Origin of the sequence: Gemmobacter sp. LW-1 (genome assembly GCF_001303875.1) — a bacterium.
GTDB classification, from domain to species: domain Bacteria; phylum Pseudomonadota; class Alphaproteobacteria; order Rhodobacterales; family Rhodobacteraceae; genus Gemmobacter; species Gemmobacter caeni.
The window spans coordinates 182,108-378,038 of the sequence record NZ_LJSC01000051.1 but is presented as its reverse complement, the minus strand read 5'-3'; the positions used below and the strand labels follow the sequence as shown (position 1 = coordinate 378,038).

188 protein-coding genes, 5 tRNA genes and 2 pseudogenes are annotated in these 195,931 nt (G+C 64.3%); 105 read left to right on the top strand and 90 right to left on the bottom strand.

All coding sequences use genetic code 11. From position 1 onward, the window contains the following. The 7 genes from AO684_RS15850 to AO684_RS15815 form a co-directional block, all read right to left on the bottom strand. Nucleotides 1–785, bottom strand: a 785-nt coding sequence (locus AO684_RS15850; RefSeq protein WP_161806021.1) for a hypothetical protein, incomplete at its 3' end; no start/stop codon positions are given. Nucleotides 786–861: 76 nt separating this feature from the next. Next, complete coding sequence (gene grxD, locus AO684_RS15845; protein WP_054303686.1) at nt 862–1,221, bottom strand: Grx4 family monothiol glutaredoxin; 360 nt, start codon at nt 1,219–1,221, stop codon at nt 862–864. 312 nt (nt 1,222–1,533) lie between these two features. After that, nucleotides 1,534–1,776: a BolA/IbaG family iron-sulfur metabolism protein gene (locus AO684_RS15835; protein ID WP_054303684.1), complete on the bottom strand. Its 243-nt coding sequence runs from the start codon at nt 1,774–1,776 to the stop codon at nt 1,534–1,536. A 29-nt stretch (nt 1,777–1,805) separates the two neighbouring features. Further along, nucleotides 1,806–2,303 carry a GNAT family N-acetyltransferase gene (locus AO684_RS15830; protein ID WP_152968440.1) on the bottom strand — a complete coding sequence of 166 codons (498 nt, stop codon included), beginning with the start codon at nt 2,301–2,303 and terminating at the stop codon, nt 1,806–1,808. Then, entirely contained in the window at nt 2,300–4,462 is a 2,163-nt protein-coding gene (purL, locus tag AO684_RS15825) for a phosphoribosylformylglycinamidine synthase subunit PurL (RefSeq protein ID WP_054303682.1), read from the bottom strand. Before purL ends, AO684_RS15830 begins: the two co-directional genes overlap by 4 nt. A 68-nt stretch (nt 4,463–4,530) precedes the next feature. Further along, complete coding sequence (locus AO684_RS15820) at nt 4,531–5,109, bottom strand: DUF6151 family protein (RefSeq protein WP_054303681.1); 579 nt, start codon at nt 5,107–5,109, stop codon at nt 4,531–4,533. Nucleotides 5,110–5,370: 261 nt separating this feature from the next. Then, the gene (locus AO684_RS15815; RefSeq protein ID WP_054303680.1) at nt 5,371–6,264 is read right to left on the bottom strand and encodes a LysR family transcriptional regulator; all 894 of its coding nucleotides are present in this window, start codon (nt 6,262–6,264) and stop codon (nt 5,371–5,373) included. A 174-nt stretch (nt 6,265–6,438) separates the two neighbouring features. Between AO684_RS15815 and AO684_RS15810 the strand changes: the two genes are divergently transcribed. From AO684_RS15810 to AO684_RS15745, 14 genes are all read left to right on the top strand, one after another. Beyond that, on the top strand, nt 6,439–9,831 hold the full coding sequence (locus AO684_RS15810) for an indolepyruvate ferredoxin oxidoreductase family protein (RefSeq protein WP_152968448.1): 3,393 nt from the start codon (nt 6,439–6,441) through the stop codon (nt 9,829–9,831). 61 nt (nt 9,832–9,892) lie between these two features. Further along, on the top strand, nt 9,893–10,849 hold the full coding sequence (locus tag AO684_RS15805) for a lysophospholipid acyltransferase family protein (RefSeq protein WP_054303678.1): 957 nt from the start codon (nt 9,893–9,895) through the stop codon (nt 10,847–10,849). Further along, nucleotides 10,800–11,612, top strand: coding sequence for a glutamate racemase (gene murI, locus AO684_RS15800; protein WP_054303677.1), 813 nt, complete (start codon nt 10,800–10,802; stop codon nt 11,610–11,612). Before AO684_RS15805 ends, murI begins: the two co-directional genes overlap by 50 nt. Then, nucleotides 11,609–12,376, top strand: coding sequence for a DUF1684 domain-containing protein (locus AO684_RS15795; RefSeq protein WP_054303676.1), 768 nt, complete (start codon nt 11,609–11,611; stop codon nt 12,374–12,376). The genes murI and AO684_RS15795 overlap by 4 nt, the downstream gene beginning before the upstream one ends. Nucleotides 12,377–12,438: 62 nt before the next feature. Then, complete coding sequence (argC, locus tag AO684_RS15790; protein WP_054303675.1) at nt 12,439–13,467, top strand: N-acetyl-gamma-glutamyl-phosphate reductase; 1,029 nt, start codon at nt 12,439–12,441, stop codon at nt 13,465–13,467. Nucleotides 13,468–13,477: 10 nt separating this feature from the next. Next, nucleotides 13,478–13,933 (top strand): cytochrome c maturation protein CcmE, encoded by a 456-nt coding sequence (ccmE, locus tag AO684_RS15785; RefSeq protein WP_054303674.1) that lies wholly within the window; start codon nt 13,478–13,480, stop codon nt 13,931–13,933. Nucleotides 13,934–14,002: 69 nt separating this feature from the next. After that, complete coding sequence (locus tag AO684_RS15780) at nt 14,003–14,614, top strand: holin-associated N-acetylmuramidase (RefSeq protein ID WP_054303673.1); 612 nt, start codon at nt 14,003–14,005, stop codon at nt 14,612–14,614. After that, on the top strand, nt 14,605–14,898 hold the full coding sequence (locus tag AO684_RS15775; RefSeq protein ID WP_054303672.1) for a 3TM-type holin: 294 nt from the start codon (nt 14,605–14,607) through the stop codon (nt 14,896–14,898). Before AO684_RS15780 ends, AO684_RS15775 begins: the two co-directional genes overlap by 10 nt. Nucleotides 14,899–14,949: 51 nt before the next feature. Continuing rightward, a complete protein-coding gene (argS, locus tag AO684_RS15770) occupies nt 14,950–16,692 on the top strand; it encodes an arginine--tRNA ligase (protein WP_054303671.1) in 1,743 nt (580 codons plus the stop codon). 69 nt (nt 16,693–16,761) lie between these two features. Beyond that, a complete protein-coding gene (locus AO684_RS15765) occupies nt 16,762–17,835 on the top strand; it encodes an SPOR domain-containing protein (protein WP_054303670.1) in 1,074 nt (357 codons plus the stop codon). Beyond that, on the top strand, nt 17,832–18,833 hold the full coding sequence (gene nagZ / locus AO684_RS15760; protein WP_054303669.1) for a beta-N-acetylhexosaminidase: 1,002 nt from the start codon (nt 17,832–17,834) through the stop codon (nt 18,831–18,833). The genes AO684_RS15765 and nagZ overlap by 4 nt, the downstream gene beginning before the upstream one ends. Then, complete coding sequence (locus tag AO684_RS15755) at nt 18,826–19,620, top strand: ScpA family protein (RefSeq protein ID WP_054303668.1); 795 nt, start codon at nt 18,826–18,828, stop codon at nt 19,618–19,620. Before nagZ ends, AO684_RS15755 begins: the two co-directional genes overlap by 8 nt. Further along, entirely contained in the window at nt 19,617–20,258 is a 642-nt protein-coding gene (gene scpB / locus AO684_RS15750; RefSeq protein WP_054303667.1) for an SMC-Scp complex subunit ScpB, read from the top strand. Before AO684_RS15755 ends, scpB begins: the two co-directional genes overlap by 4 nt. 4 nt (nt 20,259–20,262) lie before the next feature. Next, nucleotides 20,263–20,475, top strand: a complete 213-nt coding sequence (locus tag AO684_RS15745; RefSeq protein WP_054303666.1) for a hypothetical protein — start codon at nt 20,263–20,265, stop codon at nt 20,473–20,475. Nucleotides 20,476–20,553: 78 nt separating this feature from the next. Here AO684_RS15745 and AO684_RS15740 read toward each other — a convergent pair whose 3' ends face one another. The 8 genes from AO684_RS15740 to AO684_RS15710 all read right to left on the bottom strand — a co-directional run bounded on the left by AO684_RS15740 (nt 20,554) and on the right by AO684_RS15710 (nt 26,188). Next, complete coding sequence (locus AO684_RS15740; protein WP_054303665.1) at nt 20,554–21,633, bottom strand: 2'-deoxycytidine 5'-triphosphate deaminase; 1,080 nt, start codon at nt 21,631–21,633, stop codon at nt 20,554–20,556. Between the two features lie 69 nt (nt 21,634–21,702). Then, a tRNA-Pro gene (locus AO684_RS15735) sits at nt 21,703–21,780 on the bottom strand. 61 nt (nt 21,781–21,841) lie between these two features. After that, the gene (locus tag AO684_RS22390; RefSeq protein ID WP_082401029.1) at nt 21,842–22,696 is read right to left on the bottom strand and encodes a MerR family transcriptional regulator; all 855 of its coding nucleotides are present in this window, start codon (nt 22,694–22,696) and stop codon (nt 21,842–21,844) included. Nucleotides 22,697–22,710: 14 nt separating this feature from the next. Continuing rightward, the gene (ihfA, locus tag AO684_RS15725) at nt 22,711–23,013 is read right to left on the bottom strand and encodes an integration host factor subunit alpha (protein ID WP_082401028.1); all 303 of its coding nucleotides are present in this window, start codon (nt 23,011–23,013) and stop codon (nt 22,711–22,713) included. 144 nt (nt 23,014–23,157) lie between these two features. Further along, nucleotides 23,158–24,129: a beta-ketoacyl-ACP synthase III gene (locus AO684_RS15720; protein WP_054303663.1), complete on the bottom strand. Its 972-nt coding sequence runs from the start codon at nt 24,127–24,129 to the stop codon at nt 23,158–23,160. Next, the gene (gene plsX / locus AO684_RS15715) at nt 24,126–25,226 is read right to left on the bottom strand and encodes a phosphate acyltransferase PlsX (protein ID WP_054303662.1); all 1,101 of its coding nucleotides are present in this window, start codon (nt 25,224–25,226) and stop codon (nt 24,126–24,128) included. Before plsX ends, AO684_RS15720 begins: the two co-directional genes overlap by 4 nt. 24 nt (nt 25,227–25,250) lie before the next feature. Then, entirely contained in the window at nt 25,251–25,457 is a 207-nt protein-coding gene (gene rpmF, locus AO684_RS21390) for a 50S ribosomal protein L32 (RefSeq protein ID WP_082401027.1), read from the bottom strand. 164 nt (nt 25,458–25,621) lie between these two features. Continuing rightward, nucleotides 25,622–26,188: a YceD family protein gene (locus AO684_RS15710; RefSeq protein ID WP_054303661.1), complete on the bottom strand. Its 567-nt coding sequence runs from the start codon at nt 26,186–26,188 to the stop codon at nt 25,622–25,624. A gap of 174 nt (nt 26,189–26,362) precedes the next feature. Here AO684_RS15710 and AO684_RS15705 point away from each other — a divergent pair, with 174 nt between their 5' ends. The 16 genes from AO684_RS15705 (at nt 26,363) to AO684_RS15630 (ending at nt 42,202) form a co-directional block, all read left to right on the top strand. Then, nucleotides 26,363–26,833 carry an outer membrane protein assembly factor BamE gene (locus AO684_RS15705; RefSeq protein ID WP_054303724.1) on the top strand — a complete coding sequence of 157 codons (471 nt, stop codon included), beginning with the start codon at nt 26,363–26,365 and terminating at the stop codon, nt 26,831–26,833. Nucleotides 26,834–26,910: 77 nt separating this feature from the next. After that, nucleotides 26,911–27,669, top strand: coding sequence for a GNAT family N-acetyltransferase (locus tag AO684_RS15700; RefSeq protein WP_054303660.1), 759 nt, complete (start codon nt 26,911–26,913; stop codon nt 27,667–27,669). A 34-nt stretch (nt 27,670–27,703) separates the two neighbouring features. Continuing rightward, nucleotides 27,704–29,512: an ABC-F family ATP-binding cassette domain-containing protein gene (locus AO684_RS15695; RefSeq protein ID WP_054303659.1), complete on the top strand. Its 1,809-nt coding sequence runs from the start codon at nt 27,704–27,706 to the stop codon at nt 29,510–29,512. 119 nt (nt 29,513–29,631) lie between these two features. Continuing rightward, nucleotides 29,632–30,222, top strand: coding sequence for an outer membrane protein (locus AO684_RS15690; protein ID WP_054303658.1), 591 nt, complete (start codon nt 29,632–29,634; stop codon nt 30,220–30,222). A gap of 119 nt (nt 30,223–30,341) precedes the next feature. Next, a complete protein-coding gene (gene cysS / locus AO684_RS15685) occupies nt 30,342–31,709 on the top strand; it encodes a cysteine--tRNA ligase (RefSeq protein ID WP_054303657.1) in 1,368 nt (455 codons plus the stop codon). Beyond that, nucleotides 31,706–32,758, top strand: a complete 1,053-nt coding sequence (locus AO684_RS15680) for a cysteine desulfurase family protein (protein ID WP_054303656.1) — start codon at nt 31,706–31,708, stop codon at nt 32,756–32,758. The genes cysS and AO684_RS15680 overlap by 4 nt, the downstream gene beginning before the upstream one ends. Nucleotides 32,759–32,762: 4 nt before the next feature. Continuing rightward, the gene (sufB, locus tag AO684_RS15675; RefSeq protein WP_054303655.1) at nt 32,763–34,283 is read left to right on the top strand and encodes a Fe-S cluster assembly protein SufB; all 1,521 of its coding nucleotides are present in this window, start codon (nt 32,763–32,765) and stop codon (nt 34,281–34,283) included. Beyond that, entirely contained in the window at nt 34,280–34,594 is a 315-nt protein-coding gene (locus AO684_RS15670) for a heavy metal-binding domain-containing protein (RefSeq protein WP_054303654.1), read from the top strand. Before sufB ends, AO684_RS15670 begins: the two co-directional genes overlap by 4 nt. Nucleotides 34,595–34,602: 8 nt before the next feature. Beyond that, nucleotides 34,603–35,358 (top strand): Fe-S cluster assembly ATPase SufC, encoded by a 756-nt coding sequence (gene sufC, locus AO684_RS15665; RefSeq protein WP_054303653.1) that lies wholly within the window; start codon nt 34,603–34,605, stop codon nt 35,356–35,358. Then, on the top strand, nt 35,358–36,635 hold the full coding sequence (gene sufD, locus AO684_RS15660) for a Fe-S cluster assembly protein SufD (protein ID WP_054303652.1): 1,278 nt from the start codon (nt 35,358–35,360) through the stop codon (nt 36,633–36,635). Before sufC ends, sufD begins: the two co-directional genes overlap by 1 nt. 1 nt (nt 36,636) lies before the next feature. Continuing rightward, a complete protein-coding gene (locus AO684_RS15655) occupies nt 36,637–37,119 on the top strand; it encodes a YIP1 family protein (RefSeq protein WP_054303651.1) in 483 nt (160 codons plus the stop codon). 2 nt (nt 37,120–37,121) lie between these two features. Beyond that, nucleotides 37,122–38,342 carry a cysteine desulfurase gene (locus AO684_RS15650; RefSeq protein ID WP_054303650.1) on the top strand — a complete coding sequence of 407 codons (1,221 nt, stop codon included), beginning with the start codon at nt 37,122–37,124 and terminating at the stop codon, nt 38,340–38,342. Nucleotides 38,343–38,387: 45 nt separating this feature from the next. Next, nucleotides 38,388–38,464: transfer RNA gene (locus AO684_RS15645), tRNA-Arg, on the top strand. Nucleotides 38,465–39,061: 597 nt separating this feature from the next. Continuing rightward, a complete protein-coding gene (gene dcm, locus AO684_RS15640; RefSeq protein WP_229825659.1) occupies nt 39,062–40,366 on the top strand; it encodes a DNA (cytosine-5-)-methyltransferase in 1,305 nt (434 codons plus the stop codon). A gap of 31 nt (nt 40,367–40,397) precedes the next feature. Continuing rightward, nucleotides 40,398–40,835 (top strand): very short patch repair endonuclease, encoded by a 438-nt coding sequence (locus tag AO684_RS15635; protein ID WP_304437869.1) that lies wholly within the window; start codon nt 40,398–40,400, stop codon nt 40,833–40,835. Next, complete coding sequence (locus AO684_RS15630; protein WP_054303647.1) at nt 40,832–42,202, top strand: type II restriction endonuclease; 1,371 nt, start codon at nt 40,832–40,834, stop codon at nt 42,200–42,202. Before AO684_RS15635 ends, AO684_RS15630 begins: the two co-directional genes overlap by 4 nt. 298 nt (nt 42,203–42,500) lie before the next feature. Here the strand turns inward: AO684_RS15630 and AO684_RS15625 are convergent, their stop codons facing one another. Together AO684_RS15625 and bioB are read right to left on the bottom strand one after the other, a co-directional pair. Next, entirely contained in the window at nt 42,501–42,995 is a 495-nt protein-coding gene (locus AO684_RS15625; protein WP_369814601.1) for a plasmid pRiA4b ORF-3 family protein, read from the bottom strand. 194 nt (nt 42,996–43,189) lie between these two features. Next, nucleotides 43,190–44,014, bottom strand: coding sequence for a biotin synthase BioB (gene bioB, locus AO684_RS15620; RefSeq protein WP_369814599.1), 825 nt, complete (start codon nt 44,012–44,014; stop codon nt 43,190–43,192). 14 nt (nt 44,015–44,028) lie between these two features. Here bioB and AO684_RS22620 point away from each other — a divergent pair. The 3 genes and pseudogenes from AO684_RS22620 to AO684_RS22060 form a co-directional block, all read left to right on the top strand. Next, a pseudogene (locus AO684_RS22620) lies at nt 44,029–44,397 on the top strand (MFS transporter); the annotation flags it as partial. 64 nt (nt 44,398–44,461) lie between these two features. Then, nucleotides 44,462–44,719 (top strand): annotated as a pseudogene (locus tag AO684_RS21380) (replication initiator protein A); the annotation flags it as partial. Between the two features lie 65 nt (nt 44,720–44,784). Continuing rightward, complete coding sequence (locus AO684_RS22060) at nt 44,785–44,979, top strand: hypothetical protein (protein ID WP_054303646.1); 195 nt, start codon at nt 44,785–44,787, stop codon at nt 44,977–44,979. A 24-nt stretch (nt 44,980–45,003) separates the two neighbouring features. On the opposite strand, the gene AO684_RS15610 is transcribed toward AO684_RS22060, so the two are convergent. Then, a complete protein-coding gene (locus AO684_RS15610) occupies nt 45,004–45,699 on the bottom strand; it encodes a type 1 glutamine amidotransferase (protein WP_054303645.1) in 696 nt (231 codons plus the stop codon). Nucleotides 45,700–46,011: 312 nt separating this feature from the next. On the opposite strand from AO684_RS15610, the gene guaB reads away from it, so the two are divergent. The 4 genes from guaB (at nt 46,012) to AO684_RS15590 (ending at nt 51,808) form a co-directional block, all read left to right on the top strand. After that, entirely contained in the window at nt 46,012–47,460 is a 1,449-nt protein-coding gene (guaB, locus tag AO684_RS15605; protein ID WP_054303644.1) for an IMP dehydrogenase, read from the top strand. Next, the gene (locus AO684_RS15600) at nt 47,460–48,245 is read left to right on the top strand and encodes an MBL fold metallo-hydrolase (RefSeq protein ID WP_054303643.1); all 786 of its coding nucleotides are present in this window, start codon (nt 47,460–47,462) and stop codon (nt 48,243–48,245) included. Before guaB ends, AO684_RS15600 begins: the two co-directional genes overlap by 1 nt. Beyond that, nucleotides 48,242–49,390: an RsmB/NOP family class I SAM-dependent RNA methyltransferase gene (locus AO684_RS15595; RefSeq protein WP_054303642.1), complete on the top strand. Its 1,149-nt coding sequence runs from the start codon at nt 48,242–48,244 to the stop codon at nt 49,388–49,390. The genes AO684_RS15600 and AO684_RS15595 overlap by 4 nt, the downstream gene beginning before the upstream one ends. Before the next feature lie 96 nt (nt 49,391–49,486). Continuing rightward, entirely contained in the window at nt 49,487–51,808 is a 2,322-nt protein-coding gene (locus AO684_RS15590; protein ID WP_054303641.1) for an ATP-binding protein, read from the top strand. 12 nt (nt 51,809–51,820) lie between these two features. Here the strand turns inward: AO684_RS15590 and AO684_RS15585 are convergent, their stop codons facing one another. After that, on the bottom strand, nt 51,821–52,420 hold the full coding sequence (locus AO684_RS15585; RefSeq protein WP_054303640.1) for a hypothetical protein: 600 nt from the start codon (nt 52,418–52,420) through the stop codon (nt 51,821–51,823). 204 nt (nt 52,421–52,624) lie between these two features. Between AO684_RS15585 and recA the strand changes: the two genes are divergently transcribed. The 3 genes from recA to AO684_RS15570 all read left to right on the top strand — a co-directional run bounded on the left by recA (nt 52,625) and on the right by AO684_RS15570 (nt 56,818). Continuing rightward, complete coding sequence (gene recA, locus AO684_RS15580; protein WP_054303639.1) at nt 52,625–53,695, top strand: recombinase RecA; 1,071 nt, start codon at nt 52,625–52,627, stop codon at nt 53,693–53,695. 173 nt (nt 53,696–53,868) lie between these two features. Then, nucleotides 53,869–56,523, top strand: coding sequence for an alanine--tRNA ligase (gene alaS, locus AO684_RS15575; protein WP_054303638.1), 2,655 nt, complete (start codon nt 53,869–53,871; stop codon nt 56,521–56,523). Between the two features lie 4 nt (nt 56,524–56,527). Next, nucleotides 56,528–56,818, top strand: a complete 291-nt coding sequence (locus AO684_RS15570; protein ID WP_054303637.1) for a DUF1330 domain-containing protein — start codon at nt 56,528–56,530, stop codon at nt 56,816–56,818. Between the two features lie 19 nt (nt 56,819–56,837). On the opposite strand, the gene AO684_RS15565 is transcribed toward AO684_RS15570, so the two are convergent. Further along, on the bottom strand, nt 56,838–57,296 hold the full coding sequence (locus tag AO684_RS15565) for an Lrp/AsnC family transcriptional regulator (protein ID WP_054303723.1): 459 nt from the start codon (nt 57,294–57,296) through the stop codon (nt 56,838–56,840). A gap of 151 nt (nt 57,297–57,447) precedes the next feature. On the opposite strand from AO684_RS15565, the gene AO684_RS15560 reads away from it, so the two are divergent. Further along, the gene (locus AO684_RS15560; protein WP_054303636.1) at nt 57,448–58,242 is read left to right on the top strand and encodes a class II glutamine amidotransferase; all 795 of its coding nucleotides are present in this window, start codon (nt 57,448–57,450) and stop codon (nt 58,240–58,242) included. Nucleotides 58,243–58,368: 126 nt separating this feature from the next. On the opposite strand, the gene typA is transcribed toward AO684_RS15560, so the two are convergent. From typA to AO684_RS15545, 3 genes are all read right to left on the bottom strand, one after another. After that, nucleotides 58,369–60,186 (bottom strand): translational GTPase TypA, encoded by a 1,818-nt coding sequence (typA, locus tag AO684_RS15555; protein WP_054303635.1) that lies wholly within the window; start codon nt 60,184–60,186, stop codon nt 58,369–58,371. Nucleotides 60,187–60,274: 88 nt separating this feature from the next. Next, on the bottom strand, nt 60,275–60,889 hold the full coding sequence (locus tag AO684_RS15550; protein ID WP_054303634.1) for a YitT family protein: 615 nt from the start codon (nt 60,887–60,889) through the stop codon (nt 60,275–60,277). An 88-nt stretch (nt 60,890–60,977) separates the two neighbouring features. Next, nucleotides 60,978–61,589, bottom strand: coding sequence for a YitT family protein (locus AO684_RS15545; protein WP_054303633.1), 612 nt, complete (start codon nt 61,587–61,589; stop codon nt 60,978–60,980). A gap of 397 nt (nt 61,590–61,986) precedes the next feature. On the opposite strand from AO684_RS15545, the gene AO684_RS15540 reads away from it, so the two are divergent. Continuing rightward, on the top strand, nt 61,987–62,211 hold the full coding sequence (locus tag AO684_RS15540) for a hypothetical protein (protein WP_054303632.1): 225 nt from the start codon (nt 61,987–61,989) through the stop codon (nt 62,209–62,211). Between the two features lie 39 nt (nt 62,212–62,250). Here AO684_RS15540 and AO684_RS15535 read toward each other — a convergent pair whose 3' ends face one another. Beyond that, nucleotides 62,251–63,465 (bottom strand): NADP-dependent isocitrate dehydrogenase, encoded by a 1,215-nt coding sequence (locus AO684_RS15535; protein ID WP_054303631.1) that lies wholly within the window; start codon nt 63,463–63,465, stop codon nt 62,251–62,253. A 130-nt stretch (nt 63,466–63,595) separates the two neighbouring features. Here AO684_RS15535 and AO684_RS15530 point away from each other — a divergent pair, with 130 nt between their 5' ends. Continuing rightward, a complete protein-coding gene (locus AO684_RS15530) occupies nt 63,596–64,261 on the top strand; it encodes a hypothetical protein (protein WP_152968439.1) in 666 nt (221 codons plus the stop codon). Here AO684_RS15530 and AO684_RS15525 read toward each other — a convergent pair whose 3' ends face one another. The 3 genes from AO684_RS15525 to AO684_RS15515 are packed head-to-tail and all read right to left on the bottom strand — an operon-like array spanning nt 64,262 to nt 66,301. Beyond that, nucleotides 64,262–65,413 carry an HD domain-containing protein gene (locus tag AO684_RS15525; RefSeq protein ID WP_054303629.1) on the bottom strand — a complete coding sequence of 384 codons (1,152 nt, stop codon included), beginning with the start codon at nt 65,411–65,413 and terminating at the stop codon, nt 64,262–64,264. It lies immediately after the preceding gene. Then, nucleotides 65,410–65,640, bottom strand: coding sequence for a hypothetical protein (locus AO684_RS15520; protein WP_054303628.1), 231 nt, complete (start codon nt 65,638–65,640; stop codon nt 65,410–65,412). The genes AO684_RS15525 and AO684_RS15520 overlap by 4 nt, the downstream gene beginning before the upstream one ends. A 1-nt stretch (nt 65,641) precedes the next feature. Continuing rightward, entirely contained in the window at nt 65,642–66,301 is a 660-nt protein-coding gene (locus tag AO684_RS15515; protein WP_054303627.1) for an alpha/beta hydrolase, read from the bottom strand. A 142-nt stretch (nt 66,302–66,443) separates the two neighbouring features. Between AO684_RS15515 and AO684_RS15510 the strand changes: the two genes are divergently transcribed. From AO684_RS15510 to AO684_RS15500, 3 genes are read left to right on the top strand one after another with little or no spacing between them, the layout of a single operon-like run. Next, nucleotides 66,444–66,905 carry an Rrf2 family transcriptional regulator gene (locus AO684_RS15510; RefSeq protein WP_054303626.1) on the top strand — a complete coding sequence of 154 codons (462 nt, stop codon included), beginning with the start codon at nt 66,444–66,446 and terminating at the stop codon, nt 66,903–66,905. Continuing rightward, nucleotides 66,906–68,543: a citramalate synthase gene (cimA, locus tag AO684_RS15505; protein ID WP_235451298.1), complete on the top strand. Its 1,638-nt coding sequence runs from the start codon at nt 66,906–66,908 to the stop codon at nt 68,541–68,543. Further along, on the top strand, nt 68,540–69,292 hold the full coding sequence (locus AO684_RS15500) for a squalene/phytoene synthase family protein (RefSeq protein WP_054303625.1): 753 nt from the start codon (nt 68,540–68,542) through the stop codon (nt 69,290–69,292). The genes cimA and AO684_RS15500 overlap by 4 nt, the downstream gene beginning before the upstream one ends. A gap of 103 nt (nt 69,293–69,395) precedes the next feature. On the opposite strand, the gene AO684_RS15495 is transcribed toward AO684_RS15500, so the two are convergent. Continuing rightward, entirely contained in the window at nt 69,396–70,052 is a 657-nt protein-coding gene (locus AO684_RS15495; protein WP_054303624.1) for an alpha/beta hydrolase, read from the bottom strand. Continuing rightward, a complete protein-coding gene (locus AO684_RS15490; RefSeq protein ID WP_054303623.1) occupies nt 70,049–70,678 on the bottom strand; it encodes a DNA-3-methyladenine glycosylase in 630 nt (209 codons plus the stop codon). Before AO684_RS15490 ends, AO684_RS15495 begins: the two co-directional genes overlap by 4 nt. Before the next feature lie 76 nt (nt 70,679–70,754). Between AO684_RS15490 and AO684_RS15485 the strand changes: the two genes are divergently transcribed. From AO684_RS15485 to pgi, 5 genes are all read left to right on the top strand, one after another. Beyond that, entirely contained in the window at nt 70,755–71,972 is a 1,218-nt protein-coding gene (locus tag AO684_RS15485) for an MFS transporter (RefSeq protein ID WP_054303622.1), read from the top strand. 170 nt (nt 71,973–72,142) lie between these two features. Then, nucleotides 72,143–72,727 (top strand): HNH endonuclease, encoded by a 585-nt coding sequence (locus tag AO684_RS15480; RefSeq protein ID WP_054303621.1) that lies wholly within the window; start codon nt 72,143–72,145, stop codon nt 72,725–72,727. 142 nt (nt 72,728–72,869) lie between these two features. Then, the gene (zwf, locus tag AO684_RS15475; RefSeq protein ID WP_054303620.1) at nt 72,870–74,324 is read left to right on the top strand and encodes a glucose-6-phosphate dehydrogenase; all 1,455 of its coding nucleotides are present in this window, start codon (nt 72,870–72,872) and stop codon (nt 74,322–74,324) included. Beyond that, nucleotides 74,321–74,992 (top strand): 6-phosphogluconolactonase, encoded by a 672-nt coding sequence (pgl, locus tag AO684_RS15470; RefSeq protein ID WP_054303619.1) that lies wholly within the window; start codon nt 74,321–74,323, stop codon nt 74,990–74,992. Before zwf ends, pgl begins: the two co-directional genes overlap by 4 nt. 30 nt (nt 74,993–75,022) lie before the next feature. Then, entirely contained in the window at nt 75,023–76,624 is a 1,602-nt protein-coding gene (gene pgi / locus AO684_RS15465) for a glucose-6-phosphate isomerase (protein ID WP_054303618.1), read from the top strand. A 34-nt stretch (nt 76,625–76,658) separates the two neighbouring features. Here the strand turns inward: pgi and AO684_RS15460 are convergent, their stop codons facing one another. Next, nucleotides 76,659–77,012 (bottom strand): RidA family protein, encoded by a 354-nt coding sequence (locus AO684_RS15460; protein ID WP_054303617.1) that lies wholly within the window; start codon nt 77,010–77,012, stop codon nt 76,659–76,661. A gap of 205 nt (nt 77,013–77,217) precedes the next feature. On the opposite strand from AO684_RS15460, the gene AO684_RS15455 reads away from it, so the two are divergent. Next, nucleotides 77,218–77,820, top strand: a complete 603-nt coding sequence (locus tag AO684_RS15455; protein ID WP_054303616.1) for a CHAP domain-containing protein — start codon at nt 77,218–77,220, stop codon at nt 77,818–77,820. Nucleotides 77,821–78,085: 265 nt separating this feature from the next. On the opposite strand, the gene AO684_RS15450 is transcribed toward AO684_RS15455, so the two are convergent. The 10 genes from AO684_RS15450 to AO684_RS15405 all read right to left on the bottom strand — a co-directional run bounded on the left by AO684_RS15450 (nt 78,086) and on the right by AO684_RS15405 (nt 87,559). After that, nucleotides 78,086–78,159: transfer RNA gene (locus tag AO684_RS15450), tRNA-Gly, on the bottom strand. 145 nt (nt 78,160–78,304) lie between these two features. After that, nucleotides 78,305–78,850, bottom strand: a complete 546-nt coding sequence (locus AO684_RS15445) for a fasciclin domain-containing protein (RefSeq protein WP_054303615.1) — start codon at nt 78,848–78,850, stop codon at nt 78,305–78,307. A 95-nt stretch (nt 78,851–78,945) separates the two neighbouring features. Beyond that, complete coding sequence (locus tag AO684_RS15440; RefSeq protein WP_054303614.1) at nt 78,946–79,575, bottom strand: anti-sigma factor domain-containing protein; 630 nt, start codon at nt 79,573–79,575, stop codon at nt 78,946–78,948. Next, nucleotides 79,572–80,114 (bottom strand): sigma-70 family RNA polymerase sigma factor, encoded by a 543-nt coding sequence (locus AO684_RS15435; RefSeq protein WP_054303613.1) that lies wholly within the window; start codon nt 80,112–80,114, stop codon nt 79,572–79,574. The genes AO684_RS15440 and AO684_RS15435 overlap by 4 nt, the downstream gene beginning before the upstream one ends. A gap of 45 nt (nt 80,115–80,159) precedes the next feature. Further along, on the bottom strand, nt 80,160–82,190 hold the full coding sequence (locus tag AO684_RS15430; protein WP_054303612.1) for an ASKHA domain-containing protein: 2,031 nt from the start codon (nt 82,188–82,190) through the stop codon (nt 80,160–80,162). A 15-nt stretch (nt 82,191–82,205) separates the two neighbouring features. Next, nucleotides 82,206–82,631, bottom strand: a complete 426-nt coding sequence (locus AO684_RS15425) for a cupin domain-containing protein (protein WP_054303611.1) — start codon at nt 82,629–82,631, stop codon at nt 82,206–82,208. A gap of 96 nt (nt 82,632–82,727) precedes the next feature. Next, on the bottom strand, nt 82,728–85,175 hold the full coding sequence (locus tag AO684_RS15420; RefSeq protein WP_054303610.1) for a calcium-binding protein: 2,448 nt from the start codon (nt 85,173–85,175) through the stop codon (nt 82,728–82,730). 142 nt (nt 85,176–85,317) lie between these two features. Next, on the bottom strand, nt 85,318–86,298 hold the full coding sequence (locus tag AO684_RS15415) for a methyltetrahydrofolate cobalamin methyltransferase (RefSeq protein WP_054303609.1): 981 nt from the start codon (nt 86,296–86,298) through the stop codon (nt 85,318–85,320). Nucleotides 86,299–86,307: 9 nt separating this feature from the next. Next, the gene (locus AO684_RS15410) at nt 86,308–87,231 is read right to left on the bottom strand and encodes a hypothetical protein (RefSeq protein WP_054303608.1); all 924 of its coding nucleotides are present in this window, start codon (nt 87,229–87,231) and stop codon (nt 86,308–86,310) included. A gap of 31 nt (nt 87,232–87,262) precedes the next feature. Further along, nucleotides 87,263–87,559 (bottom strand): virulence factor, encoded by a 297-nt coding sequence (locus AO684_RS15405; protein WP_054303607.1) that lies wholly within the window; start codon nt 87,557–87,559, stop codon nt 87,263–87,265. Between the two features lie 227 nt (nt 87,560–87,786). Between AO684_RS15405 and AO684_RS15400 the strand changes: the two genes are divergently transcribed. Together AO684_RS15400 and AO684_RS15395 are read left to right on the top strand one after the other, a co-directional pair. Next, nucleotides 87,787–88,926 (top strand): Ppx/GppA phosphatase family protein, encoded by a 1,140-nt coding sequence (locus AO684_RS15400; RefSeq protein ID WP_054303606.1) that lies wholly within the window; start codon nt 87,787–87,789, stop codon nt 88,924–88,926. Beyond that, nucleotides 88,923–89,669 carry an RlmE family RNA methyltransferase gene (locus AO684_RS15395; RefSeq protein WP_054303605.1) on the top strand — a complete coding sequence of 249 codons (747 nt, stop codon included), beginning with the start codon at nt 88,923–88,925 and terminating at the stop codon, nt 89,667–89,669. Before AO684_RS15400 ends, AO684_RS15395 begins: the two co-directional genes overlap by 4 nt. A gap of 49 nt (nt 89,670–89,718) precedes the next feature. On the opposite strand, the gene AO684_RS15390 is transcribed toward AO684_RS15395, so the two are convergent. Next, the gene (locus AO684_RS15390; RefSeq protein WP_054303604.1) at nt 89,719–90,288 is read right to left on the bottom strand and encodes a DUF882 domain-containing protein; all 570 of its coding nucleotides are present in this window, start codon (nt 90,286–90,288) and stop codon (nt 89,719–89,721) included. A gap of 325 nt (nt 90,289–90,613) precedes the next feature. On the opposite strand from AO684_RS15390, the gene AO684_RS15385 reads away from it, so the two are divergent. Genes AO684_RS15385 through AO684_RS15370 form a run of 4 tightly spaced genes read left to right on the top strand, consistent with a single transcriptional unit; the run spans nt 90,614 to nt 94,842 of the window. Next, nucleotides 90,614–92,209, top strand: coding sequence for a L,D-transpeptidase family protein (locus tag AO684_RS15385; RefSeq protein ID WP_082401037.1), 1,596 nt, complete (start codon nt 90,614–90,616; stop codon nt 92,207–92,209). A gap of 41 nt (nt 92,210–92,250) precedes the next feature. Further along, nucleotides 92,251–93,330 (top strand): UDP-3-O-(3-hydroxymyristoyl)glucosamine N-acyltransferase, encoded by a 1,080-nt coding sequence (locus AO684_RS15380; RefSeq protein WP_054303603.1) that lies wholly within the window; start codon nt 92,251–92,253, stop codon nt 93,328–93,330. Nucleotides 93,331–93,367: 37 nt separating this feature from the next. Next, a complete protein-coding gene (locus AO684_RS15375; protein ID WP_054303602.1) occupies nt 93,368–93,634 on the top strand; it encodes an acyl carrier protein in 267 nt (88 codons plus the stop codon). After that, entirely contained in the window at nt 93,631–94,842 is a 1,212-nt protein-coding gene (locus AO684_RS15370) for a beta-ketoacyl synthase (RefSeq protein ID WP_054303601.1), read from the top strand. The genes AO684_RS15375 and AO684_RS15370 overlap by 4 nt, the downstream gene beginning before the upstream one ends. Before the next feature lie 49 nt (nt 94,843–94,891). Here AO684_RS15370 and AO684_RS15365 read toward each other — a convergent pair whose 3' ends face one another. Beyond that, nucleotides 94,892–95,536, bottom strand: a complete 645-nt coding sequence (locus tag AO684_RS15365) for an invasion associated locus B family protein (RefSeq protein WP_054303600.1) — start codon at nt 95,534–95,536, stop codon at nt 94,892–94,894. A gap of 506 nt (nt 95,537–96,042) precedes the next feature. Between AO684_RS15365 and AO684_RS15360 the strand changes: the two genes are divergently transcribed. After that, entirely contained in the window at nt 96,043–97,617 is a 1,575-nt protein-coding gene (locus tag AO684_RS15360) for a helicase HerA-like domain-containing protein (protein WP_054303599.1), read from the top strand. 94 nt (nt 97,618–97,711) lie between these two features. Further along, a complete protein-coding gene (locus AO684_RS15355) occupies nt 97,712–99,094 on the top strand; it encodes a CAP domain-containing protein (protein ID WP_054303598.1) in 1,383 nt (460 codons plus the stop codon). A 33-nt stretch (nt 99,095–99,127) separates the two neighbouring features. Here AO684_RS15355 and AO684_RS15350 read toward each other — a convergent pair whose 3' ends face one another. Genes AO684_RS15350 through AO684_RS22505 form a run of 4 tightly spaced genes read right to left on the bottom strand, consistent with a single transcriptional unit; the run spans nt 99,128 to nt 103,125 of the window. Beyond that, nucleotides 99,128–100,453, bottom strand: coding sequence for an HlyC/CorC family transporter (locus tag AO684_RS15350; RefSeq protein WP_054303597.1), 1,326 nt, complete (start codon nt 100,451–100,453; stop codon nt 99,128–99,130). Then, on the bottom strand, nt 100,450–101,400 hold the full coding sequence (locus AO684_RS15345) for a site-specific tyrosine recombinase XerD (RefSeq protein ID WP_054303596.1): 951 nt from the start codon (nt 101,398–101,400) through the stop codon (nt 100,450–100,452). The genes AO684_RS15350 and AO684_RS15345 overlap by 4 nt, the downstream gene beginning before the upstream one ends. Then, the gene (locus AO684_RS15340; protein WP_054303595.1) at nt 101,397–103,001 is read right to left on the bottom strand and encodes a hypothetical protein; all 1,605 of its coding nucleotides are present in this window, start codon (nt 102,999–103,001) and stop codon (nt 101,397–101,399) included. The genes AO684_RS15345 and AO684_RS15340 overlap by 4 nt, the downstream gene beginning before the upstream one ends. Next, nucleotides 102,991–103,125, bottom strand: coding sequence for a hypothetical protein (locus tag AO684_RS22505; protein WP_255349802.1), 135 nt, complete (start codon nt 103,123–103,125; stop codon nt 102,991–102,993). The genes AO684_RS15340 and AO684_RS22505 overlap by 11 nt, the downstream gene beginning before the upstream one ends. 148 nt (nt 103,126–103,273) lie before the next feature. Between AO684_RS22505 and AO684_RS15335 the strand changes: the two genes are divergently transcribed. Continuing rightward, nucleotides 103,274–103,846, top strand: coding sequence for a shikimate kinase (locus AO684_RS15335; protein WP_082401024.1), 573 nt, complete (start codon nt 103,274–103,276; stop codon nt 103,844–103,846). Next, a complete protein-coding gene (gene aroB, locus AO684_RS15330; RefSeq protein WP_054303594.1) occupies nt 103,843–104,964 on the top strand; it encodes a 3-dehydroquinate synthase in 1,122 nt (373 codons plus the stop codon). Before AO684_RS15335 ends, aroB begins: the two co-directional genes overlap by 4 nt. A 72-nt stretch (nt 104,965–105,036) precedes the next feature. Here the strand turns inward: aroB and AO684_RS15325 are convergent. Together AO684_RS15325 and AO684_RS15320 are read right to left on the bottom strand one after the other, a co-directional pair. Then, a tRNA-Gln gene (locus AO684_RS15325) sits at nt 105,037–105,111 on the bottom strand. Between the two features lie 139 nt (nt 105,112–105,250). Continuing rightward, nucleotides 105,251–105,325: transfer RNA gene (locus AO684_RS15320), tRNA-Gln, on the bottom strand. Between the two features lie 82 nt (nt 105,326–105,407). Here AO684_RS15320 and AO684_RS15315 point away from each other — a divergent pair. The 3 genes from AO684_RS15315 (at nt 105,408) to AO684_RS15305 (ending at nt 109,243) form a co-directional block, all read left to right on the top strand. Continuing rightward, on the top strand, nt 105,408–106,586 hold the full coding sequence (locus AO684_RS15315; RefSeq protein WP_054303593.1) for an NAD(P)/FAD-dependent oxidoreductase: 1,179 nt from the start codon (nt 105,408–105,410) through the stop codon (nt 106,584–106,586). A gap of 118 nt (nt 106,587–106,704) precedes the next feature. Next, complete coding sequence (gene rpe / locus AO684_RS15310; protein WP_054303592.1) at nt 106,705–107,400, top strand: ribulose-phosphate 3-epimerase; 696 nt, start codon at nt 106,705–106,707, stop codon at nt 107,398–107,400. A 79-nt stretch (nt 107,401–107,479) separates the two neighbouring features. Next, nucleotides 107,480–109,243 (top strand): SulP family inorganic anion transporter, encoded by a 1,764-nt coding sequence (locus AO684_RS15305; RefSeq protein WP_229825303.1) that lies wholly within the window; start codon nt 107,480–107,482, stop codon nt 109,241–109,243. Here AO684_RS15305 and AO684_RS15300 read toward each other — a convergent pair whose 3' ends face one another. After that, on the bottom strand, nt 109,244–110,428 hold the full coding sequence (locus tag AO684_RS15300) for an FAD-binding oxidoreductase (protein ID WP_054303590.1): 1,185 nt from the start codon (nt 110,426–110,428) through the stop codon (nt 109,244–109,246). It lies immediately after the preceding gene. Between the two features lie 210 nt (nt 110,429–110,638). Between AO684_RS15300 and AO684_RS15295 the strand changes: the two genes are divergently transcribed. Beyond that, nucleotides 110,639–111,421, top strand: coding sequence for a LuxR family transcriptional regulator (locus AO684_RS15295; protein WP_158640433.1), 783 nt, complete (start codon nt 110,639–110,641; stop codon nt 111,419–111,421). 4 nt (nt 111,422–111,425) lie between these two features. Here the strand turns inward: AO684_RS15295 and AO684_RS15290 are convergent, their stop codons facing one another. From AO684_RS15290 to rpsB, 3 genes are all read right to left on the bottom strand, one after another. After that, a complete protein-coding gene (locus AO684_RS15290; protein WP_152968438.1) occupies nt 111,426–111,797 on the bottom strand; it encodes a hypothetical protein in 372 nt (123 codons plus the stop codon). A 183-nt stretch (nt 111,798–111,980) separates the two neighbouring features. Next, nucleotides 111,981–112,889, bottom strand: coding sequence for a translation elongation factor Ts (gene tsf, locus AO684_RS15285; RefSeq protein WP_054303587.1), 909 nt, complete (start codon nt 112,887–112,889; stop codon nt 111,981–111,983). Nucleotides 112,890–112,959: 70 nt separating this feature from the next. Further along, nucleotides 112,960–113,724, bottom strand: coding sequence for a 30S ribosomal protein S2 (gene rpsB / locus AO684_RS15280; protein ID WP_108126741.1), 765 nt, complete (start codon nt 113,722–113,724; stop codon nt 112,960–112,962). 309 nt (nt 113,725–114,033) lie between these two features. Here rpsB and AO684_RS15275 point away from each other — a divergent pair, with 309 nt between their 5' ends. The 3 genes from AO684_RS15275 to AO684_RS15265 all read left to right on the top strand — a co-directional run bounded on the left by AO684_RS15275 (nt 114,034) and on the right by AO684_RS15265 (nt 116,617). Then, complete coding sequence (locus AO684_RS15275; RefSeq protein WP_082401022.1) at nt 114,034–114,924, top strand: PfkB family carbohydrate kinase; 891 nt, start codon at nt 114,034–114,036, stop codon at nt 114,922–114,924. Beyond that, entirely contained in the window at nt 114,921–115,838 is a 918-nt protein-coding gene (locus tag AO684_RS15270) for a pseudouridine-5'-phosphate glycosidase (protein ID WP_200907823.1), read from the top strand. The genes AO684_RS15275 and AO684_RS15270 overlap by 4 nt, the downstream gene beginning before the upstream one ends. A 62-nt stretch (nt 115,839–115,900) precedes the next feature. Beyond that, entirely contained in the window at nt 115,901–116,617 is a 717-nt protein-coding gene (locus AO684_RS15265; protein WP_054303584.1) for a DUF502 domain-containing protein, read from the top strand. Here AO684_RS15265 and AO684_RS15260 read toward each other — a convergent pair. Then, complete coding sequence (locus AO684_RS15260) at nt 116,588–117,622, bottom strand: patatin-like phospholipase family protein (RefSeq protein ID WP_054303718.1); 1,035 nt, start codon at nt 117,620–117,622, stop codon at nt 116,588–116,590. The genes AO684_RS15265 and AO684_RS15260 overlap by 30 nt on opposite strands. 37 nt (nt 117,623–117,659) lie before the next feature. Next, nucleotides 117,660–118,433, bottom strand: coding sequence for a 3-hydroxybutyrate dehydrogenase (locus AO684_RS15255; protein ID WP_054303583.1), 774 nt, complete (start codon nt 118,431–118,433; stop codon nt 117,660–117,662). A 293-nt stretch (nt 118,434–118,726) separates the two neighbouring features. On the opposite strand from AO684_RS15255, the gene AO684_RS15250 reads away from it, so the two are divergent. Then, nucleotides 118,727–120,544 carry an extracellular solute-binding protein gene (locus AO684_RS15250; protein WP_054303582.1) on the top strand — a complete coding sequence of 606 codons (1,818 nt, stop codon included), beginning with the start codon at nt 118,727–118,729 and terminating at the stop codon, nt 120,542–120,544. A gap of 249 nt (nt 120,545–120,793) precedes the next feature. On the opposite strand, the gene AO684_RS15245 is transcribed toward AO684_RS15250, so the two are convergent. Next, entirely contained in the window at nt 120,794–121,417 is a 624-nt protein-coding gene (locus tag AO684_RS15245) for a helix-turn-helix domain-containing protein (protein ID WP_054303581.1), read from the bottom strand. 66 nt (nt 121,418–121,483) lie between these two features. Here AO684_RS15245 and AO684_RS15240 point away from each other — a divergent pair, with 66 nt between their 5' ends. From AO684_RS15240 to AO684_RS15225, 4 genes are all read left to right on the top strand, one after another. Next, nucleotides 121,484–122,998, top strand: coding sequence for a class I adenylate-forming enzyme family protein (locus tag AO684_RS15240; RefSeq protein ID WP_054303580.1), 1,515 nt, complete (start codon nt 121,484–121,486; stop codon nt 122,996–122,998). Then, complete coding sequence (locus tag AO684_RS15235; RefSeq protein ID WP_054303579.1) at nt 122,995–123,633, top strand: DsbA family oxidoreductase; 639 nt, start codon at nt 122,995–122,997, stop codon at nt 123,631–123,633. Before AO684_RS15240 ends, AO684_RS15235 begins: the two co-directional genes overlap by 4 nt. Nucleotides 123,634–123,635: 2 nt before the next feature. Beyond that, entirely contained in the window at nt 123,636–124,832 is a 1,197-nt protein-coding gene (locus AO684_RS15230) for a Bcr/CflA family efflux MFS transporter (RefSeq protein ID WP_054303578.1), read from the top strand. Between the two features lie 135 nt (nt 124,833–124,967). Continuing rightward, nucleotides 124,968–126,626: a calcium-binding protein gene (locus AO684_RS15225; protein WP_054303577.1), complete on the top strand. Its 1,659-nt coding sequence runs from the start codon at nt 124,968–124,970 to the stop codon at nt 126,624–126,626. A gap of 46 nt (nt 126,627–126,672) precedes the next feature. Here AO684_RS15225 and mfd read toward each other — a convergent pair whose 3' ends face one another. Beyond that, entirely contained in the window at nt 126,673–130,140 is a 3,468-nt protein-coding gene (mfd, locus tag AO684_RS15220) for a transcription-repair coupling factor (protein ID WP_054303576.1), read from the bottom strand. A gap of 52 nt (nt 130,141–130,192) precedes the next feature. Next, complete coding sequence (locus AO684_RS15215) at nt 130,193–130,717, bottom strand: hypothetical protein (protein WP_054303575.1); 525 nt, start codon at nt 130,715–130,717, stop codon at nt 130,193–130,195. A 170-nt stretch (nt 130,718–130,887) separates the two neighbouring features. On the opposite strand from AO684_RS15215, the gene hemB reads away from it, so the two are divergent. After that, nucleotides 130,888–131,886, top strand: a complete 999-nt coding sequence (gene hemB, locus AO684_RS15210; protein ID WP_054303717.1) for a porphobilinogen synthase — start codon at nt 130,888–130,890, stop codon at nt 131,884–131,886. Between the two features lie 134 nt (nt 131,887–132,020). Then, nucleotides 132,021–132,569, top strand: coding sequence for a YSC84-related protein (locus tag AO684_RS15205; protein WP_054303574.1), 549 nt, complete (start codon nt 132,021–132,023; stop codon nt 132,567–132,569). 82 nt (nt 132,570–132,651) lie between these two features. Here AO684_RS15205 and AO684_RS15200 read toward each other — a convergent pair whose 3' ends face one another. After that, entirely contained in the window at nt 132,652–133,521 is an 870-nt protein-coding gene (locus AO684_RS15200; RefSeq protein ID WP_054303573.1) for an NAD(P)-dependent oxidoreductase, read from the bottom strand. 79 nt (nt 133,522–133,600) lie between these two features. On the opposite strand from AO684_RS15200, the gene AO684_RS15195 reads away from it, so the two are divergent. Beyond that, on the top strand, nt 133,601–136,066 hold the full coding sequence (locus AO684_RS15195; RefSeq protein WP_054303572.1) for a penicillin acylase family protein: 2,466 nt from the start codon (nt 133,601–133,603) through the stop codon (nt 136,064–136,066). 231 nt (nt 136,067–136,297) lie between these two features. Next, complete coding sequence (locus AO684_RS15190) at nt 136,298–137,335, top strand: hypothetical protein (RefSeq protein ID WP_054303571.1); 1,038 nt, start codon at nt 136,298–136,300, stop codon at nt 137,333–137,335. Nucleotides 137,336–137,375: 40 nt separating this feature from the next. On the opposite strand, the gene hflX is transcribed toward AO684_RS15190, so the two are convergent. The 10 genes from hflX to dusB form a co-directional block, all read right to left on the bottom strand. After that, nucleotides 137,376–138,677 (bottom strand): GTPase HflX, encoded by a 1,302-nt coding sequence (gene hflX, locus AO684_RS15185; protein ID WP_054303570.1) that lies wholly within the window; start codon nt 138,675–138,677, stop codon nt 137,376–137,378. A 35-nt stretch (nt 138,678–138,712) separates the two neighbouring features. Beyond that, on the bottom strand, nt 138,713–138,946 hold the full coding sequence (gene hfq, locus AO684_RS15180; protein ID WP_054303569.1) for an RNA chaperone Hfq: 234 nt from the start codon (nt 138,944–138,946) through the stop codon (nt 138,713–138,715). A 137-nt stretch (nt 138,947–139,083) separates the two neighbouring features. Continuing rightward, complete coding sequence (locus AO684_RS15175; RefSeq protein WP_054303716.1) at nt 139,084–140,598, bottom strand: potassium transporter TrkG; 1,515 nt, start codon at nt 140,596–140,598, stop codon at nt 139,084–139,086. Between the two features lie 17 nt (nt 140,599–140,615). Further along, nucleotides 140,616–141,992, bottom strand: a complete 1,377-nt coding sequence (trkA, locus tag AO684_RS15170) for a Trk system potassium transporter TrkA (RefSeq protein ID WP_054303568.1) — start codon at nt 141,990–141,992, stop codon at nt 140,616–140,618. An 85-nt stretch (nt 141,993–142,077) separates the two neighbouring features. Continuing rightward, nucleotides 142,078–142,437 carry a hypothetical protein gene (locus AO684_RS15165; protein WP_054303567.1) on the bottom strand — a complete coding sequence of 120 codons (360 nt, stop codon included), beginning with the start codon at nt 142,435–142,437 and terminating at the stop codon, nt 142,078–142,080. A gap of 1 nt (nt 142,438) precedes the next feature. Beyond that, nucleotides 142,439–143,848, bottom strand: coding sequence for a sigma-54 dependent transcriptional regulator (locus AO684_RS15160; protein ID WP_054303566.1), 1,410 nt, complete (start codon nt 143,846–143,848; stop codon nt 142,439–142,441). Then, nucleotides 143,845–146,091 carry a PAS domain-containing sensor histidine kinase gene (locus tag AO684_RS15155; RefSeq protein ID WP_054303565.1) on the bottom strand — a complete coding sequence of 749 codons (2,247 nt, stop codon included), beginning with the start codon at nt 146,089–146,091 and terminating at the stop codon, nt 143,845–143,847. Before AO684_RS15155 ends, AO684_RS15160 begins: the two co-directional genes overlap by 4 nt. Before the next feature lie 123 nt (nt 146,092–146,214). Then, the gene (locus AO684_RS15150) at nt 146,215–147,579 is read right to left on the bottom strand and encodes a sigma-54-dependent Fis family transcriptional regulator (protein WP_054303564.1); all 1,365 of its coding nucleotides are present in this window, start codon (nt 147,577–147,579) and stop codon (nt 146,215–146,217) included. Continuing rightward, nucleotides 147,579–148,682 carry a nitrogen regulation protein NR(II) gene (locus AO684_RS15145; RefSeq protein ID WP_054303563.1) on the bottom strand — a complete coding sequence of 368 codons (1,104 nt, stop codon included), beginning with the start codon at nt 148,680–148,682 and terminating at the stop codon, nt 147,579–147,581. The genes AO684_RS15150 and AO684_RS15145 overlap by 1 nt, the downstream gene beginning before the upstream one ends. Continuing rightward, nucleotides 148,679–149,659, bottom strand: coding sequence for a tRNA dihydrouridine synthase DusB (gene dusB, locus AO684_RS15140; RefSeq protein WP_054303562.1), 981 nt, complete (start codon nt 149,657–149,659; stop codon nt 148,679–148,681). Before dusB ends, AO684_RS15145 begins: the two co-directional genes overlap by 4 nt. A 198-nt stretch (nt 149,660–149,857) precedes the next feature. Between dusB and AO684_RS15135 the strand changes: the two genes are divergently transcribed. From AO684_RS15135 to AO684_RS15125, 3 genes are read left to right on the top strand one after another with little or no spacing between them, the layout of a single operon-like run. Beyond that, nucleotides 149,858–150,982 (top strand): bifunctional 2-C-methyl-D-erythritol 4-phosphate cytidylyltransferase/2-C-methyl-D-erythritol 2,4-cyclodiphosphate synthase, encoded by a 1,125-nt coding sequence (locus AO684_RS15135; RefSeq protein ID WP_054303561.1) that lies wholly within the window; start codon nt 149,858–149,860, stop codon nt 150,980–150,982. Continuing rightward, complete coding sequence (locus AO684_RS15130; RefSeq protein ID WP_054303560.1) at nt 150,979–151,476, top strand: phosphatidylglycerophosphatase A; 498 nt, start codon at nt 150,979–150,981, stop codon at nt 151,474–151,476. The genes AO684_RS15135 and AO684_RS15130 overlap by 4 nt, the downstream gene beginning before the upstream one ends. Continuing rightward, nucleotides 151,473–151,955: a CinA family protein gene (locus AO684_RS15125; protein WP_054303559.1), complete on the top strand. Its 483-nt coding sequence runs from the start codon at nt 151,473–151,475 to the stop codon at nt 151,953–151,955. Before AO684_RS15130 ends, AO684_RS15125 begins: the two co-directional genes overlap by 4 nt. Here AO684_RS15125 and AO684_RS15120 read toward each other — a convergent pair. Together AO684_RS15120 and AO684_RS15115 are read right to left on the bottom strand one after the other, a co-directional pair. Further along, a complete protein-coding gene (locus AO684_RS15120) occupies nt 151,917–152,996 on the bottom strand; it encodes an AI-2E family transporter (protein ID WP_158640434.1) in 1,080 nt (359 codons plus the stop codon). The genes AO684_RS15125 and AO684_RS15120 overlap by 39 nt on opposite strands. A 12-nt stretch (nt 152,997–153,008) precedes the next feature. Continuing rightward, on the bottom strand, nt 153,009–153,470 hold the full coding sequence (locus AO684_RS15115) for a type II toxin-antitoxin system RatA family toxin (RefSeq protein ID WP_054303557.1): 462 nt from the start codon (nt 153,468–153,470) through the stop codon (nt 153,009–153,011). A gap of 68 nt (nt 153,471–153,538) precedes the next feature. On the opposite strand from AO684_RS15115, the gene hpt reads away from it, so the two are divergent. The 4 genes from hpt (at nt 153,539) to AO684_RS15100 (ending at nt 155,716) form a co-directional block, all read left to right on the top strand. Continuing rightward, nucleotides 153,539–154,084: a hypoxanthine phosphoribosyltransferase gene (gene hpt, locus AO684_RS15110; protein ID WP_054303556.1), complete on the top strand. Its 546-nt coding sequence runs from the start codon at nt 153,539–153,541 to the stop codon at nt 154,082–154,084. Then, nucleotides 154,081–154,575: a mismatch-specific DNA-glycosylase gene (locus AO684_RS15105; RefSeq protein WP_054303555.1), complete on the top strand. Its 495-nt coding sequence runs from the start codon at nt 154,081–154,083 to the stop codon at nt 154,573–154,575. Before hpt ends, AO684_RS15105 begins: the two co-directional genes overlap by 4 nt. A gap of 2 nt (nt 154,576–154,577) precedes the next feature. Continuing rightward, the gene (locus tag AO684_RS22055; protein WP_200907824.1) at nt 154,578–154,745 is read left to right on the top strand and encodes a hypothetical protein; all 168 of its coding nucleotides are present in this window, start codon (nt 154,578–154,580) and stop codon (nt 154,743–154,745) included. 83 nt (nt 154,746–154,828) lie between these two features. Then, nucleotides 154,829–155,716 (top strand): cytochrome c, encoded by an 888-nt coding sequence (locus AO684_RS15100; RefSeq protein WP_054303715.1) that lies wholly within the window; start codon nt 154,829–154,831, stop codon nt 155,714–155,716. A 73-nt stretch (nt 155,717–155,789) separates the two neighbouring features. On the opposite strand, the gene lipA is transcribed toward AO684_RS15100, so the two are convergent. Further along, a complete protein-coding gene (gene lipA / locus AO684_RS15095; protein ID WP_054303554.1) occupies nt 155,790–156,740 on the bottom strand; it encodes a lipoyl synthase in 951 nt (316 codons plus the stop codon). A 105-nt stretch (nt 156,741–156,845) separates the two neighbouring features. Between lipA and AO684_RS15090 the strand changes: the two genes are divergently transcribed. Then, a complete protein-coding gene (locus tag AO684_RS15090) occupies nt 156,846–157,526 on the top strand; it encodes an aquaporin (protein WP_054303553.1) in 681 nt (226 codons plus the stop codon). Between the two features lie 32 nt (nt 157,527–157,558). Here AO684_RS15090 and AO684_RS15085 read toward each other — a convergent pair whose 3' ends face one another. Further along, nucleotides 157,559–158,680, bottom strand: a complete 1,122-nt coding sequence (locus tag AO684_RS15085; RefSeq protein WP_054303552.1) for a DUF6456 domain-containing protein — start codon at nt 158,678–158,680, stop codon at nt 157,559–157,561. Between the two features lie 230 nt (nt 158,681–158,910). Here AO684_RS15085 and AO684_RS15080 point away from each other — a divergent pair, with 230 nt between their 5' ends. Then, entirely contained in the window at nt 158,911–159,204 is a 294-nt protein-coding gene (locus AO684_RS15080; RefSeq protein ID WP_054303551.1) for a DUF6477 family protein, read from the top strand. A gap of 69 nt (nt 159,205–159,273) precedes the next feature. On the opposite strand, the gene AO684_RS15075 is transcribed toward AO684_RS15080, so the two are convergent. Beyond that, nucleotides 159,274–160,824, bottom strand: a complete 1,551-nt coding sequence (locus AO684_RS15075; RefSeq protein ID WP_054303550.1) for a trimethylamine methyltransferase family protein — start codon at nt 160,822–160,824, stop codon at nt 159,274–159,276. Between the two features lie 256 nt (nt 160,825–161,080). Here AO684_RS15075 and guaA point away from each other — a divergent pair, with 256 nt between their 5' ends. From guaA to AO684_RS15030, 9 genes are all read left to right on the top strand, one after another. Beyond that, on the top strand, nt 161,081–162,640 hold the full coding sequence (gene guaA, locus AO684_RS15070; RefSeq protein ID WP_054303549.1) for a glutamine-hydrolyzing GMP synthase: 1,560 nt from the start codon (nt 161,081–161,083) through the stop codon (nt 162,638–162,640). Continuing rightward, nucleotides 162,637–162,915: a putative quinol monooxygenase gene (locus AO684_RS15065; protein ID WP_054303548.1), complete on the top strand. Its 279-nt coding sequence runs from the start codon at nt 162,637–162,639 to the stop codon at nt 162,913–162,915. Before guaA ends, AO684_RS15065 begins: the two co-directional genes overlap by 4 nt. Nucleotides 162,916–162,987: 72 nt before the next feature. Beyond that, a complete protein-coding gene (locus tag AO684_RS15060) occupies nt 162,988–163,881 on the top strand; it encodes a DMT family transporter (RefSeq protein WP_054303547.1) in 894 nt (297 codons plus the stop codon). Between the two features lie 98 nt (nt 163,882–163,979). Beyond that, a complete protein-coding gene (locus AO684_RS15055; RefSeq protein WP_054303546.1) occupies nt 163,980–165,149 on the top strand; it encodes an OmpP1/FadL family transporter in 1,170 nt (389 codons plus the stop codon). Between the two features lie 116 nt (nt 165,150–165,265). Next, nucleotides 165,266–166,135, top strand: a complete 870-nt coding sequence (locus AO684_RS15050) for a hypothetical protein (protein ID WP_054303545.1) — start codon at nt 165,266–165,268, stop codon at nt 166,133–166,135. Between the two features lie 24 nt (nt 166,136–166,159). Beyond that, nucleotides 166,160–167,083 carry a homoserine O-succinyltransferase gene (gene metA, locus AO684_RS15045; protein WP_054303544.1) on the top strand — a complete coding sequence of 308 codons (924 nt, stop codon included), beginning with the start codon at nt 166,160–166,162 and terminating at the stop codon, nt 167,081–167,083. Continuing rightward, nucleotides 167,076–168,020, top strand: coding sequence for an alpha/beta fold hydrolase (locus AO684_RS15040; RefSeq protein WP_235451297.1), 945 nt, complete (start codon nt 167,076–167,078; stop codon nt 168,018–168,020). Before metA ends, AO684_RS15040 begins: the two co-directional genes overlap by 8 nt. 29 nt (nt 168,021–168,049) lie before the next feature. Further along, nucleotides 168,050–168,931: a polyphosphate kinase 2 gene (ppk2, locus tag AO684_RS15035; RefSeq protein WP_054303543.1), complete on the top strand. Its 882-nt coding sequence runs from the start codon at nt 168,050–168,052 to the stop codon at nt 168,929–168,931. Further along, nucleotides 168,924–169,538, top strand: coding sequence for a TetR/AcrR family transcriptional regulator (locus AO684_RS15030; protein ID WP_054303542.1), 615 nt, complete (start codon nt 168,924–168,926; stop codon nt 169,536–169,538). Before ppk2 ends, AO684_RS15030 begins: the two co-directional genes overlap by 8 nt. Here AO684_RS15030 and AO684_RS15025 read toward each other — a convergent pair. The 5 genes from AO684_RS15025 to AO684_RS15005 all read right to left on the bottom strand — a co-directional run bounded on the left by AO684_RS15025 (nt 169,532) and on the right by AO684_RS15005 (nt 175,052). After that, nucleotides 169,532–170,542 carry a hypothetical protein gene (locus tag AO684_RS15025; protein WP_054303541.1) on the bottom strand — a complete coding sequence of 337 codons (1,011 nt, stop codon included), beginning with the start codon at nt 170,540–170,542 and terminating at the stop codon, nt 169,532–169,534. The two genes, AO684_RS15030 and AO684_RS15025, sit on opposite strands and share 7 nt — an antisense overlap. Continuing rightward, a complete protein-coding gene (locus AO684_RS15020) occupies nt 170,542–171,642 on the bottom strand; it encodes an ABC transporter ATP-binding protein (RefSeq protein WP_054303540.1) in 1,101 nt (366 codons plus the stop codon). The genes AO684_RS15025 and AO684_RS15020 overlap by 1 nt, the downstream gene beginning before the upstream one ends. After that, nucleotides 171,639–172,448, bottom strand: a complete 810-nt coding sequence (locus AO684_RS15015; RefSeq protein WP_054303539.1) for an ABC transporter permease — start codon at nt 172,446–172,448, stop codon at nt 171,639–171,641. The genes AO684_RS15020 and AO684_RS15015 overlap by 4 nt, the downstream gene beginning before the upstream one ends. Next, nucleotides 172,445–173,335: an ABC transporter permease gene (locus tag AO684_RS15010; RefSeq protein ID WP_054303713.1), complete on the bottom strand. Its 891-nt coding sequence runs from the start codon at nt 173,333–173,335 to the stop codon at nt 172,445–172,447. The genes AO684_RS15015 and AO684_RS15010 overlap by 4 nt, the downstream gene beginning before the upstream one ends. 313 nt (nt 173,336–173,648) lie before the next feature. Beyond that, nucleotides 173,649–175,052: a PLP-dependent aminotransferase family protein gene (locus AO684_RS15005; protein WP_054303538.1), complete on the bottom strand. Its 1,404-nt coding sequence runs from the start codon at nt 175,050–175,052 to the stop codon at nt 173,649–173,651. Nucleotides 175,053–175,139: 87 nt separating this feature from the next. Here AO684_RS15005 and AO684_RS15000 point away from each other — a divergent pair, with 87 nt between their 5' ends. After that, nucleotides 175,140–175,349, top strand: coding sequence for a DUF1127 domain-containing protein (locus AO684_RS15000; protein ID WP_082401031.1), 210 nt, complete (start codon nt 175,140–175,142; stop codon nt 175,347–175,349). A gap of 138 nt (nt 175,350–175,487) precedes the next feature. Here the strand turns inward: AO684_RS15000 and rpsI are convergent, their stop codons facing one another. The 4 genes from rpsI to AO684_RS14980 all read right to left on the bottom strand — a co-directional run bounded on the left by rpsI (nt 175,488) and on the right by AO684_RS14980 (nt 178,079). Then, the gene (gene rpsI, locus AO684_RS14995; protein ID WP_054303536.1) at nt 175,488–175,973 is read right to left on the bottom strand and encodes a 30S ribosomal protein S9; all 486 of its coding nucleotides are present in this window, start codon (nt 175,971–175,973) and stop codon (nt 175,488–175,490) included. A gap of 2 nt (nt 175,974–175,975) precedes the next feature. Next, complete coding sequence (gene rplM / locus AO684_RS14990; protein WP_054303535.1) at nt 175,976–176,440, bottom strand: 50S ribosomal protein L13; 465 nt, start codon at nt 176,438–176,440, stop codon at nt 175,976–175,978. A gap of 261 nt (nt 176,441–176,701) precedes the next feature. After that, complete coding sequence (locus AO684_RS14985; protein WP_054303534.1) at nt 176,702–177,487, bottom strand: SseB family protein; 786 nt, start codon at nt 177,485–177,487, stop codon at nt 176,702–176,704. Next, on the bottom strand, nt 177,474–178,079 hold the full coding sequence (locus AO684_RS14980; RefSeq protein WP_054303533.1) for a uracil-DNA glycosylase family protein: 606 nt from the start codon (nt 178,077–178,079) through the stop codon (nt 177,474–177,476). Before AO684_RS14980 ends, AO684_RS14985 begins: the two co-directional genes overlap by 14 nt. A 109-nt stretch (nt 178,080–178,188) precedes the next feature. Between AO684_RS14980 and AO684_RS14975 the strand changes: the two genes are divergently transcribed. From AO684_RS14975 to kdsA, 4 genes are all read left to right on the top strand, one after another. Further along, nucleotides 178,189–179,400 (top strand): Na+/H+ antiporter NhaA, encoded by a 1,212-nt coding sequence (locus AO684_RS14975; RefSeq protein ID WP_054303532.1) that lies wholly within the window; start codon nt 178,189–178,191, stop codon nt 179,398–179,400. 154 nt (nt 179,401–179,554) lie between these two features. Further along, nucleotides 179,555–180,214, top strand: a complete 660-nt coding sequence (locus AO684_RS14970) for an ABC transporter ATP-binding protein (RefSeq protein ID WP_054303531.1) — start codon at nt 179,555–179,557, stop codon at nt 180,212–180,214. A gap of 79 nt (nt 180,215–180,293) precedes the next feature. Continuing rightward, a complete protein-coding gene (locus tag AO684_RS14965; protein ID WP_308429972.1) occupies nt 180,294–181,868 on the top strand; it encodes a capsule biosynthesis protein in 1,575 nt (524 codons plus the stop codon). Between the two features lie 10 nt (nt 181,869–181,878). Further along, nucleotides 181,879–182,709 carry a 3-deoxy-8-phosphooctulonate synthase gene (gene kdsA, locus AO684_RS14960; protein WP_054303529.1) on the top strand — a complete coding sequence of 277 codons (831 nt, stop codon included), beginning with the start codon at nt 181,879–181,881 and terminating at the stop codon, nt 182,707–182,709. 61 nt (nt 182,710–182,770) lie between these two features. On the opposite strand, the gene AO684_RS14955 is transcribed toward kdsA, so the two are convergent. Continuing rightward, nucleotides 182,771–183,775: a tellurium resistance protein gene (locus tag AO684_RS14955; RefSeq protein ID WP_235451296.1), complete on the bottom strand. Its 1,005-nt coding sequence runs from the start codon at nt 183,773–183,775 to the stop codon at nt 182,771–182,773. A gap of 81 nt (nt 183,776–183,856) precedes the next feature. After that, nucleotides 183,857–184,648: a phytanoyl-CoA dioxygenase family protein gene (locus AO684_RS14950; protein ID WP_054303528.1), complete on the bottom strand. Its 792-nt coding sequence runs from the start codon at nt 184,646–184,648 to the stop codon at nt 183,857–183,859. Nucleotides 184,649–184,734: 86 nt separating this feature from the next. Between AO684_RS14950 and AO684_RS14945 the strand changes: the two genes are divergently transcribed. Beyond that, entirely contained in the window at nt 184,735–185,625 is an 891-nt protein-coding gene (locus AO684_RS14945) for a LysR family transcriptional regulator (protein WP_054303527.1), read from the top strand. A 39-nt stretch (nt 185,626–185,664) separates the two neighbouring features. Continuing rightward, complete coding sequence (gene speB, locus AO684_RS14940) at nt 185,665–186,624, top strand: agmatinase (RefSeq protein WP_054303526.1); 960 nt, start codon at nt 185,665–185,667, stop codon at nt 186,622–186,624. On the opposite strand, the gene AO684_RS14935 is transcribed toward speB, so the two are convergent. From AO684_RS14935 to AO684_RS14910, 6 genes are all read right to left on the bottom strand, one after another. After that, on the bottom strand, nt 186,613–187,392 hold the full coding sequence (locus tag AO684_RS14935; protein WP_054303525.1) for a GNAT family N-acetyltransferase: 780 nt from the start codon (nt 187,390–187,392) through the stop codon (nt 186,613–186,615). The two genes, speB and AO684_RS14935, sit on opposite strands and share 12 nt — an antisense overlap. Before the next feature lie 144 nt (nt 187,393–187,536). Then, complete coding sequence (locus AO684_RS14930; RefSeq protein ID WP_054303524.1) at nt 187,537–188,622, bottom strand: ABC transporter ATP-binding protein; 1,086 nt, start codon at nt 188,620–188,622, stop codon at nt 187,537–187,539. Nucleotides 188,623–188,635: 13 nt separating this feature from the next. Next, nucleotides 188,636–190,255: an alpha-glucosidase gene (locus tag AO684_RS14925; protein WP_054303523.1), complete on the bottom strand. Its 1,620-nt coding sequence runs from the start codon at nt 190,253–190,255 to the stop codon at nt 188,636–188,638. Nucleotides 190,256–190,262: 7 nt separating this feature from the next. Beyond that, nucleotides 190,263–191,390 carry a carbohydrate ABC transporter permease gene (locus tag AO684_RS14920; RefSeq protein WP_054303522.1) on the bottom strand — a complete coding sequence of 376 codons (1,128 nt, stop codon included), beginning with the start codon at nt 191,388–191,390 and terminating at the stop codon, nt 190,263–190,265. Continuing rightward, nucleotides 191,390–192,382, bottom strand: coding sequence for a carbohydrate ABC transporter permease (locus AO684_RS14915; protein WP_054303521.1), 993 nt, complete (start codon nt 192,380–192,382; stop codon nt 191,390–191,392). The genes AO684_RS14920 and AO684_RS14915 overlap by 1 nt, the downstream gene beginning before the upstream one ends. Before the next feature lie 81 nt (nt 192,383–192,463). Beyond that, on the bottom strand, nt 192,464–193,813 hold the full coding sequence (locus AO684_RS14910; protein ID WP_054303711.1) for an ABC transporter substrate-binding protein: 1,350 nt from the start codon (nt 193,811–193,813) through the stop codon (nt 192,464–192,466). A 246-nt stretch (nt 193,814–194,059) separates the two neighbouring features. On the opposite strand from AO684_RS14910, the gene AO684_RS14905 reads away from it, so the two are divergent. Together AO684_RS14905 and AO684_RS14900 are read left to right on the top strand one after the other, a co-directional pair. Beyond that, a complete protein-coding gene (locus AO684_RS14905) occupies nt 194,060–195,085 on the top strand; it encodes a LacI family DNA-binding transcriptional regulator (RefSeq protein ID WP_054303710.1) in 1,026 nt (341 codons plus the stop codon). Then, nucleotides 195,078–195,931 (top strand): family 1 glycosylhydrolase (locus AO684_RS14900; RefSeq protein WP_369814600.1); only part of this gene is annotated, 854 nt, incomplete at its 3' end. The genes AO684_RS14905 and AO684_RS14900, both read left to right, overlap by 8 nt.

Sequence of the window (195,931 nt, the reverse complement as noted above, 5' to 3'; positions counted from 1 at the left end):
CCCGCCTCGACAAGCCTGGGTCCGATGGCAGAGGCCACCGTGGCGCCGTTGCTGATGGCGCGACCCGGCTGTTCATACCAGATCGTCGCCAGCATACCGCCCCTGAGCCCGCAGCCGCCGAACCCGTCCTCCAGCGGTGGCAGGTCGCCGTAATCGCGGGATTTCGCGGGCAGGTGCAGCAGCGCGCTTGGACCATCAGTCAGTTCAAGGTGCACAAGGCCGGGCAGCCGGGACTTGACGTTACTGTTCCCGGGGGGCACGGCACCCGAACGGGCATTGCAGGGCAGGCGGATAACCTCCGCCGCAGCCATTCCGGGCGCGGGCAGAGGCGCCACACGCCCCTCCAGCAGAAAGCCGTTCACATAGGCGCCGCGCGGGCCTTCCAGCAGGGCTCGGATATCCGCGGTGCTGCGCGCAACCGGGGCATCGGACAGGCCCAGCCACCAGTCAGCCGTGCGCCACAGACTTCCCGCCGCGATCAGCGCGACCCCCAGCACCAGAGCCGAGAGGACCGGCACCGCCAGCGCGCGGTCACGCCCCTTCAGTTTCGGATAGACCAGCCGCAGCAGCAGGTGCCCCAGCCCCAGCGGCAGGGCCAGCGCAGCGGCGGCGGCAAGGTTCGGCTCGAACACATCGGTCCGGTTTCCGGTCATCACCAGGGCCACCACCAGCCACAGTGCGGCGCCCGCCGCCGCCACCGTCCATTTCCAGCTGAGCCGGGCGAAGGCCAGAAACAGCAGCGCCGAGCCTGCGGCAATGGCCGCCAGAATCGCTTCGATCCCCATGAAATGAAAAACCCTGTCTGCAATCACTGCGGACAGGGTTCAGGGCTTTGACCTGAAGGTCAACGCAAAATGCGCCTCAGGCATTCGCCTCGCGGATCTTGTCGGCGGCTTCCTTGTTGAAGCCGATGCCATTCGATTCCAGCAGCGTGTCGAGTTCGCCCGAAATGGTCATTTCGGTCACGATGTCGCAGCCGCCGACGAATTCGCCCTTCACATAAAGCTGCGGAATGGTCGGCCAGTCGGAGAAATCCTTGATGCCCTGACGGATCTCGGCATCGGCCAGCACATTCACATCGGCGAAATCCACGCCCATGTAATTCAGGATACCCGCCACACGGGACGAGAACCCGCATTGCGGCATCATCTTGGTGCCCTTCATGAACAGCACCACGTCGTTTTTGGTGATCGTCTCGCGGATCTGGTCCTGCGCGCTCATCTTGCGGTTCCTTTGCATCGCTGGGGCCTTGCCCCGGTCTCAAGCGTTAATCTGTCTGTCTGATCCGGCGAAGCATCCTGCGCTGGATGTGGTTCGCTCTCCGGGTGAGTGCGTCGTTCCGGGCCATGGCTGCCGCGAAACTTGCGTGGTCTATCGCCTCTGTCCCAAGCTCTGGCTTGTGGTCTGGAACTTTCGGTTCCTCGTGGGGGGCGAGGGGCCGGTATCTGCCCCGCCGCCGCATCTGGGACAGCCAGACCAGCGCCACGATCCCGAGCAGAACCGCCAGAAACCAGAGTTTCGGCGTCACGCCTGTTACTCCGGCGCCTTGGTGGTCAGGGCGAGGGCATGCAATTCGCCATGCGCCCCGTCCATCTTGCCTTTCAGGCTGGCATAGACCGCGCGCTGCTGTTGCACGCGGTTCATGCCCTTGAAGCTGGCGTCCACCACCTCGGCCGCCCAGTGATTGCCGTCTCCGGCGAGGTCGGTAATGGTGATCTGCGCATCGGGAAAAGATTCCCGGATCAGCGCCTCGATGTCCTTGCCTTCCATGGGCATGTGGGTGTCTCCTGTCCTTCCCGTCCAATCTAGGACGAGCGGACGGGGGCTGCAAGCGGTGGCCATGGGCCGCGTGTCTGCCATTCGCGTTCCAGCATGGACATAAAGACACAATCCACCCAGTCCCCGCCGGGGCGCTGCCAGCATTCGCGCCAGACGCCCTCGCGCTGAAACCCTGCGCTTTCGAAGAATCGCAGGGCGCGGCTGTTGTCGGCGGTGCAGTCAAGGCCCAGCCGATGCGCCTGGCGTCTGGTGAAGACCTCTGTCATCAGCGCCTCCAGGAAGGGGCGGCCAAGGCCCGGGCGGCTCACGGCAAATTCGCGCAGTCCCAGCACACGGGGCAGCCATTCGACAATCAGTGCAAAGCCCACGGGTTCGGTCGCATCGAGCCAGAGCAGCAGGTCGCCAACGGCAATCGCTTCCTCGATCTGGCCCTCGGCGGGGGGATCGAGGAAGACGCGATTGTCAGCGCGCAGCCAGAGGGCGCGGATGAATTCCGCGTCCAAAGGCTGCGCGACACGGATCATCCTTCGATGGCCGCAGCGAAGGCACCGCGATACAGCGCCGAAAGATCGGCCAGCGCGGCGCTGTCTGCGCCAAAGTGGACTGTATCGCCGCCAAAACGGCCGACGCGCAGGACCGGGACGCCGGTGGTCAGCGCGGCGGCTTCCAGCGCGGCGGCGCCTGCTTCGGATGCGGCCACCAGATAGCGGGCCTGATCTTCACCGAACAGCGTCGGAATATCGCCTGCGTCCAGGGCCACGCCAAGGCCCGCACCTTCGGCCATTTCAAAGGCCGCGAGTGCAAGGCCGCCGTCGCCAAGGTCGGTCGCGGCGCGCAGCGCCTTGCGGTTGGCGCGCAGGAAATCGCCGTGGCGCTTTTCGGCTTCCAGATCGACATGCGGCGCGTCGCCCGTCTCGATCCCGAAGGCCTCGGCCAGCAGGGCGGACTGGCCCAGATGGCCGAAGGTTTCCCCGATCACCAGCGCAACATCGCCATCGGCGGGGCGGCCTGCGATCAGGTCATCCAGCGAGGCCAGAAGGCCCACGGCGCCGATGGTCGGCGTCGGCAGGATCGGCTGGCCATCGGTTTCATTGTAAAGCGAGACGTTGCCCGAAACGATGGGCATTTCCAGCGCTGCCACAGCCGCGCCGATACCTTTGATGGCGCCGACGAACTGGCCCATGATCTCGGGCTTTTCGGGGTTGCCGAAATTCAGGTTGTCGGTGGTGGCCAGCGGCAGGGCGCCCACGGCGGTCAGGTTGCGGTAGGCCTCGGCCACCGCCTGCTTGCCACCCTCGAACGGGTTCGCCTTCACATAGCGCGGCGTCACGTCGCTGGTGAAAGCCAGCGCTTTGGCCGTGCCATGCACCCGCACCACGCCCGCTGCCATGCCGGGGCGGACAACGGTATCGGCGCCGACCTGGCTGTCATATTGTTCCCACACCCAGCCCTTATGGGCATAGGTCGGGCTGCCGATCAGCGCGCGCAGCGCGTCAATGGCACCGATGGCGGGCACATCGCCAAGCGCCGCGGCGGTCGGGGTTTCCACCCACAGACGGTCATATTCCGGCGCGCTGGACGACAGTTTCGACAGCGGCAGATCGGCCTTGACCTCGTTGCCGTGCAGGATGAGGAAGCGGTCTTCCGGGATCGTCTCGCCCACGATGGCGAAATCCAGATCCCATTTTTCGAAGATCGCGCGGGCCACCGCCTCTTTTTCCGGCTTCAAGACCATGAGCATCCGCTCCTGGCTTTCCGACAGCATCATCTCATAGGCGGTCATCGCCGCTTCGCGCTGCGGCACATGGTCGAGGTTCAGTCGGATGCCCAGACCGCCCTTGTCGCCCATCTCCACCGCCGAACAGGTCAGACCCGCCGCGCCCATATCCTGAATGGAAATCACGGCGCCGGTTTGCATCAACTCAAGGCAGGCTTCCAGCAGGCGCTTTTCGGTGAAGGGGTCGCCGACCTGCACGGTGGGGCGTTTTTCCTCGATGGTCTCGTCGAATTCGGCCGAGGCCATGGTGGCGCCGCCCACACCGTCGCGGCCGGTCTTGGCACCAAGATAGACCACCGGCATGCCGACGCCCGAGGCCGCCGAATAGAAGATCGCATCCGCATCGGCGAGGCCGGCGGCGAAGGCGTTCACAAGGCAGTTGCCGTTGTAGGCGCGGTGGAACCGCACCTCGCCGCCGACGGTGGGCACGCCGAAGGCATTGCCGTAACCACCGATCCCTTCAACCACACCCTTCACCAGATGCGCGGTTTTCGGATGCGAGGGCAGGCCGAAGCTCAGCGCGTTCATCGCGGCGATGGGGCGGGCACCCATGGTGAACACATCGCGCAGGATGCCGCCGACGCCGGTGGCCGCGCCCTGATGCGGCTCGATGTAGGACGGGTGGTTATGGCTTTCCATCTTGAAGATGACGGCCTGACCGTCGCCGATATCCACCACGCCCGCATTTTCACCGGGACCGCAGATGACCTGCGGGCCGGTCGTCGGCAGGGTGCGCAGCCATTTCTTCGACGATTTGTAAGAGCAATGCTCGTTCCACATGGCCGAGAAGATACCCAGCTCTGTGAAGGTCGGCTCGCGGCCGATGATTTCGAGGATGCGCTGGTATTCGTCGGGCTTGATCCCGTGCGAGGCGATCAGCTCGGGAGAGATGGCTGGTTCTTGCATGGCGGCGCCCTGTCGTGATGCGTGATGCGGGCTTCTTTAGGGGAAGGCGCGGCCCGAGGAAAGGCCCGTTACCGGCCTGAGGGCGGCCTTGCGGCATTGCGCTGGTCCCGGGTGAGGATTTCAGGCCGCACTGCGGGCGTGCGGCTGTCGCGAAAGAACGGGTTCTGTCGCCAGCTTCCGGTGATCTTCGCGGGAAGCGCGCGGGCCAGCAGGCCGAGGATGGCGCCGAATGTGCCGTTCGGTTTCACCGGGCTGTGTGCGGCAGCCGTATTGGCATGGCAGGTCACCGGGCCGAACCCCGCCTGACCGGGTTTCAGGATCGCCGCGAAGAACGGCAGGCCCATATGCGGCAGCGAATTGCCGATGGGCGCACCGCAGCAGCCCGCATACCAGCGCATCAGCCCCTTCGGCCCCAGACGCAGGGCCGCCAGCCGGTCATATCCGGCGGTGAAGCGGATGTGCTGCGGCAGGGTCTGGAAAATCTCGGTCCCGCCCCGGGCATCCAGCCAGATCGCATCGGCCTTCAGGTGGCGCACAAAGCTCTGGCAATCGGCGCAGTAGCATTCAACATGCGTGCCGGGGGCGGTTGGTGCGATTTCCCACTGCATCGTGCCGCAGGTGCAAAGGAATTGTCGGGGATTGGTCATGTGTGCCTCCGTCATGCGGGAGAGCCTGCCATATTCCGCAGGCAACCGCCCGAATAATCGGCAGAGCAAAAAAAAGGCCGAGCAGAAGCTCGGCCCAAGTCCAACAGGGAGGTATGAAGCCGACAAGAGAGAAACTCGATTGCCGTCTTCAAGACGCCATTTATGTGGGCAGATCGCACGGATCAAGGGCAATCATGCCGCAGGTGCAGCATGGCCGTCATGCGCTCGCTGCATGGCTGGCCAAACATGCCCCGCAAGTGCTTAATTTTGGTGCGTTTTACGAAAAAGCTGGATCTCTTCGGTCACGAAATCCCGGAAGGCGGAAACCCGCTTCGAATGCCGCAGCTCCTCGGGGTAGGCGAGGAAGACCGGAACCTCGTTTGAATCGACATCCGGCAGCACCCGTACCAGATGCGGAAAATCTTCGGTGATGTAGTCAGGCAGGACGCCGATGCCGATATGGCTGAGCACCCCTTGCAGCACGCCGAAGTAGTTGTTCACCGTGAAGGTCGACGGGATGTCATAGCTCATCAGTTGCGCGACCAGCGCGGCGCCCGCTGCCACCTGCGACGTGCCCGCGTGCTGACAGATCAGGCGATGGGCGCTGAAATCTGCCATGGTCGAGGGCGTGCCATGTTCGGCCAGATATTCAGGCGAAGCGTAGAGCCGCATGCGAATGTTCATCAGCCGGCGGCGGATCAGATCGGCCTGGCTCGGCTCTTTCATGCGGATCGCCACATCGGCCTCCCGCATCGGCAGGTCCAGCACACGCTCTTCCAGCATGAGGTCGATCTTCAGCGCCGGATATTTGCGGTAAAGCTTCACCAGACGCGGCGCCAGCCACAGCGTGCCGAAGCCCGTGGTAGTGGTGACGCGCAATTCGCCAAAGACCTCATCCTCGCTGTCGCGGATGCGGGCGGCGGTGGCTTCCAGCCGTTTGACCATCGCGGTGGTGGCGTCGAACAGCAATTCCCCCTGTTCAGTGAGAATCAGCCCCCGCGCGTGGCGGTGGAACAGGGTGACATTGAGGCTTTCCTCCAGCGCCCTGATCTGCCGCGAGACGGCAGACTGGCTCAGATGCAGGGTATCCCCCGCATGGGTCAGGCTGCCCGCATCGGCAACCGCGTGAAAGATTCTGAGCTTGTCCCAGTCCATCGTGAAACTCTTCTTGTTTTTTGCACCGCTAACATTTCCGCAGGTAAATAGTCACGCTTTTGTGCCTGTAAACGGCAAACCGGCGGAAATTCCCGCTTTGTAGGTCAGCATTTTTGACCTATCATGGCGGATATGACCGTTTTGCAAGGGAGGTGCACAATGGGCGTGCAGAATGTGATCCGCAAGGATGTGTCGCTGGCCGACAGGTATGACCTGACGAAATCTCCGGTCCTGCTGAACGGGACGCAGGCCCTTGTGCGTGTGATGCTGATGCAGGCGGCGCGGGACCGGGCGGCGGGGCTGAATACCGCCGGCTATTGTACCGGCTATCGCGGCTCGCCGCTTGGGGCGGTCGACCTGACCATGAGCAAGGCAAAGCGCGAGTTGGAGGCGGCGCAGATCCTGTTCCAGCCGGGGCTGAACGAGGATCTCGCCGCAACCGCGATCTGGGGCAGCCAGCAGGCCGAACTGCGGGGCGAGGGCAAGCATGATGGCGTCTTTGCCCTGTGGTATGGCAAGGGACCGGGGGTGGATCGCACCGGCGACGTAATGCGCCACGCCAATATGGCCGGGACCAGCCGCTTCGGCGGGGTACTGATGGCGATGGGGGACGATCACACCGGCGAAAGCTCTACCGTGCTGCACCAGTCCGACTGGGCGATGGTCGATGCCTATATGCCCGTCGTCAGCCCTGCAGGCGTGCAGGAAGTGCTGGACTACGGGCTTTACGGCTGGGCGCTGAGCCGGTTTTCCGGCCTCTGGGTCGGCCTGAAAACCATGAAGGACACGGTGGAGGCGACGGCGGTGGTCGATGGCGACCCGTTCCGTCTGAGCTTTGTCACGCCCGATTTCCGCATGCCGCAGGGCGGGCTGAACATTCGTCTGGGCGATACGCCTGTCGCTCAGGAAGCGCGGATGATCGACTTCAAACGCTTCGCGGCCGAGGCGTTTTCGCATGCCAACGGCATGGACAAGCGCATGTGGGGCAAGCCCGGCGCCCGGATCGGTTTCGTCGCGGCGGGCAAGAACTGGCTCGATCTGACCCATGCCATGAGCCTGCTGGGCCTCGACGCGACTGAGGCCGAGCGTCTGGGCGTCACCACCTACAAGGTTGGGCAGACATTCCCGCTGGACATGAAGGGCTTCCACGACTGGGCCGAGGGGCTGGAGGTCATTGTCGTCGTCGAGGAAAAGCGCAAGCTGATCGAGGTGCAGGTGAAAGAGGCGATCTTCGACGATCGTCGCGGTCGCCGGGTGCTGGGCTGGAAACATGACCGCACACATGAGGAACTGTTCCCGACCCGCTTTGCGCTGGACCCGCTGCATATCGCCGAAAAGATCGGCGGCATCCTGATTGAAGAAGGGCGCGGGACTGAGGCAGTGAAGGCCGGGCTGGCCCGGATTTCCGAGGCGCGACGTGCGGACAATGCCCGCGATCTTGCGGCGCGTCTGCCCTACTTCTGCTCGGGCTGCCCGCATAATTCCTCGACCAAGGTGCCCGAAGGCAGCCGCGCCTATGCCGGGATCGGCTGTCACTACATGGTGCAATGGATGGACCGCTCTACCCAGGGCTTTACCCATATGGGCGGCGAGGGGGCCAACTGGATCGGCGAGGCGCCGTTCTCCAAACGTGAACATGTGTTCCAGAATCTTGGCGACGGCACCTATAACCATTCAGGTGTTCAGGCGATCCGGGCTGCTTTGGCCTCGGGCACCAATATCACCTACAAGATCCTGTTCAACGATGCTGTCGCCATGACCGGCGGGCAGTTCAACGAGGGCGGCCTGACCCCCGACCGCATCGCCCGCGAGGTGCTGGCGATGGGCGTCAAGCATCTGTCGCTGGTCTATGACCCCAAGGAAGACCTTGATCTGTCGAAGTTTCCGGCGGGAATCTCGCGCCATACCCGCGACGAGATGGAGGTGGTGCAGAAGCACCTTGCCACCGTGCCGGGCGTTTCGGTGCTGCTGTATGTGCAGACCTGTGCGGCCGAAAAGCGCCGCCGCCGCAAGAAGGGCAGTTTCCCCGAGATTGATAAACGGGTGTTCATAAACACCGATGTCTGTGAGGGCTGTGGCGATTGCGGCGTGCAGTCGAACTGTGTTTCCGTGGTGCCGGTGGAAACTGAACTGGGCCGCAAGCGCGCGATTGACCAGTCGTCCTGCAACAAGGATTTTTCCTGTCTCAACGGCTTCTGCCCGTCCTTCGTGACGCTGGCGGGTGCAAAGCCGCGCAAGGCGGCTGCGAAGGCGCTGGACCTGCCGGACATGCCCGAACCTGTGCTGCCGGTGATCAATGGCACACATAACATCGTCATCACCGGCGTCGGCGGAACCGGGGTGGTGACCATTGGCGCCATCCTTGCCATGGCCGCACATATCGATGGCAAGGGCGCGGGCATGATGGAGATGGCGGGCCTCGCGCAGAAGGGCGGAGCCGTGCATATCCATTGCCGTATCGCGGAAAAGCCTGCTGACATTTCGGCGATCCGCGTGGCGGTGGGCGAGGCCGATGCGGTGATCGGTGGTGATCTTGTGGTGACGGCGGGGGCCAAGACGCTGGGCCTGATGACCACGGGGCGCACGAAAGCCGTGGTCAACGACCATGAGATCGTGACCGGCGAGTTCACCCGCAACACCGAATTCCGTATTCCGCAAGAGGATTTGCGCGTCGCTCTTCAGGCGCGGCTGCAACAGGCGGTGCGGTTCATCGACACGACCGAACTGGCGCGCGTGGCGCTGGGGGATTCGATCTTTTCCAACATGGTGCTCTTGGGCATGGCCTGGCAGGCGGGGCTTGTGCCGCTGACGCTGGCGGCGCTGCGCGAGGCGGTGCGACTGAACGGCGCGGGGGTGGAGGCCAATCTGCGCGCCTTTGACCTTGGCCGCTGGGCAGCCGAGAAACCGCAGGAGGCCGCCGCGCTGCTGGTGCCCGAGGCCAAACCACAGGTCGATCCGGTGGCCTTCCGTGCCGATCATCTGCGCGCCTGGCAGGATGACAAGCTGGCCGCGCGCTATCTGGCGGCGGTGGCGGCGGCGCCGGAAAGCCTGCGCGACTCTGTGGCAAAAGGCTATCACAAGCTCTTGGCATATAAGGACGAATACGAGGTCGCGCGGCTGCATCTGCAAACGATGGCGAAGGCGCAGGAACAGCTTGAGGGCAGTTTGCGCCCGACCTTCCACCTCGCCCCGCCGATCCTTGGCGGCACCGGGGCGGATGGCCGGCCGAAGAAACGCGCCTTCGGCCCCTGGGTGCTGCCGCTGTTCCGCTTGCTCGCCCGGATGAAGGGTCTGCGCGGCACCGCCCTCGATCCGTTCGGCCGCCACCCCGAACGCCGTATGGAACGCGCGCTGATCGCGGAATACGAGGGCGACATGGCGGCGCTTCTGCCCCTGTGCACCCCCGCGACGGAACCTCTGCTGCGTGAGTTGCTGGAGCTGCCGCTGACGATTCGCGGCTATGGTCCGGTGAAGACGGCCAACGCCGAAAAGGCGTCCAGACGGCGGGCCGATCTGATCGCGCAAATTCGCGCGGGTGGTGACAGCGCGCCGCGTCTGGCGGCCTGAGCGTCATCGCGTTGTAACCTTTCTGTCGTTTGCCTGTGGCGACGACAGAAAGGGAACGCGCATGAGTCTGGTCGAAGCACAGCGGAATGTCAGCCGCGATATCTCCTATGCCTCGGCCGCGCGGTCGCGGGGCGGGCGGGCGCTGATCCGGCTTCTGGAAAACGCGACCGGACGGCCGCGCGTGATCGCCCGCGCGGCCGGATATGAGGCGGCGATGGCCGCCGGGCAAAGCTTCTGGCAGGTGATGCCCGAAAAATTCGGTCTGCGGCTTGAGGTTACATCCGGTTCTTTAACCTCTGTCCCGGGCTCCGGCCCGCTGGTGATGATTGCCAATCACCCTTATGGCATCCTTGACGGGCTGATGATGGGCAATCTGCTGGATGCGTGGCGTGGAGATTTCCGCATCCTCGCCAATTCGGTTTTCGTCAAAGCGCCCGATCTGCGGCGGGTGATCCTGCCGATTTCCTTTGACGAAACCCCCGAAGCGGTGGCGCTGAACCTGCAAACCCGGCGCACGGCGCTGGATTATCTGTCGGGCGGCGGGGCAATCGGCATCTTTCCGGGCGGTACTGTCTCGACCGCCGCGACCCCGTTCCGCGCCCGACCGATGGACCCCGGCTGGCGCAACTTTACCGCAAAGCTGATCCAGCGCAGCGGCGCGACAGTGGTGCCGCTGTTCTTTGAGGGCGAGAACAGTCGCCTGTTCCAGATCGCCAGCCACCTGCATTACACGCTGCGGCTGGGCCTGCTGATCAAGGAGTTCCGCGCCCGGATGGACCGGCCGGTGCGAGTGGCTATCGGCCAGCCGATCCCGCCGGATCGTCTTGCCACCTTTGGCCCGGACGCACGCGGGATGATGGATTTCCTGCGCCGTTCCACCTATGAGCTTTCCCCGAGGCCGGTCGACTCGTATGCTTATGGCTACGAGTTCGAGGCGAAATACAAATCCCGGCAAGGGGAGGGCAGCGATGGCGGTAGGCGTGTTCGATTCGGGGCTGGGGGGGCTGACCGTTCTTGATGCGGTGGCCCGGCGTCTGCCCGAGGTTCCCTTTGTCTATTTCGGCGACAATGCCCATGCGCCTTACGGGGTGCGGACGCATGACGACATCTTCAACCTGACCTGTGCCGCGGTCGAGAGGCTGTGGGCCGAGGGATGTGATCTGGTGATCCTTGCCTGCAACACCGCCTCTGCCGCCGCGCTGAAACGGATGCAGGAAACATGGCTGCCCGCCGACAAGCGGGTGCTCGGGGTGTTTGTTCCGCTGATCGAGGCGCTGACCGAACGGCAATGGGGCGATAACAGCCCGCCGCGCGAGGTTGCGGTGAAACATGTGGCGCTGTTCGCCACCCCGGCCACCGTGGCCAGCCGCGCATTTCAGCGCGAACTTGCCTTCCGCGCCATCGGCGTCGATGTCGAAGCGCAGCCCTGTGGCGGCGTGGTCGATGCCATTGAGCAGGGCGATGAGATTCTGGCCGAAGCACTGGTGCGCAGTCATGTCGAGGCGCTGAAGCGCCGGATGCCGCATCCCGAGGCGGCGATCCTGGGTTGCACCCATTACCCCTTGATGCAGAACGCCTTTCAGGAGGCCCTGGGGGCGGATGTGCAGGTGTTCAGCCAGGCCAATCTGGTGGCGGAAAGCCTTGCCGATTATCTGGCGCGGCGGCCGGAGTTCATCGGCTCCGGCACCGAGTCGAAGTTCCTGACCACAGGTGACCCGGCGAATGTGTCTTCCAAGGCGACGCAATTCCTGCGCCGCCGTATCGCTTTCGAGGCGGCATGACGCCGTTTGACGACTGGCAGGCGGCGCGGCTGGCGGCGCTTGTGGCCGAGGATGGCTGGCTGAACCTGACCGACCGGCTGGAATTGCAACCCGGCCGCTGGACAGTGGGCAGCGGCGCCGGCAATGACCTGCGCCTGTCGGTCGGGCCGGAGCGGCTGGGCCTGCTGGATCTGGCGCCCGATCTGGTGGCGCGGTTCGAAACGGCGGCGGGCGTGCAGGATTTCCTGCCCGGCGCCGGGGGCTTCCCGCTGCTGCGGGTGCCGCCGCTCTTGCTGGAACTGCATATCGTGGAGGGCGCCCCGGCACTGCGCGTGCGGCAGATCGACCATCCGGCGCGCGCGGGCTTCGCTGGCATCGAGCGGTTTCCCTTCGATCCGGCCTGGGTGATCGCCGCCGACTGGCTGGCGCTGGAGGTGCCGATCACCCGGCAGGTCGAGATGGTGGCAGGCCGCAGCGATGCGGTGACGCAGACCCATGTCGCGCGGTTCAGCCATGAGGGGCAGAAGGTCAGCCTTGTTCCGACCCATGTGAAGGGTGGCAAGCCGATGTTCGTGATCCGCGATGCCACCTCGGGGCGCGAAACCTATGGCGCCTCGCGGTTTCTGATCGGCGAGGTCGATGGGAACCGCGTCTGGCTTGACTTCAACCGCGCCTTCAACCCGCCCTGCGCCTATACCGAATTCGCCATCTGCCCGCTGCCGCCACCCGAGAACCGGCTGTCCTTCGCCATTCGTGCCGGGGAACGTGCCCCCAAGGACCACTGAGCGCTTGCATTGCACCGCGACCGGCCGCAAAGAAGGGGCGATTTCCAGTCAGGGAGACCGCCATGAAAAAGCGCATCGCCATCCTCGGGGCATCCGGTTACACCGGGGCCGAGCTGGTGCGACTGATCGCCACCCATCCGCAGATGCAGATTGTCGCGCTGTCGGGCGACCGCAAAGCGGGCATGGCCATGGCCGAGGTCTTTCCCTTCCTGCGCCATATCGACCTGCCGAAGCTGTGCAAGATCGATGAGATCGACTTTTCCAAGGTGGATCTGGCCTTCTGCGCGCTGCCGCATGCGACCTCGCAGGCGGTGATCAAGGACTTGCCGCGCGATCTGAAGATTGTCGATCTGTCGGCCGATTTCCGGCTGCGCGATGTGGCGGAATACGAGAAATGGTATGGGCAGCCGCATGCCGCGCCGGAGTTGCAGGCCGAGGCGGTCTATGGCCTGACAGAGTTCTATCGCGAGGACATCCGGTCCGCCCGGCTGGTCGCGGGCACCGGCTGCAATGCGGCGACCGGACAATTCGCGTTGCGCCCGCTGATTGAGGCAGGCTGCATTGATCTGGATGACATCCTGCTGGACCTGAAATGCGGTGTTTCGGGGGCCGGGCGGTCGCTGAAGGAAAACCTGCTGCATGCCGAGCTGTCGGAGGGCACGCATGCCTATTCGGCGGGGGGAAAGCACCGGCATCTGGGCGAATTCGATCAGGAATTCAGCAAGATCGCCGGGCGGCCTGTTCTGGTGCAGTTCACCCCGCATCTGGCGCCGATGAACCGCGGAATCCTCGCCAGCGTTTATGTGAAGGGCGATGCGAAGACCGTCTGGTCCACGCTGGAGGCGCGTTATGCGCTGGAACCCTTCATCGAGGTGCTACCTTTCGGCGCACTCCCCTCGACACGGGATACCCGCGGCTCCAATTTCTGTCATATCGGGGTGGTGGGCGACCGGGTGCCGGGGCGCACGCTGGTGGTGGCGACACTGGACAACCTGTGCAAGGGTTCGTCCGGTCAGGCGATCCAGAATGCCAACCTGATGCTGGGGCTGGAGGAGACTGCGGGGCTGATGCTGGCTCCCGTCTTCCCGTAAGGAGACGACCATGAAGGGGCTGAAGAAAACGCGCCGCATCCAGATCATCGCGCTGGCTTTCGTCGCGCTGGCCGGATCGACCGCGCTGATCGGCTATGCGATGCGTGACGGCATCAATTTCTTCCGAGCCCCGGCGCAGGTGGTGGCCGATCCGCCGCAGATGGACGAGGTGTTCCGCCTGGGCGGGCTGGTCGAGGATGGCTCGTTGGTGCGCGGGCAGGGCGAGACCATCACCTTCCGCGTCACCGACGGCGCCGAAAGCATCCCCGTCGCCTATACCGGCGTGCTGCCTGACCTGTTCAAGGAGGGCCAGGGCATGATCGGCACCGGCAAGATGGTGGATGGCGTGTTCGAGGCGACCGAGATTCTGGCGAAGCATGACGAGACCTACATGCCGAAAGAGGTGATCGACGCGCTGAAGGAACAGGGCGTCTACGAAGACCCGAACAAGCAAAGCGGATCGTAACGCGCGCCTCCTTTCCGGCCGGTTAATCAGTCTGGCCCAGCCTGTCCCCATGTTTCACAGGGGCAGGCCATGCAGACCGTCAAACAGATCGCAGAAGAAATTGTTGCCCGCGAGGGCGGCTATGTGAATGACCCCGCCGATCCGGGCGGGGCCACCAATCACGGTGTCACCATCCATACCCTGCGGCGTCTGGGGCTGGACCTTGATCGCGACGGGCAGGTGACAGCGGCGGATGTGCGTCGCCTGACCCGCGCGCAGGCGGTGGAGATTTACCTCAGGCATTATTTTGAACGGCCGCGTCTGGCGGAATTGCCCGTGGCTTTGCAGGCCAGCGTCTTTGATATGTATGTCAATGCCGGTTCCAATGCGGTGAAGATCCTGCAACGGCTGTTGACCACGCTGGGCTGGCCACTGGTGGATGACGGCGTGATCGGGCCGAAGACGCTGGCGGCCGCACGGCTGGCGGCTGAGGCTATGCCGAACACGCTGCCCGACGTATATGGGGTGGCACGGCGGAATTATTACTATGCGCTTGGCGATGCGCGGCCTGCCAGCCGCAGATATTGTCGCAGGCGGGATGGCGGCAAGGGCGGCTGGATCGTGCGGGCCGAGGCGTTCATCGGTCCCGAGCTTCATCTGACCGAGGCCCAGCATCGCGCGCGGGTGGCATCATGGGGCTGAACCTTCTGTCCGACACCGCCCGTCTGCGCCGCATTGCCGAACTGGTGGCGCAGGGCGACGGCCCGGAACTCAGCGCCCGGATCGATCTGATGAACCGTGCGATCCGGCCGCTTTCGGTGCTGTCGGTCTTTGCATTGGTCGCTTCGGCCTTTCTGGACCCGGAGCGTTACAGCGCCGGAATGGTTGCGCTGGCGGGCACGCCCTGGCCTGTCTGGGGCATCGCCGCGCTGATTGTGGCCCTGCATTTCCTGACGCGCGGCCCCGGAACACCTGCCCGAACTTGACCCGCCTTCCGGCCTCTGGCATGTGCCGGAGGGATAGGAAGGACGTGCAAGATGAACCTGTTCACCGAACTGCGGAACCTCGTCGTGGCCGAGCTTGGAGCGATGGCCGCTTCCGGCGCGCTGCCCGAGGGGCTGGACCTTGGAGCCGTCACGGTCGAACCGCCGCGTGATGCGGCCCATGGCGACATGGCGACCAATGCCGCCATGGTGCTGGCCAAGCCCGCCGGGATGAAGCCGCGCGACATCGCGGATGCGCTGGCCGCCCGTCTGGCGAACGATCCGCGCATCGCGGCGGCTGAGGTGGCGGGGCCGGGTTTCCTGAACCTGCGGCTGCAACCGGGCGTCTGGCAGGGGCTGGTGAAGGCCATTCTGGACGCCGGCGCCGATTACGGCCGGTCCGATCTGGGCGCCGGGCAGAAGGTGAACGTTGAATTCGTCTCGGCCAACCCGACCGGCCCGATGCACGTCGGCCATGTGCGGGGCGCGGTGGTGGGCGATGCGCTGTCGAACCTGCTGGCCTTTGCGGGCTGGAACGTAACGCGCGAATATTACATCAATGACGGCGGCGCACAGGTGAACGTGCTGGCACGGTCGGCCTATGAGCGCTACCGCGAGGCCAATGGGCTGGAGCCGGAAATCCGCGAGGGGCTTTACCCCGGCGATTACCTGATCCCGGTGGGCGAGGCGCTTAAGGCGAAATATGGCACCAGCCTGCTGGACCAGCCTGAATCCGTCTGGCTCGACGATGTGCGAGAATTTGCCACCGAGCAGATGATGCAGATGATCCGCGAGGATCTGGCGGCGCTTGGCGTGCGCATGGATGTCTATTCCAGCGAGAAGGCGCTTTACGGCACCGGCGAGATCGAGGCTGCGATCGAAACCCTGCGCGGCATGGGCCTGATCTATGAAGGCGTGCTGGAACCGCCGAAAGGCAAGACCCCCGAAGACTGGGAGCCGCGCGAACAGACGCTGTTCCGCTCGACCGCGCATGGCGACGACGTGGACCGTCCCGTGATGAAATCGGACGGGTCGTGGACCTACTTCGCCCCTGACATCGCCTATCACTACAACAAGGTGCGGCGCGGCTTCGATCAGCTGATCGACATTTTCGGCGCCGATCATGGCGGCTATGTGAAGCGGATGAAGGCTGCCGTTTCGGCGCTGTCCGACGGGCGGGTGCCGCTGGACATCAAGCTGATCCAGTTGGTGAAGCTTTACAAGAACGGCGAGCCCTTCAAGATGTCGAAACGTGCAGGCACCTTCGTGACCCTGCGCGATGTGGTCGAGGAGGTGGGCGCCGATGTGACCCGCTTCGTCATGCTGACCCGCAAGAACGACATGGCGCTGGATTTCGACTTCGACAAGGTTCTGGAACAGTCGAAGGACAATCCGGTTTTCTACGTTCAGTATGCCAATGCCCGGATCAACTCGGTCCTGCGGAAGGCACGCGAAGCGGGTGTTGCGGTGGATGACGCGACGCTGGCGGGGGCGAAGCACGACCTGCTGTCGCATCCGGCGGAACTGGCGCTGGTGGGCAAGCTGGCGGAATGGCCGCGTCTGGTGGAAATCGCCGCGCGCGGCAATGAACCGCATCGCGTGGCCTTCTACCTTTATGAACTGGCATCGGACCTGCATGGCCTGTGGAACCGGGGCAATGACGAGCCTTCGCTACGCTTCGTGCAAGAGGATGTGACCGTTTCGCAGGCGAAAATCGCCCTGGCGCGGGCCGTGGGCGTTGTGATTTCTGCCGGTCTTGCTATTTTGGGGGTCACGCCGGTCGAGGAAATGCGCTGATAAAACGCGCCCCGCCGGTCACACAGGCAAAGACGCGACGGGCTTCGTGCCCGTGCGCCGGGGCAGAGAATGGCAGACGTGGATTACGACGGCTATGATTCCCGCTATGATGCGGGGCAGGGAACTGAGGCCCGCCGGGGCCGCCGCTGGGTCAATCTGACCGGCGGGCTTGTCTCGGTGGCCTTGTTGCTGGGGGCGGGCTGGTGGGGCTATCGCATCGCCATGCGCGATGTGATGGGCATTCCGGTACTGAAGGCCGCCGAAGGCCCGGCCCGGGTGGCCCCAGACAATCCGGGCGGTGAGATTACCGCCTATCAGGGTCTTTCGGTCAATGACGTCGCAGCCGTGGGGGTTGCAGCCCCGCTGCCCGACGAGATCGTTCTGGCCCCACGCCCGGTGGAATTGTCACAACAGGATACGCCCGGCCTTGCCGCCGAGCCGCCGCCCGAGTTGGTGGCCGCAGCACCCGAGCCGCCGGTGCAGCCGCTGTTGCCGTTGCCGGAGGCCGAGGCGCCGATTTCAGCCAATCCCGCGCCCGAAGCATTGGCCGCCATGTCGGATGCGGATCTGCCGCTGGACCCGCTGACCTCGGTCGGGCCGCTGGGCGATCCTGCCACTGACGCGGCTTCCGATGCCCCGGCGGATGTGCTGGCGCTGGCCGATCAGCTTGCCGCCGGTGCCGCGCCACTGACCCCGGCCAACCCGGACGCCATCCCGTCCGAGCCCGAAGTCTTCGTTCCGGCGCCGGTGGTGCCCGGTGGTATCGGCAAGTCGCTGCTGCCGCTGGCCCGTCCGGCCGGGCTGGTCCCGGCCAGTGCGGCGCCTGTTGCCAATGCGGTGACGGCGGCGCTCACCGCCGCCACGGCCGAGCTTGACCCCGCGACGCTTGCCCCCGGCACCCGCCTTGTGCAGTTTGGCGCATTCGACAGCGCCGACGAGGCGCGCGCGCAATGGGACAAGCTGGCCGGTCGCTTTGGTGATCTGATGCAGGGCAAATCACGGGTGATCCAGTCTGCGGAAAGCGGTGGTCGCACCTTCTACCGCCTGCGTGCCGAGGGCTTCGCCGACGAGGATGATGCCCGCCGCTTCTGCGCTGCCATCACCGCTGAAGGCCCGGATTGCATTCCGGTGGCCGTGCGATGACCCACGGTGCCACGGTCTTCGGTTGTGCGGGGCCGGTGCTGCTGCCCGAGGAAAAGGCTTTCTACCGCGCGGCTGATCCGCTGGGGTTCATCCTCTTCGCACGCAATGTCGAAACGCCTGAACAGGTGGCCCGGCTGACCGCTGATCTGCGGGATGCTGTGGGGCGTGATGCGCCGGTTTTTGTTGATCAGGAAGGCGGGCGCGTGCAGCGCCTGCGCGCGCCGCACTGGTTGGAATGGCTGCCGCCGCTGGATGCGGTGGCCCGCGCCGGGGCAGGGGCTGCGCACATGATGTGGTTGCGCGCCCGTCTGATCGCGGCGGAACTCCGCGCTGTCGGCATTGACGGCAATTGCGCGCCCTGCCTCGATATTGCGACCGATGTGACCCATCCTTTTCTGCGCAACCGCTGCTATGGCACCGATCCGGCGACGGTGATCGCCATGGGACGCGCCACGGCTGACGGGCATCTGGCGGGCGGCGTTCTGCCGGTGATGAAGCATATGCCCGGCCATGGCCGCGCCAGTGCCGACACGCATCACGATCTCCCGACAGTTGCCACCGATGCCGATACCCTGCGCCAGACGGATTTCGCGGCGTTCCGCGCATTGAACGATCTGCCTGCCGCCATGACGGCGCATATCGTCTTTTCGGCTTTTGACAGCGAACCGGCGACCTGTTCCGCCGCCATGATGCGGGTGGTGCGTGAGGAGATCGGCTTTGGTGGTCTGATCCTCTCGGACGATCTTAACATGCAGGCGCTGCCCGGCACCCTGGGCGAGCGCGCCGCCCGCGCCGTCGCGGCGGGTTGCGACATCGCCCTGCACTGCAAGGGCGATATGGCAGAGATGCAGGCTGTAGCGGCCGCTGCGGGGCAGCTGACCCGTGAGGGGCAAGCCAGGGCCGAAGCCATGCTGGCCGCCCGCAAGGCGCCTGAACCTGCCGATCTGTCGGCCCTGCGGGCCGAACATGATGCGCTGATCGGGGGGGCGGATGGCTGACGGCTGGGAGGACACCGGGCCAGAACGGCTCAGTGTCAGCGACCGGCTGGCGGCAGAGGCGCTGATCGTCGATGTCGACGGGTTCGAAGGCCCGCTTGACCTGCTGTTGACGCTGTCGCGCACTCAGAAGGTCGACCTGCGGCGCATTTCTGTGCTGCAACTGGCCGAGCAATATCTTGGCTTCGTGGATCGCGCCAAGGCGCTGCGGATCGAACTGGCGGCGGATTATCTGGTGATGGCGGCCTGGCTCGCCTATCTGAAATCGCGTCTGCTGCTGCCTCCCGACCCGACCGAGGAAGGCCCCAGCGCCGAGGAACTCGCGGCTCATCTGGCGTACCAGCTGGAGCGGCTGCAGGCGATGCGCGAGGCGGCAGCCCGGCTGATGGCCCGTGACCAGCGGGGGCGTGACTTCTTTGTGCGCGGTCTGCCGGAGGAGGTGATCCGCGCCCGCAAGGTGACTTATACCGCTTCGCTGATCGACCTGATGCGCGCTTATGCCCGCATCCGCACCAAGGATGAATTCCGCCCCTTCGTGATGGACCGCGACGACGTGTTCACCATGGAACAGGCGCTGGAGCGGTTGCGCGGCCTGATCGGCTATGCCGCAAGCTGGTCCGACCTTGAAAGCTGGCTGCCCGAAGGCTGGGACCGCAATCCGATGCGCCGGCGTTCCTCAATTGCGGCGCATTTCGCAGCTATTCTGGAAATGGCGAAACGGGGCCAGGTCGATATCCGGCAGGGGGAAACCTTTGCTCCGATCCAGATTCGCCGGAAGGACGGCGCATGAGCGAACCGCAGGAAAAAAGCCTTTTCGATGCTCCGCCCATTGCGGAACAGGAGCGTATGGTCGAGGCGATCCTGTTCGCCGCCACGGAACCCGTCTCGGTCGCGGAACTGGAAAAGCGCATGCCGCATGGCTGCGACCCGGCCGAGGCGCTGGCCTATCTGCGCCGTCGCTATGAGGGGCGTGGCGTGCGTCTGGTACGGGTGGGCGATGCCTGGGCCTTCCGCACCGCGCCTGACCTTGGCCATCTGATGCAGAAAGAAGTGGTTGAGCAACGCAAGCTCAGCCGCGCCGCGATCGAGACGCTGGCCATTATTGCCTATCACCAGCCCGCCACCCGCGCCGAGATCGAGGAAATCCGCGGCGTCGCCGTCAGCCGCGGCACCATCGACCAGTTGCTTGAGATGGAATGGATTCGCCTGGGCCGCCGCCGCATGACACCGGGGCGTCCGGTGACTTTCGTTGTCACGGAGACCTTCCTTGATCACTTCGGGCTGGAATCGGCCCGCGACCTGCCGGGGCTGAAGGATCTTCGCGCGGCTGGCCTGCTGGACAACCGCCCGCTGCCCGGCTCGATGCAGCGCCCCGATGAAGACGATGAAGACAGCCCCACCGGCCAGACCGAACTATTCGAGGATTGACGCCATGGATGCAGGACGGATCTTTCAGCAGATCTTCAACATGATTTTCCGCCGCGCGATGAATACCGCGATCAACAAGGGCATCGACCATGTGGCGCGCAAGGGCAAGCCGCCGGGGCAGATGACGGCGGACGAACGCAAACAGGCCAGCGCGGCGCGCGACATGACGAAAAAGGCCCGCCATGCGGCCCGCATCGCCCGCCGTCTGGGCCGCTGAGCCGCATTTTCTGTCGAGAAGTATCCTCGGGGGAGGTGCCGTGGGGGCGGGCAGCCCCCATGGCACATTCAAGCCCGCTCAGGCGAGGAAATGCTTGGCAAGCTTCAGACCCTGCCCCTGATAGTTCGAGGCGATCCCGGCGCCATACAGTGTCTCGGGCCGCTCTGACATCCGCTCATAGACCAGCCGCCCCACGATCTGCCCATGCTCCAGCACGAAGGGCGCCTCGTGGCAGCGTACCTCCAGCACACCGCGCGAGCCTGTGCCACCTGCCGCCGAATGGCCGAAGCCGGGGTCGAAGAAGCCTGCGTAATGTACGCGGAACTCGCCCACCATCGCCAGATAGGGCGCCATTTCGGCGGCGTAATCCGGCGGGATCGTCACTGCCTCGCGGCTGACCAGAATGTAGAAGGCACCGGGATCGAGGATGATCCTGCCGTCGCGGCTGCGGATTTCCTCCCAGAACTCGGCGGCCGGGTAATGACCGATCCGGTCAAGGTCGATGACGCCGGTATGGGGCTTGGCGCGATAGCCCACCAGATCATCCGGCCCCGGCCGCAGATCGACCGAAAAGCCCAGACCTTCCGAGATCACCGCAGGCCCGTTTACCAGCGGTTCGCGCCCGTGCAATGCGGTGAGGTCCGCATCCGACAGCACGGCCTGACCGTGGCGGAAGCGGATCTGGTTCAGCCGCTGCCCGGCCCGTGCCAGGACAGAGAAACTGCGCGGGCAGACCTCGGCATAAAGCGGGCCGCTGTAGCCCCCGGCGATGCGGTCGAACTCCACCCCGCCATCGGTGATGGTACGGGTAAGCAGGTCGAGCCGCCCGGTCGAGCTTTTGGCATTGGCGACGGCGGTGATGCCCTCGGGCAGCGCCAGCCGCTCCATCAGGGGAATCACATAGACGCAGCCCTTTTCCAGCACCGCACCGGCGCTGAGGTCCATGCGGTGCATCTCGAATTCGGCGATCCGTTCGGCCACGCTGCGGCCCTGACCGGCGAGGAAGGAGGCGCGAACGCGATAGGCGACATCACCCAGACGCAGGTCGAGACTGGCGGGCTGGATCTGTTCGGAAAGGATGGGTCGGTCGGCGCCGATCACGCCATCGTCGATCAGGCGGCGCAGGGTTTGCGCGGGCAGAACTCCGGTTTCAGTCACGCCATCCCCCGTGCATGGATCAGATACGAAAAAACCCGCGCCTTGTTTCCAAGGGCGGGCTTTTCTCGGTGGTCGGGCCGGCGAGATTCGAACTCGCGACCTTCCGCCCCCCAGACGGACGCGCTAACCAGGCTGCGCCACGGCCCGACTGCGCGGATACATAACGATAATTCCGGCGGGGGCAAGCGCCAAATCGCATCGTGGCAATTTATCCGCGCCGGGTCCGGCGGATCGCCTCCAGCCGCGCCTGAAGTGCTTGCAGACGCGGTTGTGCAGTGGCCAGCGCGGCCGCGCTGGCCATGCGGGCTTCTGGCGTCAGGCTCCGCAGAATCGCCGGAAGCCAGACCGGGTCCGATTCGGGCGGCAGGGCAGGTGGCGCCGCCCCGGCATCGGGGCTGGCCCCGGACGATTCGGCCCTGGTAGAATCGTCGGGCTCCGCCACGGCTGTGTCTTCGGTCGGGCCGGGGTCCGTCTCTGGCGCTTCGGCCATCAGGTTTTCAGCCGGTGCGGCGGTTTCGTCCCCCTCGTCGGGCACCTCCCCGAAATCGAAAAGCGAGGGCTGGTCATCTGGCTGTCTGGGCATGTCCACCGCCGTCGTCATCTCGGGATCATCGGGTGCCGCGGCCTCGGCGGGCGGTGGCGCTTTCGGCCCGGCGCGGGCGGCGGCGGCCATTTCGGTGGAGATGGCCGCGATTTCCTGCCAGTCGTGCAAAGACACGACCTCGGCGACAGGCGGGGCATCATCGGTCGCATCCAGGGCCGCGTCAAAAGCCTCCAGATCGTCGGAAACATCCGTGCCCGACAGGCTCGCAACATGGCGAACGCCCTGCTCGCGCAGAATTTTCTGCACACCGCGAATCGTCATGCCTTCGTCGTGCAGAAGTTTGCGGATGCCTTGCAGCAGCGCGACATCGGTGGGGCGGTAATACCGCCGCCCCCCGGCACGCTTCACCGGCTTGATCTGCGGAAAGCGGCTTTCCCAGAACCGCAGCACATGGGCCGGGGTTTCCAGCTGATCGGCCACTTCGCTGATGGTGCGGAAGGCATCGGGCGATTTCTCCATGCCCCAGGCCCCGGTCAGCCTTTCGTGCCGCTGGCGACACGCTCTTTCATCAGATGCGACGGGCGGAAGGTCAGCACGCGGCGCGGGCTGATCGGCACTTCATCGCCGGTCTTGGGATTGCGGCCCATGCGGGCCGACTTGTCGCGCACCGAGAAGGTGCCAAAGGACGAAATCTTGACCGTCTCGCCGCGTACCAGCGCATCCGAGACATGCTGGATCACGGTTTCCACCAGTTCGGCGGATTCATTGCGCGACAGCCCCACCTCGCGGAAGACGGCTTCGCTCAGATCCATGCGCGTCAGAGTCTTTTCACTCATTCCCAAATCCCCCCCGGGTTTTCAGGAAGATTGAGGGCATTGGGTTTTCGAGTCAATATCAACCACTTGTGCGGGCAAGTTCAGATGGCGTTCCCGGGGCCAATCCGGGGCAATATGGCGGTATCCTGCGCAGGTTGCGAACAATCACCAGCGCAGGACGACCGAACCCCAGGCCAGACCGCCGCCGATCGCCTCGGTTACCACCAGATCACCGGGTTTGATTTGCCCGCGCGTCACGCCGACCGACAGCGCGAGCGGGATCGAAGCGGCCGAGGTATTGCCGTGGTCCTGCACGGTCACGACCACACGGTCCATCGGCACCTGCATCCGCTTGGCCGTGGCCTCGATGATGCGGATATTGGCCTGATGCGGCACGATCCAGTCCACGTCCTCACCGCTGAGGCCGATCTTCTCCAGCGCGGTATGGGCGGTTTCGGCCAGCTTTTCGACCGCGTGGCGGAACACTTCCTTGCCCTGCATGCGCAGATGGCCGGTGGTGCCGGTCGAGACCCCGCCATCGACATACAGTATATCGCGATGCCGCCCGTCGGAATTGAGGTCGACCGACAGGATGCCCCTGTCGGCAGGGGTGCCGGACCCGTCATGCGCCTCAAGCACCAGCGCGCCCGCGCCGTCACCGAACAGCACGCAGGTGCCCCGGTCGGTCCAGTCCATCAGGCGGGAAAAGGTCTCGGCCCCGATCACCAGCGCCCGGCGCACCTGGCCCGAGACGATCAGCGCATTGGCATTGGCCAGCGCATAAACGAAACCGGCACAGACCGCCTGGACGTCATAGGCGAAACCGCGCGTCATCCCCAGGCGTGCCTGCACCATGGTGGCGGCGGAGGGGAAGGTCAGATCGGCGGTCGAGGTGGCGACAACAATCGCGTCAATATCGTCGACCGTCAGCCCGGCATTGGCCAAAGCCGCCTCGGCCGCGCGGGCGGCAAGGTCCGAGGTCGTCTGACCCTCGGCCGCGAAATGCCGCCGCTCGATTCCGGAACGGGAGCGAATCCATTCGTCTGACGTGTCGATGGTTTTCTCGAATTCGGCATTCGGAACCACCCGCTCGGGCAGATAATGCCCGACGCCCTTGACCACGGCCCTGATTGTCATTCCTGCCCGCCTCCTTCGACGGCGGCATCCTGCCCCGCGCGTCCGGCGGATGCAACCCGGGCCGCCAGCCGGTCGACAAAGCCCGAACGTGCCAGCTGCGCCGCCAGACGGATCGCGGCGGAAACGCCGGTCGCATCGGCGCCGCCGTGGCTTTTCACCACAGTGCCGTTCAGGCCAAGAAATACCCCGCCGTTCACCCGGCGCGGGTCGATCCGCTTTTGCAGGCGCTTCAGTGCCCCCAGCGCCAGCAGCGCCCCCAGCTTCGACAGAATACCCGAGGCAAAAGCCTCGCGCATGAAATCGGAGGACAGCTTCGCGGTGCCTTCGCCGGTTTTAAGGGCGATATTGCCGGTGAACCCGTCGGTCACGATGACATCGACACGGTTTGACGGAATGTCGCCGCCTTCGACGAATCCCACGAAATCGAACTCCGCAGCATCCTGCGCGGCGAGCATCCGGTCATGTGCCAGCTTCAGCTCCGCCCGGCCCTTGTGTTCCTCGGTGCCGACGTTCAGCAGACCGACACGCGGGCGCCGCAGATGCAGCCCATTGCGCGCGTAGGCCGCGCCCATGGTGGCATATTGCAGAAGATCTTCGGCCTCGGCCTTGATGTCGGCACCAACGTCCAGCATCACATTGAACCCGCCGGGATTGCGCGAGGGCCAGAGACAGGCAATGGCCGGGCGGTTCACCCCCGGGAGTTTGCGCAGCCGGATCATGCTGACCGCCATCAGCGCGCCGGTATTGCCGCAACTGACCGCAACAGCGGCCTCGCCATCCTTCACGCTGTCGATGGTGGACCACATCGAGGTGCCCGCGCCATGGCGCATCACCTGGCTGGGCTTGTCTTCCATCGTCACCACACGCGGGGCATGGCGAATCTCGCAGCGATCCGCGATCTCGGCATGTTGCGAGACCAGCGGACGCAGCACCGCCTCGTCACCGTGCAGCAGGAAGGCCAGGTCGGCATCGGCACGCGCAGAATCAACAAGACCGGCAACAACCGCTGCCGGTCCGCGATCCCCGCCCATGGCGTCTACCGAAATGATCGTGCGCTGCTGAGCCTGCGCCGGACGTTCGCTTCCGTTCGTCGTCATGGTCGGCCGGGGAGGGGAAGCGGCTTACGCCGCGTCCTCGTCCACGTCGACTTCGGTGGTCACAGCCACGACTTCACGCGAGTCGTAGTGGCCGCAGGCGCCGCAAACGTGGTGCGGACGCTTCAGTTCGCCGCAGTTCGGGCATTCCGACGGGTTGCCGGCGACGAGAGCGTCATGCGAGCGACGCATGTTGCGGCGCGAACGGGTGACTCGGTTCTGAGGGACAGCCATGTCTCAACCTCGGGTTAGTGAGGGGACAAGCCCCTGATTCTGTTCTGGGAAAAGCCAAATTCCGACCCTCTGGCACGGCGGCTTTTCACGGTGTTTGCGAGGCGCGGAACATAGTCGAATTCTGGCCGGGTGCAAGTCTTTTCTGCATCCGTTCCGGGTTCGCGTCACTCGGGTGTCGTATCGCCTTTTCCGAGCTTTTCCGCAAGCCCTGCCAGACCGGCAAAGGGGCGCAAATCCTCGTCGCGCAGCGGTTTTACTCCGGGTGCCGCGAAAACTGCCTCGCCCAGCTCGACATCGGGCGCGCGCGGATACATCGGCAACGCCAGCGCCAGCGCCTCCAGTGCCACCACGCCGGGGTCGACGATCTCTGGCAGCGGTTCCTGCGTGTCATCCTCGGGCATTTCCACCTCGTCCCCTTCGGGCACGGGCATCTCGGCCAGATAGCGGCGCCGGACCTCCTCGCGGATTTCGGTGATGACGGGAACAAGTGTGACGCAGCAGGGCTGTTCCACCACGGCAGCAAGCTCTGCCACCAGTTCCCAGTCGCGACGCCCCAGCGGCCGCAGCTCACCCCGGAAGGTCAGTTCCGGGACGGCGGTGATTTCCAGCGCCTGCGCCACGGCGGCGCGGGTGTCGGCGTCAGGTTCCAGCCTGAACCGCGTGGGTTTGCGCGCCGCGAGGGCGGCGATGCGCAGCGGGTGGCTCAGGGCAGGGGTGGTCGGTTCGGTCATTGGTGTCTCCGCAAGGCGGGGCGCGCGTTCCATTCTTGAACAGCGGCCCGACCTTCTGTAAGCCGGAAGGCAAGCCGGCCGGGCGTCATGCCGGAAGCGCGGCATCTGATGCGATCCGGGATAAGTCCCATGCCGGTCAAAGGCAAGGGGCGCCCGGAAGGGACGGGAGAGAACATGGCTTCGGCAGGCAGCAGCATGCGGCGGATCGGGCTCTGGCTCGCGGGGGCACTGGTCGCGGGGGCCATGGCGGCCTGTGCGCCGGTCTATCGCAACCACGGGTATGTGCCGACGGACGACGAACTGGCCGAGGTGCAGGTGGGCGCTGACAACCGTGACAGCGTGGCGGAAAAACTTGGCCGTCCTTCGGCTGAGGGTCTGCTGAACGACGAGGGCTGGTTCTATGTCCAGAGCCGCTGGCGCCACTATGGCGCGCAGGAGCCGCAGGAAATCGACCGTCAGGTCGTGTCGATCACCTTCGATCAGGGCGGCGTCGTGCGCAATGTCGAGCGGTTCGGTCTGGATCGCGGCGAGGTCGTGGTGCTGTCGCGGCGTGTGACCGAAAGCAATATTAAGGGAATCGGCTTCCTGCGGCAGATCATGGGCAATCTGGGTCGCTTCCGCGCCGATCAGTTCCTGCAACAATAGCGCGGGCCGTCATCGGCCCGTCGCAGGCTTGTGGCAAACCGGGCGCGCAAGGCCCGGCAGACGGGCGGGAGGTCGGAGTGCAGCCGTTGCGCAAAGGTCGTCTGGTGGCGCGGGTGGCGCAGGAGGCGGGGGATGTGCAGCGCGCGCAGGCCCTGCGGCAGATGTGCTTTCGCGGCGCCGCTGCGACCGGGCTGGACGCCGACCGTCACGATCCCGACTGCCTGCATGTTCTGGTCGAGGATACGGACAGCGGCGCGCTGGTCTGTTGTTACCGGCTGCTGCCGTTGTCCGGCGGCGCCGAGATCGGGCGCAGCTATTCCGCACAGTTCTACGACCTGCGCCCGCTGCGCAGCTTTCCTGGCCCGATGGTGGAAATGGGGCGGTTCTGCATCGCCCCTGACCAGCGCGACCCCGACATCCTGCGCCTTGCCTGGGGGGCGATGACGCGGATTGTCGACGGGATGGGGGCGGAGCTGCTGTTCGGCTGTGCCTCGTTCATCGGCACCGATGCCGACCGCCATGCCGAGGCTTTCACCCTGTTGCGCGCGGGCCATCTGGCGCCGCGCCGCTGGCTGCCGCGGGTTAAGGCGCCGCGGGTGTTCCGCTTTGCCAAGGCGCTGGCGGGGCGCGAGCCTGACCGCAAGCAGGGCCTGCTGACCATGCCGCCCCTGTTGCGTACCTATCTGTCGATGGGAGGCTGGGTGTCGGATCATGCCGTGGTGGATGATCAGCTTGGCACGCTGCACGTCTTTACCGGCGTGGAAATCCGCGCCATCCCCGAAGCGCGTGCCCGCGCTTTGCGCATGGTCGCGAGCCCGGAACCCGGAGCGGCTTGACCTGCGGCCCCGGCGCCTTTACCTGCCGCCTATCATGGCACGCGCACCCCTTCTTCAGCTTTCCGGCATCTCGCTCACCTTCGGTGGCAATCCTTTGTTCGACGGGCTTGACCTTACCGTGCAACCGGGCGACCGGGTGGCACTGGTGGGGCGCAACGGCTCGGGCAAATCCACGCTCATGAAGATCATGGCGGGGCTGGTTGAGGCCGATCAGGGGCTGCGCACCGTGCCACCCGGCGTCAGCGTCGGTTATATGGAACAAGACCCCGATCTGTCGGCCTATGCCACGCTGGGCGACTATGCCGCGAGCGGCCTGCCTGCGGATGAAAGCTACAAGGTCGATGTGGTGGCCGAGGGGCTGAAATTCCGCCCCGATACGCCGGTTTCCAGTGCCTCGGGCGGGGAACGTCGCCGTGCGGCTTTGGCCAAGCTCATGGCCGAGGCGCCGGAGCTGATGCTGCTGGACGAGCCGACCAACCATTTGGACATCCAGGCGATCCAGTGGCTTGAGCGCGAGCTTTCCGAGACCCGCACGGCCTTCGTTCTGATCAGCCACGACCGCGCCTTCCTGCGCGCGCTGACCCGCGCGACGCTCTGGGTCGACCGGGGCGAGGTGCGGCGGCGCGAGCAGGGCTTCGAGGGATTCGAGGAATGGCGCGAGACCATCTGGGCCGAGGAGGACGACGCCCGGCACAAGCTGGAACGCAAGATCAAGCACGAGGCCAAATGGGCGGTGGAGGGCATCAGCGCCCGCCGCAAGCGCAACATGGGCCGGGTGCGCGCGCTGCAAGACCTGCGGGCGCAGCGCGCCGCGATGATCCGCCGTCAGGGCACCGCCGCGCTGGATCTGGAAAGCGGCCCGACCTCGGGCAAGAAGGTGATCGAGGCCAAGGGTCTGAGCAAGGCTTATGGCGAAAAGCAGATCATCCGCGATTTCGACCTGCGGGTGCTGCGCGGTGACCGGGTGGCCTTCGTCGGGCCGAACGGCATCGGCAAGACCACGCTGCTGAAGATGCTGATCGGGCAGGAAGAACCGGATGCCGGCACGGTGACGCTGGGCACCAACCTGCAAATCGCGGTGTTCGACCAGACCCGCGCGCGGCTGGACCCGGAGGCGAGCCTTTGGGAAAACCTGACCGGCGATCCGCTGATGGCGGTTTCCGGCGCCTCGGATCAGGTGATGGTGCGCGGCACGCCCAAGCATGTTGTGGGCTATCTCAAGGATTTCCTGTTCAGCGAATTGCAGGCCCGCGCGGCGGTCAAGTCGCTGTCGGGTGGCGAAAAAGCGCGGCTTCTGCTGGCCAAGCTCATGGCGCAGGAATCGAATCTGCTGATCCTTGACGAACCGACCAACGATCTGGATGTCGAAACGCTTGATCTGTTGCAGGACATCCTCGGCGAATATGACGGCACCGTGCTGCTGGTCAGCCATGACCGTGATTTCATCGACCGGGTGGCGACGACGACCATCGCGATGGAAGGCGAGGGCAGGGCAACCGTCTATGCCGGCGGCTGGAGCGATTATCAGAGCCAGCGCCCGGTTGACGCGCCTGCGCCAAAGGCTGCCGCGCCGAAGCCCGCCATTGCCGCAAGGCCCGACCCCGCGCCGAAGAAGGCCGATGGGCTCAGCTTCACCGAACGCAAGCGGCTGGATGAACTGCCCAATGTCATCGAGCGGCTGGAACATGAAATCGGCAAGCTGGGTGAATTGCTGGCAACGCCGGACCTGTTCACCAAAGAGCCGGTGAAGTTCCGTAAGGCCTCGGACATGCTGGCGGAACGGCAGCAGGCGCTGGCGGCGGCCGAGGAGGAATGGCTGGAACTGGAAGAAAAGGCCGGGTGATCGCAGGCAATCGCGGCGCTTCAAGGTGCCGTGATGAACTATTGAGTTCAGTTTCGTCAGGCGCCATCTCTGGACCGACGCGGCGACAAAGACCGCCGTGATGGTAAGGAGAAAGACCGATGAAACGCTTTGCCCTGGCTGTTCTGGCCCCGCTGACGCTGGCTGCGCCTGCCTTTGCGGGTGGGCTTGCAACCCCGGCCCCGGAACCCGTGGTCACCGCCCCTGTGCCGGTCGCGCCGGTGCGCGCCGATGGCAATTGGGGCGGCGCCTATGCCGGTGCGCACCTTGGCTATGCCGATGTGAATGACCCCAATGCCGATGGCGCCTTCGGCGGCGCGCAACTGGGCTATCGCTGGGATCTGGGCACCACCGTTCTGGGCGTCGAGGCCGATGTGTCTGGCACCAATATCAAACCCTCCACCGGGGGCGGCAAGGTTGATACACTGGCGCATCTGAAGCTTCAGGCGGGTTACGATTTCGGTCGCACGCTGGTTTATGCGACGGCGGGCGCAGCCTATGCCAAGGGCGATATCGGCGGCACCAATACCTCTGACACCGGCTATTTCGGCGGGATCGGCGTGGACTATCAGGTCAACGACCAATGGACCGTTGGCGGCGAGGTTCTGGCCCATCGCTTCGACAATTTCGACGGAACCGGGCTTGACCCCGATGCGACGACCGCGGCGCTGCGGGTCAACTATCGCTTCTGATTGCCCGTCCGGGCAAGGCAGGGGGCGGCGGGGCGATCCGCCGCCCTTTCGCATGCGGATCAAGGTTTCCAAGCCGACGCGAAAGCGGTAAGTCGGCGCCATCCCAAAGGGAGAGCGACATGACCACGACGATCCGCCTGCACAACACCCGCACCCGCCAGACCGAAGATCTGGTGCCGCTGATCCCCGGCAAGGTGCGCATGTATGTCTGTGGGCCGACCGTCTATGACCGCGCCCATATCGGCAATGCCCGGCCCGTGGTGGTGTTCGACACGCTGTTCCGCCTGCTGCGCCATATCTACGGCGCGGAGCACGTCACATATGTGCGCAACTTCACCGACGTCGATGACAAGATCAACGCCAAGGCCGCCCAGACCGGCCGCCCGATCCGCGACATCACGGATGAAACGATCAGCTGGTATCACGCCGATATGGATGCGCTTGGCGCCCTGCGCCCGACGCATGAGCCGCGCGCGACCGAATATATCGGCGCGATGATCGCCATGATTTCCGATCTGATCGACCGGGGGCACGCCTATGCCGCCGAGGGCCATGTGCTGTTCGATGTGCGCAGCTATGCCGATTACGGCAAGCTCTCGGGCCGGTCAGTCGATGACATGATCGCCGGCGCGCGGGTCGAGGTGGCGCCCTACAAGCGTGATCCGATGGATTTCGTGCTATGGAAGCCCTCGGACGACACGTTGCCCGGCTGGGACAGCCCCTGGGGGCGCGGGCGTCCGGGCTGGCATATCGAATGCTCGGCCATGAGCCGCGAATTGCTGGGCGAGACCTTTGACATCCACGGCGGCGGCATCGACCTGCAATTCCCGCATCATGAGAATGAAATCGCGCAAAGCTGCTGCGCCAATCATTCTGGCCAGTTCGCGAATATCTGGATGCATAATGAGATGCTTCAGGTCGAGGGCAAGAAGATGTCGAAATCGCTCGGTAATTTCTTTACCGTCCGCGACCTGCTGGATCAGGGCTATCCGGGCGAGGTGATCCGGTTTGTTTATCTCGGCACGCATTACGCGCGGCCGATGGACTGGACGCATGAGAAGGCGATACAGGCCGAAGGCACGCTGCGCAAATGGCGGGCGCTGACGAAAGGCGCGCAGCCGGGGCAGGTGGCCGATGCGGTGGTGGCGGCGCTGGCGGGAGATCTGAACACCGCTGGGGCGCTGGCCGAATTGCACCGTCTGGCGGGTGAGAGCGATGCGGCGGGGCTGCTCGCCTCGGCGCAGCTTCTGGGCCTGCTGTTGCCGGAACTTGGTGGCTGGGACGAGGCCGGGGTGGACCTCGCGCCTTGGGTGAACCGTCTGGCTGGGTTGCGCGCCGAAGCGATGGAGACGAAGAACTTCGCCCCCGTCGATGCGCTGAAAAGCGCACTGACGGCGGCGGGTTTGGAGGTGCGGATGTCGAAAGCGGGGGTGGAGCTGCTGCCCGGCCCCGGTTTCGATGCGGCCAAGCTTCCGGTGCTGGAATGAAACCACGCACCTATCTCGACTGGAACGCGACCACGCCGCTGCGCCCTGAGGCGCGGGCGGCGATGATCGCGGCGATGGATCTGGTGGGCAACCCCTCCTCCGTCCATGCCGAGGGGCGGGCGGCGAAATCGCTGCTGGAACGCGCGCGCGGCCAGATCGCCACCGCACTGGGGGCAGATGGTGCCGACATCGTGTTCACCTCGGGCGCGACCGAGGCGGCGGCGCTGGCCTGTGCCGGGCGTGACCTGCATTGCGGCGACATTGAACACGAAGCCATCAGCGCGTGGTGCACGCCCGATCTGCCGGTCGATGCGGCGGGGCAGGTGACGGTGACCGACCCGACGAAAACCGCACTGCAATATGCCAATTCCGAAACCGGCATCGTGCAGGCGCTGCCAGAGGGGCTGGCGGTCTCCGACCTGACGCAGGCTTTTGGCAAGCTGCCCTTCGCCTTCAACTGGCTGGGCTGCGACATGGGCATCGTCTCGGCCCATAAACATGGCGGGCCAAAGGGAATCGGCGCGCTGATCCTGCGGCGGGGGCTGGATGTTCCGGCGCAGCTGAAGGGCGGCGGGCAGGAGATGGGGCGCCGCGCCGGAACCGAGAATCTGATCGGCATTGCAGGATTCGCTGCCGCCGCCGAAGCCGCCGCGCGGGATCTTGCGGACGGGGTCTGGGAGCGGGTGGCTGAATTTAGAAATATTCTAGAGTCAGCATTGTCAGCCGCAGAGAATGAGACTATTTCTGTCGGGAAAGGAAGTGTTCGACTTCCGAACACCCTGTGCCTCGTCACCCCCGGCTGGAAGGGCGAGACGCAGGTGATGCAGATGGATCTGGCTGGTTTCGCCGTTTCGGCGGGCTCGGCCTGTTCCTCGGGCAAGGTTCGGGCCAGCCGGGTGCTGCGCGCCATGGGGTTCGACGAGACCGCCGCCGCCTCGGCGCTGCGCGTGTCGATTGGCCCCGAGACGACGGAAGAAGATGTGTTGCGCTTTGCCGATGCCTGGACAGCGCAATACCGCAAGGCCCGCAAGCGGGCGCAAGAGGGATAAGGCCATGACGGCACTGGAAACCGAAGACCAGATCGAAGTGCGCGACGGCGTCGACCGCGAGACGATCGAAACCGTGCAGGCCATGGCCGGCAAATACAAATACGGCTGGGAAACCAGCATCGAGACTGAATATGCGCCGAAGGGGCTCAATGAGGATATCGTGCGCCTCATCAGCGAAAAGAACGGCGAACCGGAATGGATGCTGGAATGGCGTCTGGCCGCTTATCGCCGCTGGCTCCAGATGGAAGAACCTCGCTGGGCCATGCTGAACTACCCGGAAATCGACTATCAGGATCAGTATTACTACGCCAAGCCGAAGAGCATGGCGGTGAAGCCGAAGTCCCTGGATGAGGTCGATCCGAAGCTGCTGGCGACCTATGAGAAGCTGGGGATTCCACTGAAGGAACAGATGCTTCTGGCCGGTGTTGAAGGTGCCGACGAGCCGCGCAAGGTCGCGGTGGACGCGGTGTTTGACAGCGTTTCCGTGGGCACGACCTTCAAGGAAGAGCTGAAGAAGGCTGGCGTCATCTTCTGCTCGATCTCTGAAGCGATCCGCGAATACCCGGAACTGGTGAAGAAATACCTCGGCACAGTGGTGCCGCAGTCGGATAACTTCTTTGCCACGCTGAACTGTGCCGTCTTCTCGGACGGGTCGTTTGTCTACATTCCCGAGGGCGTGCGCTGCCCGATGGAACTGTCGACCTATTTCCGCATCAACGCGGAAAACACCGGGCAATTCGAACGCACGCTGATCATCGCCGACAAGGGCTCTTACGTCAGCTATCTGGAAGGCTGCACCGCCCCGAAGCGCGATACCCACCAGCTTCATGCTGCGGTGGTGGAGATTGTGGTGCTGGACGATGCCGAGGTGAAATATTCCACCGTTCAGAACTGGTATCCGGGCGACGAGGAAGGCCGGGGTGGCATCTACAACTTCGTGACCAAACGCGCCGATTGCCGGGGTGCACGCTCCAAGGTGATGTGGACGCAGGTGGAAACCGGCAGCGCGATCACCTGGAAATACCCGTCCTGCATCCTGCGCGGCGATGACAGCCAGGGCGAGTTCTACTCCATCGCCATCGCCAACAATGCCCAGCAGGCCGATACCGGCACCAAGATGGTGCATCTGGGCAAGAACACCAAATCCCGCATCGTGTCGAAGGGGATTTCGGCGGGGCGCGCGCAGAATACTTACCGCGGACTGGTAAGTATGCACCCGAAGGCATTGAATTCGCGGAACTATACGCAATGCGACAGCCTGCTGATCGGGGATAAATGTGGTGCGCATACCGTGCCCTATATCGAGGTGAAGAATAATTCCTCGCGGGTGGAGCATGAGGCGACCACCTCGAAGGTTGATGACGACCAGCTCTTCTATTGCCGTTCACGCGGGATGGACGAAGAGGAGGCCGTTGCGCTGGTGGTGAACGGCTTCTGCAAGGAAGTGCTGCAAGCGCTGCCGATGGAATTCGCCATGGAGGCGCAAAGCCTCGTGGCGATCTCACTGGAAGGCTCGGTCGGATGATCGTCACGACGACCCCCACCATCGAAGGCCACCGCATCACCGCCTATCACGGGCTGGTGGTCGGCGAGGTCATCATGGGCGCCAATATCGTGCGTGATCTCTTTGCCTCGATCACCGATGTGATTGGCGGACGCTCGGGCGCCTATGAAAGCAAGCTGGCCGATGCCCGCGAAGAGGCCACGAAAGAATTGAAAGACCGCGCCCGTGCAATGGGCGCCAATGCCGTTGTCGGCGTGGATCTGGACTACGAAGTGGTCGGGAATTCCATGCTCATGGTGTCGATCTCGGGCACCGCCGTGACTGTCGACTGAGGAAAATCATGCTGGAAATCAACAATCTGCACGTCAAACTTGAAGAGGATGACAAGGTTATCCTCAAGGGCGTGAACCTCAGGGTCGAGGCGGGCAAGGTCCACGCGATCATGGGTCCGAACGGCTCGGGCAAATCGACGCTGAGCTATGTGCTCTCGGGCCGCGACGGCTATGAGGTCACCGACGGCTCCGCCACGCTGGACGGGGTGGAACTGCTGGAGATGGAGCCCGAAGAACGCGCCGCCGCCGGCCTGTTCCTTGCCTTCCAGTATCCGGTGGAAATTCCGGGCGTTGGCAACATGACCTTCCTGCGCACCGCTGTGAACGCGCAGCGCAAGGCGCGCGGGCAAGAGGAAATGAGCGCGGGCGAGTTTCTGAAAGTCGTGCGCGAAAAGGCCAAGGCACTGAAGATCGACGCCGAGATGATGAAGCGCCCGGTCAACGTGGGCTTCTCTGGCGGTGAGAAGAAGCGGAACGAGATCCTCCAGATGGCCATGCTGGAGCCCAAGATGTGCATTCTGGACGAGACTGACTCCGGTCTCGACGTCGATGCGATGAAACTGGTGGCCGACGGTGTGAACGCGCTGCGCAGCGAAGGCCGTGCATTCCTTGTTATCACGCATTATCAACGGCTTCTTGACCATATCAAACCTGACGTCGTGCACATCATGGCGGATGGCCGCATCGTGAAGACAGGCGGGCCGGAACTGGCCCTGGAAGTCGAGAACAACGGTTACGCCGACATTCTGGCCGAGGTGCTGTGATGGCGGTCGCAGAGGCGAAACGCGACGCGGCGGAGGCGCGGCTTTCCGCGCTGGCGCTGCCGCAGGGCGGATGGGCCGGGGCCGCGCGGGCCGAAGCGCTGGCGCGGCTGCGCGCCATGGGCCTGCCCGGTAGGCGGGATGAGTACTGGCGTTATACCGATCCGTCGTCGCTGGTGCAGGCAGACGCGCCCAAGGCTTCGTTGTTCGACCCGAAGGACGAGCCGATGGCCTTTACCGGGTTCGACCGGGTGAAGGTTGTCTTTGTTGACGGTGTCTTCGATCCGGCGCAATCCGACGATCTGGAAGCGGCTGGGGTTGAACTGCTCAGCCGGCAGACCGCCGACATCCATTGGGCAAAGTCGCTGTATGGCGTGCTTGAGACGCGGGGTCAGACCCCGGTGCAACGCCCGCTGGCAGCGCTGAATTCCGCTGCGGCTACAGAAGGCGTTCTGATCCGCGTTACCGGCAGGGCCGCTAAGCCTGTTTCCCTGATTTATCTGCACAAATCAGAAACTTCCGATGCGATGCTTCATCATTGTGTGAAGCTGGAGGAAGGCGCCGAGCTGACGCTGCTGGAAAACGGCCCGGCCGCCGCGCGCTTTAACAAAGTGCTGGAAGTTGAGGTCGCCGATGGTGCCCGTTTCCACCATATCCGTACCCAGGGCCGTGATCACGAACGGCGCGCCGTGACGCATATCTTTGCCCGTCTGGGTCGGGAATCGCTGTTCAAGAGCTTCACGCTGACCGCCAATGGCGTGCTGACGCGCAACGAGGCGGTGATCGAACTGACCGGCGATGATGCGGTGGCGCATGTGGCGGGGGCCGCGGTCGGCGATGGCGACTTCCACCATGACGACACGGTGTTCGTGACTCATGCGGCAGAACGCTGTGAAAGCCGTCAGGTGTTCAAGAAGGTGCTGAAGAATGGCGCCGTCGGCGTGTTCCAGGGCAAGATCCTTGTGAAGCCCGGCGCGCAAAAGACGGACGGATATCAGATTTCCCAAAGTCTGCTGCTGGATGACCATTCGCAGTTCCTTGCCAAGCCCGAGCTGGAAATCTACGCCGATGACGTGAAATGCTCGCACGGGTCCACCTCGGGCGCGATTGACGAGACGGCGCTTTACTACCTGCGCTCGCGCGGGGTGCCGCTGCGTCAGGCGCAATCGCTTCTGGTGCTGGCTTTCCTCGCGGAAGCCATTCAGGAGATCGAGGACGAAGGACTGGCCGAAGATATTCGTGCCCGTCTGGAGAGCTGGCTGGCGCGGCACGGGCAGTAAGATGGCGGTCACCTCGGATATCGTCGAAAGCTGGCGGCGCCCCCGCACGGTGCTGCGCCGTCATCTGGAACGCGGCGTGTCCGAGCCTTTCGCCTTCAGCCTGCTGTTCGTCTTTCTGCTGATCGCCTTCATCGCGCAATATCCGGTTGCGGCGCGCGAAACCGTAATGAACCCGGACAAGCCGCTGTCGGCGCAATTGCTGGCTGTGGGGCTGGGGCTGCTGGCGACAATCCCGGTGTTTTACCTGCTGGCGGCGGCGAGCCGTCTGGTGGGGCGCCTGAGCGGCGGGCGCGGCAGCTGGTTTGGCGCACGGCTGGCGCTGTTCTGGGCGCTGGTCACTGTCACGCCGCTGGTGCTGCTGGTGGGGCTGGTCGCCGGGATGATCGGGCCGGGTCCGCAACTGACCGCTACCGGGCTGGTGGCTTTCGCCGGTTTCCTGTTCCAGTGGATCATGGGACTGAGCGTGGTGGAACAAGGGGCATGAGCATGTTCGATGTGGCGAAGGTGCGCGCGGATTTCCCGATCCTCGGGCGCGAGGTGAACGGCAAGCCGCTGGTCTATCTGGACAACGGCGCTTCCGCGCAGAAGCCGCAATGCGTGATCGAAGCGGTGACGCGGGCCTATTCCATGGAATATGCCAATGTTCACCGTGGCTTGCATTACCTTTCGAACCTTGCGACTGAAAAGTACGAAGCCGTGCGCGGTACCATCGCCCGCTTTCTGAACGCGGGAGACGAAGAGGAAATCGTCTTCGCCTCCGGCACGACCGAGGCGATCAATCTCGTTTCCTACGCCTGGGCCGCGCCACGGCTCCAGCCCGGGGACGAGATCGTGCTGTCCATCATGGAGCATCACGCCAATATCGTGCCCTGGCATTTTCTGCGGGAACGGCAGGGCGTGGTGCTCAAATGGGTGGAATGTGACGCCAACGGCGATCTGGACCCGCAGGCGGTGATCGACGCGATCGGCCCTCGCACCCGTCTGGTGGCGGTGACGCAGATGTCTAATGTGCTGGGCACTGTGGTTGATGTGGCCGCGATCTGCCGGGGCGCGCGCGAGAAGGGCGTGCCGGTGCTGGTCGATGGCAGCCAGGGCGCGGTGCATATGCCGGTCGATGTGCAGGCGATGGGCTGTGATTTCTATGCCATCACCGGGCACAAGCTCTATGGCCCTTCCGGCTCCGGCGCGATCTATATCCGGCGCGAGCGTCTGGCTGAGATGCGCCCCTTCCTCGGTGGCGGTGACATGATCCGCGAAGTGACACGCGATGCGGTAACCTATGCCGACCCGCCGATGAAATTCGAGGCAGGCACGCCCGGTATCGTGCAGCAGATCGGGCTGGGCGTGGCGCTGGATTACCTGATGACGCTGGGGATGGAGAATGTCGCCGCGCACGAACGCCGGTTGCGCGATTATGCGCGGTCGCGGCTCGCCGGTCTCAACTGGCTGAACGTGCAGGGGAATTCAGCGGGGAAGGGCGCGATCTTCTCCTTCACGCTGCAAGGCCCGGCCCATGCGCATGACATCTCGACCGTGCTGGACAAGAAGGGCGTTGCCGTGCGTGCCGGTACCCATTGCGCCATGCCGCTCCTGGAGCATCTGGGCGTGGGCGCCACCTGCCGCGCCTCATTCGCGCTTTACAACACCGAGGCAGAGGTCGACAGGCTGGTCGAGGCGCTGGAACTCTGCCACGAACTTTTCGCCTGATTCCGTGTTGCGCGCCCCTGCGGCTTGGTCTATTCAGGCCGCAACGCACCCATAGCTCAGCTGGATAGAGCGTTGCCCTCCGAAGGCAAAGGTCGCACGTTCGAATCGTGCTGGGTGCGCCATTATCTGTAAATTCCAAGACGTTATGCTGGTCGGTTTTTCAGGCCTGGCGCCTGTAAGCCAGCTTTGGGTCAGGCATGCCATTCAGCCACACCAGCGCATATTGGCTGCAAGGCTCAGTTGCCTCGTTCGGAAGACTTGCGAGCTCTGCGAGCAATGCCAGACGAAACGGAAGAGGGGTCCTGTTCGCAAATCGGATCAAGGTCCGAAGCAAGAGCTTGCTGTGCTCGTCGCTGAAACTCCCCGAGGTTCTCCCTGAAAACCGGACAGTGACGGAAGCCGCGATCTGATCTCTGCTGGTCGCCAGGAGGGATGAGGGAGAACATATCGAAACGCCGGAAGCATGAAGCGGACTCAGCCACTATCATCTGTTGATATCCTGAGAATCGTGCGATCCTTAGCGTGTCTTTCATGCAGATTTTCTGGCTGCCGCAGCAGATTTCGCGCCGCCTTTCGTCACACCCTTAACGTGGCGAGGAACGGTCGGACGGCAGTCAATAGGCCCAGCGGCCGGACGTAGAGCCAAGGGTCCGCCGCATGTCAGCCGGACAGCGTCCTGAGCGAAAAAGCTGGCTTACCGGATAGGCGAAAAAGCCATCATGTTTCGTCGTTCGTTCTTGATTAAGGTGACTTATATAGACATTGTGTCAGAAAAATTCCCAGAGGTGCATCGGCACATGCAGGCTGACTTTTCCACACTTCTGGCACAAGCCGGATACTCTGTGCCCGAGGCCGCGCGCGTGCTTGGCTATTCAGAAGGCCACATCTATCGCTGGAAACGCGGTGAGGAGATCCCCCGCGACAGCGTGATCCGTCTTCTGAACATGGAGATCGAGCGGCGGCGCGATGCAGGCGATGCGGAAAAGACCTTTACGTTCATCGACCTGTTCGCTGGGATCGGCGGCCTGCGGCGGGCAATGGAGAGCGCGGGTGGGCGCTGCATCTTCACCTCTGAATGGGACAAGTACGCCCAGCAGACCTATATGGCGAACTTTCCTGACAACCGGCTTCCGGTGGGCGACATCCGGGAGGTAGACGCCGAAGACATCCCCGCGCATGACGTGCTGGTTGCGGGCTTTCCCTGCCAGCCCTTCTCGATCGCCGGGGTATCCAAGAAGAACGCACTTGGCCGCGCGCATGGCTTTGACGATGAGACCCAGGGAACGCTGTTCTTCGATGTGCTGCGCATCCTCATGCACCACCGTCCTGCGGCCTTCATGCTGGAGAACGTCAAGAATCTGAAAAGCCACGATAAGGGCCGCACCTTCGAAGTGATCCGCCGCAAGCTGACCGAGGAACTCGGTTACACGCTGGAGACCCGGATCATTGACGCCGGGCATTTCGTGCCGCAACATCGCGAACGGATTGTGATGGTCGGCTTCCGTGAAGCGACCGGGTTCAGCTTCGATGACGTGCATCTTCCGACTTACGGGACCAGGCGGATGCGCCATGTTCTGCACCCTGAAAATGGCACGGAACAGCCCGAGGGGCATTTCACCGTTGGGCCGGATGCTGTGGTCAGCGACAAATACACCCTGACCGACAAACTTTGGGCCTATCTGCAAGGCTATGCTGCAAAGCATAAGGCCAAGGGGAATGGGTTCGGCTTTGGCATGGTCGATGGTGACAGTATCTCGCGCACGTTGTCGGCCCGCTATTACAAAGACGGTTCCGAGATTCTGATCAGTCGGGGCGAAGGCAACAATCCGCGACGCCTCACGCCTCGTGAATGTGCGCGGCTGATGGGCTACCCCGATGACTTCCGGATTCCGGTGTCTGACACTCAGGCCTACAAGCAATTCGGCAACTCGGTGGCCGTGCCTGTATTTGCCGAGGTGGCAAAAGTCATGGCACCACATATCCTCGCACTGACGAGAGCTGAACCGCTTAAGAAAGTTGGCTGACGTTCACGACAGCAGGACCCGCAGCCGAAACATGGCGGCAATCAAGGGGGCTGATACCAAACCGGAAATGCTGATCCGGCGCGGGCTTCATGCACTTGGTTACCGCTACCGTCTCCACGACCGGAAACTGCCGGGTAGACCAGACATCGTGCTGCCAAAGCATGATGCGGTGATCTTTGTGAACGGCTGCTTCTGGCATGGGCACGCTTGCCCACTTTTTCGATGGCCTGCAACACGGCAGGATTTCTGGCGCGCCAAGATCACCGGCAACATCGAGCGGGACGCCCGGAATATCGACATGCTGATTGTTGCCGGCTGGCGTGTTGCGACGGTCTGGGAATGTGCGCTGAAGGGGCGCGGCAGGTTGCCGTCGGAGGCGGTGATTGACTCCCTTGCCCTATGGATATGTTCTGGCGACCAACGGCTGGATCTCGAAGGTCAGCATACAGAAACAGGCGGCCAGATTTGAGCGAGCAGGGTATTTTCGATTTTGACGAGGACGGGGGCGGTCAGGCCGGACTTCTGACGGACCTGCTGAGCCGGGCTGAGCGGGTATTGGTCAAGAAGCTCTCGAACAATGACCGTGACTGGGCGCGTTATGCCAATAAGCACCAGGCCGGGGTTTATATTCCGGCGGAACAGCGCGAGGGCGGGTTTTTTCCACCGCTGGAGGTCAAACCGCGCAAAGACCCGGATGCGGCCCCGATCCGGGAGGCCTGGTTCGATACGCTCTGGCCACAGGCTCCAGGCGATGAGCGCAATAAACATACCCGGATCGTACACTACACGAGTAAGGGCCCTGAGACGCATATGACACGCCTGCCGAAAGAGTGCTTTGAGCATCTCTCGCCGGCTTCTTTCCTGATGATGGGGCGGTATCGGCAGGGCGAAGATACTGTCTACGAATGCCTGACCATTGATTCCGCCAGCGAGGAAGCGGATCTGCTTCTCCTGCAGCTCGACATCACACCGGATTTCCTGATTGGTGAGTTTGAACCCGCTGAGGTCAGGGCAAAGGAACAGGACCGGGTTCTTGATTTCGCGGAAGAACTGATCGTGGCCTGGAAGGCTGGTACGATCGTCGGGTTCGGCCTTGCCCGTGCTGCCATGCCGAAAACCGAAGAACTGGCCGGGCTGGCGCGCGACCGTTACCTCGAGATCTACGGACTGAACAGCCTCGATCCCTTCGCCATCGAACGCCCGGGTGATGCGCTCCGCGAGATCAGCCGCAGTATCGAATGGGATATGTTCCGAGACTTTCAGCGCCGCGAGCGGGCCGTCGAGCTGGTACGCATCGTCCTTGGCGACGCACCGCGCGACATGACCATCGCAGAGATCATCCGGCAGCTGATCAATGAACTGCCCCGGATCGACGCGCTGATGCTGTCGGCCAGCCAGCAGAGGAAATCCAGGGCTGGCTATTCCTACGAACACCATATTGAAGCGATGCTGAGCGGGGGAAAAATCCCGTTCGAAAAACAGGTTGTCATCGAAGCGAAGAAGCGCCCCGACTTCATTCTTCCCTCACTGGCCTCCATCAGCAGCGGCGAAGTCATCGCCGCAACCGGTCTGATCCTGAGTGCGAAGACCACCCTGCGCGAACGCTGGAAGCAGGTTGAGCGGGAGAAAGGCGAGCGCAGGCTCTACCTGACCACGGTCGATGAAAACATCGCGGGCAATGCCATTCAGGATATGGCAGGCATCGGCGTGCAACTGGTGATCCCCGAAAGCCTGATGGACGCCAAAGAGACCGAATACGCCGGACACGCGAATGTGCTGACCTTCCGGCGGCTCTGCGATGAAGTCATTCTGCCGAACCTGAAAGTATGGGTTTAGCAACGAGATCGGTTTTCTGGGATAGGGTCTGCAAGGGGCCGCCCATTGCGCAGCGGAGAAATCGCTGCGTAGCGTCGTATGTATGCCTCAGTCGCGAGCGGCTTGATCTGTGATGCCGATGTCTGCTTTCAGGGTGGCAGCTGCTGAATGTGGGTACGGCGTAGCCCTGGTTAGTTAAGCACTGTTACATCTCCACCTGATGGCAAGATATGCCCGGAGGCGCTACCACTCTGACGATGCCGGCAGGAGGAGGGTCTCCAGGCCCGCGGCACTGCCTTGAGGGCCGAGCCCTCTGCGCTCACCGACCAGAAAGCTTTGTCCTGGGCTGATGCAGGCGTCGGCTGGTGTTCTTGCGGAAGGTGTTGCGGAGATCCTTGTTGATCAGCTCGATGTCGAACCAGTCCGGATCGAAATGCCCGCCGGCCCAGCGAAGGTTGGAGCTGTGGTCCTCGTGGTTCGGATCGCGGATGGTCTCGAGGAAATCGGCATAGGACCAGGGGCCGCCGACATCTTCGGGTGGCCGGGCTCGGGCCCCTTCGGTGCATTCTGCATGGCGCGGCAGGGGATCGAGGGATAGCCACTCCTCGATCCGGATCACATGGGTCCAGTCATCGCCAAAGTCGTAGAGGTAAGTGAAGGTCAGATCCTGGCCGGAGAAATCCGCCAGCCTGCCCCCAGTGTAGTCGAAGGTCTGCGGACCCCCGAAACCATCCTCAAGCTGATCGGGGTCGCCATATCGCAGCCCGCCGAAAACCCCGACGCTGATCCGTTCGATCGAAGCCGATCTGGCCACGGGCCATGCGGCCGTCATCCAGATCGTCTCGACCAGCGAGGCGCTGATGGAACGGCGGCTGGGCCCGCCCTGGTTCGTGCTGTTCGGGACGCCCGTCTACTATCCACCGGCCATCTTCTGGTGGTGGTACTTCTACGAGGCCTACGCGCCACCGGTCTTCGCGACGGGCGGGATCATCGCAGCCTCGGGGGGATTTATCGCCATAGGCGTAGCGATCGCCATGTCGGTCTGGCGCGCCCGCGAAGCCCGCAACGTCGCGACCTATGAATCTGCCCGATGGGCCGAGAAGGGCGAGGTGAAGGCAGCCGCACGACTGAGGCCGGCATCAGGATGCGGGCCAGCGCCACGATGCGCACCAGTGCGAAGGGATCGACGGCCTGGGCACGCGCCTGCACCGGCACGCCCTCGATCTCGTTCCACAGGTTCACCGGCACGCTGTCGGGATGCGCGGGCAACGTCGCCAGCGTCACCAGCATGGCGATGCGGTCCTCTTCGGCCTCGCCCATGCCGAGGATGCCGCCGCAGCAGACCCTGATGCCGCCCTTGCGGACCTGCTCGACCGTGTCGAGGCGGTCGTCCATCGTCCGGGTGCTGGCGATCTGCGCGTAATACGCGGGCGAGGTGTCGATGTTGTGGTTGTAGAAGTCGAGGCCCGCCGCCTTCAGCCGCGCGACCTGTTCGGGCGACAGCATCCCCAGCGTCATGCAGGTTTCCAGCCCCAGCTCGGACACGCCCCGCACCATGTCGCAGAGCTTGTCCATGTCGCGGTCCTTGGGGCTGCGCCAGGCGGCCCCCATGCAGAACCTTTGCGCGCCCGAGGCCTTGGCGCGCTGTGCGGCGGCCAGAACCTCCTCGGTTCCCATCAGCTTGGTGGCCTTCACCCCGGTCTCGTGATGGGCCGATTGCGAGCAATAGCCGCAGTCCTCGGGGCAGCCGCCGGTCTTGATGCTGAGCAGGCTCGCGGTTTCGATCGCGTTGGGGTCGAAATGCGCGCGGTGCAGGGTCTGGGCGCGATGCATCAGGTCCGCGTGCGATGCCGACGACCGACTTGAGCTATCTGCACCTGCTTGGCTCTCTTTGGACGTTGGTACGCAAGCATAGCGTTCTCCGGCGCGTGGTCGCGGTGCAATTCCTGATCTTCGCGGCCTTCATCAGCTTTTGGTCGAACCTCGCGCTTCTGATGGCTGAGCCGCAGCATGAACTCGGAGGAACAGCTGTAGGACTTCTGGCGCTGGTCGGTGTCGTCGGTGCACTTTCCGCGCCTATCGCAGGCCGGTTCTCAGACAGGCGCGGTCCCGCCGTGGTAGTGTCGATGGGCGCGGGGCTCGTGATACTGGCCTTCCTCATTTTCGGGCTCTGGCAAGGTTCCATTATTGGCTTGGTCACCGGCATCGTGATCATGGATCTTGCTGTGCAATCCTCCCAGGTTGCCAACCAGTCGCGCGTCTATGCACTCGAGACGCCCGATGCCCGACTGGTTTTACCAGGCCGTGCTCGACAATGCGCTCATCCTCACCATCGACCGGGCGTACTTCGACCTGACCGGCGGGCTAGACCGTTGGCTCTATGGCCTCGTGCACAAGCACGGTGGCCGACAACGGGATGGCTGGCGTTTCGACTTCCATCATCTTCACCAGAAGTCCAGGGCACTGTCGCCCTTCAAGCGGTTTGCCTTCGAGCTTCGCGACATCATCCGGCGGCAGCCGCTGCCGGGCCGAGCGCTGGACGCAGCTCGATCGTCAGTTGCTGCGGGATGCGGGGCGTTCGCGCATCCTCGACATGGCGCCGGATGCGGATCGGCACCATAGCCGATTTCCGCAATGGCGCGGACCGGATTGATCTGGGGGATGGTCTGCGGTTCCGCGATGTGAACGAGACCTCGATCCCAGGCGTGGTCCGGCTGACTTTCGACGGGGCGCCGGGGCTGTCGCTCACCGTCATGGGGATCACGGCCGCGCAGCTTGGGGCCGAGGATTTCCTCTGACAGGCAACCGTTGCCGGGCGCGGTTCAGATCCGCGCCACGAAGGCCCGGGCCAGCATCAGGCCGTTACGGTCAGCCTCAACCCCGACCCGCGCGGCCTCTTGCGGGTGCCGGTCCAGCCAGCCGGGAGACATGCCTTCCATCACCGCCGGAAATCCGCGCGCCCAGTCAGCCACCACGCCGCGATGCGCCTCGAAATGGAACTGCGTGGCATAGGTGGCCCGGCCCAGACGAAAGGCCTGCTGCGTGGCACCGGCCGAGCGCGCCAGATGAAGCGCCCCGTCGGGCAGGGTGAAGGTGTCGGAATGCCACTGGAAACTGATGAAGCGTTCGGGCAGGCAGCCCAGAACCGGATCGGCGGCTCCCTCCGGGGTCAGTTCGACGCTGCACCAGCCAAATTCCGGTGCCGTTCCGATCCGGTTCTCCGCCCCGAAACCGCGCGCAAGAAGCTGGCTGCCAAGGCAGATGCCCAGAACGGCGCGATCCGCCCCGGAAAAAGCCCGCATCCGGCGGGCGAGTTCGGGCAGGTAGGGGTGGCTGTCATCGGCCCGCGCGTGCTGTTCGCCGCCGAAGACGACCAGCGCATCGTAATCGGCGGGATCAGGCAACTGGCCATCGGCCCAGGGCTTGTAGAGCCCGATCCGCGCCGCGGCCTCGTGCAGGGCGACGCCGACCTGACCGTGATGGGTGACCTTCGTATTCTCGACAATGGCGACGCGCATCCTGCCCTCCGTTCCGCCGCGCCATCCTGCACGTCCGGGCGGGACACTCAAGCCCCGCTGGAAAGGGAGCTTTCCGCTCCCTCTTGCCTTCGGCAATTCACCCCGAGGATATTTGGACCAAGGTAAACGGACCTGCCTTTATCTTGGCAACAATATCCTCAGGGGGGAGCCCCCGGAGGGGCGAGGGGGCCGACAGCCCCCTTGCGGCCCCTCCGCCCGCAGCGCGCATGATTTCCCCTTGCGCTTCCTTGCGCCCCGTGAAATGGGGAAGCGCCAAACGATCCCATCCATAGACCCGTTCAGGAGGCTCCCATGGAGATTCGCGAGGCGCTCACCTTTGACGATGTGCTTCTGGTTCCGGCGGCGAGCAATGTGCTGCCGTCCGATGCCGATACATCCACCTTCGTGACGAAGCAGATCCGCATGAATATCCCGCTGCTTTCCTCGGCAATGGATACAGTGACCGAGGCACGCATGGCGATTGCCATGGCGCAGGCGGGTGGTCTGGGGGTGATCCACCGCAATCTCGACATCGAGGCACAGGCGCGCGAGGTGCGGCGGGTGAAGCGGTTCGAAAGCGGCATCGTCTATTCCCCGATCACGCTGACGCCCGATCAGACGCTGGCCGATGCCAAGGCGCTTCAGGATCGTTACAACGTCACCGGCTTCCCGGTCGTCGATGCCGAGGGGCGCGTGGTTGGCATCGTGACCAACCGCGACATGCGCTTCGCTTCGGATGACCGCACCCCGGTCAGTGTGATGATGAGTGCCGACAATCTCGCTGTGCTGCGCGAGCCGGTGGACCGCGATCAGGCGATCAGCCTGATGAAGGCGCGGCGGATCGAGAAGCTTCTGGTCACCGATGGCAAGGGCAAGCTGACCGGCCTCCTGACCCTGAAAGACACCGAACAAAGCGTGCTGAACCCGCAGGCCTGCAAGGACGAGCTTGGCCGCCTGCGCGTCGCTGCCGCCTCGACCGTGGGGGATGCCGGGTTCGAGCGCAGCCAGGCGCTGATCGACGCGGGCGTGGACATGGTGGTGATCGACACCGCGCATGGCCATTCCGAGGGTGTCGCCCGCGCGGTGGAGCGTATCAAGGCGCTGTCGAACACCGTTCAGGTGGTGGCAGGCAATGTCGCCACCGCCGAGGCAACCCGCGCGCTGATCGGCGCTGGCGCCGATGCGGTGAAGGTCGGCATCGGGCCGGGCTCGATCTGCACCACCCGTATCGTTGCGGGCGTGGGCGTGCCGCAACTGACCGCGATCATGGACAGCGCGGGCGCGGCAGGGGATATCCCGGTCATCGCTGACGGCGGCATCAAATATTCGGGCGATTTTGCCAAGGCCATCGCGGGCGGCGCCTCCTGCGCCATGGTCGGTTCGGCCATCGCGGGCACCGATGAAAGCCCCGGCGAGGTGATCCTGTGGAACGGCCGTTCGTTCAAAAGCTATCGCGGCATGGGCAGCCTTGGCGCCATGGCGCGCGGCTCGGCCGACCGCTACTTCCAGAAGGATGCCGCCAGCGACAAGCTGGTGCCGGAAGGGATTGAAGGGCAGGTGCCCTACAAAGGGTCCGCCGCCGCCGTGATCCACCAGCTTGTCGGCGGTCTGCGCGCCGCCATGGGCTATACCGGCAACCGCACGGTGGCCGAGATGCGGCAGGGCTGCAATTTCGTGCGCATCACCGGGGCGGGGCTGAAGGAAAGCCATGTCCATGACGTGCAGATCACCCGCGAAAGCCCGAACTACCGGATCGGCTGATGCAGGCAACGGGCGACATCCTGCGCTGGGATGGGGCGGAGCTGATCCGGCTTTATGACGGCGCCGTGCGCTTCGGGCAGGATTTCTTTCCCGATCCGCGCGGCACTGCCTTGCCGGACGAAGTTGTCCTGCCGGTGCAGGCCTATATGCTGCGTCGTCCGGGTGCCGCGCCGCTGCTGATCGATACCGGCTCGGGCGCGCTATATGGCGACAAAGGCGGGCGTGTTGCCAGGGCGCTGGCCGCGCTGGGGCTGGCACCGGATGATATCGGCGATCTGGTCCTCACCCATCTGCATGGCGATCATTGCGGTGGGCTGCTGAGCGATGGATATTCCGCTTCCCGGCTGCATGTGGGAGCGGTGGAGGCCGATTACTGGGCCGCACAGGATCATGCAGCCTCGGGTCGTGTGCTGGCGGAAAACGCCAGCCGCATTCGCCGCGCGCAGGACGGCGAGGAAATTGCGCCCGGTGTCCGGGTCTGGGGCTTGCCTGGCCATACGCCCGGTCAGATCGGGCTGGTGATCGATGATCGCGTGGCGGTGGTGGGCGACATGCTGCACCGCGCCGATATCCAGCTTGCCGATCCGCGGATCGCCACCAAATTCGACGTCGACCCGGCGCAGGCGGTGGCGACCCGTCTCGCCGCGCTGGAGCGGATCGCCGCAGAAGGCTGGGTTTTCTGCGCCGGTCACGCGCGTCTGCCGGGGCAGGAGGAAGGCGCAACGGGCCAGCCCTTCCTGCGGCTGCAACATGCCGGAACAGGCTGGCAGGCGGTGGCGGCATGACGCCTGCCGCCCGCCTCTCTGCTGCCATCGGCATTCTGGATCGTATTCTGGCGGGCTCACCCGCCGAACAGACGCTGACAAACTGGGGCCGAGCCTCGCGTTTTGCCGGATCTGGCGACCGGAATGCGGTGCGTGATCTGGTGTTCGACGCGCTGCGCTGTCGGCGCAGTTTCGCCGCGCTCGGTGGCGGCGAGACCGGACGCGGGCTGATCCTCGGCGGCTTGCGTTCGGCAGGGCAAGACCCCGAGAGTTTTTTCACCGGCGAGGGCCATGCGCCCGCGCCGCTGACATTGGCGGATGCGGGCCAGACGCCCGAAGGTTATGCCGCACACGATCTGCCCGACTGGCTTGGCCCCCGTATGGAACAGGATCTGGGCGCGGATTTCCGGGCACTTGCCGAAGCCCTGCGTCACCGTGCGCCCGTGTTCCTGCGGGTGAATACCGCACGCTGTGCGCTCTCTGACGCGCAGGCTGCGCTGGCGGCTGAGGGGATCGAAACCGTCCCGCATCCGCTGTCGCCCACCGCACTGCAAGTGACGGGCGGCGCCCGCAAGGTGGCCGGATCAGCCGCCTATGCCGATGGGATTGTGGAGTTGCAGGATGCCGCTTCGCAGGCGGTGGTGGATGCGCTGCCGCTGGCGGATGGCCAGCGCGTGCTTGACTATTGCGCGGGCGGCGGCGGCAAGACGCTGGCCATGGCGGCGCGGGCGCGGCTGAAGCTGTTTGCCCATGACGCCGATCCGCGCCGGATGCGCGACCTGCCCGCGCGGGCGAAACGTGCCGGAGCGCGCGTGACGCTGACCGAGGCGCCGCAGGGTCCTTTTGATCTTGTCCTCGCCGATGCGCCCTGTTCCGGTTCCGGCAGCTGGCGCCGCGCGCCCGAGGGCAAGTGGCTGCTGACGCCCGATCGGCTTGCTGGAGTGATCGCGGTGCAGGCGCAGATTCTTGACCGTATCGCCACACTGGTCGCGCCCGGTGGTGTGCTGGCCTATGCCACCTGTTCGCTGCTGCGGGCCGAAAACGAGGCCCAGATCGCTGCGTTTCAGGCCAGATCACCGGGTTGGAGCCTCGCGAGCCAGCGCCGCCTGACCCCGCTGGATGGTGGCGATGGCTTCTTCGTCGCCGTGCTGCGGCGCGATCAGTAAAGCTCGAAACAAAGAGCTGTGGGAGGCCGACGTCGGTTAAGCGGCGGTTAACCTTTTCCCTGCCGAATGGTGCCAGACGATTCCCGGAGAGGGCGGATGGTGGACAGGAACCTTGTGGGCGCAGGCATCTCGCGGCGTCCACTGGCCGAAACGGTGACGGCCTTCGCGCAAAGGCTGGGCCAGGGGGCCTGGCTTCTGCTGGCCGCGGCACTGGGCTGCGCGGTGACGGTCGCTCTGGCGCCGCCGGGGCAGAACCGGCTGATTGCCGCCAGTGTCGGCATGACGCTCTGCCTGCTGGTCCTTGGCCTGCGCGGCATAACCCTGGCGCAGGCGCTGCGCCTGCGTCGGCTGGAACGCGATCTGGGCCTGCTGATGGGGCAGGATGCGACCCCATGTTTTTCCACGGACGGCGTGGGTGTGATCCGTTTTCAGAATGCCGCCGCGCGGGCCAGATTTGGACCCCGCGACGGGACCACGCTGATGGCCTCGCTTCAGGATCACTTCGTCAGCCCGGCTTCGGTGCTTTATCGGCTGCAAAGCCGCGCCATGAACGGCGGCGCCGCGCGCGAGGATGTGGTGACCCGCAATGCCCATACCCGGCTCAGTTGTCACCGGATCGGTCCCACAATGTTCCTGTGGCGGCTGGAGGAATTTCTGGATCGCACGGGCGTCGGTCGTGGTGCTGAAACGCTCAGCCTTCCCATGCTGGTGGCAAACAAGGCCGGGGTAATCCTGTTCAGCAACGAGGCGATGCGGCGGCTCGCGGGCGGGCGCCCCCGGCATCTGGACCGGATTTTCACCACCACGCGCCTGCGCAGCGGCGAGGAGATCGAGGTTGACGGGGCGGACGGCAAGATCAGGGCCATTCTGGCCGAGATCGAGGGGCCGGGCGAACGGCGTGAGATCTATCTTTTGCCGATGCCGGGACAGGCCGAACTGACATCAACCGATTTCGAAACGGTCCCCGTGGCCCTTCTGAAATTCGCGGCGGACGGGGCCCTCATGTCCGCCAATCGCGCGGCGCGCGAGGCGATCGGGCTGGCACCCGATCAGGATATCAGTATTGCCGACCTGTTCGAGGGGCTGGGACGTCCGGTCACCGACTGGCTGGCCGACGTCATGGCAGAGCGTGTGCCATCGGGGGCCGAGGTGTTGCGGCTTGGTACGGCAGAGACAGACCGTTTTTTTCAGATCACATTGCGGCGCATCGTCGAAGGCGGCAGACCACTGGCATTGGCTGTCCTGACCGATGCAACCGCGCTCAAAACCTTGGAAGCCCAGTTTGTCCAGAGCCAGAAAATGCAGGCCATCGGACAGCTCGCCGGGGGGATTGCCCATGATTTCAACAATCTGCTGACCGCGATTTCCGGGCATTGCGATCTTCTGCTGTTGCGGCATGACTGCGCCGATCCCGAATATGCCGATCTGGTGCAGATCCATCAGAACGCGAACCGTGCGGCGAGTCTGGTCGGTCAGTTACTGGCCTTCTCGCGTAAACAGACCCTGAAGCCAGAGCGGCTGGACCTGCAGGAACTGCTTTCTGACCTGACGCATTTGCTCAACCGGCTGGTTGGTGAACGGATCAGTCTGAGCCTGGCCCATGCACCGGACCTCGGCCCGATCCGGGCCGACAAGCGCCAGTTGGAGCAGGTACTGATGAATCTTGTCGTCAATGCGCGGGATGCCATGCCGGACGGTGGAACGATCCGTATCGAGACCGAGGCGTTGACCCTGAAAGAAGAGCTTCGGCGCGACCGCGCCGTGGTTCCGCCTGGCGACTATGCCGTGATCCGTGTGCTCGATACCGGCTGCGGCATATCGCCAGAGAGGTTGCAGAAAGTTTTTGAGCCCTTCTACACAACCAAGCGGGTCGGCGAGGGGACGGGGCTTGGCCTCTCTACGGCCTATGGAATCGTCAAACAGTCCGGTGGCTTCATCTTCGTGGACAGCGAAGTCGGCCACGGCACCGTGTTCCATCTCTATTTCCCGATCAATTCCGCCGGGAGCACGGTACAGAAAACAGCACCTTCTCGTCGCAATCCGGCCCGGTTGGGGGAAGGGGTGGTCCTGCTGGTCGAGGACGAGGCCCCGGTGCGTGCTTTTGCGAGTCGCGCGCTACGCCTGCGCGGCTATACGGTGCTTGAGGCTGACAGCGCCGAAGCTGCCCTCAAAACGCTGGAAGACCCGGCGGTGAATGTCGATATCTTCGTGACCGACGTGGTGATGCCCGGGATGGACGGGCCAAGCTGGGTCCGGCAGGCACTGGAAACGCGGCCGAATGTGCGGGTGGTCTTTGTGTCCGGCTATGCCGAAGATTGCCTGTCACAGTCGCAGGCGCGCATCCCAAATTCGGTATTCCTTCCGAAACCCTTCTCGCTCAGCGATCTGACCGATACGGTGCAGCAGCAGTTGCACTGAAATATCGGGTGCTTAGCCCTGGCTGGCGACAGTGTCGTATAGCTCGAACTCCCTGGCGGCGACCTTGCGCAGCAGCTTTTCGGTTGCAGGGTCCAGCCCAAGTTCCATGACGGGCGAGACATTCAGTCTGGGCAGAAGGATCTCACAGTTCAGCCGGTCCTCCAGAAACTGGATCAGATCCTCGATCCTCTCATAGCGGAACAGTCGGGTCAGACCCTTGTCATTCTTCGGCGCCAGAAACTGCGACTGCGCGCCGACGGCGGCATAGGCGGGTGGGGCATCGGAGCAATAATCGCGAACAAACTGATCAAAACTGATCCCGGCGGTGCTTTTCGCCGCGTCGCCAATATCCTCGCGCTGACGATAGCGATACCAGCTTCCAAGCCAGTCCAGAGGCTCCCGGATCGTCGCGATCACGTCGAAGGGCCTCCCCGCGGTGCTTTCCAGCCAGGGTCCGATAAAGCGGTGATATTTGCGGAGGTTCGCATGTTTCAATTGCGGGGGCCGCTGAATCGCCAGATGAGCAAGCGATTCGAGCGCGGCCTCGATAGCGGTGGTCCCTGTCTTGGGCGTCGCCAGCATGGTCAGTCGCTGGTGCCAGAAAACGAGCATTCCTGCCTCTTTTTTACATCGGGATGCCTCTGACCCCGCCCTTGTAAACTATCTCTTAACCCGAATGGGAAAAAGCTGATTTTACGGAAGAGACAGAAGATTTGTTCTTGTTTTGATCTGGAAAATCTGGAACAAGAGGGGAACAAGCTGCAAAGCGCCCGCACATTGCCCAGACCGTGCGGCTATGGGATAAGGACCGAAGAAATGGCAACGGCAACCCTGCTCGATCTGAACGGAAAGCGCGATATGGACAAGCAGAAGGCGCTCGAAAGTGCGCTGGCACAAATTGAACGGCAGTTCGGCAAGGGCTCGATCATGAAGCTCGGTGCCGAGAACCCGGCGATGGAGATCGAGGCGACCTCGACCGGCTCGCTGGGGCTGGATATCGCGCTGGGGATCGGCGGGCTGCCGAAAGGCCGCATTGTCGAAATCTATGGGCCTGAAAGCTCCGGCAAGACCACGCTGACCCTGCATGTGGTGGCGGAAGAGCAGAAGAAAGGCGGGGTTTGTGCCTTTGTCGATGCCGAGCATGCGCTGGACCCAAGCTACGCGCGTAAGCTGGGTGTTAACCTTGATGAACTTCTGATCAGCCAGCCCGACACCGGCGAACAGGCGCTGGAGATCGTGGATACGCTGGTGCGTTCCGGCGCCGTCAGTCTCGTGGTGGTCGACTCGGTCGCGGCGCTGACCCCGAAGGCCGAGATTGAGGGCGACATGGGTGACGCCACGGTTGGCGCGCAGGCCCGCCTGATGAGCCAGGCGATGCGCAAGCTGACCGCCTCGATTGGCCGCTCGAACTGCATGGTAATTTTCATTAACCAGATCCGTATGAAAATCGGCGTGATGTTCGGCAATCCCGAAACCACCACCGGCGGTCATGCGCTGAAGTTCTACGCCAGCGTTCGTCTGGATATCCGCCGCATCGGTGCGATCAAGGAGCGCGATGAGGTGGTGGGCAACTCAACTCGTGTGAAGGTGGTGAAGAACAAGGTGGCCCCGCCGTTCAAGCAGGTTGAATTCGACATCATGTATGGTGAGGGGATCTCTAAAACCGGCGAGCTGATCGACATCGGCGTCAAGGCCGGCGTGGTCGAGAAATCGGGTTCGTGGTATTCCTATGGGGATGAGCGCATCGGCCAAGGCCGGGAAAATGCCAAGAATTTTCTGAAGGCCAATCCCACCGTCGCCATGGAGATCGAAGACAAGATCCGTGCCGCCAACGGGCTGGATTTCCACATGTCAGAGCCCGGCTCGGAAGATGTTGTGGATATGTGATCGAATTCATTCCGCAAGCGACGACACTCAAGGGGCGGTCTGGTGACGGACCGCCTTTTTGCATGTGCCCGTGCCCTGTGACCCTTGCAATGGTGGACAGCCCCGCGCCACGCCGCTAAACGGATCGCAACAGCATTCCCGCCCTAGGGGCGCAGCCGCGGAGCCTCGACATCATGCCGTCGTTGAACGACATCCGGTCCACCTATCTCGATTACTTCCGCCGTAACGGTCACACGGTCGTGGACTCGAGCCCGCTCGTACCCCGCAATGACCCGACGCTGATGTTCACCAACTCGGGCATGGTGCAGTTCAAGAACTGCTTCACCGGCGTGGAAAAACGCGACTATGTGCGCGCCACGACGGCGCAGAAATGCGTGCGGGCGGGCGGCAAGCACAACGATCTGGACAATGTCGGCTATACGGCGCGGCACCACACCTTCTTCGAAATGCTCGGCAACTTCTCGTTCGGCGATTACTTCAAATCCGAGGCGATCCCTTTCGCATGGGAACTGCTGACCAAGGATTTCGATATCCCGAAGGAACGGCTGCTGGTCACCGTCTATCACACCGATGACGAGGCGGCGAATATCTGGAAGAAGGTCGCGGGCCTGTCGGATGACCGGATCATCCGCATCCCGACCAATGACAATTTCTGGATGATGGGGCCGACCGGGCCCTGTGGCCCCTGCACCGAGATTTTCTTCGATCACGGCGACAAGATCTGGGGTGGCCCGCCTGGCAGCGCCGAGGAGGATGGCGACCGTTTCATCGAGATCTGGAACCTCGTGTTCATGCAATATGAACAGTTCGAGGATGGCTCGAAGCGCGAGCTGGACATGCAGTCGATCGACACCGGCATGGGGCTGGAACGGATCGGCGCGCTGCTTCAGGGCAAGCACGACAATTATGACACCGATCTGATGCGCGCGCTGATCGAGGCTTCGGCCAATGTCACCAACGGCGACCCGGACGGCCCCGGCAAGGTGCATCACCGCGTCATCGCCGATCACCTGCGTTCAACCTCCTTCCTGATCGCAGATGGCGTGATGCCCTCGAACGAAGGGCGCGGCTATGTGCTGCGCCGCATCATGCGCCGTGCGATGCGGCATGCGCATATGCTGGGTGCCCAGGACCCGGTGATGTACCGGCTGGTCCCGGCGCTGGTGCGGCAGATGGGCGGGCATTACCCGGAACTGACCCGCGCGCAGGCCCTGATCGAAGAGACGCTGAAGCTGGAGGAAACCCGGTTCCGCACCACGCTGGATCGTGGCCTTCGGCTGCTGGATGACGAACTCGCGCGGCTGCCGGAAGGCGGCGATCTGCCGGGGGCGGCGGCCTTCAAGCTTTACGATACCTATGGCTTCCCGCTGGATCTGACGCAGGATGCGCTGCGCGAGAAGGGCCGGGCGGTGGATGTCGCCGGTTTCGACGTGGCAATGGAGGAACAGCGCGCCAAGGCGCGTGCGTCCTGGGCGGGTTCGGGCGAGGCCAAGGATGCCGCGATCTGGTTCGAACTGGCCGAGGCGCATGGCACGACCGAATTCCTTGGCTATGACACCGAAACTGCCGAGGGGCAGATCCTGGCGCTGGTGAAGGATGGTGCTGCGATTGGCGATGCGGCGCAAGGCGCTGCCGTGCAGATCGTGGTGAACCAGACGCCCTTCTATGCCGAAAGCGGCGGTCAGGTCGGCGACAGCGGGCTGATTCGCACCGATACCGGCCTTGCGCGTGTGACCGACACCAAGAAGGCTGCCGGTGTGTTCATCCATATGGCCGAGGTGGTCGAAGGGTCGATCCTGCGCGGCCAGCCCGCCAAGCTGGAGGTCGAGCACAAGCGTCGCGGCGCGATCCGCGCAAATCACTCTGCCACACACCTGCTGAATGAGGCGCTACGCCGGATTCTGGGCGATCACGTCGCGCAGCGTGGCTCGTTGAACGCGGCGGACCGGCTGCGCTTTGACTTCGCCCATGCCAAGGCGCTGTCGCCCGAGGAACTGGCGCAGGTCGAGGCGGAGGTGAATGCTTTCATCCGCCAGAACGGTGCCGTGGAAACCCGGGTGATGACCCCGGATGATGCGCGTGGCCTAGGCGCACAGGCGCTGTTTGGCGAGAAATACGGCGACGAGGTGCGCGTCGTTTCGATGGGCACGCTGCCCGGTTCAGGCAAGGGCACCGATGGGCATACCTATAGCCTTGAACTTTGTGGCGGCACCCATGTCGCCCGCCTGGGCGAGATCGGCGCCTTCCTTCTGCTCAGCGACAGTGCTTCGTCGGCTGGTGTGCGGCGGATCGAGGCGCTGACGGGCGAGGGGGCGCTGGCCTATGTCGCGGAACAGCAGAAGCTGCTGGCTGATGTGGCCGCAGTCCTGAAGGCGCCCGCAACCGAACTGGCCGACCGCGCACGCGCGCTGCTCGACGAACGCCGCAAGCTGGAGAACGAGGTTGCCACCCTGCGCCGCGAACTGGCGATGGGTGGTAAATCCGGCGGACCGGAAGCCAGGGAAATCAACGGTGTGAAGCTGATTGCTCAGGTCATGCAGGGGGTTTCCGGCAAGGATCTGCCCGGCCTCATCGACGAGATGAAGGCCCGTATCGGCTCTGGTGCGGTGCTGCTGATCGCTGATACGGGCGCGAAACCGGCCGTGGCGGCCGGTGTGACGGCGGATCTGACCGATCGCCTGTCGGCGGTGACACTGGTCAAGGCTGCGGCTGAGGCTCTGGGTGGCAAGGGCGGTGGGGGCCGGCCCGACATGGCGCAGGCGGGCGGTGCGGACATCACGCTGGCCGATCAGGCCATTGCCGCCGTTGAAACCGTGATTGGAGGCTGACCCGATGCCGACTGCCCTGTGGATTGCTCATGTGACCGTCACCGACGCCGAGGCTTACGGCAAATACGCCAAGGAGGCCGGCCCGGCCATCGCCGCGCATGGTGGGGCCTTCCTCGCCCGCGGCGGCCGTTATGTGCAGCTGGAAGGCAATGACCGCGCGCGCAACGTGGTTGCCCGCTTCCCCTCGCTGGAGGCTGCCGTTGCCTGCTACAACAGCGACGCTTATCAGGCGGCGCTGGCCCATGCAAAAGGCGCCAGCATTCGCGATCTGTGTGTCGTCGAAGAAGCCGAATGATCTTTGGCGCCGCGCTGCCTCACACCGGCAGCGCGGTGGTCTCCTTGGTCTCCTCCATCACAAAGCTGGAGGAGACATCGTGCAGTTCGACCCGCGCGATCAGATCCTTGTAAAGCCGGTCGAACGCCTTCACATCCGCCACCCGCGCGCGGATCAGGTAATCCAGATCGCCGGTCATCCGGTAGGCACCCAGAATTTCCGGCATGTCGCGCGTGGCCCGGGTGAATTTCTCCAGCCAGTCGGGGGTATGACGCTCGGCCCGGATCATCATGAAGACGGTCAGGCCCAGCCCGAGCTTTTCCGGGTCCAGCAGCGCGACACGGGCACGTATCACGCCGCTTTCCTCCAGCGCCCTGACCCGGCGCCAGACCGCATTGCGGGACAGGCCGATCCTTTCGCCCAGATCCTCCAGCGAAAGACTGGCGTCCCTTTGCAGGATGGCGAGGATGCGGCGGTCGATATGGTCAAGTTTCTCCATATTTCGCAGGATCACGGGAATTGTTCCCGTTTTCAAGCGCGGACAAGGCGTCATGCCATCTTCATTTTTCTGCCACATGCTGTAGGATGCGAGTGCAGAAACCCCGCAATACAGGCGACGACCGGATCAACCGGCCGCAGGAGTGATGTGAATGTGCCGTTGGGCCGCCTATATTGGCGCACCGATCTTTCTGGAAGATATCGTCAGCCGCCCCGGCCATTCCCTGATCCACCAAAGCCAGTGCGCCACCGAATGCCGCACCGCGATCAATGCCGACGGGTTTGGCATCGCCTGGTATGGCGACCGGCCTGAGCCGGGGCTTTACCGCGATGTCATGCCGGCCTGGAGTGACCCAAATCTGCGCAGCCTTGTGGCGACGGTGAAATCCGGCCTTTTCCTCGCCCATGTCCGCGCGTCAACCGGCACCGCAACCAGCCGCAACAATTGCCATCCTTTCACCTGGGGGCGATGGAGCTTCATGCACAACGGGCAGGTCGGCGGCTATGACAATTTCCGTCGCCATGCCGAAATGCTGATCCCCGATACGCTTTACCCGGCACGCAAAGGTGCGACCGACAGCGAGGCCTTGTTCCTCGCGGCCGTGGCGGAGGGACTGGAAGAAGATCCGCGTGGTGCGATGGAACGCGCGGCGGCAGCTTTTATCCGGCTGGCCCGTGAAAAGGGCGATGCCCCGCATTTGCGCCTGACCGTCGCAATGTCCGATGGCCAGCGGCTCTATGCCATGCGCTATGCCACTGACGAACAGGCGCCCAGCCTCTATCACCGCTGGTCCCCGACACGGGGGGGCCGTGCCGTGGTGTCCGAGCCGCTGGAACGCGGCGAACAGGACTGGCTCGAAATCCCGGAGGCCAGCTTCTGTACCTTTGAAGGCGATGGCCTCACGGTCGAACCGTTCCTCCCCTGCCGACTGGCCGCAGCCGCATGAAAAAAGGGGGCATTGCCCCCCTCGGCTTCGCCTCATCCCCCAGAGTATTTGGACAAGGAGCAAGATGATTTGCTTCTTGCCTGAAATACTCCGGGGAAGCGCCGCAGGCGCGGGGGCAGAGCCCCCTTATTCGGCGCGGGCCTGGCGCTTGCGCTCGTGCGGGTCCAGTTCGCGCTTGCGCAGGCGAACGATCTTCGGCGTGACCTCCACCAGTTCGTCATCGTCGATATAGGCAATAGCTTCTTCCAGCGACATGCGCACCGGCGGCGTCAGGCGCACGGCCTCGTCGGTGCCGGAGGCGCGGACGTTGGTAAGTTTCTTGCCCTTCAGCGGGTTCACTTCCAGATCGTTGTCGCGCGAATGTTCGCCGATCAGCATGCCGACATAGACGGCTTCCTGCGCGCCGATGAACATCTTGCCGCGTTCCTCGAGGTTCCACAGTGCATAGGCGACCGAGGTGCCGTTCTCCATCGAGATCAGCACACCCTGGCGGCGGCCCTGGATCGGACCCTTGTGCGGCGCCCAGTCGTGGAAGATGCGGTTCAGCACGCCGGTGCCGCGTGTATCGGTCAGGAACTGGCCGTGATAGCCGATCAGACCGCGCGAGGGGACGTGGGCCACGATCCGGGTCTTGCCGACGCCGGCCGGCTTCATCTCGACCAGATCGCCCTTGCGCTCGCCAGTCAGCTTGTCGATCACGGCGCCGGAATATTCGTCATCCACATCGACGATGACCTCCTCGATCGGTTCGAGGCGCTGGCCGCCTTCCTCGCGGAAGATCACGCGCGGGCGCGAGATCGACAGTTCGAACCCTTCGCGGCGCATATTCTCGATCAGCACACCCATCTGAAGTTCGCCGCGGCCCGAGACGATGAAGGCCTCGCCGCCGGGGGTGTCCTCGATGCGGATCGCGACGTTGGTTTCGGCCTCTTTCATCAGCCGTTCGCGGATGACGCGCGACTGCACCTTGTTACCGTCGCGGCCTGCCAGTGGGCTGTCATTGATGCCGAACGTCACCGAGATGGTGGGCGGGTCGATAGGCTGGGCGGGCAGGGCGGTATCGACCGACAGATCGCAGAGCGTATCGGCCACGGTTGCCTTGGTCATGCCGGCGATGGTGACGATGTCACCTGCCACCGCCTCGTCGATGGGTTGCTGGCCGAGGCCGCGGAAGGCGAGGATCTTGGTGACACGGAACTGTTCGATCCGCTCGCCCGTGCGGGTCAGCGCCTTCAGCGAGGCACCAACTTTCAGCGTGCCCGCTTCGACGCGGCCGGTCAGGATACGGCCGATGAACGGGTCAGCCGACAGGGTGGTGGCGAGCATCTGGAACGGCTCGGCCGCCTTGGCGAGCTGTTTCGGCGCCGGAACGTGACGCACGACCAGTTCGAACAGCGCCGTCAGATCCTTGCGCGGACCGTCGAGGCTGTCATCGGCCCAGCCGGCACGACCCGAGGCATAAAGATGGGGGAAGTCGAGCTGTTCGTCGCTGGCGCCAAGGTTGGCGAAGAGGTCGAACACTTCGTTCAGCGCACGGTCGGGTTCGGCATCGGGCTTGTCGACCTTGTTCAGCACTACGATGGGGCGCAGACCAAGGGCAAGTGCCTTGGAGGTCACGAATTTGGTCTGCGGCATCGGGCCTTCGGCGGCATCGACCAGCAGCACCACACCATCCACCATGTTCAGGATGCGCTCGACTTCGCCGCCGAAATCGGCGTGACCGGGGGTGTCGACGATGTTGATGCGGTTGCCATTCCATTCGACCGAGGTGGCCTTGGCCAGAATGGTGATCCCGCGCTCACGCTCGATATCGTTGCTGTCCATGGCGCGTTCGCTGACGGCCTGATTTTCGCGGAAAGCGCCGGACTGTTTCAGCAATTCGTCCACGAGGGTCGTCTTGCCATGGTCAACGTGCGCGATGATCGCGATGTTGCGAAGCTCCATCGGAGGGGTCTCTTTCACAGAATGGGTTTGGGGGCGCCTTACAGGAGGTCAGGCGGAAACGCCAGTGAAACCTGTGCAAAAGGCCGGTTCAGGTGACGATATACCAGTCGCGGCGATGGTTCATGGCCACGATGAAATTCAGAATGGCCGCGCCGAGCGCCGACCACAGCACCCTGTCGAGGGGCAGGACAGTGAGAGCAATGAAGAACAGGGTGAGGTCGAACCCCAGCTGGACCCAGCCCGCGCGAAGGCCCAGCCGGTCTTGCAGGATCAGCGCCACGATGGACACGCCGCCAAGGCTGGAGGCGTGCCGGAACAGGCCCAGCAGGCCGACACCCGCGACCACGCCAAACAGGATCGCGGCGACGGCAGGATGAATGCCGGGAAGCGGCAGCCATGTTACAAGCGCGCTGGCCAGAAGCGAGACGGCGGTGACGGTCACGAAGCTCTTCAGGGCAAAGACCGCGCCGCGCCGCATCCAGGCGAAGGCATAGAAGGGCAGGTTGACGGCGAAGAAGGTCAGACCGAAGTTCCACCCTGTCGCATAAGACAGCAACAGCGCGACCCCGGCGGTGCCGCCTGTGATCAAGCCGGCCGCACGCAGCAGGTGGATACCCAGCGCCGCCTGTATGGCGGCGGCGGTCAGGCCCTGGGCATCTTCCAGCAGCGAGTGGCGAGGGGTGAATTGAAGGTCAGCATTCATGACCTAAATATGCCGCATCGCAGCGAAATGAGCAGCGCGCATTCTGCAAGGCTGATCTGTGTGCCGTGCAGGGCCAGGCCCGCGGGAGTCAGGCGACGATATAGCGGTCGCGGCGGTGATTGATTGCGATGACCAGATTGACCACCACCGCACCCATGAAGCTGAGCGCGACCGTCGGCACATTCCGCAGGCAGAGGGCGATAGTGAACAACAGCGCATCAAAACCCAGCTGCACCCAGCCCGCGCGAAACCCCCAGCGATCCTGGATCATCAGGCCAAGAATTCCGATTCCGCCAAGGCTCGCCCCGTGGCGGAACAGTGCCAGCAGCGCCGAACCGGAGGCCAGGCCGAACAGCACCGCGCCGAAAACCGGGTTCAGATGCTCAAAGCCGATCCAGCCGGGCATGACCATGCTCAGCCCCGACAGGCAGGCAACGGCGAGGAAGGTCTTGATCGTGAAGGCCGGACCCATACGCAGCCAGCCCAGCAGATAGAAGGGCAGGTTGATTGCAAAGAACACCGGGCCGAACCCCCAGCCGGTCGCGTAAGAGATCAGCACCGCAAGCCCCGCCGTTTGCCCGGTGACAAGGCCCAGATGCGTCAGGATCACGATGCCGAAGGAAGCCATGACGGTACCATAGGCAATCCCTTGGGCATCCTCGATCATCGAATGGCGGCTGACCTTGGCGGTCTGGGTCATTGGGCGCTCCTGTATCGGCGCTGTTGCGCTGAAGCCACGTCAGCAGTGCAGAACGGCCACGTCGGGCGAATTCCTTTGCCCCGGACGGGGCTGCCGTGCAAGCAGGGTCGCATCCGGCAATTCAGACAGGGAGGGCGGATCATGGTTTACAACGCATACGCCCTTTCGACCGGCGTGAACTCGGCAGCAGCCATTGCCCGAGCTTCGCAGCGAACCCGCGTCCTGGCCCGAGCCTGACCGCAGTTCACCGGCCCCATGTGGCCAACCGTCTGAACCCCTGACCGGACTTCTTTCACAAAGCGCGCGTGACGGGCCATTGGCCGTGATGTCGCACCTCTGTCCGGTCATTTTCAACCTAACAGCAGAGGCCGGTTGCGTGATCCGCACCGGAAATCCCATGACCAAAGATGAAAGCCTTCCGGCAATCCATGCCCTGATCCACAGCCTTGGTGCGCGCCGCGTGTTCATCGCCGCCGCGCTGGCGCTGCTGCGCCCCGCACCCCGGCGGCCACTGGCGGCGCAGTTCCAGGATCTTGATGACCGCATGCGCCGTGACATCGGATTGCCGCCAAAGGCGGCTTCGCCCCCGATGCCGCCGGGGATGCAGCATACCCTATGGTGAAACGAAAAGGGGCGGCCCGAAGGCCGCCCCGCACCGGCGTCAGCCCGCCAGAGCCTTGTTGAGGTATTCGTCCACCTTTTCGAGGTAGCCCATGGTGGTGAGCCACTTCTGGTCGGGGCCAACCAGCAGCGCCAGATCCTTGGTCATCCAGCCGTCTTCCACGGTCTGCACGCAGACTTTCTCCAGCGTGGTGGCGAAGGTGGCCAGCGCTTCGTTGCCGTCCAGTTTCGCGCGGTGCTTCAGGCCGCCGGTCCAGGCGAAGATCGACGCGATGGAGTTGGTCGAGGTTTCCTTGCCCGCCTGATGCTGACGGTAGTGACGGGTCACGGTGCCATGCGCCGCTTCCGCCTCGACCGTCTTGCCATCGGGCGTCATCAGCACCGAGGTCATCAGGCCCAGCGAACCGAAGCCCTGCGCCACGGTATCCGACTGCACGTCACCGTCGTAGTTCTTGCAGGCCCAGATATAGCCACCCGACCATTTCAGCGCCGAAGCCACCATGTCGTCGATCAGGCGGTGTTCGTAATGGATGCCAGCGGCCTTGAACTTGTCTTCAAACTCTTCGGCATAGACCTTGGCGAACAGATCCTTGAAACGGCCGTCATAGGCCTTGAGGATGGTGTTCTTGGTCGAGAGGTAAACCGGCCAGCCCTTCATGAGGCCATAGTTCATCGAGGACCGGGCGAAGTCGATGATCGACTGGTCGAGGTTGTACATCCCCATGGCCACACCGGCGGCGGGGGCGTCAAACACATCACGTTCGATCACAGTGCCGTCTTCGCCCACGAATTTCATCGTGAGCTTCCCCTTGCCCGGGAACAGGAAGTCGGTGGCGCGATACTGGTCACCAAAGGCGTGACGTCCGACGACGATCGGCTGGGTCCAGCCCGGAACCAGACGCGGCACGTTCTTGCAGATGATCGGCTCGCGGAAGATCACACCGCCGAGGATGTTGCGGATCGTGCCGTTCGGCGACTTCCACATCTGTTTCAGGCCGAATTCCTCGACCCGCTGTTCATCGGGGGTGATGGTGGCGCATTTCACCGCCACGCCGACTTCCTTGGTCTTCAGCGCGGAATCGATGGTGATCTGGTCATTGGTGCGGTCACGCTCTTCGATGCCGAGATCGTAATAGAGCAGGTCGACATCCAGATAGGGCAGGATCAGCTTCTTCTTGATGAAATCCCAGATGATCCGGGTCATTTCATCGCCGTCCATCTCGACGATGGGGTTCGCCACCTTGATCTTGGTCATGCGCCTGGCCTTTTCAGGTTGAGGATTCGGATGGAGGCTGCATAAAGGAAAAACTGCGGCAAGGGAAGCCCGGTATGCAATTGCATACCAAAATGCGCCGATGGGTCGGTGCCGCAACGGGGGGTGGGCAGTGAAACGGTTCTGGCTGGCGGGTGTCGTGGCAGCAATCCTGTTCGGACTACCTGTGCAGGCGGGTCTGTTGCCCAGCCGAGAGGGTATGACCGAGGTCGCGCCGGGTCTCTGGATCGACCGCGCGGCGAAACCGGCGGCGATTGCCCGAATCCGGCGGGATATTGCCGCGGCCGAAAAGGTGGTCGGCAAGGCGCTGGGGGGCGTGGCGCGCCCGGAATGGCTGGTGTGCACTACGCGGGCCTGCGACCGGCGGAACAATTATACCACGCGGGGTATGACCTATGGCTACAGCCTCATCACCGTGAATTCGAAGGGCGCGAAGTCGGCAGGGGTGTTCAGTCACGAGCTGACCCATGCCACGCTGCACAGCGCCATTCCGCCCTTGGGCCTGTTGACCGGCGCCTTGCCGATCTGGTTCGACGAGGGCGCGGCGGTGCTGATTTCGGGCGAGCCCGCGCAGGCAGCCGATGCGGCTGCCTGCGCGGGGCGGCAGGTGCCGCTGCCGCGAAATCACCGCGAGTTTTCCCGCCGATCCGGGGTGAAGGGCGAAGGGGCGCTGGCGCTTTATGTGGCGTCCACCTGCGCAGTGCGCGGCTGGCTGGCGCAGGGGAACACCCTGCGCGACATGCTGCCGCAGATGCAACAGAAGGGGAGGCTGCCCTGATCAGGTGCCAAAGAACGGCGCTGCCTGCGCCCGCACCCAGGGCCAGAGAGCGGGCGCCCCGCGCGCGACTTTCACACCCACGCGGGATTCAAGCTGCGTGGCGGTGACCTGATAGGTGATCCACGTCCCGCCGCCCGACATCAGGTTCGCCATCACCGGCTGCACCCGGTCAAGGCTTTTGGCGAAAACGGCATCGGGGCTTTCAGTCGCCTCAAACTCTTCCCACAGGGCGCGCAGATGGGTGCCGGTGGCGACGGGCAGCAGGCCGAACAGCCGGTCCGCAGCGGCGGCTTCGGCGGCCTGTGTCTGGGTCGAGCCATGCGCCTTGCCATCCGCCGAATGAATCGGCACATCGCCCACGTCGATTTCCACCAGATCGTGCAGGATCAGCATGCGCATCACCCGCGCAATATCGACTGCGGGCGCCGCCTGATCGGCCAGCACCAGTGCATAAAGCGCCAGATGCCAGCTGTGTTCGCCCGAAGTTTCGCAGCGCGAGCCATCCACCAGCGTGGTGGCGCGGGTCACCGATTTCAGCCGGTCCGCCTCGGCCAGAAAGGCCAGCCGTGCGCGCAGGTCGGGGCCTGCGGTGCCCGGACCACCCGCCAGAAGGTCAACTGCATGGGTGTAGAACTCCGGCCATTCCTGCCGGAACCGTGCGGCGCGGCCGGTGGCAAGATTGTCGCGCACGACATCCAGATGATCGGCGGGCGGGCAGGGCGACATCAGCACCTGCATCAGCGGCTGCGCATGATCCAGCCGCTTGGCCAGGCGCGCGGCGGGTGTCGTGCCCGCCTCGAATTCATCCCAAAGGGCGCGCAATGGTGCGGCCAGATCGGGCGGCGCATGGCCGAAAATCCGGTCTGCCGCCGCTGCCTCGGCTTGTGCGACCTTATCGGGGTTGTCGATCAGATGAATGGGATGGTCGCCGCAATAGACCTCGGGCAGATCATGCAGCACCAGCATGGCCAGCGCCCGGTCAAGCTCGGGCAGACCATGGCCCAGCACCAGCGCCCAAAGCGCCAGATGCCAGCTATGTTCGGCGCTGTTCTCCGCCCGGCTGCCATCCATCAGCACATTGGCGCGGTCCACCGATTTCAGGCCATCGGCGGCATTCAGAAAGGCGAACTGCGCGGTCAGCCGGTCGGTCACCCGGCGGCTCCCTTGCGATGGGCGCCAAGGCGGCGGTTGAGGTAGTCGCGCGCCCGGCGTTCGGCCAGACGCACGCGCACAGCGGTCATGAACGCCTCTTCCATCGAAGGCGAGACGGTGGCGAGCATCTTGGCGACATCGAGATAGAAACGCTCCTGCTCCATCTCGTCCTGTGCGGCCAGAACGTCGCGGGCAAGGGCGTCGGCCAGATCCTCGGTCACGCCCATGTCAGCGGCTGCCTTCCCCCAGACGGCGGGTCACATAGCTGGACACCGTGTCGATCATGGGCTTCATATGCGCCTCTTCATTGCTGAAGAAGTGATCCGCGCCCTCGATCTGTTCGTGGGTGATGGTGATGCCCTTCTGCTCGTGCAGCTTGTTCACGAGGCTCACGGTATCCTTCGGCGGTGCCACGCGGTCGGCGGTGCCGTTGATGATGAGACCCGAGGACGGGCAGGGCGCGAGGAAGCTGAAATCATACATGTTCGCCGGCGGCGCCACGCTGATGAAGCCGGTGATCTCTGGCCGCCGCATCAGAAGCTGCATGCCGATCCAGGCGCCGAAGCTGAAGCCGGCGACCCAGCAATGCTTGGCGTTCTGGTTCATGCTTTGCAGGTAATCCAGCGCCGAGGCGGCGTCCGACAGCTCGCCAATGCCCTGATCATACTCGCCCTGGCTGCGCCCCACGCCGCGGAAGTTGAACCGCAGTACGGTGAAGCCCATGTTGTAGAAGGCGTAATGAAGGTTGTAGACCACCTTGTTGTTCATCGTGCCGCCGAATTGCGGGTGCGGATGCAGGACGATGGCAATCGGGGCGTCGCGTTCCTTTTGCGGGTGGTAACGGCCTTCGAGACGGCCTTCCGGGCCGGCAAAGATCACTTCGGGCATTTCGTCGCCTTTACTGTCGTCCGCCCTTCGGAGATTGCGCAATCCGGGCGGTTCCATTAAGTCCCGTCGGGCAAGGCCCCGGGGGTTCAGGTGAGTTAAGCGCCCCTGCCGGTGGCGTCAATGGATTTGGGGGAAGCGGGCGATGAAACTGTCGACGAAAGGCCGCTATGCCATGGTGGCTCTGGCCGATCTGGCGCTGGCGAAACCCGAGGATCTGGTGTCGCTGGCCGAGATTTCGAAGCGTCAGGATATTTCGCTGCCCTATCTGGAACAGCTTTTCGTCAAGCTGCGGCGCGCCGGTCTGGTGGAGGCGGTGCGCGGCCCCGGCGGCGGCTACCGGCTGTCGCGAAGCCCCTCGGACATCCGCGTGTCCGAGGTGATGGAGGCGGTCGAGGAAACTGTGAACGCCATGCACACCGGGGCCGGGGCCTCGGGCGGCGTGTCGGGGTCGCGGGCGCAATCGCTGACCAACCGGCTGTGGGAGGGTCTTTCGGCGCATGTCTATGTGTTCCTGCACCAGACCCGCCTGTCGGATGTGATCCGCAACGAGATGCGCCCGTGCCCTGCCGTGCCCGCGATCTTCCGCGTGGTCGATGAAGACTGAATGACCGAAAGCCAGCCTGTCATGCGCGAGCATCTTTACCTGTTCGACACCACCCTGCGCGATGGCCAGCAGACGCAGGGCGTGCAATTCTCGCTATCGGAAAAACAGCAGATCGCCCGCGCGCTGGATGCGCTGGGGGTGGATTACATCGAGGGCGGCTGGCCAGGCGCCAACCCGACCGACAGTGATTTCTTCCGCGACCGGCCGCAAACCCGCGCCACCTTCACCGCCTTCGGCATGACGAAACGCGCAGGTCGCTCGGCCGAGAATGACGATGTGCTGGCGGCGGTACTGGATGCGGAAACCCCTGCGGTCTGTCTGGTCGGCAAAACCCATGACTTCCATGTCACCACCGCGCTAGGCATCACCCTGCCCGAGAATGTGGAGAATATCCGCGCCTCCGTGGCCCATGTGGTCACGAAGGGGCGGGAGGCGCTGTTTGATGCCGAACATTTCTTCGACGGCTACAAGGCCAACCCGGATTATGCGCTGGACTGTCTGAAAGCCGCGTTCGGGGCGGGGGCGCGCTGGATCGTGCTTTGCGATACCAACGGCGGCACACTGCCCGAAGAAGTGGGCACCATCACCCGCGCCGTGATCGCGGCTGGCATTCCGGGCGACCGGCTGGGCATCCATTGCCATGACGATACCGGCAATGCGGTGGCCAATTCGCTGGCTGCCGTGCTGGCGGGCGCGCGGCAGGTGCAGGGCACGCTGAACGGCCTGGGCGAGCGCTGCGGCAATGCCAACCTCACCACGCTGATCCCGACGCTGATGCTGAAGGCGCCGTTCCGTGACAGGCTGGACACCGGCGTCAGCGACGCGGCACTTGCGGGGCTGGTCAAGACCTCGCGCATGCTCGACGATATCCTGAACCGGGTACCCCTGCGCAGCGCCCCTTATGTCGGCGCTTCGGCCTTTGCCCACAAGGCGGGGCTGCATGCCAGCGCCATCGTGAAAGACCCCACGACCTACGAACATATCGACCCTGCGCTGGTAGGGAACGAGCGCCTGATCCCGATGTCCAATCAGGCGGGGCAATCGAACCTGCGCGCCCGGCTGGCGGCGGCGGGGATCGAGGTTGCGCCGAACGACCCGCGCCTTGCCCTGATCCTCGACAAGATCAAGACCCGCGAGGACGAGGGATACGCCTATGACGGCGCGCAGGCGAGTTTCGAGCTGCTGGCGCGGCGCGAGCTGGGCCTCTGCCCTGAATTCTTCGAGGTGAAACGCTACCGTGTCACTGTCGAGCGGCGGAAGAACAAATACGACCGCATGGTTTCCCTGTCGGAAGCGGTGGTGGTGGTGAAGATCGACGGTCACAAGATGCTGTCCGTCTCGGAAAGCATGGATGAGGCTGGCACCGACCGCGGCCCGGTCAACGCGCTTTACAAAGCGCTGGCCAAGGATCTGGGACCGTATCAGGCCTGTATCGACGACATGAAGCTGGTGGACTTCAAGGTCCGCATCACCCAGGGCGGCACCGAGGCGGTCACGCGTGTCATCATCGACAGCGAGGATGGTCAGGGTCGGCGCTGGTCTACCGTGGGTGTCAGCCCGAATATCGTGGACGCGAGCTTCGAGGCGCTGCTCGATGCGATCCAGTGGAAGCTGATCCGCGATCAGGGCGCCGCATGAGCGAGGCCTGCGCCGAAATCGTGCAGCGCGCCGACCCGGAGCGTTTCGCCGCATTGATGGCTGCGCCGGTGGCGGATCGCCCGGCGCTGGCGGTGCTCTACGCCTTCAATGCCGAGGTTGCGCGTGCGCCCTGGGCGAGCAAAGAGCCGATGATCGCCGAAATGCGCCTGCAATGGTGGCGCGATGCGGTCGAGGCCGCAGCGGCAGGTTGCGGGCAGCCGCATGAGGTCATGACACCGCTGGGAAAGCTGATCCGTGACAAAGGCTTGCCGGTCGAAGCTCTGGACGGGATGGTCGCCGCACGTCAATGGGATGTCTGGCGCGAACCACATGCCGATGCCGCCGCGCTGTGGCGGTATCTAGAGGAAACCGGGGGGGGTTTGCTGTGGCTCGCGGCGAAAGCTCTGGGCGCGCCGGACCGGGCGGAGCCCGCAGCGCGCAGTCTGGGCGCTGCGCAGGCCCTGGCCAATTACCTGCGCGCGGTGCCCCAGCTTGAAACGCTGGGACGCATTCCGCTGGTTGACGGGACGCCTGCTGGCGTCGCAGCGCTGGCCCGCGAAGGGCTTGCGCGCCTCGATACAGTGCGCGGCCCTATCCCACGCGGTGCGGCGCTGGCCGCCTTCCTGACGCGGCCAGTTCTTGTGCTTGCCGCGCAGGAACCCGCACGGGTGGCGGATGGCTCCTTGGATCTGTCCGAGTTCACGCGCCGCAAACGTCTTCTTTGGCAAAGCCTTACCGGGCGTTTCTAACTTCCGGCGGCAAGCTTGCGGCGTTGTCGGATGCCTCCGGCGGGAGTATTTTTTCAAGAAGCAAGACCGGATGCGCCTTGCTTCTTGCCCAAATACTCAAATCTCAGCCGGGCAGCTTGTCATGCAGGAAGGACAGGGCGACTTGCAGCCCGTCGGGGGCAATGCCGTGACCAGTGCCTTTCATGACATGGCCATAAACTTCGAACCCGGCCGAGACCAGAGCGTCGCCGGCGCGGCCCATATCCTCGAAAGGCACGACCTCGTCGGCATCGCCGTGGATCAGCAGGATTGGCGGCTTCACCTGCGCTTCAGCGCCGAGCAGTTCCGGCACCAGCAGGCGGCCTGAGAAGCCGACGACGCCCGCCATGGCGTTGTCGCGGCGCGGGGCGAGATGCAGGCTCATCATCGTGCCTTGCGAAAATCCAACCAGGGCAAGGGCTTCTATGCCGATCTTCTCTTCCGCCAGCTTCGCGTCGATGAAAGAATTCAGCTTTTCAAGCGAGACGGCCATCGAGGCCTGCGCCGCTTCTTCCGAAGATCCGTCCAGCCACGGAATCGGGAACCACTGATAGCCGAAAGGGTTGCCGACGCAGGGTTCAGGGGCGTTGGGGCTGTAGAACACGGTATCGGGCAGATGCGGCGCCAGCGGGTCGGCGAGACCCAGCAGGTCATCGCCGTCGGCGCCATAGCCATGGACGAAGATCACCATGGATTTTGCCTTGCCCGATTGCGGCGCCTTGCGTTTCGATTGCAGCATCATCTGATCCCTTCGCGGTCCTTTGCCACACGGTAGTAGGCCCAGAGCAGCCGCGCTGCAACCGCCCGCCACGGTGACCATTCGGCGGCGATCACGCGCATCTCACGTTCATTGGGGCGCTTTTCGAGATTGAAAAGCAGCCGCGCCGCCTCCTGCAAGGCGAGGTCGTTATGAGCGAAGACATCGGCGCGGCCGAGGCTGAACATAGCGTAGATTTCAGCGGTCCACCGGCCAATCCCTGGCAGTTCAACGAGTTGCGTGATGATCCTGTCATCCGGCATCGCCCGCAGCGCCGGGAAATCCAGCCCCGAATCCGCAAGCGCCCGCGCATAGCGCAGTTTCGGGCGGGAGAGACCGCAACCGCGCAGGTCTTCGTCGCAGGCCGTCTGTACTGCTTCGGGGGTGGTGAAGCCCGCCGCCTCCATCCGGCCCCAGATGGCGCGGGCGGAGGCGACCGAAACCTGCTGGCTGACGATGGCGGACAGGAGTTCGGCAAAGCCCTCGGGGCGTCGGCGCAGCGGCAGATCGCCGGTCAGAGCATGTGCCTCGGCGAATCTGCGGTCATGGCGGCTCAGCCAGTCCATGCCCTCGGCAATATCTGCCGGTCCCTCGATGATACGTCCGACCATGGTTCCCCCGATTTGCCGCAGGTTAGGGGCGCGCTTGCCCCTTGCGCAAGGGCGCTCGGGCGGATTAGCTGCCGCCATGAGCGCGACATCCCTTCCGAATGACAGCATCGCCCGCCGCAACATGTGGGTTCTCGTGGCCGCGCAGGCGGTTCTGGGCGCCCAGATGCCGGTGATCTTTACAATCGGCGGGCTGGCGGGTAGCCAGCTGGCGGGCAACCCGTGCTGGGCCACATTGCCGATCTCGCTGACCGTCATCGGGTCCATGCTCTGGGCACAGCCGCTGTCGGCGGTGATGCAGCGCTGGGGGCGGCGCGTCGGTTTCGTGCTGGGCGCGCTGGCCGGGGCGGCCGGGGCGGCGGTGGCTGCCTACGGGCTGTATATCGGATCATTCGCTGTGTTTTCGGCGGCGAGCCTGCTGACCGGCGGCTATATGTCGGCGCAGGGTTTTTACCGTTTCGCGGCAGCCGATGCGGCGTCAGAGGCGTTCCGGCCCAAGGCGATTTCCGGGGTGATGGCGGGGGGGCTGGCCTCGGCCATCTTCGGGCCGCAGTTGGTGAAGCTGACCTCGCAGGCCATGGTCGTGCCGTTCCTTGGCAGCTATCTGACGGTGATCGCACTGAACCTCGCAGGGCTGTTCCTGTTCGGGGCGCTGAAAAGCACCCGTCCGGCGGTGCGCGGGACCGGGGCAGCAGCGGGACGCACACGGCGCGAGCTGCTGCGCGATCCGGCGATTATCGTCGCCATGGTCTGCGCCACCGTCAGCTATGCGCTGATGAACCTCGTGATGACCTCTTCGCCGCTGGCGGTGGTGGGCTGCGGCTTCGAAACCTCGGATGCGGCGAATATCGTGTCTGCCCATGTGCTTGCCATGTATGCGCCATCTTTCGTGACCGGCCATATCATCGCGCGCCTCGGGGTGAAGAAGGTGATTGCGCTTGGTCTGCTGATCCTTGCCGGATCGGGGGCGGTGGCCATGTCCGGGGTGAACCTTGAGAACTTCTATATCGCGCTGGTCCTTCTGGGGATTGGCTGGAACTTCGGCTTCATCGGCGCCACCAGCATGCTGGCGGGGCATCACACCGCGGCAGAGCGCGGCACCATGCAGGGGCTGAACGATTTCGTGGTTTTCGGCGGGGTGTCGATGGCCTCCTTCGCCTCGGGCGGGTTGATGAACTGCTCGGGCGGTTCGGTGCAGGCGGGCTGGTCGGCGGTCAACATGGCGATGCTGCCCTTCCTCGTTCTGGCCGGCGGCGCGCTGATCTGGTTTGCGCTGCGCCCGAAAGAGACGCGCTGAGCCGGACATCTGCCGCTTTCGTCATCACGACGTTACAGGGCCCTGCCAGAACCATGCCCGACACTATGGGGCTTGCCTGTCGCCGGACGCGATATATAGTTTCCCCTGTCGGGGCGGACTCCCCGCCCTGACTGCCGGGACGGCAGGCGGGACGATGGCGGAGTCGATGAATGGACGGTGATTTCAGAACCAGTTTCGTGCGGGAACCCGCGGCACTGCGGCATTACCCTGCGCTTGTGCTGAATGCCGATTATCGCCCCTTGTCCTATTATCCGCTCAGCCTCTGGCCCTGGCAGGAAACCATCAAGGCGGTTTGTCTGGACCGGGTGCAGATCCTCGCCGAATATGATGCGGTGGTGCACAGTCAGAGGGCCGAGTTCCGCATCCCCTCGGTCGTCGTGCTGAAAGAATTCGTCAAACCCCAGAAGCGCGTGGCTTTCACGCGCTTCAATCTTTTTCTGAGGGACGAATTCAAATGCCAGTACTGCGGATCGAAGGGCGATCTGACGTTTGACCATGTGCTGCCACGGTCCAAGGGGGGCATTACGAGCTGGGAAAATGTGGTTGCCGCCTGCTCGCCCTGCAATCTGAAGAAGGGCAACAAGACGCTGAAACAGGTCGGCATGCGCCTGATGCGCAAACCCGTGCCGCCGAGCGCGGAAGAGATGCAGGCCCACGGCCGGCGCTTCCCGCCGAACCATCTGCATGAAAGCTGGATGGATTATCTGTACTGGGATGCCGAGCTGGAGGCCTGAGCAGCTTCTTGCGATGAAAGCGCCACGCCATTCCGCTTTCCCGCAGCGAGTGCTAGACTTGCAGATGCGAAGCGGCTAAAAGGCGGATCGTTAGCGCTAACATACTTGCGGCGCAGCGCCGCAAAGCTGCGAGGAGAGGCCCATGGTTTCACGCGTCATCCCGGTCGAAACGTTCGACCTCGTGATTTTCGGAGCCACCGGCGATCTGGCGCGCCGCAAGATCCTTCCCGGCCTCTATCGCCGCTATCTGGCAGGACAGGTGCCCGCAGACAGCAGAATCATCGGCGCCGCGCGGTCCGCGATGGACAGGGCCGGGTTTCAGGCGCTGGTGCGTGAGGCGATCGAGGAGTTTGTGGCCGGTGACAAGCTGGACCCGGCTGCCATTGCAGAGTTTCTGAGCCGTCTGGACTATGTGGCCATTGATGCCAAAGGGGAAGACGGCTGGCCCGTGCTGGCCGCGCTGATGCGGCAGGGTGCGGTGCGCGCCTTCTATTTCTCGGTCGCGCCCGCGCTGTTCGGCGATCTGGCGGAGCGTCTGCATCTGCATGGCATCGCCGATGCCGACAGCCGCATCGTGGTGGAAAAACCCTTCGGCCGCGATCTTGCCACCGCCCGCGCGCTGAACGAGACTCTGGCCACGCATTTTGCAGAGCATCAGATTTACCGCATCGACCATTATCTTGGCAAAGAAACGGTGCAGAATCTGATGGCAGTGCGGTTTGCCAATATCCTGTTCGAGCCGCTGTGGAACAGCCAGTTCGTTGATCATGTGCAGATCACCGTGGCCGAGACCGTGGGTGTTGAAGGCCGCGGCGCCTATTACGACAAGTCCGGCGCCATGCGCGATATGGTGCAGAACCATATGATGCAACTGCTTTGCCTGATTGCGATGGAGCCGCCGTTCCACTTTGACCCTGATACTGTTCGGGATGAAAAGCTGAAGGTTATTCGTGCTTTGCAGCCCGTTCCTGCCGAGGATATCGTGCGTGGGCAATATCTGGCCACAGGCGGCGCACCCGGCTATCTGGACGATGCGGAAAACCCGGACAGTCTGACGGAAAGCTATATCGCGCTGAAAGTTCAGGTGGCGAACTGGCGCTGGAAGGGCACGCCATTCTATCTGCGTACCGGCAAGAAGCTGCGTGCGCGGGCCTCTGAAATCGCGATCACCTTCAAGGAGCCCCCGCATTCGATTTTTGACGATGCCTCGGGCTGGCGCGAGAATGTGCTGGTGATCCGGCTGCAACCGAATGAGGGCATGAACCTCAAGGTGATGATTAAAGAGCCGGGCCCGGGCGGCATGCGTCTGACGCAGGTGCCGCTGGACATGAGCTTTACCGAGGCTTTCGGGGAAGAGGGCACTGACATGCCCGACGCCTATGAACGGCTGATCATGGATGTGATCCGCGGCAATCAGACCCTGTTCATGCGCGGCGACGAAGTGGAGGCCGCCTGGGCCTGGACCGATCCGATCATCCAGGGCTGGGAAGCACGCGGCGACCGGCCAAAGGGCTATGACGCGGGAGCCTCGGGGCCGGAAGATGCGTTGATGCTGATGCACCGCGACGGGCGGCGCTGGCGGGAGATCAAGGCATGAACTTCGTTGAATACCCTGACCGTGAACTGATGATGCTGGCGTTGGCCGACAAGCTGGCGGGTGAACTGGCGGATTTTCTGCGCCGCGAGGACCGCGCCTCGTTCTGTGTGCCGGGTGGCACCACGCCGGGGCCGATTTTCGACACTCTGTCAGGGGTCGATCTGGACTGGGACAAGGTGTCGGTCTTTCTGAGCGACGAACGCTGGGTGCCGGAAGACAGCCCACGCTCCAACACCCGGCTGTTGCGGGAAAGGCTGTTGCGTGGCAAGGCCTTGCGAGCCAATCTTGTGCCGCTTTATCAACCTGCGCCGCAGCCTGAAGATGTTCTGGCGGATCTGGAGGCGCAGCTTGCGCCACATCTGCCCATCTCGGTTCTTCTTCTGGGTATGGGGGCGGATATGCACACTGCCAGCCTGTTTCCGGGCGCCGATCGTCTGGCCGAGGCGCTGGCCCCGGATGCGCCGGTACTGCTGCCGATGCGTGCCGAAGCGGCAGGTGAGCCGCGGATCACCCTCACGGCGCCGGTTCTGGCAGGGGCCATGCATATCCATATCCTGATCACCGGCGCGGAAAAGCGCGCAGCGGTGGAGCGTGCGGCCGGCATGGACCCCCTTGAGGCTCCGGTCGCGGCGGTGTTGAAGAATGCGACGGTCCATTGGGCCGAGTGACCCGGCGGATTCAGCCAAGAGGATCTTTTGATGACCACGAAATTTGACGCGCTTCTGGCCCATCGCAGCCGGACCGCTGCGACCACGATCAGCGACCTCATGTCGTCGAAGGATCGGGCACAGGCATTTTCGGCGCGGCGCGGCGAAATGCTGTTTGATTTCTCCAAGACACAGATCGACGCAGAAGCCTTTGATCTTCTGGTGAAACTTGCCGAAGGGGCAGGGGTTTCCGACAGGCGCGATGCCATGTTCTCGGGGGCGAAGATCAACGAGACCGAGGGGCGTGCCGTGCTGCATACCGCGCTGCGCAACCTCTCTGGCAGCGTCCTTGTCGACGGGCTGGATGTCATGCCCGAAGTCCGCGCGATCCATGCCCGCTGCGAGGCATTCGCCCGCGATGTGCGCGAAGGCCGCTTCACCGGCCAGGGCGGGCGCATCACAGATGTCGTCAATATCGGAATTGGCGGTTCGGACCTTGGCCCGGCCATGGCCTGTCTGGCGCTGTCCCCCTATGCCGACGGGCCGCGGTGCCATTTCGTGTCAAACGTCGATGGCGCGCATATTGCAGATACGCTGAAGCACCTGAACCCCGAAACCACGCTGGTCATCGTGGCCTCCAAGACCTTCACCACGATTGAAACCATGACCAACGCCAATACGGCAAAGGCATGGATGGCGGAAAAGGTCACAAATCCTGCCGCGCAGTTCGTCGCCGTGTCGACGGCCGGTGATAAGACGGCAGCATATGGCATTGATCCTGCGCGTGTTTTCGGTTTCGAAGACTGGGTAGGCGGCCGCTATTCCATGTGGGGGCCAATCGGTCTGTCGCTGATGATCGCCATTGGTCCCGAGGATTTCACTGAATTTCTGCGCGGCGGTGCCGATATGGACACGCATTACCGCGAGGCGCCCTTTGCCGAGAACCTGCCGGTTCTGCTGGCTCTGGTCGGGATCTGGCACAACCAGATCTGCGGTCATGCCACCCGCGCCGTGCTGCCCTACGACCAGCGTCTTGGCCGTCTGCCCGCCTATCTGCAACAGCTGGAAATGGAATCGAACGGCAAGAGGGTCAGCATGGATGGCATTGATCTGCCTTACGAATCCGGCCCGGTGGTCTGGGGAGAGCCGGGGACCAACGGCCAGCACGCCTTCTACCAGCTGATCCATCAGGGCACCCGTGTCGTGCCTTGTGAATTCATCGTGGCGCGAGAGGGTCACGAACCTGCTCTGGCGCATCAGCATCTGTTGCTGGTTGCAAATTGCCTTGCGCAATCCGAGGCGCTGATGCGAGGCCGCAGTCTGGAAGAAGCCCGTGCCATCATGGCGAAGAAGGGTCTGACCGGGGCGGAACTGGAGCGTCAGGCGCGGCACCGCGTCTTTCCGGGCAACCGGCCATCCACTACGCTGGCGATCCCGAAGCTTACGCCCTTCACCCTGGGTCAGATCATTGCGCTTTACGAACACCGCGTGTTTGTCGAGGGCGTGATTCTGGGCATCAACAGCTATGACCAATGGGGGGTCGAACTGGGCAAGGAACTGGCGCTGGCGCTGCAACCGATCCTTGAGGGGCGCGAAAGCGCCGAGGGCAAGGACAGTTCGACCCGGCAACTGGTCGCCTATCTGCGCAGCTAGGAAAAAGGGGGCCGCTCTGGCCCCCTTTCACATCTCACTTTAGTGCGGCGGTCACGATGACCTCGACCCGGTATTCCGGCGCGGCCAGCTTGGCCTCGCCAGTGGCCCGGGCGGGCGTATGGCCCTGTGGCACCCAGGAATCCCAGACCGCGTTCATTTCGGCAAAATCCGCCATGTCGGCCAGCCAGATCTGGGTCGACAGGATGCGGGTCTTGTCGGTGCCCGCTTCGGCGAGGATACGGTCGACCTCGGCGAGACAGGTGCGGGTCTGATCTGCCACGCTGTCACCGGGGTTGCCAACCTGTCCGGCCAGCCAGACGATGCCATTGTAGCAGACGCCTTCGCTCATCCGGGCGCCGGTGCCGATGCGTTTGATATCGGTATTCATGCGAGCCTCCTGTGGAACTACAGGCGTCGTGCTAGCCGTTGAGCCGGGGAAAGGAAAGCCCGTTCCCGACAGGCTCTGCACCGGGCAGGACACGGGCCGGGACGGGGACAGTGGCGGATATCTGCTCAGCAGAAATTCTCGCAGTTGCGGCATTGGCGGCCGCTGTGCCAAACGGAAGCCGCACCGAAACAATAGACCGTTGACCATGATCCGCCCCCTCAGCGCCGCGCTTCTGGCCCTCAGCCTGATCGTTCCCCCGACCGCCAGTTTTGCCGAACGGCATGAGCCAGCCATCAAGGCCAGCAATGCCCGTGTCAGCACCTCAAACGGTCCGAAGAAGCAAAGCCGCACGGCGCTGCACAAGGCCGCGAAAGAAACCGACAAGCGACGGGCCGAACTGAAGTCTGCCGTCGCGGCGGCGAAGGCGTCGCTGAAGCCCGTGCGTGGCCGTATCTGGTGCGTGCCCTTCGCCCGCGCTGTCACCGGGATCGAGATTCGTGGCAATGCCCGTACCTGGTGGAATCAGGCCGCTGGCAAGTATCAGCGCGGCTCGGAGCCGAAAATCGGTGCGGTGATGAATTTCAGCGGCAGCCGGAAAATGCCGATGGGGCATGTGGCGGTGGTCTCGAATGTCGTCGACAGTCGCCGCGTTCTGGTGGATCAGGCGAACTGGGAACGAAACCGCATCACCCAGGACACGCTGGTGGTCGATGTCTCCGCCCGCAACGACTGGTCGCAGGTGCGCGTCGCCAATCCCAACGGCACCCTCGGCCGCGTCAATCCGGTTTACGGTTTCATCTACCGCTGATCGCTGAATGCCTGTCAGGCCGCAGGGCCTGTGCAGGGGTCACATCGCCAGAGCCAGCCACCCGCTAAGAAGCCCCAGCATCGCGCCGATCATCAGGAACGGCAGGGGTTGGGGTGTTGCTTTGGCCATGACTTTCGCTTGCCGCGACATATCCATTCTCCCACTTCTTTCGCAAGATCAACGCACCGGACGCATTCGGGTTCCGACGCATTGCAAAATGCAGCGCAACGGGCCGTGCTAGGGATGGAGCGCGAAACAGGGAGATTGGAGCGGGTGAAGGGAATCGAACCCTCGTCATCAGCTTGGGAAGCTGCGGCTCTACCATTGAGCTACACCCGCATTGGCGGATCAGATAGCCGAATGGCCAGGGCAGTGCAAGGGTAAATGGGGCGACCCGGCAGGCAGAACGGCTTGTTCTGACAGGAAACCCCGCCTGCCGGTGGCAGACGGGGCGAAGGCTGTCATGCAGCGTGTGGCCGCGCGATCAGCTGGCCGGAAGCAGCACGGTGTCGATCACATGGATCACGCCGTTCGACTGTTTCACATCGGCGATGGTGACGGTCGCGACATTGCCCTGACCATCTTTGATCTGGACTTTGTCGCCATCCATCATCGCGGTGAATTCACAGCCGCCGACGGTTTTGACCGGATGCATGCCCTTGTCATCGGCGATCATCTTCACGATGGCATCCGACATGGCATTGGCCGCGACGACATGGCAGGTCAGGATCTTGGTCAGCTGATCCTTGTTTTCGGGCTTCAGCAGGGTTTCGACCGTGCCTGCGGGCAGCTTGTCGAAAGCGGCATTGGTCGGGGCGAAGACGGTGAAAGGACCGGCGCCCGACAGGGTTTCCACCAGACCAGCCGCCTTCACCGCAGCAACCAGCGTGGTGTGATCGGCCGAATTCACGGCATTCTCGACGATGTTCTTCGTCTCATACATCGGCGCGCCGCCGACTTCGGGGTTCTCGGCAAGCGCCGGGGCGGTGCCCAAGGCAAGGATGGCGGCGGCAATACGAATGGATTTCATCTGTCGTCTCCTGTGATTCGAAGCGGGTCTGTCCCGCCCGATGCCAGAAGTTACGGAGCCATTCGCGCCGGAGTTTCAGCCTCACGCGCCTGTGATCAAAGCGTGATCTGACCCGCCGCGACGATGGGTCCGGTGGGGACGCCCTGCGGTGCGCCACCTGCCGGTTCCAGCGTGACCGCGAGCGTCCAGCCTGCCGGTGGCGCCGGATAGGCCACGCGCAGCGGATCGGTGCCGATCAGGCCAAGCGAGACCGGCGCCGCGTCCGGTGCGATGATCCAGAGCTCGTGCGACTGGCTGGCGATTGGCGCGGCCCCGGCGACGCGGCGAAGGATCAGGTCACGCCCGTCGTAATGCGCCTCGAACCGCAGGCCCGCATCGGGCGCACCGAGTTCGGCGATGACGGGCGAGGCGGAGGGCGCCAGCAGCGGCGGCAATACCACCGCGCCCAGCAGCACGGCCGCTGCCGTGACAAGCCCGCCGAGCCAGCCTTGCCAGCGCGATCGCGCAGGCCGGGGGAACAGCCGCGCCTCGATGGCGGGGAACAGGTCGGGCGCCGGGCTTTCGGCATATTCCGCATTCAGCCCGGCGAGGCGATCCTCCCATTCCGCGACCAGTTCCTGCAAGGTGGGATCGGATTTCAGCCGGGCGGCAAAGGCCAGACGCTCGGCATGGGGCAGGGTGCCCAGCACATATTCACCCGCGATGTCCCGGTCTTCGACGCTCATGCCCGGACACCTTCCATGCAATCGCGGAGCGCGGCAAGCCCGCGCCGCAGCCAGGTGCGCATGGTGTTCAGCGGCACGTCATGCCTGCCTGCCAGATCGGCATAACTCAGCCCGTCCAGATAGGCGCCGCGCAGCGCGGCGGCGCGGGCCGGTTCCAGGGTGTCAAAGCACTGGACGATCTGCCGGGCCTCGCCCAGCGCGATCAGGCGGCTTTCGGCCCGTGGTGCGCTGTCGGCGATCTGGTCGTATTCAGCTTCCTCGGTCTCTGTCGGGCGGGCGCGCAGCCGGTCGATGGCCAGATGCCGGGCGACGGCAATGACCCATGTCATGCCGCGTCCCCGTGCGGGGTCAAAACGCTGCGCGCGCAGCCAGATCCGGGTATAAACCTCTTGCAAGGCTTCCTCCGCTTCCTGCCGGTCTTTCAACATACGCAGGAGCACGCCCATAAGTTTCGCGCTGGTGGCGGAGTATAATTCCCGAAACGCCGCGCGGTCCTGCGCGGCGCATCGGGTCAGCAGATCGGCTATCGGATCATCCATGCCCGAGAAGCTAGCGCAGCGGCGCCAAAGTCAACCCCGCGAGGGTCATCCTCTGCGACGGCGACGGCCTTCAGAGCCTGCGGTATTGTAGCTGACTTCCGGCAGGGGCGCGATGGCGGCCAGATGCGGGAAGGGATCGACCGCGTTGGGGATGGCGCTTGCATTCACGAAATGCTCCTGAAAGCGCGGCTCGATGGCAGTCTCGACCTTGTGGATCTCGTGCACCGTCGCCTCGATCGCATCACGGGCGGCGCGGTTGCAGAGCGCGATCCGCGCCCCGGTGCCTGCCGCATTGCCCGCGCTGGCCACCTTGTCCAGCGGCGCATCAGGAATCATGCCAAGGATCATCGCGTGTTTCGGGCTGATATGGGCACCGAAGGCCCCGGCCAGCACGACACGATCCACATGATCCACGCCCATTTCATCCATCAACAGCCGCGCACCGGCATAAAGCGCCGATTTCGCCAACTGGATGGCGCGGATGTCGCCCTGTGTGACCGTGATGACCGGCCCGCCCGTCGCGCTGCCATCAAACATGAGATACGAGTTGGTGCGCCCCTCGGGGCGGCAGCGGTCGGTGCCGACCTGTTCGGCCGATCCGATCAGGCCCGAGCCATCCAGAATCCCTGCCAGACGCATCTCGGCCACCGCTTCGATGATGCCGGAACCGCAGATGCCGGTGATACCGCTGTTTGCGGTTGCCTCGGCAAAGCCCGGATCGTCCGACCACAGGTCGCTGCCGATCACGCGGAAACGCGGCTCCTTGGTGGCCACGTTGATCTCTACCCGCTCAATGGCGCCTGGGGCGGCGCGCTGGCCACTGGAGATCTGCGCGCCCTCAAACGCAGGGCCGGTGGGCGAGGAACAGGCCAGCACCCGTTCCTTGTTGCCCAGCAGGATTTCCGCATTGGTGCCGACATCCACGATCAGCACCATATCCTCGGATTTGTCGGGCGCCTCGGCCAGCGCCACCGCCGCCGCATCGGCGCCGACATGGCCCGCGATGCAAGGCAGCACATAAACCTGCGCCGCGCTGTTCACCGCCGTCAGCTCCATCTCGCGGGCGGGCAGGGCAAGGCTGCCCGAGGTCGCCAGCGCGAAGGGCGCCTGACCCAGCTCCACCGGGTCGATGCCCAGAAGCAGGTGGTGCATCACCGGGTTGCAGACAAATACCACTTCGTAGATCGAGGCCGGATCGACGCCCGCTTCGGTGGCGATGGCTTGCACCAGCCCGTTGATCGAGGTGCGCACCGCCGCCGTCATCTCCTGATCGCCGCCGGGGTTCATCATGGCATAAGAAACACGGCTCATCAGATCCTCGCCGAAGCGGATCTGCGGGTTCATCACGCCGGACGAGGCCAGCACATGCCCGTCGCGCAGGTCGCACAGATGCGCCGCGATGGTGGTGGAGCCGAGGTCGATGGCAAGCCCGTAAAGACCGCCGTCATGGTAGCCCGGCCAGAGGTCCAGAATGCGATGCGCGGTATCGTGATTGCCGCGATGCAGGGCGACGGTGATCTTCCATTCCCCCTTACGCAGCACGGGTTGCAACCGGCGCAGCACCGCGAGATCGGCGACAACGGCATCGACCTGCCACTGTTCGGCCAGCGCACGCTGCACACGTTCGAAATCGCCGGTGGGTTCATGCATGTCAGGCTCTGCCACCTCGATGAACAGGAGGCGGGTCGCCGGGTCCATCGTGATCTCGCGCGCGGTGGCGGATTTGCGGATGACCTGCTTGTGCACCTGGCTTTCCGGGGGCACGTCAATCACCACATCGCCCATGACCTTGGCCTGACAGCCCAGCCGCCGCCCGTCGATCATGCCGCGCTTGGATTTGTAGCGTTCCTCGACGCTGTTCCACTCGCTCAGCGCTTCGTCATCGACATGGATGCCGAACTTGGGAAATTCGCCATATCCCGGCGTGATCTGGCATTTGGAACAGATGCCGCGGCCGCCGCAGACGCTGTCGAGATCCACGCCCAGCGACCGTGCCGCCTGAAGGACCGGCGTGCCCAGCGGGAAACGCCCCCGCTTGCCCGAGGGGGTAAAGATAACCAGCGCGTCGTCACTCATCTTGGCCTCTCGCAGTCAGGCCGCCCGTTCGGGCGGTATCGGGGGTTCTGGCTCTGCCGGGACGGGCAGAAAGCTGTAGGCGATCTGGTCGAAGGAATCGCGCGCGAAGGTGTAGAACCATTTCAGCGGCGCCGAAACCACGGGCACGCCATGCACGGCGCCGCCGGGGATGAAGAGCATGATGCCGGGGGCGAGCCGGTGCGGCACGCCGTCGATCACCACTTCGCCTTCGCCCTCCAGCCCGAAATAGACTTCGGCCTCGGGGTGGGAATGAAACGCAAAGAACTCACCCGGCGCCATCAGCGCGATGCCGCAGACAAGGCTGTCGCTGGCAGTCATGCCCTGCGACAACAGGGTCTTCCAGCGAATCGTTCCCTTCGCCGGGTCATCCCAGGTTGCCTCCGGGCAGTTGCCCGCATCCACCGAAATCGCGGCGCGCATGTTTCCCTCATACCCTGTCGCTGGCCCTTTCTAGGCCGGGGCGGCGCGCTTGCCATGGCTGTTCGCGGCAGGTTTCGGTCAGGTTGCGGCGTGGCGTCAGAAGAACAGGTCTTGCAGGAACACCTGATGGCCTGGCGCAAGATGCAGTGTGCTGCCCGCATCGGTTTCCACCAGCCGCATGCCATCGGGCAGATGCGCCAGATCCACGGCGCGATTGCCGAAAACAAGCCGATCCTCGCCGGGGGTGAAATCGGTGATGACCGACCGGCTGGCGGTCTTGCCGGCGTCATGGAAAATGAAACGATCCGCGCCGCTGCCGCCGGTCAGCACATGGCCGCCACCAGACAGATCGGCAAAAAGCGTATCGCGCCCGGCACCGCCATCCAGACGCGAGCGACCCGTGCCACTGTGCAGAACGTCATTGCCTGCGCCGCCCGCCAGCGTGTCGCGCCCGTTGTCACCGAACAGGGTGTCACCACTACCGCCGCCGGAGAGGGAATCGTTGCCCGCGCCACCGGCCAGCACATCCTGACCGGCACCGCCCTCCAGCACATCATGGCCCTCACCACCGCTCAGCGTATCGTTGCCGGTTTCGCCGAGCAGCCGGTCATTCCCCGCCATGCCCAGCAGTTCGTCATTGCCGCCACTGCCGCGCAACAGATCCTGCCCGCTTCCGCCGTCGATGTGATCTGCGCGCGCCGTGCCCAGAACCGTATCGGCCCCGGTGCCCGCCGTCACGAGGCGCAGGGCGCCGAAGCTTTGCCCTTCGATATCCTGCCAACCTTCGCGGATCAGATCGTTACCGGCGGTCCCCTCGACCGATGTCTTGTCGCCCGCCAGCAACAGCGCCGCCGCGCCAATCTTGCCGCGGGCGTTCAGCAGGATCGTCTCGGTCCCGTCGGAATGTGTGATCACCACATCATCCACTGCCTTGCCGTCAAGGGCGCGAAAGGTCATCCGTGCCTTCACGTCGGTCCAATCCGTATAATCCCGGCCCAGATACAGCCGGTCTCCTGCATCCTGACGGAAATCCGTTACCAAATCGGAACCGGCAGAGGCATCGAAACGGTCAGCGCCCGCGCCACCCTCCAGCGTGTCATGGCCCGCTCCGCCGCGCAGCAGATCGTCACCGCGCCCGCCGAACAGCAGGTCATTGCCGGATTGCCCGAGCAACGTGTCGGCATCGTCCTGACCAAACAGAAAATCCTCATCCCCCGCGCCACGCAGCAGATCGCCGCCCTTGCCGCCATACAGAAAGTTGTTGGCCTCCGCCGCCCCGGTCAGCGTATCGGCACCGCCATAGCCAAAGGCGAAACCGGCGCCCGCGACAGGATCCATGGACAGCTTGCCGTCATAGTCCTCGTTGCGCAGACGCGCAGTGACGACGTCTGCCTCCAAAGCCTCGTCCCCGTTATGGCCGCGCGGGGCATCGTCAAGCGAGAAGGCATTCAGCGCGAAGGCGAGGCTGTGCTGGTGCAGGTAGCGCAGCTTCGCCCCGCTGTCGACGGCGACAAGGCTGGAGGCGCCCGCCTCGGCACCGGAAAACCATGTCGTGCCGATGCCGCGATCCGCGAACCATTCCTGCATGCGCGACATGCTGCGCGTCACATTCGGCGCGAGGCTGAAATCGTTGATCAGCGCGCCGCTGAAGCTGGTTTCCGTCAGCAGGATGTCGTCATCGCCCAGCGGAGCCAGCGCCGTCGTGTAGATTTGCGCAAGCTTTTTGGGATCGGTCACTTCGGTGCCACTGTGCCAGCCGGGATAAAGATGCCCGGCCCAGACCAGCGCATCGCCGATCTTGGTGCGCAGGAAATCCAGCGCGCTTTTGTTGCCTACTGAATTTTCTGCCAGATCGGTGAATCGCGCCGAATAGGCCCAGCCGCCGACCAGCACCCGCGCATCCGGGTCAGCCGCCTGCACCCTGGCCGCAAGCTCGGCCATATGGCGGGCGTAAAGCCCGACAAACTGCGCTTCGGCGGCGAGTTTGGTGCCACGCTCTGCCAGTGTAACACCACGCTCGTAGGCGGCGGCCTCGTTCGCAAGTTCGTAGCCCCAGACCGCCTTCTGCGCACCCGGATGCCGGTCGAGCCACGCCAGCATCTTGTCCCAGGCGGCGATCGCGCCATCCTGCACAGTTCCGTCCAGTGCTTTGGCAAGCTGCGCGCTGGTCATCGCGCCATCGTCGCCGGTGGTCTGCTGTGCACCATCTGTCAGGGTGAAGATCAGCTTGAAACCCTGTTTCACCGCTGCGGCAATGAATGCCTCGTATTGTGGATGCAGGCCCCCCCTGGTGTCGAAAGCATACTGGTTGAAGGAGAGACGCAGGGTGTTGACGCCGGGCAGGGCAGTGCGCAACCCCTCGGCAAAGCCTTGTGGGTCGTCATCCATTCCGAAGGGCAGGATCTGCTGCTGGCCCTGCCAGTTGTAATAACGCCGGTCCTCGGCGAGATGTGCGTCATAGCTGCCGGTCGCGCGGTCCTGTTCGGCCGCCTTTTCGGCGAGAAACAGGATATGGATGGCATTGATATGGCCGAGGTCGCTCATCTGGTCCGGGTCAGGCTGGGGGCTTGATCCGGTTTCTGGCGGGCGGCGATGGTCAGATTAGGCCCGGCCTGCGGCAAAACTGTGCCGCTCATGCAAAACGCCCGCCGGCAAGGGCGGGCGTCTGCATCGGAGGGAAACCGGATCAGCCGCGGCCGCGACGGCCACCCCGGCGCCCGCCCGCAGCCTGGCTGGCAGCGGCGGAGGCTTCGGCGAAGGACGCACCGCCCTCGACCGCCTCGATCACCTTCGCGAAGCGAATCCATTCGCCGCCATTGGCATCGTGGTTCATCAGGAAGTTGGCGGCGCGGATCGCCTCCATCTCCACCTGACGGACCGGGTTCATGATCGCGCTCGTCATGCCCGCACCGATGGCCATGGGCAGGAAGGCCGCGTTGATGCCGTGGCGATGCGGCAGGCCGAACGAGATGTTCGAGGCGCCGCAGGTGGTGTTCACGCCCAGTTCCTCGCGCAGGCGGCGGACCAGCGCGAAAACCTGCTGACCGGCGGTCGCCATGGCGCCCACCGGCATCACCAGCGGGTCCACCACGATGTCATGCGCCGGAATGCCGAAATCGGCGGCGCGTTCGACGATTTTCTTGGCCACGGCGAAACGGACATCCGGGTCGGGCGAGATGCCGGTGTCGTCGTTGGAAATAGCCACGACCGGGACGTTGTATTTCTTCACCAGCGGCAGCACCAGTTCCAGCCGCTCTTCCTCACCCGTGACCGAGTTCAGCAGCGGACGGCCCTCACAGGCCTGAAGCCCGGCTTCCAGCGCGCCCGGCACCGACGAGTCGATGCACAGCGGCACGTCCACGGTCTGCTGAATGATCTCGATCAGCGCCTTCATCAGCGGCGGTTCGACAAAGTTGTTGTCGGCATAACGCGGGTCTTCGGCCATCTTGTTGGTGAAGACGGCGCCCGAGTTCACATCCAGCACGGTCGCGCCACAGGCCACCTGCTCCAGCGCGTCCTTGATGACGGTGTCGTAATTGCCCATCTCCAGTTCGGCCGCCAGCTTCTTGCGCCCCGTGGGGTTGATACGCTCGCCGATGACGCAGAAGGGCTCGTCAAAGCCAATGACAACGGTTTTGGTTTTGGATTCGAGAACGGTCCGGGTCATGGCTTTTCCTTACGCTTGATTGGCCGGGACGCCCGAGGCGCCGCCGTGTTCGGTGGCCCAGGTGGCATTGGTCTTGATGCCGCCAAGGGGGAAGAAATGCACGGATTCGATGCCGAAATCCGGGTTTTGCGCCTTGTGGACCGCCAGTTCGGTGATGAACTCGTTGGGTTCATAGGGCAGCAGCAGCTTGGTCACGTCCATCGCCCGCTTTTGCAGCACGCGCAAGGAGGGGCCGACGCCGCAGGCGATGGCAAATTTGATCATGGTCTGAAGTTTGGCCGGGCCTGCCACACCGATATGCACCGGGATCGAGACACCTGCCGCATTGATCCGGTTCACCCAGTCGATGACCGGGCCAGCTTCAAAGCAGAACTGGGTGGCGATCGCCATTTTCGCATCGGTGCGATTGGCGAAATCCTGTTTCCACTTCAGCGCCTGCATGACAATGGCATCGCCGCCGTCCTTGTCGATGTCCTTGTTGCCCTCCGGGTGGCCTGCCACATGCAGCCGCTCGAACCCGTCGAACAGGCCCGTCTCGATCAGCTGTATCGAGCTGTCGAACTCGCCCGCCGGGGTGTTGACGCCACCGCCCAGCAGCAGCGCCTGTTTCACACCGGCCTCGCCCTGATAGCGGGCAATCCAGTCGGCCAGAGTGGCGCGGTCCTTGATGATGCGGGCCGGGAAATGCGGCATGACGGGGAAGCCTTCGGCGCTGATGCGCTTCGCCGTCGCCACCATGTCCTCGATGGGCGTGCCCTCGATATGGGCGATATAGACGCGGGTGCCTTTCGGCAGGATCGCGCGGAAATCCTCGACCTTCTCGGCAGTGCGGGGCATCACCTCCATCGAGAAGCCTTTCAGGAAGGTCTCGACCTCGGGGGTGACGCCGGTCGCGGCCGGGGCATTGTCACGACGGAAACTGAACAGCGCCATGGGGCAGCTCCTCACATGGGGCGCGGGGCGCTCAGGCCCGGCCCTCGGCCTCGATCAGCGCCTTGAGGCGCGCGGTGTCATATTCGGCATCCAGACGGTCGGCGGTGTCGCGGGCGATCTGGTCCGGTTCACCCTCCACCTCGTAGGGGGCGGCCTTGCGCCATTCAGCCAGATAGGCGTCGGCGTCCTTCGCCCCCACCTTCATGGCGCAACGGTCGATCGCCTGCTCAAAGCGTTCGGGCAGTTGCACTTTCGATCCCCGACGGCCCTTGCCGACGATGACCTGGGCCGGAATGTCCCGCCAGTAAACGATCGTGACCTCGGGCATCGCTGATTCCCCTCTGTTGCGTGTTTCCCGTTCTATGCGTCGGCCAGCGACCGGCAGTGTCGGATTTCGACATCCGGCGCGCAGTCCGCGACAGCGGCAAATCTACCTTGTCGCAGGCCGGGAAGCGAGCGCCCGCGCATCGGCGCACAGACCGTTCCGCGTATCCGCGCTTGCGCGGGGGGGACAACGGGTCTACGTTTACGGTAACCGAAAATGGAGGGCGGATTATGGCGCCCGAGCGTCCCCGGGGGGAGGACGCGATCCCGCAGCCCGATGCCCTGATGGGGGCGGGTGCGGTCGAACCGTCGACCCCTCATGACACCCGGTCGGGGCCGCAGCTGTATGCTGCGCTCGATCTGGGGACCAACAGTTGCCGAATGCTGATCGCCCAGCCGAAGGGCAGTCAGTTTCAGGTCGTGGACAGCTTTTCCAAGACTGTCCAGCTAGGCGTGGGGCTGGAGGCCTCGGGCCGGTTGTCGCGTGCCTCGATGGGGCGCACAGTGCAGGCCCTGCGCATCTGTCAGAAGAAGATCGAAAAGCATGGCGTCAGCCGGATGCGGCTTGTCGCCACCGAGGCCTGTCGCCGGGCGCGGAATGCGCGCGATCTGATGCGGCAGATCCGTCGTGAAACCGGCCTGTCGCTGGAAATCATCCCACCCGAGGAAGAGGCGCGGCTGGCGGTCATTTCCTGCGCGCCTCTGGTCTCGCGCCGGACCGAACAGTTGCTGGTGGTGGATATCGGGGGTGGTTCGACCGAACTGGTCTGGATCGACCTTTCCGAAGTGGCCCCCGAGGACCGGCAGCGCGCCATCATGCAACTGCATTCGGGCTTCAACCAGCCGGGCGCGGCCACGGCCGCGCGGGTGGTGGACTGGATCTCGGTGCCGCTGGGGGTGGCGACGCTGAAAGATCAGTTTCAGGATGTCGAGGACGATGCCGCCCGCTTTGCGCTGATGAGCTGGTTCTTTGAGGAAAACCTTGCCAGCTTTTCCCCCTACAACGCCGAAAACCCGCGCGAGGGGTTTCAGATCATCGGCACCTCGGGCACCGTGACCACGGTCGCCGCCAGCTTTCTGGGCCTGCGCCGCTATGACCGCACCAAGGTGGACGGGCTGCGCATGACCTCGTCCCAGATCGACACGGTGATCCGCGACTATCTTTCGCTTGGCCCCGAGGGCCGCCGCACCGATCCCCGCATCGGCCGTGACCGGCATTCGCTGATCATGTCCGGCGCGGCCATCCTTCAGGCGCTGATGCGAATCTGGCCGACCGACCGATTGTCGGTGGCGGATCGCGGATTGCGCGAAGGGCTTCTTTACGCACAGATGAGCGCCGACGGCGTTCTGGAAGACGGACCATATACATGACGACACCGCCCAAGAACACTTCCGGCCGGGGCCAGCGCGACCTGCGGGTCCGGGTCAAGACCGCCAAGGGGCGCAAGCTGTCCTCGACGCTCTGGCTCGAACGGCAGCTGAACGATCCCTACGTCCAGCGCGCGAAACGCGAAGGTTATCGCGGCCGCGCGGCCTTCAAGATTCTGGAACTGGATGACAAATACGGCTTCCTGAAACCCGGTGCGCGGGTGGTGGACCTTGGCTGCGCGCCCGGAGGCTGGTGCCAGGTCGCGGTGGAGCGGGTGAATGCGCTGGGGCAGAACCCGAAAAAACCGCTGGGAACCGTGCTGGGCGTCGATTTGCAGGAGGTTGAACCGATTGCGGGGGCCGATATTCACCAGCTCGACTTTCTGGCGGATGATGCGGATGACAAGGTGAAGGGCTGGCTTGGGGGCCGCGCCGATGTGGTGATGTCGGACATGGCCGCCGCTGCCTCGGGGCACAAGGGCACCGATCACCTGCGCATTATCGCGCTGGTCGAGGCCGCGCTGGCCTTTGCCTTTGACGTGCTGGAGGATGGCGGCACCTTTGTCGCCAAGGTTCTGGCCGGCGGCGCCGAGATCGAGATGCAGACCATGCTGAAGAAGAACTTCACCAAGGTCGCCAATGTGAAGCCGCCCGCCAGTCGCTCCGACAGTTCGGAAAAGTTCGTGGTCGCCATGGGCTTCCGCGGGCGTCAGGCCGAAAGCGGCGCGGGCGAGGCAGAGGGCTGATTGAAAAGGGCGCCCGAAGGCGCCCTTTTTCGTTCCTCCCGGCCGGGGCTCAGCCGCCCCAGTGCCGGACCGGGCCGCAATCCATATGAACGAAGTTGGACCCGGAATACCGGCCCACACCACCCGAGGCACAGGATTCCGCCGCGCGGGCCATCTGACCTACCGAGCGCGATTTCAGCCGCAGATCGGCTGCCTGACCCTTCATATGCAGCGAGTTTTTCGCCACGCCGCCCGATTTCGACCGCAGCATCGCGTTTGTCTTCGGGCTGCGATAGCCCGACAGCAGCATGAACGGCTCGGACACATCCAGAAGACGGTGCGAGGCTGCCATGATGTCGACCGTGCGCGCATCCATGGATACGGCCTGATCGGTGCGCCAATCGCGCATGAAATGGTTAATTTCCTTCAGGACTTCGGGGATGTACTTCCCTTCGATCCAGTAGATCGTATCAAGGCTTTCGCCCGTCCGACCCGAATACATCCGGATACGCCGGATATCGCCTGCGCCCCGCAACAGCCCGAAAGCGTTGGAGTAGGTGGGTGCTGCCACAACCGCGGTTGCCGCGAACACACCAAGAAGGCCCCGCCGCGTGAACCCGGTTTTTTCTGCCATGCTCATGTGAAAGCCTGTCCTTCGGTCTTCTTATGCCGCTTTTCGTACGGCTCTGCCACTTTTGCCCAAGTGCACGAATTGTATGACACAAGTCGAATCGCAACAGAAGGGGCCAGATCGTCCGCAGGGGTCATTGAACGCCCGATCGGCAAATATTTGCTGAATCCGGCTCAGCGCAGGGAACCGATCGGCATTTCGCGGCTGAGTTGCCGAAATGTGACAAATTCACCCCTTGATTCAGGTATTCGCGCAACGGTCTGAACCGGATGTGAGTGGACTCGGGGCGCCAAATCTCCGAAATTTGCACGAAGTTGAATTGTTCGAGGTCAAGATGCCGCGTTTTCTTCGTCCGCGCCGCAAGGCGATGCCCTGTGCGCTGGCCCTGATGCTGGCCGCCGCGCCGCTGTCGGCGCAGCCGCAGATCAGCCCCTTCGCGCAGACCGTGGCGATTGCCGCCGCGAAGGATGACGCGCTTTCGGCCTTTTATGCGAAACGAAACTACCAGCCGATCTGGACCGCCGCCGATTCTGCCGAACGGCGCGCCATCCTGCTGGGGGCGCTGTCGCGGGCGGCCGATCACGGCCTGCCGGCGCAACGCTATGATGCCCGTGCTCTGGCCGAGGCCCTGCGCGCCGCCCGGACCGAAGGCGACCGCGCCCGCATCGAGGTTCGGATGACGCGGGCGCTCCTGGATTACGCGCACGACCTTCATTCCGGTGTGCTGGAGCCGAAGAAGATCGACTCGACCATCGTGCGCACCCTGCCGCGTCTTGAGGATGCGCAGGTTCTGACGGTCGCAGAAGCCGGGGATCTGGCCGGTTTCCTGGGGTCGCTGGCGCCGACCGCCCCGGCTTATGCGCAGCTGATCAAGGCCAAAATCGGGATCGAGCGTCAGATTGCCCGTGGCGGCTGGGGGGCTGAACTGACGAGCCGCCCCAAACCCGGCAGCAGCGGTGACGCGGTGGTCGCCCTGCGTGACCGTCTGGTCGCCATGGGATATCTCTCGCTCTCTGCCAGCCGCGATTATGACGCCGAGATCCAGCGCGCCGTTCAGCGCTTTCAGCTTGCGCACGGGCTGAACGCCGACGGCATCGTGGACGAAAGCACCCTGACCGAGATGAACGTGCCGCCCGAACAGCGGCTGAAATCCGTTCTCGTGGCGCTGGAGCGCGAGCGCTGGATGAATATCGAGCGCGGGCGGCGGCATATCTGGGTCAACCAGACCGATTTCACGGCCCGTATCATCGACGATGGCAAGGAAACCTTCGTTACCCGCGCGGTCATCGGCAAGAATGTCCCCGATCAGCGCACGCCCGAATTTTCGGACGAGATGGAATATATGGTGGTGAACCCGAGCTGGTCGGTGCCGCGCTCGATCACCACCAAGGAATACCTGCCGCTTCTGAAGAAGAACCCGAATGCGGCGGGTCATCTGAAGATCGTCGACAGCCGGGGCCGGGTGGTGGATCGCGGCTCGATCAATTTCGGCAAGTATACGGCGGCGAATTTCCCCTTTGCCATGCGCCAGCCGCCTTCGGATGGCAATGCGCTGGGGCTGGTGAAGTTCATGTTCCCGAACCAGTGGAACATCTATCTGCATGATACGCCTTCGAAATCTTTGTTTCAGCGCGAGGTCCGCGCCTTCAGCCACGGCTGTGTCCGGCTGGGCGATCCCTTCGACTTTGCCTATGCGCTTCTGGGGGCGCAAAGCGATGATCCGGTCGGGCTGTTCCAGGGTGTGCTGAAATCCGGACGCGAGCAGGCGATCAAGCTTGAACAGCATGTGCCGGTGCATCTGGTCTATTTCACCGCCTTCCCGGGACCGAAAGGTGAGATGAATTACCGGCGCGACATCTACGGCCGTGACGCGGCCATCTATCAGGCACTGATTGCGGCCGGGGTGGCGCCGGGCGGTCAACAGGGCTAAATCTGGACCGGGGCGCCGGTTGCCCCGGACAAGAGGATGCCATGGCCCATACGATCCGCGACATTGCTACCGCCCTTGGTGCCGAGGCGGCCGGAAACCTTGACCTGATAGTCTCTTGCGCGGCGGAGCCTCATTCGGCAGGGCCCGAGGCGCTTGCTCTGGCGCTGGACCCGAAATATGCGGGGGGGCTTGCCAAAGGGCAGGCGCGGGCGGCAATGCTCTGGCCCGGTGCGGACTGGCAGGAACTGGGGCTGGAGGCGGCCATCTTCGCGCCGCGCGGCCGGCTCGCCATGGCGGGCCTCAGCCGGATGCTGGACGCAGGCCCGGCTATCACCCCCGGCGTACATGCGATGAGCGTCATCGACCCCACAGCAGAAATCGGCGCCGGTGCGGCCATCGGGCCTTTCGTGACCATCGGCGCGGGCGTACGGATCGGGCCGAATGCCCGCATCGCGGGCCATGTCAGCATTGCGGAAGGCGCGACCATCGGGGCGGAGGCGCTGATCCTGCAAGGCGCGCGCATCGGGGCGCGGGTCACCATCGGCGACCGCTTCATCTGCCAGCCCGGCGCGGTGATCGGGGCCGATGGGTTCAGTTTCGTCACACCGGAACGCAGCGGGGTTGAAGAAATCCGCTCAACCCTTGGACAACGTGACGAAATTCGCGAACAAAGCTGGACGCGCATTCACTCTCTGGGGGCCGTCACCATCGGCGACGATGTGGAAATCGGCGCCAACGCCTGCATCGACCGCGGCACCATCCGCGATACCGCCATCGGATCAGGCACCAAGCTCGATAATCTGGTGCATATCGGGCATAATGTGCAGGTGGGCCGCGATTGCCTTCTCTGCGGACAGGTCGGCATTGCCGGATCGTCCAGAATCGGCGACCGTGTGGTACTGGCCGGGCAATGTGGTGTGAATGACAATATCTTTGTTGGCGACGATGTGATCGCTGGCGGGGCGACCAAGATCTTCACCAATGCGCCTGCAGGTCGGGTGCTGCTGGGGTATCCAGCGGTGAAGATGGAAACCCAGATCGAGATCAACAAGGCCTTGCGCCGCTTGCCGCGTCTGGCGGCGGCGGTTGCGGAACTTCAGAAAGTTGTTGCAAAGTCTTGATAATCCGACGGGCAATCTCGGGCATCAGGAGTGTGGCATGGGTGAGAGCGTCAAGGAACGGGTGATCGCCATTCTGGCGGAGCAGGCGGTGATGGACACCGCCGACATCCGCATGGAGGACAGCCTGGAGGATCTGGGGCTCGACAGCCTCGGTCTGGTGGAAAGCATCTTCGCCATCGAGGAAGCTTTCGACATTTCGGTTCCGTTCAACGCCAATGAACCGGGCAAGTCGCAGTTCGACATTTCCTCGGTCGCGGCGGTGATCGCGGCGGTCGAGGGGCTGGTGGCGCGGAAGGCTGCATGAAGCGTGTGGTCATTACCGGCGCGGGCACGATCAACGCGCTGGCCCAGGATGTGCAGGGAACCTTCGCCGCGATGCGCGAGGGCCGGGGTGGAATCGGGCCGCTGGACATCCGCGACGTCGACAGGCTGAACGTGAAGATCGGGGCGCAGGTCAAGGGCTGGCACCCGGAGGAACATTTCAGCCGCCAGCAGATCCTGCTGTACGACCGCTATACGCAGTTCACCCTGCACGCGGCGCGGCAGGCCGTGGCGCAGGCCGGGCTCGATTTCGACGGGCATCTTGGCTACGAGACCGGCGTGGTTCTGGGCACCGCCGGGGGCGGGCTGACCACGCAGGACGAGAATTATCGTGCCGTCTATGAGGAGGGGAAGAACCGGGTTCACCCCTTCGTCGTGCCGAAACTGATGAACAACGCCGCTGCCAGCCACCTGTCGATGGAATTCAACATCAAGGGGCCGAGCTTCACGGTGGCCACTGCCTGCGCCAGTTCCAATCATGCGATGGGGCTGGCCTTCCAGATGATCCGGTCGGGCGCCTGCCGCGCCATGCTGACCGGCGGGGCCGAGGCGATGCTGTGTTTCGGCGGCATCAAGGCCTGGGAGGGCTTGCGCGTCATGTCCACCGACGCCTGCCGTCCGTTCAGCCTCAACCGTTCCGGTATGGTTCAGGGCGAAGGTGCCGCGATCTATTTCTTCGAGGAATACGAACAGGCGCGCCGTCGCGGGGCCGAGATCCTGGCAGAGGTGATCGGCTTCGCCATGACATCGGATGCCTCGGACATCGTGATGCCCTCGAAACAGGGGGCGGCGCGGGCCATTGCCGGGGCGTTGCGCGACGCGGGCCTGAACCCGGAGGATGTGGGCTATATCAATGCGCATGGCACCGGCACCTCGGCCAATGACAAGACAGAATGTGCCGCGATTGCAGACGTATTCGGGCCGCATGCTGACCGGCTGATGATTTCCTCGACCAAGGCGATGCACGGGCATGCCATCGGTGGCACCGGCGCCATCGAGATGCTGGCCTGTCTGCTGGCCCTGCGTGAGGATATCATCGCGCCGACGATCGGTTATGAGGAGCCGGACCCCGAATGCGCGCTGGATGTTGTGCCGAATGTGGCGCGGCAGGCGCGGGTGCCGGTGGTTCTGTCGAATGCCTTTGCCTTTGGCGGCATGAATGCGGTGCTGGCCCTGCGCCGCGCACCATAGCAAAAGGCCGCGCCTCAGGCACGGCCTTTCTTTTTCATCCGTCAGGCGATCAGTTCGCCGCAGCCGGAGCGGGCAGCGCGTCAAAGCCCTTGGTGAATCCCTTCAGCGAGATGTTCAGAACGACCTTCTGATCAGGCGCGGCCACCGGAACGATGGTCATGGTCGCCTTGTTGCCCTTCTTCATCGTCGCCACTTCCTCGGCGGTGAAGCCGATGCGGGCAACGCAGCTGGCGCGGTCACACCACGAGAAGGGATAGACCTTCGGTTTGCCACCATCAATGGCGATGACGATGTTTTCGGTCAGCAGGGTTTCCAGCGGCGCGGTGATCGAGGCACCGGCCTGCGCCTTTTCCCCCTTGGGCAGCGGGAACATGCCGATCTCGGCGACCGGATTACCCTGCTCGTCTTTCAGAAGCTGGTAAAGCTGGCAAAGGTCCGGCTGGCCTTCGGCACCGCGCATGCAGCGTTCGGCCCAGTCGTCATAGGTTTCCTTGACATAGATCGAACCGGGGCCATCGGCCGGCTGTGCCGCCGGAGCGGGTTCCGCCGGAGCGGTGGTTTCCGGTTGCGCCTGCGTCGTGGTGGTGTCGGCGGGCTGGGTCTCGGTCGGCGCGGTTTCCTGCGCCAGCGCTGCACCTGCCAGACCGAAGGACAGCGTGACAGCCAGAGCCTTGGTCATATCAATCATCGGCATAGCGATTGTTCCTCAAATCATGATGGCCGCCCGTTTAGCATGCGGCGGGCAGGGTGTCAGGCCGGAAAACGGGGCCATGAACGCGAATGTGAGGCATGGGCGGCGAATTGCCGCGCGGCCGGATCACGAAACACGACATGCGGCCCGCAAAATGAAAAAGGGCCGGTAACCCGGCCCTTTTCCTCAACGGATATTGCTCCCTGTCGGACTGGCCGACTTCATTGAGGCTGACGCTACGGCCTGTGCGGCCACAGGTCAACATCTATTTTTGACGCTTTCGTGAAGAAAAACGACGTTTCCGGCAGTCAGCTTTTACGGAAAAAAGCCGCGCCCGGACAGGCGCGGCCAGTCGACAGGGAGGAAGTCACCGCCCCGGCGCGCTGCGGAAAACCGCAAGGGCGCCTGAGACCAGATCAGACTGGCACAAAGCTCTTAACACTGTATTTTCAAGGCGCGCGCAGGCGTGTACCGGCAGGAAAGGGCGGATTGTGAGTGCTGAGCAGGGGATGATCTTCGTGGGCGGTGGTGGCGAGGGCTATGGCACGCCGCAGCAGCTCTTGCTGAAATACGGCAACCGTCACGGGCTGATCGCCGGGGCGACGGGCACGGGCAAGACGATCACGCTGCAAATCCTGGCGGAAGGGTTCTCCGCCGCCGGTGTGCCGGTCTTCCTGTCGGATGTGAAGGGCGATCTGGGTGGGCTGGCGGTGCCCGGTTCACCCGAGGGCAAGCTGCATGACGCCTTTATGAAGCGCGCCGCGACCATCGGGCTGGATCTGGTTTATGGCGCGCCGCCTGTCACCTTCTGGGATCTTTATGGCGAGCAGGGCCACCCCGTCCGCACTACCGTCTCCGAGATGGGCCCCTTGCTGCTGTCGCGGCTGATGGAACTGACCGAACCGCAGGAAGGCGTGATCAACGTGGCCTTCCGGCTGGCGGACGACGAACAGCTTCCGCTGCTGGATCTGAAAGACCTGCAAGCCATGCTGACCTTCATCGCCGAGAATGCCAAGGCGATCTCGGCCCGTTATGGTCTTGTTTCGGCGGAATCGGCGGCGGCGATCCAGCGGCGGCTTCTGGTGCTGGAAAATCAGGGCGGGGCAAAGATGTTCGGCGAACCGGCGCTGGCGCTGGCCGATCTGATGCAGACCGATGCGCAGGGCAGGGGCCGCGTCAATATCCTTGCCGCCGACAAGCTGATGCAGGCGCCGCGTTTGTACGCGACCTTCCTGCTGTGGCTGCTGTCGGAACTGTTCGAGGAGTTGCCCGAGGTGGGCGACCCCGACAAGCCGAAGCTGGTGTTCTTCTTCGATGAAGCGCATCTGCTGTTTGACGGGGCACCCAAAGGCCTGGTCGACAAGGTCGAGCAGGTGGCGCGGCTGATCCGCTCGAAAGGGGTGGGGGTCTATTTCATTACCCAGAACCCGGCCGATGTGCCTGACAAGATCCTCGGCCAGTTGGGCAACCGGGTGCAGCATGCGCTGCGCGCGTTCACCGGCCGCGATCAGGTGGAACTGACCCGCGCGGCCGAAACCTACCGCCCCAATCCGCGTTTCGATACGAAAGATGCGATCCGCGAAGTCGGTACCGGCGAAGCCGTCACTTCCTTTCTGGAGGCAAAGGGCGTGCCCGGCATGGTGGAACGTACGCTGATCCGGCCCCCTGCCTCACAGATCGGCCCGATCCCGGCTGAGACGCGGGCGGCGATCCTTGCCGCCTCGCCGGTGAAAGGCAAATACGAGACGCTGATCGACCGCGATTCCGCCTATGAGCGGCTGCGGGCGCGATCAGAGGCCGCCGCGCGCGAGGCGGCGGCGCAGGACGAGGCAAAGGCACAGGAAAAGGCGGGCAGCGACTGGAAGATCGACCGCAAGGAAATCGAGGAGTTCCGCAATGCCCGCCGCTACGACCCGAAAGGCGGCAGCAGCGCCGAACGGCCGCGCACTACCAGCCGCAGCAGCAGTTCACGCAGCGACAGCGTGGCCGAGGCCTTTGCCAAAAGCTTTGCCCGGCAACTGGGCACCAAATCCGGGCAGGCGGTTATCCGTGGCGTTCTGGGCACACTTTTCGGCAAGAAATGACCCGAGGAATGGCACGGGAGCGTCACATGCGTGCCGTTATTTGACCCAATATATCAGACTGGCGCATAATGCGCGCGTGATGGGGAGCAAGTGAATGCCGCTGACGAATGCCGAGCAATATGCGCTTGAACTGATCAACCGTGCCCGGCTCGATCCGCTGGCTGAGATGAAGCGTCTTGGCCTGTCGTCCCTGAACGACGGGCTGGCCTCCGGAACCATCAAGGCCACAGCCAAGGAGGCTCTGGCCCCGCAGGAACATCTGGAAAGCTCGGCCCAGGCCTATGCGGTGTGGATCGGCTCCCCGTCCAAGAACGGGCTGAGCTGGCCGGACCTCCAACAGAACTATCTTCCCTATCACTATGGCCCCGGCAAGAATTCGTATGCCGACCGCATTTATGATGCGGACTACAACGGGGGCAGCGGTGCCAACTGGGTCGGGGAAAACCTGACGCTGCGGGATTACAACGGCACCACCTTCGAAAAAAGCGTCGTGGCGCATCATGCGGACTGGATGAACAGCCCGGGTCACCGCCTGAACATCCTGCGCGATGAATTCCGCGAGATCGGTTACGCGCAGGAGCGCGGCACTGTCTCCGGTGTGCTGGTCTCGGTCGCGGTGACCGATTTCGGCAAGGTTGCAAGCCGGGCCTGGGTCACCGGGGTCGCTTATTCCGACCGGGATGGCGACGGATTCTATTCAATGGGCGAGGGCCGGTCGGGTCTGAAAATCTCTGTCGTCAAGGGGGACCGCGACACCACCGCGGGCGCGGGCGGCTATGCCGTGTCGGCCAAGATGGGCAGCGACGTGACGGTAAAGATCGGCAAGGCCATCACGATCGGCGTCGATCTGGCCGAAGGCAACGTGAAGGTCGATCTGGTCAACGGATCTGTGCTGAAGGTCTCCGGCGATGTCACGCTGATCAGCGGCATCGCACGGGCCGAACTCCTCGGGGTTGTCGAGGCCGGGCTGACCGGCAATGACAAGGGCAATATCCTGACCGGCAACAGCGCGCGCAACACGCTGTCGGGTGAGGGCGGCAATGACGTCCTGCGTGGCGGCGGCGGCAATGACGCGCTGTCCGGGGGCAAGGGCCGGGATCGGCTGTATGGTGATTTCGGCAATGACACGCTGACCGGCGGGCAGCAGGGCGACAAGCTTTACGGCGGTGCCGGCAAGGACCGGCTCGCCGGGGAGGCGGGATCGGACATGCTGTATGGCGGGGCCGGGGCCGACACCTTCGTTCTGGGCAAGGGCCATGGCGCGGACCGGGTGATGGATTTCAGCATGGCCGAGCGTGACCGGCTGGCCTTTGACGATAATCTCTGGACCGGCAAGCTGAACGCGCGCCAGGTGGTCGAGAAATTCGCCTCGGTTACCGAGGCAGGGGTGGTGTTCGATTTCGGCCGCGGCAACATGCTGGTGCTGGAAGACCTCACCACGACCGACGGTCTGTCGGCGCGGATCGGGATCTTCTGATCCGCGATCCGCAGCCGCAGGGGATATAGCCCCTTACAGCGGACGAACTTTCAGCCGAGTCAGCCGGTTTTCGCGTTTGGCTGCGACTTCAAAGCGGAAGCCGTGGAAGCTGAAAGCCTGCCCTTCGGCGGGGATCATCTGCGCCTCGTGGATCACCAGACCGGCAATCGTGTTGGCTTCGTCATCGGGCAGGTGCCAGTCCATCGCGCGGTTCAGGTCTCGGATCGTCATGGCGCCGTCGACGACGTAATCGCCGTTTTCGTCGCGGCTCAGCGCCTCTTCCTTCTGCACCACATCGAATTCGTCGGTAATGTCGCCGACGATTTCCTCGATGATGTCCTCCAGCGTGATCAGGCCCTGAATAGCGCCATATTCATCGACGACGATGGCGAAATGCGTGCGCCGCTTGAGGAACTCGCGCATCTGTTCATCCAGCGTCGTGGTCTCGGGCACGAAATAGGGCTTCATCGCCACTTTCATCACGTCGAGTTCGGACAGCGCGTCGGATTTGCCCGAATTCTGGCGCAGCACGCGTTCGACCTCGCGCAGCAGATCCTTCGCATGGATCACGCCAACGATGTTCTCGCTGTCACCACGATAAAGCGGCAGGCGGGTATGCGGCGACGACAGAACCTGCGTCAGGATCGCCTCGGGCGGCAGATCGGCGTCGACCATCTCGATATGGCGGCGGTGGCGCATCACCTCTTCCACTGCGCGGTCCCCAAGATGCAGGGCACCCAGCAGGCGGTCACGGTCTTCCTTTTCCACCGCGCCTTCCGAATGGCCCAGCGCAATGGCGCCCACGATTTCCTCGCGCATCGCGAGCATCCGGCCCTCAGGGTCAGGCTTCAGACCCATCAGCCGCAGCAGTCCGCGCACCAGAATGCGCACCAGCAAAACGACCGGCGAGAAAATCACCATCAGAACGCGGATGATCGGCGCGACGCGGGCGGCGACCTGTTCGGGATAGGTGATCGACAGGGTTTTCGGCAGCACCTCGCCAAAGACCAGAACCAGCGCTGTCATCACAAAGGTTGCCAGCGCCACGCCATTCGCGCCGACCAGCCGGGTCAGCAGTGCGGTCGCCAGCGAGGCCGACAGGATATTGACGATATTGTTGCCCAGCAGCAGCGCGCCGATCATGCGCTCGCTGTCTTCCGTCACCCGCATGGCGGCGGCGGCGCCGGTCGATCCCTTGTCGGCCTGCGCTTTGAGCTTACCGCGCGAGGCGGCGGTCAGCGCGGTTTCCGAGCCGGAAAAGAAGGCCGACAGCAACAGAAGGCAGACGATGGCCCCCGCCATGATCCAGTCGGCCGTTTCCAGCAACGGCGCGGCAGCTTCGGCAGTCTCGGGGGTCATTCGTCTTCGGTCCTTCGGGCCAGAGGGTGATGGGTCAGAACAAGGGATTTCAGATGGTCGTCGAGAACGTGGGTATAGATCTCGGTCGTTGCAACATCTGCGTGGCCCAGAAGGGTCTGGATCACGCGCAGATCGGCACCCCCGGCCAGCAGATGCGTCGCGAAGGCATGGCGCAACGTATGGGGTGTGACCTTTCCGGGGGAGACCCCGGCCAGAACCGCAATCTGCTTGATCAGGATGTAGAAATGGTTGCGTGTCAGATGCCCGGCCGCGCCGCGCCCCGGAAACAGGTATTTCGACGGGGCGGCGCCTTCCTTGCGCGCAGCCTCTTCGGCCCGGTCGCGCCGGGCGAGCCAGTCGGCCACCGCCTCGCGCGCCGGGGGGGAGAGCGGCACCATGCGCTCTTTCCCGCCCTTGCCGCGCACGAGGATCATCTGCGGATCACCCCGCACCGCCGCAACCGGTAGTTCGACCAGTTCCGAAACCCGCATCCCGGTGGCATACAGCAATTCCACCAGCGCGCGATTGCGGATCTGGTCGTCCAGCGAGCGGCCCTTGTCGCGCGCAGCCTCCAGCAGGCGGTCAACCTCGTCATGGCTCAGAACCTGGGGCAGTTTCTTTTCGCGCCCCGGCGCAGACAGACGCAGCGCCGGATTGTCGGCCCGCCAATCCTCCTCATGCGCAAAGCGGAACAACTGCCGGATGGCGGACAGTCGCCGTGCGCGGGTGGCGGGCGACAGGCCCCCGGCCTCGCAGGAGATCAGGTAATGCTCCACCCCCTCGCGGTCGACCGAGGTGAAATCCTGTTTGCGATGCCTGAGCCAGCCTGCGAAATCCAGCAGGTCGCGCCCGTAGGCCAGCCGCGTATTGCGCGCAGCCGAACGCTCGGCCGCCTGAGCGTCGAGGAAGGTCGAGATCCAGCGCTCCATACCGGCGGGTGCGGTCATCCGCGCCGCTCCAGCAGCAGAAGCTCCAGCGCGGTGCGGCGGGCGGCATCCTCCAGTCCCATGCGCCGCAGCAGAGACAGGCCCTCGGCCACGCCGCGCGGATCGCCATGCACGCCGCGGCCGACCCGCGCAATCGCCCACAGCAGCGCCTCGCCAAAGCGCCGCTCGTCCAGCAGGCGCTGCGGCTCGGCGGTGATTTCCGGCGCAAGGAAAGCCGGGGCAATGGCGCGCGACATGCTGTCAGGCGGCGTCAGCCCGTTGATCTTTCCGCGCGCCAGCCCGATGAGGAACGCCTCCTGCACATCCGGCTGCGGTACCGCTCCGGCACGGTCCTTCGCGGCCCGTTCATAGGCGGGCGACAGCAGCGCGATGTGGAAGGCCAGCGTAGCGGCATCGCCGGTCAGGCCCACCTGCATCAGCCGGTCGCCATAAAGGGCGGCAAAGGTCGATTCCAGCTCCGCCCCGACCATCGCCTGCCAGACATCAGGCAGGATGCGCGCAATCCGCGTGCGGTCGCCACCGGACAGCGCGGCATCGAAGCGCTGGAACAGATCGACCCGGTCCCATACCCCGCCAGAGGCGGCAGGCGCCCGCGCGGTATACATGCCCAGCAGAAGATTTGGGGTGATGGCCCCCACGCGTGACAGCCGTTCTGCCGCTTCAACCTGCGCCTTCCAGCCCGCCTGCGGCCGCAATTCGGCATGGGCAAAGGCGATGGGCAGACCGAGCGTTGGCAGGGGCTCGCCGATCGCCTCGTAGATGCGCCAGACCAGCGGTGTCGGCTGGGGAGGCGGAGGCAGCGAGGGGATGCTGTCAGCCAGTTCGGCATCGAGAAACCGCACCAGCAAAACCTCGTCTTCCGGCTCCACCTGGCCAAGCGCGCGGGCAGTGTTCAGCGTCAGGGCGGCGGCGTTCCAGTCGCCCGCCCGTGCCAGGCAGAACACCCGCGCCGTCAGTGTCGGCGCCAGATGCGGTGAGGATTGCATCTCGATGCAGGCACTGTCTTCCTGCCCGGTGAGCAGCGCAATGTCGAATCGGCGGCGGAACAGCTCAGGCGTGCGCGCGCGCACCAGCTGGATCAGCCCCGAGGCCTGATCCAGTGCCCCCATCGCCAGCAGCTTGTCGATCCGCGCCAGCAAAAGCCGTCCCTCCGGCCCGCTGTCGACCGGCGGATTGGCCTCGGCCAGCAGAAGCGTGCTGAACAACCCCTGGAGGGTGGGCAGAACCGGCTCTTCCGCTTCGGTGATGGTGCGGGCAAGGTCGCTCGCACGGGTCAGCCCCCACAGATCACGCGGCAGGCCGGTGCGTTCGGCAGGCAACAGCCCCACACTGTCGGGGGTGGGGGCGCCCAGCACCGTCACCGTCACCTCTGCCGGACGCGCATCCTTGGTGACCGCCGGTTCATTGGCGGGCCGTTCGGGCAGTGGCACCGAACTGGGGATCTTGCCACCCTGCGGTGGTGTGGCGCGATGCGATCCGGGCGCTGCAACGGATTTCGACAGCCAGTCGATGGCCGACATCGGATTGTCGGCCCGCGCCGGCATCGCTCCGCCCAGGGTCAGGCAGAGAATCGCCGCGAGTCGCCGCGTCTCAATTCGCATCAAGTGTCACCGGCACCGAAATTTCGCGCGGCTCAGGGTCGGGCAGGCCGAAATAGGCATAGCCCGCAAGCCCCACGAAGCCCAGCATGGCCAGCAGCAGAAGAAGTTTGATGATGCGCCCCATATGCCCGGCCCTCTGACGTGATGTTTATTCCCCGTCACCGCGACCGGCGGGGGTTTGCCGACGATTATATATGGCATTTTGCGCAAGTTCACGCCATTCAGGGCAAAACTTTCTGCGACCGGCAGTCGATTGCCGGACGGGCCGCAGAATGAAGGAAAAAAGGGCGAAGGGGATGGACCGACTGAAGAAGACCGTGGCGCTTGTCGGGATGATGGGTGCGGGCAAGACGGCGGTGGGTACCGCCGTGGCGCGGCTTCTGGGGGTTCCGTTCCGTGATTCCGACGAAGAAATCGTGCAGGCCGCGCAGCGCAGCATCGCCGAAATCTTTGAACGCGACGGCGAGCCGTTCTTCCGCGCCCGCGAGACCGAGGTACTGGGCCGCCTGCTGCGTGGAACGCCCTGTATCCTGTCGACCGGCGGTGGTGCCTTTCTGGCCGAACAGAATCGCGCACTGATCGGCGGGGCAGGGGTTTCGGTCTGGCTTCGGGCCGATCTGGATCTGCTCTGGCAACGCGTGCGGCACAAGACGACCCGGCCGCTGCTGCGCACCGCCAACCCGCGCGAGACGCTGCGCAACCTCTATGAGGCGCGGGTGCCGCTCTATGCGATGGCGGATCTGGTGGTGGATGCGGCGCCCGAACTTTCAATCGACGATATGGCACAGCGCGTGGTTGCCGCCCTTGCGACGCGACCCGATGTGCTGGAAAGGACTGACGCATGACTGGCATCGAAACCGTTCATGTCGCGCTGGGGGCGCGGGCCTATGATGTGCGTATCGGCACCGGGCTGATCGGCGCCGCCGGGCAGGAAATCGCACCGCTGCTGCGGCGCAAGCGCGTGGCTATCGTCAGCGATGCCCATGTCGCCGCCGTGCATCTGGCGCCACTGCAAGCCGCGCTGGCGGCGGAGGGCATCGTCTCCGAGGCGCTGATCCTTCCGCCCGGTGAGGCGACGAAGGGCTGGCCCGAGTTTTCCCGCACTGTCGAATGGCTGCTGGAACAGAAAGTTGAACGCCGGGACATCGTGATTGCACTGGGCGGCGGGGTGATCGGCGATCTGGTCGGCTTCGCCTCCGCCGTGCTGCGACGGGGCGTGCGCTTCGTGCAGATCCCGACCTCGCTTCTGGCCCAGGTCGACAGTTCGGTCGGCGGCAAGACCGGCATCAATACAGCACAGGGCAAGAACCTTGTCGGGGCCTTCCACCAGCCCAGTCTGGTTCTGGCGGATATTGACGTGCTGCAAAGCCTGCCCGCGCGCGATTTCCTGTCGGGCTATGGCGAGGTGGTGAAATACGGCCTTCTGGGCGATTCCGCTTTCTTCGACTGGCTGGAAACCAACGGCCCCGCTCTGGCCGCCGGTGATGCCGACGCCCGGCAATATGCCGTCCGCCGTTCCGTCGAGATGAAGGCCCGGATCGTGGAGCGCGACGAGACGGAGGAGGGCGACCGCGCCCTGCTGAACCTCGGTCACACCTTCTGTCATGCGCTGGAAAAGGCCACCGGCTACAGCGACCGTCTGCTGCACGGCGAAGGTGTCGCCATCGGCTGCGCGCTGGCTTTCGAGCTCAGTCAGCGCCTTGGCCTTTGCTCGCAAGAGGCTCCCAGCCGCGTTCGCGCCCATCTGCGCTCCATGGGGATGAAGGTCGATATGGCGGATATTCCAGGCGATCTGCCGGACGCCACTGCGCTTCTGGCGCTGATGGGGCAGGACAAAAAGGTCATTGATGGCCGCCTGCGCTTCATCCTCGCCCGCGGTATCGGCGGCGCCTTCGTGGCCGAAGACGTACCGGGCGATGCCGTCCACACCCTGCTGACCGAAGCCTTGGCCCGAAAGGGCTGAGGGCAATCGCAATGGCTTCGAAGGCCCCCATCAGGCGGCTGATCTTCGGTCGACCACTCATGTCTGTAAGATTGGCTGGGGTGCTAGGATTCGAACCTAGGTATGGCGGTACCAAAAACCGCTGCCTTACCACTTGGCGACACCCCAACCGTGCGGCGGTGTTTAGTCAAAGCCGCGCCCCCTGACAAGAGGGTCTGAAAGGAATTTCGAAAGTTTTGTGAAATATGAAGGACTTGCGGGCCAAAGTTAAGTCTTTGGTGCACTGGGCAGGTCATACTGTGGAGGATGGCTGGGGTGCTAGGATTCGAACCTAGGTATGGCGGTACCAAAAACCGCTGCCTTACCACTTGGCGACACCCCAACCGTGCGGCGGTGTTTAGCCAAGCTTCGCGGAGGGTGCAAGAGGCTTTTGCAGGCTTTCCGACCTGTGCTAAGCCGCCCGCATGACCGAAGTGGATTCAATCATTCTTGGGGCCGGGGCGGCCGGGCTTTTTGCCGGGATCGAAGCGGCGCGGCGAGGCCGTCGCGTGCTGGTGGTCGATCATGCGAAGGCGGCGGGCGAGAAGATTCGCATCTCGGGCGGCGGGCGCTGCAACTTTACCAATCTCGATATCCGGGCCGAACGCTTTCTGTCGAGGAACCCGCGTTTCGCGCTGTCGGCGCTGAAACGTTATACCCAATGGGATTTCATCGCGCGGCTGGATGCGGCGGGAATCGCCTGGCATGAAAAGACGCTGGGGCAATTGTTCTGCGATGGCTCGGCCACTCAGATCGTGCAAATGCTGACCCGGCATCTGGCCCAGGCGGGTGGCATGCTGTGGCTCGGGACAGAGCTGGGGGCGGTGACGCGGGACGGGCCGGGTTTTCGCGTCGAGACCGCGCGCGGCGCGGTGATGGCGCAAAGCGTGGTGGTGGCGACGGGCGGCAAGTCGATCCCGAAGATGGGCGCGACCGGCTATGGCTATCGCATCGCCGAGAGCTTCGGTCTTGGGCTGGAAGAGACACGCCCGGCGCTCGTGCCGCTGACGCTCGCCGCGCAGGAGCTGGAGCGGACGAAGCTGCTGTCCGGCACGGCGGTGACCGGCAGCGCCAGCCATGGCCGCACGCGGTTCGACGAGGCGGTGCTGTTCACCCATCGCGGGCTGTCGGGGCCTGCGATCCTCCAGATCAGTTCCTATTGGCGCGAAGGTGATGCGATCACGCTGGACCTCGCAGGCGGTCAGGATGCCGGTGCGGTGCTGCGCGCCCAGCGGCAAAGCGGCGGGCGTATCGCGCTGCGCACGGCGCTGGCGCGGGTCGTGCCGGAAAAGCTCGCGCGGTATCTGGAGGAAGCTTCGGGCCTGACTGGCAATCTGGCCGATCAGCCGAACGCGGCGCTCGACCATCTGGCAGCGCTGGTCCATGCGCATCGCATCACGCCGGTGGGCAGTGAAGGCTATCGCACCGCCGAGGTGACGCTGGGCGGGGTCAGCACCGATATGCTGGATGCCCGCACGATGGAGGCGAAGGCTGTACCGGGGCTCTATTTCATCGGCGAGGTTGTGGATGTGACCGGCTGGCTGGGCGGCTACAATTTTCAATGGGCGTGGTCGTCGGGCTGGGCGGCGGGTCAGGTTATTTGAATCCGATAATGATGATTATGTAATATAAACTATCATGCGAAGCCTGAAAATCCTGTAACGCTTGCATTCCGGCCCGGCGAAGGCCAAAGAACGATCAGCAGCCACAAGGACCGCGCCCATGACCTTCTCCCGCGCCATCAAGATCGCCCCGTCGATCCTTTCCGCCGATTTCGCCAATTTCGGTGCCGAATGCGAAGCCATCGAGGCGCAAGGCTGCGACTGGGTGCATGTCGATGTGATGGACGGCCACTTCGTTCCGAATCTGACATTCGGGCCAGCCACTTGCGCGGCGATCCGCAAGCACATCCAGGGCGTGATGGACGTGCATCTGATGATCGCGCCGGTCGATCCTTACATCGATGCTTTCGCCCAGGCCGGTGCCGATGTGCTGACCGCGCATCTTGAGGCCGGGCCGCATATCCACCGCACGCTTCAGGCGATCCGCGGGCATGGCATCAAGGCCGGTCTCGCGCTGAACCCGGCGAGCGGGCTGGACAGCCTGCCGTATCTGCTCGACATGGTGGACCTGATCTGCGTGATGACAGTGAACCCCGGCTTCGGCGGCCAGAAGTTCATTCACAGCCAGGTCGACAAGGTGCGCGCCCTGCGCGCCATGATCGGCGACCGGCCGATTCACATTGAAATCGACGGCGGTGTGACACCGGAAACCGCGCCTTTGGTGGCGGCAGCCGGGGCTGATGTTCTGGTCGCGGGTTCGGGCGTGTTCAAGGGTGGCTCGGTTGCTAATCCGGCGCCCTATGGCGAGAATATCCGGGCCATCCGTGCCGCGGCTGAGGCCGCCCGGCAAGCCTAATACATATTCAATACTTGCAATGTGATTTTTCCGGGGCTATTCCGGCCTGATCTGCCGTTCCGGCATGACGGAGTCTGCGATGCGCCTGAATCCACGCCGCTATCTGCCGATCCTGGATTGGGGATCGCGCTACACCGCCGAGACGCTGGGCAATGACCTGCTGGCGGCGGTGATCGTGACGATCATGCTGATCCCGCAATCGCTGGCCTATGCGCTGCTGGCGGGCCTGCCGCCCGAGGTCGGGCTTTACGCCTCGATCGCGCCACTGGTGCTTTACGCGCTGTTTGGCACCTCGCGGACGCTGGCGGTTGGCCCGGTGGCTGTTGCGAGCCTGATGACGGCGGCGGCGGTGGCGCCGCTGGCGGCACAAGGCACGCCGGAATACCTTGGCGCGGCGGTGGCTCTGGCGATGCTGTCAGGCTTGATGCTGCTGGCGATGGGCGTGCTGCGGCTGGGGTTTCTGGCCAATTTCATCAGCCATCCGGTGATTTCCGGCTTCATCACCGCCTCAGGCATCCTGATCGCCGCCGGGCAACTTCCGCAGATCCTTGGCGTTTCAGCACGGGGCGAGACGCTGCCGCATCTGCTGTCCTCGCTCTGGGCAAAACTGGGTGACACCAAACCTTCTGCCCTCATGATCGGCGGCGCGGTCATCGCTTTCCTGTTCTGGAGCCGCACGCGGCTGAAACCCTTGCTGATCGCGCGGTTCAACCTCAGCGCAAGGCTGGCGGGCGCGCTGTCGCGCGCGGCGCCCATTCTGGCCGTGGCGCTGACCATCCTCGCGGTCAAGCTGTTCGCCCTGACGCTGCCGGTGGTGGGCGATATCCCGCGTGGCCTGCCCGCGCCCACCCTGCCCCCGTTCGACCCGGTTCTGTGGTCACAGATCGCGGTGCCCGCGCTGCTGATTGCGCTGGTCGGCTATGTGGAGACGATCTCGGTCGCGCAGACGCTGGCCGCCAAACGCCGTCAGCGTATCGACCCCGATCAGGAGCTGATCGCGCTGGGCGCCGCGAATGTCGGCGCCGCCGTCTCGGGCGGCTTTCCGGTGACGGGCGGTTTCGCGCGATCTGTTGTGAACTTCGACGCAGGCGCCGAAACCCCGGCGGCGGGCGCCTTCACCGCCGTGGGCATGGCCGCCGCCACACTGTTCCTCACGCCGCTGCTGGCCGATCTGCCGAAAGCCACGCTGTCGGCCACCATCATCGTGGCGGTACTGAGCCTTGTTGATCTGGGCGCCCTGCCCCGGACCCTGCGCTACAGCCGTGCCGATTTTGCCGCCATGCTGGCCACCATTCTGGTGACGCTGGTTCTGGGGGTGGAAACCGGCATCAGTGCCGGGGTGGCGCTGTCACTCGGGCTGCATCTGTGGCGGTCATCGCGCCCGCATGTCGCGGTGGTGGGTCAGGTGCCGGGAACCGAACATTTCCGCAATATCGACCGGCATAATGTGGTGACGGCGACCGATGTGCTGTCGATCCGTATCGACGAAAGCCTTTATTTCCCGAATGCGCGCTTTCTGGAAGATCGCCTGCTGGCCGAAATCGCCGATAACCCCGGCCTGCGCCATATCGTGCTGATCTGCAATGCGGTGAATGTGATCGACAGTTCGGCGCTGGAAACGCTGGAGGCGCTGAATGCCCGCCTGCGCGACGGCGGCGTGACGCTGCACCTGTCCGAGGTGAAAGGCCCGGTGATGGACCGCCTGTCGCGCAGCCATTTCCTGCACGAACTCAGCGGCCGGGTTTTCCTGACGCAGTATGATGCGATGGTGGCACTCGCACCCGCCCTCACCGCAGAAACCCGCGCGGCGGCACGGGTGGAAACGGCGAAGGCGGCGCGCTGATCAGACCACCGCGCGTTCGCGGAACGGGCGGTTTTCCAGCATCCGCGCGACCGACAGGTCGCTGAGGTCGATGCTCTGCCAGCCGCCGGTCAGCAGATGTTCGGCGATGCCGCGCCCGACGGCGGGCGATTGTTGCAGCCCGTGGCCGGAAAAACCGTTCATCAGAAACAGGTTCGGCAGTTCCGGGTGCGGCCCGAGAATCGCGTTCTGATCCAGCGTGTTATAGGCGTAATGCCCGACCCAGTGGCGCACCACCTTCACCGCGTCGAACCCCTGCGCGCGATTGTAAAGCTGCTCCCAGATGACATCCTCGAACAGATGCAGGTCGGGGTCGAAATCATTCGGGTCGCAAGGCCCATCGTCCTGCGGCACGGTGGCGGTGATCCAGTGTTCATGCTCGGGGCGCAGATAGTAGCCCGCATCCACCAGCAGGGGCGCCTCGGGGTGGCGGGCGTTCGGCGCGTCGATCACGAAGACGGTGCGCTTGCGCGGCTCCACCGCCAGATCGAGGCCTGCCCAGCGGCAGATCTCGGCCGCGCGGGTGCCGGCGGCATTGATCGCGGCGGCGCAGGCGATGGTGCCGCGCTTTTCCAGCGTCACCGCCGTTACCCGCCCGCCTTCCACCGTCAGCCCGGTGGCGCGGTCGGTCACGAACTCCGCCCCCTGCGCCCTGGCCGCCGCGCGGAAGCCCGCGAGCAGGCCCATATTGTCAAACCAGCCTTCATCGCGGCTGCCGAAAGAGCCTGCGGTGATGTCTTCCACCTGCATCCAGGGGAACAGCGCCTGCACCGCCTCGGGGGCCAGCACCTCGGTCGCGGCGCCATGGGCGCGCTGCATCGCGGCCACTTCCTCAAGGATCACCCGCCCCTCGTCGCTGTGGCTGAGGAAAAGATAGCCGTTTTCCCTCAGACCCAGCGAGCCAACGCCCGCCTCAACCCCAAGGCTTTCGCGGAAATCACGGATGAAGCCCACGCCAAAGCGCGAGATTTCCACGTTCACCGCCGTGGTGAATTGCTGGCGGATCGAGGCGACGGAAAGCGCGGTGGAGGCTTGCGCGAAGCTGGTGTCACGCTCCGCCACCAGAACACGCAGGCCGGGCTGCATCCTGGTCAGCCAGAACGCTGCCGAAGCGCCCATGACCGCGCCGCCAATGATGATCACATCATACCGATCCTGCTGTTCCATTGCCTGCCTCTGCACCGTTTGGCCCGTGCTATCGCAGTCCGCCTGCCGCTGCCAGCCCATCCGCGACATGCCCCGCTTGCCCGCGCCAGTCATAAACTTTTGATTGAACGGTCAGTATTTCGCGCGCATATGCCCGTGGGAAGGTCGACAGGCCGCAGTGGAACAGGCAGCCTTGAAGCAGATGACTCGGACCTTGCGAAAGGCATGCTGGTGACGCGGATTCTTGACCTGCTGAACGGAATCGCGACGGCCAAACAGACGGCCGAAGTCTGGTCCATGGCGACCGGATTCTTCGCCGATCTCGGTTTTGCCCGCGTGAACTACGGCTTCAGCCGGTTCCGGCACGGGGCCTCAATGGGGCGGCCAGAGGATATGCTGTTTCTCAGCACCTTCGACCCCGGATATGGCCAGATGTATTTCGGGGGCGGCTTCTATGCCCGCACGCCGCTCTATCGCTGGGCGCTGGAGCATGACGGGCTTTGCACCTGGCGCTGGGTGGCCGAACGTCACGCCGCAGGCCAGCTTGCGCCGGACGAGGCGCAATCGGTGGCGCAGAATGCGGCGCTTGGCCTGACCGCAGGCATCACCATCAGCTTCCCTGAGGCCAGCCCGCGCCAGAAGGGCGCGCTGGGTCTGGCCGCTGACCCCGGACTGAACCATGACGATGTGGATGCGGTTGTCGCAGGCGAAGGTGCTGCCTTGCAGGCCGTTGCCCATGCGATGCACCTGCGCATCTGTCACCTGCCCTTCACTCCGCAGCGCCGCACGCTTTCGCAGCGCCAGCGCGAGGCGCTGGAATGGGTGGCCGAGGGCAAGACCACGCAGGAGGTCGCGCAGCGCATGGGGGTTTCCGTCGCCATGGTGGAAAAGCACCTGCGGCTGGCCCGGCAGGCGCTCAATGTGGAGACCACCGCCCAGGCCGTCGCCAAGGGCACCCTGCTGAACGAAATCCTGCATCACCGCCTGTCGCCGGTTCTGCGCGCAGCGGAATAGGCGCTTACGGAAGAAGGCTGGTGCTGAAAGACTGGTTCAGGCGTTTGGACGCTTCGGTCATAGCGGCCAGCGGATGCCTGAGGCACCCTGCAAGCCCCGCGCCGGAAAAAACCACGCCGACATCCGTCGCCTTGCGCCCGCGCCGATCCAGCACGCAGGTCAGAACGCCCGCCGTATCGCCGTAGCGGCTGTGAAACTGCACAGCCGGCCAGGTGCCGACCACCACGGTCGATGTTTCAAGGAAGGTGACCATCCTGGTCAACCGGACCCGGCGCAGCCCTTCATATTGCGGAAAGATCGCTTTCTGGAAGGCCGAGACACAGGCCTCGTCGCGTGCCTTCCAGTCAGCGGCACGGAGGCTGTAATCACGCTTCATCGTGACTGTATCCGCAAAGGCAGAACTGGCACAGAAAGCGGCAGCAAACAGGAGGATGGAAAAGCGCAACGGGAAGCTCCGGCCAGTGAATCGCACACATGCAGTATCGTCCCCGGCGCGCCGCTGTCACCGCAAAAGAAAACGGCGCCCGAAGGCGCCGTTTCTGTCGGTCTGGAAACCGGATCAGCCCTGAAGCGCCTTGGCAACTTCGGCGGCGAAATCCTCTTCCTTCTTCTCGATGCCTTCGCCGACGGCGACGCGGGCATAGCCGGTGATTTCAACGCCAGCCTCTTTCGCCGCAGCTTCCACGGTCAGGTCGGGGTTGATCACGAAGGCCTGACCCAGCAGCGTGTTCTCGGCGAGGAACTTCTTCATCCGGCCGGGAATGATGTTGTTGTGGATCACCTGCTCCGGCTTCGGCTTGGCCGAAGTGGCGTTTTCTTCCAGCGCCTTGGCGGTCTGCACAGCCAGTTCACGCTCCAGAACGGTCGGGTCCAGCGTGGCTTCCGACAGCGACAGCGGCGCGGTGGCGGCGATGTGCATGGCGAATTGCTTGCCGATGGCCTGCGCCTTGGCGGCATCACCTTTCAGCGCAACCAGCACGCCGATCTTGCCCATGCCTTCGGTCGCGGCATTATGGACGTAGGAGACGACGGTATCGCCTTCCAGAACGTGCAGACGACGCAGGGTCATGTTCTCGCCGATACGGGCGATGGCATTGGTCAGCACCTGTTCCACGGTCTCGCCGTTCAGATCAGCGGCTTTCACCACTTCGATCGACTCGCCGGTTTGCAGGGCAACCTTGGTCACTTCGCGCACGAGGTTCTGGAAGTCCTCGTTCTTGGCCACGAAGTCGGTTTCCGAGTTGATCTCGACAGCCACGCCGCGGCCATTGCTGACGGCGACGCCGATCAGGCCCTCGGCCGCCACGCGGTCGGCCTTCTTGGCGGCTTTCGCCAGACCCTTGGTGCGCAGCCAGTCCACGGCGGCTTCCATGTCGCCATTGGTCTCGGTCAGCGCCTTCTTGGCGTCCATCATGCCCGCGCCGGTCGACTCGCGGAGCTCTTTCACCATCGCTGCGGTGATCGTCATGTGTATTCTCCCAGAAACGGATGATCCCGACGGGCTATGCGCCCGCCGGGTAACGTCTGTGCGACAAAGCTCAGGCTTCGGCGGCAGCCTCTTCCTCGGGCGCTTCTTCCAGCGCGCCAAGGTCGACGCCGGCGGCGCCAAGCTGAGCCGACATGCCGTCAAGCGCGGCACGGGCCATCAGGTCACAGTAGAGCGAGATCGCGCGGGCGGCGTCGTCGTTGCCCGGGATCACATAATCCACGCCCTTGGGCGAGCAATTGGTGTCGACCACGGCCACGACCGGGATGCCCAGCTTCTGTGCCTCGAGGATCGCCAGATCCTCTTTACCCACGTCGATGATGAACAGCAGGTCCGGCACGCCGCCCATTTCACGGATGCCGCCCAGCGAAGCCTGAAGCTTGGCCTGCTCGCGTTCCATGTTCAGACGCTCTTTCTTGGTCAGACCTTCGGCGCCGGTGGCCAGCAGTTCGTCGAACTGCTTCAGGCGCTGGATCGACTGCGAAACGGTCTTCCAGTTGGTCAGCGTGCCACCGAGCCAGCGGTGGTTCATGTAGTATTGCGCGCATTTCTCGGCGGCTTCGGCGATCGGCTTCTGGGCCTGACGCTTGGTGCCGACGAAGAGGATGCGGCCGCCCTTGGCCACGGTATCGCGCACGACTTTCAGAGCCTGGTCCAGCATCGGGACGGTCTGGGTCAGGTCGACGATATGGATGCCGTTGCGGTCGCCGTAGATGTACTGACCCATCTTCGGGTTCCAGCGCTGGGTCTGGTGGCCGTAGTGAACGCCAGCTTCAAGCAGCTGACGCATGGAAAACTCGGGGAGCGCCATGTCCATTTCCTTTCCGGTTTGCGCCTCGGCGAAGCCTTGAGGGATCTCTCCCAACCGGCGGACCCGCGGGGATGTCTCCCCCGAAAGCCCAAGCCTCGCCTGTGAAGTGCGCCGCCTTTAGCGCCTGTGCCGGGGGATTGCAACCCCCTGCCCGGCTTTCGCGCCTCTGGCACCTGTCGGATGCCTCCGGCGGGGATATTTTTGCCAAGATGAAGACACACCGTCCTCCGCTTTCATCTTGGCCTTAAATATCCCCGCCGGAGGCTCCCGCAAGCGTCACTTGCGCAAAGGCCGGGCTTGGGCGACAAGGCAGACATGACACCTGACATCCTTTGCATCGGTTCGGTCCTGTGGGACATCATCGGCCGCTCGCCCGCCGTCATGCGGGTGGGATCGGACGTGCCGGGCCGCATCACCCGGCTGCCGGGCGGCGTGGCCATGAACATCGCCATGACACTGCGCCGTTTCGGACTGGTGCCGGGTCTGATCACCGCCATCGGCCGCGATGCCGAGGGCGAGGAGCTGGTGGCCGCCTGTGCCCGGATGGGCATGGTGACCGATCATATCTACCGCTCCGAGGATCTGCCGACCGACCGCTACATGGCGGTCGAGGGCGCGAACGGGCTGGTGGCGGCAATTGCCGATGCGCATTCGCTGGAGGCGGCGGGCGACAAGATCCTGCGACCGCTTTCAGATGGACGCCTGGGCAGTGCACCCGCGCCCTGGGCCGGGCCGATCGCGCTGGACGGCAACCTGACCGAGGCGCTGTTGTCCGAAATCGCCGCTTCGCCGCTCTTCGCCCTGTCGGACCTGCGGGTCGCCCCCGCCAGCCCCGGCAAGGCCGAACGCCTGCGCCCGCTGATGGCGCATCCGCGCGCGACGCTTTATGTCAATCTGGAGGAAGCCGGGCTGCTTTGCGCCGCCGAATTCGCCACTGCCCCCGCGGCGGCCGAAGGCCTGCTGGCCCGCGGCGCGCATCGGGTGCTGGTCACCGATGGCGGGCGGCCATGTGCTGAAGGCACGCAGGGCGCTGGCGTCATCTCGGATCGCCCGCCCGAGGTGCTGGTGACGCGGATCACCGGCGCGGGCGACACCTTCATGGCCGCGCATATCGTGGCCGAACAGCGCGGCGCCAGCCGCGAACAGGCGCTGGCCGCCGCCCTGCGCGCCGCCGCCATCTACGTATCAGGAGAAATCGGATCGTGACCCTGCCGCTGACATTCACCCCCGAGGTCCGGGCCGCGCTGGACGAGGGCCGCCCCGTGGTGGCACTGGAATCCACCATCATCACCCATGGCATGCCGTTCCCACAGAATGTGGAAGCCGCCCGCGCGGTGGAGGCCGAAGTGCGTGCGCATGGCGCCGTGCCCGCCACCATTGCGGTGATGGACGGGCGCATCCACATCGGGCTGTCTGATGCGGCGCTGGATGCGCTGGGGCAAGCTCAGGGTGTCATGAAACTCAGCCGCGCCGATCTGGCGGCCTGTCTGGCCATGGGGCGCATGGGGGCAACCACGGTGGCTGCCACCATGATCTGTGCCGCGCTGGCGGGGATCGAGGTCTTTGCCACCGGCGGTATCGGCGGCGTGCATCGCGGCGCCGATACCAGCTTCGACATTTCCGCCGATCTGCCGGAATTCGCACTGACTGCGGTGACTGTGGTGGCAGCCGGAGCCAAGGCCATCCTCGACCTGCCGAAAACGCTGGAGGTTCTGGAAACCCAGGGCGTACCGGTCATCGCCTATGGTCAGGATGCCTTCCCCGCCTTCTGGTCTCGCGATTCCGGCCTGCGCGCGCCCCTGCGGATGGACAGCGCGGCCCAGATCGCGGCGGCACAGGTGATGCGCGGTCAACTGGGCCTGTCCGGCGGGCAACTGGTGGCCAACCCGATCCCGACCGAGGCGGAAATCCCGCTGGACGAGATCGGCCCCGCCATCGAAACCGCGCTGGCTGAGGCAGAGGTGCAGGGCATCGCCGCCAAGGAGGTCACGCCCTTCCTGCTGGACCGCATCTTCACGCTGACCGACGGCCGCTCGCTGGATGCCAATATCGCCCTTGTTCTGAACAATGCCCGGCTTGCTGCGCAGATCGCGGGCGAAATCGTCCGCCTGCGGGCGTAACGCAGCGGCAAACGGTTGAAACCGCCGCGCGCAGCACCATGCTCGCGCGGCAGGAGTGCCCGATGACCCCCGATCAGCCCACCGAACACCACCGCCGCCGCAGCCTGTTTGCCGGACTTCGGGCCAGCTTCCTGACCGGGCTGGTCGTGGTTCTGCCCATCGGGCTGACGGTCTATCTGGTCTATGCGGTGATCGGCTGGATCGACAGCTGGATCATCCCGCTGATCCCGCACAACTGGCGCCCCGAGGCGCTGATGGGGTATTACTTCGGCCCCGGCATGGCCTATCCGGTGCGCGGCGTCGGCGTGGTGGTGTTTCTGCTGTTCACCATCCTTGCCGGATGGGTAGCCAAGGGCCTAATCGGCCGCACGCTGATCGCCCGGACCGAGGCGCTGGTCGACCGGATGCCGGTCGTCCGGTCAGTCTATGGCGGGTTCAAGCAAGTCACGGAAACCTTCTTCGCCAAATCCGAGCGCAGCTTTGATCGCACCTGTCTGGTGGAATTTCCCCGCCCCGGCTGCTGGGCCGTGGGATTTGTCGCCACCACGGCCAAGGGCGAGATCGCCGCGAAACTGCCGACCGACCGGCAGATGATCGCGGTTTTCGTGGCGCTGACCCCCTTTACCTCGGGCATCCTGCTGTATCTGCCCGAGGAAGATGTGATCCTTCTGGACATGAAGGCCGACGAAGCGGTGAAGCTGATCGTCTCAGCCGGGCTGGTGGCGCCGACCGCGAAAGATATGCGCGCCCTAGCCGAACAGGCCGCGCAGGTCGATTGAGCTTTCGCGGCCGATGCTGGCCTTGTGCCGGTGCAGGAAGCCCGCGCAGGCCTTGCGCCCCGCCGCCTTCAGCCGGGCCAGAAACGCCGGATCGGGGCTGAGCTTGCTGCCCGCGTCGAGTTCATTCATCAGCTTTTCATCCGACACCAGATGCAGGTTGATGTCCTTCATCGCGCCTTCGGGCATCCGCCCCTCGGCAATTAGCCGTTTGACAAAAGCGACCGAACGCAATTCGCCCAGCAGTGCGGCATTGAAACTGATTTCGTTGATCCGGTCCTGAATCTCGACCGGCGTCATCGGGATCGCGTCGCGCCGCAGCGGGTTGATGGCGATGACGAGGATATCGTCGGGCAGATGCGGCAGATACAGCGGGAACAGCGCCGGATTGCCGGTGAAACCGCCATCCCAGAACACTTCCATCTTGCCGGTCGCAGGATCTTCCAGCTCGATCGCCTGAAAGGCTGTGGGCAGGCAGGCAGAGGCAAGCAGCGTGGCCGGCGAAATCTCGGCGCCAGAGAACACCCGGATCTTGCCGCTGCGGACATTGGTGGCGCTGACGAACAGGTCAGGCCCCGCCGTGGAACAGACATGGGTGAAATCGAAACGCGCCACCACCTCGTGCAGCGGATTCTGCCAGAACGGCCCCCAGGAATAGGGGCTGAAGATTTGCGCCGCGATCCCGGCGGGGGAGACGGGCACCGCCGCCGCAGCGACCTCGGCCATGGCTGTCGCCATGGGAAAGGCCGCCGTGACCCAGCGCGCCACCCGCAGGTTGCCCAGCTGGCCGACATCGGTCCACAGCCGGTCAAGGCTTTCGCGCGCGGCCTGCGGCCCGCCCTGCAACAGCCCCATCTTCAGCGCGGCTGCATTCAGCGCCCCCGCCGATGTGCCGGTGATCCCCGCGATTTCGATATCCGGCTCTTCCAGCAGCCGGTCGAGCACGCCCCAGGTGAAGGCGCCATGCGCGCCCCCGCCCTGCAAGGCCAGATTGAGGCGCAGCGTCACCGGGCCGCGCCCCTGCCGTTCATCGGGGCAGACTGCATCACATCGCGGTCCAGCCGCCATCGACGCTGATCGTCGTGCCGGTGATCTGGGCTGCGGCTGCGCTGGAGAGGAAGACCACGGTGCCGCCGATTTCCTCAACCGTGGCGAACTGGCGCGAGGGCTGACGGTCCAGCATGACTTCGCGGATCACCGTCTCGCGATCCATGTTGTGCACCTTCATCTGGTCGGGGATCTGCGCCTCGACCAGCGGGGTCAGCACATAGCCAGGGCAGATCGCATTGCAGGTGATGCCCTTGCCCGCGGTTTCCAGCGCCACCGTCTTGGTCAGGCCGACAACGCCATGCTTGGCCGCGACATAGGCCGACTTGAACGGCGAGGCGGTCAGGCCATGCGCCGAGGCGATGTTGACGATCCGTCCCCAGCCCGCCTTGCGCATGCCCGGCAGCGCGGCCGCCGTGGTATGGAAGGCCGAAGTCAGGTTGATCGCGATGATCGCATTCCATTTCTCGACCGGAAAATCCTCGACCGGCGACACGAACTGGATACCGGCATTATTCACGAGAATATCGCAGCCGCCCGCCTTTTCGATCAGGCCACGGCAATCCTCGGCCTTCGACATGTCGGCGGCGATATAGTGCACATTCACACCATGTTCCGCCGCCAGTTTCGCGGCCAGCGCGTGATCCTCGTCGCGGTCGGTGAAGCTGTTGATCACCACATCGGCTCCGGCTTTTGCCAGTTCGATGGCGGTGCCAAGGCCGATCCCCGAATTCGATCCGGTGACGACCGCCCGTTTTCCCTTCAGCGTCATGTCGCTTCTCCTGTACTGGATACGCCGTCAACATAGGCGTTTGACGCGGCATCGCCAGCCTTTTCGTGCCGCATTGCAGCACAGTCCCGGGAACGTGAAAGCCAAAAAAAACGCCGGCGCGAAGCCGGCGTTAAGTCTTTGAGGCAGGTTTCATACAGGCAAGAAACCTATCGAGCAGTGCCCCCTTTATACCGCGTGGCGCCGTGCAGTCCAAGTTAAAAGTTTGAAAATCCACGATTGCCGGAATAGTGTCCGGCCCAAGAAAAACAGGGCTGCGAAGGATTGTCGCCGGAATGATACAGGTTTTTTTCGGGAAATTTCGCGTGATCGCCCTGGCTGCGACGGCGATTCTCGGTGCGGCTCCGGTCTGGGGCGACTCACCCGCACATGGCATAGCTATGTATGGAGAACCTGCCCTCCCACCGGATTTTGTGTCCCTCCCCTATGTCAACCCCGAAGCGCCGAAGGGCGGCCGCATCGTGCTGGGGGAAAATGGCGGCTTCGACAGTCTCAACCCCTTCATCCTCAAGGGGGTGGCACCGCGCTACATCGCGCTCTACAGCACCGAAACCCTGCTAGCGCGCAGCTTTGATGAACCCTTCACCCTTTATGGCTTGCTGGCCGAATCCGTGACCACCGATTCGTCGCGCAGCTATGTGGAATTCACCCTGCGCGAGGGCGCGCGCTTTTCGGATGGCAGCCCCGTCACGCCCGAGGATGTGCTGTGGTCTTTTGCGACCCTGGGAACCGAGGGCCATCCGAAATACGCGAATGCCTGGGCCGCAATCGCCAAATCCGAAATCACCGGCCCGCGCAGTCTCCGCTTCACCTTTTCCAGCCCCAACCGCGAATTGCCGCTGCTGCTGGGTCTGCGCCCGGTGCTGAAGAAGGCGCAATGGGAGGGCAAGGATTTCACCGCCTCCACGCTGGAGCCGCCCATTGGGTCGGGCCCCTATGTCGTCGCGGGTCTGGAGCCGGGGCGCTATCTCTCGCTCCGCCGGAACCCCGACTGGTGGGGCAAGGATCTGCCGGTCAATCGCGGACGGCAGAACTTTGATGAAATCCGGGTCGAATACTTCTCGCTCGACACGGCGCAGTTCGAGGCGTTCAAGGCGGGCGAGCTGTCGCTTTATCGCGAAACCAATCCGGTAAAATGGCTGCGCAACTTCGATTTTCCGGCAGTGACACGCGGCGACGTGGTGAAGGACGAAATCCCGCATGGCCGCCCCTCGGGGATCGAGGGTTTTGCCTTCAACACCCGCCGTCCGCTCTTTGCCGATTGGCGCGTGCGTGAGGCGCTGATCCTCGCTTTCGATTTTGAACAGGCCAATACGGTGCTGAATGACGGCGCTCTGCCGCGCATCGCCTCGTATTTCTCGAACTCGCCGCTGGGCATGCTGCCCGACACGCCCGCCGAAGGGCGCGAACGCGCCCTGCTGGAGCCTTTCGCAGGCGATCTGCTGCCCGGCACTCTGGAAGGCTACAGCCTGCCCAGGGGGGATGGCAGCGGCGCCAACCGCAAGAACCTGCGCGCGGCAACCAGACTGCTGGCCGATGCGGGCTGGACCGTGCAGGACGGCACGCTGCGCAACGCGGCGGGCACGGCGTTCAGCTTTGAAATCCTGCTGACCAACGGCCAGCTCGATATGATCGGGGCCGCCAGCATCTATGTCGAATCGCTGAAACGGCTGGGCATCAGGGCGCATGTCACCACCGTGGACAATGCGCAGTATGTCGAGCGGACAAATGCGTTCAACTTCGACATGACGCATTTCATCCGTGCGCTGTCGCTCAGCCCCGGAACGGAGCAGCGGCTTTACTGGGGATCGGCCGCCGCCACCGTGCCGGGATCGCGCAATTGGCCGGGCATCGCGTCGCCTGCTGTGGATGCCCTGATCGACGAAATGCTTTCCACCACCGAACCCGAGGAATTTGTCGCGGCGACACGCGCACTGGATCGTGTGCTTACAGCGGGTAGATATGTCGTGCCGCTGTGGTATTCTCCGGTCGCGCGCGTCGCGCATGACCGCCGCGTCACCCGGCCGGATCCTATGCCGCTTTATGGCGACTGGCCCGAGGTGACGCCGGATGTGTGGTGGCAGGCGCAGTAAGAAACAAGAACGAAGAAACCGAGGCAGAGTGTTATGAATATCTGGAAACTGACGGCGGTTCTGGCGCTGGCTGTTCTGGCGGGCTGCAATACCGTGGATGGCGTGGGCCGCGATATTTCGGGCGGGGCGAACCGGGTCGCAGGCTGGTTCTGACCGGAAATCCGTTGTTGCAAATGTCATGGAACAGGACGGCATCGCGGATGCCGTCTTGCCTTTTGCCATGTGCAACGGGAAAAGGTTGCCCGCTGGTCAGGGCAGCGAGGTGACCCAGAGGATGGTCGCATCCTCGTCACTGAGCGAGATCACGTTATGTCCCATGGTCGCGTCATAATAAGCGCTGTCGCCCCGGCGCAGATCCACGGGTTCATAGAATTCGGAATAAAGCCGCACGATCCCGGTGAGGACATACAGGAACTCCTCGCCGTCGTGGCGCACCCAGCCGTCGAACTCCTCTGGTGTGCGGGCGCGGATGGTGGCGCGATAGGGAAGCATCTGCTTTCCCTTCAGCGGCCCCGCCAGAAGTTCGTGTTCATAGGTCGTGGTGGCATGGGCCTGCCCCTCGCCCGCCTTGGTCACTGCAAGACGTCCGTTCACCTGCGCCCGCGCGGGCGGGGTAAAGAGTTGCGGCACCGAAATCGCCAGCCCGCCGGCCAGCTTCTTCAGCGCCTCATAGGTGGGCGACATCTGCCCGTTCTCGATCTTCGACAGGGTTGACCGCGCCAGCCCGGCCCGTTCCGCCGCCTGTTCCAGCGTCCAGCCCTTCGCCTTGCGCAACTCGCGCACGCGGGTGCCGAGGTCCAGCGGCTCGACAATCGTCTCCGCTCCGCTTTCGCGGGCAATACGGATCAGCGACGGGGGTTCGTTCCTGCTCATGGCACTGTGCATTACGGCAGGGCGCGGCGTCTTGCAACGCGCTCGCACGGGGAATAGCAAGGCCGGATGTTGTCCCTTACCGATCCTGGCGCGCCGATCCCGGTTCCGGCCGCGTTCAATCTGGCCGCGCATGTTCTTGCGGCAGGTGCTGCCACACCCGACAAGCCCGCGCTTCAGATCGTCCGGCCCACCGGCGCGGAGCGCTGGAGCTATGCGCGGCTGATCGCCGCCGTTCGGGGGGCCGCTACCGGCCTACTGGCCGAGGGTCTGCATCCCGGCGACCGGGTGCTGCTGCGGCTGGGCAATGAACCGGCTTTCGCTGTGGCCTTCCTTGGCGCCATTGCCGCCGGTCTGGTGCCGGTGCCGACCTCGGCGCAGTTGACGGGAACCGAGATTACCGCGATGGCTTCCCGTCTGTCACCGAGTCTGGTGATCGCGGGGGACGGCGTCGCCCTGCCCGACCTGCCCGATATTCCGGTGCTGGCCGCTGCGCGGCTCGCCGCCATGACCGATCTGCCGCCTGCCGAATGGCACATGGGCCGGGCTGACCGGCCCGCCTATATCGTCTTTACCTCTGGCACCTCGGGGCGTCCGCAGGCGGTGGTGCATGCGCATCGCGCTATTCTGGGCCGCGGGCTGATGCACCAGGGATGGGAGGGGCTGGGCCCCGACGACCGTCTGATGCATGCCGGCGCCTTCAACTGGACCTATACGCTCGGCACCGGGCTGATGGACCCCTGGACGGTGGGCGCGACCGCGCTGATCCCCGGTGCCGGGGTGACGCCCGCGCAGCTGCCTCTGCTGCTGAAGCGTTTCGACGCCACGATCTTCGCCGCTGCCCCCGGTGTGATCCGCCAGATGCTGCGCGGCACCCTGCCCACCCTGCCGCGCCTGCGCCATGGTCTCAGCGCCGGGGAAACCCTGATCCCCGCCCTGCGCAGCCAGTGGCAGGCCGCCACCGGCACCGACCTGCACGAGGCGCTGGGCATGTCGGAATGTTCCACCTTCATCTCGGGCAGCCCCGACCGTCCGGCGCCCGTGGGCTGCGCGGGCTTCCCGCAGGCCGGGCGCCGCATCGCGGTGCTGGGAGACGCTGGCCCGGTGCCGCGTGGCACGCCCGGCACGCTGGCGGTGGGGGCGGATGATCCGGGCCTCATGCTCGGCTATCTGGATGCGCCCGAGGCGACCGAGGCGCGGTTCCGTGGCGGCTGGTTCCTCACCGGCGATCAGGTCTGCATGCGCGAGGAAGGCGCCATCACCTATCTGGGTCGCGACGACGACCAGATGAACCCCGGCGGCTATCGCGTTTCCCCCATGGAGATCGAGGCCGCGCTGGCGCATCTGCCGGGCGTCGAGGATCTGGCGGTGACCGAGGTCGAGGTGTCGCCCGGCAACCGCGTCATCGCCGCCTTTTACACCGGCCCCGCCGCGCTGGACCCCGCGCCGCTGGAGACCGCCGCAGCCGCGTCGCTGGCCCGTTACAAGCAGCCGCGTATCTGGCAGCAGGTCGCCGCCCTTCCCCGCAACCCCAACGGCAAGCTGAACCGCCGCGCGCTTGCCGCGCTCTGGACCCCGCAATGATCCGTCTCGATGTCTTCGCCGATCCCGTCTGCCCGTGGTGCTATCTGGGCAAGGCCCAGCTTGACCGCGCGCTGGAGGCCAATCCCGACCATCCGTTCACATTGGAATGGCATCCGTTCCAGCTGAACCCCGGCCTGCCCGCCGAAGGGGTGGACCGTGCCGATTACATGCTGCGCCTCTTTGGCACGCAGGAACGCGCGGTACAGGCGCATCTGCGGCTGGAAGAGCTGGGCCGCGAGGCCGGGGTCAATTTCGATTTCGCGGCCATCACGCGCGTGCCCAACACGCTGGACGCCCATCGCCTGATGCACTGGGCCGGGTTGGAAGGGCGGCAGGGCGCCGTGATCTCTGCCCTGTTCCGTGCTTACTGGCGCGAGGGACGCGATATTGGCGACCGGGCGGTTTTGGCCGATCTCGCCGAAGCCGCCGGAATGGATCGCGCCATGGTCGCCCGCCTGCTGGACAGCGACGCCGACCGCGACACGGTGCTGGGCCGTGACGCCCATGCGCGCGAGCGCGGTGTGAATGCAGTGCCGACCTTCATCATTGCCGATACCTATGTGGTATCGGGCGCCCAGAAGCCCGCATTCTGGGCCGATGTGATCCGCGACATCGCGGAAAGAGGAGACGAGTGACCATGACGACGCGCAGGCTGTCACAACCCGAATTCATCGCCATGATCGCGTTTCTTTTCGCGCTCATCGCCTTTTCCATCGACGCCATGCTGCCCGCGCTGCCGCAAATCGCGCTGGAACTGACGCCCGACGCCACGAACCGCGCGCAGCTGATCGTGACCAGCTTCGTTCTGGGCATGGGGCTGGGCACTTTCTTTGCCGGGCCGCTGTCGGACAGTCTTGGGCGCAAGCGTGTCATCCTCGGGGGGGGAGCGATCTATGCGGTGGCGGCTATCGTCGCGCATTTCGCGCCGACGCTGGAAACCGTGCTGGCGGCGCGCGTGGTACAAGGCATCGGTGCGGCCGGGCCGCGTGTCGTGTCGCTGGCGCTGGTGCGCGACCTCTACAAGGGACGCGAGATGGCGCGGATCGTCAGCTTCGCCATGATGATCTTCACCCTCGTCCCCGCCGTGGCACCGCTGATCGGCAGTTTCATCATCGCGGGCTTCGGCTGGCGCGCGATCTTCCTTGGCTTCCTGTGCTTCGCGGCAGTGCCGCTGCTGTGGCTGACCCTGCGCCAGCCTGAAACGCTGCTGCCTGCCGCCCGCCGACCGCTGAGCGTGCCTGCACTGGTGCAGGCGCTGCGCGAGGTTCTGACCAACCGCATCGTGGTCATCGCGATGCTGGCGCAGACCTTCTGCTTTGCCGCGCTGTTCGGCACGCTGTCCTCGACCCAGCAGATCTTCGACACCACCTTTGGCCGCGCCGAAAGCTTTCCGTTCTGGTTCGCGCTGATTGCCATTCTGTCGGGCAGCGCCAGCGTCATCAACGCCACGCTGGTGGTGCGGCTGGGCATGCGGCTTCTGATCAGCACGACACTGGCCGCGCAGGTCGCCCTGTCGCTGTGTTTTGCCCTGATTTCCGCCAGCGGCCTGCTGCCCCCCGACCTTTACTTCGGTGTCTATGTGTTCTGGACCATCACCGTCTTCATGGTGGCGGGCCTGACGCTGGGCAATCTGAACGCCCTCGCGCTGGAGCCGGTGGGTCATATCGCCGGGATGGCGGCCTCGGTCACCGGCTCGCTGGCGACGGTGGTCGCGGTTGCAATCGCCGCCCCGCTGGGTCTTGCCTTCGACGGCACGCCCGTTCCGCTGGCCTTCGGGGTCTGTGCCCTGACGGCTGCGGGCTTCCTGCTGATGAAACTCATGCCGGGCCGCTGATTGCGGCCCGATTCTTTTTTCCATTCCCGGGCGAGTTTTCTGCGCCCGACAATGATTTTTCACATTTTCGCCCCGCTTGACCATTAACCACAGGGCCACAGGGGCAAGACACATCCATTTTGCAGAGGACAACACATGACGACCATTACCCTCACCGGCTTTCAGGTCGGTTACTCGGCCTCGACTCCGAATGCTATTTCTGCGTCGACCATCGACATCGTGGCGAATACCGGCTTCGGCTTCGAATACAGCTTCGATGCGCCCGTAAGCGGTGACTATTCTTCCATCACCATCACCAAGATCGTCGGTTCGGCCTATGGCGTGAACGTCGACGGCGGGCCGGTCAACCTGAATACCCAGGCGGCCATCGCCGAAGTGAACTGGGGCGGCACGAACTTCACCAAGATCATGCGCGTGACGACCTCGGACGGTAATGACCACTTCTTCGTCATCGACGGTGATGAACTGCCGGCTTTCGCGGATATCAACGCCTACAACGCTTTCCTGGCTGACGCCTATGCCAGCTCGGATGTGAGCGAATGGTCGAGCACCCGTCTCGGGCCGGGCTTCCGTCTGTATCCGAAAAACTTCGACTCGATGTCGGGCACGGCCGAAAACGATCTCATCATCGGGATCGACGGCGTGCATGACTGGAGCGAATCCTATCTGAGCGCGGGCATCGGCGATGACACCGTGTCCGGCACGGTGGGCGATGACAAGCTGCGCCTTGGCTCGGGTGCCGATATCGCGGATGGCCGCGGCGGCAATGACCGTATCTTCGGGGAGGCGGGCAACGACAGCATTAACGGCGGCACCGGGGCCGATACCGTTGACGGCGGGACCGGCAACGACTCCATCAGTGGTGGCGCCGACAATGACCGTCTGCTGGGCCGGATCGGGGATGACACGATCAGCGGCGATGCTGGCAACGATTATATCCATGGCGGCTCCGGCACCAACCTGCTGGATGGCGGCACCGGCGACGACACCGTGACCGGCGGCAGTGGCGTCGACCAGATCTTTGGTGGCGTCGGCAACGACCGCGTTCTGGCCGGTGGCGGCAGCGATCTGGTGGATGGTGGCGATGGCAATGACAAGCTCAGCGGTGGCTCCGGCAATGACACGCTCTATGGTGGCGATGGCAATGACACCGTCAGCGGCGGTTCCGGCAATGACGTGATCCAGGGCGGCGCGGGCACCAATACGCTCGCCGGCGATGCCGGGAACGATACGATCAACGGCGGCAGCGATGCCGACAAGATCACGGGCGGCTCCGGTAACGACCAGATCACCGGCCAGTCCGGGGACGATGTCATCAACGGCGACAGCGGCGACGATCAGATCGACGCGGGCCTCGGCAACGATACCGTTCTGGGCGGTGCCGATAACGATACGATGTTCCTGGGCGGCGGCAACGACCGTGGCGATGGTGGCAGCGGCAACGATGCGATCACCGGGGGCAGCGGCACCGATACGCTGATCGGCGGCACCGGCAACGACACGCTGGATGGCGGTTCGGGCGATGACCGGCTGAGCGGCGGTCGCGGTGCCGATACCTTCGTCTTCGGCGACAACGGCGGCTCGGATACGATCACCGATTTCCGCGATGGCGTCGACACGCTGCTGATCGACACCAACCTGGGTGTGTCGAACTTCACCGAACTGCGCGATCTGGGCGAGGCCGTGGGCCGCAACCTCGTGTTCACCTTCGAAACGGGCGACACGCTGACCCTGCGCAATACCAAGATCTCGCAGCTGGCTGGTGACGTGGTGTTCGACGACTTCCTGCTCTGACCGGCAGTCGACAGATGTGAAAGGCCCGGGCAAGCGCCCGGGCCTTTCATTTGCCCTTCGGTTTCAGGATTTTTTCCGCCAGATCGCGCGCGATGCCGAAGGCGCCGCGGATGCGGTCGCCCTCGGTCGGCCAGTCGACGGCCAGCACGATCTTGTTGCCCGCGACCTTGGCCCCGCCCTGCTGGGCCTGAAGATATTCCACCAGCCCCGCCGGATTGGCGAATTTGTCATTGTGGAACTGCACCGTAGCGCCTTTCGGCCCCGCATCCAGCCGCGAGATGCCCGCCTTCTTGCACATCGCCTTGATGCGCACGACCAGCATGAGCGTGTTCACCTCTTTCGGCAGCGGCCCGAAACGGTCGATCAGTTCGGCGGCGAAACCCTCCAGCTCCACCTTGCTCGCCAGATGGCTGAGCCTGCGGTAAAGCCCCAGCCGGATATCCAGATCGGGCACATACTCCTCGGGGATCAGCACGGGAACGCCAAGGTTGATCTGCGGCGCCCATTGATCGTCGACCGGCGCGAGGCCGGTGATCTCGCCCGATTTGATCTTGGAAATCGTCTCTTCCAGCATCTGCTGGTAAAGTTCGTAGCCGACTTCCTTGATATGGCCTGACTGTTCCTCGCCCAGCAGGTTCCCCGCCCCGCGCAGGTCGAGGTCGTGGCTGGCAAGGTTGAACCCGGCACCGAGGCTGTCGAGGCTTGCCAGCAGCTTCAGCCTCTTCTGCGCTTGCGGCGTCAGCGGGCTGCGCGGTTTGGTGGTCAGATAGCAATAGGCCCGGGTTTTCGACCGGCCGACGCGACCCCGGATCTGGTAAAGCTGGCTGAGGCCGAACATGTCGGCGCGGTGCACGATCATCGTGTTCGCGGTCGGGATGTCGAGCCCGCTTTCCACGATCGTGGTGGCCAGCAGCACGTCGTATTTCCCGTCGTAGAACTCGTTCATCCGCTCATCAAGATCACCCGCCGCCAGCTGACCATGCGCCACGACATAGCTGACCTCCGGCACATGGGTCCGCAGGAAATCCTCAATCTCGGGCAGATCGGCCACGCGCGGCACCACGAAGAAGCTTTGCCCGCCGCGATAGCGTTCGCGCAACAGTGCCTCGCGCAGCGTCACGGTATCGAACTCGCTGACATAAGTGCGGATCGCCAGCCGGTCCACTGGCGGGGTGGCGATGATCGAGAGGTCGCGCACGCCCGTGAGCGACAGTTGCAGCGTGCGCGGGATCGGCGTCGCGGTCAGCGTCAGCACATGCACCTCGGCGCGCATTTCCTTCAGCCGCTCTTTGTGGCTGACGCCGAAATGCTGTTCCTCGTCGATGATCAGCAGCCCGAGGTTCCTGAACTTCACCCCCTTCGCCAGCAGCGCATGGGTGCCGACGCAGATGTCCACCGTGCCATCTTCCAGCCCCTTGCGGGTGGTGGCGGCATCCTTGGCGGAGACGAAGCGTGACAGCGGTCGCACCTCGATCGGGAAACCGCGGAAGCGTTCGGCGAAGCTGCGGTAATGCTGGCGTGCCAGAAGCGTGGTCGGGCAGATCACCGCGACCTGCATCCCCGCCATGGCGGCGACAAAGGCGGCGCGCATCGCGACCTCGGTCTTGCCGAAGCCCACGTCGCCCACGACTAGCCGGTCCATCGGATTGCCGGCCTCAAGATCCGCCACCACATCGGCGATGGCGTTCAACTGGTCGTCGGTTTCCTGATAGGGGAAGCGCGCGGCAAAGGCCTCCCATGCCGAATGCGGCGCCTCAAGGATCGGGGCATGGCGCAGGTGACGTTCTGCGGCAATCCGCATCAGCCGGTCGGCAATCTCGCGGATACGCTCCTTGAGCTTTGCCTTCTTCGCCTGCCATGCCCCGCCGCCCAGACGGTCCAGCAACCCGTCCTCATGCCCATAGCGGCTGAGGAGTTCGATATTTTCGACCGGCAGATAAAGCTTGGCGTCCTCGGCATAGACCAGATGCACATATTCATGCGGCGGGCCGGGGCGGTTGCGCGGCGGTTCGGGCACGCGCAGGGTTTCAAGGCCCACGAACCGCCCGACACCATGTTCGACATGCACCACCAGATCGCCGGGCGACAGCGTGCCGAGGTCTTGCAGGAAGTTCTCGGCCCGTTTCTTGCGGCGCGGCTTGCCCAGCAGGCGGTCGCCCAGCACATCCTGTTCGGAAATCACCGCAAGGCCCGGCGCGGTAAAGCCCTCGTCCAGCGCCCAGACCGCGAGGAACAGCCCGCCCTTGCCTTCCGGCACTGCGCGCAGATCGGCGATTTCAGCGGTGGCCGAAAGCCCCTGATCCTCCATCAGCCCCTTCAGCCGCTCGCGCGCCCCTTCGGACCACGAAGCAATCACCACCTGCCGCTCTGTCCGCAGGCTGCGCACATGATCGGCCAGCGCACCGAACAGGCTCAGGCTTTCGACCTGTCGCTCGGGCGCGAAATTGCGCCCGATCCGCCCGCCCGCATCCAGAACGCCCGGACCGGGGCTTTGCGGCAAAGGCGAAAGCTGGATCACCCGATGCCCGGCAATCGAAGCCTCAAAGGCGTCGTCGTCCAGATAAAGCGCCTCGGGCGGGCACGGTTTGTAAACCGTATCCATGCGCCCCTTGACGCCCAGATGTTCACGCCGCGCCTCATATTGGTCGGCGATCCCCTCCCAGCGCGACAGCCGTGCGGGTGTCACCTGATCGTCCAGCATGACGCTGGCATCGGGCAGATAGTGGAACAGCGTTTCCAGCCGGTCATGGAACCACGGCAGCCAGTGCTCCATCCCCTGATGCTTGCGGCCCGCGCTGACCGCTTCATACAGCGGATCATCCGTCGTGGCACCGAATTCGATGCGATAGGTCTGGCGGAAACGGGTGATCGCCGCCTCGTCCAGCATGACCTCCGACACCGGCGCCAGATCGACGGCCGTCAGTTTTTCGGTCGTGCGCTGGCTTTCAGGGTCGAAGCGGCGGATGCCGTCCAGCACGTCACCGAAGAAATCCAGCCGCACCGGCCCACCCTCGCCCGGCGGATAGATGTCAACGATACCGCCGCGCAGCGCGTAATCGCCGGGTTCGGTCACGGTGGTCGTCGGTGAAAACCCCATGCGCGCCAGGTAGTCGCGCAAGGCGCCCTCGTTCACCCGTTCGCCCACACGGGCCGAGAAGGACGCCGCCCGCACCACCTCGCGCGCGGGCAGGCGCTGCGTCACCGCGTTCAGCGTGGTCAGCAGGATGAAGCGATCCGCCACCCCATGCGCCAGCAGCGCAAGTGTCGCCATCCGGCGGGCCGAGATTTCGGGATTGGGCGACACCCGGTCATAGGGCAGGCAGTCCCAGGCCGGGAAATCCAGCACCAGCGCATCGGGCGCCATGAAGGCCAGCGCGCGGCGCATCGCCTCCATCCGCTTGTCGTCGCGCGCGACATGCACCACGGCCCGGCCACGCGACAGTTCCTTCGCCAGCAGGCGGGCATCATATCCCTCTGGCGCACCGCCGAGGACGATCTTCATCTGTTCCGACATGAGCCCCGATCTAACCCCTGCGTCGCCGAAGTAAAGCCTTGCCCGGAACCGCCTAGCCCAGAACGCCGATATGCATGTTCTGGTACATCCCCCACAGCGAGGTCAGCAGAATGGCGATCATCCCGATCAGCTGCGTCCCCATCCGCAGATGCACCAGCCGCCGCACCAGCACCTCGCCCCGGTGGTCGCCATCCGCGATGCGGTGGGCGCTGCGGACCGAAAGGGTCGAGACGACCACCATGGGACAGAACAGACAGAAGGCGGCCTGGGCGAACTCGATCCCGTAGTAAAAGCCCAGAACCACCAGCAGCGTCAGGATGAAGGCCACGAACCCCGCGATCCACAGACCCGAGACATGGGTGATGTAAAGCAGCCGGTTCACATTGACCCGCGCCATCGCCTCCAGATCCTCCAGCGCCTGACCGCCGCTGCGACGCGCGCGCAGCACTAGATCGAAGGGCACCCCCAACACCCAATGGCTTGTCATCGACCATTGCACCGCCAGCATGATCCAGAACCACAGGTTCGAGAATGACCGCATGTCGATCAGTTCGAATATGGTTTCATACCACTGCATGCAACTCTCCGGTCGTGTCCCGCCGTTCGGAAACGGCCGCCCCGGCAAATGGCGGGACTGCGGCATTCCTATCCTTGCAGCGCAGGCTTTTCCATGGCAGGCAGAAAAAAATCCGGCGCGGGGTGGCTGGCCCATCCCCGCAAATCAGGACTTGCCGCAAGGACATGACGATGCATCCCAGCCAGGCCGCCTTTCCCGCCACCCGTTTCCGCCGTGTCCGCCGCACGGAAAGCCTGCGCCGGCTGACACAGGAAAATGTGTTGACAACCAATGACCTGATCTGGCCGATCTTCATTCGCGACGGCGAGAATATCCGCGAACCCGTGATGTCGATGCCCGGTGTCGACCGGCTGTCGATCGACCTCGCGGTGCAGGCGGCGGAAGAGGCGGCGGCGCTTGGCATCCCGGCGCTCTGCCTCTTTCCCTATACCGATCCTTCTGTCAAAACCGAGACCTGCGAAGAGGCCTGGAACCCCGACAACCTGACCAACCGCTGCATCCGTGCCATCAAGGCGGCAGTGCCGGAAATCGCGGTGATGACCGACATCGCGCTCGATCCCTATAACTCCAACGGCCATGACGGCCTTGTGCGCGACGGCATCATCCTGAATGATGAAACGGTCGAGGCGCTGGTCCGCATGGCGCTGGCGCAGGCCGACAGCGGCGCTGACATCCTCGGCCCCTCCGACATGATGGATGGCCGGATCGGCGCGATCCGCGCGGCGATGGAAGCCGCGGGCCACAAGGACGTGGCGATCCTGTCCTATTCCGCCAAATATGCCAGCGCGTTCTACGGGCCGTTCCGCGATGCCGTGGGCGCCTCGGGCGCGCTGAAGGGGGACAAGAAGACCTATCAGATGAACCCCGGCAACAGCGACGAAGCCCTGCGCCTGATCGAGCGTGACCTGCGCGAGGGCGCGGATATGGTGATGGTCAAGCCGGGCATGCCCTATCTCGATATCTGTCGCCGCGTGAAAGACAGCTTTGGCGTACCGACCTATGCCTACCAGGTCTCCGGTGAATATGCGATGATCCGGGGCGCGGCCCTGAACGGCTGGATCGACGGCGAAAAGGCCATGGTTGAAAGCCTTCTGGGCTTCAAACGCGCGGGCTGCGACGGCATCCTGACCTATTTCGCCCCCGCCGTCGCGCGGCTCCTGCGGGCCTGACGGGCGGTCTTTCGCCGGAACCGGCCCTGCCGCCGGTCAAGGGCAAGTGACATGCGCCACCTGATCCGCTATATGTGGATCGGACGGCCCGTCAGAGGCCATGCGGCAGCGCCGCAAGCAATGAGAGGCAGAGCATGATCGACAGACGCACCTTTCTTCTGTGCTCGGGCGCGGCCTTCGCGCTGGGCGCCTGCGGCAATGGCGTGGGCGGGCGTGGCAGCGCCACAATCGACGCCCGTGTGGACGAGACGCGGAACTACCTGTTCAACCGCTACCCCGGCACGCGCGATCTCGCCTCCAAGGCTTACGGCGTGCTTTACATGCCGCTGGTGACCGAGGCGGGCTTCGGGATCGGCGGCGCCTTCGGTCGCGGGGCGCTGCGCATCAATGACGTGACGGTGGATTACTATTCCGCCGCGAAGGCCTCCATCGGGCTTCAGATCGGTGCTCAGCAATATGCCCATGCACTGTTCTTCATGACGCAGGATTCTCTCAGCGATTTCCGCCGCTCGCCGGGCTGGGCTGCTGGTGCTGACCTGAAATACGCCACTCCGGAACAGGGCGCCTCCATTGGCAAGGACACGACCGAAATCGACCCGGTGATCGCGCTGGTCTTCGGTCAGGCGGGCCTGATCGCGGGGGCCACGCTGTCGGGCACCAAATACACCCGCATCATCCCGTAAAGCAAAAGGGGCAGGAAACCCGCCCCATTTGCTTCTTGCCGAAATACTCCGGGGTCCGGGGCAGCGCCCCGGTCCTGTCGGTTCAGTCCCGCGTCAGGCGCCGGATCAGGCTCGACGTGTCATTGCGCCCGCCGCCCATGTTCTGCACTTCCTTGTAGAATTGATCCACCAGCGCGGTAACAGGCAGCGATGCGCCGATCTGGTCAGCGGTTTCCAGACAGATCTTCAGATCCTTGCGCATCCAGTCCACCGCAAAGCCGAAATCGAACTGACCGGCCAGCATGGTCTTGTGGCGGTTGGCCATCTGCCAGCTTCCGGCTGCCCCCTGACTGATCACCTCGACCACCGCCTCGCCGTCAAGCCCCGCCTTCTGCCCGAAGGCCAGCGCCTCCGACAGGCCCTGTACCAGGCCGGCAATGCAGATCTGGTTCATCATCTTGGCAATCTGCCCGGCGCCGCTGTCGCCCAGACGGCGGCAGATGCGGGCATATGCGGCTATCACCGGCTCGGCCCGGTCATATTCGGCCTGGGCGCCCCCGCACATCACGGAAAGCACGCCATTCTGCGCCCCGGCCTGCCCGCCGGACACAGGCGCATCGACGAAGCCCTTGCCTTCCCCGGCGGCGACCGCCGAAAGTTCACGCGTTACCTGTGCCGAAACCGTGGTGTGGTCGACGAAGATCGCACCGCGCTCCATCCCTGAAAAGGCGCCATCCGCGCCAAGGCAGACGCTGCGCAGGTCGTCATCATTGCCGACGCAGGCCATCACGAATTCCGCCCCCTGGGCCGCCGCGCGCGGCGTGGCGCCCCAGCCACCGCCAAATTCCGCAACCCAGGCCTTCGCCTTCGCCTCGGTCCGGTTATAGACCATCACCTCATGGCCCTTCGCCACCAGATGTCCTGCCATCGGATAGCCCATGACCCCAAGGCCGAGAAATGCCACCTTCGCCATCGTGAACCCTCCTGCAATTGCCCCCGGACGCAGGATCGACTAGGAACGCATCTCGGGTTCAAGGTCAAGGACGCGCCCCATGCTCATGGTTTTCCGCTGGATGCTCCGCATTTTCACGGGGCTTGTCGTTCTGGCCGGTCTGGCGCTGGTCGGGGCGTATTATTTCCTGTCGCGCTCCCTGCCGGATTACAACGAGGATTTTACCCTGCAGGGGCTGCATGCCCCGGTCGAAATCGTGCGCAATAATGACAATGTGCCGCATATCTTCGGCTCGGATGACCGGGACGTCTATTTTGCGCTGGGCTTCACCCATGCCCAGGACCGGCTGTGGCAGATGACCATGCTGCGCCGCACCGCGCAGGGGCGACTGTCCGAGGTCTTTGGCAACCGGACCCTGAAGATTGACGAGCTGATGCGGCGCTATGACCTCTATCGCTATGCGACTGAGGCGGTGGCGGTGCAGGATGACCCGACCCGCGCCGCGCTGGAGGCCTATGCAGAAGGCGTCAATGCCTGGATTTCCGAGGTGAATCGCGGCGCCCGCGGGCGTGGGGCGCCGGAGTTCTTTTTTTTCTCGAACGAGATCGCTGCATGGCAGCCCGCCGACAGTCTGGCCATCCTCAAACTGATGGCCTTGCAACTGACAGGCCAGCTGGAGGATGAGGTGATCCGCGCCCGGCTGTCGCTGACCCTGCCGGAACAGCGCCTGCGTGACATTCTGCCCGATGATCCGGGTCAGGCCATCGCCGCCCTGCCCGACTATGCGCAGATCGTGCCCGGCCCCTTCCCGCAGGGCGCCCCGCGCCGCTATGCGGAAGATCCGCTGTCGCCCTTCCCGCGCCGGGGCTTTTCGGGGGCCTCCAATGCCTGGGCGGCGGCGCCGTCACGGGCGGCTGCCGGCGGCACGCTTCTGGCCAATGACCCGCATCTGGGCTTTACGGCGCCGACGCTTTGGTATCTGGCCCGGCTGGAACTGCGCTCGGGCGGTGTGATCGGCGCGACGATTCCGGGCGTGCCCGTCGTGCTTGCGGGCCGGTCCGAGGCTTTGGGCTGGGGTCTGACCACTGCTTATGTCGACGATCAGGATCTGCATATCGAAGAGGTCAATCCCGCCAATTCCGAAGAATACCGCACCCCGGACGGCTGGAAGAAATTCGAAACCCGCCGCACCATCATTCAGGTCAAGGATGCGGCCCCGGTCACCATCACCCTGCGCTGGACCGACAATGGCCCGGTGCTGCCCGGCTCGCATTACGATCTGGCCACTATCACCCCGCCCGGCCATGTCATGTCGCTCAGCTGGACCGCGCTGACAGCGCAGGACACTTCGATGACCGCCGCCATCCGCCTGATGGGTGCAAAAAGCACTGCCGAGGCGATGGAGGCGGGCCGCCTGTTCGTGGCCCCCGCGCAGAACCTGATGCTCGCTGACCGCGAGGGCATCGCCATGCAGATCATTGGCGCGGTGCCGCAACGCGATGCGCGCAACCAGACCCGCGGCCGGATGCCCTCACCCGGCTGGCTGGCCGAAAACCGCTGGCTCGGAACCTTTCCCTACGAGGAAAACCCGCGCTTCGTGAAACCCGCGACCGGCATTCTGGGCAATACCAACAACAAGACGGTGGACCAGCCCTTCCCCCGGCACCTGTCCTACAACTGGGGCGATACACAGCGCGTGCAGCGCTGGCTGACGCTGATGAAGACGCGCGAGGTGCATACCCGCGAAAGCTTTATCGAGGCGCAGCTCGATACCGTCAGCCCGACTGCCCGCGCCATCCTGCCCCTGGTCGGCGCAGATCTGTGGTTCACCGGCGAGGCCGCCCCCGAGGGCACGCCCGAACGGCTGCGCCAGCGCGCGCTGGAACTGATGGCCAAGTGGAACGGCGAGATGAACGAACATCTTCCCGAACCGCTGATCTATCAGGCCTGGATGCGGGCGCTGCAAGACCGGCTGATCCGTGACGAGATCGGGCCGCTGGCGGATTCCTTCACCAAGATCGAGCCGGTGTTCCTGGAACGCGTCTACCGCAATATCGACGGCGCAGGTGCATGGTGTGATGTCATCCAGTCGGCACAGGTGGAGACCTGCACCGACATGGCCCGCATCGCACTGGATCAGGCGCTGCTGGAGCTGTCCGAGAAATACGGCCGCAATCTGGAAAGCTGGCGCTGGGGCGATGTGCATCAGGCGGCCCACGACCATCCGGTGCTGGGGAATGTGCCGATCCTGCGCTATTTCGTGAATATCCGCCAAAGCACCAGCGGCGACGACAATACGCTGATGCGGGGCAGCCCAAAGGGCACCGGCCCCGACCCCTGGCTGAACGTCCATGGTGCGGGTTATCGCGGCGTCTATGATTTCGCCGATCCCGACAGTTCGGTCTTCATCATTGCCACCGGGCAGTCGGGGCACCCGCTCAGCCGTCACTATGACAATCTGGGTGAACGCTGGCGGCGGGGCGAGTACATCCCGATGTCGCTCGACCCGGTTCTGGCCCGCGCGGCCTCGGTCGGCGACAGCCACCTGCGCCCGCCTGCGCCCTGAGCCTCACAAATTAGGGCGGAAATGCGGCGACATTCAGGCGCCACTTTTGTCCTGCCTTGCACGCATCGCGCAAACCATTGATAAAAATGAGTAAGTTTCCGTGTCCGATATGGAAACGGACATTTTCCGACTGCCACATGGCGTCCATGCCTTGAATTTGCCACAAACCTCACGGGGGCGCAAAGAGTGACCGGACCTGCAAAGGGCCGCGCTCAGGCTATGGGGACAGTCATGGCAGACAGCAGACTATACGAATACAATCTTGAAGGCGTGAAGTTCACCGCCGAACTCTACATCGGCCAGTCGGGCGAGGTCGAAGCGAAGGTCACGATGCTGGAGGGGCATGCCGACTTCAATACGATGTATTGGGGCGACGATTCCTTCGTGGGCGACAGCGCGACGGTCGACAACCCGAACCACCAGCCGATCGACCTTGAGGCCGCAGGCATCAAGTGTCAGGACGTGCAATTCGACCACGCGCAGAAGATGTCGGCCCCCGGCTTCGAATGGGAAGGCGCGGACAAGCCGACCTATCTGGAAGCGGGCGAAACCGGTTTCGTCACGCTTTCGGGGGAAACCAACCTCGACAATGTGGATGTGCTGGGCTTCTGGGGCACCAATGCCTCGACCCCGGATGGCGAGATGAATGCGGTCGCCGGGGACGGTATTGCGGATTGCGGTGAAGACGACTGCGATCACGACCACGGCGGGGAAGATGACGAGGACGGCGATGATTGCGACGGCGGCAAGTCGCATCACGGTGGCAAACATTGCGGTGGCAAGGATGACCACGGCAAGGACGACGATGACGACAAATCCTGCGGTGGCTGGGGCAAGTGGGATCGTGACGACGACCACGGCGGCAAAGGCGGCTGGGGTAAGGGCTCCGACTGGGGTAAAGGTCACGACTGGGGCAAGGGCAACGATTGGGGTAGGGGCAACGACTGGAGCCATGGCGGCAGCTGGGGCAAGGGCGATTGCGGCACCGGCAAGGATGTCGGCTGGGGCAAAGGCGCTTCCTGGGGTAAGGACTGGGGCCATGGCAAGGGCGGCGAGGCCGATTGCGGCAGCAGCAGCAAGGCCCTGGGCTGGTTCAAGCCGCTGGGCGGCGGTCTGGCCTCGAAGTTCATCAACCTCGATCCGGCCAAGTTCTATGAATCCTGCATGACCCAGAAAGATGCGGACGAAGATCAGGACCAGAGCCATCAGAACGAGGACGACGACGATCATCCCGGTGGCGGCCACGGCGGCTGGCACGCCTTCCTGTGACCTGAAACAGAACGGGCGGCCTCCTGGCCGCCCGATTTCATCACAGCTCGCGGTAGCGTTTTTCCTGCCGCGCGGTCCAGCGCACCCGGATGGCCCAGCCCTCTTCGCCCTGCACTTCTTCCTGCACCACGCCTTCGGCATGCAGCCAGGCGCGCCTGCGCCCCTCGGCAAAGCCAAGCATCAGATCACGGTCGGACTTCTCTTCATCAAATGCGCGGCTGACAGCCTCCAGCAGCGTATCAATCCCCTCGCCGGTCAGCGCCGAAACGGCGAAAACCCCGTCGCGCGTGGCACTTTGCGCCAGCAACGCCTCATGCGTGGTGGGGTCCAGCAGATCGAGCTTGTTCCAGACCTCGACCATCGGCGTTTCCGCCTTCACCCCGAGGCTTTGCAGGATATCAGCCACATCCGCTGCCTGTTCGGCGGTTTCGGGATGGGCAATATCGCGCACATGCAGGATCAGATCGGCCTCAAGCACCTCTTCCAGCGTGGCGCGGAAGGCAGCGACCAGTTGCGTCGGCAGGTCCGAGATGAAGCCCACCGTATCCGACAGGATCACCTTGCGCCCCGAGGGCAGCGTGACACCGCGCATGGTCGGGTCCAGCGTCGCGAACAGCATATCCTTGGCCAGCACCTCGGCCCCGGTCATCCGGTTGAACAGCGTCGATTTGCCTGCGTTGGTGTAGCCCACCAGCGCCACCACCGGAAACGGCACCTTGCGCCGGGCACTGCGGTGCAGTTCGCGCGTTTTCACCACCTTTTCCAGCTGGCGGCGAATGCGGATCACCTGATCGTCGATGGCGCGACGGTCGGCCTCTTTCTGCGTCTCACCGGGGCCGCCGACGAAGCCGAAGCCGCCGCGCTGACGTTCCAGGTGGGTCCAGGCCCGCACCAGCCGCGTGCGCTGATAGCTGAGCGCCGCGAGTTCGACCTGCAAGACCCCTTCCCGCGTCCGGGCGCGATCCGCGAAGATTTCAAGGATCAGACTGGTGCGATCCAGCAGCTTGACGCCCCATTCCTTTTCCAGATTGCGTTGCTGGATCGGCGAAACCGGGCCGTCGATCAGCACCAGTTCCACCTCTTCGGCGTGAAACTTCGCCTTCAGTTCGGCCAGCTTGCCCGATCCGAACAGCGTGCCGGGGTGCACACGCGGCAGGCGCACGACCTCGGCCCCCAGAACCTCCATCCCCGGCAGGGCGAGGGCGAGCGATTCGGCTTCGGCCAGGCGAAGCTCGGGCAGGCGTCGGGACGATTCCGCCCGGATATCGGGGTGGAGAATCCAGGCACGCGTGGGTTGCGCGGCCGTCTCATGCAGATCAACCCCACCGTCGCGGGACGGCAGGGCGAAGCTGTCTTCATCCTCGGGAAGATCGGAAATCAGTCTTCACCCTCGTAAAGATTGATCGGCGCGCCCGGCATAATGGTGGAAATCGCATGTTTGTACACAAGTTGCGATTGACCGTCGCGGCGCAGCAGAACGCAGAAGTTGTCAAACCAGGTGATAACGCCTTGCAGCTTCACCCCGTTGATCAAAAAGATGGTAACCGGAACCTTCGCCTTCCGGACATGATTCAGGAAAGCGTCCTGCAAATTCTGTTTATCGGCAGCCATTCTTTATTGCCTTTTTTTGTCGCGCGGTTCTGTCCGCCGCCCCTTCCCAGTCGTTCCGTCAGGCAGCGGAATCAGTATGTCTGGCAAATCTGCCAGATTCCAGCCCCAAAATCAGGCCGTTATCGCCCACATGAACATTACTTCCGCCATTGCTCGGGTGCCAGAAGCGCCAGAAGGGCCAGCGCCTCGACCCGCCCCAGCACCATGGCGAAGCCCAGAACCAGCTTGGCGGGCGTGCCAAGTGCCGAAAACAGAACGGCACTTTCTCCGGCGAAGCTGGCAATCGGTCCGGTGGTGGACAGGGCGGAAATCGCAAGGATCAGTGACTGGTCGAACCCCTGCCCGGTCAGCGTCAGCGCCGCGACAATGACCGCGATTGAAACGGCAAACAGCATGAAGAACACCCAGGCCAGCCGCGCGCCCTCTCCCCGCAGCCGCCGCGCCACCGTGCCCTGCCCGCCGATGGAATGCGGATGGATCAGCCGTTCCATCTCGCGCTGGCCATGGCGGAACAGCGCATAGACCCGCAGGAGCTTTACCCCGCCCGCCGTGGTGGCGACACCGCCGCCGATCATCGCAAGGCCCAGAAGGATCAGCCCGTGCGTCTCCAGCCCCGACCAGAGCTGCGCTGCCGCCCATTGCGACGAAGGCAGCCCGGTGGTCGTCAGGAAGGACAGGGTGGTGAAAGCCGTGCCCCAGAGCACGCGCAGAAACGAGACGAGGTTCTGCCCCTCGGCATTCTCGATGGCACCGACCCAGTGACGCAGGAACAGGACGCCTGTGACCACGAAGACGATGGCAGCGGCCATGCGCAGTTCGGGGTCATGCGGCAGGCTGCGGGCACGCTCGCCCAGGGCCGGGCCGGCCGGATAGGCGCGGCGGGTGATGGCGGGCAACAGGAACAGCGCGATCAGGATCTCGCCCGGAATGCCCGAACCGGAAACACCTGCATTGCCGCCGGGCATGATGCCGCTGGTCGAAACCGTGGCCATCGCCAGACACAGCGCGCGGAAACCGGCCTCGCCCATCAGCACAAGCCCGCACCACAATACCAGTGTGAACCCCGCATAGGCCGGGAAAAGCTGTACCGCGAAGCGGGTCACGCGTTGCGACGGGTCCGCGATGCGGGTGATTTGCGGTGCGCCTGCGCCCGGTGTGCCGCGCCCGGCCAGAACCTCCATCCCGCCAAGGTTCATCGGCAGCAGCACAGCGACGCCCATCAGCAGGATGAAGAAGCCACCCAGCCAGCCGACCAGTGCCCGCCACAGATGCAGCGAATCCGACAGCCTCCCCGGCGTTTCATAAACGGTGGCACCTGTGGTCGTGAAGCTTGACAGCATCTCGAACCAGGCATTGACGAAAGAGGTGTCACGCACCGCCTCGTTCAGCGGAACCGCCAGCATCAGCGGCAGCACCAGATAGGCCCCGACCAGCGCCTTCAGATGGCTGTGCCGGGCATCGCGCGGCTGCCAGTTGGCCGTGGCCAGCGCAATCATGCCGGTCAGGATGGAAAAGATCAGCGCGCCATAGGCAAAGGCGCGCCCCACCGGATAGTCGCGATGGGCAAAGGCATAGGCCGCAGGAACCAGCATCGCAGCCGTCGCAATCCCCATCAGGATCACCAGAAGCGGCAGGTTCAGCAGGCGGCGCATCGGCATCGGCCGCGCCCTCAGAAGAAGTCGATGGAGACTTGCAGCAGCCGCTCCACCTCGGGCACGTCCTTGGCCATGGCAAACATGGCGATGGCATCGCCCTCGTCGATGCGCAGATCGCCAGTGGGCTTCATCACCTTGTCGCCCTTCATCACCGCGCCGACCAGCACGCCTTCGGGAAACTCGATGTCGCGGATCAGCCGCCCGGCCAGCGGCGAAGTGCCCAGAACCTGCGCCTCGATCACCTCGGCCTCGGCATCGCCGATGGAATAGATCGCCCGCACCCGGCCGTGCCGGATATGCCGCAGGATCGAAGACACCGTGGTGGCACGCGGGTTGATATAGGCGTCGATGTCCAGCTCCGCCATCAGGGGCACCAGCGTCGGATCGTTCACCAGCGCAATCGCCATGGGGCAGCCCGCCGATTTTGCCCGAACCGAGACCAGCATGTTGGTCTTGTCGTCATCGGTCACCGCCAGCACCGCATCGGCACGGTCAATGGCGGCTTCCATCAGCAGGTCGATATCCATTCCATCGCCGTTCAGAACGATGGTGCGTTCCAGATTGTCGGCAGCAAATTCTGCGCGGGCGCGGCTTTTCTCGATCACCTTGGCGCGGATACGGTCCGTTCGTGCCTCCAGCGCTTTGGCGACCTCCAGCCCGACATTGCCGCCACCGATGATGACCACCCGCTCCTGCTTCTTGGCGGCCTTGCCGAAGATATCCAGCGTGCGGCCCACATCGTCGATATGGGTGAAGACATAGATCTGATCTTCCGCGAACAGCTGGTCGCCCGGTTCGGGCGTAAACAGCCGCCCCTGCCGCCGCACGCCCACAACGATGGCGCGCAGGGTGGAAAAAAGCTCGTTCAGCTGCCGCAGCGGCGTGTTCAGCACCGGGCAATCCTCGGCCAGAACAATACCCAGAAGCTGCGCCCGGCCATCAAAGAAGCTTTCTGTATCGAAAGTCGTGGGCGCCGCCAGCCGCTGCATCGCCGCCTCGGCCACTTCCTTCTCGGGGCTGATCACCACGTCGATGGGCAGATGGTCGCGGCGGTAGAGATCGGAATAGATCGCATCCAGATAGTTCTGCGCCCGAAGGCGCGCGATCTTGCGCGGCACGTTGAACACGGAATGTGCCACCTGACAGGTGACCATGTTCACCTCGTCCGAATGGGTGGCGGCGATGATCATGTCTGCATCGCGCGCGCCCGCCCGGTCCAGCACATCGGGATAGCTGGCGAAGCCGGTAATCCCCTGCACATCCAGCGTTTCCGTCGCCCGGCGCACCAGATCGGCGCTCATGTCGACCACGGTCACATCGTTGCGTTCGCCCGAGAGGTGGCGGGCGATCTGCCAGCCCACCTGTCCCGCCCCGCAGATGATCACCTTCATCGGAAACTCCCGGCCCTGATCGGGTCAAGGCATGGCATGGGCGGCCGATGGGGTCAAGAAGCGCGCGGCCCTTCCTGACCTGTGGTCAGGGTCGCCGCGTGTGAACCTCGTGCCCCTGCCCGGCTTCGCCTTCGATGCGCCAGACCCCTTCCAGCCGCCCCGGCCCCACCTGTCGCAGCACGCCCAGCAGATGCCCGCCCATGACCGAGCCGATGACCAGCCTGTCACCGTCGATCAGACAGATGCCTGGCATCGGGTTGTCGCCGTCGCCCGCATAGGTCGCGGTGCAGGCGCCGGTCGCGTCAGTGGCCAGTTCCATCACATCGGTATAGGACGAGCCATCCAGATCGGTGCCCGCCACGTCATAGATGCCCGGCAGGATCGGCTCGGCCAGCGCCGCGCCCGCCGTCAGGAAAACCAGACCGAGGCCGAAGGCGCCGCGCATCTCAGTCCTCGCCCTCGTCATCCTCGTCCATCTCGCCCGCGCCGCGCGCCTTGGCGCCGGTCACCACGCCAAGCGATTTCAGCTTGCGATGCAGGGCCGAGCGCTCCATGCCGACGAAATTCGCCGTCCGGCTGATATTGCCGCCGAAACGGTTGATCTGGGTCAGCAGATATTCCTTCTCGAACAGCTCGCGCGCCTCGCGCAACGGCAGGGTGGCCAGCTGGCCCCCGATCACCAGCCGCCCGTCATCGCTGCCGCCGCTTTCCTGTCCCGGCAGTTCGCGCGCTTCGATGGGGCCGGAACCGTCACCGAGGATCAGGATGCGCTCGATCACATTGCGCAACTGGCGCACGTTACCCGGCCAGAGCATCGTTTGCAGCATCGCCTCGGCATCCGAGGTCAACTCGCGCTGCGGCAGGCCCTGGCTGCGGTGGAACATCTCGATGAAATGCCGGGTCAGTTCCGGGATATCGTCGCGGCGTTCCTCCAGCGAGGGCACGGCAATCGGCACCACATTCAGCCGGTCATACAGCTCCTGCCGGAAGCGCCCGGCGGCAATTTCCGCCCGCAGGTCGCGGGTGGTGGAGCTGATGACCCGCAGGTCCACGCGCACCTTGTCTTGTCCGCCCGCGCGGGTGAACTGCTGTTCCACCAGAACACGCAGGATTTTCGACTGGGTGCCCAGCGGCATGTCGGCCACTTCGTCGAAGTAGACAATGCCGCCATGCGCCTGCTCCAGAAGCCCCGGTTCGACACCGCGTTCAGGCGTCTCGCGACCGAACAGCACCTCTTCCATCCGCTCGGGTTCGATGGTGGCCGAGGTGACGGTGATGAAGGGCGCACCGGCACGATTGGAATGGGTGTGGATATAGCGCGCCGCCAGTTCCTTGCCCGATCCGGCCGGGCCGGTCAGCATGACCCGTCCGTTCGACTTCGTCACCTTGTCCAGCTGGCCCTTCAGCGCCCGGAAGGCCACCGACCCGCCCAGCATTTCCGACGAGGTGACATCGCGGCGGCGCAATTCGCTGTTTTCGCGGCGCAGGCGCGAGGTTTCCATCGCGCGGCTGACCACGACCATCAGCTGATCAATGTTGAATGGCTTTTCAATGAAATCGTAGGCGCCCTGTTTGATGGCCGCCACCGCGATCTCGATATTGCCATGCCCCGAGATGATGACCACCGGCACATCCGGGTTGTCGCGCTTGACGGTCTTCAGAATGTCGATCCCGTCCATCCGGCTGTCCTTCAGCCAGATGTCGAGGATCATCAGCGCCGGTTGTTCGGCATTGATCTCGGCCATGCAGTCGTCGGCATTGGCCGCCAGCCTGACCTGAAACCCCTCGTCGCGCAGGATATCACCGATCAACTCGCGGATATCCCGCTCGTCGTCGACTATGAGAATGCTGCTCATGCGTCCTCCTGGCCTTCCGTGGCCGTTGTTCTGCCCCGTCCGCGTGCCGGCCGCACCGCCCTTGGCAGGCGGATTTCGGCCATGGCGCCGACGTGGGAATTGCCTTCGAACAGCGGGGCATCGGTCAGCACAAGCGCCCCGCCATGTTCCTCGATGATCTTCTTGACGATGGGCAGGCCGAGGCCCGTGCCCTTGTCGCGCGTGGTCACATAGGGCTCGAACAGCCGCGCGCGGTCGGGCGGCAGGCCGATGCCATTATCGGCGATGGTGATATGCGCTTCCTGCGCATCCACCACCAGTGCCACCCGGATTTCCGGGCGATAGCCGTCGGGCGCGCCCTTCTCGATCAGCCCCTCGACCGCCTCGCCCGCGTTCTTGATCAGATTGGTCAGCGCCTGCCCGATCATGGTGGCATCCAGTTCCATCGGCAGCGGCGTGTCGGGCAGGTTGGCGGTCAGCGTGACATCGGGCAGCCCCATGTCCTGCAACACCACCGCATCGCGGACCAGCTTTACCAGATCGGTTTCGCGCCGGTCCGGTTCGGGCATACGGGCGAATTTGGAAAACTCGTCCACGATCCGGCGCAGGTCATTGGTCTGCCGCACGATGACTTCGGCATACTGGTCAAGGTCCGCCGCCTGATCACCCACCAGCGGGCGGAACTTGCGCTTGATGCGTTCCGCCGAAAGCTGGATCGGGGTCAGCGGGTTCTTGATCTCATGCGCGATGCGGCGGGCAACGTCGCCCCAGGCCGCCATGCGCTGCGCGCTGACAAGCTCGGTCACATCGTCGAAGGCCACAACGAAGCCTTCCAGCTTGCCGCTGTCGTTGCGCCGCACGGCCATCCGCACCAGAAGGCTTTCCATGCGGCCATTGCGGGTCAGACGGATCTCCTCCTGCACCGCCGCGCCGCCGCCCTGGCGCAGCCGGTCGAACAGCGCCGCAAACTCCGGCACCGCCACCGCCAGCGCCATATCCGACTGACCGTCGCGGAAATCCAGCAGACGCTCCGCCGCGCGATTGACGAAATCCACATCGCCCTCGGCATCAAGGCCGATCACCCCGGCTGTGACGGAGGACAGCACGCTGTCGAACAGCCGCCGCCGCCGCTCCGATTGCCGGTGGCTTTCCATCAGCGCGTCGCGCTGGCCCTTCAGCTCGCGCGTCATGGTGTTGAACACCCGGCCGAGGGTGGCGATTTCGTCGTCGCCCTCCTCCTCGATCACCTGCACGTTCAGGTCGCCCTCGCCCACACGCGCCGCAGCCGAAGCCAGCCGCCCCACCGGCCGGCTGAGCCGTTCGGCAAACCACAGCCCCAGCCAGATCGCCGCCAGAATGAGGATCAGCGCGAACCCCAGATACAGCAGCCCGAATTCGAACAGGATGCGCCCGCGCGCCTTTTCGACCTGCTGATAGAAGCGCACGGTTTCCTTGGTTTCATCCAGCAGGCTCAGCAGATTTCCATCCACCTCGCGCGAGATATAGAGGTAACGGTCGGCAAAGGCATCCAGATGCACCAGCGCGCGGAATTCGTTGTTGTTCCAATCCTGTATAACGACAACCTCACCCTTCTGCGCGCGGGCGATCTCGTCCGGTGCGGGCTTTTCGAAGTCGAACAGATAGGATTTGTCGCCGCGCGTGCGCAGTTCGCCACCGCCATCAATCAGGAAGGCCTCACGCAATCCGCGCTGCACCCGCTCCTGCGCATCGGTCAGCACCGGGCGCAGCTGGTCATCCTCCAGAAAGAAGGTCGATTGCTTCGTGACATTGATATAGGCGGCCAGTGCCTCGGCATCCTGCACCAGCGCCTCGCGGTGTTCCCGTTCATAGGCTTCGGCAGCAGCCATCGAGGCCCCGACCACACGCTGCACCCGATCCGAGAACCAGCCCTCCAGCCCGACATTCACCGTCAGCACGGCGAAGACCGCCACCAGAACCGTAGGGATCAGCGCCACCAGTGCAAAGACCCCGGTCAGTCTGAGATGCAGTGCCGATCCGGCGGATTGCCTGCGGCGATCCGCGATCATGCGCATCACCCGCGCCAGAACGAGGGCGGCAACGACCAGTGCGTAAACAAAATCCGCCAGCAGGATGACCCGCAGGCTGGACGAGCTGGCGCCATCGTTCATCGGCCCAAGGACCAGCAGGGTCGCAATCACCAGCACCGGGGCCAGCACAACCAGACCAAGGGTCATGGCCGTCTGCACCCGCCGCTGTCGCCGCAACCGGGAAAGCCGGATCATCCAGCCGCTGTTCGCCGCAGCGCGCACTCTTGCCCCCAATCCGTCCGGGGCCCTGTGTCCCCGCAGCCATATCTTGCGGCGTGAGTCGGGCAAAACCCGAAAGACACGCCATATGTTGCGGTTTTACATCAGTTTGCGGCGGCGTGTCACGCGAATATCCAGCTCGGTGATCTTCTTGCGCAAGGTATTGCGATTGATCCCCAGAAGATCGGCACATTTCGCCTGATTGCCCCCCGTGGCATCCAGCGCAATCTCGATCAGGGGTGCCTCAACCTCGCGCAGGATCCGGCCATAAACGCCGGGCGGTGGCAGTTGCCCGCCGTGCAGATCGAAGTAGCGCTTCAGATGCCGCGCGACCGAAGCGGACAGTTTGTCGCTTTCGCCGATGCCCTTCATCGGTTCGGGCAGCGGCAGGCTGCCGATGGCCGCTTCGACCTCGGCGCGGCTGATCTCGGGCTCCGAGGATGTCACCATCAGCCGCTTCAGCGTGTTTTCCAGCTGGCGCACATTGCCCGGCCAGCTATAGGCCCGCACCAGTTCGCGTGCCTCCGGCGAAAGCCGCCGCACCGCGCCGAAGTCACGCTCGCCCCGCGCAAGGAAATGCTCGGCCAGAAGCGGGATGTCATCCACCCGCTCCCGCAGGCTCGGCACATGCAGCGTCACGCCGCCCAGACGGTAGAACAGATCCTGCCGGAAGGCGCCCGCCTCCATCCGGCCCGCAAGATCGGCCTGCGAGGTTGCCATGATACGCGGCGCATTGTCGCCCAGCATGTCGAGCATACGGACGATGCGTGCCTGGGCCTCGTCATCCAGATCTGCCACCTCGTCGAACACAAGGCTGCCACCGCGCCCCCTGGACAAAAGCGTCGCAGGCCCTTCCAGCCCTTGCAGATCTGCGGCCTGCGCCACCACGAAGGGCATGGTGCGCCGGTCTGAAAAATCGTGGATCGCACGCGCGATGAGGCTTTTGCCGGTGCCGCTTTCCCCGGTGATCAGCACCGCCAGATCCGTGTTCATCACCCGCGCGACCAGCCGGTACAGCGCCTGCATGGCCGGCGTCCGCCCCACCAGCGGAAGGTCGTCGGCGGAATCGCGCGGCGCACTTGCCTGCTTGGCCGGGCGGCGCTTCACATCCAGCGCGCGGGCCGACCGCTTCATCAGATCGGGCAGATCAAAGGGTTTGGGCAGATAGTCGAACGCCTCGGCCTCGGCGGCCTGAATTGCCGTCATGATGGTGTTCTGAGCCGAAATCACGATAACCGGCAAACCGGGCCGCATCCGCCCGATCTTCGGCAGCGCCTCAAGCCCGTTGCCATCGGGCATGATGACGTCCGAAATCACCAGATCGCCCTTCCCCTCTTCGACCCAGCGCATCAGCGTCACCAGCGAGGAGGTCGCATGCACCTTGCACCCCGCGCGGGTCAGTGCCTGGGTCAGCACCGTGCGGATCGTGCGATCATCGTCGGCAACCAGAACCGTACCATCCATCAGCCAGCTTCCTTCTTCTGCAAGTCACGCGGCGCCACGGGCAGCGACACGCGGAATACGGTGCGGCCGGGGACGGAATCGACCCCGATCCAGCCTTCATGTTCGGTCACGATCTTCGACACCAGCGCGAGGCCCAGCCCCGTACCGTTTTCCTTGCCCGAGACGAAGGGCTCGAAGATCTCGGCGGCGATGCCGGGCGGCAGGCCGGGGCCATCGTCGATGATTTCCACCTGAAGCGGCAGCGCCTTGCCGGTGCCATCCCGGCGGCGCAGGCGCAGCGACAGGTCATAGCGGGTGCGCAGCGTGATCGTGCCCCCCTGCGGCCCCGCCGCCTCAGCCGCGTTCTTGATGAGGTTGAGGAACACCTGCATCAACTGGTCGGGGTCGGCATGGGTCGGCGGCAGCGAGGGGTCGTATTCCTCGACAAAGCGCATCTTGGCGGCAAACCCCATCATCGCCGACTTGCGCGCCCGGTCCAGCGCGTCGTGGATGTTGACCACACGGCGATCCGGCGGACGGACATTGCCGAACTGCTCCACCTGTTCCAGCAGCTTCACGATGCGGCGGGTTTCCTCGACAATCAGATCGGTCAGCTCGCGGTCCTCTGCCGAGAGGCCCATGGACAGAAGCTGCGCCGCCCCGGCAATGCCTGCCAGCGGGTTCTTGATTTCATGCGCCAGCATCTCGGCCATGCCGATCGCCGATTTTGCCGCTGTCTTGGCCGCCCCCGCCCGGCCCAGCCGGTCGGCAATCTCGCGCGGGGAAATCAGCAGCATCAGCACGTCGGGGTTGTCGGCCATCGGCGCGATCTGCACCGTGCATTGCACTGGCGGACGCTCGCCCGTCGTCACATCGACATCATTGATGAACAGTGCCGACTGGTTGGCACGGGCCCGCGCGAAAGCCTCGTCCATTTCGGCGTCGATATGAATGCGGTCAAAGACCGGCTGGCCCTTCAGGCTGCGGGCCGAGGCATTGAGAAACAGCTCGGCCGCCGGGTTGGTTTCCAGAATGCCGCTCTTTTCGTCGACCAGCAGCGCCGGAATCGGCATCGAGGCCCAGACGACCCCCGGAACCGGATAGGGCTGCCGGTATCCTTTCATGCCGCCGCCCTTTCCTGCTGCCGGAAGGTCTCGCGCAGCGCGCGCGAAACCTGCGCGGGCACTTCGCCGGTGATGATCGGCCCCCGCGCGGCCTCAAGCCCCGCCACCTCCAGATACCAGCCCAGATGTTTGCGCGCGATGCGCAGCCCGAGGTCGACGCCATAGAAGGCCAGCATCGCCTCGTAATGCCCGATCACCAGATCGGCCAGGGCATCGCCCTGCGGCACCTGCGGCAGCGGTTTGCCATAAAGCGCCGCCGCCACCTGCGCCAGCAGCCAGGGCCGCCCCTGCGCGCCGCGCCCGATCATCACCCCATCGGCGCCGGACTGCCGCAGTGCCTCGGTCGCCGCTTCGGCATCCACGATGTCGCCATTCGCGATCAGCGGCACGCTCACCGCCTGTTTCACCGCGCGGATCGCCGCCCAGTCGGCCTGACCCTTGTAGAACTGACAGCGCGTGCGGCCGTGGATGGTGACCATGCGCACGCCTGCGGCTTCGGCCCGCCGGGCAAGTTCCGGCGCATTCATCAGATCATCGTCCCAGCCCAGCCGGGTCTTGAGCGTCACCGGAACCTGCACCGCGCCCACCACCGCCTCGATCAGCCGCAGCGCATGGTCCAGATCCTTCATCAGCGCCGAACCGGAATAGCCGTTCGTCACCTTCTTCGCCGGGCAACCCATGTTGATGTCAATCACGCGGGCGCCCTGTCCCTCGACATAGCGCGCGGCTTCGGCCATCCACCATGGATCACGCCCCGCCAGCTGCACCGAGGTCGCGGCCTCGCCAAAGCCCAGCTCCGCCCGCGCGCGGGCCAGCGGTCGGGCCTGCACGACCTCCTGGCTCGCGACCATCTCGCTTACGACCAGCCCCGCGCCGAACGAACCGACCAGCCGGCGGAACGGCAGATCGGTAATCCCGGCCAGCGGTGCCAGCAGCACCGGAGGGTCAAGCTGGATGTCGGCCAATTGCAGAGGCACCTTGGGCGTTCCTTGTCTGTTAATTCGGCAGCTACCCCTGCCACGGGCGGGTGACAACGGCAAGACGCCGCAAATCTGTGCGGAAAACCGACATCGCACAAATTATAGGCAATTATTAGCCCCGCTGCCACCGCATTGTCAGCACGCGGGCCTTGGCCTATGCAATGCGGCATAGACGTCAGGCCAAGGGAGACCCGCATGACGACAGCCGCCATCATCGTTGCCGCAGGGCGCGGCAGCCGCGCGGGAGGCGAGATTCCAAAGCAATGGCAAAGCCTTGCCGGACGTCCTGTGCTGGCCCATACGCTCGATGCCTTTGCCGGGCTGCGCCGGGTGCTGGTGATCCATCCCGGGGATCGCGCGAGGGCCGAGGCTTTGGGCAGCGACGCCCTGCTGGTGGGCGGCGCCGATACCCGAGCCGGATCGGTGCGCAACGCGCTGGAGGCTCTGGCGGGCAGCGATGTGACCCGCGTGCTGATCCACGATGGCGCACGCCCGCTGGTTTCCCCTGCGCTGATCGCCCGGATCGCCGCGGCGCTGGATCATGGCCCTGCCGCCGCCCCGGCGCTTGCCGTCACCGATGCGCTGTGGCGTGGCGAGGCCGGCGTGGTCAGCGGAACGCAGTCGCGCGAGGGGTTGTGGCGCGCGCAGACGCCGCAGGGCTTTCGGCTGGCGGAAATCCTTGCCGCCCATCGCGCCCATCCCGGCGAGGCCGCCGATGATGTGGAGGTTGCGCGTGCAGCCGGTCTGCCGGTTGCCATCGTGCCCGGCGAAGAGGACAATATCAAACTCACCTTCCCCGGCGATTTCGCGCGGGCGGAGGCCATTCTGAAAGGGCGCGGCATGGAGATACGGCTGGGCAACGGTTTTGACGTTCACGCTTTCACCGAGGGCGATCACGTCTGGCTGTGCGGGGTAAAGGTGCCGCATGACAAGGCGCTGCTGGGCCATTCCGACGCCGATGTCGGGATGCACGCGCTGACCGATGCGATTTACGGCGCACTGGCGCAGGGCGATATCGGGCGGCATTTCCCCCCGTCGGACCCGCAATGGAAAGGCGCCGAAAGCCATATCTTCCTGCGCCATGCCATTGAAATGGCGCGCGAAATGGGATTTACACTGTCCAACTGCGACGTGACCCTGATCTGCGAACGCCCCAAGGTTGGCCCGCATGCCGAAGCGATGCGTCGCGCGCTGGCTGCGATCATGGGGGTTGAGGTTCACCGCGTCAGCGTCAAGGCGACCACATCTGAACGGCTGGGATTCACCGGCCGCGAGGAAGGTATCGCCGCCATCGCCACAGCCACGCTGGTGCAGCAATGATCCGGGTTCTGAATACCTTCTTCGGTCTTGGGCTGCTGCGCCCGGCGCCGGGCACATGGGGCTCGGCCGGGGCCATCGTTCTGGGCGTTGCCATCGACCGATACCTTGGCTTCCCCGCATTGGTTCTGGCCACGATTCTGGTGACTTGTCTTGGTTTCCTCACCTGTCGCGCGGCGCTTGCCGACCGACCGGGAGAAGACCCGTCCGAGATCGTCATCGACGAGGTGGCAGGACAATGGCTCGCCCTCCTGTTCCCCGCCTTCGCCTTCTGGCAGCGCGGGCTGGAGGATTGGGCCGTGACAGCCTATCCCGGCTGGGTCGCGGCCTTCCTGTTCTTCCGCCTGTTCGACATCTGGAAACCTTGGCTTGTCGGTCGGGCGGACCGGCGCGGCGACTGGAAAGGTGTGATGCTGGATGACCTGTGGGCGGGGCTGTTCGCGGGGCTGGCGGTCATTGTCGCCGCCGGGGTCGCGCATGGGATCATCATGCGATGAACGTCACGGAGCTTCTTGATCTTGCACGAAAATCCGGCGCGATCATCGCCACCGCCGAAAGCTGCACCGGCGGCATGATCGCGGTGGCGCTGACCGATGTTCCCGGCTCGTCCGATGTGTTCGACCGCGGCTTCGTCACCTATTCCAACGCCGCCAAGCAGGACATGCTTGGCGTCCGCGCCGGGACGCTCGCCGCCCATGGCGCGGTGTCCGAGGAAGTCGCGTGCGAGATGGCGGATGGCGCCCGCGCCCATTCCCGCGCGACGCTCGCCGTCTCGGTCACCGGCATCGCCGGACCGGGCGGATCAGAGTTCAAGCCGGAAGGTCGCGTCTGTTTCGGTCTGTCGCAGGAAGGCCGAGCAACCCTTTCCGAAACCGTGGAATTTGGTCCGCGTGGCCGGGCGGCGGTGCGCGCGGCCACGCGGGATCATGCGCTGGCGCTAATCTCGGCGGCCCTCGCCGATCCGCCCGTCGTTTGACAGCAGGATCGCGGCCGGACGGGTGAAGGGAATCGCGCCCAGAACCGCAAGGATGATCACCGTCATCGGCACAGCGAGCACTGCGCCCGGCAGACCCCAGAGCGAATACCAGGATGCAAGGCTGACCAGCACCATCATCGGGCTGAGGTTGATGCGGCGTCCCATCACATGCGGCTCAATCAGCGAGCCGATGATGAATTGCAGCGCCGACAGGATCGCCATGGTCAGGAAGGCATGCTTCAGATCGCCGGTCTGCGCCAGCGCCATCAGCGAGGGCGCCACCACCCCGGCGGCGGACCCCAGATAGGGCGTGTAGTTCAAGACCCCGATATAGATGGCCCAGAAGCCCGCCAGCTCGATCCCCATGATCTTCAGCCCGAAATAGGACAGTGCGCCGAGGATGATGTTGATGACGGTCTTGACCGCCAGAAAGCCGCCGATCCGGCTGTTGATATCGGTCGACAGCGCGATGAGTTGCGCGGCCCGGTCGCCCTGCGGATAGGCCATGTGCAGCTTCTTCACGAAGCCGGTGTATTCCAGCATCAGGAACGAGGTATAAAGCAGGATCAGCACGATCAGCCCGCCAAGGCTACCCAGGGCGCCCAGCGACTGCCGGGCCACGCCCTGAAGGTCGACATTGCTGGTGACAATCTTGCTCAGCCCGCCGGGAATGTGCTTGTCGATCTCGAACCGCGCATCAAGTTCGGCCACCAGACCGAGGATATTGCTGGAATAGGCCGGAAGGCGCTGCACCAGAACCTCGCCATTCGAGCGCAGCGTCGCCACCAGCAGGAAGATCGCCACCACGAACAGTGCGAGCACCGCGCCATGTCGCAGGATCAGCGGCAGACGACGCAGGCCCGGTACCCGGCTCATCCAGTCCACCACCGTCCACAGCACGAAAGCCACCACCGTGGCAAAGGCCAGCGGCACCAGTACGCCCTGCGCGATGTAAAGCATCCAGACGACAAGCGCGAACAGCCCCACCGCCGCAAATGCCGTGATCACGGCCAGTGGCCGCGTCTCGATGCGTTTGGTCATCATTCCTCCCGTTCAGGCCGTCCGGCCCGGGCCATAAAGTTCCACCGCGCGCCGTTCAAAGGCGCGCACCACCCGCTGCATGGCCTCGTTGAACACAACACCGATAATGCCCTGCAAGATCGCGTTGCGAAACTCGAAATCCACGAAAAACTCCACCTCGCAGCCACCTTCCACATCGCGGAAGGCCCAGTTGCTGCGCATATGGCGGAACGGCCCGTCCAGATATTCGGTGTCGATCCGCATGTCGGCAGGCCAGAGCGTGACCCGGCTGCCGAACCTTTCGCGAAACACCTTGAACGAGATCACCAGATCCGCCTCCATCAGCTCGCCCCCGCCCGCCACAGGCTTGCGCGACCGGATGCGTGCCGCCGCCGTCCAGGGCAGGAACTTCGGATAGGAGCCGACATCCGCCACGAGGTCATACATCTGCTGCGCCGTCCATGGCAGCACCCGTTTCTCGTGATGTGTGGGCATGTCACCCCTTTCCGCGATGGCCTTCCCCCGGTATTGGGAAATGGATGCAGGGAAATCAAGGGGGAGCCATGCCGCAGCGTCCTTATGTGATCGACCAGATGATCTCGGCCAAGGCCATTGCGGCGCGGGTCGAGGCGCTGGCGCGCGAGATCACCACGCATTTTTCCGGCACGGACAAGCTGGTGGTTGTGGGGCTTCTGCGCGGATCTTTCGTGTTCATCGCCGATCTGGTGCGCGAGATCGACCTGCCGGTCGAAGTGGATTTCCTTGAGGCGTCGAGCTACGGAAATGCCATGGAATCCAGCCGGGAAGTTCGAATTCTCAAGGACTTGCGCGGCGAGATTGCTGGCCGGGACGTGCTGGTGGTGGAAGACATCGTCGATACCGGCTTCACGCTGAGCCATGTCGTCCGGCTGCTGCGCTCGCGCGAGCCGAAGCGGATGGAGGTTTGCGCTCTGCTTGACAAACCTTCGCGCCGCGAGGTCGATATCCGCGCCACCTGGACCGGATTTGAAATTCCCGATGAATTTGTCGTGGGTTACGGCATCGACTTCGCGCAACGAAACCGCAATCTGCCCTTCATTGGCAAGGTGCGGTTCACCGACCCGGAATGATCCTCCCGGATTACCTGCGCCCCGGCCTGCGGATCGTGTTCTGTGGCACTGCCGCCGGAACCGCCTCGGCCAGGCACGGGCATTACTATGCCGGGCCCGGCAATCGCTTCTGGCCGATGCTGCACGAAACCGGGCTGACCCCGCGTCGGTTGCGGCCTGACGAAGATCACCTTTTGCCGGATTACGGCCATGGACTCACCGATCTGGCAAAAACCGCCTTCGGGCCGGATGCCAGAATTCCGGCGCAAAGCTATGATCCGGTGTCCTTATTCGAAAAGATCAACGATGTTCGGCCCGCCGTTCTGGCCTTCACCAGCCTGACCGCTGCCCGATTGGCGCTGGGTCGCCCCGAAGCCGCCGCAGGCCCGCTGGCCAGCGAAAGCGGCCTGCCCGGAATCCGGCTTTTTGCTTTACCTTCGCCCTCGGCCCTTGCGAAAAGCCATTTCAGCGCGACACCATGGCATCGGCTGGCAGAGGAAATACGCGGATGAACATGCACTGGCTGCTTCGCATGGCGCGCTGGGCGCGCAATCCTCCGTCGGAGGGCCGGGTGAAACTGGTTCTGGGGGTGATTGCGGCCTGTCTGGTTCTTGCCGGGATCGAATGGGTCTGGGGCTGGCCTGACTGGCTGACGACACAGAAAATCCCGCGGATGCCGTGATCACGTAGCCGTGACCATCCCTGCGGGGTGCCGCGACGAAAAATTCGCGCTAGCATGAGCCGGATCATTCGATGGAGACGCCGATGCGCCTGCTGCTCAGCCTCGCTGCCCTCGCCCTGCTTGCCGCCGGGACCGGCTGGTGGCTCACCGCACCGAAGCCGCTGCCCGACAGCACCTTCGCCGGGGTAACCGGGGATGCCACCCATGGTGAACAGGTGTTCACCGCCGCAGGCTGCGCCTCTTGCCACATGGCGCCCGGGGCGGAAGGCGAAGCGCAGCGGGTCCTCAGCGGCGGGCAGCGCTTTGCCTCGCCGTTCGGCACCTTCCTCGCGCCCAATATCTCGCCCGATCCGACCCAGGGCATCGGCGGCTGGACGCTGGCGCAATTCGGCAATGCCGTGATGCGCGGCGTGTCGCCCGAGGGCGAACATTACTATCCCGCCTTTCCCTACAGCGCCTTCAACAAGATGACGGTGCAGGATCTGGCAGATCTGAAGGCCTTCATGGATGCTCTGCCGCCCGATTCCACGCCCAGCCTGCCGCATGAGGTGAGCTTTCCCTTCAACATCCGGCGGAGCCTTGGCGGCTGGAAGCTGCTGTTCCTGCGCGACGACTGGGTGATCGACGGCACATTGAGCGAACCCGAAACCCGTGGCCGCTATATCGCCGAGGCGCTGGCGCATTGCGGCGAATGCCACACGCCGCGCAACCTGCTGGGCGGGCTGGAGCGTGGCCGCTGGCTGGCTGGGGCACCCAACCCTTCTGGCCAAGGCACGATCCCCAACATCACCCCCGCGAAACTGGGGTGGAGCGAGGATGAGATCGTCGAATACCTGACCTCGGGCTTCACGCCGGAGTTCGACAGCGTGGGCGGCCATATGGCGCATGTGGTGGAGAACATGAGCCGTCTGCCGGAGAGCGACCGTCAGGCGGTGGCCGCCTATCTGAAGAAAGTGCCCGCATCGGAATAAGGCGCGCTGCCGGATGAGGTCGCCAAAATTCTTGAGCAAGAATTTTGGCCCCGGCCCCGCTGGCGCGCGCTGCTCAGGCCTGGCTCAGCTTCGCCAGCCGCGCCGCGCGCAGGCGCGCGAAATCGTCACCGGCGTGATAGCTCGACCGGGTCAGCGGCGTGGCCGACACCATCAGGAACCCCTTGCCGAAGGCTGCTTTTTCGTAAGCCGCGAATTCCTCGGGCGTGACGAAACGGTCGACCCGGTGATGTTTCGGCGTCGGTTGCAGATATTGCCCGATGGTCAGGAAATCGACATCGGCCGAGCGCATGTCATCCATCACCTGCCGCACACCCTGTGCATCCTCACCGAGCCCCACCATGATGCCGGATTTGGTGAAGATCGCCGGGTCCATCTCTTTCACCCGCTGCAACAACCGCAGCGAATGAAAATAGCGCGCGCCGGGCCGCACGGTCGGGTAAAGACCCGGCACGGTTTCAAGGTTGTGGTTGAACACATCGGGCTTGGCCTCAACCACGACCTCCAGCGCGCTTGCATCGCATTTCAGGAAATCCGGGGTCAGGATTTCAATGGTGGTCTCGGGTGCGCGGTGGCGGATGGCGCGGATGGTCTGGGCGAAATGCTCTGCCCCGCCGTCGGCCAGATCGTCCCGGTCCACACTGGTGATGACCACATGCTTGAGGCCCAGCGTCTGCACCGCATGGGCCACGCGGCCGGGTTCGAACACATCCAGCGCATCAGGGCGGCCGGTCGCCACATTGCAGAAGCTGCATCCGCGGGTGCAGATGTCGCCCATGATCATCATGGTGGCGTGCCCCGCGCTCCAGCATTCGCCGACATTGGGGCAGCCCGCTTCCTCGCAGACCGTAACCAGCTTGTTCGCCTTCAGGATGTCGCGTGTATCCTTGTAGCCCTGCGAAGTGGGCGCCTTGACCCGGATCCACGAAGGTTTCTTCGGCTGCTCCTGATCGGGGCGGTGCGCCTTTTCCGGGTGGCGCTGATCGGGAAGCTTGAGGTCGCGCATCGGATTTTTCCCCCTGACGGCCGCGTGTCACCGGACATAAGCCTTTTGGCACGGGCTGACAACATGTCGTCGGCCCCCGAGGGATTGTAATCAGTGGAGGCTCTCATGCCCAAGAAAATCATTGCCGAGGCTTTCGGCACCATGGTCCTTGTCCTGTTCGGCTGCGGATCGGCCGTTCTGATGGGCGATCACATCGGAATGATGGGAATTGCGCTGGCCTTCGGCCTGTCCATCGTGGCGGCGGCCTATGGGATCGGGGCGATCTCGGGCGCGCATCTCAACCCGGCGGTGTCGCTGGGCATGGTGACGGCGGGGCGGATGCAGATCGGCGCCTTTGTCGGCCATATCGCCGGTCAGGTCATTGGCGCGATCCTCGGCGCGGCGGTGCTTTATATGATCGCGAGCGGCCGCGCCGGATATTCGATTGCCGTAGACGGGCTGGGACAGAACGGGTTCGGTCCGGGCTATCTGGGGGAATACGGTCTGGGTGCGGCGCTGGTCTTTGAATTCGTGATGACCTTCATCTTCGTGACGGTCATCCTTGGCGCCACCGGCCCCGGCTCGGTTGCCGGGTTTGCCGGTCTCGCCATCGGCCTGACGCTGGTGGGTATCCACCTTGTCGGCATCAATGTGACCGGCGTTTCGGTCAACCCGGCGCGCAGCCTTGCCCCGGCGCTGTTCGTCGGTGGCAAGGCGCTGGCGGACCTCTGGGTCTTCATCGTGGCGCCTCTGGCGGGCGGAGCGCTGGCGGGTATGGTCAACGCGCTTGGCTTCACCCGCGCCTGAGCGCTGCGTGGGCGGCCCTGCGCGGGGCCGCCTTACCCGATCATCGGACCGGCGCGGCCATAGGTTTCGTCATAATGCCGACGCAGCCGTTGCAGCGCGATCCGCAGTACGATCTTGCCCGAGCGCGCGGCCCAGCCCATGCGCTTTTCCGCGACCTCCAGCCCTTCCAGATGACAGCAGACCCGCAGCGCGACGTCGCCCAGCCCCGGCCCCAGATCGCGCAGGGCAAGCGCCACGCGATCCCGCGCCGCCAGCGGCGCAGCTGAGCCCGGACGGGGCTCGACCATCTCACCGGCAGGCAGGAACCCATCCCAGCCCTGCGGGATGCGCCCGCCGATCTGGGCCAGTTCGAAATCCTCGCGCAGGCGTTCCGCCGCCTGCACCAGTTCCGGCTCCAGAAAGGCGCGGCCATCCTTGTCGCGCCGTCGTGCCAGAACCGCGACCGGGCTTTCAGTCAGTGTATAACGCAGGCGCCGCGCCGCCGCGCCACCTTCGGCCTCCACAGGATCGGCAGTGCCAAAGGCTGCGGCAGCTTCGGCCAGACCAAAGGCGCCGTGATGCGCCTGACGGCGGCGATCCTCATCCTCCACCAGCCGTTTCAGCGCCGCGCGGCCCTGGGTGGTGATCTCGTAACTGGTCAGCCGTCCCTGCTTACGCACACCGATCCAGTCTTTCAGCGCGAAGGCCTGTGCCACCGCCCGGTCCAGAACCGCCGTCTGCACCATCTTGCCATCCCGCCCCGTGCGCAGGACAGCAGCCTTTTGCATTTCAGGGGCGATGGCCATGACGGCGCCGGGTTCTGCCATACGGCGCAGCACGCGCCGCGCCTCGCGGTCGATCCCGGCTTCATCCAGTGTGACGGGGGTCGGGCGGATCGGGGCGGTCATCTCGGGGGCGTCCTTTCTGTCGGGGTCCGGGGTTACGGAACCAGCCCCCTGCGCCTGCGCCAGCGCGGCCAGCGCCTCGTCCACCAGCGGATCATCGCGTCGCGCCTCGTAGCGGCGCACCTGACGCATGACGGTCGAGGCTGCCAGCCCCTCGCGCCGTGCCAGTTGCCGCAACGACAACCCGTCCTCGGTGTGGTCGAGATACAGCCGCACGGCATCCGGCAGCCATGCGGGTAGGGTGAAATCGGCACTCAGGTTCGGTTCCATGCTCTTTGTCCTGTGGCCTGCCCCCGGCCACCTGCCCCGTTCTTGGACATATGCAACCGTGGGTGGCTTTGGTTACCCGTTCGTTAACAAAAGCGCCAACGCCGGGATGAGCCGGATAATTGTTTACGATCCATGAACAAAAGCTGCGGCTTCCGCGCGGTGACTCCGGCGATGACGCAACGCGAGGTTGCGCCGTGTCATTGTTTCCAGATCGAACACGGGAGACTGCCATGACCGATTTCCGCACCCTGCTTGCCGACCTGCGCCGCCCGCGCCTTCTGATCCGCGCCGCCCGCTACGGGATGGCGGATTACCGCCGCGACCGGGATCTGAAACGGCTGTTGCGTCAGGACAAGCCACTGGGCCCAGAAAAGACCCTGCCCCGGCTGATCGACGAAGAGGAGCGGCTGGAAAGCATCCGCCGCGCGGGCGATGCCAGCTATTCGCTGAACCAGCATATCGAGGTATTGATTGCGCTGATGTCGGAATTGCACCTGTTGCCACGCCCGCAACAATTGATCTGACCGGCCGACAGATGGCAAAAGGGCCGCCCCGTGCCGGGCGGCCCTTCATCGTTTCACATTTCGCGACGATCAGATGAAAGCGTCCGGCTCGGCCGCCTTCTTCTGCGCGACATAGGCGTCCAGCGCCTCGCGGATGCCCTCGTCCAGCGCCGGGGCCTGATAATCGCCCAGCAGCTTCTTCACCCGTTCCGAGGCCAGTTGCTCGGTGTCGCGGGCGCCTTCCTCGTCCCAGGTCTCGAAGGGCTTGTAGTCCAGCAGGTCCGAGCGCCAGAAAGCGGTCTTGAAATTCGCCTGGGTATGGGCGCAGCCGAGGTAATGGCCGCCCGGACCGACCTCGCGGATCGCATCCATCCCCTGCCCGTTTTCGTCCACCGAGACGCCCTTCGCCAGATGGTGCAGCGTGCCAAGCTGGTCGGCATCCATCACGAATTTCTCGTAGCTGGAAACCAGGCCGCCTTCGAGCCAGCCGCAGGCGTGCAGCATGAAGTTCACGCCCGCCAGCAGCGCCATGTTCAGGCTGTTCGAGGTCTCGTAAGCCGCCTGCGCATCCGGCAGTTTCGAGCCGCAGAACGACCCGCCCGAACGGTAGGGCAGCCCCAGACGCCGCGCGAGCTGGCCCGCGCCATAGGTAATATGCGCGGCTTCCGGCGTCCCGAAGGTCGGCGCGCCCGAGTTCATGTCGATCGAGGTCACGAAGGCGCCAAAGATCACCGGCGCGCCGGGACGGATCAGCTGGCTGTAGGCCACGCCCGCCAGAACCTCGGCCAGAACCTGCGTCAGCGTGCCTGCCACCGTAACGGGCGCCATGGCACCACCCACGATGAAGGGCGAAATGATCGCGGCCTGCCCGGCCTTGGCGTAAACCTCCAGCGCCCCCATCATCACGCTGTCAAAGGTCAGCGGGCTGTTGATGTTGATGAGGCTGGTCATCACGGTGTTCTGGTCGACGAAATCCGACCCGAACAGGATTTTCGCCATTTCGACCGAATCCGCCGCACGCACCGGCTCGGTCACAGAGCCCATGAAAGGCTTGTCCGACAGCGTCATATGGGCGTGCAGCATGTCGAGGTGACGCTTGTTCACCGCCACGTCGGTCGGTTCGCAAACCGTGCCGCCGCTGTGGTGCAGCCATTTCGACATATAACCCAGCTTCACGAAATTGCGGAAATCCTCGATGGTCGCATAGCGGCGGCCACCCTCACGGTCGCGCACGAAGGGCGGGCCGTAAACCGGCGCCAGCACCAGCGACTTGCCGCCGATTTCCACATTGCGCTCGGGGTTGCGGGCATGCTGGGTAAAGCTCGACGGGGCGGTGGCGCAAAGCTTGCGGGCCAGACCGCGCGGGATATGCACGCGCTCGCCGCGCACATCGGCGCCTGCCGCCTTCCACAACGCCAGCGCGCCGGGGTTTTCAAGGAAATTGACGCCGATCTCTTCTAGAACCGTCTCGGCATTCCATTCGATGATCTGAAGCGCTTCCTCGTTCAGGATCTCGAAATTCGGGATATTGCGCTCGATGAAGCGCGCGGTGTCAAAGCTGATCCCGGTCCGCTCGGCGCGCCGCGCCGCCCCGCCGCCACCGCCGCGCGCCCGACGCCCTGCTGTTGCCACATCGCTCATGTCCAAACCTCCGAAATGCGCGATCCCGCGCGCCGAACTTGCCCCTATATGCCGCCAAGCCGCGACCGGCCGCTCCCCGTTTGCGTCGCATCCGTCCCAAAAACGACATCGGGCGCCACAGCACGGCACGACAACCGTCTTTCATCTTGGCACAAATATCCCACGGGGGTGCGGGGGTGTGAAACCCCCGCGTTCCAGCATCCGCCAAAGGCGATTCCGCCTTGCGATTCTGGCCCTGCAAAGCTAATTCCCGGCCATGACACATCCGCATCAACGCCTCCTGATCATCGACTTCGGCAGCCAGGTCACGCAGCTTATCGCGCGGCGCCTGCGCGAGCTGAAAGTCTATTGTGAAATCCACCCGTTCAACCGCGTGAACGAGGCCTTCCTGAGGGAGTTCGCACCGAAAGCGGTGATCTTCTCGGGCGGCCCCGCCTCGGTCTATGCCGAAGGCGCGCCGATGCCTCCGGCGGGCGTGTTCGATCTTGGCGTGCCGATCCTCGGCATCTGCTATGGCCAGCAGGTGATGATGCACTGCCTTGGCGGCCATGTCGAAGGTGGCCATGGCACCGCCGAATTCGGCCGCGCCAGGGTTACCCCGACGGACGACCGGCTGCCGCTGCTGGAGGGCTGGTTCGCGGAAGGCCCCGAACAGGTCTGGATGTCGCATGGCGACCATGTGTCGAAAATTGCGCCGGGCTTTCAGGTCTATGGCACCTCGCCCAATGCGCCCTTCGCCATTACCGCCGATGTGTCGCGCAACTTCTATGCCGTGCAGTTCCACCCCGAGGTGCATCACACTCCGAAAGGCGCGAAACTCTACGAGAATTTCGTGCGTCTGGCGGGCTTCACCGGCGACTGGACCATGGCCTCCTACCGCGAGGATGCGATCCAGAAGATCCGCGATCAGGTCGGCGACCGCAAGGTGATCTGCGCGCTTTCGGGGGGCGTTGACAGCTCTGTCGCCGCGATCCTGATCCATGAGGCCATTGGCGAGCAACTGACCTGCGTTTTCGTCGATCACGGGCTGATGCGGCTGAACGAGGCCGAGGAAGTCGTGACGATGTTCCGCGAGGCCTACAACCTGCCGCTCATCCATGCCGATGAGTCCGATCTGTTCCTCGGCGCGCTGGAAGGCGTGTCCGACCCCGAGGTGAAGCGCAAGACCATCGGGCGGCTGTTCATCGAAGTATTCGAGAAACATGCCAAGGCCATCGGCGGCGCTGATTTCTTGGCCCAGGGCACGCTTTACCCCGATGTCATCGAATCGGTGTCGTTCAGCGGCGGCCCCTCGGTCACGATCAAATCGCACCACAATGTCGGTGGCCTGCCCGAGAAAATGGGCATGAAGCTGGTGGAGCCGCTGCGCGAGCTGTTCAAGGACGAGGTGCGCGCGCTGGGTCGCGAACTTGGCCTGCCCGCCAAATTCATCGGCCGCCACCCCTTCCCCGGCCCCGGCCTCGCCATCCGCTGCCCCGGCGAGATCACCCGCGACAAACTGGAAATCCTGCGCCGCGCCGATGCGGTCTATATCGACCAGATCCGCAAGCACGGGCTTTACGATGAAATCTGGCAGGCCTTCGCTGCCATTCTGCCGATGCGCACCGTCGGCGTGATGGGCGACGGGCGCACCTATGATTACGCCGTGGGCCTGCGCGCCGTGACCAGCGTTGATGGCATGACCGCCGATTACTATCCCTTCACCCACGATTTCCTTGGGGAAACCGCGACGCGGATCATCAACGAGGTCAAGGGCGTGAACAGGGTGTTCTACGACTGCACCTCGAAACCGCCGGGGACGATCGAACTGGAATGATCCGTCTTCGGGGCCAACTCGTCTGTGTCAGCGAGGCTGAACGTGCGACCGTTCTGGCGCATGTTGCCGATCACATCGCGCTGACGCGGGCCGAGCCCGGCTGTCTGAGCTTCGAGATCGCGGAAACCGACGATCCCTTCGTTTTCGAGGTGATGGAAAGCTTCCGCGACCGTGCGGCCTTCGACAGCCATCAGACCCGCACCCGCGACAGCGCGTGGTTTGCCGCCACGCGCGGCATCCTGCGCGATTTCCGCATCGAGGAAATCGGCGACTGATCCGGTTCGCAGGGCTGGACATTCCCCCCGCCGCGCGCCACCACTTTGCGGCGCGACGGGGAGGAACGGGCGATGCAGCAGCAACAACCGCTGAAGGCGGCGATCTGGATGATCGGCTCGATCCTGTCGTTTACGGCCATGGCCATCGCCGGCCGGGCCGTAGCCGGGGTGCATGACACGTTCGAGATCATGCTCTGGCGCTCGGTCACCGGCATTGTGCTCGTGGTCGGGGGGGCGGCGTTGTTCGGTCGGCTGGGCGAGGTGCAGACCAGGCGCCTGCCGCTGCATCTGGCCCGCAACATCTCGCATTTCACCGGGCAGAACCTGTGGTTCTGGGCGCTGACCAGCATTCCGCTGGCGCAGGTCTTCGCACTGGAGTTTACCTCGCCGCTTTGGGTCGTGCTGCTGTCACCTCTGTTCCTTGGTGAAAAGCTGACCCTGGTGCGTGCGCTGGCAGCGGGACTTGGTTTTGCGGGCGCGCTGATCGTGGCGCGGCCGGATTTCGGGGCGCTCAATCCGGGCGTGGTGGCTGCCGCCGCTTCGGCCATCGGCTTTGCCGGATCGGTCATCATGACCAAACAGCTGACGCGCAATGAAAGCCTTGTGTCGATCCTGTTCTGGCTCACACTGATGCAGACCGGGCTGGGCCTCGCGGCCGCCGGGATGGATGGCCAGATTGCCCTGCCGACCCAGGCCACCCTGCCCTGGCTCGTGCTGATCGGTGCCTGTGGCGTCATTGCGCATCTGTGTCTGACCAAGGCGCTGTCGCTGGCCTCTGCCTCGGTCGTCGTGCCAGTTGATTTTGCCCGCCTCCCGATCATCGCACTGGTCGGTATGGCGCTGTATCACGAAGCGCTTGACGCCTGGGTTCTGGTTGGCGGCCTGATCATTCTGGGCGCAAATCTTTTGAACATCCGGGCGGCCACCCGCGCTAATTTGTCACATCGTAACGTAACGAATCCCTGACGTGGCGTCATTGATTGACCGAAAAGCCCGGCACACCCTAGGCTTTCAGTCAACCGGCGGAGGATGCGGCCGGGTTTCAGGAATGAGGGGAGGACGTCATGAAAAGCATCATGACATCTGTTGCGGCTCTGGCCGCCTGCGCAGGCGCGGCGCAGGCCGGGGGAATTGACCGTTCGGGGCAGCCGATCGGCGTGATCTTCGAGACAGGCAACTACGTCGAACTGAGCTATGGTCAGATCAACCCGAGCGTGACGGGCAACGATCTGGCAATCTATGGTGGCCGTCCGACCGGCAGCGTGGCTGACAAGCACAGCCTGCCCGGACTCGCCCTCAAATACGACTTCAATGACAAGCTGTCGGGCGCCCTGATCTACGATCAGGCTTATGGGGCAGACATCCTGTATGATCCTGCGCAATCGGTGATGCTGGGCGGTACCGAGGCGAAGGTGAACAGCCAGGGCCTGACCGCCCTGCTGCGCTACAAGTTCAACGAGAATTTCTCGGTCCATGGCGGTGTTCGGGCTTCCAAGGCTTCGGGGCATGTGACGCTGAAGGGGCTGGCCTATGGCCCGGCTTTCAACCCGGCGGACCCGACGACCTATCGCTCGCTCAATGGCTATTCCGTCGATCTGGCCGATGACTGGGCCGCGGGCTATGTCATTGGCGCGGCCTATGAAAAACCGGAAATCGCGCTGCGTGTCGCGCTGACCTACTTCTCGAAGATCAGCCACAAGTTCGACTCGGTCGAAACCCTGCCCGGCGGTGCTGCGGCAGCGGCGGGCGCGGCCACGGTGGCCGCCATCACCGAAACCGATACGCCGCAGGCCGTGAACCTCGATTTCCAGACCGGCGTCGCCAAGGATACCCTGGTCTTCGGTTCGGTCCGCTGGGTGGACTGGAGCGATTTTCAGGTCGCGCCGAGCACCTTCTTCGGCCCCACCGCAGGCAGTCTGACCGATCTGGAAGACACCACGACCTACACGCTGGGCGTCGGGCGCAGGTTCAATGAAAACTGGTCGGGGTCGATCTTCGCGACGTGGGAGCCGGGTGGCAGCAAGCTCGTGTCGCCGCTGGCGCCGACGAATGGCTACAAGGGGATCGGTGTCGCGGCGGTCTATACCCGTGACAACATGAAGGTGACGATGGGCGCCCGTTACCTGCGTCTTGGCGACGCGGACCCGGAAACCGGCACGCCCGATGTGGCCCGCGCCAATATGCGCGACAACACCGCCATCGCCGTCGGTGTGAAGGTCGGCTTTACCTTCTGATCACCGGATCGTCCCGACCGGAAAGCCCCGCACCCGTTGCGGGGCTTTCTTTTTCGCGTGTATCCGGTTTCGCCCCGCGTTAGGAAGACGGCAAGGATCAAGCGAAGGCGGTTGGAATGATCTACGGCTCGGCACAGGACTGGCGAAAGGCAGAGCGGCGGCGCGTGCTGATGTTCGGCATGTCGGGCCTTGGCAAGACGCATCTGTCTTCGATGCTGCGCGGTGCGGGCGGCTGGTTCCATTACTCCATCGACTACCGGATCGGCACCCGCTACATGGGCGAATACATCGCCGACAACTTCAAACGTGAAGCGATGAAAGTGCCGTTCCTGCGGGAACTGCTGCTGACGGATTCCGTCTATATCGCCTCGAACATCACCTTTGATAACCTCGCCCCGCTGTCCACCTACCTTGGCAAGCCCGGCAATCCGGCGAAAGGCGGCCTGCCCTTTGCCGAATACATGCGCCGGCAGGACCAGCACCGCGAGGCCGAGGTGGCGGCGCTTCTGGATACCATGCGTTTCATCGACCGCGCCGATGACATCTATGGCTACGGCAATTTCGTCTGCGATTCCGGCGGCTCGATCTGCGAGGTGGTGGACCCGTGGAACCCGGCCGATCCCGTGATGACGGCGCTGTCGCAGAACCTGCTGATGGTCTGGATCAAGGGGTCTGATGCTCATACGGCCGAACTGGTCCGCCGCTTCGACCGGGCACCCAAGCCCATGTATTACCAGCCGCATTTTCTGGAACGAATGTGGGACGAATACCGCAGCATGACGGGCGAGGATGCCATGCAGGTCGACCCGGACGCCTTTGTCCGCTGGACCTATGCCCAGGCTCTTGCCCATCGCCAGCCCCGATATGCCGCCATGGCCGACTGGGGTGTGACGGTCACCGCCGAAGAGGTCGCCGAGGTGCGCGACGAGGCGGGTTTCATCGACCTGATCGCCAGGGCCATTGAAGCGCGCGCCCCGCGCACATAACTGCTCCGCCGAACGGAGAAAGACATGCCGATTACCCTGCCTGAAACCCTGCCCGCCTTCGATGTGCTGAGCCGCGAGGGCATCATGGTCATGAGCCCCGAGCGCGCCGCGCGTCAGGACATCCGCCCCCTGCGCATCGGCCTGCTGAACCTGATGCCCAAGAAGATCCAGACCGAGAACCAGTTCGCCCGGCTGATCGGCGCGACGCCCTTGCAGATCGACTTTCAACTGATCCGCATGAGCGAACATCAGACGAAGAACACCGCCGCCGAACATATGGAAACCTTCTACCGCCCGTTCTCCGAAGTGGAGGAGACCGGCGAGAAGTTTGACGGCCTGATCATCACTGGCGCGCCCATCGAACATCTGCCCTTCGACGAGGTGACCTATTGGGAAGAATTGCGCCGGGTCTTTGCCTGGACGCAAACCCATGTACATTCCACCTTCGGCGTCTGCTGGGGCGGCATGGCGATGATCTACCACTTCCACGGCGTGCAGAAACATATTCTGGATCACAAGGCCTTCGGCTGCTTCCGGCACCGCAACCTTGCCCCCGCCTCGCCCTATCTGCGCGGGTTCTCGGATGATTTCGTCATCCCGGTCAGCCGCTGGACCGAGATCCGGCAGCCCGAGGTAGCGGCGCGCCCGGCCTTGCGGACCCTGCTTGGCTCTGACGAGGTCGGCCCCTGTCTGGTTGAAGACCCGGCGCATCGCGCGCTCTATATCTTCAACCATTTCGAATATGACAGCGACACGCTGAAACAGGAATACGACCGCGACGTGGCGCAGGGCACGCCGATCAACGTGCCGATGAACTACTACCCCGACGACGATCCCTCCCGTCCGCCGCTGAACCGCTGGCGCAGCCATGCGCATCTGCTTTACGGCAACTGGATCAACGAGATCTATCAGACCACGCCGTTCAAGCCGGAGGAGATCGGTGCTTGAAAGCCTGATCGCCGGGGGGGCGCTGGCGGCTTTCGGGGCCTTTGGCACCCGCCGCCGTGCCGCCCGGCGCGAGGCACGGCGTAAGGCAGCCTTTCCCCCCCTGGGGCGGCTGGTGACCGTGGAAGGCCACAGACTGCATCTGTTGCAGATGGGCAGCGGTCCCGATCTGGTGATGATCCATGGAGCCAGCGCCAACCTGCGCGAGTTCGCCATGGACCTGGCGCCGCGTCTGGCGGGGCGGTTTCGCATCACGCTGATTGACCGGCCCGGCCTCGGCTGGTCAGATCCTGTGCCGGAAGATACGCCGGGGGAACAGGCGCGCCTGATGCGGCTGGCGGCGGAAAGCGCGGGTGTCGCCCGGCCACTGGTGCTCGGCCATTCCTACGGCGGCGCGGTGGCGCTGGCCTGGGCGTTGCAGGCACAGGTGTCCGGGGTGCTGATGCTGGCTGGGGCCGCGATGCCGTGGGAGGGCGGGCTCGGCTCCTGGTACCGGCTGACCGCCTCTGGCATGGGCCGTGCGCTGGTCATTCCGCTGGTCAGCGCTTTCGTCCCTGCCCGCCAGATCGACCGCAGCATCGCGGCCACCTTCCTGCCGCAACAGCCGCCGCCCGGCTATTCCAAAGCCGCCGGTGTCGGGCTTCTGCTGCGCCGCGACACACTGGCCCGCAATGCGCGTCAGGTGAATGCGCTGCTGCCGCATGTCAGGGCCATGCAACCACAATACCATACAATTGGCGCGCCTGTCGAAATCCTGCATGGTGACGCCGATACAATCGTGCCGGCCCATGTCCATGCCGGGCCGCTGGCAGCCCTGTTGCCCGATGCGGCGGTCACCCTGCTGCCCGGCCTTGGCCATATGCCGCACCAGACCCACCCCGAGGCTGTCGAGGCCGCCGTGATGCGCCTTGCGGCCCGTGCGGGCCTGCGCCTAGAGTAACCCAGAGTTCGGTATCCGTGGAGACTGTGATGGACCTGCCCTTCGACGGCGCGATCAGCCGCTATTTCAAGGAAGACGCCCCGAAATCGGTGCGCAAGGCCATTGAACAGGGCGGCAAGAATGACATTCTGTCAAAGGGCTATGCCTACCGCGAGGAAATCTCGAAGAAAGACTACGAGGCGCGGATGGAGGCGCTGCAACCGCAGCTCGTGCGCCTGCAATCCGACATCAAGTCAACCGGCAAACGGGTGATCCTTGTGTTTGAGGGCCGCGATGCGGCGGGCAAGGGCGGCACCATCAAGGCGCTGACCGAAAACCTCAACCCGCGTGGCGCGCAGGTTGTTGCGCTGTCGAAACCCTCGGACCGCGAAAGCTCGCAATGGTATTTCCAGCGCTATATCGACTGGTTTCCGGCGGCCGGAGAAATGGTGATCTTCGACCGCAGTTGGTACAATCGCGCGATTGTCGAGCCGGTCTTCGGCTTCTGCACCCAGAACCAGAAGGAAGGCTTCTTCCGCCAACTGCCGGAATTTGAACAGATGATCGTGCAGGAGGGCATCACCTTCCTGAAATTCTGGCTGGATGTCAGCCAGCCGGAGCAACTGCGCCGCATGCTCGCCCGGGAAAGCGACCCGCTGAAACAATGGAAGCTGTCACCCATCGACGTCGAGGGGCTGACCAAATGGCAGCCCTATTGCGAGGCGATCGCCGAAACCTTCGAACGCAGCCACACCGGCTTTGCCCCCTGGACGGTGATCCGGTCGGATGACAAAAAACGCGCGCGCATCGCGGCAATCCAGACAGTGCTGAACGCACTGGAGTTCAAGGGCAAGGATCGCGGTGCCATCGGCCAGCCCGATCCGGCGATCTGCGGCGGGCCGGAAATGTGGTCTGACGGGGCGGATGACTAAGCGCGGCTATCATCACGGCAATCTGCGGCAGGCGCTGGTCGAGGCGTCGCTGGCGCTGATTGCGGAAAAGAGCCCGCAGGGCTTTACCTTGTCGGAAGCGGCAAAGGCGGCGGATGTGACACCCGCCGCTGTCTACCGCCATTTCGCGGGGCGGGACGACTTGCTGGCCGAAGTGGCGCGGCAGGGCTATGAGATCTTTGCCGCGCTGATGGAATATGCCTATGACGACGGCAAGCCTTCGGCGCTGGCGGCGTTCGAGGCGACGGGTCGGGCCTATCTGGCCTTCGCCCGCAAATATCCCGGTCACTACATGGCGATGTTCGAAAGCGGGCTGTCGCCGCAGGCTTACCCGGACCTCGCGCTGGCCTCTGCCAAGGCGCGGGCGGTGCTGGAACGGGCGGCCGCGCATCTGTCTGAGCATATGCCGCCCGACCGGCGCCCCCCGGCCTCGATGTTCTCGGCCCATATCTGGGCGATGAGTCACGGCGTGGTCGAGCTGTTCATGCGCGGCAACGGCGCGAAAAGCCCCTTCCCGGCCGAAGACCTGCTGGAAGCCGGGATCGGGATTTATCTGCGTGGACTTGGCCTGTTGCGGCCGGATCAGTAGAAACCGGCATCCTGACCAATGCGAAAGCCCTTGGCGCGGATGCGTTCCAATACAATCGGCAGGGCGCGGGGGTGATCCTCGATACAATTCTGCCTGAGGAACCAGGTCAGGAATTTCGCATGCGGCCAGTCGCGTGACATCGCCGCAGCGATGGCCTCGGCCAGTCGCGACGGATCGGTCAGCGTGATTGCGTTCTGCCCGAAATCGGTCTGCCCCGCCAGGACGACCGGCTTGCGATGCAGAAACGCCTCGAACCCCACGGCAGAAGTGACGGTCAGCACGCAGGCACAGACGGCCAGCAGATCGTGGATCGACGCATCGGTGACATAGATGCCCCGCCCCGGATCATGGCGCGCGCGCAGCCAGTCCAGCTCCTCGGGCGTATTGTTCGGATGCGGTTTGATACAAAGCGCGCGGGCGCCCTTTGTGGCAATCGCCGCCTCCACCAGTTCCGGCACTGTCAGGTAATGGCGGTGAAAGCGGGGCGGTTTGAAATCCTGCGCGAACAGCGCAAGGCAGCCCGCGGGCAGATCAGCCCCCCGTTCCGCTTGCGGGAACTTCGAGAAATTGGCGCCGATGAATTGCTCGGCCAGTCGCGCATGGAACTTCTGCGCGAAACGATCCGCCACCAGCCTTTCATCAAAGACACGCAGCCGGTGGCTGGAGTTGTTGCGACTGCCGATTTCATCGAAATACCAGTAGCCCCGCAGATAGCCGGGGACCGAGTGAAAGGCGTTGGGCGCGTATCCCGGCCGGTCTTCCATGAAGACATGCAGATGCCCACCCTGCGCCACCGCCAGGGACGCCCCCTCGGCACTATAGGGCACGACCTCGACGCCCCAGCCAGCCTCCGCCGCATGATCCGCCAGCGCCCCCAACAGGCGAAAGCCGCCACGGCACAGCGTGGCGGCCAGCTTGTCGCGGGCGTGGAAGATCAGCGTCGGCGGCAAGCCGTCCAGACGCGCGCGGGTCAGCCAGCCGCCTTCCCGCGCCTGCAAGCGCATCAGCGGAACATCACCAGCGCGCCGGGGCTCCATGCCACGCGGGCACGGGTGCCGATTTCCAGCACCGGGCGGCCAAAGACGTTGCGCATCGAAATCCGCAACGCCTCGGTGGTGCCATCCAGCTTCACATCGTAATAGGTCATGTCACCGAAATAGACGACCTCCTCGATGGTGCCCATGACCTCGCGGTCGGTGGCGGTCTGGCTGTCGTAGAGGATGGTCAGCGTCTCGGGGCGGAAGCCGACGACAGCGCCCTGCCCGGCCTCGCCCGCCATCACCTGATCGGCGCTCAGCGTCATGCGGCCGAAACCCTGCGCCTCCACCTCAATGCCGCCCGCGCCTTCCGACAGAACCTCGGCTGGCAGAAAATTCATCGTGCCGATGAAATTCGCCACCTTCCGGCTGTTCGGACGACGATAGAGCGTTTCCGGGTCGGCAAGCTGGGCGATCTGCCCCTCGAACATCACGGCGATACGGTCCGACATGACCAGCGCCTCTTCCTGGTCATGGGTGACCAGAACGAAGGTGATGCCGACCTCGCGTTGCAGCTTGATCAGTTCAACCTGCATCTGTTCGCGGATTTTCTTGTCCAGCGCCGAAAGCGGCTCGTCCAGCAGCAGCACCTTGGGCTTGAGGATCAGCGCGCGGGCCAGCGCCACGCGCTGCCGCTGGCCGCCTGAAAGCGCATGGGCGGCGCGTTTGCCGTACCCCTTCAGGCCCACCATCTCCAGCGCCTCAGCCACAGCCTTGGCCTTTTCGTCCTTTGATCGCGGATCGCGGCGCAGGCCGAAGCCCACGTTTTCCTCGACCGTCAGGTGGGGGAAGATGGCGTAGCTCTGGAAGACCATGTTGGTCGGCCGCTTGTTGGCCGGAACATCGTCCATCTTCTTGTCGTCGATCAGCACCGCACCCGAGGAAATATCCTCGAACCCCGCGATGGTGCGCAGCAGCGTGGTCTTGCCACAGCCCGAGGGGCCCAGAAGCGAGAAGAACTCTCCCGCCTTGATCGTGGCGTTGATCCCGCGCAGGGCGTGGTAATCGCCATAATATTTATGGACGTCCCGGAACTCGATCATGTTCGGCTTTTCGGTCGTGGTCACAGGAAGCCTCCGGTATCCTTGCCGCCCGATTTTGCGATGCCGCGGCGGCGGAAATATTCAGCGATGGTCAGAAGAACGATGGAGATACAGACGAGGATGGTGCCAAGCGCCATCACCGCCGGAACCTTGGCCGGGAAGCGGAACTGCCCGAAGATATAGACCGACAGCACGGTCTGATTGCCGCCAAGGAAATAGGCGATGATGAATTCATCCAGGCTGATGGTGAAGCTGATCAAGAGCGACGAGATGATACCAGGCATCACCAGCGGCAGGATGATCAGCCGGAAGGTCGAGGCCGGGGTTTCACCCAGATCATATGCAGCTTCCTCCAGCGAGCGGTCAAGCGACTGGAAGGCCGAGGTCAGGATCGCCACCGCAAAGGGCGTGCAGATCAGCACATGCCCCAGAATGATGGTGAACAAGGACAGCGGCACGCCAATCGCGATCAGCACGACCAGCAGCGCCATCGACACGATCATTTCCGGCAGCACCATGGGCAGCATGATCAGGCCCAGGATGCCGGGCTTGCCCGGAAACTTGTAGCGGGTCGAGGCGCGGGCCGCGAAGATGCCGAGGATGGTGGAAAACACCGCCGCCGAAACCGCGATGGTCAGCGAATTGCGGAAGGCGATGAACAGGGTCTTGTCCGCCCACATCTCGGCGAACCAGTTGGTCGTGAACCCTTGCAGCGGGAAGGCAATGACGCGGCTGTCGTTGAAGGCAAACAGCGGCAGCAGCACGATCGGCGCATAGAGGAAGGCCAGATAGGCCAGCGCGTAAATGCGCAGCGACGGGTTCTTCCTCATTTGCTCTGCCCCCTCAGGAAGCGGCGGTTCAGCAGAAGGAACACCACCGATACCACGGTCACGATCAGCATGGCTGTCACCGCGATGGCCGATCCCAGCGCCTTGTCGTTCTGCTTCAGCATGATCGCCTCGATCCGGTTGGCGATCATCGGAAGCTTGCCGCCGCCAATCAGTTCGGGCGTCACATAGTCACCGATGGTCGGGATAAAGACGATCAGCACCGCCGCGATGACACCTGGCATCGACAGCGGCAGCGTGACACGGATGAAGGTCATCAGCTTCGACTCGCCCAGATCCTGCCCGGCTTCCAGAAGCGAGCGGTCGATCTTTTCAAGGCTCACGAAGATCGGCAGGATGGCAAAGGCCGCATAGGCATGGGCCAGCGTCATGATCATCGAGCCGAGTGAATAGTTGATGATGGTCAGCGGCTCGCCGATGATACCAAGGCTCATCAGCCCCGAATTGATCACGCCGTTATAGCCAAGGATCACCTTCCACAGGAAGACGCGGATCAGGTAGGAGGTCCAGAACGGAATGGTGATCAGGAAGATCCACATCGACTTGCGTTCTGGCTTCACATGGAAGCTGACGAAATAGGCCACCGGATAGGCCAGCAGCACCGTTACCAGCGTCACCACGCTGGACACCGTCAGCGACCGTATCATCAGCGCCTGGTCGATACGGCCGGTCCAGACCTTCAGGTAATTGTCGAAGGTCAGGCCCGAGGAGAGACCCACCTTGCTGTCGACCATCAAAGAATAAAGCACCACCGCCGCCAGCGGGGCGGCAAGCAGCAGGATCGCATAGATCGCCGTGGGCGATACGAGCGCAAGCCCGTTGGCCGCCTCGGAATTTCTGAAGCGGCCGCGTGCAGCCCCCTGTTCCATCATGCCCCCTGTCCAGAACGGCCCGGCACCTTGGGGCGCCTGTTGCCAATTGCTTGTTCCTTATACCCGATTTTCTGGCATAGGGCCGCTCACAAGAAAAGGGGAGAAATCGGATATCCGGCCTGCGAGGCCGGAACAGACCATGGACATATCTTTACAAGACCATGAAATCTCGCAAAAAATAATTTGATCATTTTTTCATGTGCCGCCAGGCCTGCCGCTGCGGAATTGCCGCAAAATCCGACAGGTCGGCCAGGCTTCGCACAAAGCCCGGCAGCCTTGAAAACAGCGCCGCAACCGGCATGGGCCGGAATCAGACCGCCATATCCGACGGCGGATGCCCCAGAAGCCGCGCCAGAGTCGCAACCGCGCTGGCATAACGATCCGCAGGAATTGCCCCCGCCAGCGCGATGCGCAGCGCATGCGGCGCCCGGCCATGGATCAGCGCATATTCATCGGCCTGCCGGATCAGCACGCCCTCCGCCTCCGCCTGCCGGGCGAAGGTCGAGGCCCGCCAGCCCGAAGGCAGCGGCACCCACAGGAAGGGCAACCCCGCCTGCCAGCGGATATCGAACCGCCCCAGCGCATTCACCGCCGTCATCAACCGGCTGGCAAACACCTCCTGCACCTTGCGGCGGATCTCCTGCGCGGCCCCGCTTTCCAGCAGTTCCAGTGCCAGATCCGACACCGGCCGCGCCAGCGCGAAGAACCCGTGCTGCGCCGTCAGCCGCCCCGCCTCGCCCATGCCTGAGGGGCAAACCACATAACCGAACCGAAGAGCCGCCGAGACCGACTTGGACATCGACCCCACATACCACGTCCGTTCCGGCGCGATCGCATGCAGCGTGGGCAGATTGCTTTCCGTGATCGAATAGCAATCATCCTCGATGATCTGAAGGTCATAGCGGCGGGCGATGGCGGCGATTTCGGCGCGCCGCGCCGCCCCCATCCGGCAGGCCGTCGGGTTCTGGGCCTCGGGCGTCAGGACAAGGATCTGCGCACCATGGCGTCGGCAGGCGGCCTCCAGCGCGTCGGGCAACATGCCTTCGTCGTCGATTTCCACCCCCACCACATCGGCGCGCACCAGTCGCGCGGCATGACGGATGCCGGGATAGGCCAGATCTTCGGTCAGGATAACCGGCCGGTCGCCGCGCAGGCAACAAAGAAAGACCAGCAGCAGCGCATTCTGCCCGCCATGGGTCAGCGCGATATCCTCCGGCCCGAAGGCGCCCAGAAGACGGTCGGACAGCCAGTCACAAATGGCGGTGCGCAAAGGCGCCTCGCCCCGCTGCGAGGGATAATCATGCCAGGCCGCATCCAGCCCCTGCCCGATCTTCTGCAACGCTTCCGAAAAAGCCGCACCCTGACCGACATCGGGCAGTTGCGGCGACCGCAGATCAACCAGCCACGGCTCGTCACTGAGGTCACGCTCCTGAAACAGCGCCTGAGTCGGCCCCAGACGCGGCGCACGGGCGGCAACGAACGTGCCGCGCCCCACCGTCGCGGCCAGCAGCCCCTCCTGCGTCGCAAGCTGATAGGCGCGGCTCACCGTGCCCGGCGTCACATGCAGCCGCCAGGCCAGATCGCGCACGGTCGGGAGCTGCGCACCGGGCGCGAGCTCTCCCAGACGGATCGCCTCGCGCAATGCGCGGGTCAGGGCGAGATATTTCGGCCCCGGATGGCTGTCGAGGTCCGGCTGCCAATTTGTATCAGTCACAATCTAGCCCTCGCATTCGCCACGCCGCCATTGTATCAATGACACATAACCGAAACCGAGATTTGTATCAATACAAAAGGTGCCATGATGACCCGGACCGATCTGACCGCCCCCATGCTTTCGCTGCCGCCCGTGTCGCGGCTGGTGTTTGCCGTGGCGCATAAGGTGATGACCTGGGAACTGCGCCGTCAGGCGCGCCGTGGCATCGCAAAGCTCGACACCCATCTGCTGCGCGACATCGGCCTCGACCCGATGACCGCCGCGCAAGAGTCGCAAAAGCCGTTCTGGCGCGACTGACCCCATTCCCTTCCTGTCGTACCCCTGACTGGGCCGGTTTTCCGGCCCTCTTTTTTTGTCCGCTTTTGCCCGCGCACCCGCCGCAAAGCAAAAGGCCCGCGGAACACCGCGGGCCTTTCGTAAAACCGGAAAACCGGATCAGCGCTTCGAGAACTGGAACGAACGACGGGCCTTGGCCTTGCCGTATTTCTTCCGTTCCACAACGCGCGAGTCGCGGGTCAGGAAGCCCGCCGCTTTCAGCGCACCGCGCAGCGAGGGTTCGTAGAGTTGCAGCGCCTTCGAAATGCCGTGCTTCACCGCACCGGCCTGACCCGACAGACCACCACCGGCAACGGTGGCGTAAACGTCGAACTGGCCTTCGACATTGGCAACCTGGAACGGCTGACGCAGGATCATCTGCAGCACCGGGCGGGCGAAGTAAGCCGCCATTTCCTTGCCATTGACGGTGACCTTGCCCGAGCCGGGCTTGATCCAGACGCGGGCAACCGCGTCCTTCCGCTTGCCGGTGGCGTAGGAACGGCCCAGCGAATCGCGCTTCGGCTCACGCACGGGCGCTTCGGCAACCGCGGCAGCCTCGCCCGAGACGGCCGCTTTCAGATCGTCGAGGGATTTGATGTCAGCCATGATCAGGCGCTCCGGGTGTTCTTGGGATTCAGAGCCTTCACGTCCAGGACGGTCGGCTGCTGCGCTTCATGCGGATGCTCGGCCCCGGCGTAAACGCGCAGGTTGGTCATCTGCTGCTTGCCCAGACGGTTACGGGTGATCATGCGCTCGACGGCCTTGGTCACCACGCGCTCGGGATGCGCGCCTTCAAGCACTTCGCGCGCGGTGCGCGACTTGATGCCGCCCGGATGGCCGGTGTGCCAGTAGTAACGCTTGTCATTGCGCTTGTTGCCGGTCATCTGCACCTTGTCGGCGTTGATGACGATGACATTGTCACCCATGTCCATGTGGGGGGTGAAGGTCGGCTTGTTCTTGCCGCGCAGGATATTGGCGACAATCGTGGCGAGGCGGCCCAGAACGACGCCTTCAGCGTCGATCAGGATCCACTTCTTCTCGATATCCGCCGGAGTAGCGGTGAAGGTTTTCATATCAGACCCATGGAATTGTCGGGACGCGGACGCCCCTCTATCTCGGATGCGGGCTTTTCCTGCATTTCCACGCGCCGGTCAAGCGTCGCGCAATCAATAATTTCCAGCAAAAACATCGACATACGAAATAGGTATCAAAATACCCCAAAAATCCGCCTTCATCTTGGCCCAAATATCCCCGCCGGAGGCCCCCGGAACCGGGCGGCGCAGCCCGCCCGGTGACAGAAAAGCTTGCCGCCGCAGGCGGCGCCATCTCAAAAGTTACCGAAGCACCGGGGGTTTCGCAGGGTCCATGCCGGGCGCCTGCGGCGCGGGTGGCTCTGCCGCCACCGGCACCGGCAGGTCGAAGCGCAGCGCGACGCGGGCCATGGCTGCTACCACCGCCGTGTCCCCGTCCAGGAAGGCCACATCCATCTCGCCCGCCTCGACGCCCGAGAAGGTCAGCGCCTCGGCCGCCGCACGGGCGAGCGCGGTCTGTGCGCCTTCCACCGCATCGACGAAAGCCAGCATATGCCCCTGCCGCCCGCCCTCATAGATCACCGCCGCCAGCAGCGCATGCGCCGCCAGACCACCCGCTCGGGCGAGTTTCGCATCCAGCCCCTCGATCAGGCCTTGCGGCAGCCCGCGCGGTGGCTCGAACCGCTCGGGGCGCGCCTCGGCTTCCTCGGGGCCATGGGCCAGCGTTTCGGCCAGCCAGTCCACCGCGAAGGGTGGCAGCAGCATTGAGGACGGCGCCACCCCGAGATTCACCCCCAGCCCGATGCCCTGCCCGGCCAGCAGCCCGGCGATCACCCGCCCCGGCAGCGCCGCATAGGGCGCGGGCATGCCGGTGAAAGCGCCCAGCCGCTCCTCGGTGTCGAACACCAGAACCACCGGCCCGTCCTCAAGATCAAAGACACGCGGCGCCAGCGTCTCGCCCTCGGCCTCCTTTTCCAGCAGCAGGATCATCTCGCCATCGGCGAGCCGCTCATAGAACCGCAGACGCGGCGCGTCATCGCCGTCGGGCGCGGCGGCCATGGCCTCATAGGCAAGATCAAGCGGGGTCATCGGGGCCCTCCATCGCGGCGCGGATGCGGGCGCGCAGCTCGGGCAACAGCTCGGCGGCGAACCACGGGTTGCGTTTCAGCCACCCGCTATTGCGCCAAGAGGGATGAGGCAAGGGGATAATCCCGCGCGCCACCGTGCTGCGCCAATCCGCCACCACCTGTGCAACCGGGCGACGGTCGTCCAGATGCCAGCGGATTGCCGCCCCGCCCACCGCCAGCACCAGCCGTGCCGCGCGATGTTCAGCCAGCACCCGCGCCCGCCAGGTCTGTGCGCAAACGGGCGGCGGCGGCAGGTCGCTGCCCCTGGCATCGTAACCGGGAAAGCAGAAGGCCATCGGCAGGATTGCAATGCGGCTCCGGTCATAGAAGGCAGCCTCGTCCAGCCCCATCCAGTCGCGCAGCCGATCGCCCGAAGGATCGGTGAAGGGCTTGCCCGACTGATGCACCCGCAGCCCCGGTGCCTGCCCCGCGACGATCACCCGTGCCCGCGCGCCATGCCACAGCACCGGGCGCGGCACATGCGCGGTTGCCGTCGCCGCAAAGCGCGCAGCGCACAGCCGGCAGGCGGCGATTTCCGCGGCGAGTTCCTGCATCCCCTCCGGTGCCTCGTTGCAACACCGGCGCCGCCCCGCCCCTGCGTGCCGTTGCCGCGCCATACCCCCGAGGATAGGACAGCACAAAGACCAGCGCCATGGTGAACTGATGTATCGCGTTTCCAGCTTCATCCTGCATTTCGCCCGCGCCCTGCTGGCGGGCAGCCTCGTGGCGACCCTCTGGGTCAATCTCGATCCCGCCAGCTATTACGATGTGATGGAGCATGGGCTGTTCCCGCTGCCTTTCCCCGGCTGGATCGTTGCCGACCATGTGCGTGCGACCCTGATCACGCTGACTTCTGACCTGCTGATGGCTTTCTTCTTCTTCCTGCTGGGCAAAGAGCTTTGGGAGGCCAACATGCTGGAGCGCGGTGCCCTGCACGGGCGGCGCGGAGCGCTGCCCTTCATGGCCACCATGGGCGCGGTCGGTGGGGCGGTGCTTGTCTGGTTGCTGGTCTCTGCCCTGATCGAAACGGCGGAAGAGGCCAGTTTCGGCAGCGGCTGGGCGGTGCCCGTCGGCTGCGACGTGGTGATCGGCTATGCGATCGGGCGGCGGCTGTTCGGGCCGCAGCATCCGGCGCTGCACATGTTGCTGCTGATCACCATCGGGGCGGAACTGGCGGGGTTGCTGGCGCTGGCCCTGATGCGCCCGGACGAGGCGCTGCGCCTGCTGTGGCTGCTGCTGCCTCTTGCGGCGGCGGCGGGGGTCTGGCTGCTTTACGGCCGTCATGCCAGGTCAGAGCGGGAAACCGAACGTCAGCGGGCGCTGCACCTCTGGCCCTATGTAGTGGCAGGCGCGCTGAGCTGGACCGGCGTCGCGGCGGCGGGCCTTCCGGGCGCGCTCGGGCTGCTTCCGGTCATTCCGGCCATTCCGCATGCTCGTCGTGCCTTCGGCCTGTTCGCCGAGGCAGAGGAGTTTCTGCACGATCCGCTCAACCGCTTTGCCCATCTGCTGATGCGGCCGCTGGTGGGCGTACTGTTTCTGTTCGGCCTGACGCGCGGCGGCATCGACCTTGGTGCCTTTGCCCCTACCACGCTCGTGACGCTTGCCGCCTTCTGGATCGGCAAGCCGCTGGGCCTGATGGCGGGCACGCTGATCGCGCTGCGCCTGTTCGGCCTGCCGCTGCCGCAGGGGCTGACCCTTGCCGACATGGCCCGCATCGGCGCCATCGCCGGAATCGGCTTCACCGTGCCGGTCCTGTCGCTGGATACCGCCATCCCCGGTGGCGCCATGGCCGAGGCCGCCCGCCTTGGCCTCGCCCTGACCCTGCTGGCGGGGCCGCTGCTTCTTCTGCTATCCCGCGCCCGTCCGTCCCGCTGACGATTGCCAAACCCGGCCTGCCGCTGACATAATATAGCCTGATTGCTTTTGCATATCGGTGCGGTAAAGCGTGACGAGGTATTAAGGAATATGCCCTATCCGGGGAGACAACCGGAACGGATCGAACGCATCAGGCAGATGCGGTGAGGCCCCGATGATCGAGTTCGAGAACGTCAGCAAGTCCTTCTGGACCGGCAAGCAGCGCAAGGTCATCCTTGACCAGGCGTCGTTCCGGGTCGAGATCGGCAAATCGCTCGGCATTCTGGCGAAGAACGGCACCGGCAAGACCACCATCATCAACATGATGGCCGGGCTGGAAAAGCCTGACGAGGGCCGCGTCATCCGCACCTCGCGCATTTCCTTCCCTCTGGGCTTCATGGGCGGCGTGGTGAACAAGCACACCGCCACCGAAAACTCGCGCTACATCGCCCGGCTTTACGGCCTTGACCCCGATTACGTCGAAAGCTTCTGCCGCTGGCTGTGCGGGCTGAACGAATATTTCGACATGCCGGTGGGCACCTATTCCGCCGGGATGCGCTCGCGGTTCAGCTTCGCGCTGATGCTGGCGCTGGATTTCGACATCTACCTGATCGACGAGGGTATGCCTGCCACCACGGACCCCGAGTTCAACCGCAAGGCCGGGTCGATCCTGAAGCAACGTCTGCAAAACACCACCGTTGTCGTGGTCTCGCATCAGGCCTCGACACTGGAAAGATTCTGCCACCAGGCCGCCGTTCTGGCGGGTGGTCGGCTTTACATGTTCGACTCTCTGGAAGAAGCGAAACGTCTTTATGACTACAAAGCTAACGGCTAAGCGATTCCGCATTCGTCGCCCCGATCCGGTGCAACCGCTGCCCTCGCGCGCGGCGGAGAAGCCTGCGCCGAAGGACGGCATGCTGTTCGAGCAGCCGGAAGACGGTTTCGGCGACATGACCTTTGTCACGCCACGCCCGCAGGACCAGGGGACGACCCGCGATATAGGGCCGACCGATCTTGAGGCGATCCGTCGCGAGGGGCTGACCGGGCGGCAACTCCGGCTGGCACGCCGTCTGGCACAGAAGCATGAAATGCCCGCCACATCTGATTTCGATGCGGTGCGGCTGCTGCGGCAGGCGGGGATTGATCCGTTCCAGCGGACCAACCTGATCGAACTGGTTGGTGGCACTGAAACCGAAGCGGGCGGGGATGGCGGAGGGCTGCCGCCTGCGCCGGGCAGCCGCGCGCTGGTGCCCGAGGGCGACGGTGTAAAACTGCCGCAGACCATCAAGCCGGTGCAGGTTCCCTCGACCGAAGTGCGGGCCGAAACGAACCATGCGGCCGAAATCATGCGCATCCAGCGCGATCTGGCCCGCCGCCGCCGCCGCCGCGCGGCGCTGCTGTCGCTGCGACTGATGTTCTTCATCGGCCTGCCCACGCTGCTGACAGGCTTTTACTTCTTCTTTGTCGCGACTCCGATGTATGCGACAAAAACCGAATTCGTGATCCAGCAATCCGGCGACAGCATGGGCGCGGGTCGCGCAGGGGGCCTGGGGGGCCTGCTGACAGGCACCGGCTTTGCCACCTCTCAGGATTCGATCACGGTGCAGGGGTATCTGCAATCACGGGATGCGATGTTGCGGCTCGACGCCGATCACGGCTTCCGCGCGCATTTCGAAAGCGACCAGATCGACCCGATCCAGCGCCTTGCCCCAGACGCCAGTTTCGAATCCGCCTACAAGGCCTATACCCGCCACATCCACATCTCCTATGACCCGAGCGAGGGCATCATCAAGATGGAAGTCGTGGCGGCCAACCCCGAGAAATCTGCCGAATTTGCCCGTGCCCTCGTCGGCTATGCAGAGGAACAGGTGGATCAGTTGACCCACCGCCTGCGCGAGGACCAGATGAAGGGTGCCCGCGAAACCTATGAGAATACCGAACGCGATATGCTGGCGGCACAGCAGAAGGTGGTCGACCTTCAGGAACGCTACAAGGTGCTCAGCTCCGAGGTCGAGGTCAGCCTGATCACCACGCAGATCGGCAATCTGGACACCCAACTGACCGCCGACCGGCTGTCGCTGCAACAGATGGAAAGCAACGCCAATCCCAACAAGGCGCGGATGGAGCCGCTGAAACGCCGGATCGCCACGCTGGAAAGCGAAATCGCCAATCTGCGCGCCAAGCTGACCGAGGCCGGCGATGGCCAGCAAAGCCTTGCTGTCGTGCAGGGGGAGCTGATGGTGGCACAATCCGATGTGGAAACCCGCCGCCTTCTGCTGGCGCAGGCACTGCAGGCGATGGAGGCTGCGCGGATCGAGGTCAACCGTCAGGTGCGGTATCTCTCGCTTTCGGTGAGCCCGATTCCGCCGGACGAGCCCACCTACCCCCGCGCATTTGAATATACCATGGTTGCACTGTTCATCTTTGCCGGTATCTACCTGATGATCTCGATGACCGTCGCCATCCTGCGCGAACAGGTCTCGGCATAAGGAGAGACGGATGAAACAGGTGCAGATCGGCGGCTTGACCGCCGGGAACGACCAGCCGCTGCTGGTCATCGCGGGGCCCTGCCAGCTGGAAAGTCTGGACCACGCCCAGATGATCGCGGGCCGCATGGCCGAGGCCTGTGCGGCCGCCGGGGCGCAGTATGTGTTCAAGGCCAGCTACGACAAGGCCAACCGCACCAGCCTGAAAGGCAAGCGTGGTCTGGGCATGGATGCCGGGCTGAAGGTGCTGGAGGCGGTGCGCGCCATGGGCATGCCGGTCCTGACCGACATCCATGATGCCGAACAGGCCCGCGCGGCAGCGCAGGTGGTGGATGTGATCCAGATTCCTGCCTTCCTCTGCCGCCAGACCGATCTGCTGATCGCCGCCGGGGAAACCGGCGCGGTGGTGAACATCAAAAAGGGCCAGTTCCTCGCGCCCTGGGACATGGCGAATGTGGCCGAAAAGGTGGAAAGCACCGGCAACGACCGCATCCTGCTGACGGAACGCGGCGTCAGCTTTGGCTACAACACGCTGGTCGCCGACATGCGCAGCCTGCCGACCATGGCGCGCTCTGGCTGGCCGGTGATCATGGATGCCACCCATTCGGTGCAACAGCCCGGCGGTCAGGGCGGCAGTACCGGCGGGCAGCGCGAATTTGCCCCGGTCATGGCGCGCTGCGCCGTCTCCATCGGGATCGCGGGCGTGTTCATCGAAACGCATGAAGCGCCTGACAGCGCGCCTTCAGACGGGCCAAACATGATTCCGCTGGATCAGATGCCCGCGCTGATCGACAGCCTGATGGCTTTCGACCGGCTGGCGAAGGCCGATCCGCTGCGCATCTGAACAAACCCTGCAACGCCCGGTACGCTCTGGCGCCTCCCGGCATCAGTGGCAGGCGGAGGCCCTAGGCCTCTGCCGCGTTCGTGCGGGCAGCAAGGCTGCCCCCGGCCCAGGCTTTCAGCACCCGGAACAGCACCAGAGGGACCAGCCCCAGCGCCAGAACCAGAACGATGGTTCCGGTGACATCAAAGCCCTGAAGGAACAGCGCCGAGGCGAAAGCCGCCAGCGGGAAGGTAAAGGCCCCCCACATCGGGCTGAAACCGCTGACCGTGATCCAGCGGGCCGCCCCGACCAGCGCGAGGAAGATGGCCCCCGAGACGGCCAGAAACGCCAGGGCCCAGTCATTCAAGCCCAGAAGGCTCGCGACGCCGGACAGCAGGCAGGCAGGAGACAGGTGAATCGCCAGAAGCGGCCGAAGCGGCGCCGGCGGAATACGGCGGAACAGTTGCAACAGCGAAACCGCCCAGATCGCCAGCGCGGCCAGGCCGGTGGCGGCAAAAATCAGCAGCGACAGCCCGATCAGCCCCAGGGGCGCGGCGCTCAGCCCGCCGATGATGAAGCCCACGAAATGCAGATGCCAGGCAGGGGTCACCTCGCGCGCCTCGGCCGGGCCGGTGGCAAAACTGTAGATCAGCGCAGCAGCCAGCGCGGCATGCAGGCCAAGACCCGCAAAAAGCAGCCCCTGCGCCATGGCCGGAACATAGGGCAGAATTGCGACGGAGGTCAGCAGCAAGCCCAGCGACCCCGCCGCAAGGCCCGCCCGGCCCGGCAGCACCCGCAGATCCTCGAACAACACCGAAGGGCGGCGGGTCAGCTTTACCAGATAGCCGAAGGCCGCGAACAGCCAGAGCGCGACGGCAGCACCCAGCACCATATCGCCGATCTCCGCAGGCAGCCCCAGCGCCGGCAGCCCGCGCCGCAGGGCAAGACCCAGGCCAAGAGCGCCCATCAGAACCGGAAACACCGCGGGCGGCATCCGCGCGAACAGCGCCGGGCGGCGCGGCGGAAACTCGGGCGGCGGATAGACGCGCGGCCGGTTCATCTGCGGTGCGGGCTTGGGGTCGGGCATGGGCACCTCCGGTTCGGGTTGTCCCAGCCCTAGCCTATCGGAGGAAACCGCGAAAGTGCGGCAAAGCCGCACCCTGCCGGATCAGCGCAGATAGGGAAACCAATCCTCGCGCAGGCGCTGCCCCGGCTGCATCTCGTGCCCCGGATAGGGCGGCGAGGTTCGGCCCGGCCGCTCCACATAGCGCGCATCGTCCCCCACCAGCCGCAGGCTGAAGGCGCGCCGCCGCGTAGCGGCATTGTTGCCGCGCGCGCCATGCAGTGTGCGATAGTTGAAGGCCACGGCATCGCCCGGCTCCATCTGCCATTCGCGCACCGGCATGCCTTCGGCATCCGGGTCGGGGACCGGCATGTATTTTTCGCTGTCGGGGTAGAAGCTCGTCTCGGCCAGCCAGCGCGTCGGCAGCACTTCCTTTTCCCACCGATGCGAACCCGCGACACAACGCAGGCTGGCCTCGCGCACCGGGTCCAGCGGCGACCAGAAGCTGACCGTCTGCTGCCCCTCGACGAAGTAATACGGGCCGTCCTGATGCCACGGCGTCGGTTTCGAGGTGCCCGGCTCTTTCACCAGCACATGATCGTGGAACATCTGCACCCGGTCAGACGCCATCAGCTGCGCCGCCACCTCGGCCACGGCGCTTTCGCGGATCACACGCTCGAACTCGGGAATGCGATCCCAGTTGCAATAGTCATCGAAGAAGCGGCCGCCCTCGCCGGGTTTGAGGTTCTCGGCCGCATAGGGACCTGGTTCGGCCATATTGCGCTCCACCCCGGCGCGCAGATCCTCCACCCAGTCGGCCCAGAGGCCACGGACCAGCACCACTCCTTCGGTCTGGTAGGTTTCGATCATTTCGGGGGTGATCTCGATCTTCGCCATCGCGGGCCTCCTGTTGCGCTTGGCAGAAAGGTGACGCGAGTCTAACATAGTTTCAAATAATATCTTCGCATGTTCGAGATAGGTAAATGCTATCAGTTACCCTGCGCCAACTGGAGTATGCCGTGGCCGTGGCCCGCAACGGCGGCGTGACGGCTGCCGCGCAGGCACTGAACATCAGCCAGCCCGCGCTGTCGGTCGCCCTGTCTCAGCTGGAGGCGCAGCTCGGCAAACCGTTGTTCCTGCGGCGCCCACGCGGCCCCGCCGTTCCCACCGCCTTTGGCCGCGATTTTCTGGAAGCGGCAGAGACCCAGCTGGCCTCCATGGCGCGGCTGATGGCGGGGGATGCCGCGCCCGCCGCCCCGGTGCGGCTTGCGGTGTTCGAGGATCTGGCGCCGGTGATCCTCGGTCCCCTGCTGGCAGCGCTGCCCGCCGACCTTCCCGTCACCCCCGGAGTGCTGGGGTTCGAGGCGATGACCGATGGCCTTGGTCGCGGCCAGATCGACCTTGCCCTGACATGGGATCTGGGCCTGCCGCTCAGCGTGACGCGGGAAGAGGTCGCCCGTGTGAAGCCGCATGCCGTCATGGGTCCGCGTCACCGGCTGGCGCTGCGCGCCGGGGTGTCGCTGGCGGAACTGGCCGATGTACCGCTTATCCTCGCCGATCAGGGGCTGTCAGTCGGGCATATGCGGGCGCTGTTCGCCCGGCGCGGCCTTGCACCCCGCATCGCCCATCGCACCGCGACGCTGGAGTTGATGCGCTCTTTCGCGGCCAACGGGCTGGGGGTCGGGCTCAGCTACACCGCGCCGGTGCCGGGACAAAGCTATGATGGCGCCGCGCTGGTAACGCGCCCGGTGCTGGATGCCGGTGCGGGTGAGCCACTGGTGCTTGCCGTCGCGCGCGACAATGCGCTGTCGCCTGCGGGCGAGCGGCTGGCCCGTCTGATCGCCGCGCGACGGGGCTTCTTGCCGAAAGGCTGAACCCCGGTCAGGATCGCCCGAAACAACAGGGAGATTCCGATGAGCGGCCACGCCTACGAGACCGGACGCCTCAACCTGCCCTTCGTGGGCATTTCCACCTTCGGCAAGCGCCCCTATCAGGCCGACTGGAGCCGGATCGAGGCTGATGTCGCCGTGATGGGGGCGCCGTTCGACTTCGGCACCCAGTTCCGTGCGGGCGCGCGCTTTGGCCCACGGGCGGTGCGCGAGGCGTCCACGCTGTTCAGCTTTGGCCATGCCGGCGCCTATGATCACGAGGACGATTGTACCTATCTTGGCAGCGATGTTCGCATCGTGGATATCGGCGACGCCGACATTGTGCATACCGACACCGAGACAAGCCACGCCAATATTGAGGCCGGAGTCCGCGCCATCCTGAAGGCAGGCGCCTTGCCCGTGGTGATCGGTGGCGACCATTCGGTGAACATCCCCTGCATCCGCGCCTTCGACGATCAGGGCCCGATCCACATTCTGCAAATCGACGCGCATCTGGATTTCGTCGATGTGCGTCACGGTGTCCGGCACGGCCATGGCAATCCGATGCGGCGCGCGGCGGAGAAGGATTATGTGACCGGGATCACCGCGCTGGGCATCCGCAATGTTTCTTCCACGACGCAAGAGGGATATGAGGCCGCGCGCGCCATGGGCGACGACATCCTCAGCGTGCGACAGGTGCGGAAGCTGGGTTGCGACGGGGTTCTGGCCCGAATCCCGAAGGGTGCGCGGCTTTACGTCACCATCGACATCGACGGCTTCTGCCCCTCGATCGCGCCGGGCACCGGCACACCTTCGCACGGCGGGTTCCTTTACTACGAGGTGCTGGAGATCCTGCAAGGTGTCGCCCGTGACCACGAGATTGTCGGCATTGATCTGGTCGAGGTGGCGCCAGACTACGACCCGAGCCAGTCAACGGCCATCCTCGCCGCGCAGGTCTTGCTGAATTTCCTCGGTTTCATCTTCCATGCGCGGTCACAGCGGTAACACAAGGCCGGTCGGCCCAAGGTTCACCAGCCTGGCGCCCGTGCCGAGCTTGAACCCGACGAGGCCCGGATTGCCCGCATCGACAGGCCCAAGGTCGATGCGGGTCACGCCGCGCCCCCGCAGCAGCAAAGCAGCGTGCCAGAGCATCGCGCGATGCGCCTCGATCCGGCGCCCCTCTGCGCTGGTCCAGGCGATCAGATAGGTCGCCGCCGCGCCATGGATCAGGAACAGCATGGCAGCCAGCATCCCGCCCTTGCGGGACACATGCAGGATCAGCCGCTCCCCCCGCCAGGCGGCGAGAAAGGCGGCCCCCAGATTGCGGTAACCGCGCGCCCTGCCCTGCGCGATATCCTTGTTCAGAAGGTCTTGCAGGATTGCATCGTGACCCTCTGAAATATCTGTGCATTCTGACGAATTCAGATGACCGCGCCATTTCGGGGCCAGTGCCTTGCGCAAGGCCTCTGACGTCGGACTCACATCCCATTCCGCATGGTGCCGCGCCGTGATCAGCGGCAGAATCCCCGCTGCTGTGCTGGTCGCCACTGTCACCCCGGCATGACGTGCCAGAGGCGCGAGGCATATACTGGGCGGCGGTCGGTGAATCATCCGCAGGCCGCGCCGTGTAATCACCTGCACCGGGACGTTGTGCAGCAGCCCACGCTCTGCCCGCGCCCCGAGTCGTACCAGAGCCGCCCCATAGCTGCGGCTTTGCTGCAAGGGCGGCGCGGGGACCAGTATGTCCCATTCGGAATCGGTCAGACTTTTCATTCCGCCATTAACCGGCAGGAAAGTTTAAGATGCGATGAAGCGGTCATGGAGAAGTTGCCACAACCGCCTCGCCTGACACTTTGGGTGCCCACGCTGATCGCACTGGCGCTATCGCTGCTGTTCCTCGCCGGGCTGGCGCTTGTTTCAGCGATAGAGCAGCGAACGGCCGTTGTGGAACAGGTGCAGCTTGGCCGGATCGGCAGTCAGATGCACCGCGCTGTGCCGAAGCCCCTGATGGATACCCGGCAGCTTCGCCACCACCGGCGCCGCCTCGCCCGCGCGTTTGAAATAAAGCAGCGTCACCTCGCCAAGCGCCTCGGTAATTTCCACCTCGCCGGTGTAAAGCGCGGGGGTGTCACTGGGCACCATATCCTCGGGCCGCACCCCAAGGTTGACCGACAGCCCCAGATCCGCGTCCCCGGTGGGGATCGCCGCGATGGCCTCGCCGCCGCCATCCAGCTTGACCCGCGTCTCGGCGCCGGTGGCGACAATCTTGCCTGGCAGCAGATTCATGGCAGGGCTGCCGATGAATTGCGCCACGAATTCGTTCTCGGGCCGTTCATAAAGCTCCAGCGGGGTGCCAACCTGTGCGATACCGCCACCGGCCAGAACCACGATACGGCTGGCCAGCGTCATCGCCTCCACCTGATCATGCGTGACGTAGATCATGGTCGATCCGGGCATCGCCTCTTTCAACTGCGCAATCTCGATCCGTGTCGCCACCCGCAAGGCAGCGTCGAGGTTCGAGAGCGGTTCGTCGAACAGATAGACCTTCGGGTCGCGCACGATCGCCCGCCCGATGGCCACGCGCTGCCGCTGCCCCCCGGAAAGCGCCTTGGGCAGACGATCCAGATAGGGCGTCAGTTGCAGGATGCGAGCGGCATTATCCACCGCCGCATCCATTTCGGCCTGCGGCTTCTTCGCGATTTTCAGCGCGAACTCCATGTTCTGCCGCACGGTCATATGTGGATAGAGCGCGTAGGACTGGAATACCATGGCGATGCCACGCTGCGCGGGCGGCACCTCGTTCATCCGCACGCCATCAATGGTGAAATCGCCGCCGGTGATGCGTTCAAGCCCGGCGATCATCCGCAAAAGTGTGGACTTGCCACAGCCCGAGGGGCCGACAAACACGATCAATTCGCCCGTCTTGATGTCAAGGTCGATGTTCTTCAGAACCTTGACCTCACCATAGGCCTTCTCAACCCCGGTCAGTTTCAGATCGGCCATATGCGCCCCTCCCTCATACCCGACGGGCCAGGCAATAGTGCCAGGCCCCCAAAATCGCTTTCCCACCGTCGGCAGGTTGCCCGCCGATGTTCTGACCCACCGTCTCCCACCGGCCTTCCGGCAAGTCGATCTCTTGCGTGCCTTCGCCAAGGTTGAAGGCACAGAAAATCTCTTCATTGCCCTGGCGATGGAACCGGATCACGGCGCCCACCGCCTCGATCCCGGTCATGGTGCCCTCGCGCAGCACCGGATGGGCGCGGCGGAAGGCCAGCGCGGCGCGGTAGAATTCCAGCATGGAGTCCGCCACGCCTGCCTGTGCGCCAACGGCCCGCGCCAGATGCGGTGCCGTCACCGGCAGCCAGGCGCGCGGACCCGCAGTAAAACCACCCTGCGCATTGTCCTTCTGCCAGGTCATCGGTGTGCGTGCACCATCACGACCCTTGAACTCGGGCCAGAACTCGATTCCGTAGGGGTCTTGCAGTTCCTCAAAGGCAATTTCTGCCTCGGGCAGACCCAGTTCCTCGCCCTGATACAGGCAAACCGAGCCACGCAGGCACATCAGGAGCGCGGTATAAGCCTTTGCACCCTCTTCCGAAAGTTGCCAGCGGGTGATGTGGCGCACCGTGTCGTGATTTGAATAGCTCCAGCACGGCCATGCATCCGGCGCAGCAGCGGCCATACGGGCAAAGGTCGCCTGCACCCCCTCGGCGGTCAGGCGCCTGGGTTGCAGCATCTCGAACGGGTAGCACATCTGCACCTTGTCGCCGCCCGAAGTATATTCGGCCATGATCTCCAGCCCGCGCTGCGCATCGCCGACCTCGCCCACTGCGGCCGCACCGTAAGGCGCCAGAACGGCACGGAATTTCCGCAGGAACTCAAGGTTCTCCGGCTGGTTCTTGTCGAACAGATGCATCTGGTGGTTATAAGGGTTCACCGCGGGCGCAATGGAATCGTTGCGCAGTTCCTTTGGCAGCGCAGGATTGTCGCGCAAGTATTTGTCTGCGAAATAGAAATTGATGGTGTCCAGTCGGAAACCATCCACTCCGCGTTCCAGCCAGAACCGCGCAACGTCAAGCTGCGCTTCCTGCACATCCGGGTTGTGGAAGTTCAGATCGGGTTGCGAGGTCAGGAAGTTGTGCAAGTAATATTGCTCGCGCCGTGCATCCCAACTCCAGGCCGAGCCGCCGAAGATTGACAGCCAGTTGTTCGGCGGCGTGCCATCAGGCTTCGGATCGGCCCAGACATACCAGTCGGCCTTCGGATTATCGCGGCTCTGCCGGCTTTCGCGGAACCACGGATGCTGGTCGGAACTGTGCGACAGCACGAGGTCGATCATCACCCGCAGACCCAGATCATGTGCCCGCGTCACCAGCGCATCGAAATCGGCCAGTGTGCCGAACATCGGATCGACGCCGCAATAATCGCTGACGTCATAGCCGAAGTCCTTCATCGGCGAGGTGAAGAACGGGCTGATCCAGATCGCATCGGCGCCGAGGGTCGCGATGTGATCCAACCGCGAGGTGATGCCCGGCAGGTCGCCGATACCGTCGCCGTTGCTGTCCTGAAAGCTGCGCGGGTAGATCTGATAGATCACCGCGCCGCGCCACCAGTCGGGGTCTTTGGGAAGGGTCATGGGTCTCTCACTTCACGGAGCCGGCCAGCAGGCCGCGCACCAGGTATTTCTGCATTGCGAAGAACACGATCAGCGGCACAGCGATGGACACGAAGGCCGAGGCGGCAAGAATTTCCCACTCGCCCCCTTTCGACCCCATCAGCTCGCGCAGGAGGCCGGTCATCACCAGCTGGTCGGGGTTGTTGCCAAGGAAGACGGTGGCAACCAGCAGGTCGTTCCAGGTCCAGAGGAACTGGAAGATCGCAAAGGAGGCCAGCGCCGGAAAGCTGAGCGGAAGGATGATCTTGAGGAAGATCTGGAAATCGGTGGCCCCATCAACGCGCGCGCTTTCGATGATCTCGCGCGGCAGGCCGACCATGTAGTTGCGCAGAAGGTAGATCGCCAGTGGCAGGCCGAAGCCAGAATGCGCCAGCCAGATCCCGATGTATTCCTTGCCGATGCCAAGCTGGTTGTGCAGCTTCAGAAGCGGGATGAGCGCCATCTGCAAGGGCACGACCAGCAAGCCCACCACCGCGGCAATCAGCAGCGCGCGGCCCGGAAACTCCATCCACGCCAGCGCATAGGCCGCGAAGGCCGCGATCAGGATCGGGATGATCGTGGCAGGGATCGTCACCGTCATGGTGTTGAGGAAGGCGCGGCCCAGCCCCTCGGCGAACATCACACGGCGGTAATTGTCGAGCGTGAAGCGCGGAGGGGAGACTGAACTGACGAAGATGCGGGGCGAGCGGCCCTCGAACTGCGCGGGTGCAGTCAGGCGGTAGTCGCCATTGGCCTGCACCGCGAGCTTCACGCCGTCCTTCAGATCGGCCTCGGCCCCTGGGGCGAAGGCGGCGGGCGCACGGGAGTTCACGCCGAAGGCCGTGACCTCGCCCCCTGCACCGTCAAAAACATTGCCGTCGATCACCCAGAGCGGCCCGTCCTGCCGTTGCGTATCTGCATCGCCGGCCCGGTAGACGATGTTCTGTTCAGCCGGGAACAAGGATCGCCACCAGCCCGAGGTGGTGATCTGGTCGCGGTCGCGGAAAGACGAGACCAAAAGCCCGATCGTCGGCAGCACCCACAGAAGCACCAGCGCGGCAGTGGCGAGATGCACGGCCCAGACCAGCGAGGATTTTGTTCCTGCGATATTGTCCATCAGCGCATCTCCTTCCGGGCATTGCGGATGTTCCAGATCATGATCGGCGTCACCATCAGCATGATGACCAACGCCACGACCGAGGCGCGCCCGGTATCATTGCCGCGGAACATCCAGTCGAACATGAGGTTGGCCAGAACCTGCGTCCCCCACTGGCCATTGGTCATCGCCAGCACGATGTCGAAAACCTTCAGCACGGTAATGGTGATCGTGGTCCAGACCACGGCGATGGTGCCCCAGATCTGCGGCACCTTGATGCGGGCGAAGATCTGCAAGGGCGAGGCCCCGTCGAGGATCGCGGCCTCCACCGTTTCCTCGGGGATGCCCCGCAGTGCTGCGGACAGGATCACCATGGCAAAGCCGGTCTGGATCCAGATCAGCACAATCATCAGCATGAAGCTGTTGCCCGGCTCCAGCGTCAGCCAGGTTTGCGGCTGGCCACCCAGCGACACCCAGATCGCATTGAGCATGCCGATCTCGGTCTGGCCGTCGCCGCGATAGTCATAAATGAATTTCCAGATCACCGAGGCCCCGACGAAGGAAATCGCCATCGGCATGAAGATCATCGCCTTGGCAAAATTGCCCCAGCGGATACGGTCGGTCAGGGCAGCGGCGATCAGACCGAAGAAGGTCGATGCCGCGGGCACCACCAGCAGCCACAGAAGGTTGTTGCGCATCGATTCCCGAAACTTGGAATCGCTGACCAGCCACGAATAATTGTCGAAGCCGACATAGGTCTGGCCGGTGGAATCGTGGAACGAATACCAGACCGACACGAAAACCGGATAGACCAGATAGACCGCCAGCAGCAGCACGGCAGGCAGCAGGAACAGCCAGGGCCGGATCTGGGCCGCACGGGCGATATTGCGCCCGGCATCTGCCCCGCGTGGTGGCAGCAGCGTATCGAGGATCAGGTTCGACAGAAAGAAATAGGCGACGCATCCGAAGACACCGATCACGATGGTGCCGCCCGCCATCAGTAGCTGTTCCATGTTTCCCCCAAGCCTCCAAGACAGCCGCAGACTCCCCGCCCGGATTGCTCCGGGCGGGATGCACTCGTTACATCGCGCGTTTTACTTCAGCGTATCCCAGGTCTTCTGGATCTCGGCCGCCACGGCCGCCGCATCCTTGCCACCGGAATAATCGACCATGCCGGTCCAGAAGGCCCCGGCGCCGATTGGTCCGGGCATCAGGTCAGAGGCGTCAAAGCGGAAGGTGGTAGCGTTCAGCAGGATGTCGCCCATCTTCTTCAGCGTCTCGTCGCTGTAAGCCTCGGGGTTGACGCCCTTGTGCGGGGTCAGGAAGCCCTTCTGCGCCATCCAGACCTCATGCGCGATGGGCGTTTCGAGGAACTGGATGAAGGCGCGCGCGGCGGGGCTGTCCTTCATCATCCCGAACACCGTGCCCGCGCCCAGCACTGGCTGGCCCAGATCCTTGCCCGCATAGGCCGGGAAGTAGAAGAAATCGGCATCCTGCCCGATCACCGTGCCTTCGGGGAAGAAGGACGGAATGAAGCTGGCCTGACGGTGCATGTAGCAGGCTGGCGGCGAGGCAAACAGGCCCTTCGGGCTGTCACGGAAATCGGTGGAGGCGACACCGCCCGCGCCCCCCGCCACCCAGGCATCGTTGCGCGCGAAGGCGCCATATTCCTCGATGGCATTGACCACGATGGGATCATCGAACTTCAGATCATTGCTGACCCAGCGGTCATAATTCTCGGGCGTGGTGGTGCGCAGCATCATGTCCTCGACCCAGTCAGTCGCAGGCCAGCCGGTCGCCCCGCCCGAGCCAAGCCCGATGCACCACGGCGTGCCGCCGTCATCGACGATCTGCTGCGACAGCGCCTTCAGCTCCTCCATGGTCTTTGGCACTTCATAGCCCGCGTCCTCGAAATTCTCGGGCACATACCAGACCAGCGATTTCAGGTCGGCCTTGTAGAAGAAACCGTAAAGTCCCGGCGTGCCATCCTTGCCGGGGAAGGTCGCCAGATCGACCCAGCTTTGGCCGGCAGCATAGTTTTCGGCCACCCATTTCGCGGTCTCGTCGCCCAGCGGCACCACAAAGCCCTTGCTGGCCAGATCGCGCAGCAGGCCAGGCTGCGGGAAAACCGCGATATCGGGCGGCGAGCCCGCCTGCGCGTCAATAACGATCTGCTGTTCAAAACTGTCGGAGCCGCTGTAATTCACCTTGGCGCCGGTTGCCGCCTCGAAATAGGCGATGACGCTTTCGACCAGATCCTTGTCAGGCCCAAGCCAGGGGCCAAGGATCGTCAGTTCCTGCCCCGACAGATCCTGTCTGAACGCCTCGAAGCTGTCCCAGTTCAGCCGCGCATCCTCGCCCGGCGCGAATTTCAGGTCACGCGCCCCGGCCTGCCCGGCCATCAGCGCCAGAACCGCCACACCGGCGCACAGGCTCCGTTTCATTGTCATCCTCCCGTTCCTCCTCCATCGGTGCTTCATTCCGGCACCGTCCCCGTCGCGGAATCACATTTCAAACCGCTTTGGATTGGCACAGATAAGACATCCCTGGCCCGGCTGTCAACGAATCTTCGACAAAAGTCGCACGCAACCCGTGAGATCAGGGCGGAAAAACAGATGATTTGGGCTTTGACGCCCCCGCCCCGGACGGCTAACATCCCGGCGAATTTGAAACGCTTTGGCTGCACGCACATGAATCTCAAGGAGCTGGCCCGCAAACTCGACCTGTCACCCACAACGGTGAGCCGGGCCCTGAACGGCTATCCCGAAGTGAACGAGGCCACTCGCGAAAGAGTAGCTGCCGCAGCCAAAAAATACAACTATCAGCCGAATACCCGTGCCATCCGGCTGGCGACAGGGCGCGCCATGGCCGTGGGCCATGTCATTCCGCTGGCGACACGGCACGAGATCGTCAACCCGGTCTTCGCCGATTTCATCGCCGGTGCGGGTGAAGTCTATTCCCGCAACGGCTATGATCTGCTGCTGTCCGTCGTTTCGGACGATGATGAGGAACGCGCGTATCGCGAACTCAAATCTCGGGGGACGGTCGACGGGGTGATCGTGCATTCGCCACGGATGCGCGATGAGCGCATTCCGCTGCTGCACGACCTTGGCATCCCCTTTGTCGTCCATGGCCGCGCCACCGACAGCCCGCGCCCCTACCCCTGGGTTGATGTGAACAACCGGCGCGCCTTCCAGCGGGCCACTGAATTCCTGCTGGATCTCGGCCATCGCAGGATCGCGCTGATGAACGGGCTGGAGTTCATGGATTTCGCGCTGCGTCGCCGGGCCGGATATGAGGCTGCGCTGGCTGCACGCGGCATTCCCGTTGATCCCGCGATCATGGCCAGCGAGGAAATGACGGAAACCAGCGGTCACCGGCTCGGGGCGGCGCTGCTGTCCGGCCCCAACCCGCCCACGGCCTTTCTGGTTTCGTCCATCATCATGGGCCTTGGCATCCGCCGCGCGATTGAAGAGCGTGGTCTGCAAATGGGCCGGGACGTTTCCGTCATCGTTCACGATGACGAGCTGAGCTATCTGCGCAACGGTGACGACCTGCCAATCTTCACTGCCACCCGGTCTTCCGTGCGCGAGGCCGGGCGGCAGGCGGCGGCCATGCTGATCGGGCTGATCCGGGGTGAGGCGGGGGCGCCGCGCGAGTTGCTGATGGAGGCAGAGTTGATCATCGGTCAATCCACAGGCCCGCATCGTGGCTGATCCGATCCCGCCGCGCGCCACCTTCCCGCCGGGCTTCCTGTTCGGTGCCGCCACCGCCGCCTATCAGGTGGAGGGCACGCGCTTCGGCGGTTGTGGCCCCTCGCACTGGGACACTTTCGCCGCCACCCCTGGCAATGTGGTGCGCGCCGAGGATGGCGCCACCGCCTGCGACCATTACCACCGCTGGCCCGAGGATCTGGACCTTGCCGCCCGCGCCCATATGGATGCCTGGCGCTTTTCGACCAACTGGTCGCGGGTGATGCCGGATGGCATGACGGTGAACCCCGAAGGTCTGGATTTCTATGACCGGCTGGTCGACGGCATGCTGACGCGCGGGCTGAAACCATTTCTGACCCTGTATCACTGGGATCTGCCCGCTGCGCTGGCCGATCTGGGTGGCTGGCGCAACCGCGATACCTGCGCTCGTTTCGCCGATTTCGCGGAAATCGTGACCCGGCGTATTGGGGACCGCATCGCCGCCACGGCCACAATCAATGAGCCATGGTGCGTGGCTTGGCTGTCGCATTTCCTCGGAGCCCATGCGCCGGGCCTGCGCGACATCCGCGCCGCCGCCCGCGCCATGCACCACATCCTGCTGGCACATGGCATGGCGATGGAGCGGCTGCACGGGCTGGGACAGCGCGATCTGGGAATCGTGCTGAACTTTGACCGTGCGGTGCCTGCCAGCGACGCCCCCGCCGACCTTGCCGCCGCTGCCCGTCAGGACGCGATCTTCAATCGCTGGTTCATCGAGGCGATCACGAAAGGCGCTTACCCGGCCGAGGCGCTTGAGGGACTGGCGCCGCATCTGCCGCAGGGCTGGCAGAACGATATGGCGGTGATCCG

Excerpts from the sequence above, each read along its gene's own strand:
- AO684_RS15160 (WP_054303566.1), bottom strand. The coding sequence starts at position 143,848 with ATGAGCAGCATTCTCATAGTCGACGACGAGCGGGATATCCGCGAGTTG.
- AO684_RS14935 (WP_054303525.1), bottom strand. The coding sequence starts at position 187,392 with ATGAAAAGTCTGACCGATTCCGAATGGGACATACTGGTCCCCGCGCCG.
- AO684_RS22505 (WP_255349802.1), bottom strand. The coding sequence starts at position 103,125 with ATGGGGCGCATCATCAAACTTCTTCTGCTGCTGGCCATGCTGGGCTTC.
- AO684_RS15405 (WP_054303607.1), bottom strand. The coding sequence starts at position 87,559 with ATGCCCGAGGTCACGATCGTTTACTGGCGGGACATTCCGGCCCAGGTC.
- AO684_RS15495 (WP_054303624.1), bottom strand. The coding sequence starts at position 70,052 with ATGATGCTGCAATCGAAACGCAAGGCGCCGCAATCGGGCAAGGCAAAA.
- AO684_RS14975 (WP_054303532.1), top strand. The coding sequence starts at position 178,189 with ATGTATCGCGTTTCCAGCTTCATCCTGCATTTCGCCCGCGCCCTGCTG.
- AO684_RS22055 (WP_200907824.1), top strand. The coding sequence starts at position 154,578 with ATGCACTGGCTGCTTCGCATGGCGCGCTGGGCGCGCAATCCTCCGTCG.
- pgl (WP_054303619.1), top strand. The coding sequence starts at position 74,321 with ATGAACTTCGTTGAATACCCTGACCGTGAACTGATGATGCTGGCGTTG.
- AO684_RS15265 (WP_054303584.1), top strand. The coding sequence starts at position 115,901 with ATGACCCCCGATCAGCCCACCGAACACCACCGCCGCCGCAGCCTGTTT.
- AO684_RS15190 (WP_054303571.1), top strand. The coding sequence starts at position 136,298 with ATGGCAGACAGCAGACTATACGAATACAATCTTGAAGGCGTGAAGTTC.
- AO684_RS15015 (WP_054303539.1), bottom strand. The coding sequence starts at position 172,448 with ATGAGGAAGAACCCGTCGCTGCGCATTTACGCGCTGGCCTATCTGGCC.
- AO684_RS15380 (WP_054303603.1), top strand. The coding sequence starts at position 92,251 with ATGGCCCATACGATCCGCGACATTGCTACCGCCCTTGGTGCCGAGGCG.
- AO684_RS15000 (WP_082401031.1), top strand. The coding sequence starts at position 175,140 with ATGACCCGGACCGATCTGACCGCCCCCATGCTTTCGCTGCCGCCCGTG.
- AO684_RS15395 (WP_054303605.1), top strand. The coding sequence starts at position 88,923 with ATGACGACACCGCCCAAGAACACTTCCGGCCGGGGCCAGCGCGACCTG.
- rpsB (WP_108126741.1), bottom strand. The coding sequence starts at position 113,724 with ATGGACATGGCGCTCCCCGAGTTTTCCATGCGTCAGCTGCTTGAAGCT.
- AO684_RS15820 (WP_054303681.1), bottom strand. The coding sequence starts at position 5,109 with ATGACCAATCCCCGACAATTCCTTTGCACCTGCGGCACGATGCAGTGG.
- AO684_RS14985 (WP_054303534.1), bottom strand. The coding sequence starts at position 177,487 with ATGACCCCGCTTGATCTTGCCTATGAGGCCATGGCCGCCGCGCCCGAC.
- AO684_RS15400 (WP_054303606.1), top strand. The coding sequence starts at position 87,787 with ATGGCGCCCGAGCGTCCCCGGGGGGAGGACGCGATCCCGCAGCCCGAT.
- scpB (WP_054303667.1), top strand. The coding sequence starts at position 19,617 with ATGAGCGAACCGCAGGAAAAAAGCCTTTTCGATGCTCCGCCCATTGCG.
- dcm (WP_229825659.1), top strand. The coding sequence starts at position 39,062 with ATGTTTCGTCGTTCGTTCTTGATTAAGGTGACTTATATAGACATTGTG.
- AO684_RS15670 (WP_054303654.1), top strand. The coding sequence starts at position 34,280 with ATGATCGTCACGACGACCCCCACCATCGAAGGCCACCGCATCACCGCC.
- ppk2 (WP_054303543.1), top strand. The coding sequence starts at position 168,050 with ATGGACCTGCCCTTCGACGGCGCGATCAGCCGCTATTTCAAGGAAGAC.
- AO684_RS15080 (WP_054303551.1), top strand. The coding sequence starts at position 158,911 with ATGACCGATTTCCGCACCCTGCTTGCCGACCTGCGCCGCCCGCGCCTT.
- trkA (WP_054303568.1), bottom strand. The coding sequence starts at position 141,992 with ATGAAGGTGATCATCTGCGGGGCGGGACAGGTGGGCTGGCAGATCGCC.
- purL (WP_054303682.1), bottom strand. The coding sequence starts at position 4,462 with ATGCAAGAACCAGCCATCTCTCCCGAGCTGATCGCCTCGCACGGGATC.
- cimA (WP_235451298.1), top strand. The coding sequence starts at position 66,906 with ATGACCGAAAGCCAGCCTGTCATGCGCGAGCATCTTTACCTGTTCGAC.
- AO684_RS15535 (WP_054303631.1), bottom strand. The coding sequence starts at position 63,465 with ATGACCAAGATCAAGGTGGCGAACCCCATCGTCGAGATGGACGGCGAT.
- murI (WP_054303677.1), top strand. The coding sequence starts at position 10,800 with ATGGCGGTAGGCGTGTTCGATTCGGGGCTGGGGGGGCTGACCGTTCTT.
- AO684_RS15085 (WP_054303552.1), bottom strand. The coding sequence starts at position 158,680 with ATGGAACCGAACCTGAGTGCCGATTTCACCCTACCCGCATGGCTGCCG.
- AO684_RS15150 (WP_054303564.1), bottom strand. The coding sequence starts at position 147,579 with ATGGATGGTACGGTTCTGGTTGCCGACGATGATCGCACGATCCGCACG.
- AO684_RS15455 (WP_054303616.1), top strand. The coding sequence starts at position 77,218 with ATGATCCGCCCCCTCAGCGCCGCGCTTCTGGCCCTCAGCCTGATCGTT.
- AO684_RS15780 (WP_054303673.1), top strand. The coding sequence starts at position 14,003 with ATGCAGACCGTCAAACAGATCGCAGAAGAAATTGTTGCCCGCGAGGGC.
- AO684_RS15815 (WP_054303680.1), bottom strand. The coding sequence starts at position 6,264 with ATGGACTGGGACAAGCTCAGAATCTTTCACGCGGTTGCCGATGCGGGC.
- plsX (WP_054303662.1), bottom strand. The coding sequence starts at position 25,226 with ATGACGACGAACGGAAGCGAACGTCCGGCGCAGGCTCAGCAGCGCACG.
- AO684_RS15245 (WP_054303581.1), bottom strand. The coding sequence starts at position 121,417 with ATGAGCAGGAACGAACCCCCGTCGCTGATCCGTATTGCCCGCGAAAGC.
- AO684_RS15585 (WP_054303640.1), bottom strand. The coding sequence starts at position 52,420 with ATGCTCGTTTTCTGGCACCAGCGACTGACCATGCTGGCGACGCCCAAG.
- AO684_RS15755 (WP_054303668.1), top strand. The coding sequence starts at position 18,826 with ATGGCTGACGGCTGGGAGGACACCGGGCCAGAACGGCTCAGTGTCAGC.
- AO684_RS15460 (WP_054303617.1), bottom strand. The coding sequence starts at position 77,012 with ATGAATACCGATATCAAACGCATCGGCACCGGCGCCCGGATGAGCGAA.
- rpsI (WP_054303536.1), bottom strand. The coding sequence starts at position 175,973 with ATGGCTGACATCAAATCCCTCGACGATCTGAAAGCGGCCGTCTCGGGC.
- AO684_RS14910 (WP_054303711.1), bottom strand. The coding sequence starts at position 193,813 with ATGAAACGGAGCCTGTGCGCCGGTGTGGCGGTTCTGGCGCTGATGGCC.
- metA (WP_054303544.1), top strand. The coding sequence starts at position 166,160 with ATGCCGATTACCCTGCCTGAAACCCTGCCCGCCTTCGATGTGCTGAGC.
- AO684_RS15480 (WP_054303621.1), top strand. The coding sequence starts at position 72,143 with ATGGACGGTGATTTCAGAACCAGTTTCGTGCGGGAACCCGCGGCACTG.
- AO684_RS15610 (WP_054303645.1), bottom strand. The coding sequence starts at position 45,699 with ATGCGCGTCGCCATTGTCGAGAATACGAAGGTCACCCATCACGGTCAG.
- AO684_RS15195 (WP_054303572.1), top strand. The coding sequence starts at position 133,601 with ATGCTCATGGTTTTCCGCTGGATGCTCCGCATTTTCACGGGGCTTGTC.
- AO684_RS15365 (WP_054303600.1), bottom strand. The coding sequence starts at position 95,536 with ATGCCGATGATTGATATGACCAAGGCTCTGGCTGTCACGCTGTCCTTC.
- AO684_RS15075 (WP_054303550.1), bottom strand. The coding sequence starts at position 160,824 with ATGAGCGATGTGGCAACAGCAGGGCGTCGGGCGCGCGGCGGTGGCGGC.
- ihfA (WP_082401028.1), bottom strand. The coding sequence starts at position 23,013 with ATGAGTGAAAAGACTCTGACGCGCATGGATCTGAGCGAAGCCGTCTTC.
- AO684_RS15290 (WP_152968438.1), bottom strand. The coding sequence starts at position 111,797 with ATGAAGCGTGATTACAGCCTCCGTGCCGCTGACTGGAAGGCACGCGAC.
- AO684_RS15200 (WP_054303573.1), bottom strand. The coding sequence starts at position 133,521 with ATGGCGAAGGTGGCATTTCTCGGCCTTGGGGTCATGGGCTATCCGATG.
- sufD (WP_054303652.1), top strand. The coding sequence starts at position 35,358 with ATGGCGGTCGCAGAGGCGAAACGCGACGCGGCGGAGGCGCGGCTTTCC.
- AO684_RS15230 (WP_054303578.1), top strand. The coding sequence starts at position 123,636 with ATGACGACGCGCAGGCTGTCACAACCCGAATTCATCGCCATGATCGCG.
- AO684_RS15590 (WP_054303641.1), top strand. The coding sequence starts at position 49,487 with ATGGTGGACAGGAACCTTGTGGGCGCAGGCATCTCGCGGCGTCCACTG.
- rpe (WP_054303592.1), top strand. The coding sequence starts at position 106,705 with ATGACCTTCTCCCGCGCCATCAAGATCGCCCCGTCGATCCTTTCCGCC.
- typA (WP_054303635.1), bottom strand. The coding sequence starts at position 60,186 with ATGGAGCTTCGCAACATCGCGATCATCGCGCACGTTGACCATGGCAAG.
- AO684_RS15520 (WP_054303628.1), bottom strand. The coding sequence starts at position 65,640 with ATGGGCGTGACCGAGGATCTGGCCGACGCCCTTGCCCGCGACGTTCTG.
- AO684_RS15125 (WP_054303559.1), top strand. The coding sequence starts at position 151,473 with ATGAACGTCACGGAGCTTCTTGATCTTGCACGAAAATCCGGCGCGATC.
- AO684_RS15030 (WP_054303542.1), top strand. The coding sequence starts at position 168,924 with ATGACTAAGCGCGGCTATCATCACGGCAATCTGCGGCAGGCGCTGGTC.
- kdsA (WP_054303529.1), top strand. The coding sequence starts at position 181,879 with ATGAAACAGGTGCAGATCGGCGGCTTGACCGCCGGGAACGACCAGCCG.
- AO684_RS15765 (WP_054303670.1), top strand. The coding sequence starts at position 16,762 with ATGGCAGACGTGGATTACGACGGCTATGATTCCCGCTATGATGCGGGG.
- AO684_RS15145 (WP_054303563.1), bottom strand. The coding sequence starts at position 148,682 with ATGAAAGGATACCGGCAGCCCTATCCGGTTCCGGGGGTCGTCTGGGCC.
- AO684_RS15345 (WP_054303596.1), bottom strand. The coding sequence starts at position 101,400 with ATGACCGCACCCGCCGGTATGGAGCGCTGGATCTCGACCTTCCTCGAC.
- AO684_RS15225 (WP_054303577.1), top strand. The coding sequence starts at position 124,968 with ATGACGACCATTACCCTCACCGGCTTTCAGGTCGGTTACTCGGCCTCG.
- recA (WP_054303639.1), top strand. The coding sequence starts at position 52,625 with ATGGCAACGGCAACCCTGCTCGATCTGAACGGAAAGCGCGATATGGAC.
- AO684_RS15060 (WP_054303547.1), top strand. The coding sequence starts at position 162,988 with ATGCAGCAGCAACAACCGCTGAAGGCGGCGATCTGGATGATCGGCTCG.
- AO684_RS15055 (WP_054303546.1), top strand. The coding sequence starts at position 163,980 with ATGAAAAGCATCATGACATCTGTTGCGGCTCTGGCCGCCTGCGCAGGC.
- AO684_RS15065 (WP_054303548.1), top strand. The coding sequence starts at position 162,637 with ATGATCCGTCTTCGGGGCCAACTCGTCTGTGTCAGCGAGGCTGAACGT.
- AO684_RS15335 (WP_082401024.1), top strand. The coding sequence starts at position 103,274 with ATGAAGGAAAAAAGGGCGAAGGGGATGGACCGACTGAAGAAGACCGTG.
- AO684_RS15635 (WP_304437869.1), top strand. The coding sequence starts at position 40,398 with ATGGCGGCAATCAAGGGGGCTGATACCAAACCGGAAATGCTGATCCGG.
- grxD (WP_054303686.1), bottom strand. The coding sequence starts at position 1,221 with ATGAGCGCGCAGGACCAGATCCGCGAGACGATCACCAAAAACGACGTG.
- cysS (WP_054303657.1), top strand. The coding sequence starts at position 30,342 with ATGACCACGACGATCCGCCTGCACAACACCCGCACCCGCCAGACCGAA.
- AO684_RS15240 (WP_054303580.1), top strand. The coding sequence starts at position 121,484 with ATGTTGTCCCTTACCGATCCTGGCGCGCCGATCCCGGTTCCGGCCGCG.
- AO684_RS15300 (WP_054303590.1), bottom strand. The coding sequence starts at position 110,428 with ATGGAACAGCAGGATCGGTATGATGTGATCATCATTGGCGGCGCGGTC.
- AO684_RS15115 (WP_054303557.1), bottom strand. The coding sequence starts at position 153,470 with ATGCCCACACATCACGAGAAACGGGTGCTGCCATGGACGGCGCAGCAG.
- AO684_RS15105 (WP_054303555.1), top strand. The coding sequence starts at position 154,081 with ATGATCCTCCCGGATTACCTGCGCCCCGGCCTGCGGATCGTGTTCTGT.
- aroB (WP_054303594.1), top strand. The coding sequence starts at position 103,843 with ATGACTGGCATCGAAACCGTTCATGTCGCGCTGGGGGCGCGGGCCTAT.
- AO684_RS15485 (WP_054303622.1), top strand. The coding sequence starts at position 70,755 with ATGAGCGCGACATCCCTTCCGAATGACAGCATCGCCCGCCGCAACATG.
- hemB (WP_054303717.1), top strand. The coding sequence starts at position 130,888 with ATGCATCCCAGCCAGGCCGCCTTTCCCGCCACCCGTTTCCGCCGTGTC.
- AO684_RS15390 (WP_054303604.1), bottom strand. The coding sequence starts at position 90,288 with ATGAGCATGGCAGAAAAAACCGGGTTCACGCGGCGGGGCCTTCTTGGT.
- AO684_RS22390 (WP_082401029.1), bottom strand. The coding sequence starts at position 22,696 with ATGGAGAAATCGCCCGATGCCTTCCGCACCATCAGCGAAGTGGCCGAT.
- AO684_RS15360 (WP_054303599.1), top strand. The coding sequence starts at position 96,043 with ATGATCTTCGTGGGCGGTGGTGGCGAGGGCTATGGCACGCCGCAGCAG.
- AO684_RS15560 (WP_054303636.1), top strand. The coding sequence starts at position 57,448 with ATGTGCCGTTGGGCCGCCTATATTGGCGCACCGATCTTTCTGGAAGAT.
- AO684_RS15650 (WP_054303650.1), top strand. The coding sequence starts at position 37,122 with ATGTTCGATGTGGCGAAGGTGCGCGCGGATTTCCCGATCCTCGGGCGC.
- AO684_RS15510 (WP_054303626.1), top strand. The coding sequence starts at position 66,444 with ATGAAACTGTCGACGAAAGGCCGCTATGCCATGGTGGCTCTGGCCGAT.
- AO684_RS15415 (WP_054303609.1), bottom strand. The coding sequence starts at position 86,298 with ATGACCCGGACCGTTCTCGAATCCAAAACCAAAACCGTTGTCATTGGC.
- AO684_RS15130 (WP_054303560.1), top strand. The coding sequence starts at position 150,979 with ATGATCCGGGTTCTGAATACCTTCTTCGGTCTTGGGCTGCTGCGCCCG.
- AO684_RS15515 (WP_054303627.1), bottom strand. The coding sequence starts at position 66,301 with ATGCCCGAAGTGATCTTTGCCGGCCCGGAAGGCCGTCTCGAAGGCCGT.
- alaS (WP_054303638.1), top strand. The coding sequence starts at position 53,869 with ATGCCGTCGTTGAACGACATCCGGTCCACCTATCTCGATTACTTCCGC.
- AO684_RS15050 (WP_054303545.1), top strand. The coding sequence starts at position 165,266 with ATGATCTACGGCTCGGCACAGGACTGGCGAAAGGCAGAGCGGCGGCGC.
- AO684_RS15500 (WP_054303625.1), top strand. The coding sequence starts at position 68,540 with ATGAGCGAGGCCTGCGCCGAAATCGTGCAGCGCGCCGACCCGGAGCGT.
- AO684_RS15375 (WP_054303602.1), top strand. The coding sequence starts at position 93,368 with ATGGGTGAGAGCGTCAAGGAACGGGTGATCGCCATTCTGGCGGAGCAG.
- AO684_RS14925 (WP_054303523.1), bottom strand. The coding sequence starts at position 190,255 with ATGACCCTTCCCAAAGACCCCGACTGGTGGCGCGGCGCGGTGATCTAT.
- AO684_RS14955 (WP_235451296.1), bottom strand. The coding sequence starts at position 183,775 with ATGCCCGACCCCAAGCCCGCACCGCAGATGAACCGGCCGCGCGTCTAT.
- AO684_RS15595 (WP_054303642.1), top strand. The coding sequence starts at position 48,242 with ATGACGCCTGCCGCCCGCCTCTCTGCTGCCATCGGCATTCTGGATCGT.
- AO684_RS15135 (WP_054303561.1), top strand. The coding sequence starts at position 149,858 with ATGACGACAGCCGCCATCATCGTTGCCGCAGGGCGCGGCAGCCGCGCG.
- sufC (WP_054303653.1), top strand. The coding sequence starts at position 34,603 with ATGCTGGAAATCAACAATCTGCACGTCAAACTTGAAGAGGATGACAAG.
- AO684_RS22060 (WP_054303646.1), top strand. The coding sequence starts at position 44,785 with ATGCGGATCGGCACCATAGCCGATTTCCGCAATGGCGCGGACCGGATT.
- argC (WP_054303675.1), top strand. The coding sequence starts at position 12,439 with ATGAAAAAGCGCATCGCCATCCTCGGGGCATCCGGTTACACCGGGGCC.
- AO684_RS14920 (WP_054303522.1), bottom strand. The coding sequence starts at position 191,390 with ATGGACAATATCGCAGGAACAAAATCCTCGCTGGTCTGGGCCGTGCAT.
- AO684_RS15570 (WP_054303637.1), top strand. The coding sequence starts at position 56,528 with ATGCCGACTGCCCTGTGGATTGCTCATGTGACCGTCACCGACGCCGAG.
- AO684_RS15600 (WP_054303643.1), top strand. The coding sequence starts at position 47,460 with ATGCAGGCAACGGGCGACATCCTGCGCTGGGATGGGGCGGAGCTGATC.
- lipA (WP_054303554.1), bottom strand. The coding sequence starts at position 156,740 with ATGCGCGACCTCAAGCTTCCCGATCAGCGCCACCCGGAAAAGGCGCAC.
- guaA (WP_054303549.1), top strand. The coding sequence starts at position 161,081 with ATGACACATCCGCATCAACGCCTCCTGATCATCGACTTCGGCAGCCAG.
- bioB (WP_369814599.1), bottom strand. The coding sequence starts at position 44,014 with ATGCATCGCGCCCAGACCCTGCACCGCGCGCATTTCGACCCCAACGCG.
- AO684_RS14965 (WP_308429972.1), top strand. The coding sequence starts at position 180,294 with ATGCTGTTCGAGCAGCCGGAAGACGGTTTCGGCGACATGACCTTTGTC.
- rplM (WP_054303535.1), bottom strand. The coding sequence starts at position 176,440 with ATGAAAACCTTCACCGCTACTCCGGCGGATATCGAGAAGAAGTGGATC.
- AO684_RS15420 (WP_054303610.1), bottom strand. The coding sequence starts at position 85,175 with ATGAGCGACCTCGGCCATATCAATGCCATCCATATCCTGTTTCTCGCC.
- AO684_RS15425 (WP_054303611.1), bottom strand. The coding sequence starts at position 82,631 with ATGCGCGCCGCGATTTCGGTGGATGCGGGCAACTGCCCGGAGGCAACC.
- AO684_RS15540 (WP_054303632.1), top strand. The coding sequence starts at position 61,987 with ATGACCAAAGATGAAAGCCTTCCGGCAATCCATGCCCTGATCCACAGC.
- AO684_RS15830 (WP_152968440.1), bottom strand. The coding sequence starts at position 2,303 with ATGATCCGTGTCGCGCAGCCTTTGGACGCGGAATTCATCCGCGCCCTC.
- AO684_RS15340 (WP_054303595.1), bottom strand. The coding sequence starts at position 103,001 with ATGCGAATTGAGACGCGGCGACTCGCGGCGATTCTCTGCCTGACCCTG.
- AO684_RS15565 (WP_054303723.1), bottom strand. The coding sequence starts at position 57,296 with ATGGAGAAACTTGACCATATCGACCGCCGCATCCTCGCCATCCTGCAA.
- AO684_RS15370 (WP_054303601.1), top strand. The coding sequence starts at position 93,631 with ATGAAGCGTGTGGTCATTACCGGCGCGGGCACGATCAACGCGCTGGCC.
- argS (WP_054303671.1), top strand. The coding sequence starts at position 14,950 with ATGAACCTGTTCACCGAACTGCGGAACCTCGTCGTGGCCGAGCTTGGA.
- speB (WP_054303526.1), top strand. The coding sequence starts at position 185,665 with ATGAGCGGCCACGCCTACGAGACCGGACGCCTCAACCTGCCCTTCGTG.
- AO684_RS15745 (WP_054303666.1), top strand. The coding sequence starts at position 20,263 with ATGGATGCAGGACGGATCTTTCAGCAGATCTTCAACATGATTTTCCGC.
- AO684_RS15690 (WP_054303658.1), top strand. The coding sequence starts at position 29,632 with ATGAAACGCTTTGCCCTGGCTGTTCTGGCCCCGCTGACGCTGGCTGCG.
- AO684_RS15100 (WP_054303715.1), top strand. The coding sequence starts at position 154,829 with ATGCGCCTGCTGCTCAGCCTCGCTGCCCTCGCCCTGCTTGCCGCCGGG.
- AO684_RS15410 (WP_054303608.1), bottom strand. The coding sequence starts at position 87,231 with ATGGCGCTGTTCAGTTTCCGTCGTGACAATGCCCCGGCCGCGACCGGC.
- AO684_RS14950 (WP_054303528.1), bottom strand. The coding sequence starts at position 184,648 with ATGGCGAAGATCGAGATCACCCCCGAAATGATCGAAACCTACCAGACC.
- AO684_RS15120 (WP_158640434.1), bottom strand. The coding sequence starts at position 152,996 with ATGACCAAACGCATCGAGACGCGGCCACTGGCCGTGATCACGGCATTT.
- AO684_RS15435 (WP_054303613.1), bottom strand. The coding sequence starts at position 80,114 with ATGGATGATCCGATAGCCGATCTGCTGACCCGATGCGCCGCGCAGGAC.
- AO684_RS15250 (WP_054303582.1), top strand. The coding sequence starts at position 118,727 with ATGATACAGGTTTTTTTCGGGAAATTTCGCGTGATCGCCCTGGCTGCG.
- AO684_RS15010 (WP_054303713.1), bottom strand. The coding sequence starts at position 173,335 with ATGGAACAGGGGGCTGCACGCGGCCGCTTCAGAAATTCCGAGGCGGCC.
- AO684_RS15705 (WP_054303724.1), top strand. The coding sequence starts at position 26,363 with ATGGCTTCGGCAGGCAGCAGCATGCGGCGGATCGGGCTCTGGCTCGCG.
- AO684_RS15090 (WP_054303553.1), top strand. The coding sequence starts at position 156,846 with ATGCCCAAGAAAATCATTGCCGAGGCTTTCGGCACCATGGTCCTTGTC.
- AO684_RS15025 (WP_054303541.1), bottom strand. The coding sequence starts at position 170,542 with ATGCGCTTGCAGGCGCGGGAAGGCGGCTGGCTGACCCGCGCGCGTCTG.
- AO684_RS15720 (WP_054303663.1), bottom strand. The coding sequence starts at position 24,129 with ATGACAATCAGGGCCGTGGTCAAGGGCGTCGGGCATTATCTGCCCGAG.
- AO684_RS15275 (WP_082401022.1), top strand. The coding sequence starts at position 114,034 with ATGACACCTGACATCCTTTGCATCGGTTCGGTCCTGTGGGACATCATC.
- AO684_RS15695 (WP_054303659.1), top strand. The coding sequence starts at position 27,704 with ATGGCACGCGCACCCCTTCTTCAGCTTTCCGGCATCTCGCTCACCTTC.
- AO684_RS15255 (WP_054303583.1), bottom strand. The coding sequence starts at position 118,433 with ATGACGCTGAAGGGAAAACGGGCGGTCGTCACCGGATCGAATTCGGGG.
- AO684_RS15155 (WP_054303565.1), bottom strand. The coding sequence starts at position 146,091 with ATGATCCGGCTTTCCCGGTTGCGGCGACAGCGGCGGGTGCAGACGGCC.
- AO684_RS15385 (WP_082401037.1), top strand. The coding sequence starts at position 90,614 with ATGCCGCGTTTTCTTCGTCCGCGCCGCAAGGCGATGCCCTGTGCGCTG.
- AO684_RS14905 (WP_054303710.1), top strand. The coding sequence starts at position 194,060 with ATGAATCTCAAGGAGCTGGCCCGCAAACTCGACCTGTCACCCACAACG.
- AO684_RS15550 (WP_054303634.1), bottom strand. The coding sequence starts at position 60,889 with ATGAATGCTGACCTTCAATTCACCCCTCGCCACTCGCTGCTGGAAGAT.
- ccmE (WP_054303674.1), top strand. The coding sequence starts at position 13,478 with ATGAAGGGGCTGAAGAAAACGCGCCGCATCCAGATCATCGCGCTGGCT.
- AO684_RS15805 (WP_054303678.1), top strand. The coding sequence starts at position 9,893 with ATGAGTCTGGTCGAAGCACAGCGGAATGTCAGCCGCGATATCTCCTAT.
- AO684_RS15490 (WP_054303623.1), bottom strand. The coding sequence starts at position 70,678 with ATGGTCGGACGTATCATCGAGGGACCGGCAGATATTGCCGAGGGCATG.
- AO684_RS15710 (WP_054303661.1), bottom strand. The coding sequence starts at position 26,188 with ATGACCGAACCGACCACCCCTGCCCTGAGCCACCCGCTGCGCATCGCC.
- AO684_RS15445 (WP_054303615.1), bottom strand. The coding sequence starts at position 78,850 with ATGAAATCCATTCGTATTGCCGCCGCCATCCTTGCCTTGGGCACCGCC.
- AO684_RS14970 (WP_054303531.1), top strand. The coding sequence starts at position 179,555 with ATGATCGAGTTCGAGAACGTCAGCAAGTCCTTCTGGACCGGCAAGCAG.
- AO684_RS15655 (WP_054303651.1), top strand. The coding sequence starts at position 36,637 with ATGGCGGTCACCTCGGATATCGTCGAAAGCTGGCGGCGCCCCCGCACG.
- AO684_RS15205 (WP_054303574.1), top strand. The coding sequence starts at position 132,021 with ATGATCGACAGACGCACCTTTCTTCTGTGCTCGGGCGCGGCCTTCGCG.
- AO684_RS15175 (WP_054303716.1), bottom strand. The coding sequence starts at position 140,598 with ATGCGCCGCCTGCTGAACCTGCCGCTTCTGGTGATCCTGATGGGGATT.
- nagZ (WP_054303669.1), top strand. The coding sequence starts at position 17,832 with ATGACCCACGGTGCCACGGTCTTCGGTTGTGCGGGGCCGGTGCTGCTG.
- AO684_RS15835 (WP_054303684.1), bottom strand. The coding sequence starts at position 1,776 with ATGCCCATGGAAGGCAAGGACATCGAGGCGCTGATCCGGGAATCTTTT.
- AO684_RS15545 (WP_054303633.1), bottom strand. The coding sequence starts at position 61,589 with ATGACCCAGACCGCCAAGGTCAGCCGCCATTCGATGATCGAGGATGCC.
- pgi (WP_054303618.1), top strand. The coding sequence starts at position 75,023 with ATGACCACGAAATTTGACGCGCTTCTGGCCCATCGCAGCCGGACCGCT.
- AO684_RS15315 (WP_054303593.1), top strand. The coding sequence starts at position 105,408 with ATGACCGAAGTGGATTCAATCATTCTTGGGGCCGGGGCGGCCGGGCTT.
- rpmF (WP_082401027.1), bottom strand. The coding sequence starts at position 25,457 with ATGGCTGTCCCTCAGAACCGAGTCACCCGTTCGCGCCGCAACATGCGT.
- AO684_RS14980 (WP_054303533.1), bottom strand. The coding sequence starts at position 178,079 with ATGCAGGAACTCGCCGCGGAAATCGCCGCCTGCCGGCTGTGCGCTGCG.
- AO684_RS15795 (WP_054303676.1), top strand. The coding sequence starts at position 11,609 with ATGACGCCGTTTGACGACTGGCAGGCGGCGCGGCTGGCGGCGCTTGTG.
- AO684_RS14945 (WP_054303527.1), top strand. The coding sequence starts at position 184,735 with ATGCTATCAGTTACCCTGCGCCAACTGGAGTATGCCGTGGCCGTGGCC.
- zwf (WP_054303620.1), top strand. The coding sequence starts at position 72,870 with ATGGTTTCACGCGTCATCCCGGTCGAAACGTTCGACCTCGTGATTTTC.
- AO684_RS14930 (WP_054303524.1), bottom strand. The coding sequence starts at position 188,622 with ATGGCCGATCTGAAACTGACCGGGGTTGAGAAGGCCTATGGTGAGGTC.
- mfd (WP_054303576.1), bottom strand. The coding sequence starts at position 130,140 with ATGTCGGAACAGATGAAGATCGTCCTCGGCGGTGCGCCAGAGGGATAT.
- AO684_RS15430 (WP_054303612.1), bottom strand. The coding sequence starts at position 82,190 with ATGAGTGACGACGCGCTGGTTATCTTTACCCCCTCGGGCAAGCGGGGG.
- AO684_RS15775 (WP_054303672.1), top strand. The coding sequence starts at position 14,605 with ATGGGGCTGAACCTTCTGTCCGACACCGCCCGTCTGCGCCGCATTGCC.
- AO684_RS15235 (WP_054303579.1), top strand. The coding sequence starts at position 122,995 with ATGATCCGTCTCGATGTCTTCGCCGATCCCGTCTGCCCGTGGTGCTAT.
- AO684_RS15350 (WP_054303597.1), bottom strand. The coding sequence starts at position 100,453 with ATGACCCCCGAGACTGCCGAAGCTGCCGCGCCGTTGCTGGAAACGGCC.
- hpt (WP_054303556.1), top strand. The coding sequence starts at position 153,539 with ATGCCGCAGCGTCCTTATGTGATCGACCAGATGATCTCGGCCAAGGCC.
- AO684_RS15355 (WP_054303598.1), top strand. The coding sequence starts at position 97,712 with ATGCCGCTGACGAATGCCGAGCAATATGCGCTTGAACTGATCAACCGT.
- AO684_RS15215 (WP_054303575.1), bottom strand. The coding sequence starts at position 130,717 with ATGCAGTGGTATGAAACCATATTCGAACTGATCGACATGCGGTCATTC.
- sufB (WP_054303655.1), top strand. The coding sequence starts at position 32,763 with ATGACGGCACTGGAAACCGAAGACCAGATCGAAGTGCGCGACGGCGTC.
- AO684_RS14915 (WP_054303521.1), bottom strand. The coding sequence starts at position 192,382 with ATGGAACAGCTACTGATGGCGGGCGGCACCATCGTGATCGGTGTCTTC.
- guaB (WP_054303644.1), top strand. The coding sequence starts at position 46,012 with ATGGAGATTCGCGAGGCGCTCACCTTTGACGATGTGCTTCTGGTTCCG.
- tsf (WP_054303587.1), bottom strand. The coding sequence starts at position 112,889 with ATGACGATCACCGCAGCGATGGTGAAAGAGCTCCGCGAGTCGACCGGC.
- AO684_RS15305 (WP_229825303.1), top strand. The coding sequence starts at position 107,480 with ATGCGCCTGAATCCACGCCGCTATCTGCCGATCCTGGATTGGGGATCG.
- AO684_RS15165 (WP_054303567.1), bottom strand. The coding sequence starts at position 142,437 with ATGCGCGGCGCCTTCGGCCTCGGTCTGGTTTTCCTGACGGCGGGCGCG.
- hfq (WP_054303569.1), bottom strand. The coding sequence starts at position 138,946 with ATGGCTGCCGATAAACAGAATTTGCAGGACGCTTTCCTGAATCATGTC.
- AO684_RS15440 (WP_054303614.1), bottom strand. The coding sequence starts at position 79,575 with ATGAGCGTCGAAGACCGGGACATCGCGGGTGAATATGTGCTGGGCACC.
- AO684_RS15680 (WP_054303656.1), top strand. The coding sequence starts at position 31,706 with ATGAAACCACGCACCTATCTCGACTGGAACGCGACCACGCCGCTGCGC.